Raw genomic sequence first — 225,851 nt, 5'->3', positions numbered from 1 at the left:
AACCGGAGTTCACGAGGTTTGACAAAGCAAAGTCAATCAGTCGGTAACTTCCGGCGAACGGCACCGCGGGTTTGGCCCGGTCAGCCGTGAGCGGCATGAGCCGGTTGCCCTCTCCGCCGGCCAGGACTATTGCAAGGACTTTTTTCAGTGCCATATGGGTACTCCTGCGTACGTTCCGAGTGTGACGGCCGTCATGTAGACCACCGAACAGCTTTCACACTAGATCAGTTGGGCACTTGGGACTACGTTGTAAACGTGCGAATCGATATTGTTTCCAAAGAATTTCCGCCGGATATTTACGGCGGCGCCGGAGTGCACGTTGCCGAGCTGAGTCGCGTCCTCGCTTCGCACGTCGACCTGCGGGTTCACGCCTTCGGCGCGCCCCGCGACGCCGACTTCCACGGCGCCACGGTCAGCACCTACGAGACCCCCGTGGAACTGAAGGACGCCAATCCCGCGGTCCAGACCCTCGGCGTCGACCTGAGCATCGTGCCGGATGTCGCCGGCGCGGACCTGGTCCACTCCCACACCTGGTATGCCAATATGGCCGGCCACCTGGCCTCCCTGCTGCACGGCATCCCGCACGTCCTCAGCGCCCACAGCCTGGAGCCGCTCCGGCCGTGGAAGGCGGAGCAGCTGGGTGGTGGCTACCGCCTCAGCTCGTGGGTGGAGCAGACCTCCTATGAGGCCGCGGCCGCCATCATCGCGGTCTCCGAAGGCATGCGCCAGGACATCCTGCGCTGCTACCCGAACGTCGACCCGGCCAAGGTGCGCGTGGTCCACAACGGCATCGACGTCTCCCTCTGGGAGCGCGATGAGAACGACGACGCCGTCCGCGCCCTCGGCATCGACCCCTCGCGTCCCAGCGTGGTCTTCGTCGGCCGCAACACGCGCCAGAAGGGCGTCCCGTATCTGCTGCGGGCGGCTCAGCAGCTTCCCGCGGACGTCCAGCTCGTCCTGTGCCTCGGCGCGGCGGACACCCCGGAACTCGCGGCCGAGACCGCTGAACTGATCGCAGGACTCCAGGCCGAGCGGGACGGCGTCGTGCTCATCGAACGCATGCTCCCGCGCCGTGAGCTCATCCAGGTGCTCAGCCACGCGACGGCGTTCGCCTGCCCGTCCATCTACGAGCCCCTGGGCATCGTCAACCTGGAGGCCATGGCGTGTGGCGCCGCCGTCGTCGCGAGTGCGACCGGTGGCATCCCCGAGGTGGTGGCGCATGGCGAAACCGGTCTTCTGGTGCCGCTGGAACAGGTCACGGACGGCACGGGGACGCCCCTGGACCCGCAGAAGTTCGTCGATGATTTCGCGGCCGCCCTCCATGAGGTGGTCTCGGATCCCCAGCGGGCCCACGCGATGGGTCAGGCGGGGCGCCGTCGCGCCGAGGAGAACTTCTCCTGGGATTCGATCGCCCAGACCACTCTCGACGTCTACCGCTCGGTGCTGCCCCAGGGCGGCGACCAGAGCTGACGGTGACGCGAAAGCCCCCTGCGCCGCACGGTGCAGGGGGCTTTCGCATGCCGGATTACTTCCTCTTGGCGCGCTCCAGGAGGACCTTCTCATCCACCGGAGCGTCTCCGGAGGCCCGGAGGGTGCGGTAGTACGCCCGTGCCTCGTCCTGACGGATCAGCTCGGCGCCACTGCCCACGGTGGAGCGGATGTGCTCCTGGCCGTAGCCGAACGCGTCCACCAGATCCAGGGCGTGGGGGCGGAGGCGGACCAGCAGGCGGTTGATGTAGTCGCCGACGGTGCGGGCACGCTGCATCGACAGGCGGCCGTTCATCAGGTACCAGGAGAGGTGTTTCTCGATCAGCGAGAGGCCGAACAGATCGCGGACCCAGGTCAGGACCTCGCGGGTGCCGGCGTCCTCGATGGTGCGCAGGCCCTCGGTGAAGGCCTCCCACTGCAGCAGCTCGGCATGCGCGCGAGCCGCCTCGATCAGCTGGTCCTGGTGCTCGTTGAAGAGGGCGGCGGCCTTGGCCTGCGGGAGCTTGTTCGCACCCTTGAGTGCGGCGCCGACCTCGGCGACCATGCTCTGGACGCGGCTGGTCAGCAGACTCCGCTGGCTCTCCTCGTCCTTGAGCGCCAGGGCGGACTTCTGCGGCAAGCCGGTGTCGGCCACGAACTGTGCCACCTGGCGCAGACCGGTCCGGTTGAGCGCGACGTCGGACGCCTGCGCCGCGACGAAGCGCGCCATGACGCCGAAGTCGACGTTCCGGAACTCCTTGGCGTAATCGGCCAGCAGGCGCTTGGCCACGAGCTGGAGCAGCACGGTGTTGTCACCCTCGAACGTCGCGTAGACGTCGAGGTCCGCGCGGAGCGAGGCGAAACGGTTCTCGATCAGGAATCCGGCGCCACCGCAGGCTTCGCGGCACTCCTGGAGGGTGTCCAGAGCGTGCCAGGTGCTGAGCGGCTTGAGCGCGGCGGCGAGGGTCTCCAGGTCCTGGCGGTCCTCGTCCGTGTCCTGCTTGCCGGAGAACACGGCGTCGAACTTCTCGAGCAGCTGCTCGTGGGCGAAGCTCGCCGCGTAGGTGGTGGCGAGCCGGGTGAAGAGCCGGCGCTGGTGGCGCTGGTAGTCCAGGAGGACCTCTTCATCCACGGGGGAGCCGGCGTTGAACTGGCGGCGCTGGCTCGCGTAGCGGATGGCCGACGCCAGCGCGATCTTGCTGGCGGCGACGCTCGCGCCGTCCAGGGAGACACGGCCCTGCACCAGAGTTCCGAGCATGGTGAAGAAACGGCGGCCGGGGCTCGCAATGGGGGAGGTGTAGGTGCCGTCGGCGGCGACGTCGCCGTAGCGGTTGAGCAGATTCTCGCGGGGGATCCGCACCTGGCTGAAGTGCAGCCGGCCGTTGTCGATGCCGTTGAGGCCGCCCTTGACGCCGTCGTCCTCGCCGCCGATGCCGGGCAGGAACTCCTTGGTCTCGGCGTCACGGATCGGGACGTAGAAGGCGTGCACCCCGTGATTGACACCCTGGGTGATCAGCTGGGCGAAGACCACGGCGGCGATGCCGTCCTTGGCGGCGTTGCCGAGGTAGTCCTTCCAGGCCGCCTTGAACGGCGTGTTGATCACGAACTCTTCCGTGGCGGGGTCGTAGGTGGCCGTGGTACCGATGCTCGCGACGTCCGAGCCGTGGCCCATCTCCGTCATGGCGAACGCGCCGGGCGTCTCGAGGGACATGATGGACGGCAGCCACTTCTCGTGGTGCTTCTCGGTGCCGAGGTGCAGCACCGCAGCTCCGAACAGGCCCCACTGGACGCCGGCCTTGATCTGCAGCGAGGGATCGGCGGTCACCAGTTCCTCGAAGCCGGCGATGTTCCCGCCGTGGTCGTCGGAGCCGCCGAACCGCGCGGGGAAGGCGCGGTGCACGGCGCCGTGGTCCACGAGTCCCTTCAGCTGCTCGAACACCCGTGCGCGGTGCTCCACGTGGGTGATGCCTTCGATCTTGTGGAACTCCTCCTTGCCGGCCAGGGCCCGCGCTTCACGGCGGACCTCCGCCCAGGTGCCGAGGAGACGCTCGCCCAGGAGCGCGACATCCACCCGGGGTTCCTTACCGGCATCCTGCTTCTCACTGCGGCGCACGTTCTGGAGTGCTTCAGTCATGGTGCTCTTCCTTTCCGGTGGTCGGGGCAGGCCCGGGTGCGGAGCCCGCGTGCCTGGATTCGAGGGATTGGTCTGTGGTGCCGGGCGCCGCGACCATGGGCCGGACGCCGTCGACGAGCCAGGAGGTGAGCGTGGTCGCCATCTCCGCCTGGCTGGGCCGCTGGGGGCCGGCCGGGCTCAGGAGCCACTGTTCACCGGCGGCCCGCACGAGCCCGATGGCCGCGCGGGGCCAGTAGTCCAGCAGTGCGCCGGGCTCGGCCAGGAGCTCCTCCATGGGCTGGGCGATCATGTCGGTCACCGCGTTGAGGAAGTGCCCGAAGGTGGCGTCCTGCGCGGGGCCGGGTCCGTCACTCTCGCCGCTGCTCCGCTGCGTCACGAACGCGTAGACGTTGGGGGAGGTCTCGGCCATCTGGAGATAGGCGTTGACCATGGCGAAAAGGCCCTCGGCGGGAGAGGTCGCTTCCTGGACGGCTTCGCGGATCCTCGCCTGCATGCGGTCCAGGACCACTTCTCCGACGGCCTGCTGCAAGCCGGACTTGTCGCCGAAGTAGCGATAGAACACGGACTTGGAGGTCCCGGCGGAGGAGGCGATGTCCTCCATGGAGGCTTCCGGCCCGAGGCGGTGGACCGCCCGGCGGGCCGACCGGATCAGCTCCGCACGGCGTTGAAGGCGATGGTGCTGCCAGCGGGCGGCACGGCCGTCCGTGCTGGCGGGGGATTCGTCGTCGCCGGGCGCCTCGGGTTCTGCCGGGAAAGGCTGCCGGGACGCGGCGCGCTGCTGTGTGACGGGGTTCACGATACCCAGCGTATCAGGTACGCTGGGTATCAGTAACTCTTCGATTGAAAACCCTGCCGCACGGGCGCCGGAAAGCCGCCCGTGCAGAACGGAGCGGAACATGACCACCGTACGGAAGGCCGTCGTCGTCGGCGGCAATCGCATCCCCTTCGCCCGCGCCAATGGCGCGTACGCCACCGCCTCCAATCAGGACATGCTGACCGCGGCGCTCGATGGCCTCGTGGCGCGGTTCGGACTGCAGGGTGAGCGTGTCGGCGAGGTGGCCGCCGGGGCCGTGCTGAAGCACTCCCGTGATTTCAATCTGACCCGCGAAGCGGTGCTGGGTTCGGCTCTCGCTCCCGACACCCCCGCCTATGACCTTCAGCAGGCCTGCGCCACCGGACTGGAGACCGTGCTGGGACTCGCCAACAAGATCAAGCTCGGCCAGATCGACTCGGCCATCGCCGGTGGCGTCGACTCGGCGTCGGACGCCCCGATCGCCGTGAGCGAGGGACTCCGCCGGATCCTGCTGGAACTGAACCGCGCCAAGACCGCTCAGCAGAAGCTCAAGGCGCTCTCCAAGCTGCGTCCCAAGGACCTCGCGCCCAACGCTCCCGGCACCGGTGAGCCGCGCACGGGACTGTCCATGGGCGAGCACCAGGCCATCACGACGGCGGAGTGGGGCATCACGCGTGAAGCGCAGGACGAACTCGCGCTGGCCAGCCACAAGAACCTGGCGGCCGCCTACGACCGCGGCTTCTTCGAAGACCTCGTCACCGCCTACCGCGGCCTGAGCCGTGACTCGAACCTTCGCGCGGACACCTCGCTGGAGAAGCTCGCCAAGCTCTCTCCCGTGTTCGGCAAGAGCCTGCCCACCCCGGCGACCATGACCGCCGGCAACTCGACGCCCCTCACGGACGGCGCCTCCGCCGTGCTCCTCGCCTCGGAGGAGTGGGCCGATGAGCACGACCTGCCCAAGCTCGCCACCGTGCTGGACGGGGAGGCCGCCGCGGTCGACTTCGTGCATGGCAAGGAAGGCCTCCTCATGGCCCCGGCGTACGCCGTGCCGCGGATGCTGGCCCGTCAGGGCTTGACCTTCGACGACATCGACTTCTTCGAGATCCATGAGGCCTTCGCCGGGACGGTCCTGAGCACCCTCGCGGCCTGGGAGGATCCGGAGTTCTGCCGTGACCGCCTCGGCCTGGACGCGCCGCTCGGCGCGATCGACCGTGCCAAGTTCAACGTCAACGGCTCCTCGCTGGCGGCGGGCCACCCCTTCGCGGCCACCGGCGGCCGCATCGTCGCCACCCTCGCCAAGGCGCTGCACGAGAAGGGCCAGGTGGACGGCCGTCCGGCACGCGGCCTGGTCTCGGTCTGCGCGGCCGGCGGTCAGGGCGTCGTCGCGATCCTCGAAGCATACTGAGCGGCAGGAACGGAACATGGCAGACAAGTACACCGAATTCGTCAGCCGCGGCTTCGGCCGCGACCTCGCCCGGAAGCTGGGGCTGCCCCAGCCGGCGGTGCTGCGCCGCTACACCCCGGGCCAGCCTCTCCTCGAGGGTCCCGTGGTGATTCTCGGCCGTGGCGCCGGCGCCGACGGGGTGGCTTCCGAACTGCTGGGCTGGGGCCTGGACGTCCGGCGGTCCGTGGGCGGCTCGGAGAAGCTCGCCGCGCTCGTCCTGGTTCTCGACGCCCTGACCCACCCGTCGGACCTCTCGGCGCCCGTGCTGGAAGCGGGACAGCTGCTGCGTCAGCTCCGCCCCTCGGCGCGCGTGGTCACCCTCTCGCGGGAACCTCGTACGGCGAGTGACCCGGCGACGTCGGCGGCCCGCCGTGCCGTGGACGGCTTCGTCCGGTCCCTGGCCAAGGAGCTCCGGGCCGGGGCGACCGCCAACGGTCTGGTGCTGGAAGAGGACGTCCCCGCGGACAGCCCGGCAGCGCTCGGCGCGCTCCGCTTCTTCCTGTCGGCGCGCTCGGCCTTCGTGGACGGCCAGTTCCTCGAGATCAGCGACTCGCCGGCCGTGCCGGACGGAGGCGAGCGGCCCCTCGAAGGACGGGTCGCCGTCGTGACGGGCGCCGCGCGGGGCATCGGCGCCGCGATCGCCACGACCCTCAGCCGCGACGGCGCGCGCACCATCCTGGTGGACGTCCCGGCGGCGGGGGAGCAGCTGGCGCAGGTGGCGAACCGCGTGGGCGGCATCGCCCTGCAGGCGGACATCACCGCTCCGGACGCCGCGTCGAAGATCCTGGCCCTGGCCGAGGAGCGCTTCGGGCGTCTGGACATCGTCGTGCACAACGCGGGCATCACCCGGGACAAGCTCCTGGCCAACATGGACCCCGCGCGCTGGGACAGCGTCGTCGCTGTCAACATCGCCTCGCAGCTGCGCATGAACGAGGCGTTCCTCGCCTCGGAGCTGTTCAGCGACCGCCCGCGCATCGTAAGCCTGGCCTCCACCTCCGGCATCGCCGGCAACCGTGGCCAGACCAACTACGGCGCGTCCAAGGCGGCCGTGATCGGCATGGTGCAGGCGACCGCGGCGAGCATGGCCCGTCTCGGCGGAACCATCAACGCCGTGGCGCCCGGCTTCATCGAGACCGAGATGACGGCGCGCATCCCCTTCGCCACCCGCGAGGTGGCGCGCCGCCTGAACTCGCTTCAGCAGGGCGGGCAACCCGGCGACGTCGCGGAGGCGATCGCCTTCCTCGCGAGCGATGCCGCCGGTGGTGTCAACGGCGAGGTGCTGCGGGTCTGCGGACAGAATCTGGTGGGCGCATGAGCGGCGAGCAGACGGTGATCCTGCAGGAGATGCCGTCGCTGGCCAAGCTCTACCTCAACGCCGCCGGCGCCGCGGCGAAGCAGAGGCTGCTGAAGAAGGACCAGCCCGTCACCGTGCCGCGTGCCGTGCACGAGGTGCCGTCGGTGACCGTGGACATCGACCATGTCACCGCTTTCCAGCGTCTCGTCCACGGGACGGTGCGCACGGAGCTGCCGTCCGCGTACGTCCACACGCTGGCGTTCCCGGTGGCGATGAGCGTCATGACCCGTGACGATTTCCCGTTGCCGCTGCTCGGGCTGGTCCACCTGGAGAACACGGTGGAGCACCACGCCCCGATCCCGTTCGGCGCCCGCCTCACCGTGCGCGCCCATGCGGAGGGCCTGCGGGCTCATCGCTCCGGGACCCTGGTGGACATGGTGGCGGACGTGCTCGACGCCGGCACCGGGGATCTCCTGTGGCGTGGCACCTCGCGGTACTTGGCCAAGGGGGTCTTCCTTCCCGGCGTCGACACCGCCGTGCCGGCTTCCGAGCGGGAGGACTTCCGCCCGCCGGTGCCCACGGGACTCTGGCGGCTGGGTGTGGACACGGGCCGGGACTATGCCGGGGTGTCCGGCGACTACAACCCCATCCACCTCAGCTCGCTCAGCGCCAAGGCGCTCGGGATGAAGACCTCGATCGCGCACGGGATGTACTCCGTGGCCCGGGCGCTGGCCGAGTCCGGCCATGACAGCGACGCCGGGATCCGCTGGCACGTCACCTTCGAGGCGCCGGTGTACCTGCCGGCCACGGTCGCCGTCGGGATCCGCGACGACGAAAAGGATGGCGAGTGGGCCGGCACGGAATTCCAGGCGTGGAATCAGCGCAGCGCCCGGCGGCACTTCCACGGAACCGTGGAACCGTTGAGCGGACCGGAGTCCTGACCGGCTGATGAGGCGGAGGGCCGGCGGCGGGGAGAACTCCCCGCCGCCGGCCCTCCGTGTGTCAGCTTCGTGTGTCTGCCCGGCCTCGTGCTCGGCGCCCGGAACACGGAAGTGCCCGGCCCCTCGAGAGGACCGGGCACTTCCGCTGTGACGGACTCGATGAGTCTTAGTCGACGACCACTTCCTTCTCCAGGAGGCGGGAGGTCTCGTCGTGCCATTCACGGCTCAGTGGCTTCAGGGTCGCTTCGACCGCACGGGCGTGGTGCCCGCAGAAGAGAAGCTCTCCGCCAGAGGCCTCAAGCACCACCCGGACAAATGCCTGGGCGCCGCAACGGTCGCAACGGTCAGCCGCGTTGAGCGTACGTTCCGCAATTGCTGTTGACATCGGGGCCTCCTTCGAAAGTTCTGTACGTCTATATAACCAGCGGACAGGCCCGAACCATGCCACAATTCGGTCTCTTTCGCTCTGCGCGTAGTCGGGCGCCCCGCGGTGGCGCCTCTCACGGTGCGCCTGCGCGGGGAGGGGGGCCGTTGCCGCTACCCTGAAAAGAGCGTCTTCAGGCCCCAAAGGAGTCCACCACCCGTGTCACCGAGTTCGGAATACAACGCCCGGCACCTCTCCGTTCTGGAAGGGCTGGAAGCCGTCCGCAAGCGCCCGGGCATGTACATCGGATCCAACGATTCCCGTGGCCTCATGCACTGTCTCTGGGAGATCATCGACAACGCGGTCGATGAAGCCCTCGCCGGGTACGGTCACGACATCAAGGTCATCCTGCACGCGGACAACTCCGTGGAGGTGCACGACGACGGCCGCGGCATCCCCGTGGACATCGAGCCGAAGACCGGGCTCACCGGCGTCGAGGTCGTGTTCACGAAGCTGCACGCCGGCGGCAAGTTCGGCGGCGGCTCCTACAACGCCTCGGGCGGTCTGCACGGCGTGGGCGCCTCCGTGGTGAACGCGCTGTCCGCCCGGCTGGACGTCCAGGTGGACCGCGGCAGCAAGACCTACCAGATGTCGTTCCGGCGAGGCGAGCCCGGCCGCTTCGAGGACGGCAGCGGCAAGCCCAAGCCGGACGCGAAGTTCGTCCCGTTCCTGGAGAACTCCACGCTCGACGTGGTCGGCAAGGCGAAGCGCGGCGTCACCGGCACCCGGATCCGCTACTGGGCGGACCGTCAGATCTTCACCCCGGACGCGAAGTTCCTGTACGACGAACTCACCGGACGTGCGCGGCAGACCTCCTTCCTGGTCCCCGGCCTCAAGATCACCGTCCGGGATGAGCGCCGGCTCGCCGGGACGCCCGGCGCGGACGGCCCCTATGAAGAGGTCTTCCACCACGACGGCGGCATCTCGGAGTTCGCCGAGTTCCTGGCAGCGGACTCCGCGGTCACCGACATCTGGCGCCTGAACGGCTCCGGCACCTTCAAGGAGACGGTCCCGGTCCTGGACGATCACGGCCACAGCCAGCTGGCCGAGGTGGAGCGCCACTGCGAGGTGGACATCGCCCTGCGCTGGGGGATCGGCTACGACACCACGGTGCGCAGCTTCGTCAACATCATCGCCACCCCCAAGGGCGGCACGCACCTGGCCGGCTTCGAGCAGGCGCTGCTGAAGACCTTCCGCAAGCAGGTCGAGGCCAATGCCCGCAAGCTGAAGGCCGGCAACGACAAGGTCGAGAAGGACGATGTGATGGCCGGCCTCACCGCCGTGCTGACCGTCCGCCTCGCCGAACCGCAGTTCGAGGGTCAGACCAAGGAGATCCTCGGCACGCCCGCGGTGCGCGCCATCGTCTCCCGCGTGGTGGAGAAGGAGATCACCTCGCGGCTGACCTCCACCAACCGCAATGACAAGGCCCAGGCGGCCCTCCTGCTGGAGAAGGTCGTCAATGAGATGAAGTCCCGCGTCTCGGCGCGGGTGCACAAGGAAACCCAGCGCCGGAAGAACGCGCTGGAGTCCTCGACGATGCCGAGCAAGCTCGCGGACTGCCGCAGCAGCGACGTGGACCGCTCCGAACTGTTCATCGTGGAGGGTGACTCCGCGCTCGGCACGGCGAAGCTGGCCCGTTCCTCGGATTTCCAGGCGCTGCTGCCCATCCGCGGCAAGATCCTGAACGTGCAGAAGGCGTCGGTGGGCGACATGCTCTCCAATGCCGAATGCGCCGCCCTGATCCAGGTGGTGGGGGCGGGCTCGGGCCGGAGCTTCGACCTGGACGCCGCGCGCTACGGCAAGGTCGTCCTGATGACCGACGCCGACGTCGACGGCGCCCACATCCGCACCCTGCTGCTCACGCTCTTCTACCGCTACATGCGGCCTCTCGTGGAAGCGGGCCGCGTCTATGCCGCCGTGCCGCCGCTGCACCGGGTGGAGGTGGTGAACTCCGGGTCGAAGGCCAACGAGATCATCTACACCTACTCGGAGCAGGAACTACACACGCTCCTGGACCGTCTCCAGGCGGAAGGCAAGCGGTACAAGGAGCCCATCCAGCGGTACAAGGGTCTCGGTGAGATGGACGCCGATCAGTTGGCGGAGACCACCATGGACCCGCGGCACCGCACGCTGCGCCGCGTCAGCATCGACAGCGCGGAGAGCGCCGAGCGCGTGTTCGAACTGCTCATGGGCTCGGAGGTGGCGCCGCGCAAGGACTTCATCGTGGCCGGCGCGCAGCACCTCGACCGGGAGCGCATCGACGCCTGACTCGGCGCGGTGTTGCCGGCGCCCCCGTTCTCGAGGCTGAGCCGCCCTAGAGGTGGACGATGCCCGGGACAATCAGGAGGGCTGTCGGCACCAGAAGCAGCAGAACCGAGGACGCCAGGACCAGGCCCCGTTGCGCGGCCGGGAGGGCGGGAGCGCCGTTGAGCAGCCGCTTCACGCGGGCCACCGTCGTGGCGGACACCGCGGCGTCATCGCCGGCCAGGGCCGTGTCGGCGTCCAGGGCGGTGCGCCGTGGCTGCTGACCCTCCGCGACGACGGCGACCGCGCGCACGAGCGTGCCGGCGTCAGTGACTTTCAAGGCGTCGTCGTCGGCCAGCATTTCCAGCAGCTCGTTCACCGCACGCTGGGCGACGCGGGTGGTGGGGAGCCAGGGGAGGGCCGCCCGCCAGGCGGCGAAAGCCCAGAGCAGCAGGTGGTGCCGCTGCGTCAGGTGGCTTCCCTCGTGGGCCAGGACCGCGGAGAGTTCGCGCTCGTCCAGAGCCTCCATGAGCGAGTCGGAGAGCACGGTGATGGAGCGGGCTCCGCCGGGAAGGCAGTAGGCCACGGGCGCCGCGTGCGGGATGACCACGGTGCCGGAGTCGCCATGCGGGTGGCTGAGGATGCCCAGGAGCTCACGGTGCCGGCGTCGTTCGGTGCTGATCCGTAAGTAGGTGAGCAACAGGGTGAAGAGCAGGTGCACGGTCAGCACGCCGGCGGTCGAGAGCGCGAAGGCGTGCCAGAAGCCGAGTCCTTCGGTGGACTGGCTGCCGAGCATCACCAGGATCAGGGCGTGCAATCCCGCGACCAGATTATCCCCGAGCGGGGAGAGCCCGTAACAGAGCATGGCGCCGATCATGGAGAGTCCACCCGCGAGGCCGATGGCCTGCCAGAGCACCAGTGCGGCGAAGGGCGAGCGGGACGGCCAGGAACTCCGGGCCAGAAGCACCGGTGCCGGCCAGGCGAGGATGATCGCGAGGACCGCCAGGAACCAGGCGGTGATCAGCACCGCATGCCTCAGCTGCTGGAGGGGAGGTCCGAGGAGGGGTCCACGCCGAGCAGGCGACGGAGGGCGTCGGCTTCAGCGGGGCTGACGGAACCGACGAACGTCGCCAGGACGGCTTCGCGGTCCGGGGCTGAGCCCAGGACTTCCCGCATCAGCTCGGCGGTGTGTTCGGCGCGCGTGGAGACGGCGCGGTAGCGATGCGGGCGGGTTCCGCGTTCGCGGGCCACCAGGCCCTTCTTCTCCAGCCGGGACAGCACGGTGAGCACCGTGGTCACGGCGAGCTCCTTGCCTCCGCTGGCCGCGTCGGTGCTGGCGAGCTGATCACGCAGGTCGTTGGCCGTAGTGGCCTCCGTTCCGGCCCACAGCAGGTCCATGACGGATCGCTCAAGATCCCCGAGGCTTGCCATTGAAAGCGTCCATCTCCTCTGTAATGCTGATGATGACCCTCGGGGGACGGGTGTCCCCGGTGGGTGCGCAGCTCTCAATCTATCGTGTTTCGGCCCGTTTTTCTACGTTCAGTAGAAGCCTCTGTCTCGCGTGTCACGTGCGGCGGCGTCACGGTCCTTTTTGTTCTACACTCTGTAGAAGAAGGTTTTCTACGAAACGTAGAAGTTGTGCCTCGACGAGGGAATGGGGAATCCATGGACGCCTTGGAAGTCGCACGGTGGCAATTCGGCATCACCACCGTCTATCACTTCATGATGGTGCCGCTCACGATCGGCCTCGGCCTCGTGGTGGCCTTCATGCAGACGCTCTGGTATCGCACCGGCAAGGCCGAGTACCTGCGCATGACCAAGTTCTGGGGGAAGCTCTTCCTCATCAACTTCATCATGGGCGTGGCCACCGGCATCGTGCAGGAGTTCCAGTTCGGCATGGCGTGGAGCGAATACAGCCGCTTCGTCGGTGACGTGTTCGGTGCCCCGCTCGCCATGGAAGCGCTGCTGGCGTTTTTCGTGGAGTCGACCTTCCTGGGGCTCTGGATCTTCGGCTGGAAGCAGCTGAAGAAGGGCGTCCACCTCGCCTGCCTCTGGATCGCCGTGATCGGCTCCGTCATCTCCGCGTACTTCATCATCGTGGCCAACAGCTGGATGCAGCACCCGGTGGGTGTGACGCTGGAGGACGGGCGCGGACGCATGGTGGACGCCTGGGCGGTGTTCACGAACAACACCGCGGTCGTGGCCTTCAGCCACACCATCATGGGCGCACTCGCCGTCGCCGGCGGATTCCTCCTGGGCATCGCCTGGTACCACCTGTGGCGGCGCCGCACCGACGGCATCGACACCGTCGACGCCTCGGGCCGCGTGGTGGTGGGCGAGGCCCGCTCCGTCCCGGGCCGGGACAAGACCGACCACACCGTCTGGCTGCGCTCGCTCCGCATCGGCGCCATCGTGGCCGCCATCTCCTTCGCCGGCACGTCGATCACGGGTGACCTGCAGGGCAAGCTCATGTTCGAACAGCAGCCCATGAAGATGGCCGCCGCCGAGGCCGCCTGCCACGACGGCACCCAGTTCTCCGTGCTCAGCGTCGGAGACCTCGGGTCGAAGGACTGCTCCAACATCGTCGCGGTGATCGAGGTCCCCGGACTCCTCTCCTTCCTGGCCAAGGGCGACTTCACCACCGAGGTCAAAGGCGTGAACACCCTGGTGCCGGAGTACCAGGAGAAGTACGGCACCCACCTGCCGAACGATCCGAAGCTCGGCGACCGCGCGGGCAAGGAGATCCAGTACGTGCCGGTCATGGAGGTCACCTACTGGGGCTTCCGGATGATGATCGGGTTCGGAGGACTGGCTGCACTGGCCGCCGTCGTCGCGCTGTGGCTGACCCGGCGGGGGACCGTGCCCGCGAGCCGCTGGCTCATGCGCCTGGCCGTGTTCGGGATCCTGGCGCCGTTCGGCGCCAATGCCGCCGGCTGGATCTTCACGGAGATGGGACGGCAGCCCTTCGTGGTCGCGCCGAACCCCGATATGAACGGCATCGACCCCGTGTTCATGTACACGGCCGCGGCGGTGTCGCCGGGGGTCTCGGCGGGGGAGATCCTGACCTCGCTCATCGCCCTGACCACGGTCTACGCGGTGCTGATGGTGGTCGAGATCAAGCTGCTGACCACGTACATCCGCGGCGGGGTGGCCTCGGCCATGCCGGAGCTCGCCCACCACGACGACGACACCCCGGACGAGGACGGACGCGGAGGCTCCCAGCCGGAGACCGACGTCCTGGCCTTCGCCTACTGAGAGGAGAGACAGCATGGAAACCCTGCCCACCATCTGGTTCATCGCCATCGCCGTCCTCTGGACCGGCTACCTCTTCCTGGAGGGCTTCGACCTCGGCGTCGGGATGCTCATGAAGCTCTTCGCCCGGAATGACAAGGAGCGCCGCGTCCTCCTCAACACGGTCGGCCCGGTGTGGGACGGCAATGAGGTGTGGCTCCTGACGGCCGGCGGCGCCACGTTCGCGGCCTTCCCGAACTGGTACGCGTCCCTTTTCTCTGCGCTCTACCTTCCGCTGCTGCTGGTCCTGCTGGGTCTGATCTTCCGCGCCGTGGCCTTCGAGTACCGCGGCAAGCTCAACACGGACCGCTGGCGCACCACGTGGGACTGGGCGATCGCCCTGGGTTCCTTCGTGGCCGCGTTCGGCGTCGGGGCGGCGCTGGCCCTGAGCACGACGGGTCTGCCGCTGAACGCCAACGGCGACCGCGTCGGCGGACCGTTCGCCTGGCTGACGCCTCCCGCGATCCTCGGCGGATTCGCCGTCGTGCTGTTCGCGCTGGTGCACGCCCTCGCGTTCCTCATGCTCAAGACCGACGGCGAGATCCGGCACCGCGCGCGGCGCTGGCTGACCCGCTGGCTGCCCGTGGGCCTCCTCCCGATCGCCGGCTGGGTCCTACTGGTGCAGTTCCAGCACGGCAAGTGGTGGAGCTGGGCCCTCACCGGCCTGGCCGTGGTCGCGGCGGTCTGCGCCTGGCTCCTGGCCCGCAAGGCTCTGGAGGGGAAGGCCTTCATCCTCCTCGGCGCCTTCCTGGCGAGCGGGACGGCGGCGATCTTCTCCGCCGTGTACCCCGTGGTCCTCCCGTCCACGCTGGATCCGGCCTTCAACCTGACCATCTCGAACGCCTCCTCCAGCGACTACACGCTGGGTCTCATGACGGTGGTCGCGTGCATCGGCCTGCCGCTCGTCATCGCCTACCAGGCGTGGACGTACTGGGTGTTCCGCCGTCGGATCAGCGCGGAGCTGATCCCACAGTCCCACACGGTGCTGCCGGCCGTCCTGCAGCGCGCCCTCACCAGGCAGTCCTGACGCATGGCGCGGACCACGAAGTCACCGTTCCCGCCCGGGCCGAAGGGCCCCGTCTATGTGATGGGGCTGCTCGGGGCCGTCAACGCCCTGGGGCTGGTGCTGCTGGCCCAGGCGCTGGCGGGCGGGATCGCCATGGTCGCCGCGGGGCGGGCCGCCGACGCCGGGGCGCTCGTCCCGCTGGTCGGCGGCGGGCTGCTGGGGGCGCTGCTCCGTGCCGCTTCGGCATGGGGCCAGTCGGTCGCCGCGCGGGCCGCCGTCGTCGAGGTGAAGGAGAGCCTGCGGACCCGTCTGCTCGCCGCCCTCCTCGGCGGGCGCCGGCCCGCGGGGTCCACCGGACGGGGAGCCGACGCCTTGCTCGCGACCCGTCGGCTCGATGAGCTGGACCGCTACTACACCGAGTTCTTGCCCAGCCTGGTCAACTGCGCCACGGTGCCGTTGCTCGTGGGCGCGAGGATCCTGTTCGCCGATTGGCTGAGCGCCCTGATCATCGTGCTGACGATCCCCCTGGTGCCGCTGTTCATGATCCTGATCGGACGCCACAGCCAGGAGAACCTGGAGAAGGCGTACCGTTCGCTCGACGTCCTCTCCTCGCATCTGGTGGAACTCGCGCGCGGGCTGCCCGTGCTCCTGGGCCTCGGCCGTTCGAAGGAGCAGCGTTCGGCGCTGGAAGCGGTCGGCGAGCAGCACCGCCGGGAGTCCATGGCCACCCTGCGGGTCGCCTTCCTGTCCGCCCTGGCCCTGGAACTCATCGCCACGATTTCCGTGGCGCTTGTGGCCGTGACGATCGGCGTGCGTCTGGTGCATGGGGAGATGCCGCTCGAGGCCGGCCTGCTGGCCCTCATTCTGGCGCCCGAGTGCTACCAGGCGCTGCGGTCCATGGGCGCCGCCTACCACGCGAGTGAGGACGGAAAGCTCGCCCTGGAAGCGGTGGATGACGTCCTGGACGCGCCGGAGCCGCGCCGGCTTCAGATCGAGAGCGTCGCGTCCGCGGCAGGTCCCGGGCTCGGGCTTGAAGGCCTGGCGGTGACCTTCCCGTCCCGCGGGATCACCCTGGGGCCCGTGACCACCACGCTCCGGCCGGGGACGATCACCGCCCTCACGGGTCCGAGCGGCTGCGGCAAGAGCACCCTGCTCTCGGCTCTGGCGGGAACGCTGGAACCCGGCGCGGAGTCCGTGGGCACGGTCCTGCGCCTGAGGGAAGAGTCTCCGGTTTCCTCCGGTCCGGAGGAAACCGGCGGACTCGCCGTGGCCTATGCTCCGCAGCATCCCGAGTTCCTCGAGGAACGGGTGCGCGACGAACTGGCCTTCTGGGCCGGCGACCAGGCGACGCCGGAGCTGCTGGCGCGAAGTGCGCGTCGGGCGGCCGCTGACGAACTGGCGGATCTCCGGATCGCCGATCTCAGCCCGGGGGAGCAACGACGGGTGGCTCTCGCACGGGCCTTTCTGCTCGCGGAACTCGGCGCCGAGGTGCTCCTCGTGGACGAACCCACGGCTCACCTGGACCCTGTCCGCGCCGAGACGGTCCGTGCCTCCCTCCGTGAGCTGTCCGGAGTGCTTCCCGTGCTCCTGGTCAGCCACGAACCCGCGACGCTCGCGCTGGCGGAGGAGTCGGTGCCCGTCCGTGGCGGTGTCGTTCCCACTGCGGACGCCGAGGCGGCGACGCGCGCCGCAGCGGCCACGGTGGGCGGCGACGGCGGAGCGACGGCATCCTCCGGGGCCGCGGAGTCCGCGGCTTCCGACGCGGAGAGCGCGGTCTCGCCCGCCTCTGGAACGTCGGTGTCGCTGCTCTCCGGCTCCCGCTGGCGGCTGGTGCGAGCCGCGGCGCTGGGTGTCCTGGCTCAGCTGTTCTCGATCGCCCTTGCGGCGCTGTCCGGCTGGCTGATCGTCCGGGCGAGCTCCCAGCCGCCCATCCTCTACCTCATGGCGGCGATCGTCGGAGTGCGGTTCTTCGGCATCGGACGGGCGGTCCTGCGGTACTGCGACCGGCTCGTGATGCACGACGCCGTCTTCCGCGTGACCACGGACCTGCGGGGCCGCGTGTGGGAAGGTCTCTCCGGGCGGGCCCTTGGCATCCGGCGCGTCATGCAGGGCGGCAACGTCCTCGACACCGTCGTGGCCGACGTCGACGAATACCGCGACATCCTCCCGCGGGTCCTGGCGCCCCGGTGGATCGCCGTGGGAACCGCCGTGCTGGCCGTGGCCGCGACGGCCTTCGTCCTGCCGGCCGCACTTCCCGTGACGCTCCTCGTCAGCGTGATCGGGCTGGTCGTGGCTCCGGCCGTGGCCGTCCGGGCCGACCGGCGGTCGAGCCGCGCCGTGCTGGAGAGCAAGTCGGCGCTCCTGCACTGGGTCGCCTCCGCACTGCAGTCCTGGAAGGACGTACGGGGGAACGGCCTCAGCGGGCGGGTCGTCGCGCAGGCGGGACGTCTCTCCGGCGCCATGGTGCAGGCCGCACGTCGTGCGGCGTGGGCCGAAGGGTCCGGGCTGGCTCTCACCGTCGCGGCGTGCGCCGCGGGGGCCGCCGCCGTCGTCGTGCAGTCGGTGGCGCTCGGGACCGGGCAGGAGCTGGCAGAACGCACGGCGGTGGTGGCCTTCATGCTGCTCGCGCTGCAGGAGCCCTTCCAGGCGCACCTCTCCGCGAGCCGCCTCAAGCCCGCCCTCCGCCGTCTGGAGGAGCGGCTGACGGCGGCCACCGCCCCGGAACCTGTCCGGGAGACACGGGGAACCCGGCTCGTGGAGTCTGCGGCGACGCCCAGCGGGCTGTCGTTCGAGGACCTGTCGGTCGCCTGGCCGGACTCGGACGCCGTCTTCACCGGGCTCAGTGGAGCCGCCGCGCCGGGCCGGGCCCTGGGGATCTCCGGACCGTCCGGCAGCGGCAAGTCCACGCTGCTCGCCGCGCTGCTGGGTTTCCTGCCGCCCGAGCACGGGACGATCACCGTGCGAGGGCACCTCGCGTGGTGCCCTCAGGAGTCCCATGTCTTCGACTCGACCGTCCGGGGCAACCTGGCGCTGGCGCGTTCCCGGGATGACGCGGCCGGGGAGGACGCCCTGTGGGCGAGCCTTGACCGGGTGGGTCTCGCCGACGCCGTCCGGAGCATGCCGGACGGTCTCGACACGCGCATCGGGCCGGGCGGGAGCTTCCTGTCCGGCGGCCAGCGCCAGCGTCTCGCCGTGGCGAGGACCCTGCTGGCCGGCTCCAACGTCCTGCTGCTCGACGAGCCGACCGCCCATCTGGACGCGGAGGCTGCGGATGCGCTGCTGGGCGACCTCGTCACCTCGCTGGACGGGGAGACGCTCGTGGTCGTCTCGCACCGCACCGAGGATCTGTCGCGCCTTCCGTGCCGGCTGGATCTGGGAGCGTGGGAACCCGTAGGCGGCCCGACGCGCCGCGCCTGACCGTGGGAGGTGTCAGGCGCTCCCGGGATAGGCTGTGCCGATGACTGAGGAATTCGGGGGACTCCGGGTCCGCGCCCCGCAGCGGACCGACATTCCGGCCTGGGCGCGGCTCGTGGCACGGATCGCCGAGGCGGAGCGGCACACGTGGTTTGAGAAGGCCGAGGACGTGGAGACGTTCTTCGAGCTGCACGACGCGGTCTCGGACGCCATCCTGGCCTTTGACGACGACGGCGTGCCCCGCGCCCACGGCCGGGTCACCGCCGTGGGGGACGGCGGCGTCGTGCGCACCGAAGGCGGCGTGGATCCCGCCTGGCTCCGACGAGGTATCGGGAGGGAACTTCTCCGCTGGCAGCAGGAGCGGGCTGGGCGCCTCGCCGCGGACCTCGGGCTGCCCGGTGTGGCGCTCCGGGCCCAGCATGAGGACCATGTCCAGGGCCCCGCGAGGCTGTTGGAGTCCGAGGGCTTCGCGATCGTGCGCTGGTTCAACGAGATGCACCGCGGTCTGGACGAACTGCCTCCGGCCCGCCCGATCGCACTGGGCTACGAGCTCCTGGAGTGGACGCCGGACCTGGACGAGGCGACCCGGGTCCTCCACAACCTAGCTTTCGCCGGCCATTGGGGGAGCGCGCCCCGGAGCGAGGAGTCCTGGGCCCGGCGGGTGGGCAACCCCGAGGTCCGGAGGGACTGGAGCTTCGTGGTGCGGGAGACGTCCACCGGCTCGCCCGTGGCGTATCACCTGGGCAGCCATGACCCCGAGATCGAGCGGCTGCACGGCCGCGTGGAAGGTTACACGGAGCTGCTCGGCGTGCACCCGGACCACCGTGGGCGGGGCCTTGCACGCCATCTCCTGGAGGAGGCCCTGCGGCGCTACGCGGCGGACGGGATGACGACCGCGGCGCTCGACATGGACTCCGGCAATGGCACCGGGGCGCTCGCGCTGTACGAGGGCCTGGGCTACCGCGTGGTGAACCGCGCCCCCGTCTGGGAGAAGGCGGTCCCCGCTACGCCGTGACGTCGTGCAGGTGGTGCACCACGTCGTGCAGGAAGTAGGTGGACAGCGACGCCACCGTGAACTGGGAGCCGTTGCTGCGCACGCCGCGGTGCCCGAGCAGTTCCTCCGGCACCTCGTCGAAGGCGCGGGCGGTCAGCTCGGTCTCTTCCGCGATCTGGTGTGCGACCCGTCGCGGGCTCTCCTGCCGGTACTCCTTCGCCACGGCGGTGGCGTCCTGGTCCCAGTTGGCGAACTCCACCCCGTCCCGGCCGAGCATGAGATGCAGGCGCTCCCGGAAGAGCTCGAGCACGTCCCGCACATGAGCGGCGTACTCCAGGGGGGACCAGGTGGACTCGTCCGGCCGGACGGTGACGTCAGGGCGCACCAGCACCGCCTCCCAGCGGGCCGGGTGCGACCGGATCTCCCGGGCCACGCCCGCAGGGGTGACGTCCCCGGGGTCGAAGCCGCATTCGGGGCAGATCCGCTCGATCACCCAGGTCCAGTCCTTCACATCCGGTTCAATCGCCATGGGTCCAGCATAATTCGGCCCGGTCTGCCGGCAGACCGGCGCCGGCCTGGACCGACCTGGGCCGGTGGTCTCAGCCCAGGCTCGGTCCGATCAGATCCACGGACTGGCTCAGGGGCACTCCGGAACCGTCGCGACGGCCGTGCTCCTGCGGCAGGGACCGCGCCACACCCGCGGCGCTTGACGCCCGTGCGGGCCCATGTCCGGCCCAGGCCAGGAGCAGGCGGTCCTCGCCCTTCAGGAACCGGTGGGCCCGGACGCCACCGGTGGCTCGGCCCTTGACCGGGAACTCCGAGAACTCCGTCACCTTCGCGGCGCCCGGGTTGGTGCCTGGCAGCGCGTCGGACGATCCGGCGATGGTGACCACGACGGCGGCTGGGTCGCCCGCGGCGACGACGCCGAAGAAGATCGCCTCGTCGTCGTCGGCCAGTTTGATGCCCGCCATGCCGCCCGCGAGGCGGCCCTGAGGCCGCACGGCGGTGGCGCCCATCCGGAGCAGCTGGCTGGACCGTGTGACGAAGACCAGCTCCGCGTCATCCGGCGCGGGGGCGATGGCGAGCACCCGGTCCTTGTCCTTGAGGGTGATCGCCTCCCAGTCCTCGCGGTTGAGCGGGTAGTCCGGCTGCAGACGCTTCACGACGCCCTGCGCGGTACCGAGCGCGACGACCTCGTTGAGCGGGACGATGCCGATGACGCTCTCGCCCTTAGGCAGGGGGAGGAACTCCTTGACCGGCACGCTCGTCGCGAGGTTCGGCGCCCCGCCCGGCATGGGCACGACCGGCAGGTCCATGGCCTGGATCCGCAGCATGCGGCCCCGGTCGGTGACCGCGCCCAGTTCACCGCGGGCGGTGGTGCGGACGGTGGAGACGAGCACGTCGTGCTTGGCACGGTTGCCCGGATCCGCCAGCGGTTCGGCCGAATCGGTGCGGGCCACGACGCCGGAGGCGCTGAGGACCACCCAGCAGGGCTCATCCGCGATCTCCAGAGGCAGCTGCTGGGCCGCGGCCTTCTTGCCCGCGGGGGCCGCGAGAGCCTTGACCGGGACATCCTCCTTCTCCAGCAGGACCGTGCGGCGCGGCGTGCCGTACTGTTCGGCGACTTCAGCCAGTTCGGAGGAGACGACTTCGCGCAGCCGGGTGTCCGAGGCGAGGATCTCCTCGAGCTCGGCGATCTGCCGGCGGAGTTCGTCCCGCTCCTTCTCGAGCTCGATCAGCGAGTACTTGGTCAGCTGGCGGAGCCGCAGTTCCAGGATGTAGTTGGCCTGAGCCTCGGAGAGGTCGTAGATCGACATGAGGCGCTCACGGGCCACGGCGGCCTCGTCACTGGACCGGATGATCTGGATGACCTCGTCGATGTCGACGATCGCGATCAGGAGGCCTTCCACCAGGTGGAGGCGGTCCTTCTTCTTGCCGAGCCGGAAGGCGGTGCGCCGGCGGACCACGTCGAGGCGGTGCCCCAGGTAGACGTGCAGGAGCTCCATCAGGCCCAGAGTGCGCGGCTGACCGTCCACGAGCGTCACGTTGTTGATGCCGAAGGAGTCCTCCAGCGGCGTGAGCCGGTACAGCTGCTGCAGGACGGCCTGCGGATTGAAGCCGTTCTTCAGCTCGATGACCAGCCGCAGGCCGTTCTGGCGGTCCGTGAGGTCCACCAGATCGCTGATGCCGGCCAGCTTCTTCGCGTTGACGGCATCCTTGATCTTCTCGATGACCTTTTCAGGGCCGACCATGTACGGCAGCTCGGTGACGACGAGACCGGTGCGCCGGGCGGAGAGCTGCTCCACGGTGACCTTGGCGCGCGTCTTGAAACTGCCGCGGCCGGTGGCGTAGGCGTCCCGGATGCCGTCCAGGCCCACGATCCGTCCGCCGCCGGGCAGGTCCGGACCGGGGATGAAGCCCATGATCGTCTCGAGCGTGGCGTCCGGGTGCTCCAGGAGGTGCCGGGCGGCCGCGATGACCTCCACCAGGTTGTGGGGCGCCATGTTCGTGGCCATGCCCACGGCGATGCCGGAAGCGCCGTTGACCAGCAGGTTCGGGAACGCCGACGGCAGGACCTCCGGCTGCTGGATGGTGTTGTCGTAGTTCGGGACGAAGTCGACGACGTCCTCGTCCAGGTTCCCGGTCATCGCCAGGGCGGCGGGAGCGGGCCGGGCCTCGGTGTAACGCGGGGCGGCGGGGCCGTCGTCGAGCGAGCCGAAGTTGCCGTGGCCGTCGATGAGCGGCAGACGCAGGGAGAAGTCCTGGGCCATGCGGACCATGGCGTCGTAGATGGCGGTGTCGCCGTGCGGGTGGAGCTTGCCCATGACCTCGCCGACCACACGGGCGCTCTTGACGTGCCCCTTGTCCGGGCGGAGGCCCATGTCGCTCATCATGTAGAGGATGCGCCGCTGCACCGGCTTCATGCCGTCCCGGGCGTCCGGGAGGGCGCGGGAGTAGATCACCGAATAGGCGTACTCGAGGAAGGACGTCTCCATCTCCGTGGTGACGTCGATCTCGACGATGTTCTCAGTGAACGGTTCTAGGGGCTGGGCTCCCCGGCTACTGGTGCGTCGCGCCATGGATTTACGAAAGACCTCGTGGTGTGCTGCGGCGCGCCCCGGTGGCGCGACGACTACTCTAAAGCTTATGGCGCGCGCGGCTGAACTTGCTGGATATCCGGACTACTGGGAGGCCGATGTCGTGCTGCGGGACGGAGGCACCGGTCACATCCGGCCCATCGCCCCCTCTGACGCCGAAGCGGTGCAGTCCTTCCACCAGGCCCAGTCGCAGTCGTCCATCTATCTGCGCTTCTTCAGCTACAAGGCCAAGCTCAGCCGCAGTGAGCTCAAGCGCTTCACCGAGGTGGACCACCGGGACCGCGTCGCCCTCGTGATCACGATCGCCGGGGAGATCGTCGGCATCGCCCGGTACGACCGTCTGGACGGGACCCGCGAGGCGGAGGTGGCCTTCAACATCTCGGACCGGCATCAGGGCCGGGGGCTCGGCTCGATCCTGCTGGAGCACCTCGCCGCGGCGGCGCTGGAGAACGGCATCCGGAGGTTCACGGCGGAGGTCCTGCCGGAGAACCGCAAGATGCTCAGCGTGTTCGCCGATGCCGGGTACGAGGTGCAGCGCCAGCTCGAGGACGGGGTGATCCTGGTGGGCTTCGACATCGACCCCACCGTGAAATCCCGGGCCGTGATGGAGTCCCGCGAGCATCGCGCGGAGGCCCGCAGCGTGCAGGAGCTCCTGGCGCCCGCGTCCGTGGCGGTGATCGGCGCGAGCCGGCACTGGGGCAAGATCGGCCACGAGATCATGGTCCACCTGGTCGAGGGCGGTTTCACCGGCACCGTCTACGCGGTCAATCCTTCGGCCCTGGAGGTGGGCGGCGGCCTGAGCTACGGCAGCATCACGGAGGTCCCGGGACCCGTGGACCTGGCCGTCATCGCGGTGCCCTACGACGAGGTCCCGGGCGTGGTGGCCGAATGCGGCGCCGCCGGGGTGCGGGGCGTGCTGATCATCACCGCCGGATTCGCCGACGACGGCGAGCGGGGCCTCGCGCGCCAGAACGAGATCGTGCGCCAGGCCCGGGCGGCCGGCATGCGCGTGATCGGTCCGGCGTCCCTGGGGCTCATCAACAGCGATCCCGCCGTGGCCCTGAACGTCTCGATGGCGCCGGGCATGCCGGCCCCGGGTGGGCTCGGGCTGTTCAGCCAGTCGGCCGCCGTCGGGATCTCGCTGTATGCCACGGCGCAGCGGCGAGCGGTCGGCATCTCCAGCTTCGTCTCCGCGGGCAACCGTGCCGACGTCTCCGGCAACGACGTCATGCAGTACTGGGAGGATGATCCACGCACGCGCGCCGTGGGCCTGTTCCTGGAGTCGTTCGGCAACCCCCGCAAGTTCTCGCGGATCGCGCGCCGACTGGCCCGGAGCAAGCCGGTGATCGTGGCGAAGCCGGAGACCATCGGACTTCGCCTGCCGCCCGGCCACGCCGTCAGGACCACCCAGGCTCCGGCGCGTGCCCTGGACGCCATGCTGCGGCAGGCCGGGGTCATCCGGGTGGGGACCATGGAGGAACTGCTGGATGTCGCGCAGCTCGTGGAGGCGCAGCCTCTGGCGCGGGGCGGCCGCGTGGGGATTCTCTCCAATTCGCTGAACCTGGCCCGGATCGTGGCCGACACCGCGGAAGGGCACGGCCTGAGCATCGCCGCCGTGCACGGCACCCTCTCCCTTGACGGTGGCCAGTCCGCCGCGCTGGTCCGGCTGCGGCGCGAGGTCGCGGCGCTCCAGGAGGACGCCGCGGTGGACAGCATCGTGGTGACCGTGCTCCCGTCGCTCGGGCTCGACCACGACGCGCTCGTGGACTGCCTCGCGTCCCTGGCCCGGGAGGGGGAGAAGCCCCTCGTGGCGGTCTTCCCGGGGAACTTCGACCCTGCCCAGCGGGAGAGCGGCGTGCTCGGCGGCACTCCGGACGGCCGGCGCGGACTGCCCGCTTTCGAAAGCCCCGGGGCGGCACTCGCCGCGCTGGCCGCCGTCGCGGGCTATGTGCGCTGGAGGGACCGCGAACTGTCCGCCGAAGCAGCCCCCGACATGACGGGCGACGCGAGCTGCCGGGAGTCCCGGGATCAGGCGGCGGCGCTCCTGGCGGAATGGCTGCGGCCGGTGCACGGACCCCAGCTCGTCGCCCTCGACCAGAAGCGGCTGGAAGCACTCCTGGACTCCTACGGCATCCGGGTCCTGCCGTCCCGGCCGTTCAGCACCGTGGCGGAGGCGCAGGAAGCGGCCGAGGAGCTCGGCTGGCCCGTGGCGCTGAAGACCCTCAGCCCGGCGCTCCGGCACCGGCTGGATCTCGGGGGCGTCCGTCTCAACATCCAGGACCGCGAGTCCTTGGCCCGGAACATCGAGCAGATGAAGGACGTGCTGGCCGTGTACGGGGCGACGGACCTGGAAGTGCAGTCGATGGCGGGCGTGGGCCAGGCCTGCACCGTGCGGGCGATCGAGGATCCGTTGCTGGGTCCCGTGGTGGCGTACGGTCTGGCCGGAGACGCGGTCAAGCTCCTGGACGACTGGGCCTACCGGGTCCCGCCGCTCAGCGACGAGGAGGCGCGGGACTTCGTGCACGCCCCCAAAGCGGCGGTGAAACTGACCGGTTATGAAGGTCTGCCCGCGATGGACATCGAGGCGCTGGCCGGGCTGCTCCACCGCGTCGCCGAGCTGAAGGACAACCACCCGGAGATCGCCCTCCTGGAGTTCACCCCGGTGCTCGTCGGGCAGGAGGGGCTGAATGTCCTCTCGGCCACCGTGCACATCGCCAATGCGGCGCAGCGCACCGACAGTGCGCGGAGGGCTCTGCGCAACCAATGAGCTACGGCGGACGGCGTCGCGCGGGGATGCATTCGCGTGGACCGGCCGGATCATGGGAAAATGGATCCCATGAGCCAGCCCAGCAGCGCCTCAAAAGCACATCCCTTGAGTGATCTCCGGGCCTCCGTGGACCGGGCGGGTTTCTATCCGCGACTGGTCATGGACGTCATCCAGGACGCCCTGGACGGACAGGTCCCGCTGCAGCAGCTGGTGCACCTGGAGACCCATTTCGACCGCGCCGAGGTGCGCCGTCATGTCACGGCGCTCGTGCTCACCCATGACGTCCTGGTGGTGGTCCATGTGGACGATCACCAGCTCGATGACAAGGGGGAGCAGGTCATGGCCCAGGTCTCCACGGAGACCGTGCCCCTCCACCAGATCCGCAGCGTGGTGCTCGGCTTCGTCTACGCGCAGCCCCAGGAGTACAGCGGCAAGGAACAGCCGCGCGAACTGACCCTGTCCATCGCCTGGTCCGGCGGCCGTCGTCTGGACCTCATGCCCGCCACCTGCGGCGATCCGCAGTGCGAGGCCGACCACGGGCTGAACGGCACCAGCAGCGCCGAGGACATCGTGCTGCGCGTCAGCGCCGAGGCCGATGGCCCCAAGTCGCTCAAGCAGGCCCGCAGCTTCGCGCATTCCCTCCGCTCCGCGAGCACCGGCCAGCGTGTCGGCGATCTCCCCGAGACCCAGACGGCCCCCGCCCCGCGCGGCGAGTCCGCACCGCACGCGCCGGTCCGGAAGCCGGCCCGCGGCCTGGCGGCGCTCTCGGGTCGCCTCGGTTCCCGCAGCAGCCACCGCCAGTGACGGACGCGACGACGACGGCGCCCCCGCAGGCCCCGGCGTACGGGCGCCGCAGCATCGCCGACCTTCTCAGCAGCGCGGCCTCCGCGGCAGGTGCCACCACGCTGCCCAACACCCTGAAGATCCCCACCGCGAGCCGAGTCTGCCTGGTGCTCGTGGACGGGATGGGCGCGCAGGTGCTCAAACGCTACGCGGCTCATGTGCCGTTCATGCGATCGCTGGTCCAGGCCGGCGGCTCCGGCCTCCCGGTCCGTCTGGACGCCGCCTTCCCGACCACCACGGCCAGTTCGCTCGCCAGTCTCGGCACGGGCGCCGCGCCCGGGCAGCACGGCATGGTCGGCTACGACGTGCTGGACCCGGACCAGGGCAAGGTCGTCAACCAGCTCGGCAATTGGGACGCGCGGGTCGACCCCGAGCGCTGGCAGCCCCTGCCCACCGTGTTCGAGCAGGCGTCCTCTCAGGTCCCGGTGCACACGGTCAGCATCCCGCGCTTCGCGTCCTCCGCCATGACCACCGCCGCCCTGCGCGGCACCGAGTTCCATGGTTCGGGCACGCTGGCGGGCCGGATCGGCGCGGCCGTGGACATCCTCCAGAAGCCGGGCCTGGTGTACTTCTATCTCAACGACGTGGACAAGGCCGGGCACAAGTACGGCGTGGACTCCCCGGAGTTCCTGGCCGCGCTCGAGGAGGTGGACTTCACCCTCCGGCAGCTCGCCGCCCGGCTCCCACTGGACACGCGTGTCCTCGTCTCGGCCGATCACGGCATGGTCGACGTGCCGAGGAGTGGCCGCATCGATTTCTCGGCCGTTCCGGAGCTGATCGAGGGCGTCCGGCACACCGCCGGCGAACCACGGATGCTGCATCTGCACCTGGAGGAGGGCAGGGATCCCGCGGTCCTGCGGGAGGCGTGGGAGTCACGCTTCGGTGACCGCATCTGGGTGCTGGAGAAGGAACAGGCCGTTCGTGACGGCTACTTCGGTCCCGTCCGGGATGAGGTGCTGCCGAGGATCGGCGATGTGCTGATCCTGGCCCGGGAGCAGGTGGCGTTCTTCGATCTCCGCAGGGTGCGGCGCGAGGCCATGGAGATGATCGGTCAGCACGGCTCGCTGACCAAGGCCGAGCGGGAAGTGCCCTTGCTCAGTTTTCTGGCGACCGGCCCGAAGGCCGGGAGCCGTGGCGGGACCGGACGGCGCCGTTCCTGACAGGCTGCTCTGACGGGTTGCTCCTGACAGGCCGTCGCGGCCGACGTCGAGCGACCGGTAGGTGACCTGCCGTCAGCCGTCGCCCTTGGTGCCGAAGACGATCTCGTCCCAGCTGGGGACACTGCGCCGCTTCGCCGGCTTCTCCGGGGTCTTGTTCTCCGAGTCGGTGGCGTCGTCCTTCGCGGAACGGGCGCCCTTCTGAGCCTCGTCCTCGCGGCGGGCATCCTCTTCCCGCTGACGGCGTTCCGCCTCGGCCCGCGCGAAGTCCTCGGGATCCTTATGGAAGCTCGCACCGCGCAGGACCGAACGCTGCCGCAGGGGAGTGCGTTCGCCGGCCTCGGCTTCCTCCTCCGTGGCATTGGCGAAGATCTCATCGGCCAGGCTCGGGCTGCCCTTCCGGGCGTTCCGTTCCGCCGGGGGCACCACGCGGATCTCGCGGGTGTGGGTGCTCACGCCTTCGGACAGCGAGATGCCGTCGTCGTCGGCGTCATCCTCTTCCGGCAGGGCCAGGCGCAGACGCGGAGCCTCCGCGGCCGGGGCGTCGTCTTCATCCTCGTCCACCTCGGAGGGGCGGGGATGCGCGGCGGGGATGCCCTGCGACAGCAGAAGGGCGAGCGTGTCGTCGCTGTCCTCATCCACTCCGAGGCGCTGACCGCGGCGGGAGTTCAGGAGGTCCACGAGGCTTTCGGAGTCGCTCAGGAGATCCTCGGGAGCGGGCTGTTCGACGGCGTCGGCCTCCACGTCGAACGGGTGATCCCGGACGGCGGAGAGACGGCGGCTGCCCCACGGGCTGTCCACGTGGAGCGGCAGGGGTTCGAGCTCGCTGAGGTGCTGCGCCCAGCGATTGGCGTTCTGAAGGGTCTTGGTGAGCGGGGAGTAGGTCCAGCGGGCCGGGGGCTCCTCGCCGAGCTGACCACCGAGCGATTCCGGGATGTCGAAGTCGGCCGTGACCTCCCACAGACCGTGCGACACCTTCTTGGAATCCCAGCTCAGGCCGTCGACGGAGACGCCGAGCTGCTTGAGACGGTGCTCGACCATCTCGCCCAGGAACGCGCGGTCCTGACCGAAAGCGCTGCGGTAGCCCTCGCCGTCGTCGAGATGACCCGGAACCTCCACGCCGCGGGCCTGGTCCGCCACATGGGCGCGTTCGGCCAGCACGGGGCCTTCGTAGCGTTCCACGCTGGCCAGGGGCAGTCCGGACTCCTCGGCGACCTCGGCCGCGGTGGCGCCGGCCCGGATGCGGGCCTGGATGTCGCGGGGGCTGAGGCTGGGAGCGGAACCGCTCCGGGCGCTGGGCCGGGCGGCCGCGCGGGCGATGGCGCGGCGCAGCGCCTCATCGAGAGGAAGCTCGTAACGTTCTCCGCTGGAGTCGCTGAGCAAGAGGCGATCACCGTCGTCGTGAACTCCGAGAAGCCGCAGCTCCTGCATCCTGATACCTCCATGTGTGCGTTGCCGTCAATCGAAACTCTGCCATCTCCGGGGCGGCATCGGGGTCAGCCTGGAGGGCGTGCCGCGAAATTTCCCCCGTATTGACTGGCTTTAAGGCCGGATCTCCGCCAGAATCGGGCGCGTGCCTCGGCTCGGGCACAAAATCCGCCCTCTCGACGTTGACGCTGTAGTTCCTGCCACTCGAGGGTGGCTTCCCGATTTCTCATAAGGGGGAAACAACACCACATGGCCACCGATTACGATGCGCCCCGCAAGACCGAGGAAGACCGGGCGAACGAGTCCCTGGAAGCCTTGAAGACCACGCACCGTGCGGACGGCACCTCTGCCGTGGTGGACGAGGATGAGGCGGACCTCGCCGATTCCTTCGAATTGCCCGGGGCGGATCTGTCCCACGAAGAACTCCAGGTCACCGTCCTTCCGGAGCAGTCGGACGAGTTCACCTGCGCGTCCTGTTTCCTGGTGCGGCATCGTTCCCAGATCGCCCGCGAAAAGGACGGTCTGGCCTACTGCGTCGACTGCGAAGGCTGACACCCGGAAGGCTGACACACAGCACGACGGCGCCCGCCGGACGGGCGCTGGAGTCCTCACCAACGGCGAAGGGCCGGTGCACAGGCACCGGCCCTTCGCCGTTGACGGGAGTGCGCGGCGGATCGCACGTGGATCCCGCCGGAATCAGGAAGTCAGCGGGCGGAAGGCATCGTTCAGGACGACAGCGCGGCGACGAGCTGCTGGGGGCGGCGCGTGGAGACGAGCCAGTACGGCGTCTCGTCCTCGGGGTCGGTGATCTCGACCCGGACCACCGGGTCCACCCAGCCGCGGATGCAGAGGAAGGCCAGGCCGTTGAGGCGGGGGCCACGCTCCTGGAAGGCTTCATCGCGGCTGAAGGCCTCCACCTCGCCGAGGAAGGCGCGGTCGATCACGGCTTTGCCCGCGCGGAACTCGGTGGCCGTCACCTCGATGCGCGGCGTGTTCAGGTACAGCGCGCCGCCCGCGAGGAGGAAGATCACCACTGCCGCGGCGATGCCGTACCCGATCCCGATCGGGGCGAGGACGAGGATCCCGGCGAGGGACAGGACTGCCACGATGATCCAGGCGCCGAGCCCGGGCCAGAGCCGCTCGCTGAAGAGCGCAGGGGTGGTGGAGGCGTCCGAGGGCATGGCAGGACCGGTGTTCGTGGAGGGCATGACACTAGCTTGGCACCTTTCCCTGGGCATTTCATCTCGGCCCGGTCCCTCAGGCGGGCGCCTCCCGGACGCGCTTTCCTCACGCATTCCGCGCGCCTGGCCGGCCCTGTGGGAGGCCAGGCGCGGTGAGCCGGCGGCCAGGCGGCCGTACTAGGCTTGATCCCGTGACTGAACCCCAACCGCACACTCTTGATGTTGAACTCCGCATGCTCGACGACGGGCTCGAGCCGCCGTCGTACGCCCAGCCGGGCGACGCCGGAGCCGATCTGCGGGCCCGGGTGGACGTGCACCTGGAGCCGGGGGAGAGGCGGCTGGTTCCGACCGGCGTCTCCATCGCCCTGCCGTTCGGCTACGTGGCCCTGATCCACCCCCGGTCCGGCCTGGCCACCAAGCAGGGGCTGAGCATCGTCAACGCACCCGGCACCGTGGATGCGGGCTACCGCGGGGAAATCGCCGTCACCCTGATCAACACGGACCGTGAGCACGCGATCGACCTGCGCCGCGGCGATAGAATCGCACAGATGGTGATTCAGCGCGTAGAACACGCCCGTTTCGTCGCCGTGAGTGAGCTGCCGGACTCGGTCCGCGGCGCTGGCGGTTTCGGATCCACCGGCGGTTTCGCCGGTGCGCAAGTCTGAACGCACCCCCACAACCACGGCACCACGGCGCCCTTGATACGAAGCCACTGAGGAGAACCCCGCATGCTATTCGGTAGGTCCCGCAAGTCCCAGCGTGAATCCGATGAAGTCCTCACCCCCAGTGAGTCCGTGATCGAGGAGCAGGACACGGAAGGCCGCTCCACGAGCGGGCCCTTCGACGTCCACGAGATCGAGGACCGCGAGGAATACCTCGATCTCGGGGCGATCCTCGTCTCGCCGCGGCCCGGTCTGGAGCTCCGGCTCGAAGTGGAGGAGTCCAGCCAGCGGGTCATCGCGGTGTCCCTGGACATCGGCGATTCCTCCGTGCAGGTCCAGGCGTTCGCCGCTCCTCGTTCCGAGGGGCTGTGGCCCGAGATCCGCGAGCAGATCGCCGAGTCCGTGCGCAGCCAGGGCGGACAGATCGACGAGCTCGAGGGCACCCTCGGTTCGGAACTCATCGCGAGTGTCCCGGCGGAAGCCCCGGACGGCACGGCCGGCTACCGCGTGGCCCGGTTCGTCGGCGTCGACGGCCCGCGCTGGTTCCTGCGCGGCGTCTTCAGCGGTCCCGCGGCCATCCAGCGGGAAGCGGCCACGGAACTGGAGGAGCTCTTCCGGGCCCTCGTGGTCGTGCGCGGCGACAGCCCGATGCCCCCGCGGGAGCTGCTGCCGCTCACCATGCCGAAGGCGCCCACGGAGGCTCCGCAGGCCGAGGACGGCAGGCCGTCCCTCCAGGCTCCCGAACGAGGGCCCGAGATCACCGAGATCGGCTGATCCCCATGACGGAACCGAACATCCCCGGCCACGGACCCGTCGCGCGGGTCCGTGGTGAATGGGTGGGCCGGATCTCCTCGGTCACGCTGGAACCCAAGACCAGCAAGCCACGCTTCACGGCGCGTCTGGGAGAAGTGAGCGGGCCTGACCTTCCGGTTCCCCCGGGGGACCGCTCGGTGGCGGACATCCGGCTGCTGTGGCTGGGCCGCCGGTCGGTCGGCGGCATCGAGCCCGGTTCCACGCTGCGCGTCCGCGGCATGCTCACCTCGAGGAGCGGCCTGGCCACGATCATCAACCCCGGCTACGAGATCATCTCGGCCGGCGAACACTGAGTCGGGAACACTGACTCGAGAACATTGAGCCGAAAACATACCCGGCCCGGGCCACTCCGGGCCGGGAGCGTCACGGCTGGAAAGGCCATCAAGCGATGACCACTGAGGACCGGAACATCAGTGAGCCCGGCCCGCCCGTGCCCGGCTCCCCTCAGGCGACCCCCCTGCCTGGCGATTCGGGCACTGGGAACCCGGGCCCCGACAAGCAGGACCTGGCCCGAAGTGTGGCCGCCGCTGCCGGCGTCCATCACCATGAGGACGGCCGGGTCGATCTGCTCCGCACCGCCGGCGGCTGGCAGGGAATCTGCGAGAGCATCCTGCCGGGCCTGGTGTTCCTGGTCCTGTACACCGTCACGGAATCGCTCGGCTGGGGTCTGGGCGTGGCCCTGGGCGTGAGCGCGGTGTTCGCCGTTCTCCGCCTGATCCAGAAGCAGAAGCTCACCATGGCGCTGGCCGGCGTGGTGGGTGTCGCGATCTCGGCGTGGGTCGCCCAGAGCACGGGCAAGGCATCCGACTTCTACGTGCCCGGGTTCTTCACGAACGGCGGCTACCTCCTGGCGCTTCTCGTCTCCATCATCGTGAAGTGGCCGCTGGCCGGGCTCCTGTTCGGCTTCCTGCGGAACGAGGGTGTCCACTGGCGACAGGACCCGGCGCGTCTCAAGCGCTACACCCTCGCGACCTGGGTCATCATCGCGATCTTCGGCCTGCGCCTGGCGGTCCAGCTTCCGCTGTACTTCATGGGCGACGCCGGCCTCACCGCCCTGGGCACGACGCGCCTGATCATGGGGACACCGCTGTACGTGCTCGGGCTGTGGCTCGCGTGGCTGCTCAGCAGGCCCGCGGCTCCCGTCGAGGAGCGCGCGCAGGAGTCCTGACCGTTCCCCGACACGGCGGTCCGACACGACGACGGCGGGGCGCGGCGAATGTTCGCCGCGCCCCGCCGTCGTCGTGTCCGGAGGGGGTGCTCCGCTCAGCCGTCGAAGCCGTCGTCGTACTGGGGCGCCGCAGCGGGCTCCGGGGCCGGCTCACCCGTATGGGCCGCCGAGAGGAGCTGGCGGAGTTCGTCCTCGGCCGCGAGGGTCGTGACGAAGAAGAGCTCGTCCCCGCCTTCGATGACGTCGTCACGGCTCGGGGTGATGGGAGCCTGATCGCGGAGGATGGCCACGAGCGTCGCGTCCTGCGGCCAGTCGATGTCGCCCACGGTGGATCCGATGAACGAGGCGTCGTGCGGCACGGTGAACTCGACCAGGGAGGAGACGCCCGTCTGGAGCGTCAGGAGGCGGACCACGTCGCCGATCTCCACCGCCTCCTCCACGAGGGCCGTCATGAGCTGCGGGGTGTTGACCGCGACGTCCACGCCCCAGGAGTCGTCGAACATCCAGCCGTTCTTCGGGTTGTTCACGCGGCCGACCGTCCGGCCCACGCCGAACTCGGTCTTGGCCAGCAGGGAGACCACGAGGTTCACCTTGTCATCGCCCGAGGCGGAGACCACCACGTCGGCGTCGTCCAGGCGGGCCTCCTTGAGGACGCTGAGCTCGCAAGCGTCGCCCACCAGCCAGTGCGCGCCGCGCAACCCGCTGCGGCCGATCACCTCGGGCTTGAGGTCGATCAGCAGCACTTCGTGGCTGTGGCCCAGGAGTTCCCGGGCGATGGAGCTTCCGACGCTTCCCGCGCCGACGATCACGACTTTCACTCTGCTTCCTTCACGGGTGCCTTGGAGAGGATCCGGGTCACGGCCTCAAGACGGTTCACGGGCACGATGGCGTGCAGGCTGTCGCCCTCCTGGAATCGCGAATCGGGCTGGACCATGGTGCCTTCCCCGAAGCGGGTCAGGTATGCCACGCGGATCTCGGCGGCTTCCTCCAGCGCGCTCAGCGGGCGGCCCTCCCACCCGTGATCCACGGCGAGCTCGGTCAGGACCAGACGCCCGGACGGCTCACGGAAATCGCCGGTGATGGACTGTTCCGGCAGGATGCGGCGCAGCACCTGATCGGCACTCCACTTCACCGCGGCCACGGTGGGGATGCCGAGCCGCTGATAGATCTCGGCGCGTCCCGGGTCGTAGATGCGGGCCACGACGTGGGGGACGTGGAAGGTCTCTCGGGCCACACGGGTGGCGAGGATGTTGGAGTTGTCACCACTGGAGACGGCGGCGAAGGCGTAGGCCTCCTCCACTCCGGCATGGCGCAGGGTGTCGCGGTCGAAGCCGACGCCGGTGACCTTGCGGCCCTGGAAGCCGTTCCGCAGGCGACGGAAGGCCCGCTCGTCCTGGTCGATGATGGCCACGCTGTGGCCGGAGTCCTCCAGTGTGTGGGCCAGGGTCGCGCCCACACGGCCACAGCCCATGATGACGAAATGCGCCACGAACCATTCCTTCAATTCTGCGGATGGCGGGTGCGCATCCGTCCGGATCAGAACACCACTGTATCCGGGGCGGGGCGTCATCCGTGCCGCGGAGGCCGGGAGATTTCGGTCCGTCATGACACAGGGGCACCGCGCAGACTACCGTAGTCAGGTGCTGTCACTTCTGAATGCGGTCAAGCGGGTGATCGTCGGCCGGCCGTTCCGCAACGACCGTCTGGCCCATACCCTGCTTCCCAAGCGCATCGCATTGCCGGTTTTCGCCTCGGACGCCCTGTCCTCCGTGGCGTACGCCCCCGATGAGATCCTCCTGACCCTGGCGCTGGCCGGGGTCTCCGCCGTCGCGCTGTCCCCGTGGGTCGGGCTGGCGGTCGCCGTCGTCCTGATGACCGTGGTGGCGTCTTACCGCCAGAACGTGCACGCCTACCCCTCCGGCGGTGGCGACTACGAGATCGCGAATGTGAATCTCGGCAAGTTCGCGGGTCTGACCGTCGCGTCGGCGCTCCTGGTGGATTACGTCCTCACCGTGGCCGTATCCATGTCCTCCGCCGCCAACTACCTGGCCACGGCCGTGCCGTCCCTGCACGGGAGCCAGGCCCTGATCGCGACGCTCGGCGTCGTGGTGCTGGCGCTGGTCAATCTGCGCGGCATCAAGGAAGCCGGCTCGGTCTTCGCCCTGCCCACCTACATCTTCATGGCGGCCATCATCGGCATGTCACTCGTGGGCGCCATCCAGGCCGCCACGGGCACGCTGGGACTGGCCGAGTCTGCCGCGTTCGAGATCGTCCCGGAGAGCCACTTCGACCAGGGCCTGGTCGGCCTGGCCGGGGCGTTCCTCCTGCTGCGGGCCTTCTCCTCGGGTGCCGCGGCCCTGACCGGTGTGGAGGCGATCAGCAACGGCGTCCCCAACTTCCAGAAGCCCAAGAGCAAGAACGCGGCCACCACGCTGCTCCTGCTGGGGGTCATCGCGACGACCATGCTCGCGGGCATCCTCTTCCTGGCCAACGCCACCAAGGTCCACATCGTGCTGGACCCCGCCACGGAGTTCCTGAAGGACGGCAAGCCGCTTCCCGAGGGATACATCCAGAACCCAGCGATCAGCCAGATCGCCCAGACCGTGTTCGGCGCGGGATCCATCCCCTTCTACATCATCGTGGCGGCCACGGGCGTCATCCTGGTGTTCGCCTCGAACACGGCGTTCAACGGCTTCCCGGTCCTCGGCTCGATCCTCGCGCAGGACGGTTACCTGCCGCGCCAGCTCAAGACCCGTGGTGATCGCCTCGCGTACAGCAACGGCGTGCTGGCTCTCGCCGCGGGCGCGCTGGTCCTCATCCTGGCCTTCAACGCCGACGTCACCAAGCTGATCCAGCTCTACATCGTGGGTGTGTTCATCTCCTTCACGGCGAGCCAGCTCGGCATGGTCCGGCACTGGGGCCGTGAGCTCAAGAAGGTCCGGGACAAGGCCACGCGGCTCCGGCTCATGAAGTCCCGCACGATCAACATGCTGGGCTTCGGCATGACCGCGCTGGTGCTGACCATCGTGCTCATCACCAAGTTCGAACAGGGAGCCTGGATCGCCCTGCTCGCCATGCTGGTGCTGTTCCTCATCATGTGGAGCATCCGCGCGCACTACGACAACGTCGCCAAGGAACTGGCCGTGGACGAGGATTCCGCTCCGAGGGCCCTGCCGTCCCGGGTGCACGCCGTCCTGCTCGTCTCTCATGTCCGGAAGCCGGTGCTGCGGGCTCTCGCGTATGCCCGCGCCTCCCGGCCGTGGAAGCTCGACGCCGTGATCGTGGACATCAGCCCCGAGGAGACGGCCCGGACCGTGGAGGACTGGGAGAAGCTCGACATCCCGGTCCCGCTGACCGTCCTGGCAAGCCCCTACCGCGAAACGGTCACGCCGATCATCGATTACGTGAAGAACATGCGGAAGGACTCGCCGCGAGATCTGATCGTCGTCTACATCCCTGAGTACGTGGTCGGCAAGTGGTGGGAGCAACTGGTGCACAACCAGACCGCCCTGCGCATCAAGACCCGTCTGCACTTCGAACCCGGAGTGATGGTGGCCAGCGTGCCCTGGCAGCTCAAATCGTCCAAGGAAGCCCAGCAATTGCAGGAACTCAGGTGAATCCACACTCCGCAGAGCAGACCGTCACTCTCACCCTGGGGCCCGTCGCGCACGGCGGCCACACGGTGGCCCGCCACGACTCGCGCGTGGTGTTCGTCCGTCACGGTCTGCCGGGGGAGCAGGTGCGGGTCCGCCTGACCGAGTCGGCGCCGGACGCCCGCTTCTGGCGTGGCGACGTCGTCGAGGTCCTGGACGCGTCTCCCGACCGTCAGGAGCATCCATGGCGGCAGGCGTCCGCCCTCCACGCCGCGCGGACCTCGGCGCAGCCCCTGGGCGGCGCCGAGTTCGGCCACGCGACCCTGCCCGCGCAGCGGCGCCTCAAGGAGGCGGTCCTCGCTGAGCAGCTTCAGCGCCTGGCGGGTCTGGAGCGGAGCACCGTGGTGGAGGCCGTGGAGGACGACGCCGGTCAGGGCCTGCACTGGCGGACCAGGATGGCCTTCGCGGTGACGGCGGACGGCCGCCTGGGCATGCACGCTCACCGCTCGGAGGAGGTGCTGCCCGTCGACTCCATGCCGCTCGCCTCCGAAGCGATCGTTGATCTCGGCCTGTGGGACCACCACTGGAAGGGCGTCACCCGCGTCGAGGTGGCCGCACCGGCGAACGGCTCGCAGCCCCTCGTGATCCTCTGGCCCGAGGAGGCGCTGGGGGAGAAGGAGCAGGGCAAGGCCCTCAATCGCGCCGTCGCGCAGATCCCGGACGGCGTCTCCGTGGCCGTCATGGATCCGGCGAGCAAGCAGCTGCTGCGCTGGCGGGGCCGCTCATGGGTGCGCGAGAGCGTGAACGGCTTCGAGTACCGCGTGACGGGCGAAGGGTTCTGGCAGATCCACCGCCGTGCGCCGCAGACGCTCATGGACGCCGTCACCGGCTTCCTGGGTGAGGGTGGCTTCCTCCGTGAAGGCGCCTCCGTCGCCGATCTCTATGCGGGCGCTGGCCTTTTCACCGCCCCCCTGGCCGCGGCCGTCGGCGAGAGCGGCGCCGTGCTGTCGGTGGAGGGCGCTCCGGGCACGAGCCGGGACGCGCGGAAGAACTTCCACGGTCAGCGGCATGTCGAGATCGTCCAGGGGAAGGTCGAGCGCGTGCTGCGGCAGAGGCCCCGGCGGCTCGACGCCGTCGTGCTGGACCCGCCGCGTGCGGGCGCCGGCCGGACGGTCGTCCAGCAGCTGGTGGAGTCCGGTCCCCGCGCGATCGCCTACGTGTCCTGCGATCCGGCGTCGTTCGCCCGCGATGTGAAGTTCTTCGATGGCCAGGGCTGGGAGCTCGCCGGACTGCGGGCTTTCGATCTGTACCCCCACACGCATCACCTCGAGACGGTCGGCCTGCTCCTGCCGAAGGGCTGACGTCCGGGACCATTGCGGGGTGCTGACACCGGGTGTAGCTTGACCGTGGGGCGCCATGGCGGCGCCGCGAAAGGAGCCCGTCATGTCCTCGAACCTCAACCCGTATCTGAACTTCCAGGACAACGCCCGGCAGGCCATGGAGTTCTACCAGGGTGCGCTCGGCGGTGAGCTGACGCTCAACACCTTCGGTGAGTTCCACGCGTCGGACGATCCGGCCGAGGCTGACAAGATCATGCACGCCCTGCTCAAGACCCCGGCCGGCTACACGCTGATGGCGGCGGACACGCCGAACCAGATGCAGTTCACGGGACACGCCGGTTTCTCGGTCAGCCTCTCCGGTGATGACGCAGCGGAACTGCAGGGCTACTGGGAGGCGCTCTCCGAGGGCGGACAGGTGGTCATGCCGCTCGAACGGCAGATCTGGGGCGACACCTTCGGCATGGTCGTGGACCGGTTCGGCGTCACGTGGATGGTCAACATCGCCGGTCAGTGAGGTATCAGGCGGCTGGCGCGCCAGTCACGAGCGGTTAGGCAGACCTAACTAGCATGCGTTCTGTGACGCGACAAAGATGAAAGTGTTGCGAGAGGAGTCCTGCTATATGAGCACTGTGGACAGCTTCGGTTCCAAGGGCGTACTGAACGTCAAAGGCACCGATTACGAAATCTTCCGGCTGAACTCTGTGGAAGGCGCGGAAAGCCTTCCCTACAGCTTGAAAGTCCTTCTGGAGAATCTGCTCCGGACCGAGGACGGTGCCAACATCACCGCCGACCATGTCCGCGCCCTGGCCGCCTGGGATCCGGCAGCCGAGCCCGACACGGAAATCCAGTTCACCCCCGCCCGCGTGATCATGCAGGACTTCACCGGCGTGCCGTGTGTGGTCGACCTGGCCACCATGCGCGAGGCCGTGAAGGACCTGGGCGGTGACCCGAAGCGCGTCAACCCGCTGGCGCCGGCCGAGATGGTCATCGACCACTCCGTGCAGATCGACGCGTTCGGCAACGCCGGCGCGCTCGAGCGGAACATGGAGATCGAGTACCAGCGCAATGGGGAGCGGTACCAGTTCCTGCGCTGGGGCCAGACCGCTTTCGACGACTTCAAGGTCGTCCCGCCGGGAACCGGTATCGTGCACCAGGTCAACATCGAGTACCTGGCCCGCACCATCATGACCCGTGAGGTGGACGGCAAGCTGCGCGCTTACCCGGACACCTGTGTGGGCACCGACTCCCACACCACCATGGTCAACGGCCTGGGTGTGCTCGGCTGGGGTGTCGGCGGCATCGAGGCCGAAGCGGCGATGCTCGGCCAGCCCGTCTCCATGCTCATCCCGCGCGTCGTGGGCTTCAAGCTCTCCGGCTCCATCCCGGCCGGCGCCACCGCCACCGACGTGGTGCTGACCATCACCGAGATGCTGCGCAAGCACGGCGTCGTCGGCAAGTTCGTCGAGTTCTACGGTGAAGGCGTCGCGGCCGTGCCGCTCGCCAACCGCGCCACGATCGGCAACATGAGCCCGGAGTTCGGCTCCACGGCCGCCATGTTCCCGATCGACGACGTCACCCTCGACTACCTGCGCCTTACCGGCCGCAGCGAGGAGAACGTCGCCCTGGTGGAGGCGTACACCAAGGAGCAGGGCCTCTGGCACGACCCGTCCCGCGAGCTGCGCTTCTCCGAGTACCTCGAGCTGGACCTGTCCACCGTGGTGCCGTCCATCTCCGGCCCGAAGCGTCCTCAGGACCGTATCGAGCTCACGGACGCCAAGGAGCAGTTCCGCAAGGACATCCACAACTACGTCACGCTCGCCGACGGCAGCGTGGACGAGGCGCTGGACGAGTCTTTCCCGGCCTCCGACTCCCCGTCCTTCTCGCCGGACTCCCACATGACCGAGGACAACGAGGTCACGGTGGTGGCTTCCGCCGCCAACGGCGCCGACGGACGTCCGTCCAAGCCCGTCACCGTCCAGACCGCCGACGGCCGCAGCTTCGAGCTGGACCACGGCGCGGTGTCGATCGCCTCGATCACCTCCTGCACCAACACCTCGAACCCGTCCGTGATGCTGGCCGCCGCTCTGCTGGCCCGCAACGCCGTGGAGAAGGGCCTCACGGCCAAGCCGTGGGTCAAGACCTCTGTCGCCCCGGGCTCGAAGGTCGTCACGGACTACTACGAGAAGTCAGGCCTGACGCCGTACCTGGAGAAGCTCGGCTTCTACATCGTCGGCTACGGCTGCGCCACCTGCATCGGCAACTCGGGCCCGCTCGAGCCGGAGATCTCCGAGGCCATCCAGGCCAACGACCTCTCCGTCACCGCCGTCCTCTCAGGCAACCGCAACTTCGAGGGCCGCATCAACCCGGACGTCAAGATGAACTACCTGGCCTCCCCGCCGCTGGTCATCGCCTACGCTCTGGCCGGCACCATGGACTTCGACTTCGACGTCGATCCGCTGGGTCAGGATGAGCAGGGCAACGACGTGTTCCTCAAGGACATCTGGCCGAACCCGGTCGAGGTCCAGGAAGTCATCGACTCCTCCATCGACGAGGGCATGTTCGCCAAGGGCTACGAAGGCGTCTTCGAGGGCGACGATCGCTGGAAGGCTCTCGACACCCCCGCCGGTGACACCTTCGCCTGGGCCGAGGATTCCACCTACGTCCGGAAGCCCCCGTACTTCGAGGGCATGAAGGCGCAGCCGGATCCCGTCACGGACATCGAGGGCGCCCGCGTGCTCCTCAAGCTGGGCGATTCCGTCACCACGGACCACATCTCCCCGGCCGGTTCCTTCAAGTCGGACACCCCGGCCGGCCAGTACCTGCTGGCCAACGGGGTGGAGCGCAAGGACTTCAACTCCTACGGTTCCCGTCGTGGCAACCACGAGGTGATGATCCGCGGCACGTTCGCGAACATCCGCATCAAGAACCAGCTGCTCGCCGACTTCAACGACGGCGCCGGCGTCGAGGGTGGCTTCACCCGCGACTTCACCCAGCCCGACGGCCCGCAGGCCTACGTCTACGACGCCGCGCAGAACTACCGCGAAGCGGGCACCCCGCTGGTGGTCCTGGGCGGCAAGGAGTACGGTTCCGGCTCCAGCCGTGACTGGGCTGCCAAGGGCACCGCGCTGCTGGGCGTCAAGGCCGTCATCACCGAGAGCTTCGAGCGCATCCACCGCTCGAACCTGATCGGCATGGGCGTCCTGCCGCTCCAGTTCCCGGAGGGCGAGAACGCTGCGACCCTGGGCCTGGACGGCACCGAGACGTTCTCGATCTCGGGCGTGACCCAGCTGAACGAAGGCGTGACGCCGAAGACCCTGAAGGTCACGGCCACCAAGGAGGACGGCACGAGCACGTCCTTCGACGCCGTCGTCCGCATCGACACCCCCGGTGAGGCTGACTACTACCGCAACGGTGGCATCCTCCAGTACGTGCTGCGCCAGATCAGCGGTTCCTGAGCTGATCGGCTCGGAGGCCGGAGGCCCTGGTAGCTGACTCACCGTCACTCCAGGATCCACCGCGAATGCCCCGTCAGGCTTCGGCCTGACGGGGCATTCGCGTCACCGGGTCACGTGGTGGGCAGCAGAACGCTGATCTGAGTCTTGATGTCCTGCACGATCGCCTCCGTGCTCAGCGCGGCGTTCTCGCTTGCCGCCATGCCGAGGAACATGATCGCCGAGATGATGTGGGCCCTGGTCGCGGCCTCCGAGAGTCCGGCAGGCTCCTCTCGGGCCAGGACGTCGGCGATGGCCTCCTCGGTCTGCGCGACGATGGACAGGGCCTCGGCGTGGTGCGGCTCGGCCGGGTCCCCGAAGACCATCTCCCGCAGGTAGGTGCGCCCGTTGTCGACCTGGACGCGGTTGCATTCCACGATGGGACGCACGATGCACATCACCGCGTCGAGGGTCTCCGAGGCCGCTTCTGCATCAGTCCGGCCGCGCTCGAGCGCTTCGGCATAGTGGGCGTTCTGGACGAGCAGGAGGAGCTCTCCCTTCGTCCTGGCATAGAGGAACAGGGTGCCGGTGCCGATGTCGGCCTTGTCGGCGATCTGCTGCGTCGTGACATCATCGACTCCGTGTTCGGCGAACAGTTCGGCGGCCGCGGCGGTGATGCGATCGAGCTTCTGCTGCTTGTTCCGCTCGCGTCGTCCGAGCGGCTGGGGCGCGACAGGCATGGCGGCTCCTCCCAAGAAAAAACTGACCGTACTCGGTGTTGACTATATCCCCGGAGACGGCGCGGGGCTGTGCGGTGCGCGGGAGGGTCAATCGCCCAGGAATTCGACGGCGGCGGGAACGAACTCGGCGTGGAACTGGAAGATGCCGCCGTGGCCGGAACCGGGGTGGATGATCAGCTCGGATCCCTTGATGCGGTGGTGAAGGTCCCAGGAGAGGGCGGACGGCACCATGCGGTCGTTGTCGCCGTTCGCGATCAAGGTGGGCTGGGTGAGCTTCGACAGGTCCGACGGCGCGGAGCGGCCGAACCGCTGGATGGCCTTGAGCTGCACCCTGAGCGCCCGGGTGCTGGCCGGCTTGTCCCGGTCGGCCGTGCGCTCCTGCAGGCGCTTCAAGAACGCCTTCGCGGCCTGCTTTCCTGCGGCGTCGCGGTTGAAGAACAGGAACTCCTTGGGATCTGATCTGGTCAGTGCGGCGCGGAGGATGTCCCGGTAGGTGGTGCCGACGACCTTGTCCATGTTCTTGCCTCCGCGCGGCCCGGTGCCCGTCAGCACCAGCCTGCGGATGAGGCCGGGATGCTTGAGGGCCAGGTCCTGGGCGATCATGCCGCCCATCGAAAAGGAGAAGACGTCGATCGTGGTGAAACCAAGTGCCCGGATGAAGGTGTAGGCGTCGTCTGCCATCGCCTCGATGCTGCGGGCCACCTGTCCCGTGGAGGCGCCGACGCCGGGCTGATCGAACGTGATGACGTGGCGGTTCGCCGCGATCGGATCGATGATCCGGGGGTCCCAGTTGTCCAGGGTTCCCGCGAGGTGCACGAAGAACACGACCGGGATGCCTTCCTTCGGTCCGAGCTCCCGGTAGGCGTACGTGACGCCGCCGGCGGTGACTGTCCGGGTTGGTGCCATCGCATACGAGATGACCTGGGGTTCGTCTGCCGCGCCCGATCCGTTCTGTGAGTCGATGTGGTTCATGACGCCGTCTCAATTGAAGGGTCGGTGGTGGGCAGGGGCCGGTCGGCCAGCGTGACGACCGCTTTGCCGCGGAGGCCGCCCTTGGCGAGGGATTCCAGCGCCTGCGGGGCCTGGTCGAAGCCGAAGACCTCTCCAACCACCGGGCGCAGCACGCCGTCATCGACCAATGCGCTGATCCGGCGCAACTGCTCACCACTGGCGCGCATGAAGAGGAATTCGTAGCTGACGCCGAGCTTCTTCGCCTGTCTGCGGATCCCGGCGCTGAGCCCGGCGATCGCTAGGCGCACCACCGGGTTGAGGCCGGCTTCGCGGGCGAACGCCGGATCGGGCGGGCCGGAGATCCCGATCGCCTTCCCGCCGGGCCGGAGGATGCGCAGCGACTTCTGCAGGTTCTCTCCGCCCAGGCTGTCCAGCACCAGGTCGTATCCGCTCAGAAGCTGTTCGAAGTCCTGGGTGCGGTAGTCGATCACGACGTCCGCCCCGAGGCCGCGGACGAAATCGGCGTTGGCGCCGCTCGCCGTGGTGGCGACGGTCGCGCCGAGATGCTTGGCAAGCTGGATGGCGATCGAGCCGACCCCACCGGCGCCGGCATGGATGAGAACCTTCTGCCCCGGCTTCACGTCGCCCCGCTCCACCAGCGCCTGCCAGGCGGTCAGCGCCACGAGTGGCAGTGAGCCGGCCTCTTCCATGCTCAGCGATGCGGGCTTCAGCGCCACGTCCTCCTCGCTGACGGCGATGCGTTCGGCGAACGTGCCGATGCGGCCATCGCGGGGACGGGAGTAGACCTGATCGCCGGGCTTGAAGCCGCGCACCTCGGCGCCGACCCGGAGGACGGTCCCGGCGAGGTCGTGGCCGAGGACCAACGGGAGCTTGTACGGGAGGAGCTGCTTGAACTCGCCGAGCCGGATCTTCTCGTCCAGCTGGTTGAGGCCGGCTGCCTGCACCCCCACGAGGAGGTCGTGGTCGCCGAGGGACGGCTCGGCGACGTCGGCTTCGCGCAGTGGCTCCTGGTATCTGGTGACGGTGAACGCTCGCATGGCCTGGGTCCTTCCGGGAATCAATAACTGAGTACACTCAATTATGACTTAACTCAACTACGTGTCAAGGCCGTTTCCGCTGCTGGATCCGGCCGGGCGAGGCGCGCGGCGGTGCGTGCCGGAGTCGGCCTCGGGGCTACCTGGCGCGTTCGGCGCCGTCGATGACCCTGCCCGCTCACGGGGTCGGGGTCTTCCGTTTCCGGCGAAGTCGCGGCGTCTCCTCGCCCGGGGAGGCGGTAAAGTGGGAGAGCACAACCGGCGGGAGAAGGAGGGCCCTTGGGCATCTTGGAAGGTATCCGGGAACCGCATGATCTGCAGCGGCTGAATCAGGACCAGCTGGAGCCCCTCGCGGCGGAGATCCGCGAGTTCCTGATCAGCAACGTCTCGCAGACGGGTGGACATCTCGGTCCCAATCTGGGCGTCGTGGAGCTGACCATCGCGCTGCACCGGGTCTTCGATTCGCCCGTCGACTCCATCGTCTTCGACACCGGGCACCAGTCGTATGTGCACAAACTGCTCACCGGGCGGCAGGACTTCGCCACGCTCCGGCAGCAAGGCGGTCTCTCTGGTTACCCGGACCGCGGCGAATCCGAACACGACATCGTCGAGTCCTCGCACGCATCCTCCTCCCTGTCCTGGGCGGACGGCATCTCCCGCGCCCGGAAGCTGCGCGGGGAGACCGACCGCTACACGGTCGCCGTGATCGGCGACGGTGCCCTGACCGGCGGCATGGCCTGGGAGGCCCTGAACAACATCGCGGCCGACAAGGACCGCAAGGTGGTCATCGTCGTCAACGACAACGGCCGCTCCTATGCTCCGACCGTCGGCGGTTTCGCCGACTATCTCGCCTCGCTGCGTCCCACGATCGACGCCTGGCGCGCCAAGCCCGGCTACGAGGGCGCCATGAACTGGTGGAAGTCCCGTCTGCAGGAGGGCGGCCCCGTCGGCCAGTTCACCTACAAGAGCCTGCACGCCGCGAAGAAGGGCGTGAAGGACTGGTGGGCGCCCCAGGGCATGTTCGAGGATCTGGGTCTGAAGTACATCGGACCCGTGGACGGCCATGACGAGGCCGCCGTCGAGGAGGCGCTGCGCCTGGCCCGTAACTTCGGCGGACCGGTGCTGGTGCACACGATCACCGAGAAGGGCCGCGGCTATGCGCCAGCCCGCGCGGACGAGGCGGATCAGTTCCACGCCGTCGGCGTCATCGACCCGGAGACCGGCCTGCCGACTTCCAGTGGCGGCGCCCGGTCCTGGACGAGTGTCTTCGGCGAGGAGATCGCCGCGATCGCGGATGAGCGGGACGACATCGTCGGCATCACCGGCGCCATGCTGATCCCCGTGGGCCTCAGCGAGATGGCGGCCCGCCACCCTGATCGCGTGATCGATGTCGGCATCGCCGAGCAGCACGCCGTCACCATGGCGGCCGGACTGGCTTTCGGCGGCCTGCACCCCGTGGTCGCCGTGTATGCGACTTTCCTGAACCGTGCCTTCGACCAGCTGCTGATGGATGTCGCCCTGCACAAGGCCGGGGTGACCCTGGTGCTTGACCGTGCGGGCGTCACCGGTCCCGATGGACCCAGCCACCACGGCATGTGGGACATGGCCATGGTCCAGACCGTGCCGGGCCTGCACCTCGCGGCACCCCGCGATGCGAGCCGGCTTCAGGAAGAGCTGCGGGAAGCCGTCGCGATCGACGACGCGCCCAGCGTGGTCCGCTTTTCCAAGGGCGCGGTGGGTCCCGAGGTCAACGCCGTGGAGCGTCTCAAGGACGGCGTGGACGTGCTCGCCCGGCCCGAGGACGGGCAGCTGGAGAACGATGTGCTGCTCATCTCGGTCGGCGCCCTGAGCGAGCTGACGCTCGAGGTGGGGGAGCGGCTCGCCGCTCATGGCATCACGTCCACCGTGGTCGACCCCCGCTGGGTGCTTCCCGTGCCCCGCTCGATCATCGCCCTCGCCGCGCGCCACCGGCTGGTCGTGTGCCTGGAGGACGGCGTCCGCGCGGGCGGCGTCGGGTCCAGGATCCGCCAGGAGATGCGGGCCGCCGGCGTCGACACGGCGCTGAACGAGGTCGGGCTTCCGGCGGAGTTCCTCGCGCACGGCACGCGCGGCGAAGTTCTCGAGCGCGTCGGCCTGACGGCGCAGCAGGTGACGCACGACGTCGTCGCGCAGGTTCTCGGCACGAAGGTCCCCTTCGCGCGCCCCCTCCCGGGTCAGCAGGCGCCCAGCACGGGAAGCATTCCCGCACTGTGACGGCCGGATCCGTCCGGGAGCCGCTCGAGGTGGCTCCCGGTGAGCTGGTCGTGGCCCGCAACCGCAAATGGGACGGCACCGCGCACTGGGTGGTGCCGGGCCGGTACCTCGGGGAGGACGAGCACGGCTGGTGGGTGTACCAGGCCAAGGGCGAGTTCTGCTCCCGGCCCGGCGCGGCGTTCTACACCCGGAGCCACAACGTTCTGCTGGTGCCCCGTGCGGGCGAGTGGGTCGCGACCTTCTACGACGAGGATCACCCGGGTGACTTCCGCGTCTACGTGGACATGGCGGTCGGGCACGAGTTCAAGCGCATCCGGCCGGAGGTGACCGAGTTCCACGTGGTGGACATGGATCTGGACGTCATCCTCTTCGCCGACGGCACGAGCCACCTCGACGACGAGGACGAGTTCGCCGAGCGGCGCGTCACCATGGACTACCCGGACTGGCTGGTGGAGACGACGGAGAGCTCCAGCCGCGACGTCCTGGCCGCCCTGGAGGGCCGGCAGGGGCCTTTCGCGGGCGTGGCCGACACCTGGCTGGCCCGCGGGCTGGAGGCCACCCGGACCGGTGAATGGCACGATGACTGGATCCCAGAAGACGGAGAGAACGATGAATGAACTGCTGCGCGCCTACCGGCGTGACGAGGACGGCGTCCTCAGCTTCCGCGAAGCCTGGTACGAGCAGGAGGAAGGCGTGGTCGTGGTCAACCACGGCGTCGTCGGCCATGTGAGCAAGGACGACGTGCAGTCCGTCGAGTCGGATGAGGCCGCCGTCGCGCTGCTGGAGGCTTTCAGCGCGCAGTGCGCGGAGGACGGCTTCGCCGAGATCCCCGTCGAGGAGCAGCACTGGGTCGTCGCCCAGTTCGCGCTGAAGACGAAAGACGGCACTGAACGCGACCGCTACCTGGAGCGCTCCGCCGTCGCCGCGCTGACCGGCCACTTCGCGTGGCGCGGCCTGGGCGTGGTGGACCGGAGCACCATCGCGAACGGCAAGCTCAACATCTTCCTGGTCTCGCCTGAGCCGTCCAAAGCGGTCAAGGCGGTGGTGTCGGTGGCACGCGAAGCCGACCTGGATCCGACCAAGCTGACCGTCGGCGTCGCGCCGTACTCGGAGCCCGAGGCTCTCAAGCGCCGCCACCCGGCGGGACCCGGAGCGCCCTTCAGCCTCTGAGTCCTCCGTGCCTCCGCTCCGGCCCTTCCGGTGTGTCCGGAGGGGCCTGAGCGCTGCCAGGAGCATTCGATAGGCTGGCTGTATGACTGAATACCGCAGATTGGGAACATCCGGACTCGTCGTCTCCACCATCGGCCTGGGGTGCAACAACCTCGGCCGGCCGAACACGCCGAGTTTCACCCAGGAAGGCACGGACACCGTCATCCATGCGGCGCTGGACGCGGGAGTCACGCTTTTCGACGTCGCGGACGTCTACGGCGCGACTCCGGGCCTCAGCGAGGAGATGCTGGGCAAGGCCCTGGGCGACCGGCGCTCCGAGGTGGTCCTGGCGACCAAGTTCGGCATGGACATGAACGGCGCCAACGGCGCGGACTTCGGCGCCCGTGGCTCGCGCCGCTACATCGTCAACGCCGTGGAGGCGTCCCTGCGACGTCTCGGCACCGACTGGATCGACCTGTACCAGTTCCACACCCCGGACGACGGGACCCCCGTCGAGGAGACGCTCCGCGCCCTCGATGACCTCGTGACCGCCGGTAAGGTCCGGTACATCGGGCACTCGAACCGTGCCGGCTGGCAGATCGCCGAGGCGGAATTCCTGGCGCACTCGCTCGGCACCGAGCGGTTCATCTCGAGTCAGAACCACTACAACCTGCTGGACCGCCGAGCCGAACTCGAAGTCCTACCGGCCGCCCGGGCCTACGGACTCGGGGTCCTGCCGTACTTCCCGCTCGCCAACGGCTTCCTCACCGGCAAGTACGCGCCGGACCGCGTGCCCGAGGGCTCCCGCCTCAGCCACACGCGCCAGAACATGGTGCGCGACGCTGACTGGGAGCAGATGGCCAAGTACTCGGAATTCGCCCGGGAACGCGGTCTCACTGAGGTCGAGGTGGCCTTCGCGTGGCTCCTGGCCCAGGAGCCCGTCAGCAGCGTGATCGCCGGCGCGACCAAGGTCGAGCAGATCCAGCAGAACGCTCGGGCGGTCGAAGCGCGACTGAGCCCGGAGGATCTGGCCGTCCTCGACGAGATCTTCCCGCCCGTGCCCAAGGTGGCGCTCTTCTAGCCTCTGCTGATCTCGGCGCCTCTCACGGCCCAGTACACCTCATCGACTGCTCCATAGGATTCCTTTTCCGGGTGAAATCTCCCTGGAACGGAATCCTGTGGAGCAGTCGATCGCACGTGGGGGCCGGGTGAGAGCCTGAGGGCAAGCACACCGGGCAGCGCGACGACGAAGGGGACGGCACCCGCTGGTGCCGTCCCCTTCGTCGTGGTCTCCTTCGTCCGCGCGGCTCAGGCCGCGGCTCAGGGTGCGTGGCTCACGCCGCGTGGAACCGCTTGCCGTTGACCCGCTCGGAGGCGCCCACCCGGTCCAGGTACGGCGTGATGCCGCCCAGGAACATGGGCCAGCCGGCGCCGAGGATCATGCAGAGGTCGATGTCCTCGGGACCCGCGACCACACCCTCTTCGAGCATGAGGCCGATCTCCTCCGCCAGGGCGTCCTGGGTGCGCGTGAGGACCTCTTCCGACGTCGACGGGCTGTTGCCGAACGTCATCAGGGCCAGCACGCGCTCCGGGATCTCCTGGCCGCCGTCGTCGGTGGGGGCCCAGAGGCCCTTCACGCCGTTGTCGATCAGGGCCTGGAGGTTGGCCGAAACCGTGAAGCGGTCGCCGAAGGCCGCGTGCAGGGATTCCTGCACGTGCTGCGCGACCGGCAGGCCGACCATGGCGCCCAGGGTGAACGGCGTCATCGGCAGGCCCATGGGGCGCAGGGCGTTGTCCGCGATGTCGGCCGGGGTGCCCTCGTCGAAGGCGGCCGTCACTTCGCCCATGAGGCGCAGCAGGACACGGTTCACCACGAAGGCGGCGGCGTCCTTGACGAGCACGGCGCTCTTCTTCAAGTTCTTGGCCAGCTGGAACGCCGTGGCCAGGGTCTCGTCCGAGGTCTTCGGCGCCCGCACGATCTCCAGCAGCGGCATGACCGCCACCGGATTGAAGAAGTGGAAGCCGACGAGCCGCTCCGGGTGCTCCAGATCCCGCGCCATCTCCGTGACGGACAGACTGGAGGTGTTGGTGGCCAGGATGCACTCGGGGGAGACGATCGCCTCGACTTCCGCGAACACCTGCTTCTTGACGGAAAGCTCCTCGAACACCGCTTCGATCACGAAGTCGGCGTCGGCGAACGCCTGCTTGTCCACGGCGCCCGTGATGAGTGCCTTGGTCCGGTTGGCCGCGTCGGCGGACATCCGGCCCTTGGCCTGCAGCTTGTCCACTTCGCCGTGGATGTAGGAGACGCCGCGATCCACGCGCTCCTGGTCGATGTCCGTCATGACGACAGGCACCTTGAGCTGCTTGGCGAAGAGCAGGGCGAGCTGGCCCGCCATGAGACCGGCGCCGACCACGCCCACCTTGGTGACGGGGCGGGCCAGCTTCGCGTCCGGTGCGCCGGCCGGACGCTTGGCCCGCTTCTGCACGAGGTCGAGGAACGCGTAGACCGTGGACCGGAACTCGCCGGTCTGCATGAGCCCGGCCAGCGCCTCGCACTCGGCCGCGGCGGACTCCTCCTGCGTCTGGGTGCGGTTGGCCTCGAGCAGGTCGAGGACCTTGCCGGGGGCCGGGGCCGCGTCGGAGATCTTACGGCTCACGAAGGCGCGCCCGGCGTCGACCGCCGCCTGCCAGCGCTCGGCCACCTGCGGATCCGAGGCGTCGACGGCGTGCGTGCGCTCCGGCGTGACCTCGCCGCTGAGCACCCGGGCGGCCCAGGAGAGGGACTGCTCCAGGAAGTCGGCGGCGTCGAAGAGGGCGTCCGCGACGCCGAGCTCGAGGGCCTGCTTGCCGCTGAGCGTCCGGTTGTTGTTCAGCGGGTTCTCGATCATCACCTTGACGGCGTTCTCCGGCCCGATCAGGCGCGGCAGGAGATAGACGCCGCCCCAGCCCGGGACGAGGCCCAGGAAGGCCTCGGGGAGGCCGAGGGCGCCTGCGGAGGCGCTGACCGTGCGGTACGTGGACTGAAGGGCGATCTCGAGACCGCCACCCAGGGCAAGGCCGTTGATGAACGCGAAGCTCGGCACCGGCAGGTTCCGCAGGAGTCCGTACACCTCGTGACCCAGCTGGGCCATCGCCAGGCCGTGCTCCGGCTTGGAGATGGCGGAGACCGCGGTGAGGTCGGCGCCGGCCACCAGGAAGTACGGCTTCCCCGTGATGCCCACGGCCTGGATCTCACCCTTGGAGGCACGCTCCGCGAGGGATTCGAGGGTGTGTCCGAGCTCGAGGAGCGTGTTCGGGCCGAGCGTGGTGGGCTTGCGGTGGTCGAGCCCGTTGTCCAGGGTCACGAGCGCCAGCGTGCCGATGCCGGGCAGGGGCACGTCCTGAACCAGCGAGTGGGTCACCGTCTCCGTGCTGAAGAGCCCTGCGAGTTCCGTGAAATCGTCGAGACTCATGCTGCCTCTCCTGCCTGTGCGTCGGTTCCGTAGTCGGGGTGGTGGGGGTTCTCCCAGATGATCGTGCCGCCCATGCCGAGGCCGATGCACATGGTGGTGATGCCGTAGCGGACGCTCGGGTCCTGCTCGAACTGGCGGGCGAGCTGGTTCATCAGCCGTACGCCCGAGGAGGCGAGGGGGTGGCCCAGCGCGATCGCGCCGCCGAAGCGGTTGACGCGGGGATCGTCGTCGGCGATGCCGAAGTAGTCCAGGAAGCTCAGGACCTGCACCGCGAACGCCTCGTTGATCTCGAAGAGCCCGATGTCCTCGATGCTCAGCCCGGCCTTCTCGAGGGCCTTGAGGGTGGACGGGACGGGGCCGTAGCCCATGACGCTCGGCTCCACGCCGGCGAAGGCGTAGGAGACCATGCGCATGCGGACCGGCAGGCCCAGCTCCTCGGCGGTGCCCGCATCGGCGAGCAGGGCCGCCGTCGCGCCGTCGTTCAGACCGGCGGCATTGCCCGCGGTGACGCGGCCGTGCGGGCGGAAGGGGGTGCGCAGACCTTCGAGGTCTTCGAGCGTGGTGCCGGGCCGGGGCGGCTCGTCCACGGTGTTCAGGGTCCAGCCGGCGCCGGCCTTCTTGCTCGCCACCGGGACGAGGCCGGCCTGGATGTCGCCGCTCTCGTAGGCTTCGGCGACCTTCCGCTGCGAGGCGACGGCGTAGGCGTCGGCGCGCTCCTTGGTGATGGCGGGGAACCGGTCATGGAGGTTCTCGGCGGTGTTGCCCATGTTCAAGGCGGCGGGATCGACGATCCGCTCGGCGAGGAAGCGCGGGTTGGGATCGGCGCCGACGCCCATCGGGTGGTGGCCCATGTGCTCCACGCCGCCCGCGATGACGACGTCGTACGCGCCCGAGGCGATGCCGGAGCCGGTCGTGGTCACGGCGGTCAGGGCGCCGGCGCACATGCGGTCGATGGCGAAGCCCGGCACGGACTGGGGCAGGCCCGCGAGCAGTGCCGCGGTGCGCCCGATGGTCAGGCCCTGGTCGCCGGTCTGCGTGGTGGCGGCGATGGCCACCTCATCCACGCGCTCGGCCGGGAGGCCCGGATTGCGTCGCATCAGTTCACGGATGCACTTGACCACCAGGTCGTCGGCACGGGTCTCGGCATAGATGCCCTTGTCTCCTGCCTTGCCGAACGGTGTGCGGATGCCGTCGACAAAGACGACATCGCGGCCGGCCAGGCCTTTGCGGATGCGGCTCACGCTTGCTCCTCGTTGAGTTCAACGCCCGCCGAGCGGGCGACACGCTGGTGTCCGGCGGGCGCCGGACGCGTTCAACGACATGTTACTCGCCAGTAACTTGTTGGGGCAAGGGGTGTCCGGGGGTGTCGTCAGGCGGCCGGGGACTCCGGCCGGGGGTTCAGCAGCGCCTCCAGCAGCAGGGGCACCGTGAGCTTCCGCTGCCAGGAGCGCGCGCCCAGCTCCGCGAGGGCGGCGTCGACGCTCTCCGCACTCAGCTCCGTGGGCGGACGCCACATGAGACGGCGCAGGTGATCCGGCGTGAGCAGGTTCTCGACGGGCATATCCCACTCGGCGGCGAGGTCGGTGAGCGCCTGGCGGGCCGTGGCCAGCCGGGCGGCGGCCACGGGGTCCTTGTCCGCCCAGGCGCGCGGGGGAGGCGGGGCGTTGGTCGGCAGGTGCAGCGGGGGAAGATCCTCGGTGTCCCGGGCGGACATCAGGGCCCTGAGCCAGCGGGGCGCCTCTCGCTGCGCCGCGCGGCCGTCGAAACCGCGGGTGGCGATCAGCTGCGGCACCGTGGTGGGCATGGCGCGGGCCGCGGCGATGAGCGCGGAATCCGGCAGGAGGCGGCCGGGTGCGACGTCGCGCTTGCGCGCCAGGTCCTCCCGTTCGAGCCAGAGCTGACGCACCGCGGCCAGCTGGCGGCGGTCGCGGATCTGATGCATGCCGGAGGTGCGACGCCAGGGTTCCTTGCGTGGCGGCGCGACGCCGGCGTCCAGGATCGCCTGGAACTCCTCCAGCGCGAACTCGAGTTTGCCCTGGCTGCTCAGGAGCTCGATCAGCTCCTCCCGCAGCTCGATGAGCACCTCGACGTCGAGCGCGGCGTACTTGAGCCACGGCTCGGGCAGGGGACGGGTGGACCAGTCCGCGGCCGAGTGCTCCTTCGCCAGACGGAAGCCCAGGAGCTGCTCGATCACGGCGGCCAGGCCGACGCGCGGCAGCCCGGCCAGGCGCGCGGCGAGCTCCGTGTCGAACAGGGCCGAGGGCCACAGGCCGAGCTCGCTCAGGCACGGCAGGTCCTGGGTGGATGCATGCAGGATCCACTCGCTGCCCACGAGCGCGGCCTGGATCGGCTCGAGGTCCTCGAACGGCTCGGGGTCGATGAGCCAGGTTCCCGCGCCCTCGCGGCGGATCTGCACCAGGAAGGCGCGCTGGCCGTACCGGAAGCCGGACGCGCGTTCGGCGTCGACGGCGACGGGGCCGGTCCCGGCGGCCAGCGCGGCGGCGCAGCGCTGCAGGCCGGCGTCGGTGCTGATGACGAAGGGGACGCCTTCGCGCGGGGTGTCCAGTTCGACGACGTCAGGAGCCTCGAGGGCCAGGTCGTCCAAGTCACGGGAGGCTGTGTCAGCGGCCGGATCGCCGGCCGTGGTCAGGTTTCTCTTCAGGGTCATGGTGCTCTCAGTTTATCGGTGCCCAGGAGTGGGGCCGCCGGAGGCTCAAAAACGCCGCCCGGGAAGCGCCGTCACGCCTTCGGGAAGGGGCGGCAGCCCGGCGAAGGAGCAGACCATATCGGCCCAGGCCTCGAGATGGTTCTGCACCTGCCAGTCCGCCGGCGTCCACGAGGCGCGGAGTTCGATGTCGATGGTGCTGCCGCGCTCGGCGAGCGTGCCGAACGAATCGGACAGCACCCGTGTGGCGGTGCCGCCCGCGGACCGGTAGTCGGCGCCGTGATTCTGCAGCGCTTCGACGAGCCACGTCCAGGCGACGGTGCCGAGAAGTTCGTCGTTGCCCATCTCGGCGTCCATCTGCGCCCGGATGAACGTCACCACCCGGAAGTCGCCGCCCCAGACCTCGGATCCGGCCGGATCGTGGAGGAGGATGAAGCGGCCGGTGGCCAGGTCGGCGAGCCCTTCGGCATCCGCGAGTCCGGGGCCGAGGGCCGACGGGGAGATCTCCGCGCCGAGCGCCACGGCGAAGGGCGCGAGCCGTGCCGGAGCGGGGATCTCCTCAAGCCGGAGTTCCGCGCGCGACCGCGCGGCCTTCAGCGAGGAGAGTGCTCTGTTGAAGCCCGAGGGCAACGGGGCATTGGCGTTCACGGCACGAGAATACTGCCGTGCGGGCGCGGCTCGACTGAGCCACGCCCGCACGTTGCGAGTTTGACGCCTCGGTGGCCTCTTCAGAGGCTCCGCGGCGCCTGATCCGGCGCGATGACGCCGGATCGGAGGGGTCCGGTCAGGCGCCGAGCTCCGCGCGCAGGGCGGCGGCGAAGGCGTCCACATCCGCTTCCGTGGTGTCGAAGGAGCACATCCAGCGCACCTCACGGCGGCCGGCGTCCCAGTCGTAGAAGCGGAACTTCGCACGCACCGCGTCCGCCACGCCCTCCGGGAGGATGGCGAACACGCCGTTGGACTGGGTGTCCTGGGTGATCTCCACCCCGGGCAGGCCTTCCACGGCGGACCGCAGGCGCTGCGCCATGGCGTTGGAGTGGCTCGCCGACCGCAGCCAGAGGTCGCCCTCCAGGAGCGCGATGAACTGCGCCGACATGAAGCGCATCTTCGACGCGAGCTGCATGCTCATCTTGCGCAGGTAGATCAGGCCAGGCGCGGCCTCCGGGTTGAGCGCCACGACGATCTCACCGAAGATCAGGCCGTTCTTGGTGCCGCCGAAGGAGAGGATGTCGACGCCGGCGTCGCGCGTGAAGGCACGCAGCGGCAGTCCGAGGGTGGCGGCCGCGTTGGCCAGGCGGGAGCCGTCCATGTGGAGCTTCATCCCCTTGGCGTGCACGTGATCAGCGATCGCGCGGACTTCCTCCGGGGTGTACACGGTGCCGAGTTCGGTGCTCTGCGTGATGGAGACGGCCAGGGGCTGGGCACGGTGCTCGTCACCGTAGCCCCAGGCCTCCAGGTCGATGAGCTCGGGCGTCAGCTTGCCGTTGTCGGTGGGGACGGGGAGCAGCTTGATGCCGCCCATCCGCTCCGGGGCGCCGTTCTCGTCCACGTTGATGTGGGCCGTGGTGGCGCACACCACCGCGCCCCAGCGGGGGAGGAGCGACTGGAGCGCCACCACATTGGCGCCCGTGCCGTTGAAGACCGGGTAGAACTCGATCCCGGCGCCGAAGTGGCCCTCCAGGACCTCGCCGAGCCGGGCGGTGTACTGGTCCTCGCCATAGGCGATCTGGTGCCCGTGGTTGGCCTGGGCGATGGCTTCCAGGATCTCCGGGTGGACGCCGGAGTAGTTGTCCGAGGCGAAGCCCCGGCTGGTGACGTCATGCAGGGGTGCGGATGCCATGGCGGCGTGAGTTTCCTGTTCTGTTGTCGTGAGTCGGTGGGAGAGAAGGGATGTCACGCGTTCCAGGCGGGCAGGATCCGGCGCGTGCCGTTGAGATCCGCCGCGTCCTCGCCGAAGAGGCCGAGAGCCGCCTGGGCGAGCTGGGTGACGTCCGTGTAGCCCGGGAACTTGCGTTCGGGGTGGGCAGCGCGCTGGGCTTCGTCCACGAGGGATTTCACCGCGAGCACGACGGCGGCGGCAGAGCCGGTCTCCGACGTGCGGAAGGCGTCCGCCACCGAGAGGGTCCAGGCCTCCGCCGCGGCCTTCGCCGCCGCGTAGTTGGCGCCCTTGGCCGTGGGGTGTTCGGCGATGGTGGAACCCACCATGACGAACCGGCCGGCCGGTGAAGCGAGGAGGGCCGGGAGGAAGGCGCGACTGGTGTTGCGCAAGGTCTGGACCGCCTGACGGTGCAGGAAGTCCCAGTCCTCGTCGCTCTGGTCCAGCAGTGACGTCCCGCCCCGCCAGCCGCCCACGAGGTGCAGCACGCCGTCCACTCCGCCGGCGTCGTCCGTGATCTCGGCCGCGAGCCGCTCCACGGCGGCATGGTCGGAGAGATCGCAGACGAGCGGGGTGACGGGGTGCCCGGAGGCTTCAGTGGAGGCGGCCGCGGCCGCCTTGATGCGGTCGGGCGAGGACCCGATCGTGTAGACGCGGTGACCGGCCTGGGAAAACGCCGTGGCGGCAGCAACCCCGGAAGGGCTGCTGCCGCCGGCGACGACAACGGTGAGGTTGTTCATGATGTCGAGTCTAGGCTCTCGTTCCGGATGCCGTGGTTCAGGACAGCGCGGTGGCGCCGGTGATGCCCGCGGTGGACTCGATGACGGTGCGCATCTTCTTCTCCAGGGCCTCGAAGAACATGGAGAGCGGGAACTCGTCGTCCATGACCTGGTCGGTGATCTCGCGCGGGGTGCCGGTCAGCGGCAGGGCGTCGGGACCCTTGGCCCACACGGAGGCCGGGTGCGGCGTGACGGTGGCGGAGATCATCTCGTAGGCGGCGATCCAGTGCGCGACCTTCGGGCGGTCGATCGAACGCCAGTACAGCTCCTCGATCTGCTCACCCAGGGCCACGACGACGTCGGCGACGTTGTCCCACTCGATGCTCATCTTGCCGTCGGTCCAGTGCAGCACGCGGTGCTGGTGCATCCACGCGAAGAGCAGCTGGCCGCCCAGGCCGTCGTAGTTGCGGACGCGGGAGCCCGTGATGGAGAAGCGGAAGATCCGGTCGAAGATGACCGCGTACTGCACGAGCTTGGCGTGCTTGCGGGCCTCGGGGCTCGCGTTCTCATCCTTCTCGACGAGGACGGACTCCCGGAAGGCGGTGAGGTCACAGCGGAGCTCTTCGAGGGAGTACAGGAAGAACGGCATGCGCTGCTTGATCATGAACGGGTCGAACGGCAGGTCGCCGCGCATGTGGGTGCGGTCGTGGATGAGGTCCCACATGATGAAGGCCTCCTGCGTCAGCTGCTGGTCCTCGATCAGCTCGGCGGCGTCCTCGGGGAGGTCCAGCGAGGTGATCTCGGCGGCGGCCTTCAGCACGCGGCGGAAGCGGGCGGCCTCACGGTCCTGGAAGATGGCGCCCCAGGTGAAGGCCGGGGTCTCGCGGACGGCCACGGACTCGGGGAAGAGCACGGCGGAGTTGGTGTCGTAACCGGCGGTGAAGTCGACGAAGCTCAGCGGCACGAACAGCTTGTTGGAGTACGCGCCGGCTTCCAGCTCGGAGATGAACTCGGGCCAGAGGACGTCCACCAGCACGGCCTCGAGCAGACGCTGGGTGCTGCCGTTCTGGGTGTACATCGGGAAGACGACCAGGTGCTGCAGGCCGTCGATGCGGTGCTCCTGCGGCTGGAAGGCCATGAGGGAGTCGAGGAAGTCCGGCTCGCCGAAGCCCGCGGCGGCCCAGGCCTTGAGGTCCTTCTGCAGCAGGGTGAGGTATTCGGCGTCGTGCGGGAAGTGCGGGGCCAGCTCGGCGACGGCTTCGACGACGGTGTCGACAGCCGTGGCCGCTGCGGCGTGGTTCTCGGCGTCCTCGATGGCGCCGTTCTTGGACTGGAACGGCTGCACGCTGCTGACGGCGGCCTTCAGGCGCTGCCAGGCCGGGTGCTCGGCGGTGACGCGGGAGGTGGTCTCGATGGTGGTGGCGGTCATGGCCAGGCTCCTTTTCCTCTGTTCCCCCAGGGGGAGTGCGGGGGATCATGTGTGATCCGCCACACGGTGACTTCTGGATTCAGCGTAGCCGTGAGTAACCATGACTGATGCAAATTCGAACGTAGCAACAGCAGTTCTTATGCTTGATGGACCTCTGGCGGTCCGAGACCCACGGACGGCGGAAGCTCCATCCAGTGGCTTCCTCTGGCGCTTCGACACGCACCGCCGAGCCAGCGAAAAGGGGCGTGAGTCCGCTACACGATGCAGCGGACTCACGCCCCTCACAGCGGACTCACCGGAGCGCGCAGGGCGGCCGGCGAGCCGTGGTTTCCTGCGTCACTCGGTCGGGCGCAGCTTCAGCGAGACCGAGTTGATGCAGTACCGCTGGTCGGTCGGGGTGTCATACCCCTCGCCCTCGAAGACGTGCCCCAGATGCGAGTCGCAGCTGGCACAGCGGACCTCGACGCGCTCCATGCCCAGCGTCGAATCCCGGAGGTACCGGACGCGGCCCTCCGCGAGCGGGGCGAAGAAGGACGGCCACCCGCAATGGGAGTCGAACTTCTCCGAGCTGGTGAACAGCTCGGCGCCGCAGGCGCGGCAGCTGTACACGCCTTCCTGCTTCGTGTCCCAGTACTCGCCGGTGAAAGCCCGCTCCGTGCCGGCCTGGCGGAGCACCTGATACTCCTCGGGCGTCAGCTCCTGACGCCACTCCTGGTCACTCTTGACGACTTCTGCGCCGTTTCCCGGGCGGTCCATGATGTGCTCCTCACTCCGATGACTTGTTCGGCACAGGTGTTAACGCTCAGGAGTCCCCGATGAATCCCGAACCCGCGTAGAGATGCAGCACCGGCAGCCCGAGGGCGTGCTGGGCCTTGCTGGCCAGGTCGGCGTGGAAGGTGTCCAGCACCGCGTGAGGCGTGGTGAAGACGACCGCCTGGGTGGCGCCGGTCTCCTTGACCGCGTCCACGAGGGCCTGGACGGAGGATCCCTCGTCCACGACCGTTCCATCGATCTCCTGGAAGAGGCCGTCCAGAGCGGCCAGCGACTGCTCCAGGATCTGGGAGGCATCCAGCCGGGCCTCGGCGGCATCCGGCGTCTTGGCGCCCAGTTCGCGGAAGGCCTCGGCGAACTCGAGGAGGGAGAGGTGCTCGACGAAGTCCACCAGGAGGTGGCGCTGCGTGTCGGCCTGGACCAGGAGCTTCGCGGAGAACTCCCCGCCGTCCAGGAGTTCCTCCAGGCTCGTGCGGTCCGAGTCGTCCAGTGTGGTTTCCGTCAGGATGACGATTGGCTGAATCATGTGACAAGACTAGTCCGGTACAGGAGATTCCCGGCCACACCCAGCAGAATGGATGTCATGGAAGAACAGAGCAGCACGGGACGTGGCCATGGTTTCTTCAGGATCGCGGGGCTGGGCGTCGCATCGGCCCTGGCGGCGACGGCGTTGCTGGGGGCGGGCAGTTCCGCCCTGGCCGCCTACTTCGCCCGCCGCATCATCACTCCGGACAGGGTGAAGAGCCAGGGGGAGGAGCTACTCGCCATCGTGCAGGGGGACCGCGGCCCCGAGGCGATCTTCCGCGCCACGGCGGAGAACACCGTCGAGGGCGTCTACAGCTTCCATTTCGACGGCGAGGCCGGCCTGGCCAGGATCGGCCGCATCACGTCCTATTCGCCCCTGGAGGGCACGGTGCAGCGCGAGATCGAGGAGATCTACTCCAGCAGCCTGGACCGGGTGCGCTGGGGCCGCTGGGGCGGAGCGACGTACCCGGATCCCGGCGCCCTCGGATACGACTTCGACGAGGTCCTGCTCCAGGACGAGATCGGTGAGTTCCCCGCCTGGCAGGTCCCGGCGCCGGAGGACGGTCCCGGAGACGGACACCGTAAGCATGCGGCGCCCGGCGGGCAGAACGTCTGGGCGATCATGGTGCACGGCCGTGGCGCCACTCGGATGGAGGGGCTGCGTGCGCTGTCCGTGGCTCAGGAGCTCGGGCTGCCGAGCCTTCTCATCTCGTACCGCAATGACGGCGACGCCCCTCCCGCCGACGCCGGCCGGTACGGTCTGGGTTCCACCGAGTGGCGGGAGGTGGAGGCCGCGATCACCTATGCCCAGGAGCAGGGGGCCACGGACGTGGTCCTCTTCGGCTGGTCGATGGGAGGCGCCGTCTCCCTCCAGGCCGCGGACCAGGCTCGCAACCGGCATGCCATCCGGGCCCTGGTGCTGGACGCGCCGGTGATCGACTGGGTGGACGTGCTGGCTTTCCAGGCACGCCTCAACCGCATCCCCGCCGAGGTGGGGCGCTACGGGCAGTTCATGCTGTCCCATCCGCTGGGCCGTCGTCTGACGGGCCTGTCCGCACCGGTCGACCTGAAGTCCATGGACTGGGTGACACGGTCGATCGAGCTGCGCACTCCCACGCTCATCCTGCACAGCGTCGACGACGACTTCGTCCCCTACGGGCCGTCCGAGAAACTGGCTTCGAAGAACCCCGAGATGGTGACGTTCGTGCCGTTCGAGCGCGCCGGGCACACCCGGGAGTGGAACGTGGACCGGGAGCGCTGGGAATCCACGGTCCGGGAATGGCTCGGCGCTCAGCTGGAGGAGCGCAAGGGGCCGTCCGCCGCGGTCTGAGTCCGGGCCGGGAAGGCGCCGGCCGTCCGCTCAGGCGCGGATCGTGGCGCGCACGGCGCCGGTGAGGCGGGTCAGATCCTCCGGTGAGAGCTCGACGTCGAGGCCCCGCCGTCCGCCCGAGACCAGGATCGTGTCATGACCGAACGCCGAGTCGTCCAGGACGGTGGGTGACGGAGTGCGCTGCCCCAGGGGTGAGATCCCGCCCAGGACGTAGCCCGTGCGGCGCTGGGCCGCGGCCGGGTCGGCCATGGACGCCTTCTTCAGACCGAACGCCGCGGCGACGGCCTTGAGGTCGAGGGATCCGCTGACCGGCACGATGCCCACGGCCATGCCGTCCGCGAGCTGCACCATGAGGGTCTTGAACACCTGGTCAGGCGAGAAACCGAGGGCCTGCGCCGCTTCCAGCCCGAAGTTCGTGTTCCGGGGATCGTGCTCGTACGTGTGCAGCGTGAACGGGACCCCGGCCGCCTCGAGAGCGAGGGTGGCCGGGGTCCCGTTGCTGTGTTTCCTGCCGGCCATGCCGGATCAGGACGGCGCGACGGCGGTGGACTGCGCCGCGTACGCCGTCACCTTGCGCTTGATCCTTCCGAGCATGGCCGTCATGCCGCGCATCCTGAGCGGGGACACCGCGCGGGTCAGACCCAGGAGCTCCGGCATATCATCCGGAACCGCGAGGATCTCCGCCGCGCTGAGGCCGTTCAGACCCTCATGGAGCACCCCCGCGAAACCGCGCGTGGTGGGGGCCTCGGCCGGCGCCTGGAAGAAGAGCTGGATCCGGGCGTCCGCCCCGCGGCCCTCCGCCTCGATGGTGAGGAAGAGGGGCGACTGGCACTCGACCACCTGCTCGAGAAGCTCCGGGTGATCCTTCAGCCGGGCGGGAAGCTCCGGCAGGCCCCGGGAGAACTCCAGGAGCAACTCGAGGCGGTCCCGCTCCTCAAGAGCCTGGAACTCCTCGACGATCTCGGCCAGTGCCGAGGGAAGTGCTGGCGGAAGCTGGGCGGAGGGAAGCTGACTGCTCATGGGCATCAATCCTACGCCTGGCTCAGAAGCCGGCCGGAACCTCGCCGCGCTCGGAGCCCTTCACGATCGGGACACGCACGGCGTTGCCCCATTCGGTCCAGGAGCCGTCGTAGTTGCGGACGTTCTCGAAGCCCAGCAGGTACTTCAGGGCGAACCAGGTGTGGCTGGACCGCTCGCCGATGCGGCAGTAGGCGATGACCTCGTCACCCGCGGTGAGTCCGGCTTCGCCGCCGTAGATGGCATCCAGTTCCTCACGCGAACGGAAGCTACCGTCCTCCGCGGCCGCGCGGGCCCACGGAACGGAGGCCGCGGTGGGGATGTGGCCGCCACGGAGCGCGCCTTCCTCCGGGTAGGCCGGCATGTGGGTGCGGGCGCCGCTGTACTCCTCGGGGGAGCGGACATCGATGAGGGGCTTGCCGAGGTGGGCGAGCACGTCCTCCTTGAAGGCGCGGATGGGCTGGTCGTCGCGCTCGACGACGGGGTAGTCGCCGGCGGCGGGAGCGGGCACGTCGGTGACGAGTTCCCGGCCCTCGGCGATCCACTTGTCGCGGGCGCCGTCCAGGAGGCGGACGTCCTCGTGACCGAACAGGGTGAAGACCCAGAGGGCGTAGGCGGCCCACCAGTTCGACTTGTCGCCGTAGATGACGACGGTGGAGTCGCGGGAGATCCCCTTGGAGGCGGCGAGCTCGGCGAAGGCGGCGCCGTCCACGTAGTCGCGGGTCACTTCGTCATTGAGGTCCGTGTGCCAGTCGATCTTCACGGCGCCGGGGATGTGGCCGGTCTCGTACAGCAGGACGTCCTCGTCCGACTCGACCACCACGAGGCGGCCGTCCGCGACGGCGCCGGAGGCGATCTGCTCGGCGAGCCAGTCCGTGGACACCAGGCGTTCCGGGTGTGCGTAGCTGGCGAACTTGTCGTTCTCTTCAGGGGCGATGCTCATGGGTCAGCCTGGCTTTCTTCGGGGACGGGATCGGCTCGTGCCCCGGGGACGGGACTGTGCCGTTGAGTCAACCTTAACCACGCCGGCTCCCCAGGGAAGGTGAGAGTTCACATGGGGCAACACTGCGCCGTCGTCGATATTCCCGGGCTGTGGGAAGGCCCGCCCCCGTCCGGGGGCCAACGCCCGGTATCCTGGGCACTGCGGTTCAGTCGCCCGGGCTGCCGTGCCTTGGAGGAATGGAACCCTTGCAGATCGAACAGCTTTCCACCCGGACTCCCGCCGTCTCAGCCGATGAGATCCTGGCGGGGTTCGCTCCCACCTACCGTTTCGGGGAGGTGTCCTTCGACAGCTACCGTCCCGATCCTGCGCACCCGAGCCAGGCCGCCGCGGTGAAGGCCCTGCGGGAGTTCGCGGCCGGCGTGGGCACGTCCTCCTCGGGAGGGCTGTTCGGAAAGCTCTTCGGCAAGAAGAAGGACGCCGGCCGGGCCGGCATCTATCTCGACGGCGGATTCGGCGTGGGCAAGACCCACCTGCTCGCCTCGCTCTGGCACGCCGTCCCCGGGCCGAAGGCCTTCGGCACCTTCGTTGAGTACACCAATCTGGTGGGCGCGCTCTCCTTCCGGAAGACCGTGGAAGCGCTGAGCAGTTACAAACTCGTGTGCATCGATGAGTTCGAGCTGGACGATCCGGGCGACACCGTCCTGATGTCGCGCCTCATGCGCGAACTGGCCGACGCCGGCGTGAAGCTCGCGGCCACGTCCAACACCCTGCCGGGTTCGCTGGGGGAGGGGCGCTTCGCCGCCGTCGACTTCCAGCGCGAGATCCAGGTGCTGTCCGATCAGTTCGACGTGATCCGTGTGGACGGCGAGGACTTCCGCCACCGCGGTCTGCCGGCGGCGCCCCAGCCGGTGCGTGCCGATGAGCTGAACTCCCGCATGAAGGCCGAGTTCGAGGGCAAAACGGTGGCGGTGGACGACTTCCCGAGCCTCATCTCCCACTTGGCCGGCGTGCACCCGAGCCGTTACCGTGCTCTGCTCGACGGCGTGGAGGCCGTGGTCTGGAAGGGCGTCACCCCGGTGACGGAGCAGGCGGTCGCCCTGCGCTTCGTGGTGCTGGCGGACCGTCTCTACGACAAGGACGTGCCGATCCTCGCCAGTGGGGTCTCCTTCGACCAGCTCTTCACCCCGGAGATGATGGCCGGCGGATACCAGAAGAAGTACTTCCGAGCGGTGTCCCGTCTGACGGCCCTGGCGCGTGAGGCGCAGCAACACGAACCCGCGGTCTGACGGCGCCCGCGGCCGCCCGCCGTCGCCGTCGTCCGGAAGGCATCCTTAAATGCCAAAGCGCCGGTGCTGCCTCTCGGCAGTACCGGCGCCTCGCTTGACAAATGCTTTGGGCGCCTCAGGCTTCCGGCCTAGGCGTTGTCCTTGCCTTCGAGGTTGTCCACGAAGTTGGAAGCGCCATCCTGGACTGCGTCCACCTGGCCAGCGAACTTGCCACCGGTTTTCTCATCGATAAAGTCGCCGACCTTCTCGATGCCATCCTTGATGGCCTGCTCGTTGCCCTGGACCAGATCCTGGGCCTTGCCCTTCAGATCGTCAAAGACAGACACAGGCACCTCCTTTCCGTTGGCGGGGCCAGACGCCCCGTTCGATCAACGAGCATAGTGGAAAGAGGGGAAAAGAAAAAGACCACCCGAAGGTGGTCTTTCAGATCTCCATCCTGACCGGGAAGGGCCCAAAGGAGAGATGGAGCGGACGACGAGATTCGAACTCGCGACATCCACCTTGGCAAGGTGGTGCTCTACCAGCTGAGCTACGTCCGCGTGGAACACTTGCGTGTCCGTGGGCGATACTGGGATCGAACCAGTGACCTCTTCCGTGTCAGGGAAGCGCGCTACCGCTGCGCCAATCGCCCGGGTACCGGGTTGCAGTCTGTATGACCACACTGCGAGCGGACGACGAGATTCGAACTCGCGACATCCACCTTGGCAAGGTGGTGCTCTACCAGCTGAGCTACGTCCGCGTGGAACACTTGCGTGTCCGTGGGCGATACTGGGATCGAACCAGTGACCTCTTCCGTGTCAGGGAAGCGCGCTACCGCTGCGCCAATCGCCCCTAGCTTTCCACCGAAGTGGAACCAGGGTTTTCACCGAGGTGGGTACGGGATTCGAACCCGTGTATACGGCTTTGCAGGCCGCTGCCTCGCCTCTCGGCCAACCCACCGTGCAGAAGATTTCTCTTCAGACAGTGTCCTGCGAGCGGACGACGAGATTCGAACTCGCGACATCCACCTTGGCAAGGTGGTGCTCTACCAGCTGAGCTACGTCCGCAGAAGGATTTCCCACCCCGTCCCGCTATGGGCTGGGGCCGCTTTCCAACGAAGAAAAACTCTACAGGCCAGAGGGCTGTTTGTTCAAATCCCGCGGCCTTCCGCGCGTCGTGAGGCTCAATTGGCGTTCCGCTCGATGATGGTCTAGAGTTTCTAAGCGTTGCAGAACGCAAGGGCGATTGGCGCAGTGGTAGCGCGCTTCGTTCACACCGAAGAGGTCACTGGTTCGAACCCAGTATCGCCCACCCTTGCACCCCCGGTTGACCAGCGGAAACGCTGGATCGGCCGGGGGTTTTCGCGTCCCCGGGCTCTGAGCCGCCGACGCCGGGGGCGACGCGGAGGGCAGGAAACGATGTCGGCGCGTTATGGGAAAGTGAAGACATGACCGCACCAATGCTTGCCCGGGCCACCGGCACGGGCCGTATGTACGCGCGCAGCACGCGCGAAGAGCCCGTCGTCCCGTCGATCACCACGGTGATCGCGCAGCAGCCCCACGGTCTGGACGGCTGGTTCGGATACATGGGGGCGAACGCCCTGGCCCAGGACGTCACCCTGCAGTCCGCACTCAACAGCCCGGCGAAGCTCCGCCAGGCGGTGCAGCGCGCTGCCAATGCGGCCGCTCTGTACCGCGACGCCGCCGCGGAGCGTGGTGACCGCGTCCATCAGTACTGTGAGCAAGTGGCGCTGCGTCATCTGGACCGTGAGCACGACGTCGACGGCGCGCGGGACCTGCTCGCCCAGCACGGTGAGCAGGCGTTCGCCGACCGCTTCGATGAATGGTGGAAGGCGTACGACGTGCGCCCGATCGCCCCCGAGATCACGGTCTGGAACCACGAGGTCGGCTATGCGGGCACGCTCGACCTGGTGGCCGAGATCAATGGACGCACCTGCCTGATCGACTACAAGACCAAGGGCACCACCCGGGACGGCCAGGTCAAGGCGCTGGATGACAAGGTGGTCATGCAGCTCGTCGCCGGCATGAAGGCGGAGGAGAGCCTGGTGGATCCCGAGCTGGGGGAGTGGGAGGCCTGGCAGCACGGCGCCGGTCCACTGCTCATCGCGGTGGCGGTCGGAGAGACCGAAGTGCGGCCGCAGCGGGCCAATCCCGAGGTCCTCAAGCATCACTGGTGGAAGTTCTGCGCCTTGAAGAGGGTGTGGCAGCTCAATCAGGACCTGCTCCAGGAGCGGTCCGCGCTCCTACCCCTGTCCCCTCCGCGGGCCTGAACGGCGTCCCGCCAGCGGCACACCGGCGTTCCTCCGGCCCTCAGAGCCGGTCCGTAGAATGGACACGGCGGCGCGCGGCGCCGCAATGATCCGTCAGCACCTTATACAGGAGGTCCACTCCATGGCCGTTCTCGGCATCAGGACTCTCGGCGACCCGGTCCTCAGGACCCGGGCCGAGGAAGTCACCGACATCTCACCGGCCGTCCATCAGCTGGTGGACGACATGCTGGAGACCATGGAGGACGTGCACGGCGCGGGCCTCGCCGCGCCCCAGGTGGGCGTGGGCCAGCGCATCTTCACCTTCAACATCGACGGGGTGAAGGGGCATGTCATCAATCCCGTCCTCGTCAACAGCGAGGATCATCAGCCGGACGAACGCGAAGGGTGCCTCTCGGTGCCCGGCATCTCCGCCCCGGTCCGCCGGTTCCGGCAGACCACGGTCCGCGGGATCGACCGGGACGGAAATCCGGTGGAGCTGACGGCCGAGGGCATGCTCGCCCGGTGCTTCCAGCACGAGACGGACCACTTGGACGGCATCCTGTTCATCGATCGGCTGTCGGGTGAGGAACGGCGTCGAGCCCTCAAGACCCTCCGGAGCGGCGAGTACTCCGCGGCCGAGCGGGCGACGGTGGATCAGCGCGCCGGTTCCGTGGCCTCCGCCTTCAGCAAGGCGCCGGCGTCGTCGGCGAAGGGCCGCGGCTCCTTCGGGCAGGCGCTGTGAAGGTCCTGTTCGCCGGAACACCGGCGGTGGCCGTCCCGTCCCTCGACCGGCTGCTCGAGGCCGGCTTCGAGGTGGTCGGTGTCCTGACCCGTCCCGATGCCCCGCTCGGCCGGAAGCGCGTCCTGACCCCTTCGCCCGTGGCGCAGCGTGCCGAAGAGCTCGGGCTCGAGGTCATCAAAGCCTCCCGCATCACCCCGGAGGTGACGGAGCGGATCGTGGCGACCGGCGCGGAGGTGGGTGCGATCGTGGCTTTCGGCGGTCTGGTGCCGCAGTCCGCGCTCGACGCCCTGGAGCACGGCTGGATCAACCTCCACTTCTCCCTGCTGCCCGCCTGGCGCGGAGCGGCCCCCGTTCAGCACGCCCTCATCAACGGCGACGACGTCCTGGGCGCCTCGACCTTCCAGCTGGAGGCGGGCCTGGACACCGGTCCGGTATTCGGCACGATGACCGAGACGGCCCGGCCCGATGACACGAGCGGCGTGGTCCTCGAGCGTCTGGCGGTGAGCGGCGCGGTCCTGCTCGCCCAGACGCTGTCGGCGATCGCCGCGGGCCGCGCGGAGGCCCGGCCCCAGGAGGGCATTCCGACGCTCGCCCCCAAACTCACGCTGGAGGACGGTCGTCTCGACTGGTCCCAGCCGGCTCTGTCCTTGCACCGCCGCGCCCGGGGCGTCACCCCGGAACCGGGCGCATGGACCGAACTCGATGGCCAGCGCTTCAAGATCGGGGCCCTCGCGCTCCGGCCGGACGTCCGGGATCTGGCGCCGGGCAGCCTGCGGCTCGTGGGGAAGTCCGTGGTGGTCGGCACCGGCAGTCACGGCCTGGAGCTGCTTGAGGTGCAGCCCAGCGGCAAACGCATGATGTCAGCACGCGACTGGGCCCGTGGCCTGGCCGCCCTGGAGAAAGTGACCTTCGCATGAGTCAGCATCGGGGCACGCCCCAGCCCAGAGGCGGTTCAGGCTCGGGCGGTTCAGGTTCGGGCCGCTCCGGCGGCGGCCGGGACGGAGGCCGCAGGAACGCGCAGGGCCGCGAACGGCATCGCGGCAACAGCGGAGGGAGCCGGCAGTTCAGCTCGGCCGCGCCCTCGCAGCGTTCCCGCCGCGCCGACCCGGCCCGTCTGGTCGCTTTCGAGGTGCTCCGTGCGGTCTCCGGCGCGGACGCCTACGCCAACCTGGTGCTGCCCGGTCTCATCCGCGAGCACCGGCTGGAACGCCGGGACGCCGCCTTCGCCACGGAGCTCGCCTACGGGACCCTCCGCGGCCAGGGCAGCTACGACGCCATCCTGTCCGAATCGGTGGACCGGCCCTTGAAAGACCTCGACCCGGCCGTGCTCGACGTTCTCAGGCTCGGTGCGCACCAGCTCCTCGGCATGCGGGTCCCTGCGCACGCGGCCCTCGACGAGAGCGTCGGTCTGACGCGTGCGGTGATCGGCGCCGGCCCGTCCGGCCTGGTCAATGCGGTGCTCCGGAAGGTCAGCGCCCACACGCTGGAGGAGTGGCTGGACGAGATCTCGTCCCGGACGCCCGATGCCATCGAGCAGCTCGCCCTCCGTCAGGCCCACCCGGCGTGGATCGTGCGGGCACTGCGACAGGCGCTGGTGGGTCACGGTCACGATGTCGCCGAGATCGAGGACCTCCTGGCCGCCGACAATGAGGCCCCGGTGGTGAACCTCGTCGCCCTCCCATCGCTGGCGTCCGCACACGATCTCGATGACAGCGGCGCCGAACCCGGCCCGCTCCTGGAGGGGTCCTGGCTGTCGGCAGGCGGTGATCTGGGGCGGATCCCGGCGGTGCGGGACGGCGTCGTGCGCGTGCAGGACGTCGGCTCTCAGCTGGTGGCCCGCGCCCTGGTGGCCGCGCCGCTCGAGGGCGGCGACGGCGGCCCCGAGCGCTGGCTCGACCTGTGCGCCGGCCCGGGTGGCAAGGCCGCCCTGCTCGCCGCCCTGGCGATCGATGCGGATGCGTCGCTGCTGGCCAACGAGGCGCAGCAGCACCGGGCCGACCTCGTCCGGCGCGCTCTTCAGCCGGTCCCCGAGGAACGCTGGGAGGTCCGCACCGGAGACGGCCGTGATGTCGGGGAGAAGCTCCCGGGGCGGTTCGACCGCGTCCTCGTGGACGTTCCCTGCACCGGCCTCGGCGCTCTGCGGCGCCGGCCGGAGTCCCGGTGGCGCCGCACCCCGAAGGACCTGACCGAACTCGGCCCCCTGCAGCGCCAGCTGCTGGACTCCGCGATCCAGGCCACCCGGCCGGGCGGCGTGATCGCCTATGTGACGTGTTCCCCGCACCTCGCGGAGACGCGCATGGTGGTGGATGACGTGCTCAAGCGCCGCGACGATCTGGAACTCATCGACGCGGGCCCCGTGATCGACGGGGTGGCCCGGGGAGAAACGCTGTCCGCCGACCACGGAGGATACGTCCAGCTCTGGCCCCATCAGCACGGGACGGACGCCATGTTCCTGGCGCTGCTCCGTAAGAAGACCCCCGCCGCGGCCCAGGCCTGAGCGGTCCAGCCCCTCCGAAGGAGAACGCATGCGCTGTTGCATCAATCCGAGCATCCTGTCCGCCGACTTCGTCAATCTTCAGGCGGAGCTGGACAGGATCGCCGCGGCCGACGCCGTCCACGTGGACGTCATGGACAACCACTTCGTGCCGAATCTGACCCTGGGGCTGCCGGTGGCGTCCCGGATCCAGGCGGTGAGCCCCATCCCACTGGACGCCCACTTGATGATCGAGGACCCTGACCGCTGGGCACCCGGCTTCGCGGACGCCGGCCTGGCCTCCGTCACGTTCCACGCCGAGGCGGCGACCGCTCCCATCAAACTGGCCCGTGAGCTGCGGGCCCGTGGCGCCAAGGCCGGCCTGGCACTCCGCCCGGCCACGCCGGTGGAGCCGTACCTGGACCTGCTCCATGAGTTCGACATGATCCTGGTGATGACCGTGGAGCCGGGCTTCGGCGGTCAGAGCTTCCTGGATGTCACGCTGCCCAAGATCCGCCGCGCCCGTGCGGCGATCGACGGCAGTGGCGCGGCCGTGCAGCTGCAGGTCGACGGCGGCGTCACCGAGGAGACGATCGTGCGGGCCGCCGAGGCCGGGGCGAACGTCTTCGTGGCGGGCAGCTCGGTCTACGGGGCGGAGGATCCGGAACGGGCGATCACGCGGCTGCGCGAGATCGCGGAGAGTGTCTGGGCCGGCGCGCGTTCCTGACGAAATGTTTCCGGTGGCCGTCGGGAATGAACCGGCGGCCTCCGGACTTATGACACTATGTAATCCTGCTCCCAGCACCATCCGGTGAGGGGAACAGCCACAATTTGATCAATCGTGCTCCGGGGTCGGTGAAAGTCCGAACCGGCGGTTATAGTCCGCGACCCGTCAGACCTTCATCGGTCTGCCGGTTGAGCCGGTGAAATTCCGGCACCGACAGTTAAAGTCTGGATGGGAGAAGCACGAACACAAGCCACGGGTCTGTCCCGTGCGTCCTTGTTGTCGCCCCCGGAGCCGCCGCGGTTCTCTGGAAAGGGTGAGACATGGACCTCTTGCGGTGGCTCTTCGAAGCGCAGATCCCAGTCGGTGGGACGGCGCTTCTGCTACGTGAAGTTCTCGGTAATGTTTTCGGTCTGGCGAGTGCCCTCGGTGGCATGCGCCGCCGCGTCTGGGCCTGGCCCGTGGGCATCGTGGGCAATCTGCTCCTGCTCACGGTCTTCCTGGGCAATGTCTTCGGCGCCGCCGCCCCCGCCACGCTGTGGGGACAGGCCGGCCGCCAGATCATGTTCATCGCGGTGGCGGTCTTCGGCTGGATCCGCTGGCGTCAGGGCAAGCGCGACGCCGACAGCCACGGCGTGGCCCTCGTGCCCCGCTGGGCCGGTGGCCGGGCCCGCGTCGGGCTCATCGCGGCGCTCCTGCTCGGCACGGGGCTTCTGACCCCGCTCTTCTCGCTTCTCGGCTCCTACCCTCCGGTGTGGGCGGACGCCTGGACCTTCGTGGGTTCGCTGCTGGCCACCTTCGGCATGGCCAAGGGCTGGACCGAGTTCTGGCTCATCTGGGTGGCCGTGGATGTCGTCGGCGTGCCGCTGCTGTTCAGCGCCGGGTATTACGCGAGTGGTTTCATGTACCTCTTCTACGGCGTCTTCACGCTGGTCGGCTTCTTCGTCTGGATGCGCGCTCAGAAGCGCGAGGCGCAGGCACCCCCGGGATACACCCACGACGACGGCGCACCCGTCACGGCGGAGGTGCGCTGAGTGGGCGGGCATGATGTGAGCGGCGCCTCCTTCACGGACATCGAACGGGCCGCGATGGCCCAGGCCCTGGACGCCGCGCTCGGCGGACCCCGGGGCGCGAACCCGCTCGTGGGGGCCGTGATCCTCGACCCCGAAGGCAGGGTCCTCAGCGTCGGGCACCACCGAGGAGCCGGCACCGCACATGCCGAGGCCGACGCGCTGGCCACGGCCCGTGAGTACGGCATCGACGTCACGGGCGGGACCATCCTCGTGACCCTGGAGCCCTGCAATCACCAGGGCCGCACCGGACCCTGCGCCCAGGCGATCATCGCCGCCGGACTGGCCCGGGTCATCTACGCGATCGACGATCCCCACGATCCCGCCGCAGGAGGCGCGGCGACACTGCGCGCCGCGGGAATCCAGGTGGAGAGCGGACTGGAGGCCGAGCAGGCCCGAGCGCTGAACGCGCGATGGCTCGCCGCCGTCGACGGTCGCAGGCCGTTCGTGACCCTGCACATCGCTCAGACCCTGGACGCCCGCATCGCGGCGGAGGACGGGACCAGCCAGTGGATCTCCGGTCCGGAGTCGCTGCGGGACAACCACGCGATCCGGCAGCGGATCGACGCGATCCTGGTCGGGACCGGGACCGTGGAGATCGACGATCCCCGCCTCACCGCGCGCACCCCGGACGGTGAGCTCGCCGAGCATCAGCCCCTCCGCGCGGTGATGGGACTGCGCCCGATCCCGGAGGGCGCCGCGATCCTCGGCGAGGACGGCCGCGCCATCCATCTCGCCACACGCGAGCCGGCCGAGGCCCTCGCGGAGCTCTTCGACCGCGGTGTCCGCCACGTCATGGTCGAGGGCGGCAGCCGGATCATCGGGGCCTTCCTCAGCGCCGGCCTGGTCGACGAACTCGTGATCTACCAAGCCCCCACCCTCCTCGGCTCCGGGAAGAACTCCGTGGCCGGGCTGGGCATCCACACCCTCGCCGAAGCCCAGTCCTGGGACTGGGATCACTCGGACGGCGGCTCCGTGCGGCACCTGGGCCGCGATCTCCGCCTTCATCTTCAGCCGGCCACGCCGCAGTCTTAAGGAATAGTCATGTTCACCGGAATCATCGCCGAACGCGGCACCGTCGCCGCGTTCCAGCAGCAGGACGGCAGCGCCGTCCTGACCCTCGACGTCCCCACGCTCGCCGCGGACCTCGACCTGGGCGGCTCCATCGCGGTCAACGGCGTGTGCCTGACCGCCACGTCCCGCGACGGCGGCCGCATCGACGTCGACGTCATGGGGGAGACTCTCGTCCGGACCACGATCGGCTCACTCGAGCCGGGGGACCGGGTCAATCTCGAACGCTGCGTTCCCGCCGGCGGGCGCCTGGACGGGCACGTCGTGCAGGGCCATGTCGATGGCGTGGGCGCCCTCCTGGAACGCGAGAACCAGGGGAACTGGGACCGCCTGCGCTTCAGCATCCCGACGCCGCTGGCCCGTTATGTGGCCGAGAAGGGCTCGATCGCGATCGATGGCGTGTCCCTCACCGTCACCGCCGTCAGTCCCGCCACCGAGCCGGAGCAGTGGTTCGAAGTGGGTCTGATCCCGATCACGCTCGCCGAGACCGGGCTGGGCGACAAGAAGCCGGGGGAGGGCGTCAACCTGGAGGTCGACGTGCTCGCGAAGTACGCAGAGCGCCTGCTCTCCTTCCTGGACGGAGAGCGCCGGTGAGCGGGCAGCTCAGCGGTCCGCACGGCCTGGACCCCATCGAGGACGCCATCGCAGCGATCGCCGCGGGACGCGCCGTCGTCGTGGTGGATGACGAGGACCGTGAGAACGAAGGCGACATCATTTTCGCCGCCCAGCACTCGACGCCGCAGCTCATGGGCTGGACCATCCGGCACAGCTCCGGCGTGATCTGCGTGCCGCTGACGGGGGAGCAGGCGGATCGTCTCGAGCTGCCGCCCATGGTCGAGGTCAACCAGGACGCCAAAGGCACCGCGTACACCGTCAGCTGCGACGCGGCGGTCGGCGTGAGCACCGGCATCTCGGCGACGGACCGGTCGCTGACGGTGAATCTCCTGGCCAGCGCCCAGACCCGGCCGGAGGAACTCACCCGTCCCGGGCATATTTTCCCGTTGCGCGCCGTTAAGGGTGGAGTGCTCGAACGCCCTGGACACACCGAGGCGGCCGTGGACCTCTGCCGTCTGGCCGGAGTCCAGGAGGCCGGCGTGATCGCCGAAATCGTCCATGACGACGGCGAGATGATGCGCCTGGATGCGCTGCGTGACTTTGCAGCCGCTCACGGGTGTCCGCTGGTGTCCATCGCCGATCTTGCGGCGTATCTCCGGTCCGGAGGCGAGCAGGCAGGACAGGCAGGATGACAGAGCGCAGCATGGTGCAATCAGAGGAGGAACTATGAGTCCGGAACAGCACAGTGGGAAGCACCCCGTCAGCTCGGGGCCCATCGTGAAACTGCCCACGGCTTTCGGGGAGTTCGTGGCCCAGGCCTGGACCGATGAGGCGACCGGCGTGGAACATCTGGCCGTCAGTTCCCCCAACCCGCCCAGTGACGGGCAGGCGCCGCTCGTGCGGCTGCATTCCGAATGCCTCACGGGCGACGTGTTCGGCTCCTACCGCTGCGATTGCGGCGAGCAGCTCGCGCTGGCGCTCAACCTGATCCGCGAACAGGGCGGCACGCTGCTGTACCTGCGCGGGCAGGAAGGCCGCGGGATCGGGCTGGCCAACAAGATCAAGGCCTACGCCCTGCAGGAGGCCGGCTTCGACACGGTGGAGGCCAACGAGCAGCTCGGCCTGCCTGTGGATGCCCGCTGCTACAACGCGGCGGCTCAGATCCTCGCGGAGATGGGTCTGACGGAGATCCGTCTCCTCAGCAACAATCCGGACAAGGAGCAGCGTCTCGCGGCAGCCGGTGTCCGGGTGGTGGAGATGGTCCCCACCGAGGTCCCGAGCCGTGAGGAGAACCTCCGGTACCTCCGGACCAAGAAGGACCGCATGGACCACCGGCTCAGCCTGGAGGTCCCGGACGTGGAGATCCCCGGAGCGAACTCCTGATGACCACCCAGCCCGAACAGAAAGCGAGCACCGCATGAGCGGCCACGGAGCACCCACCATCACCCTCGACGCCGGCGCGGAGCAGCAGCCGCTGCGTGTGGCCGTCATCGCCGCGAGCTGGCACCGGGAGGTGATGGACGGTCTGCTGGCCGGCGCCCAGGCGGCGGCCGCCGACGCCGGACTCACCGACGTCACGGTGGTCACCGTTCCCGGCACGTTCGAACTCAGTGTCGCCGCGGCGCGTCTGGCGCCGCACTACGACGCCCTGGTCGCGCTCGGCGTCGTGATCCGTGGCGGCACGCCGCACTTCGACTACGTCTGCCAGTCCGCGACGCTCGGCCTGACTCAGGTGTCGGTCAACACCGGGGTGCCGGTCGGCTTCGGCGTCCTCACCTGTGACAACGAGCAGCAGGCACTGGACCGGGCGGGCCTGCCGGGGTCCTCCGAGGACAAGGGCCGTGAGGCGCTCGAGGCCGCCGTGGCCACCGCGCTGACGCTGCGGTCCGCGCTCGCCCAGCAGGACTGATCCGTCTGCGGGGTGGGGAAGATCACCCCAGTCGGCTCTGTAACGCCCCCGGCCCGTTTCGGGCCGGGGGCCCGGTTCACAGTAGGGTATGACACGTGAAGAATTTCGAGGCGCTCTTCGCTGAATTGAGCGAAAAAGCCGAAACCCGGCCCGAAGGTTCGCGCACTGTCGCTGAACTGGATTCGGGCGTGCACGGGATCGGCAAGAAGGTTGTGGAAGAGGCCGCCGAAGTCTGGATGGCGGCGGAATACGAATCCGACGAGGCGGCTGCGGAGGAGATCTCCCAGCTCCTGTACCACCTTCAGGTCCTGATGCTTGCCAAAGGCCTGACCCTCGAAGACGTCTACAAGCATCTCTAGCCGCTCGGCGCGGCAAGCGCCCGGCGGCTGGCGTCGTTCCCGGCCCTGCCTTCCTGCGGGACGGGACGGCTCACGTCTCTCCAGTTCACAGACCACTGCGGGCCGAGGGCCCGGACACGAAAGATGCTTGAAGACATATGTTGCGCGTAGCAGTTCCCAATAAAGGTTCCCTTTCCGAAGCCGCCGCGGCGATTCTGGCCGAAGCCGGCTACCGCCAGCGCCGGGACAACCGTGAGCTCGTCATGGTGGACCCCGACAATGATGTGGAGTTCTTCTTCCTCCGTCCCCGTGACATCGCGGTGTACGTGGGGCAGGGCACGCTGGACGTCGGCATCACCGGGCGCGACCTCCTCCTGGACGCCCAGGTGGACGCGGTCGAGATGCTCGAACTCGGTTTCGCCGCGTCGACCTTCCGGTTCGCCGGGCCCGTCGGCGACTTCCAGAGCGTCGAGCAGCTGGCCGGCAAGCGCCTGGCCACCAGCTACGACGGCCTGCTCCGCGATTACCTCGCGAACCTCGGCATCGACGCCAAGGTCGTCCGCCTCGACGGCGCGGTCGAGTCCTCGGTGCGCCTCGGCGTCGCCGACGCGATCGCCGACGTCGTCGAGACCGGGAACACCCTGAAGGCCGCCGGCATGGAGATCTTCGGCGAGCCGATCCTCAAGTCCCAGGCCGTGCTGATCGGCCGGCCGGGGGAGAACAACCCCGCCGCCGAGGTGCTGATCCGGCGTCTGCAGGGCGTGCTCGTGGCGCGCCAGTACGTCCTGGTGGACTACGACATCCGCAAGGACCTGGTGGAGGAGGCCGCGGCACTGACGCCGGGTCTGGAATCTCCCACGGTGTCCCCGCTGCGTGACTCCGACTGGGTCGCCGTGCGGTCGATGGTGCTCAAGAAGTCCACCAATCAGGTCATGGACGAGCTCTACGACCTGGGCGCCCGCGCCATCCTGGTGAGCAGCATCCACGCTTGCCGCATCTGAGCCACCGGACGAGAACCCAGGAGGAACCATGGCAGTCGCCATCCGCGTGATCCCCTGCCTTGACGTCGACGCCGGCCGCGTGGTCAAGGGAGTCAACTTCAAAGGCCTTCGCGACGCCGGAGACCCGGTCGAGCTGGCTCACCGTTACGACCGCGCCGGTGCGGACGAGCTGACGTTCCTGGACGTCACCGCGAGCTCCGGCAACCGCGAGACCACGTTCGACGTGGTCCGCCGCACCGCCGAGGAGATCTTCATCCCGCTCACGGTCGGCGGTGGTGTGCGCGGCGTGGCCGAGGTGGACAAGCTGCTGCGCTACGGTGCGGACAAGGCGTCCATCAACACGGCCGCCGTCGCGCGCCCCGAGGTGATCGATGAGATCACCCGGCACTTCGGCTCCCAGGTCCTGGTGCTCTCGGTGGACGCGCGCCGTGTCCCGGAGGGCGCGGACAGCACGACCCCGTCGGGCTTCGAAGTGACGACCCACGGCGGACGCCAGGGGACCGGCATCGACGCCATCGCCTGGGCGCGGGAAGCCGCCGACCGGGGTGTGGGGGAGATCCTGCTGAACTCGATCGATGCCGACGGCACCAAGGACGGCTTCGATCTCGAGATGATCCGCGCCGTGCGGGCCGCCGTGAACATCCCGCTGATCGCCTCGGGCGGGGCCGGGATTCCGGAGCACTTCCCGCCGGCCATCGAAGCGGGTGCGGACGCCGTCCTCGCCGCGTCGATGTTCCACTTCGGCCCTGACGACATGATCGCCCAGGTCAAGACCGCCATCCGCGACGCCGGGTACGAGGTCCGCTGACCTCGGGGACTGAGCGCCCCACTGGAATAGAGGAGGGACCCTGCCGTCTGGCAGGGTCCCTCGTCCATTCGTGAGTCGTGTCAGGTCATGAATCGCGCCAGGTCATGAGCGCCGCGCGGGCTCGCCTCAGACCGGGCCGGCCTCAGGCGCCGAGCGTCGCCGAACGGAGCAGAGCGACGGCGTCGGGCTGGCCCTCGAAGGACACGAGCGCATGCGAGGCGCGGCCGTAGGCGTGCATCATGAGCTCGGCCGGATCGCCCAGGATGGCGACCGAGTCCGGAGCCCGGCGGGCGACGTGGCGTGGCCCGTTCGGGCGCACGAGCACGATGCCCAGGTCGACGCCGCGGTACAGCAGGGCGGCGCGCTTCACCAGATCCGCCCAGAGTGCCTCGGCGTAGGTGTCATCGAGGGCCCGGGGCGCCCAACGGTCCCCGGCGCGGCGGACGTCCTCGGCATGCACGAAGAATTCCGCGAGATTGGCCAGTTCGGCGAAGGCGGGGATGCCCCACGGTGACAAACGGGAGGGGCCGGCGCGGAACTTCTCCACGAGCTTGACGTACGCGTCGTCATCCAGGGTCGACGCGAGCTCCTCGATCGCCTGATCCGTGGCGGGCGCCAGAGCCTTGACCGCGAGGCCCAGGGCGAGACGGGGGCTGGTCTCCCGGAGATGCAGGTGCGCCAGCAGGTGCCGCGTCTTCCACCCCTCACAGAGGGTGGGCGCGTCGGGACCGGCCGCGAGCAAGGTCTCGGCCAGGAATTCTCGGGAGGGGGCCACAAAACGCATCACTGTGAACGTAACACGAGAGCGGGCTCCCGGCGGCGCATGACGCACTGCGAGACGGGGCGTTGCGCGCCGTCGGACGGCCGGCGCCGGGTGACGTCACCGAGCCGGACGGAGGCGGGGCGGCACGGCTCGCCGTACTAGACTGGATCGCGATGTCTGAACAGCCCATTCCCCCTCTTCCCGGCGCTTCCCCAGCCTCTGAGCCGGCCGCCGAGCTCGGCCCTGACGTGGCATCGCGCCTCAAGCGCGACGACCACGGCCTGGTGGCGGCCATCATCCAGCAGCATGACAGCGGAGAAGTCCTCATGCTCGGCTGGATGGACGACGAAGCGCTCCGCCGCACGCTCACCACGGGTCGGGTCACCTTCTGGTCCCGCTCGCGGCAGGAGTACTGGCGCAAGGGGGACACCTCGGGCCATGTGCAGTGGGTCAAGTCCGTCGCCCTCGACTGCGACGGCGACGCCCTGCTGGTGCGCGTCGACCAGGTGGGCGCCGCCTGCCACACGGGTACGCGGACCTGCTTCGACGGCCGGGAGCTGCCCGCCGTCGTCGGGTCCCGGGAGGACGAACAGCAGACAGAGGATCCGGCCGCAGACGCCGCGACGACGGAAGGTGCACGCTAGTGCTGGAGACCACCGCCCTGAACCCCAGCCTGAATGAGTTCCGGACCCTGGCGCGCGAGCACCGGGTGATCTCGGTGACGCTGAAGGTCCTGGCCGACGCGGAGACGCCGATCAGCCTCTACCGCAAGCTCGCCCTCGGGGCCGACGGCGCCGCGAAGCCGGGCACGTTCCTCTTCGAATCCGCCGCGGTCGGCGGGTCCTGGAGCCGCTACTCGTTCATCGGTGCGCACAGCCGGGCCACGCTGACGACGCGGGACGGCGAGGCGTTCTGGCAGGGTCAGCCTCCCCAGGGCGTGCCCACCTCCGGGAACCCGGCCGAGGCCCTGCGCCTCACGCTCGAAGCGCTGCGCACCGAGCGCCACGCGGATCTGCCGCCGCTGACCTCGGGCCTGGTGGGTTTCGTGGGCTGGGAGACCGTCCGCCACTGGGAACGCCTGGTGCACCCGCCGCAGGACGACCTGAACCTGCCGGAGCTCGCCCTCAACCTCGTGAGCGACATCGCTGTCCACGACAACGTGGACGGTTCTGTGCTGCTCGTGGCGAACGCCATCAACATGGACGACAGCCCGGAACGGGTGGACGAGGCTTATCAGGACGCGGTCACGCGCCTCGACGCCATGCTCGAGCGCCTGCAGCGTCCGGCAGCACCGGCCATCGCCGCCCTGGCTCCGAGCCGCGACTACCAGGAATCGGTGCAGCACCGCTGGCCCGAAGCCCAGTACCTCGAAGCCATCGACCGCGGCAAGGAGGCCATCCGTGACGGCGAGGTCTTCCAGGTGGTCATCTCGCGGCGCTTCGAGCTGGACTGCGCGTCGAGTGCGCTGGACGTCTATCGGATGCTGCGCAACAGCAACCCGAGCCCCTACATGTACCTCTGCAACTTCGAGGATCCCCAGGGCCGTGAGTACGCGATCGTCGGCTCCAGTCCCGAGGCGCTCGTGACGGTCACGGACCGCGAGGTGATCACGCACCCGATCGCCGGATCCCGTCCGCGCGGCAAGACCCATGACGCCGACGTCGCGCTGGCCGAGGAACTGCTCGCGGACACGAAGGAACGCGCCGAGCACCTCATGCTCGTGGACCTGTCCCGCAACGACCTCTCGAGGGTCTGCACCGCGGGCACCGTGGACGTCACGCAATTCATGGAAGTGGAGCGTTTCAGCCACATCATGCACCTGGTCTCCACCGTGGTGGGACAGCTCGCCCCGGGCTCCACGGCCTACGACGTGCTCGCCTCCACCTTCCCGGCAGGCACCCTCTCCGGCGCTCCGAAGCCGCGTGCGCTGAGCCTGCTGGACGAGCTGGAGCCGCACCGGCGCAGCGTCTACGGGGGAGTGGTCGGGTATCTCGACTTCGCCGGGGACATGGACATGGCCATCGCCATCCGCACGGCGCTCCTGCTGGACGGCAAGGCGTACGTCCAGGCCGGCGGTGGCATCGTCGCCGATTCGCACAAGCCGGACGAAGCGCTGGAGACGGTGAACAAGGCGGCCGCGCCGCTGCGTGCCGCGCACCTCGCCTCCGCCCTGCGGGACGCGGAGCCCGGCCTCGCGGCGTCGCTCACGGAAGGTCAGTGATGAGCCGCACCGCAGCTCCCCGCTGGTCTCGTAAGGGCACCGTCGTGCTGGTGACGGTGCTGTGCGCCGTCGCCGTCTTCGGCACCACGACTCAGAGCTGGGTGAATGTCGTCCTGGCGCAGAGCGGTGTCAGGATGCCGGATCTCCACGTCGCCGGCAGCAAGGCCGCGACCGCGGTCACGGCCCTCGCGGTGGTGGCGGTCGCCGGCGCCATCGCCAGCAGCATCGCGGGCCGTATCGCCCGGTGGCTGGTCGCCGTGGCGATCGCCCTGTCCGGGATCGGGATCGTCTCGGCCGGCCTGACCGTGCTGAACGACCCCCGCGCCGCGGCGCAGGGCGAGATCAGCCGCCAGACCGGCGTCGCGAACGGACCGGCAGAGGTCAGCCTGACGTCCTTCCCCCTGATCGCGGTGGTCTGCGGCGCTCTGCTCATCCTCTGCGCGGTGTGGCTGGTTCTCGCCTCACGCCATTGGACGGGCAGCTCGAAATACGACGGCGCCGCGGGCCGGTCCCGTGCGGCCGCGAAGGGCTCCGCGAGCCCCTCCACCGGAGCCGACGAGGCCGCCGACGACGAGCCGCTGGACGCGATCGACAGCTGGGATCAGCTCAGCAAGGGGCACGACCCCAGCTAGGCCTGTCCGGCAGGTGGGCACAGCGGCTCCGCTGCGCCTGGACCTGCACAATCAATGGCAGAATGTAGTTAGTTTCATTCCTGAGGAGTATCACCATGAGCAAAGCCACTGTTTCCGCCAGCCAGTCCACCGAGTCCCACGCGGACGAGATCGGACACGGCAACAGCCCGGCTGCCTGGACCTGCGTGGCCATCATGCTGGTGGGCGCCCTGGTTTCGTCCATCGCCTTCGTCCTGGCCAGCGCGCCCGTCTTCTGGGGCGGCATCGGCGTCATGGTGGTCGGCCTCCTGGCCGGCTTCGCCATGCGCAAGGCCGGTTACGGCGTCGGCGGCAGCAAGCTCAAGAACAGCCACTGATCTGTGACTGTCCTCGACGACATCATCGCTGGGGTCCGCGAAGACCTTGAGGCCCGCCGGCAGTCGCAGGCTGCGATCGAGGACGCCGCGCGCGCCGCGGCCCCTGCACGGGACGCCTGGGCCGCGCTCGGCGGCGGTCAGTCCGACGCCGGGCTGAAGGTCATCGCGGAGATCAAGCGCCGCAGCCCCTCCAAGGGTGACCTGGCCGGGATCGTCGATCCCGCGGCCCTCGCGGAGCAGTACGTCTCCGGCGGGGCCTCCGTCATCTCGGTCCTGACCGAGCAGCGCCGCTTCAACGGGAGTCTCGCAGACCTGGATTCGGTGCGCGCCCGGGTGGACGTGCCGCTGCTCCGCAAGGACTTCACGGTGGACGAGTACCAGATCTGGGAGGCCCGTGCCCACGGCGCCGACCTCATTCTGCTGATCGCCGCCGCTCTCGATGACGCCCAGCTCAAGGACTTCAGTGACCTCGCCCACGAACTGGGCATGAACGTGCTGCTGGAGACTCACACGCTCGAGGAGATCGAGCGGGCAGCGGCCGTGGAGGCGCGCATCATCGGCGTCAACGTCCGCAATCTGAAGACCCTCGACGTCGACCGTGGCGTCTTCGGCAGTCTGGCCTCGGCCATTCCCGCCGGAGCGATCGCCGTGGCGGAGTCCGGGGTCCGCGGAGTCGAGGATGCCGTGCACTACGCGTCCCAGGGTGCGCAGGCGCTCCTGGTGGGCGAGGCGCTCGTCACCACCGATGACCCGCGCCGGCTGCTCCAGGACTTCCGGGAGGCAGGCACCCGTGCCATGCCGGCCCGGCGCGGCTGAACAGCTCTACGAACACGCCCGGCGATGCCCCTGCGGCGTCGCCGGTCCGAACTGAAACACAGAGGACGGTGAGCGCGATGGCGGAGAACGCATCGCAGAACCCCGGGCAGGGCGCGGCTGAAGAGCAGGCCTTCGGGGACCCCGCTGAGGCATTCCTGGCGGGACGGCAGGCGGAGCAGGCCGGTGGCGGCAACGCCACGGACCACGGCCCTCTGCGTCACGCCGAAGGTCCCTACTTCGGTGAGTACGGCGGCCGCTGGATGCCCGAATCGCTCATCGCCGCTCTGGACGAGCTGGAGGACACCTTCAACAAGGCGCGGCTGGATCCCGATTTCCTCGCGGAGATCTCCGAGCTGAACAAGAACTACTCGGGCCGCCCGAGCCTGCTCACCGAGGCCAAGCGCTTCTCCGAGCACGCCGGTGGCGCCCGCGTCTTCCTCAAGCGCGAAGACCTCAACCACACCGGTTCGCACAAGATCAACAACGTGCTGGGGCAGGCCCTGCTGGCCAAGCGCATGGGCAAGACCCGCGTGATCGCCGAGACCGGCGCGGGTCAGCACGGCGTCGCCTCGGCCACTGCCGCCGCCCTCATGGGCCTGGAGTGCGTCGTCTACATGGGCGCCGAGGACTGCCGCCGTCAGGCCCTCAACGTGGCCCGCATGCAGCTCCTGGGCGCCACGGTCATCCCCGTCACGAACGGTTCGCAGACCCTGAAGGATGCCATCAACGAGGCCCTGCGCGACTGGGTGACCAATGTGGACAACACCCACTACCTCCTCGGCACCGCGGCCGGTGCCCACCCGTTCCCGGCCATGGTCCGTTTCTTCCACGAGGTCATCGGCGACGAGGCCCGCGAACAGATCCTGACCCAGACCGGCCGTCTGCCGGACGCGGTCTGTGCCTGCATCGGCGGCGGCTCGAACGCGATCGGCATCTTCCACGGCTTCCTCGATGACCCTGAGGTCGCCATCTACGGCTTCGAGGCCGGCGGTGACGGCGTGGAGACCGGTCGGCACGCGGCGACCATCACGCTGGGCCGCCCCGGCGTGCTGCACGGCGCGCGCTCCTACCTGATGCAGGACGAGGACGGCCAGACGGTCGAGTCCCACTCCATCTCCGCAGGTCTGGATTACCCGGGCGTGGGCCCGGAGCACTCCTACCTGCACGACATCGGCCGCGTGACCTACGAGCCGATCACGGACACCGAGGCGATGGACGCCTTCAAGCTGCTGTCGCAGACCGAGGGCATCATCCCGGCCATCGAGTCCTCCCATGCCCTCGCCGGCGCCATCAAGGTCGGCCGGCGGCTGACCGAGGGCAAGGAGGACCCCAGCGAGGTCATCATCGTGGTGAACCTGTCGGGCCGCGGTGACAAGGACGTCCAGACCGCCGCCGAATGGTTCGACATGCTCGACGAGGACGGCAACGTCCGCGGCACCACGCTTTCCACACGTCACAGCACCACGGGTGAGGAGTCCCCGGCATGATCCACTCCAAGGCCGCGGCCGCCATCGACAAGGCGAAGGCCGAAGGGCGTTCCGCGCTGATCGGCTACCTGCCCGCCGGATACCCGGATGTCCAGACGAGCATCGACGCCGGCATCGCGCTGGCGAAGAACGGCGCGGACATCATCGAGATCGGCATCCCGTACTCGGACCCCGTCATGGACGGCCCGGTCATCCAGGCCGCGACCACCGAGGCGCTCGCGAACGGCTTCCACGTGGCGAGCGTCTTCGACGTCGTCAAGGGCATCACGGAGGCGAGCGACGCCGCCGTCGTGGTCATGACCTACTGGAACCCGGTCATGCGGCTCGGCGTCGATGAATTCGCACGCCGCCTGGCGGAGGCCGGGGGAGCGGGCCTGGTCACGCCGGACCTCATCCCCGATGAGGCGGCGGAATGGGTCGCCGCGTCGGACAAGTACTCGCTGGACCGCATCTTCCTGGTGGCCCCGTCCTCCACGCCGGAGCGCCTCAGCATGACGGTCCAGGCCAGCCGCGGCTTCGTGTACGCCGTTTCGGTCATGGGCGTCACCGGCGCCCGCGGCGCGGTGAGCAACCTCGCCGAGAGCCTCGTGGCGGCCACCCACGCCGCCGGAGCGGAACGCGTGTGCGTCGGGCTGGGCGTGTCCCGTGCCGAACACGTCCGGGAGATCGCCTCCTATGCCGACGGCGTGATCGTGGGCTCCGCCCTGGTCTCGGCCCTCCGCGACGGTGGCGTCCCCGCCGTCGCACAGCTCACTCAGGAACTCAGCACCGGATTCACCCCGGTCGGATAGGAACCCGGTATGCAGACCGCCCTGATGGCGACCCAGCTCCCTGCCAGCATCCCCAGCCCCAGCTGGTCGGGGTTCGAGCTGGGACCGTTCAGCATCAGGGCGTACGCCCTGTGCATCCTGCTCGGCATCGTGGTGGGTCTCTGGCTCACCGCGGTCCGCTGGAAGCGCCGCGGCACGCCGGAGGGCAGCCTGTGGGACATCGCCATCTGGGCGATCCCGTTCGGCATCATCGGGGGTCGCCTCTACCATGTGGTCTCCTCGCCGGCGCAGTACTTCGGCCCGAACTTCGACGGCACGGGCGACCTCAGTCTGATCCCGCAGATCTGGCGCGGCGGCCTGGGCATCTGGGGCGCGGTGGTCCTGGGCGCGGTCGGCGCGTGGATCGGCTGCCGGCGGTCCGGGGTGAAGCTGAGCGCGTTCATGGACGCGGCGGCGCCCGGCCTGCTCCTCGCCCAGGCGGTCGGCCGCTGGGGCAACTGGTTCAACCAGGAGCTCTTCGGCGCGCCCACGGACCTGCCGTGGGGCCTGCAGATCGACCCGCAGAACCCGAACTTCCCCGCGGACGCGGCCCCGGGCACCCTGTTCCACCCGACGTTCCTCTACGAGAGCCTCTGGAACCTGGTCGGCGTCGGCATTCTCCTGCTGCTGGACCGCCGGTTCCACTTCCGCCGCGCCCGCCTCTTCGCCCTGTACGCGGCGTACTACTGCCTGGGCCGCGTCTGGATCGAACTGCTCCGGATCGACGACGCCGAGCACATCACCCTCTTCGGCATCACCACGCGTCTCAATGTCTGGACGAGCATCTTCGTGCTCATCGCGGCGCTCCTGTACTTCGTGATCGCCGGTTTCGGGCGCTCAAAGCGGGGTGACACGCCCTATCTCAAGGGTCGCGAACCGGAGCCCGAAGCGCCGGCCGACAGTCATGAACCGGAAGTTACCATCCAGGATGCGGAAGGTTCCGTCTCAGATGGTGGTCCTCGTGGTAGTGTCGCTGCAACACCGAGCGATGCTGCAACCGATGAAGACCCTGCAGCAGCCCAGCCCGAAGCGGACGCCACCCACCAGTCCGCGGGCCCGGAAGCCTCCTCCTCGTCCACCGACCAGGAATCCCGGAACTGAATCCAGCCACGGCCCCGCCCCGTCACGACGGGGGCGGCCTGATGCCGCCCCTCCGAGGGGTGTAACCATTCGTTCGGTGACCGCTGGTGACCTACAATCGCTAGTATCAATCGCCTTGTTGCGCTCGTCACAATGACGCGCGAACGACTGGGGCCAATGTTGTCCCCTCCACCAGCTCGACCAGGAGGAAGGACGCTCCGTCATGACTCATACGCGGCACCACGCACCCGAAGTGGATCCGGCAGCCCCCGGGCAGCCGGAGAACCCTTTCGTGCGGTTCGCGGCTCAGCCTGCCGCCTCGGGGCTTTACCGCCCCGAGGAGGAGAAGGACGCCTGTGGCCTCGCCATCATCGCCACCCTGCGGGGTGAGCCGGGCTACGACATCGTCGCCAACGCCCTTCATGCACTGCGCAGCCTGGAACACCGAGGCGCCGTCGGCGCGGACGAGGGAACCGGCGACGGTGCCGGCCTGCTGACGCAGATCCCGGACGAGTTCTTCCGCGCGGTCCTCGACTTCGAACTGCCCGCCCAGGGGCAGTACGCCGTCGGCACCGCCTTCCTTCCCGCGGTCCCCGGCGAGGCCGACGCCGCCCGTCAGGGCATCGAGGGCCTGGCCGGCGAGGAAGGCCTGTCGGTCATCGGCTGGCGCGAGGTCCCCATCCGCGCGGAGCTGGTCGGATCCATGGCCCGCGCCTGCATGCCGTTCTTCGCGCAGCCCTTCTTCGCGGCGCCCGACGGCGCTGAGCTGAGCCGGGACGAGCTGGACCGCCGCGTCTGGCGCATCCGCAAGCGTGCTCAGAACCGCTTCGGTGTCTACTTCCCGTCGCTCTCGAGCCGCACGATCGTCTACAAGGGCATGCTCACCACGGCCCAGCTCGAGCCGTTCTACCCGGACCTCTCGGACACCCGGTTCAAGAGCAAGCTCGCGATCGTCCACTCGCGCTTCTCGACCAACACCTTCCCGTCCTGGCCGCTCGCACAGCCGTTCCGGACGATCGCCCACAACGGTGAGATCAACACCGTGAAGGGCAACCGGAACTGGATGCGCGCCCGCCAGTCGCAGCTCGCCAGCCCGCTGCTCGGGAACTCCCCGGAGGATCTCTACCCGATCTGCACCCCGGGCGCCTCCGACTCCGCATCCTTCGACGAGGTCGCCGAGCTCCTCTGGCTGTCCGGCCGCCCCATCAGCCACGCGATCATGATGATGATCCCGGAGGCGTGGGAGAACCACACCGCCATGGACCCGGCCCGCCGTGCGTTCTACGAGTACCACTCCATGCTCATGGAGCCGTGGGACGGCCCCGCCGCGGTGTCCTTCACCGACGGCAACCTCGTCGGCGCGACGCTGGACCGCAACGGCCTGCGTCCGGGCCGGTACTGGATCACCGAGGACGGCATGATCGTCTTCGCCTCCGAGGTGGGCGTTCTGGACATCGAGCCGGCGAAGGTGGTCAAGAAGGGCCGCGTCTCCCCGGGCAAGATGTTCCTGGTCGACACCGGCGAAGGGCGCATCATCGCCGATGAGGAGGTCAAGGCGGAGATCGCCGCCTCCAACCCGTGGGCCGAATGGGTGGAGCAGAACCTCGTCAAGCTGGACGACCTCCCCGAGCGCGAGCACGTGGTCCACACCCCTGCCTCGGTCAACATCCGTCAGCGGACCTTCGGCTACACCACGGAGGAACTGAAGATCCTCCTCGGGCCCATGGCCCGCACGGGTGCCGAGCCCCTCGGCGCGATGGGCTCCGACACCCCGGTGGCCGTGCTCTCCGAGCGTCCCCGCGTCCTGTTCGACTACTTCGTGCAGTCGTTCGCCCAGGTGACCAACCCTCCGCTGGATGCCATCCGCGAAGAGCTCGTGACCTCTATGCGCTGCGCCGTCGGGCCCAATGGCAACATGCTGGACACCGGGCTGATCCGTCAGCCGCAGATCGCCCTGCCGTACCCCGTGATCAACAACGATCAGCTCTCGAAGATCGCGAACATGGAGAACGCCGACGGCGACCGCGTGGCCATCAAGGTCCGCGGCCTGTACCGTCCCGAGGGCGGTGAGCAGGCCCTCCGCACGCGCATCAAGGAGATCTGCGAGCAGATCTCCAGCGCGATCAACCGTGGCGTCCAGTACGTGGTGCTCTCGGACCGTGACTCGAACGCCCAGTGGGCGCCGATCCCGTCGCTCCTGCTGCTGTCCGCCGTGCACCACCACCTGCTGCGCAGCGCGAACCGCACCAAGACGGCCCTGCTGGTCGAGGCCGGCGACGTCCGTGAGGTCCACCATGTGGCGGTGCTGATCGGTTACGGCGCCTCCGCGGTCAACCCGTACCTCGCCATGGAGAGCGTCGAAGAGCTGATCCGCACCGGCGAACTGCGCGGCGTCACCCCGGAGACCGGCGTCTACAACCTGATCAAGGGTCTCGGCAAGGGCGTCCTGAAGATCATGTCCAAGATGGGCATCTCCACCGTGGCATCCTACTGCGGCGCGCAGACCTTCGAGGCCCTGGGTCTCTCGCAGGACCTCGTCGACGAGTTCTTCTCCGGCACCCACTCGCAGCTGGGTGGAGTGGGCCTGGACGTGATCGCTCAGGAAGTGCTCACGCGCCACCGGTTCGCCTACCCGGAAGAGGGCATCGAGCTCCCGCACAGCCCGCTCAACGGCGGCGGCGAGTACCAGTGGCGCCGCGACGGCGAACCGCACCTGTTCAACCCGGAGACGGTGTTCCGGCTGCAGCACTCCACGCGGGAGCGCCGCTATGACATCTTCAAGGAGTACACGCGCGGCATCGACGACCAGTCGGGCAAGCTCATGACGCTCCGCGGTCTCCTGAAGTTCAAGGAGGGCCTGCGCCCGTCCGTGCCGCTCGAAGAGGTCGAGCCGGTCTCCTCGATCGTCAAGCGTTTCTCCACCGGCGCCATGAGCTACGGCTCCATCTCCAAGGAAGCCCACGAGACGCTCGCCATCGCCATGAACCGTCTGGGCGCCAAGTCCAACACGGGTGAGGGCGGCGAGGATGTGGACCGTCTGCTGGATCCCGAGCGCCGCTCCGCGATCAAGCAGATCGCATCCGGTCGTTTCGGCGTCACGAGCCTGTACCTGAGCAACGCCGACGACATCCAGATCAAGATGGCCCAGGGCGCCAAGCCGGGTGAGGGCGGACAGCTCATGGCCCAGAAGGTGTACCCCTGGGTGGCCCGCACGCGGCACTCGACGCCCGGCGTCGGGCTCATCTCCCCGCCGCCGCACCACGACATCTACTCGATCGAGGACCTCGCACAGCTGATCTACGACGCCAAGCGGTCGAACCCGTCCGCCCGCGTCCACGTGAAGCTGGTCTCCGAGGTCGGCATCGGCACCGTGGCGTCCGGCGTGACCAAGGCGAAGGCCGACGTCGTGCTGGTCTCCGGACACGACGGCGGCACGGGCGCCTCGCCGCTCAACTCGCTCAAGCACGCGGGTGTGCCGTGGGAGCTCGGCCTGGCCGAGACCCAGCAGACCCTCATGCTGAACAACCTGCGTGAGCGCGTGGTCGTCCAGGTGGACGGTCAGCTCAAGACCGGACGTGACGTGGTCATCGCGGCACTCCTGGGCGCCGAGGAATACGGCTTCGCCACGGCGCCGCTGGTGGTGTCCGGCTGCATCATGATGCGCGTCTGTCACCTCGACACCTGCCCCGTGGGTGTCGCGACCCAGAACCCCGAGCTGCGGTCCCGCTTCACGGGCAAGCCGGAGTTCGTGGTGAACTTCTTCGAGTTCCTGGCGGAGGAGGTGCGTGAGATCCTCGCCGAGCTCGGCTTCCGGACCCTCGACGAGGCGATCGGGCACTCCGAGTACCTGGACAAGGAAGCGGCGATCACCCACTGGAAGGCCTCCGGTCTGGATCTCGATCCGATCCTGAACGGGCTGGACTTCGACGAGGACGCCCCGCTGCGCAACACCACCGGGCAGAACCACGAGCTGGACCAGCATTTCGACCAGCAGCTCATCCGTCTCTCGGCGGACGCCCTGGAACGCCGCGAGCCCGTCAAGATCACGCTCGGCGTGGTCAACACGGACCGTTCGGTGGGCACGATGCTGGGCCACGTGGTCACCAAGACGTTCGGGGTGGACACCCTCGCCCCGGACACGATCGACATCACCCTGACGGGCACGGCGGGTCAGTCGCTCGGCGCCTTCCTGCCGGCCGGCATCACGCTCCGGCTCGACGGCGACTCGAACGACTACGTCGGCAAGGGCCTGTCCGGCGGCCGCATCATCGTCCGACCGGACCGCCAGAACGTCTTCCCGGCGGAGCGGAACGTGATCGCGGGCAACGTGATCGGCTACGGCGCCACGAGCGGCGAGATCTACCTGCGTGGTCAGGTCGGCGAACGCTTCCTGGTGCGCAACTCCGGCGCCACCGCGGTGGTCGAAGGGATCGGCGACCACGGCTGCGAGTACATGACCGGCGGTCAGACGCTGATCCTGGGACGCACCGGCCGTAACTTCGGCGCCGGCATGTCCGGCGGCACGGCCTACGTGCTGGACCTTCGCCCGGAGAAGGTCAACAAGGATGCGCTGGAGAACGGCGAACTCAAGCTCTTGGAGCTGGACGCCGAGGACCGTGACATCGTGCACGGCCTGCTCAAGCGTCACGCGGAGGAGACCGGATCCCAGCTGGCCGCACGCCTGCTGGAGAACTTTGACGACACGGCCGCACGGGTGACCAAGGTCCTGCCCCGCGACTACGCGGCCGTACTGCAGACTCGACTGGACGCCCTCGAAGAGGGTCTCGACCCGGATGGCGAAGAGGTCTGGTCCCGTATTTTGGAGGTAACCGGTGGCTGATCCCCGTGGCTTTTTGAAGGTCCGCGAACGCGAGACCCAGCCTCGCCGCCCCGTTCCGGTCCGCATCATGGACTGGAAGGAAGTGTACGAGGCGCAGGAGAAGGGCGTCCTGAAGAGCCAGGCCGGCCGGTGCATGGACTGTGGCGTGCCGTTCTGTCACCAGGGCTGTCCTCTGGGCAACCTCATTCCCGAATGGAACGACCTCGTGTGGCGTGACCGTGGCCAGGAGGCCATCGAACGTCTGCACGCCACCAACAACTTCCCGGAGTTCACCGGTCGGCTGTGCCCGGCGCCTTGCGAGTCGTCCTGCGTGCTGGGCATCAACCAGCCTGCGGTGACGATCAAGCAGGTCGAGGTCTCGATCATCGACCAGGCCTTCGAGGAAGGCTGGGTCACGCCCCTGCCGCCGACCCGTCTGACGGGCAAGACCGTGGCCGTGGTCGGTTCCGGCCCGGCCGGCCTCGCCGTCGCGCAGCAGCTCACCCGGGTGGGCCACACCGTGGCCGTGTACGAGCGGGACGACAAGATCGGCGGCCTGCTGCGGTACGGCATCCCGGACTTCAAGATGGAGAAGGACCACCTGGACCGCCGTTTGGAGCAGATGAAGGCTGAGGGCACCCGCTTCCGTCCGGGCGTCAACGTGGGCGTCGACGTCACGTGGGAGCAGCTGCGCCGGCGTTACGACGCCGTCGTGGTCACCACCGGCGCCACCGCGCCCCGTGATCTCCCGATCCCCGGCCGCGAGCTGTCCGGCGTGCACTACGCCATGGACTACCTGGTGCCGTCCAACCGCGTGGTCGCGGGGGAGGAGCCGGAGAACCACATCGACGCCCGCGGCAAGCACGTGGTCATCCTCGGCGGCGGTGACACCGGCGCCGACTGCATCGGAACCGCGCACCGCCAGCAGGCGGCGTCGGTGACGACGCTCGCGATCGGCAAGCAGCCCCCGGCCGAGCGCCCCGCTCACCAGCCGTGGCCGCTGTTCCCGACCCTTTTCGAAGTGGCCAGTGCCCATGAGGAGGGCGGTGAACGCACCTACCTCGCGTCCACCGTCGAATTCGTGGGGGAGAACGGTCAGCTCACCGGCATCAAGGTCGCGGAGACCGAGTTCGTGGACGGCAAGCGCCTTCCCAAGGCCGGCACCGAGCGGATCATCCCGGCCGACCTGGTCTTCCTCGCCCTCGGATTCACCGGCGCGGAGCCGGCCGGGATCACCGAGCAGATCAAGGCGGAGTTCGACGGCCGCGGCAATGTCAGCCGCGACGCCGAGTACATGACCAGCACGGAAGGCGTCTTCGTTGCCGGCGACGCAGGCCGTGGCCAGTCACTGATCGTGTGGGCGATCGCCGAGGGCCGTGCGTGCGCGGCATCGGTGGACCGGTTCCTGACCGGGAGCACCATCCTCCCGGCTCCCGTGGCGCCCACAGATCGAGCCATCTCGCTGCTCTAGGCCCAAAGGCCTGCACGAGATTTTCAGCAGAAGTCAACCTTCCGTAAAAAGCAATGAACTAGGTTAGGTATATGAGACGCGCAAAGATTGTGGCCACTTTCGGCCCCGCCCTGGGCACCTATGAGAAGGCCCTCGAGGTCATCCAGGCGGGCATGAATGTGGCCCGCCTGAACATGAGCCACGGCGATCACTCCATGCACGATGTCAACTACGAGAACATCCGCAAGGCTTCGTCGATGCTCGGTGTGGCCGTGGGCATCATGGCCGACCTTCAGGGGCCCAAGATCCGTCTGGGCAAGTTCGTCAACGATGAGAAGCACTTCCTGGAGGTGGGGGACCAGTTCACCATCACCACGGAGAACGTGCCGGGCACCAAGGAGATCTGCTCCACCACGCTCAAGAGCCTCACCGAGGACGTCCGTCCCGGTGACACCCTCCTGATCGACGACGGCAAGGTCGCCCTGCGCGCCGTGAGCGTCGACGAGGTCAAGGTCGTCGCCGAGGTCACCGTGCCGGGCTACGTGTCCAACAACAAGGGCATCAACCTGCCCGGTGTCGCCGTCAACGTCCCCGCCCTGAGCGAGAAGGACGAGACCGATCTCCGCTGGGCGCTGCAGCGCGGCGTCGACATGATCGCATTGTCCTTCGTGCGCGATGCCACGGACATCACCCGTGTCCACGAGATCATGGACGAGGAAGGCCGGAAGATCCCGGTCATCGCCAAGATCGAGAAGCCGCAGGCCGTGGACCAGCTGCACGACATCGTGGACGCATTCGACGCGATCATGGTGGCCCGTGGCGACCTCGGCGTCGAGCTGCCCCTCGAAGAGGTGCCGGTCGTCCAGAAGAAGGCCATCGCCGAAGCCCGTCGCTGGGCCAAGCCGGTCATCGTGGCCACCCAGGTGCTCGAGTCCATGATCGAGAACCCCCGCCCCACCCGTGCTGAGGCCTCCGACTGCGCCAATGCCGTGCTGGATGGCGCCGACGCCGTCATGCTCTCCGGTGAGACCAGCGTGGGCAAGTACGCGATCGAGACGGTCAAGACCATGGCCCGCATCATCGAGTACACCGAGGAGAAGGCTCTGGATCTCGTTCCGGCCCTCGGTTCCAAGCCGAAGACCCGTGGCGGCGCCATCACCCTGGCCGCCGTGGAGATCGCCGACCAGCTCGACGCCAAGTACATCTGCACCTTCACGCAGTCCGGTGACTCGGCCCGCCGCCTGTCCCGTCTGCGCCCGAAGAAGCCGATCTTCGCGTTCACCCCGGTGGACCAGGTCCGCAACTTCCTGGCCCTGACCTGGGGCATCCAGCCGATCCAGGTCCCCATGGTGAACCACACCGACGCCATGACGGCCCAGGTGGACACCTTCCTGACGGATCTGGAACTGGTCCAGGACGACGACCTCGTGGTGATCGCCGCCGGTTCGCCTCCCGGACAGGCCGGCTCCACCAACTCCATCAAGGTCCACAAGGTGGGCGACCTGGCCGACACCGGCCGCGCCGGCCAGGAGGGCCGCCGGGAGCCGATCGGCCCCTGGCCCGCCAAGAAGAAGAAAAAGAAGTAGCGTCTCGCTGCGTTCCCCGAGGGGGCGGTCCGGATGGGCCGCCCTCTCGGGCGTTCCCGGGGGGCTCTCCTGCGGACTCGGCAGCCGCGGTGCGCACAGCAGCGGTGAGAGAACGACGACGGCGGCGCACCCGGAGTGGGTGCGCCGCCGTCGTCGTCGGCTGACTGAGCGGGAGCTCAGTTCACCTGGTTGATGATGGTCTCCGCGACTTCGCGCATGCTGAGGCGGCGGTCCATGGAGGTCTTCTGGATCCAGCGGAAGGCCTCGGGCTCGGAGAGGCCCATCTTGGTGGTGAGGAGGCTCTTGGCGCGCTCCACGAGCTTGCGGGTGGCGAACTGCTCCTTGAGGTCCACCACCTCCTTCTCGAGGGCCTTGATCTCCTCGTGGCGGGACAGCGCGATCTCGATGGCCGGGATCAGGTCCGCCGGGGTGAAGGGCTTGACCACGTAGGCCATGGCGCCGGCCTCGCGGGCGCGCTCGACGAGTTCCTTCTGGCTGAAAGCGGTCAGGAGCACGACGGGGGCGATCCGGGCCTTCGCGATCTGCTCGGCGGCGCTGATGCCGTCCATGACGGGCATCTTGACGTCCATGATCACCAGATCCGGCTTGTGCTCTTCGGCGAGCTCGACGGCGCGCTGGCCGTTGTCGGCTTCGGCGACGACGTCGTAGCCTTCACCGCGGAGGATCTCGATGATGTCGAGGCGGATGAGGGTCTCATCCTCGGCGACCACGATGCGCTTGGCGGGGCCGGTGGTGGTTTCAGTGGTGTCCTGGGCAGGGGATTCGCTCACAGGGTCTCCTTTAACGAGGGGAACGGGGACAACAGTGTCAGGTCTATGGCGCCGTTGCCAGTGGCCCTGATGGGCAATTTGACGCTCTTAGCCTATCGCCATGTAGAGTTATCACGCGTATGCGGCCCGCGTGATGTCGCGGACCGTTTCGGTGCCTGCCCGAGTGGCGGAATTGGCAGACGCGCCGCACTCAAAATGCGGTATCGAAAGGTGTGTGGGTTCGAGTCCCACCTCGGGCACCGAATGAAGGGCCGGTCGGATGACCGGCCTTTTGTCGTCAGTGGACTCACCGACCTGCCGCGTCCACGACCCTGCGCGCCGTCTCGGACGGTGTGAGGTGGGTGGTGTCGACGAGTTCAGCCACCCGAGGGAGCCACGTGCCGGCGGCTTGGGCGTACGGTTCCAGGTGCTTCAGCCGGAACGGCGAGTTGGGCCCCAGAACCAGGTCGCCCGCGATGCGTGACCGGAGCGTGCCCGTATCGGCGTGGAGCACGACGTGCTTCACCGGGATGCCATACCCGGCCAGACCAGAGCTGATCTCGCGCCAGTACGCCTCGACGAGCACCGTCATCGGGATGATCAACGTGCCGCCCGTGTATTCGAGCACCTCACGGGCCGTCTCCACCACGAGCGATCGCCACGGGGGCCAGTGCTGGAAGTTGTCCGTGGCGGGGAGGCCGGGGGAGATGTCCATGAGCGTCTCGCCGACCTTTTCGGCGTCGAATACCCGAGATCCCGGGATGAGCTGCTGCACCAGCGCCGCCGTCGTCGTCTTGCCGGCTCCATGGGTGCCATTGATCCACACGATCATGAGGCCTCATGCTAATGCGCTGTGTCGTCGCCAGCCTCTCCAACGATGACGGACTGACGATAATTGAACCCGTGACTGCTGTCAGAAAGACCATCCGCCGGAATGATGGCACTATCATCTCCCTCTTTGACCAGGGCGGAGAGGGCCCGACACTCATACTGCTTCACGGCCTTGCAGGGAGCGCCCGTGAATTTCTGCCGACGGCCGCTTCTTTGAAAGGCCGATTCCGCGTGCTGGCAGTCGATCAGCGGGGCCATGGCCTGAGTACCCGCAGGCCAGCGGATCTGACGCGCGATGCGTTCGCGCAGGACGTCGTCGCGGTCATCGAGGAACTGGCGCCTGGCCAGGCGGTCGTAGTGGCAGGGCAGTCCATGGGTGCTCATACGGCATTCCTGACGGCCGCCGCGAGACCCGATCTCATCGACCGCCTGATCATGCTCGAGGGCCACCCTGGAGGCAATGAAAATCCCTCGGAAGCCGTCCGGATCGGGCAATTCTTCGCGAGCTGGCCGCCAGTCTTCCCGAATGTGGAGACCGCACGGGAAGCGCTTGGAAGCTCGGAACTGGCCCGCGCTTGGATCGCCGACCTCGAACCCATCTCGGCAGGATGGCGGCCACGGTTTGATGCGGACGTCATGCAGCGTGTCATTGAGCACGTCCATGTGCCGCGTTGGAAGGAGTGGGAGCAACTGAAGGTACCCACCGTCGCTATTTTCGCCGAGAACGGGATGTTCACGGACGGCGAAAAAGACGAGATGATCAGACGGCGCCCGGACACCCGTCGGGTCGACCTACCCGGCGGCGGTCACGACGCGCATCTCGACGCCTTGACGCAGTGGCTCTCTGTTCTGGATCGAGCGCTGACTGCAGGCATTCCGTAAGGAAATCCTGCCCGCCGCCCAATGGCCCGCAGGCGTGTGACGATTGGTCAACTGGAAGTGAAATTTCAGTCTCACTCTTGACCCGCAAGTTACTGACAAGTAGGTTTCAAGCTATCAGCGCGCCTTACCCCTGGGTTCACGGCTTCGTGGGCCTGCCATTCACGGAACAAAGACGTCCCGAAAGGCCACCATGACATCGTTGACCCGCCGCGTCGCCACTGCGGCCGCGGTTTCACTGCTCACCGTCCTCTCGCTGTTGCCCGGGGCCCCGGCCCAGGCGGCTCCTCTCACCGATCCGGGTGACGCGACCCGGCCCGCGTTCTATCAGGCGCCGGCACAGCTCCCGGCCCAGAACGGCGCCGTCATCAAGGCCGAACCGGCGCCCTTCCACCTGGACCCTCTCAATCTGCGCGGCACGCTCATCACGTCCCAGCGGATCATGTACAAGACGACCAACCGGACCGGCGCCCCTGTCGGTGTCACCGGCACGGTGATCACTCCCAAGACCGCCTGGTCCGGTCCCGGAAAACGACCGTTGATCTCGTTCGCCGTCGGCACGCAGGGCCTTGCTGACCAGTGTGCTCCTTCCCGTCTGCTGGCCTTCGCGGCGGAGTACGAAGAGGTGTTCGTCGGCACGCTGCTGAGCCGGGGTTACGCCGTCGCGATCACCGACTACGAGGGACTGGGCACTGCGGGCATTCACACCTACATGGACCGCGCCTCCCAGGGCCGCGCCGTGCTGGACATGGCCCGGGCAGCCATCGCCCTTCCGGGGACCGGGCTGAGCCCGCAGTCACCGATCGGCGTCGACGGGTATTCGCAGGGTGGCGGGGCCGCGGCGGCCGCGGCCGAACTCGCCCCGAGCTATGCCCCGGAACTCCAGATCAAGGGGGTCTCCGCCGGAGCCGTTCCCGCGGACCTCACCGCGGTCGGAACGTCGCTGGACGGCGGCCTGTACGCCGAGTTCATGCTCTTCGCGCTGGACGGGCTGTTCAGCTCCTACGGTGTCGACCCGGCGTCGTTCCTCAACGCTGCCGGGCAGGCCAAGGCCGTGGAGGTCTCCAACCACTGCGTCTGGAACCTGCCGCAGAACAGCTACGTGAAGATGTCGAATCTGTCCTCCTCGGGGCAGTCGTTCACGCAGCTTGCCCAGCAGGCGCCGATCTCGACGATGCTGGCGGATCAGCTCATCGGGCGCGCGCGTCCCGGGGCTCCCGTGCTGATCACGCATTCCGTCGCCGATGACGTGATCCCGTACCGGGTCGGCAAGGGGCTGGCTCAGCGCTGGTGCACGTCGGGGGCGACCGTGAACTTCGTTCCGACTCCGGTGCCGACCCACGTCGGCGGAGCGGCGCCGCACTTCGCGGCGACCCTGGCGTTCTTCGAAGCGCGGTTCCGGGGCCTTCCCGCGACGAACAACTGCTGGACGCTCTGACCGTCCAGAGCGGTCCGTCCCGGTTCAGGATGCTTCCGGGACGGACCGACGGCCGGCCCCGGCATTCCAGCTCCCGGACGGCGCCGTCACCTGGGCGCGCAGCCGCGGGGTGATCAACAGCTGATCGTCCCGGGTGATGCAAAGCGCATCGATGTTCCCTCCCGAAACGCTGGCCTCCAGAGCCCGACGGCCTCCCGCCATGATCGCCGTGGCGAGGACGTCGGCGGTGACGATGTCCGGGCCGAGTACCGAGACCTGGAGGAAGTCGGCGTGACCGGGAGGTCCCCAGATGTGCTCACCGCGCTCGGCGACGCCGGACGTGGCCAGGGCGGGCCAGGGTTCCCCCAACTGGACCGACGTGATGAGGGCTGTTCTGTCCAGAGGGTCCACGATGCCGACCGTCCACGCCATGGTCCCGTTCCGTCCGGACACCAGAACATCGCCACCGGCGTTGAGCAGCCAGTGCCCGGCGCCCGCTGTGAGGAGCCGGTTTCCCGCCGCCTCCATCGCCTCGGCCTTGACGAGTCCCGAGAGGTCGAGGACGCCGTTGGGTGATCGAGTCCGGAACGACCCGTGCGTGGCGTCCTCCCAGCCGGTGGCGCGATGCAGCGTGGACCGGAACTCCGGGCTGACTGCGGTCAGCTGCAGTTCGCCCCGCGCCAGTGCGCTGACTTCAGAGTCCGCGCGGTAGAGGCTGAATCGCCGGTCCCGGTCATGGAACTCGCGTTCGACGGCGGCCAGCACCTGGGCGGCGGGCGGCGGCCCCGGCGTCAGCAGGCTGATCACGGTCCCCATGGAGGTGAACACCGTTCGGCTCATGGCTAAGTCCTCCAATCCCACATCACTGCGCCTGGTCCAGCGCCGCCTGGAGGGACTGCAGATAGCCCTCAGACGTGTAGGTCGCACCCGAGACCGAGTCAACCGACGCCGACTGGGCCGCCAGCACCTCCTGCCGCAGGATCGGTGCGGCCATACTGCTGATCTGCTGGGACCGCCCGTCCTGGTCCGTCAATTGCAGGGCGATGACGTCCGTGATCGTGCCCTGGGCGAGGACCACCTGAACCTGGACATTGCCGTAGCGCGTGCTGATGACGCTTCCCGTGTAGGTGCCACTCGCCTTGGCCCCCGACGACGTCGCCGCGTCCGTCGGTGCGGAGCCGTCGGCTGTGCTGCCGGTGCCGGACCCGCCTCCCGTACCCGCGGTGGGCTGAGATCCGGCAGCGGAACGCGCCCCAGTCGATGGGGTGACGGATCCGGCGGCAGAGGCCACGGTCTGCGATCCAGGGACCTTGCTCGCGCTCCACGAGCCCAGCAGGATGGCCGCGGCAGACAATGCTCCACCCCAGGCTGCCCGGGCCCTCACCAGTCGAACCTTTCCACATGGATCTGGGAGTCCTTCAGGCCTGCGCTCCTGGCCTCGCGGACCACCAGATCAGTCCAGGCCGAAGGCCCGCAGACATACAGATCGGACTCGGTGATCCGGGGGAACACCGATTCCAGGCTGACACCCCGCTGCACCGCGGCCGCCGAGAGCCAGGGGGACCGGACTGTTGACCTGGGTCCGAGGTCCGCGAAGCACTCGGCTCCGTAGCGTCGGCTCAACGCGAGCATCTCGTTCCAGAGGTACAGCTGGGATTCGTCGCCCGCCCGGAGCAGGATGGTGGCTTCACCGGGTGCCGGGGCGAGCTCTTCGAGCAACGAGCGGATCGGGGTGACCCCGATCCCGGCCGCCACGAGCGCGACCGATCGCTTGGTTCGGGCGGCTTTCGTGAAGAGGCCATAGGGGCCCTCGAACATCACCGGCGTGCCGGGACGCAACGCACTGAGCGCACGCGTGCCGGAACCGGTGAGCCGCACCGTGAGCCGCACTCCGCCGTCGTCACCCCGGGCCGAGAACGACAGCGGATGCGCGTGCCACCAGTCACGGACCGTCAGGAAGCGCCAATTCGCGTACTGTCCGCCGCTCAGGGGCAGACGGTGTCCCGCACGGCCCCGGAGGTGCAAGGATACGACATCCGGAGCGATCCACTCGACTGCTTCCACCCTGAACCGGTGCCGTAGGGAGAGCGCCACCGGCTTCACGACCCGGAACCAGAGAATCGCGGCGTACGCCAGGACGTACAGGAGGATCCAGTAGCTCCGCTGCGCGGTGCCGTCCGCGAGCACCCCGCCCACACTGAGCTGGTGCGGCAGCGCGAACAGCACTGCGGCGTAGCTGAGGAGATGGACCACGTGCCAGAACTCGTAGGCGAAGCGGCGGCGGACGGCGACGAGCGAGGTCACCACGACGGTGAGCAGGAGAGCGAATGCGATGTAGGCGTACAGCAGATCCCCGACGCCGAGGAAGGACATCGTCTCCGCGATGACCGAGGTTCCGTCTTGCAGGGCATAGCCGACAGTCAGAAGAACGGCGTGAGCGGTGAGCAGGTAGAGCACCGGCTTGCCCAGGCTGCGGTGCCAGCCCATGACCACGTCCTGACCCACCGCCCGGTCCAGCCACGGGATCCGCGCGGCGAGCACCACCATGATCAGGATGAGGTTGGTGCCTGCAAGGCCGGTGACGATCCCGAGACCGTTGACGGCGTCGGCCGGTGAGGCGATGGCCGCGAGACCGCCGTTGAGGAGATACAGACCGACCGCGAGCGCGGTCGACGCCCAGCCGACGACGACGGCGAGGTCGGCGACCAGCAGCCGGCGGCGCAATGCCCGGCGCCAGGTCCGCCCGGGGTCGGCCGGGCGCGGAGCCTCCTCCGCAGGTGTCCACCTCGTGCCGGCGATCGTGTCCATGGTCGTGCTCCTGGGCCAGTGGCCCGAGGACGATCCGTCAGGCCTAGTGGCTACCACTTTCGCCTGGGGTGCTGTGCCCGTGCTGTGTGATGGCCATGGCGCAGCGTAGAAGGCGGATACCTGGGAGGCTGCGCCGCCCTCAGATCCCCAGGCTGAGCCCGATCATGGTCAGCGTGACCGCGAACCCGGTCAGGTAGTTGAGCCACAAGAACCTCCGCCAACCGGGCCGGGTCCGTTCCGACGTCTCATCCCGCACCCCGAGATACGGGGCGACATTGAGGAGGTAGGGGATCACGAGCAGCCCGGTCCAGCGGGCCGGTCCTCCGGTCACCAGGAGGACCACGCCCGCGGCGGCATAGCAGACCACCACGAACGCGAGGGTCACGCGGCTCCCGAGCAGCGTGCCGATCGAGTCGATGCCGGCTTCGCGGTCCGGGAGGATGTCCTGGATCGCCCCGAAGGCGTGGCTCGCCATGCCCCAGAGGAAGAAGGCGCAGAGCACGCTCACGCCGACCGCGGCGTCGTCAGCCTTCACGACCGCCGAACCGCCCGGAGCCCACCCGGCGAGGACCAGACCGTACAGCGCGGGGGAGACGAAGTGCGTGCTGGAGGTGATGGAGTCCAGGACCGGCTTCTCTTTGAACCGCAGCCCCGCGACGCTGTACGCGGCGACGGCGAACAGCGAGACGGCGAGCACGAGCCAGCTCCACGGCCCGCCGCCGAGCACCAGGGCGATGACGAACGGCACGCACGAACCCCACACCAGGTACAGCACGGGCCGGTGCAGCGACGGGTCCAGCACCGCGCCCTCGACACCTCCCTTGCGGGGGTTGCGGAGGTCGGATTCGTAGTCGAACACGTCGTTCGTGCCGTACATCGCCGCGTTGTAGGGGACCAGGAAGAACAGCGTGCCGACCACGAGCTTCCAGTCGACCACTCCGGCGGTCAGGAAGTACGCGGCGGCGAAGGGGAAGGCGGTGTTGGGCCAGGAGATGGGACGGGACGCCACGAAGACCTTGCGCAGCAGATCAGCTGTCAGTGTCATGGCCGTCCTGCCTCTCGCGTCCACGGAGGAGCCCCCAGAGCGCCGGGAGCATCAGGGCCGCCGCCACCGGGTAGGCGAAGTCCTCCACAGGAACGTGGCCGAGGTGCGCTCCGCTCAGGCTCGCCGGGTCATAGGAGAACAGTCCGACGGCGATCATCACGTTGTCGAACACCGCCGTGAGCGCCAGCAACACGACGCCGGCACCCGCCACCGCGGGCCAGCTCACCCTGGTGTTGTCCCGCCGTCCGTCGCGTCGCCGGGCGGCCCTCGCCACTCCCGCGGTCACGGCGCAGCAGACGACGAGGAACACGGCGTCCAGCGCAAGGTAACTCATGAGCCCACCCGCTTCCGGCGTCGCTCCTGAATGCTGTCGAAGACCCGTTCGGCGCCCGCGAACAGCACGAGCGCCGTGTAGCACAGGAATGCCAGGAACACCGGCTCCTCCAGGGGAAGCTCCGGGGCCAGGAGCACTCCGGTCATGTGCGCCGAGTCGCCGTGCCGGAAGATGCCCAGTCCGATCGCGACCAGATCCCACGCCAGGAAGAACACGGTGCCGAGCAGCACGACCAGCGCGGCCGACCGAGGGGCGCGCCACAGCACCAGACGCCAGCGCCGATCGAGCACCGCCATCCCTGCGGCGCTCACGAGCAAGGCGATCAGATAACTCACAAGGCCTCCAGGGGAGTGGTCCGCGCCGGCGCCGGCTCGGCGGGTCCAGGACGCCGCTCTCCACGTACTCGCTTGAGCACGAGTTCCGCGCTGATCAGGCACATCGGCAGCCCGATTCCGGGCCGGACGGAGGCCCCGGCGTAGTGCAGCCCCTGAACCTTACGGCTCACATTGCCGGGCCGGAAGAAGGCGCTCTGCCGCAGGGTGTGGGCGAGCCCCAGGGCGCCGCCGCGCCAGGCGTTGAAGTCCGCTGCGAAGTCGGCCGGGCCCAGGGTCTTCCGCACCACGATCCGTGAGGCGAGGTCCGGGATTCCGGCCCAGGCGGCGATCTGATCGACGGCGTGGTCCACGGCCGCTTCGACCATCGCGGAGCCGTTGCCGTCGACTCCGCCGCGTCCCCACTCGGGGCGGGCGGGGGAGGGGACGAGGATGAAGAGGCTCTCGTCGCCTGCCGGGGCGACGCCCGGGTCGCTCGCGCTCGTCTTGCTGACGTAGATCGAGGTGGTTTTCGGCAGCGCGGCGGGATCGGGGATCTCGTGCGGTGTGCCGGGGTCGCTGATCCAGTCGAAGTCGGTGCGCCAGTCACGGCTGAAGAACAGATTGTGGTGACTCAGCTCAGGCAGCGGGCCGCGGACGCCGAGGCAGGCCAGGAACGCCCCCGGTCCCGGGTCGCGCCGACGCCAGGTCTTCTCCGGGTGGGTGCGGAGTTCCTCGGGCAGGAGGGCGTTCTCCAGATGGTGCAGATCCGCCGCGCCCACCACGAGATCCGCGGCGTGACGATGCGAGGCGCCGGCGTCGTCCGTCCATTCGATGCCCGCGACGGCGGCGCCGCCGACGCCGAGGGACGTGAGGATCCGCGTCACCCGTGCCGAGGTGACGATGCCGGCGCCCGCCGCGACGCTGAGGCGGGCCATCGCGTCGATGAACGCCGCGAAGCCACCCTGCGGGTAGAGGACGCCTTGTTCCAGGTCGAGGTGGCTCATGAGCTGATACAGAGCCGGGGCCTTGTAGGGCGTCGTGCCCAGGAACACCGCGGGGTATCCCAGGATCTGCTGCTGCCGGTGGTCCCGGAATCGCCGCCCGGTCGCTCCGGCGAGCGTCTGGCCGAGTGCTGCCAGGAGCCGGGGGACACGTCGGATGATCTCCGGGTGGGTCAGGAACCGGGCCGAGGAGAAGTCGTCGTAGAGGAAGTGCCGCACCGCGGTGTCGTACATGTCCCCGGCCTCACGGAGGTATCGCGTGAGGTCGCTTCCGCTGCCGGGGTCGAGCTCGTCGAACAGCGCCGCTGCCGGGCGCGAACCGACAGGGATGTCCTGCGGGCTCACCTCTCCTTCGAAGAACGTCCGGTATCCCGGGTCCAGGCGGGTGAGTGTGAGCTCTGCCTCCGCGGATGTCCCCATGAGCCGGAACCAATGGTCGATGACCTCCGGCATGAGGTACCAGGAAGGCCCGGTGTCGAAGCGGAACCCGTCCTTCTCCCAGCGCCCGGCCCGGCCGCCGATCTGCTCGCCCTGATCGAACACGGTGACCTCATGACCGTCGCGCGCGAGCAGGCCCGCCGTCGCCAGTCCGGAAGCGCCCGCGCCGATCACCGCGATCCGCAAGCGGTCCTGGGAACGGGCGCTCATGCGGCGACCTCCCGTCCCGCGCCGCGGGCCGGGCCGAGCCCGAGCAGCACCGCGCCGGCGAGGCAGGCCTTCTCCCGGCCGGGGACGCGGACCCGTTCGTGGGCCACCACCTCCGCAGGGGTCGCCGCGAGCCTGTCGGTGAGTGCCGAGAACAGCGCGTAGGCGAGCTCCACGGCTTTCCGGCACGACGCCGGCAGCCGCCGCACGCCCGGGAGCGCGGCCCGCAGATCAGTCCGGACGCCCTCGACCAGCGCCTGCTTCTGCGCTTCGTCGAACGCCCCGGGCTCGACACCGGGGAAGTACCCGCGGCCGAGCTCCGCGGTGTCCTCGCAGAGGTCCCGCAGGAAGTTGACCTTCTGAAACGCCGCGCCCAGGCGCCGTGCCGGTTCGGCCAGTTCCTCCCACCGCCCTCCGGCAGTGGAGGCGTGCGCATCCTCCGCGCTGAGGAACACCCTCAGACACATCAGCCCGACCACCTCGGCGGACCCGTAGATGTACGTCTCCACCGATTCCGCCGTGTGCGGGACCGCGACGCAGTCCCGGCGCATGGAGGCGAAGAACGGTGTCACCAGGGATGGGTCGATGCCCGTCCTGCGGGCGGTTTCCGCGAAGGCATGCACGACGGGATTGGCGCTGTACCCACAGTCCAAGGCGAACAGTGTCTCCCGTTCCAGGCCGTCGAGGCAGGCGAGCACCTCCTCGGCTGTGAAGCCCGCGTGAGCCGCCGCGCCGTCCACCACCTCATCGGCCAATCGGACGAGCGCGTACACGTTGGCGATGTCCTGCCGGACCGGCCGGGGGAGCAGGCGGCACGCGAGGGAGAACGACGTCGAATACCGCCGGATGATGACGACCGATCCGGCGCTCGCGGCCAGCGAATAGCGTTGCAGAGGGTCGGGTTGATGGCGGCCCGGCTTCGTCCCGGTGCGCACCTTCAAGGAAAGAGACATCAGTTCTCCCGGTGCAGGACGTGGTTGCAGATGCGGGTCAGGTCGGTCCGCAGGGGCGCCGGCAGTCCGGCGTCCGCGGCGTCCTGGAGCGCCTCGCTGACGAGTTCGTGGGCCAGCGCCAGGGCCGAGTCGTCCGCGCCCGCACGGTGCAGCGCCGCTTTCAGGGCCTCGACGTCGTCGGTGCCGGCCACCGCGTGCAGGCGAGAGGAGACCTGCGGGTCTCGCTTGCCGAGGGCCGTCAGGGCCGTCATCTTGCCGCCGCGCAGATCGGACGTCACCGACTTTCCGGTCTGTCCTGGGTCGCCGAAGGTGCCGAGGACGTCGTCGATGACCTGATAGGCGATGCCGACTTTCTCGCCCAGCAATTCAAGGGCCGCGGCCGCAGCGGCGGGAGCTCCGGCCAGCAAGGCTCCGGCTGCCAGTGGAGCGGCGAACGAGTACACGGCCGTCTTCTGGCGTTCCATCTCCAGCACATCCCCCAGCGAGATGGAAGCGTCCTGGGCGATCAGGATGTCTTCGAGCTCTCCACTCGCGGCGTCGGCGACGGCGCGGTCCATGAGGTCGGCGATCGCCTGACGGGCGGGCTCCGGGCAGTCCAGTTCGCGCACGGCGCGGAAGGCGGCGGCCAGGAGCATGTCCCCGGCGACGATGGCGACCGAGCGGCCGACGTGGCGCGCTTCCTCCTCCGGCATCCCGCGCTCGAGAGCGCCTCGGCCGTAGATCCCGGCGATGTTCGTGCGTCCCCGTCGGGTGAGGTCCTGATCGATCACGTCGTCATGGATCACGAGCGCCGCGTGCAGCAGTTCGAAGGCCGCCCCGAGAGCCGAACACCGCAGGGCGTCCGTGCCGCCGAACGCCGCATAACTTGTCCAGACGAGCTGAGGACGGAGCCGTTTGCCGCCCTCGAAGGAGTCCGCCAGATGGCGCCACAGTCCGCGGGCCTGCACGGAGTTGGTGGCGTCGATCTCCGAGGTGATGATGTCCACGATCTGCTCGTCCACCAGGCGGGACGTGCGGGGCCACTCGGCGACGGCGGGTGCCGTGGGTGCCGCCGTGGGCTGCTGTCGGGTGGTGTGGGTCTCGGGGAGGTGAAGTTCCGGCGCCGTCCACGCCGTCTGGGTCGCACTGCTCATGTCCACTCCTTGACTCGTTCGGCAGAACTGCCTAGCTCTTAGAACATCTAGCTTGTTGTATATCTCGACTATCTACAAATATGGTTGTCTAGGAACGCTCGATTGTCCAGAGGAGGACACCATGTCGATGGCACTGCAGTCCCCGAAGTCGCACCTCGTCCCGGCCGTGGCGACGCTTGCGGCCGCTCTTCTGGCGCTGGTCCTGGCGGCCGGAGGGTCCGGGGCGTTCGGTCTGACTCCGGTAGCCTCCGCGGCGGGAGGCTACCTCTCCAGCACCGCCACTCCGCTGGCTCCGGCCAACGCCGCCTTCGGCATCTGGAGTGTGATCTACCTGGGGCTCCTGGCCTATGCGGTGTGGCAGCTCGGTCGCCGGGCTCGGAGGGACGCGCTGCAGCAGCGGCTCAGGCCGTGGGCCGCCGCGTCCATGTTGCTCAATGCCGCGTGGCTCTGGGCCGCCCAGCTCGGCAGTCTCCCGGCCACCCTGGTGGTCATGATCCTGCTGCTCGCGGTCCTGTGCCGGATTCTCGTGCTGACCGAGGGCGTCACGCCCCGGGCAGGCGCGGAGTGGGTGCTGAGCGTCGCCGTCTTCGGCCTCTATCTCGGCTGGATCTGCGTCGCCACCGTGGCGAATGTGGCGGCGGTGCTCACGTGGGCCGGCGTCGCCTGGCCCGAGGTGCCGGCGTCGGTGGCGGTGCTCGCCGTCGTCGTCCTGATCGGATGGGCGCTCGCGCGCCGCGGGGCCTGGGCTCCGCTGGTGTCCATGGTCTGGGGAGTCGCCTGGATCGCCGTCGCGCGCTGGCAGGGTCCTCGCTACTCCGGCGACGTCGCGCTCGTGGCGCTCCTCGCCGCCATCGCTGTGGTGCTGGGAGCGGCGCTGCTCCTGGTACGGCGCCGGACGGTCAGGGCCTAGCCCGATGCTGACCGAGACCAGGGAGTGGCGCTGTTCGTCCAGCGCTCAGGACGTGTGGCGCGTGATCGACGCGTACGGCTCGTCCGGCATCGCGACGCCGGCGGGCCGGGGCAAAAGCTATTGGTGCATCGAGTCCGTGGAGCCGGGCCGGTCGGTCCTGCTGCGCGCCGGGCGCCTGCGCCAGGGCCGCCTCTGGCTGGAGCTCTCCCTGGCCGACCTGGGGAACGAGTGCGTCTGCCGGCAGCGGGTGATCTTCCTGCCGCATCACGACCGGTCGGCGCGGCTCCACTGGGCCAGGCTCCTGCCGTTCCGGCGGAGAGTGCTGCGCGGCATCGGCGAGCGCCTGAACCGTCACCTCGCCCACGACCCCCTTGCGGAAAGGCCTTCATGAACTACTCGGCGTACGACACCTCACTCGTCCAGCTGGTCTCCGAGCATGGGGAGCTGCTCGGCACGGCGCCCAAGGCGACCGTGCACACCACGACGACGCCGCTCCACCTCGCCTTCTCCTGTCACCTCGTGGACGGGCAGGGGAGGGTGCTGCTGACGAGGCGGAGCCTCTCCAAGGCGGCATGGCCGGGAGTCTGGACCAATTCCTTCTGTGGCCATCCGGCGCCGGGGGAGCCGCTGGAAGAGGCCGTCCGGCGTCGCGCGCGGGAGGAACTCGGGCTGGAGATCACCGAGGTGCGCAGCGTGCTGCCCGATTTCCGGTACCGGGCCGTGGACTCCAGCGGCGTGGTGGAGCACGAGATCTGTCCGGTGTTCGTCGCCAGGATCGACCGTGACCCGGAACCGTCTCCAGAGGAGGTCGATTCGTGGGCCTGGGCGTCTCCTGACCGCGTGGACCAGGCGATCACCGCGACGCCCTTCGTTTTCAGTCCCTGGCTCGTGCTCCAGCACGCGGCGCTGGGCCGTGAGCTTTGGGTGACCTCGCACGACCAGTAGCCGCCGGACCGCCCGCGAGCGCGGCGAAACGCCCCGTCCGGGCAAGAACCCGGGCGGAGCGTTCCGTTTCGCTCGCTGTGCTCAACTGATCTTCTTCCGGTAGGCCGCGATCGCCAGCACGTAGGCGACCACGAGGATTCCGACGCACCAGGCCAGCGCGACCCAGATGTCGCTTCCCACCGGTTGTCCGGCGAACAGCGCCTGGATCGTGTTCACGATCGAAGTCACGGGCTGGTTCTCGGCGAACCACCGCACCGGACCGGGCATGGTGGCCGTCGGCACGAAGGCCGAGCTGATGAACGGCAGGAAGATGAGCGGATAGGAGAAGGCGCTCGCGCCGTCGGTGGTCTTGGCACTCAGGCCTGCGATGATGGCGAGCCAGGTGAGCGCCAGGGTGAAGAGCAGCAGGATCCCGATGACGCCGAGCCAGGCGAGCACGCTCGCTCCGGTGCGAAAGCCCATGAGGAACCCGACGCCGAAGATGATCACCAACGTGATCCCGTTGGCCACCATCGAGGTCAGCACGTGAGCCCAGAGCACGCTGGACCGGGCGATCGGCATGGAGTGGAAGCGCTCGAAGATCCCGCTCTGCAGATCGGTGAACAGCCGGAACGCCGTGTACGCGATGCCGGAGGCGATGGCGATGAGCAGGATGCCCGGCAGCAGGTAGTTGACGTAGTTCTCGGTCCCGGTGCTCTGTCGGAGCGCTCCTCCGAACACGTAGACGAAGAGCAGCATCAGGGCGATCGGGGTGACCGCCGTGGTGATGATGGTGTCCGCGCTGCGGAAGATGTGCCGCAGGGAGCGGCCGGTGAGTGTTGCGGTGTCCGCGAGCGCATGGGTGCTCATGACGCGTCCTCCTTCTGGGTCTGACGTGGACCGATGAGCTGGAGGAAGATCTCCTCGAGCGTCGGCTGCTTCTCGACATACTCCACCGTGGCCGCCGGAAGGAGCTGTTTGAGCTCCGCCAGGGTGCCGTTGGCGATGATCCGGCCTTCGTGCAGAATGGCGATGCGGTCGGCCAGATGCTCCGCCTCGTCGAGGTACTGCGTGGTCAGCAGGACCGTGGTGCCGCCGGCGGCGAGACCCTTGACGACCTCCCAGACTTCGAGGCGGGCTTCGGGGTCGAGTCCGGTGGTCGGCTCGTCCAGATAGATCACCTCGGGGTGCCCCACCAGGCTCATCGCGATGTCGAGACGGCGCCGCATCCCTCCGGAATAGCTGCCGGCCTTCCGGCCGCCGGCCTCCGTGAGACGGAAGGCCGCCAGGAGTTCGTCGGCGACGCCGCCGGGATCGGGGACGTGTCGGAGTTTCGCGACGAGCACCAGGTTCTCCCGGCCGGTGAGGATCTCGTCCACGGCCGCGAACTGTCCGGTGAGGCTGATGACTTCGCGGACGCTCAGGCCTTCACGCGCGACGTCGTGGCCCAGCACCGTGGCGGTGCCGGCGTCGGCCCGAAGGAGGGTTGAGAGGATCCGCACCATGGTGGTCTTCCCGGCGCCGTTCGAGCCGAGGAGGGCGAAGATCCCGCCTCTTTCGACCTCGAAATCGACGCCGCGGAGGACCGGGAGGTCCTTGTAGGACTTCTCGATGCCACGGACGGAGATGGCCGGCGCGCTCATGGCCTGTCCTCCTGCGTCTTCGCGTCATCGACCGCCTTGATGAGGCGGGCGCGCTCCTTGTCGATCCACTGGGCGCCACCGTAGGACTGGGCGTAGTTCTCGGCGAATTCCACGGGGTCCTCGCCGACGATGGCGATGATGGGGGTGCCGTCCAGCGCCGCACGCTCCCAGAGGTCGGCCAGGTCCAGGAACATCTGGACGAGGGTGTCGCCGTCGGTGATCCCGCCGTAGTACATCGAGTAGCGGTGCTGGGCGTTGGCCACCTCACGGTATGGGGAGGGGAGGGCGTCGAGCCGGGCCTTCGCCTGGCGGTACTGCTTCTTCTGTTCGAGCGATCCGGTGAGCGCTTCGATCCACTTCGCGGCCATGATCAGTTCTCCTTGTTTCCGGTCTTGTTCAGCTGTTCGATGTGCTGTGCGAGGAACGTCCAGGTCTTCCAGAACTCGTCGAGCTCCTGGGCTCCCTGCGCGTTGAGGGTGAACACCTTGCGGGGCGGTCCCTTCTCACTCGGCACCTTCTGGACGTCCACGAGCTTCTTCTGCTCGAGCCGCACCAGGAGGGCGTAGATGGTGCCCTCCGCGATGTCGGCGAAGCCCCGGTCCCGCAGGCGCGCGGTGATCTCATATCCATAAGCCGGCTGCTCGGCCAGGAGGGCGAGGACGATGCCCTCCAAGGTGCCTTTGAGCATCTCGGTCATCTGCTTGCCCATCGGTTCCTCCTTTCACTACTCGGTAATACTTGGTACCACTAGAAAGTATCACTGACTACTGGTACTTAGCAAGACTGAATAGCGAGATTTCGGAAAGAATCTCGACGGCGGTTCAGGGCAGTGCTGGAACGCCCGGGCGGGCGCCTCAGCCTTCGAGGATCACCAGCTCCCGGGTCGCCCTGGTCATGGCCACGTAGCGGTCCACGGCGACCTCGATGCCCGCCCCGAAGCCCGCCGGGTCCACGAGCACCACCAGGTCGAACTCGAGGCCCTTGGCCTCTTCGGCCGTCAGGAACGTCACCCGGGGATCATCCGCCGGGTCCTCCGCCTGCCGGTGCTCAGCCTCGTCCTCCGGGACGGCGCGGATCACGCAGGCGATCCCCTCGGTGTTCTCCGCCAGCCAGGTGCTGAGCATCGTGTCCAGTTCGGCGACCGCACCGCGCCGGACCGGAACACCGCTGCTCCGGACCGACGTCGGGACGTTCGCGTCCGGCAGTGCGGAACGGATCGCGGGCGCGGCCTCGGCCATGACTTCCTCGGGGGTGCGGTAGTTGATGCTGAGCGCGCTCACGCGGGCCCCGGGAACGCCGACCCGTTCGAGCCGTTCGGCCCAGCTTTCCGGGAATCCCTGGCGGGCCTGCGCGCGGTCTCCAACGATCGTCAGGCTCCCGGACGGACACCGCGCCAGAAGCATCTGCCACTCGGCGTCACTGAGTTCCTGGGCCTCATCCACGATCACATGCCCGAACGGGCCGGCGAGCAGATCGGGAGACGGCGCGCCCACGAGCCCTTCATCGCCCAGGCCCTCCTGCAGGTCCTCGCCCTTCAGCATCGACATCACCAGCATCTCGGAGTCGTCCGCGGCGATCAGATCCTCCACCACCCGGTTCATCACGTCACGCTCCGAGGCCTGCTCCGCCCGCCGGCGGCGAACACGCCGGGCTTCTTCGGGGTCGCCGAGACGGAGCCGGGCCGCGTCCAGGAGGGGCAGGTCCTCCAGGGTCCAGGCCCGGGGTTCCTCCCGCTGCAGAACACGGACCTCCTCGGGGGTGAGCCACGGCGCGCAGAGGGACAGAAAGGCCGGCACCCGCCACAGATCGCCCACCACCACCGTGTGCTCGAGCAACGGCCACGCGCGGTTGAACACGGCCGCGAGCTCCCCGTTGCGGGCGAGTGCCGAGCGGAGAGCACCGTCGGGGGCCTCGCCGTCGTCGGTCGTGGCCACCAGAAGCGTGAGCAGTTCGTCCCAGACCTCCGCACGCGCCTCATTGTGGGGCGTGCCGGGCGCCGGGGCGGCGAAGGCCTCGGCCCAGGCATCGGGACTCACCCACACATCCTGGTACGGAGTTTCCACGAGCAGCCCCTCCGTGGGCGGCTCCTCATAGAACCGGACCGCCTTCTCGATGGCTCGCACCATCTCCGCGGACGACTTGAGGCGGGCGACCTTCGGATCGCGTTCGGCGCGGGCTGCGGCCCCCTCCGGCACCAGATCGCGGATGGTGCAGGCCTGCACGCCCTCTTCGCCCAGGCCGGGCAGCACATCCGCCACGTAGGACAGGTAATGCCGATGCGGACCCACCAGCAGCACGCCGCCCCGGCCGCGGCTCAACCGTGGATCCGCGTACAGGAGATACGCCGCACGGTGCAGGGCCACGACCGTCTTCCCGGTGCCCGGGCCGCCGTCGACCACGAGAGCGCCCTGCGACGACGCACGGATGATCGCGTCCTGATCGGCCTGGATGGTGCCCAGGACATCCCGCATGCGCGGCGTGCGGCTGTGGCCCAGGCTCGCGATGAAGGCGGACAGATCGCCGAGCGATGCCGCACCCTCCACTCCGCCGGGGGAGAAGGCCTCATCCCAGTAGTCGACGATATGGCCGCCGCTCCAGCGGTAGCGACGCCGACTTCCCACCCCTTGCGGGTGTGCGTGGGTCGCGCCGGAGAACGGCTCGGCCGCGGGTGCGCGCCAGTCGACCAGGAGGCGCTCGCCGTCGGCATCCGTCAGGCCCAGTCGGCCGATGTAGACCGGCGCCGAGCCGTCGGCGGGCACGAATCGCCCCAGACACAGGTCGAGCCCGTATCTCTCCAGCGCGCGCAGCCGACCGGTGAGGCGCCGGATCTCGGCGTCGCGGTCCACGGCCTGCTGACCGGACCGGCCGGGGGCGCGGCGTGCGGCGTCCAGCCGCTCTGAGAGGTCGGAGCGGGTGCGGTCGAGGTTGTCGGCGATGGCGGCGAAATGCCGTTCGTCGTCCGCGATCAGGGCCGGGTCGGCCTTGGCGGCGAGGCGTTCGGGGAGCTGGAAGACGCTGGACGGGGTGATGGCGGCCACGATGGCTTCTCCTCGGATCGTGTCGGTGGACCCCTTACTGTGCAGCATCCGGGGGGCCTTGCCGCAAGCCCCCCGGTGCGCTATAGATTGAAAGTGAGGAAGGGTGTTCCCTTCCTTTGCTGTGTGTCGTCCGGTTGTCACTGCACGGTGTCTCCGCACGTCGTCATCACCCTTTTCTTCTCCGCCGGGCGGACGGAAGATGAGGCATGTGGAGTCGTCGGAAGGGCCGCTGCATCCCACCCGGGCATCAAGCCGGCGTGCCGCCTGAAGAAGGCCCGCCGGATCACGTGGTGCTGTTCGTTCACGGCATGGGTCGCGCGCTCAAGGGCGGGACTCTTCAGGAGTGGGCGCAGCCGCTCATGCTCAGCCTCCATGATGAGGCCCTCGAATGCGACGACGCCGGCGACCACCCACCGCTGATCATCACCGAGGCGACGGCCGTGGGCGACGCCCCGCAGGCCCGGGTGAAAGTGCTCACTGGATGCTCGCCGTCGGGCGGTCCCGTGTACCTCGACGTGTTGATGACCGAGGCCTCCTGGGCGAAGGACTTCGAACCGGCGACCGTCGGCGCCACCTTCTGGTGGGCCGTGAGCCAGGCCTGGACGGTGTTCACCCGGTGCCTCCGACTGCTGTGGTGGACCTTCCGTCCGGCGTCGCACGAACGCATCCTGCCGGCCCGCCTGCTCAACTGGGCGCTGCTGATCCCCTTCATCAGTGTGGTGGCGGTGCTCGGGGCGGCTCTCATCCTCGGAATCCTCGCGCTCGGACTGGTCCTCATGGTCATGGCGAAGATCCCGGCCGTGGGCCAGTTCGTCAGCCGACTGCTCGCACTGTTCGCCGACTTCCTGGGCGACCCGCAGGTCTGGAAACGCAAGCAGATGCAGGCCGCCGCCATGCGCCAGCGGATCCGGGAGACGCTGGCGCGCTGGAACGGCGACGCCGGGGTCCCCGTCACGGTGGTGGCGCACAGCCAGGGCGCCGCGATCGTGGGACAGGTGCTGTTCCAGCGGACCGAGGATCCCGTGCGCGCCACCCATTTCGTGAGCGTCGGCAGCGGGATCGACCTACTGGGATACGCGGAGTGGGGCGGCACCGACGGGAGCGATCCGGTCCAGGACTGGCTCGACGTGCCGCACCGCCCGCGGTGGATCAATGTGTGGGGCAAGTTCGATTTCGTCCCGGCCGGTCCCATCTCCCGTGCCGCGGACGGTCGCGCCGCCATCTTCCGCAAGATCTTTGACCGGCACGGGCCGGGCACCGGTGGCCCCGGCCCGGAGGAGCACCCGGTCTACAACCGTTCGGCCCTCGTGTATGACCACGTGGTCTACTCCCGGAACCGGATCGAGGTCATCGACCCCCTGGCCCGGCTCATCCTGGCCACCCCGCGCCACGAACCCGCGTGGCCGACGACGGCGGGGGAGCAGGAGCCGTTGCTCTTCACCGGGGTGCCCGGAGACACCCGCCTCCGGCCGCACCGCGTGATGGTCAAGTCTCTCGGCGTGACCCGGCTGGCGGCGCTCGTGGCCGCGGTGCTCACCGCGCCCGAGGTGATGACCTGGCTGGCCTCTCTGAACGTGGTGCGCGGGGTCGCCCGCTGCGGCGTGGACCCGGGGTCCTGGCTCTCCTGGCTGTGCCTGGGGGACCCTTACCGCTGGTCGGACCCTGCCGATGGGTGGATCCTCGGGGTCTCCGCGCTCGTCCTCACGGCGCTGCAGATCTGGGTGCTGAACGGCATGGTCTGGAACGGCCTCCACGGACTGCTCGAACGTCGCCGTAAGAAGTCGAGGACCCGTTCGAGTGATCCGGACAAGAGGCTGCCCCCGAACCCGTGGTGGCAGCTGTGGCTCTATCTCGCCTGTGCCCTGGTGATCACCTTCGTCCTCCCGTGGCTCCTGCTCGGGGGTGACCTCTCGGGCGGAGACGTCCTCCTGGCGGTGCCGGTGCTGCTGTACCCCTTCGCGTTCCTGAGGACCGGCATCGGCGGTCTCGCGGCGAGGGTGTGACGACCCCTCCCGTTCAGCCTGAAGTGAGAGCTGCTGCGAGACCCCGCTCGCCCTTCCGCATGGTGTGCGCGTGCGCGGCCACGAAGACGGGGGCGGCCACGGGGACCAGGAGATTCATCCATCGCACCGTGGGACGCACCGTCCAGCGGATGTCCATCCTGGTCATGTTCCCACGGCTGCCCGGTGTGAGGATGATGGCGCCTTCACCGTCGAGGTCGCCCTGCGCTTCGAATTCGAGTTTCCACGGTGGGGTGGCGACGGTGGGATGGATGCTCACCGTGAGCGAGTACCCGAGCGCCGTCCGGAAGCGCAGGTGTGCCGTGACCTCGGTCAGCTCCTGTCCGTCCGGATCTGCTGAGGACGGGTCGACCGTGAGGGGAGCGGCCACGGTGCAGCCGGGCCACCACACCGGTTCGCCCGGCCGGAGATCCAGGGAGGTCAGGACACCCCACACTTTCTCGACCGGGGCGGGCAGATGCCAGGTGGACCGGAGGTCGAAGAGCCGTGGCGTCATGAAGTCATTCTGGCAGGGGACACCCGGATAAACACGGAAGGCCCCCGGTCTGAGACCGGGAGCCTTCGTTCTGTGCGCGGAGGGGGACTTGAACCCCCACGCCCTATTCGGGCACTAGCACCTCAAGCTAGCGCGTCTGCCATTCCGCCACCCGCGCATCTGGGTGAACCGGCTGTCTGGACCGCGTTTCCGCTGTTCAGGCCGCCGGGGCAACGAGAAATACTCTACACGCATTTCGCGGAAACGCGAAATCCTGGCTGAGCTGGGGCTTCGCAAGGTTTCGGGGCATGAACGAGGGAACGCCCCACGCTGGAGCGTCCCCACTAGGCTGAGGAGTGATCTGTTCGGCAGCGGCGCGGAAAGGCGAAACGATGAGCACTCAGGAATCCGTCACCCCCTCCCAGGGGACATCTCCGGCCGAAGCGGAAGTGGTGGACATCTGCCGCGAACTCATCCGCTTCGACACCACCAACTTCGGCGACAACCAGGGTCCCGGGGAGCGCAAGGCTGCCGAGTACGTGGCCGGGCTCATGGCCGAGGTGGGTCTGGAGCCGGAGATCTTCGAATCCGCGCCCGGACGCGCCAGCGTGGTCACCCGAATGGAGGGACAGGACCCCAGCGCGAGTGCGCTGGTGGTGCATGGCCACCTCGACGTCGTGCCGGCGCTGCGGGAGCAGTGGAGCGTCGATCCCTTCGCCGCCGAAGTCAAGGACGGCATGATCTGGGGCCGCGGCGCCGTGGACATGAAGGACATGGACGCCATGATCCTCGCGACCTTGCGCGACTTCGCGCGACGGGGGATCAAGCCGCAGCGAGACCTGGTGTTCGCCTTCTTCGCCGACGAGGAGGCCGGCGGGGACTACGGTGCCCGCTACGCCGTGGACAAGCGTCCCGAACTGTTCGACGGCGCCACCGAGGCCATCTCAGAAGTCGGCGGCTTCTCGTCCACGATCGGCGGCAAGCGGGCCTACCTGCTGCAGACGGCGGAGAAGGGCCTGTCCTGGCTCCGCCTGGTGGCACACGGCCGTGCGGGCCACGGTTCGCAGATCAACACGGACAACGCCGTGACGCGGCTCGCGGCCGCCGTCGCGCGCATCGGTCAGCATGAGTGGCCCATCGAGCTCACGCCCACCACGCGGCAGTTCCTGGACGGCGTGACCGAGCTGACGGGCGTGGAGTTCGATCCGGACAACCCGGAGATCATCCTCAAGGAACTCGGCACCGTGGCGCGCTTCGTGGGAGCCACGCTGCAGAACACGTCCAATCCGACGCTGCTCACCGGCGGGTACAAGCACAACGTCATCCCGGAGACCGCCGAGGCGCTCGTGGACTGCCGCACGCTGCCGGGCCAGCAGGAGCAGGTGTTCGAGACCATCCGCCAGCTCGCGGGTGAAGGCATCGAACTCAGCTACGTGAACAAGGACGTGTCCCTGGAGGTGCCGTTCGCGGGCAATCTCGTGGACGCCATGGTCGATTCCCTCAAGCGCCACGACCCCGAGGCCACGGTGCTGCCGTACACGCTCTCGGGCGGCACGGACAACAAGTCACTGAGCCAGCTCGGCATCACCGGCTACGGTTTCGCGCCCCTGCAGCTGCCGGACGAGCTCGACTTCACCGGAATGTTCCACGGCGTCGACGAGCGGGTCCCGCTGGACTCCCTGCGCTTCGGCACGCGCGTCCTGTCCGATCTGCTCCAGAACTACTGACCTGAACTGGTCCGTCGGCGCCCGAAACGGCGTCGACGGACCCGGGCCGAGGCGGCGGGCTGGAGCCTCGGACCAGTGGGGCCGGGTCAGATCGTGCGTGCGACGTTCATGACCTTGCGCCGCATCCAGTAGCGCCGATGGCCGCCCAGGTAGAGGACTGAGCGGTGAAGTTCCCATTTGCCGTATTCGCTGTGCTCCAGCACGCGCCGTCGTGCCTCGGGCAGCGACTCGTCGCGCTCGACGCTGATGACCATGTACTCGTAATTCTGGCCCTGGTACAGACGTTGTTCCACGGACCGCGGCAGAATCTGTTCCTTCATGTGAGATGTCTACCACTCCTGCGGGGGAATTTCCTGCCCTTCGACACATTTCGCCGGGGGTGCCGCGAGGGCTTCCGGGCTGGTCACAGGCCATGACGTAAGGTCGTCTACATGAATTGGATCGAAGCCATACTTCTCGGCCTGGTACAGGGCCTGACCGAGTTCCTCCCCATTTCATCCAGCGCTCATCTGCGCATCCTGGGGGAGTTCCTGCCGAATGCCTCCGATCCCGGGGCGGCCTTCACCGCCATCACTCAGCTCGGCACCGAGACCGCCGTCCTCCTGTTCTTCTGGAAGGACATCGTCAGGATCGTCAAGGCATGGTTCGGTTCGCTGCGGGGCAGCGTGCCCCGCGACGATCCGGACGCCCGCATGGGCTGGCTCGTGATCCTGGGCAGCATCCCGATCGTCGTGCTCGGCATCCTGCTGCAGGACTACATCGAGCACACGTTCCGTTCCCTGTGGATCGTGGCGACCACGCTGATCGTTTTCGGCATGATCCTGGCCGTGGCCGACGTCTTCGGCAAGCAGGAACGCCAGCTCAAGGACCTCACCGTCAAGCACGGCATCCTCTACGGCTTCGCTCAGGCACTCGCCCTCATCCCGGGCGTGTCACGCTCCGGCGGCACCATCACGGCCGGCCTCTTCATGGGCTACACCCGGGAGGCCGCCGCCCGGTACTCGTTCCTCCTGGCGATCCCCGCCGTCTTCGGCTCCGGTTTCTACCAGCTCTTCAAGGTTCTCAAAGGCTCCGAGGCCGCCGGTCCCTATGGGCTGGGGGAGACCGCCCTGGCGACCCTGATCGCCTTCGCGGTCGGCTATGTGATCATCGGCTGGTTCCTCAAGTTCATCTCCAGCCGCGGGTACCAGGCGTTCGTCTGGTACCGGATCGGACTCGGCGCCGCGCTGTACCTGCTGCTCGGATTCGGGGTCATCCCCGCCTGAGCGATAGGCTGACAGGCGTGAAATCGTGGAAGACGCGCCCTGTCCCTGAACTGCCCGGAACCATGCCGCCGCTCAGGATTTACGACACCTCGCGCGGTGACTTCGCCACTATCCAGCCGCAGGCCGAACAGTCCATGTACGTCTGCGGGATCACCCCGTATGACGCGACCCATATGGGTCACGCGGCGACATATCTGGCCTTCGATCTGCTCAATCGCGCCTGGCGCGACGCCGGCAGCCAGGTCGACTACGTGCAGAACGTGACGGACGTGGACGACCCGCTCCTGGAGCGGGCGACCGCGACCGGTCAGGACTGGCGTGAGCTGGCCGTCGATCAGACCAGCCTTTTCCATGAGGACATGGAAGCGCTCAATGTCGTGGCGCCCGCGCACTACGTCGGCGCCGTCGAGGCGATCCCGTGGATCGTCCCGGAGATCGAGCGCCTCGTGGCCTCGGGCCTGGCGTACCGCGTGCCGGGGACGAACGGCGAGCCCGACGGCGACGTGTACTACGACGTCGCCGCGGCCGATGCCGAGGGCCAGAACGTCGAAGCCTGGGAACTGGGCGCCGTCTCCGGGCTGAGCGAGGAGGAGATGCTTCCCCTCTTCGCCGAGCGTGGTGGCGATCCGGACCGCCCCGGCAAGCGCAACCGGCTCGACCCGCTCCTCTGGCGCGTCGCCCGCGACGGTGAGCCCTGCTGGGACGGCAGCTCGCTGGGCCGGGGGCGTCCCGGCTGGCACATCGAATGCACCGTGATCGCCCAGCGCTTCCTGCCGTCGCCGTTCACGGTTCAGGCCGGCGGCTCGGACCTGATCTTCCCGCACCACGAGATGGGCGCCGGGCACTGGTACTCCCTCACGGGCGAGCCCATGGCGAAGCACTACGCCCACACGGGCATGGTGGGCCTGGACGGCGAGAAGATGAGCAAGTCCCGGGGCAATCTGGTCCTGGTCTCGGCGCTGCGCCGGGAAGGCGTGGAGCCCGCGGTCATCCGCAGCGCCGTTCTGGCGAACCACTACCGCACCGACTGGTTCTGGACCGATGAGCTTCTCGAGGAGGCGGAGCGTCGCGTGACCCGCTGGCGTGAGGCACTGGACCACGCCCCGGAGGGTTCCGCCGGACCGCTCCTGGCGGTGCTGCGGGAGCGCCTCGCCGACGATCTGGATGCGCCGGGCGCGCTGAAGGCCCTGGATGCGTGGGCCGACGCTGCTCTCGCCGAGGGTGGGTCCGCCAGCGCGCCGGACGCCAGCCTGGTCTCCGACTCCGTCAACGCCCTCCTCGGCGTGGAGCTCTGAGGACGGTTTCCGAGCTGAGGCGCGGCGCACGCTCCTGAAACGGATGACGACGGCGGGTGACCCGCCGTCGTCGTCTGTCGTTGAGTCCTTCTGCGGTCCCGGCGGACGCGCTCAGGAGGGGTCGGCGTGCGGATGACCGTTGCCCTTGCCCCGGCGCCGCAGATACCGTTCGAATTCCCTGGCGATCGATTCGCCGGACGCCTCCGGCAGTTCGGCCGTGTCGGTGGCCTCCTCCAGCTGACGGACGTACCCGGCGATGTCCGGGTCCTCCGAGGACAGCTCGTCCACGCCGCGCTCCCACGCCTCCGCGTCCTCCACCAGATCGCCGGGATCGAGCGGGACCTGGAGCAGCTCTTCGATGCGGTGCAGCAGGGCGAGCTGGGCTTTGGGGGAGGGCGATTGCGCCACGTAGTGGGGGACGGTCGCCCAGAGTGAGATCGCCGGCAGTCCCGCGAGGCGCGCCACCTCGGCGAACACGCCTACGATCCCCGTGGGGCCCTGATACGTGGACGGTTCCAGGTTCAGGCGCTCCTGCAAGGCACGGTCGTCGGTGGTCACGGTGACGGGCAGGGGCCGGGTGTGGGGGACGTCGGCCAGCAGGGCGCCCAGCAGCACCACACGGTCCACGCCGAGTTCCTCGGCCTGCGCCAGGATCTCCGCGGTGAACGCGCGCCAGCGATAGGACGGCTCCACGCCGCTCACCAGGATGGCGTCCACCGGAACGCCAGGGATGCTCGCCTGGTGGATCCGGGTGCCCGGCCAGCGGAGCCGCCGCTCCCCGGAGCCGGTGGTGCGCACCGTGGGCCGGGTGAACTGGAAGTCGTAATAGTCGTCGGGCTCCAGGACGGACACCTTCCGGGCATGCCACGCCTTGCTCAGGAATTTGATGGTGTCACTCGCAGCTTCACCGGCGTCATTCCACCCCTCGAAGGCCGCAATGAGAACCGTGCTGCGTTTCCCACCCTGGTGCAGGGGAAGGAACGCCTCGTCCTGCAGACCCTCGGGGTCGTCGAAGTTCTCCATGGGCTCTACCCTACGACGGACCCGGCCCAGCTCGAGGGACGTGTTCGCACATCACCGCCCCGTAGACTTGGCCTATGTTGTCTCCAGCGCCTCTGTCCTCCGGTGATCGCCGTCCCGATGCCCCGCTGCGGGCCGTTCTGTGGGACATGGACGGGACTCTGGTGGACACGGAACCGTACTGGATCGCGGCCGAACACGAACTCGTGGAGAGCTTCGGAGGCACCTGGAGCCACGCTCAGGCGATCCAGCTGGTGGGTCAGGCGCTGGACCGCAGCGCCCGCATTCTGCAGGCCGCAGGCGTCAGGATGCCCGAACGGCAGATCATCTCCACGCTCTCGACTCGCGTCATGGAACGCATCGAGGAAGCGGTCCCGTGGCGGCCCGGGGCCCAGGCGATGCTGGATTCGCTGACGGCGAACGGTGTGCGCTGCGCCCTGGTCACCATGAGCGAACGCCCCCTCGCCAGTCTCGTCGTGGAGAAGCTGCCGCAGAAGTACTTCGAGTTCCTGGTCACCGGGGATGACGTCACGAACGGCAAACCCGATCCGGAGGCCTATCTCCAGGCCATGGCGACGATGCAGTCCACCGAATCCGCGCTGCGCGTGGAGAACTTCGTGGCCCTGGAGGATTCCGTCCCGGGTGTGGGCGCGGCGCTGGCATCCGGCGCCGTGACCATCGGCATTCCGCACACGGTGCCGCTGCCCGAGTTCCCGGGCCGGTTCACCCGCTGGGACACCCTGGCTCAGAAGGACTTCACCGCGATGCAGCGCATCCTCGACGGGCACTGGGCCGGCACTCCGTCAGGACTCGATCCCGAAGACGGGAAGGTCAGCGCGTGAGTTCTGTGGCGAGCCGGGACGGCCTGCGTCTCGGCAGGCTCTGGGGAGTCCCCATCTACCTGGCCTATTCCTGGTTCATCATCGCGGCGTTCACCGTGGCCACGGTAGGTCCTCTGCTGGCTCAGCAGGGGATGGGCGCAGGCGCGTACCTGGCGGCCTTCACGTACGCCGTGCTCCTGCTCCTCTCCGTGCTGGTCCACGAACTCGCGCATGCGCTCACGGCCAGGATCTTCGGCTGGAGTTCCGAGAAGATCGTGCTCAACCTCTGGGGCGGTCACACGCAGTTCACGGAGTTCAAGGCGACGCCGTGGCGTTCCGTTCTGGTGGCCTTCGCCGGTCCCGCGGCCAACTTCGTCCTGGCGGGTCTCGGCTGGATCGCCATGGCGGTCACCCATCCGGTCGGGGTGGGGGACTTCCTGCTGTGGATCTTCACGTGGACCAACTTCGTCATCGCGATCTTCAACGTCCTGCCCGGCCTGCCGCTGGACGGCGGCCGCCTGGTCGAGACCATTGTCTGGACCGCCACCGGGAACCGCGAGAAGGGCACCATCGCCGCCGGCTGGACCGGCCGCATCCTCGTCATCCTGATCGTGCTCTACTTCATCGTCCGTCCGTACCTGCTGGGGGAGGGCCTGGACTTCAAGTTCGCCGTCATCACCCTCCTGGTGGCCGGATTCCTGTGGATGGGCGCGAGCGAGGCGATCAAGGTGGCCCGCATGCGCGGCCGGCTTCCGGAGATCCGCGCGGCACAGCTGGCCGAGCCGGCGCAGGGCGTCCCGGAGAACCTGTCCGTGGCGCAGCTCTTCTCCGCGGCCCGGCCTGGCACGGCGTTCATCGTCATCGCCCCGGACGGCAGCCCGCAGTCCATCGTCGACCCGTCGGCTGTCGCCGCGGTGCCCGCCGACCTCCTGCCGACGACGCCGGTCACCGCGGTGAGCGTGCCGCTCGCCGCCGGCGCCTACGTGCCGGACCACGCCGAAGGCAAGGAACTCATCGACTACCTCTCCGCGCTGGACGGCAACCAATACGCCGTCGTCGACGCGCACGGCAGAGTGACCGGGCTCCTGCGCCAGTCGACCATCGTGGCGGCCCTGACAGGACGTCCGCGGGGCCTCGGCCGAGCCGGGTCCCGCTGACGGGTAGAGTTGATTCCCGGACATTTCGCCCAACCCCCATGCGTGCCCGACGCGGCGCACAGGAGAAGGAACACGCCATGAGCAACCAGGACACCCCTCAGGCCACCCCCGCGGAAGGCCGCCAGGCGGTCGGCGCCGCTCGACGCCGTGGGCCGTTCCGGGTGGGCGAGAGGGTCCAGCTCACCGATGAGAAGGGGCGGATGAACACCATCACCCTCGAACGGGGCGGGGCGTTCCACACCCACCGTGGCTTCCTGAATCATGACGACCTGATCGGCCAGCCCGACGGCAGCGTGGCCGTGAACAACATCGGCCAGCAGTACCAGGCGCTGCGTCCGCTCCTGAGCGACTTCGTCCTCTCGATGCCGCGCGGCGCGGCGGTGGTCTACCCGAAGGACGCCGGTCAGATCGTGACCATGGCGGACATCTTCCCGGGCGCGCGCGTCGTCGAAGCCGGAGTCGGCTCCGGCGCGCTGTCCATCTCCCTGCTCCGCGCCGTCGGCGACCTGGGTTACCTCCACTCGTTCGAACGCCGTGAGGAGTTCGCGGACATCGCCCGAGGCAACGTCGAGACGATCTTCGGCGGCCCGCACCCGGCCTGGCAGATCAGCCTCGGCGACTTCCAGGACGAGGTCGTCAAGGCCGAGGCGCCCGGCAGCGTGGACCGCGTGGTCCTCGACATGCTGGCGCCCTGGGAGTGCCTCGACGCCGTCGCCACCGTGCTGGCCCCGGGCGGCGTCTGGATCAACTACGTCGCCACGGCCACTCAGCTGTCCCGCACGGCCGAGGCCATCCGCGCCGACGGCCGGTTCACCGAGCCTGACGCCTGGGAATCCATGGTCCGTGGCTGGCACCTCGAGGGCCTGGCCGTCCGGCCCAACCACCGCATGGTGGGGCACACCGGTTTCCTCCTGGTCACGCGCCGTCTGGCGGACGGCGTCGACGGCCTGACGCTGAAGAAGCGGGCCAAGACCGAGTTCACCGAAGAGGACATGAACGCCTGGACGCCGGCGAGCGTCGGGGAACGTCCGTACTCGGACCGCAAGCTCCGCCGCGCCGCCCGTGACGCCATGGCCGGCACCCAGGTGGAGGATCCCGAGGAGCCGCACTCGGGGGAGTAATCCCAGGTGGGAGGCCATCGGCAGTCACATCGTGGGCACCGGTCCGCGATCCCGCTCGGAACGCGCTAGTGTCGAAGGTGACGGCACACGGACTTTCCACGAGAGGGCTGGCCACCATGAGCGAGGACACACTGGGCACCAACGGTGACGCCGGGAATGAAGCGCGTAACAACGCGGCACATCTGAGCATCGCCGAGCGGCAGATCAACGTGCTGCGGGACAAGCTCCGCAGCGTGGACCGCCAGCTCGCCTCCGCCACCCAGAACAACTCGCGGCTCGTGGGCATGCTGGAGACCGCCAAGACCGAGATCCAGCGACTCAAGGCCGCGCTCGAGCAGGAGGGCCAGCCGCCCTACAGTTTCGCCACGGTCGCCCAGCTCAATCACCGTAAGGAACCCGTGGCGGGCGCCAGCGCCAACGCCTCCGTCGAGGAGTCGGTGGACGTCTTCAACGGCGGCCGGAAGATGCGGGTGGGGATCAGCCCCCTCGTCAACATCCACCAGCTCGCCGTGGGCCAGGAAGTGCTGCTCAACGAGGCACTCGTGGTGATCGCGGGACTCGGTTTCGAACAGGCCGGCGAAGTGGTCACGGTCAAGGAACTGATCGGCCACGACCGCGTGCTGGTGGTGGGCCGCACCGACGACGAGCGGGTCATCCGCCTCTCCGGACCGCTGCGCCACCGGGGCGTCCGCGTGGGCGATGCCGTGTCCGTGGACGGCCGCACCGGCTTCGCCCTGGAGAAGGTGGACCGCAGCGAAGTCGAGACCCTGGTCCTCGAAGACGTCCCGGACATCAGCTACGAGGACATCGGTGGTCTGGGACCCCAGATCGAGCAGATCCGGGATGCGGTCGAACTGCCGTTCCTGCACCCCGGCCTGTACCGGGAGCACGGCCTCAAGGCGCCGAAGGGCATCCTCCTGTACGGCCCTCCGGGCTGTGGCAAGACGCTGATCGCTAAGGCCGTCGCCAACTCCCTGGCCGCGCGGGCCGCGGAACGCTCCGGCGCGGCCGAGCTGAAGAGCTACTTCCTCAACATCAAGGGACCCGAGCTCCTGGACAAGTACGTGGGCGAGACCGAACGGCACATCCGCCTGATCTTCGCCCGTGCCCGGGAGAAGGCCAGCGACGGCAGCCCGGTGGTGGTCTTCTTCGACGAGATGGACTCCCTGTTCCGCACTCGCGGCACCGGCGTCTCCTCGGATGTCGAGACCACGATCGTGCCGCAGCTGCTCAGCGAGATCGACGGCGTCGAACGGCTGGACAACGTGATCGTGATCGGCGCGTCGAACCGCGAGGACATGATCGATCCCGCGATCCTGCGCCCGGGACGACTCGACGTGAAGGTGAAGATCCAGCGCCCGGACGCCGAAGCGGCCGCGGACATCTTCGCGAAGTACATCACCACGGAGCTTCCCTTGCACCCGCAGGACGTGGCGGAACACGGCGGCGACCAGGCCGCCACGGTCCGCGGGATGATCCAGCGCACGGTGGAATCGATGTACTCGACGGACAAATCCAATGAGTACCTCGAGGTCACCTACGCCAACGGTGACAGCGAGATCCTCTACTTCAAGGACTTCAACTCCGGCGCCGTCATCCAGAACGTGGTGGACCGCGCCAAGAAGTACGCCATCAAGGACCTCCTCACGAGCGGCGAGAAGGGTCTGAGGATCGACCATCTTCTGCGGGCGGTCACGGACGAGTTCCGTGAGCACGAGGACATGCCGAACACCACCAACCCGGACGACTGGGCCCGTATCTCCGGCAAGAAGGGTGAGCGGATCACCTACATCCGGACGATCGTCCAGGGCAAGGGCGGCCAGGAGCCCGGCAAGAGTCTGGAGACCGCCACCAACACGGGACAGTATCTGTGAGCGCTTCCGGACTGCCGGGCGCCGGCGACGGCGGAGTCATCCGTGTGATGGGGTCGGAGACCGAGTACGGGATCCACGCCCCGCAGGCGCCCACCGCCAACGCGACGGTCCTCTCGGCGCGGGTGATCGACGCCTACGCGCGGCTCACCTCGGCCCGCCAATCGGGGGCCGGAAGCGCGGCCGGGAGTGAATCCGGTGCCGGGAGCCGACGGACGGCGGCGGGCTGGGACTACAGCGACGAAGAGCCGCTGCACGACGCGCGCGGCTGGTCGCTGCCCCGGGCCCACGCGCACCCGAGCCAGCTGACCGACGTCGCGCCCGTGCTGGACGCGACAGCCGTGGCCCTCGCGCACGGCCGCGCCGAACTGGACTACTCCGACGTCGAGTCGGGCGAACAGCCCCTCATGAACATGGTGCTGGGCAACGGCGCACGGTTCTATGTGGACCACGCCCATCCCGAGTACTCCAGCCCCGAGGTCACCAACCCGCGCGACGCCGTCATCTGGGACGCTGCCGGTGATCTGGTGGCGCTCGACGCGATCCGCGCCCTCGACGCCGAGGACGGCTCGGGGCCCGTCAATCTGTACAAGAACAACACGGACAACAAAGCCGTGTCCTACGGCAGTCATGAGAACTACCTCATGCCACGGGCCGTGCCGTTCTCCTCGATCGCTGAGGGCTTGATCCCGTTCTTCCTGAGCCGTCAGGTGCTGTGCGGCGCCGGCCGGCTCGGCATGGGACAGGACGGCCGCGGCAGCGGGTACCAGATCAGCCAGCGGGCGGACTTCTTCGAGGCCGAGGTCGGGCTGGAGACCACCATCCGGCGCCCCATCGTCAACACCCGTGACGAGCCGCACGCGACGGCGGACAAGTACCGGCGCCTGCACGTCATCATCGGTGACGCGAACCTCTCCGAGTACGCGAACTACCTCAAGTTCGGCACCACCTCGCTGGTGCTGGGCCTGATCGAGGCGGGGCGCGTGCCCCGGCTCCAGGTGTTCGAGCCCGTGGCGGCGCTGCAGGAGATCAGCCACGACACCACGCTCACGCATCAGGTGCGGCTGATCGACGGGCGGCGCATGACCGCCGTCGAGCTTCAATGGCTCTACTACGAAGCGGCCCGCGCGTTCGCGGAGGAGAGCGGTGCCGGCCATCCCACGCAGGGCGACGGCCAGACCCACGCGGTCCTGACGGCATGGGAGGAGACCCTCGGATGGCTCGAGCAGGGCGATGAGCGCGCCGCCCAGCGGGTGGAGTGGCTGGCGAAGCTGCGGCTCCTCGAGGGCTACCGGGAGCGCGGGGGACTGGCCTGGGACGACGCCCGCCTGGGGCTCATCGATCTGCAGTGGTCGGACATCCGACCGGAGAAGGGCCTGTACCACCGGCTCGTGAGGCACGGGCGCATGGCGAAACTCGTGGACGACGCCGAGATCGCCGCCGCGGCGACCGCACCACCCGCCGACACCCGGGCCTTCTTCCGCGGCATGTGCCTGAGCCGCTTCCCCCGGGCCGTCACGGGCGCCAGCTGGGACTCGGTGATCTTCCGCCTGCCCGGTCAGAGCAGGGCCACGAGGATCCCCACGCGGGAACCGCTGCGGGGCACCCGCGAGCTCACCGGCGCGCTCTTCGACGACCATCAGGACGCCGGGGAGTTCCTCCGCGCGCTCCTGCGTGAACCGTGACGTCAACCGTGAGCTGAGCTGCTGCGAACAGGCCCTTGAAGTGGCAGGATGACAGTAGAGGACAATCCGAGGAGGAACCATGGCAGGCCAGGAACAGATCAACCCGAGCACGCGCGGCGAGGAGCAGATCGAGGAGACGGACACCCCGGCGCCCGCCGCTCCCGCGGCTCAGGCCAGTGAGGCGACTCAGGGCGTGGACGACCTGCTCGACGAGATCGACGGCGTGCTGGAGAAGAACGCCGAGGAGTTCGTGCGCGGCTTCGTCCAGAAGGGCGGCCAGTAGGCCGTGTCCAGGGACGCCGACCGCCTGCCCGCTGAGGCCGGCGCCTCCTTCCTGGATCATCTGACGGACACCAGGCCGGAGCTGCTGCCGTTCGGGCCGGCGGTCTCACAGGGCGCGCCGGTCCTCCAGGCGCCCCACGCCACCACCATCGTGGCCCTGCAGACCGCGGGCGGCGTGCTGATGGCGGGGGACCGCCGTGCGACCATGGGCAACCTGATCGCCTCCCGCACCATGGAGAAGGTGTTCGCGGCGGACGAGAGCTCGCTGCTCGGCATCGCGGGGACGGCAGGTCTGGCCGTGGACATCGTCAAGCTCTTCCAGGTGGAACTCGAACACTACGAGAAGATCGAGGGCACCCCGCTCAGCCTGGAAGGCCGTGCCAACCGGCTCGCCGCCATGGTGCGGGGCAACCTCGGCATGGCGCAGCAGGGACTGGCCGTCGTCCCGCTCTACGCGGGATTCGAGCCCGCCATGGCCTCCGGGCGGATCTACTCCTATGACGTCACCGGCGGCCGCTACGAAGAGCACGAGCACCACAGCGTGGGGTCCGGCTCCACCTTCGCCCGGGGCGCTCTGAAGAAGCTCTGGAGGCCGGGTCTCGAGGAGGCCGACGCCGTGCGCGTGGCCGTCGAGGCGCTCTACGACGCCGCGGATGACGACTCGGCCACCGGCGGCCCCGATCTGGTGCGTCAGCTCTGGCCCGTGGTCTACGTGGCCGACGCCGAAGGAAGCCGGCGAGTGCCCGATGACGTGGTGAAGGGCATCGCCACCCAGGTCCTGTCGGAGCGCACGGGAGAGGGACGGGAGGCCTGAGATGTCGCAGCAGTTCTACGTCTCACCGGAACAGATCATGAAGGACCGGGCGGACTTCGCCCGGAAGGGGATCGCGCGCGGACGGTCCGTGGTGGTCCTGTCCTGCGCGGCGGGGATCGCCCTGGTCGCGGAGAACACCTCCAACTCCCTGCACAAGATCGGGGAGATCTACGACCGGATCGCCTTCGCCGCGGTCGGCAAGTACAACGAGTTCGAGAGCCTGCGGCAGGCCGGCGTCCGGTACGCCGATGTCCGCGGCTACTCCTATGACCGGAGTGACGTCACCGCTCGCGGCCTGGCGAGTGTCTACGCCCAGAGTCTCGGGACCGTGTTCACCGCGGAACAGAAGCCGTTCGAAGTGGAACTGGCCGTCGCCGAAGTCGGTGCGACACAGGCCGGGGACCACATCTTCCGCCTCACCTTCGACGGCTCCATCACGGACGAACGCAGCTTCGTGGCCATGGGCGGCCGCAGCGACCGGGTGACGGAGGTCCTCCGGGCCGGCTGGCGTGCCGATCTGTCACTGGGCGAGGCCCTGCGGCTGGCCACACAGGCGCTGGCCGCGGCCTCCGCGGCGCAGGATCCGGCAGCGGGAGGAGCGGCGAGCGAGCCCGACGGCGGCGCAGCCCGTGCGCCTGAACGTCAGGAACCTCCGGCTCCGGTCGCGGCGGTGGGCCTTGAGGTCGCCGTCCTGGACCGCGAGCCGGGGAGTTGGCGATCCCGCCGTAGGGCGTTCCGGCGTCTGGGGCAGGATGCCCTGCAGCGCCTGCTGGAGGAGTGACCGCGGCCCGGCACGGCGGAGTGCCCGGAGCGGGTCGATCAGGTGAGTGAGTGCGTGCGCGGACGAATGGCCGCGCACTGAACGGAAAGGGCGGCATGGACCGGCGGATTTTTGGCATCGAGACGGAGTTCGGCATCTCCTACGTGGGGAGCAACACCCGGCGCCTGGCCCCGGAGGAAGCGGCGCGCTACCTGTTCCGCAAGGTCGTGAGCTGGGGACGCTCGTCGAACGTGTTCCTCGCCAACGGCTCGCGGCTCTACCTCGACGTCGGATCCCACCCGGAGTACGCGACCGCTGAATGCGACTCCCTTCCGCAGCTCATCGCCCACGACAAGGCGGGCGAGCTCATCCTCGAAGAACTCTGCCACGAGGCCGAGGAGCGGCTGGCCGCGGATGGTTTCGAGGGCAGGATCTTCCTGTTCAAGAACAACACCGACTCGGCGGGCAACTCCTATGGAAGCCACGAGAACTACCTGATTCCGCGGAAGGGGGAGTTCAACCGCCTGGCGGACGTCCTCATCCCGTTCCTGGTGACCCGCCAGCTTCTGGTGGGCGCGGGGAAGATCATCAACACGCCCCAGGGCTCGCTGTACGCGTTCTCCCAGCGGGCGGACCACATCTGGGAGGGCGTCTCCTCGGCCACCACCCGGTCCCGCCCGATCATCAACACCCGGGACGAACCCCACGCGGACGCGGAGTACTTCCGGCGGCTCCACGTGATCGTGGGCGACTCCACCATGTCCGAGACCACGGCGCTGCTGAAGACCGGTTCGGTGGATCTGGTGCTCCGGGCCCTCGAGGCAGGCGCCATGATGCGTGACATGCGCATGGAGAACCCCATCCGGAGCATCCGGGAGATCTCCCGGGACCTCAGCGGACAGGTGCTCGTCAAGCTCGCCACGGGCCGCCAGCTGACCGCGCTCCAGATCCAGGAGGAGTACCTGCAGTGGGTCACCGACTTCGTGGAGCGCGAAGGGGCTCACCACGACCACGTGGGACAGATCCTGGACCTGTGGGGACGGACGCTGCGGGCGATCCGCTCGGGTGATCACAGCGGCATCGACACTGAGATCGACTGGGCGATCAAGAAGAAGATCATGGACCGTTACGCAGTGCGTCACGGGCTGGGACTGGACTCCCCGCGCCTGGCGCAGATCGATCTGACCTACCATGACATCTCGCGGAAGCGGGGCCTGTTCTATCTGACCGAGCAGCGCGGTCTGGCCCGGCGGGTGGTCACGGACGAGATGGCCCGGGAGGCCGGCACGGTGGCACCCCAGACCACGCGGGCCCGCCTCCGCGGCGAGTTCGTCCGGAAGGCTCAGGAGCTCGGACGTGACTACACGGTGGACTGGGTCCATCTGAAGCTCAACGACCGGGCGCACCAGACGGTGATCTGCAAGGACCCGTTCGCCGCGCAGGACGAGCGCGTGGACGCCCTCATCGCCAGCATGGGCTGACCCCCGGCGTCGGGCGACTTCACAGCCTGCTCCGTTACGATGGTGGGCGTGCCTGTCCGCGGATGGGCCCGGACCCCCTGATTTCTAGTGGAAAGACGACCATTGCGACGTATTCTCGCGGCATTCGTCCCCGCCGTGCTTCTGCTGACGGCCTGTGGCAACCCCTCGGAGCCCAGCAGCCAGCCGGCCGGCGACACCTCCAAACTCAGCACGGTGAAGATCAACGACCAGGGAGCCGACAAGGCGCCCCGCGTCGAGTTCGCCAAGCCCCTGTCCGTCACCGAGACCACCATCAAGGTCCTGCGTGAGGGCAACGGGGAGCGCGTGAAGGAGAACCAGAAGGCGGAAGTCGGCTACCTCGCCTACAACGGCCAGGACGGTTCCCAGCTGGCGGACACCTACCTTTCCAAGCACGAGTCCCTCCCGGTCAACGACGCGCTGAAGAAGGGCAATGAGCCCCTCTACAAGGCGATCCTCGGGGTGAAGCAGGGTTCCGACCTGGCGATCGCCATGCCGGGCCAGGGTGGCACGGGCCCCACGCAGCTGCTGGTGCTCCACGTCTTCAGCGCCTCGGACATCGCGCCGGTCCTCTCCAAGCCGGAAGGTGACGCCGTCACCCCGCCGGCGGGCCTGCCGAAGGTCACGGTGAACGACAAGCAGGAAGCGACGATCGACGTCAAGGGCGTCGCCGCTCCCAAGGAGCTCATCGCCCAGGACCTCATCAAGGGCAAGGGCGCCGAGGTCAAGAGCAGTGACACCATCGTGGCCAACTACACGGGTGTCCGCCTCGCCGACGGCAAGGTCTTCGACTCGAGCTTCAAGACCGGCAAGCCTGCCACCTTCCCGCTGACCGGGGTCATCCCGGGCTGGACCAAGGGCCTGACGGGCAAGACCGTCGGATCCCGTGTGCTGCTGGTCATCCCGGCGGCGGACGCCTACGGCGTCAAGCCGGCCGAAGGCCGTCCCGCGGGCGATCTGGTCTTCGTCGTGGACATCCTCGGCGTCCAGTAAACTCCACACACCACCCGAAACCTGAAGAGGAGCATCCATGTCATTCGGTCAGCGTGATTACGACCGCACCAAGCCGGAAATCGAGTTCCCGGAAGGGGATGTCCCCACCGAGCTCCGCATCGTCGACCTCATCGAGGGCGACGGCGCGGAAGCCACCCCCGGCTCCACCGTCTCGACCCACTACGTCGGCGTCGCCTGGTCCACCGGTGAAGAGTTCGACTCCTCCTGGGGCCGCGGCGCACCGCTCGACTTCCGCGTCGGCGTCGGCCAGGTCATCCAGGGCTGGGACCAGGGCCTCCTGGGCATGAAGGTGGGCGGCCGCCGTCGTCTGGAGATCCCGTCCGAGCTGGCCTACGGCTCCCGTGGCGCCGGCGGGGCGATCGCTCCGAACGAGTCCCTCATCTTCGTGGTGGACCTCGTCGGAGTCCGCTGAGCCTCCGTCCGCACAGGCACCGCAAGGGCCGCTTCCCCCAGGGAGGCGGCCCTTGGCGCATGTCAGGGCAGGTCTTTAGTACGCTGGGCTGGTGTCCGCACGAAAGACCGAACGAATCCTCAACCTGCTGATCGCGTTGCTGTCGAGCCCCCGCGGCCACACCAGGGCCTACCTGGAGTCCACCGTCTATGCCTACTGCCGGGCGGAGGGCATGAGCGACTCAGCCATCGAACGCATGTTCGAACGGGACAAGGCGGAACTGCGGGACATGGGGGTCCCGCTGGAAGTCGTGGATGACGAGACTTTCGACGTGGACGAGTCGTCCGGCACGCGCTACCGCGTGAATCCGGAGGAGTACCTGCTGCCCGTCCTGCAGCTCACGGCCGAGGAGCGTCTGCTGCTCCAGCTCGCCGCCCAGCTCTGGGAGCAGGCGAGCCTCCGCTCAGCGGGCAGTGCCGCGCTGCGCAAGCTCACTGACGGTCACGACCCCGACGACGGCGTCCCGGCGCCCGTGCTGCCGCGCGTCACCACGGGTGGCGCGGCCCTCGAATCCCTGCACCGCGCGCTGGCGGGTCGCCATCCGGTGCGGTTCGGCTACCGCGCGGCCGGGGCGGGGGAGGCTGTCACCCGGCGGCTCGAGCCCCACGGGCTCGGCAACCGCTCCGGCCAGTGGTACGTCGTCGGCCATGACCTGGACCGTGACGCCGAACGGACGTTCCGGCTGAGCAGGATCACCACCGCCGTCGAGATCGACACACGCCGGCGGTACACGCCGCCCCAGGACTTCTCGATCGCCGCGGCCCTCGACTCGATGGAAGCGTATCCGGAGCAGCAGGCCGTGGTCCGTCTGCCGCACGGCGGGGGAGCGCAGTGGCGGGCCCGGGCCGCGGAGGTCGACGGGGACCACGCCACCATCCGCTACCAGGATGAGTCGGCATTCCTGGACGAGCTCGCCGCCGTCGCGCCGACGGTTCAGGTGGTGGAGCCCGCGCGGCTGCGGGATGCGGTGATCAGCCGCCTCCGGAACGCCGTTGAGTCCCTGTCCCGCCCTGCCGAGGTCACCGAGTTCCGTTCGCCTCCCGTCAAGCGCGGGCCGAAGTCCTCGTCCGAGACCACGGTCCGCCGTCTGCTGGGGATGATCCCGTTCCTCGTGCGTCACGGAGGGATCCTCAAGTCGGAGCTCGCCGCCGAGTTCGGCATCCCGCTCCGCCAGCTGGACGACGATCTCGAGCGGATCATGATGGTGGGCCGCCCCGAGGGCTACCACAACGACCTCATGGACATCGTGGACGACGGGGAGCGGGTGTGGATCAACAACGCTCTGGATCTCGCCCAGCCGATCCGGTTCTCCCCGGAGGAGGCCTGGACCCTGCTGGTCGGCCTCGACGCCCTGTCCGAACTGGGCATCGGCGGAGACGCCGAAGGCATCGAGTCGCTGCGTCTCCGGCTGGCTGGCGCCGCGGGAGACTCGCTGCCCCTGGCCGAGGCGATCAAGGTCCGCATGGCGCCGTCCGGCAGCCTCGGCCGGCACCTGGAACAGCTGCGGGCTGCGATCGAGGACGGCGTCCGTGTCCGCATCGGGTATGTCGTCCCGAGCCGCGACGAACTGACGGAGCGGCTCATCGATCCCCGGCGGCTCCGTGCCGTGGATCAGCAGTGGTACCTGGACGCCTGGTGCCACCGTGCCGCCGCGCCCCGGAACTTCCGGCTGGACCGGATCGCCTCCCTCGACGTCACCTCGGACCCCGTGGATCCCATGCTCTGGGACGGCACGGTGGATGAGGAGCCGTTCACCGTCCGCGAACAGGCCCCACGGGTCCTGGTGATCTTCTCCCAGGAGTCCCGCTGGCTGGCAGCGCGCTACAACGCGCTGCGCACCACGCCCCTCGACGACGGCGACGTCCTGGCGGAGCTCGCCGTCGCGTCGCCGTCCTGGCTGGCCGGGCTCGTGGCCCAGACGGGCGGCACCGTGCGGGTGGTCTCGCCCTCGTCCGTCGTCGAACAGGTGGCCGAGTGGCTCGCCCGGGGCCTGGATTCCTACGGCATCCCGTCACTCAGAGGGTATTCCCAGCCAGGGAACGGTAGGCTGGAGTGATGCCGTGGTGGTCCTGGATTCTCATCTGGGTGGCGATCCTCGCCCTCAGCGCTTTGCTGTTCGTGGTGCTCGGAATCAAGCTTTTCCGACAGTTCACGGCCATGATGCGTCAGCTCGGGTCCGCGGCGGATATGCTGTCCGGGTTGGACTCGGACAGTCCGCGCACGCCGCTTCCCGAACACCGTCTGGAAGTCCTCGGAATCCACGCTGATCCCGAGGAGATGCGCGCCCGCTATGAGGCGGGGAAGGCCGAGCGCCGTGAACTTCGGCGGCAACGTCGTGTGGTCCGTCGTGCAGCGGCCCACCGGGCACAGAAGCTGCGCGATGTGGGCCTCGAGCGCCCTATGATTTAAGAAAGAGAAAGGACCCCGACATGGGACGACTTTTTGATGGCCCCTGGCCCATCGTGATCATCATCATCGTGGCGCTGCTGCTGTTCGCGGCCCCCAAGCTTCCTCAGATGGCGCGCAGCCTCGGACAGTCGATGCGCATCATGAAGTCCGAGGTCAAGCAGATGAAGGACGAAAGCCCCTCCAAGGCCAAGGCCGAGGAGCCCGTTGAGGGCAAGGTCGTGCAGCACCCCGAGGCTGCGGCCAAGGACAACGGCGAGCAGACTCCGCCGTCCGGCAACGCTTAAGGCGAAGTGGCACTCACCAAGGGCCCTCGGAGGAATCCCGAGGGCCGCATGGCCCTCCTCGATCACTTCAAGGAACTGAAGAACCGGCTCTTCAAGAGCCTGATCGCCCTCGCTGTCACCACCGTCGTCGGGTGGTTCCTCTACCCGCCGGTGATCGCCTCCTTGTCGGCTCCTCTGGAGCAGATCGCCCAGGAGATGCACCGGAACGCGTCGATGAACTTCTCCTCGATCGCGTCGCCGTTCGAATTTCAGCTGCGGATCGCGATCCAGATCGGTCTGGTCCTCTCCAGCCCGGTGTGGATCTACCAGATCTGGGCTTTCGTCACGCCGGGTCTGACCCGCAAGGAGCGCCGGTACACCCTGGGGTTCATGACGGCGGCCATCCCGCTGTTCCTGGTCGGCGTCTACGTGGCGTGGTCGGTGATCCCCAATGTGGTGCGCGCGCTGCTGCACTTCACGCCGGACAACGCGTCCAACCTCATCAGCGCGGATGACTACCTCACCTTCGCGACGCACACCATGCTCTTCCTCGGGCTGGCCTTCCTGGTCCCCGTGATCCTGGTGGGCGTCAACCTGGCGGGGGTCGTCAGTGGCAAGACCATCCTGAAGGCCTGGCGGATCACCGTGTTCGCGGTGTTCGTGCTGGCCGCCATCGCCGCGCCGGGTGCGGACGCGATCTCGATGTTCATGCTGGCACTGCCCCTGCTGGCCCTGTTCTTCCTGGCCATCGGCGTCTGCCTGGTCAATGACAAGCGGCGTGCGCGCCGCGAAAGCAAGCAGGCCGAGGAGACGGACGCCTCCGCCGACGTCGCGACTCCCACGGAGGATCTCGGGAAACTCTGAGACACTCTTCACAAGACCGGTCCCCAGGGACCGGTCTTGCTGTTTAAGCCGCCGTGGCCCGGCACGGGGCGGGCCGGAATGACGATACCCTGGAGTAATGCCTCAAATGAGTGAGCCCCTGACTCCCGCCGAGAAGTACGCCGCGGCCAAAGCCAGGAACAGCGAGAGCAACAGCGCACTCCGGGCATTCCGGCAGACCCTGGAGTTCGACCTCGATGACTTCCAGGTCGACGCGTGCCGAGCTCTGGAGGAGGGCCGCGGCGTCCTTCTCGCGGCGCCGACCGGCGCCGGCAAGACCATCCTCGGCGAGTTCGCCGTGTTCTGCGCCCTTCGTCAGGGGCGGAAGGCCTTCTACACCACGCCCATCAAGGCCCTGAGCAACCAGAAGTACAGCGAGCTCGCCGAGAAGTACGGCTCGGACCAGGTGGGCCTTCTGACGGGCGACACGAACATCAATCCGCACGCGCCGATCGTGGTCATGACCACCGAGGTCCTGCGGAACATGCTCTACGCCGATTCGGACGCTCTGGCGGGTCTCGCCTATGTGGTCATGGACGAGGTCCACTACCTTGCAGACCGTTTCCGGGGCGCTGTCTGGGAGGAAGTCATCATCCACCTGCCGCGCGAGGTCCAGCTGGTCTCGCTCAGCGCCACCGTGTCCAACGCCGAGGAGTTCGGCGCGTGGCTCGCAGCCGTCCGGGGCGACACGGCGATCGTGGTCTCCGAGCACCGTCCCGTGCCGCTGTGGCAGCACGTCATGGCGGGGCGCCAGGTCCTGGACCTGTTCGCCGAGGCGAAACGGACAGGAGCGGAGGACGACGGCGAAGCCCCCGCGCACCTGGAGGTCAACCCCGAGCTCCTCAAGATGGTCCGTCCGTCCTCCGCCCGTCGCGGTCCGCAGTCGGTCCGCGGCCGGAAACGCCACGACCGGGCCCATGGCCGGAGCGAACCCCGCCCCACCGTCCCGCGGGTCTCCCGGCCGGCGGCGGTCCAGGCGCTCGAATCCCGCGGGCTGCTGCCCGCCATCTATTTCATCTTCTCCCGGGCCGCCTGCGACGCCGCCGTACAGCAGTGCGCCGCGGCGGACCTCTGGCTGACCACGGAACGCGAACGCCAGATCATCGCCGCACGCGTCGAGGAGGCCAGCCGGGACATCCCTGGCGAGGACCTGGATGTCCTGGGCTTCTGGGCGTGGCGTGACGGTCTGCTGCGCGGGATCGCCTCGCACCATGCCGGTCTGCTGCCGGCCTTCAAGGAGACGGTCGAGGACCTGTTCGCGGAAGGCCTGGTGCGGGTCGTGTTCGCCACGGAGACTCTCGCGCTCGGCGTCAACATGCCGGCGCGCGCCGTCGTGCTGGAGAAGCTCGACAAGTTCAACGGGGAATCCCGGGTGGGCATCACCGCTGGGGAGTACACCCAGCTGACCGGCCGTGCCGGACGGCGCGGGATCGACGTCGAAGGCCACGCCGTGGTCCTGTGGCACGAGGGCATCGACCCCCAGGCGGTCGCAGGCCTGGCCTCGAAGCGCACGTACCCGCTCAATTCGAGCTTCCGTCCCGGCTACAACATGTCCATCAACCTGCTCGCCCAGTTCGGCCGCGGCCGGTCACGGGAGATTCTTGAGTCGTCGTTCGCGCAGTTCCAGGCGGACCGGTCCGTGGTGGATCTGGCCCGGCAGGTGCGCAGCCGCGAGGAATCCCTCGAAGGGTATGCGGAGGCCATGCGCTGCCACCTGGGTGACTTCGAGGAGTACGCCCGGCTCCGCCAGGAGCTGTCCAGCCTGGAAGGCAAGGCGGCCAAGGAGAACAAGCGGGCCGCACGGAACTGGATGGTCTCCTCGCTCACTAAATTGATGCCCGGCGATGTGATCCACCTGGACGGCGAGCGGGTCCAGGGATACGCCGTCGTGCTGAATGCGGACACCAACGCCCACGAGCCGCGCCCCGCGGTGCTGACCAACGACCACCAGTTGCGCCGCATCGGGCTCGGCGACCTGCAGGGCCCGGTGGATGCGCTGTTCCGCGTGCGCATCGGCAAGAACTTCAACGCGAAGACGCCCAAGGACCGCCGTGCCCTGGCATCGACCATGCGGCACGAGCTCTACAAGCGGGGGATCCTGGAAGGCAAAGCGAGCCCGAACGGGTCCAGGTCGCGCCGGAAGGCCGAGGGGAGCCGCGACACCGAAGCACGGATCGTGCAGCTCCGCAAGGAGATGGCGGCGCACCCGTGCCACGGCTGCCACGACCGGGAGAACCATGCCCGCTGGGGTGAGCGCTGGTGGCGTCTGAGGGCCGAGACGGACACGCTGCTCGCCCAGATCCAGGGCCGGACCAACACGATCGCCCGCACCTTCGACCGGCTCTGCGGCCTGCTCGAAGAGTTCGGCTACCTGGAATCCCAGAAGGGCCGGGAGCAGATTACCGACGCGGGGAAGCGCCTGCGACGGATCTACGGCGACCGCGACCTCCTGATCGCCCAGGCTCTCCGCGAGGGCGCCTTCGACGATCTGGACGCCTCGGAGATGGCCGCCTTCGTCACGGTCCTGCTGTACCAGTCCAAGCGCGACGACGGCACCGTGCCTCCGCGCATGCCGAGCATCTCGCTCGAGAGCGCGGTGGAGATCGTGGTGCGGGAGTGGGAGCGGCTCTCCGAGGCGGAGAAGCGCCACAAGCTCCCGCTCACGGCCGAACCAGAGCTCCAGCTCATCTGGCCGATGTACAAGTGGGCGAAGGGCCGCCGCTTGCAGGAGGTGCTCGCCGGGAGCGATCTGGCCGCCGGCGACTTCGTCCGCTGGGTCCGGCAGGTCATCGATCTGCTCGACCAGATCGCGGGCGTCCCCGGACTGGACCCGCGGATCCAGCGCATCTGCCGCGAAGCGATCACCCGGATCCGCCGTGGCGTGGTGTCCTATTCATCCCTGAGCGAGTGAGCCAGGGGCAGCAGTGACAGGAAGTGTGAGGTCAGCAATGAACGACGGACGGTCCGGCACCACCTCAGGGCTCAGGCTGTATGTCAACGGCAGTGTGTATTCGGCGGCGGATCCGTTCGCCACAGCCATGCTGGTGGATGGCGACACGGTCGCCTGGATCGGATCGGAACAGGCGGCGCAGTCGCTCCGTGATGACCGCATGGAGCTGGTGGACCTCCGCGGAGCCCTCGTGGTCCCCGGATTCGTGGACTCGCACGTCCATCTGACGGAGACGGGCCTGGCTCTCGCGTCCCTGGATCTCAGTGCCGTGCGCACCTCGCGGGAGCTGCTGGACGTGGTGTCCTCCGCCGCCGCGGCGCTCGGGCCGGGGGAGACGGTGTTCGGCCACTCGTGGGACGACGCCCTGTGGGCCGTTCCCGGGCTTCCCACGCTCGATGAGCTGGACAGGGCGGCGGGTGGCCGTCCCGTGTACCTCACGCGCATCGACGTCCACTCGGCGCTGGTCAACCGTGCGGCACTCGCCCTGGCGGGTGACCTGACGGGTCTCCGCGGGAATTCCGGAGAATCCGTTCTCAGCCTCGAGGCCCATGGCGCGGTGCGTCAGGCCGTGCGGCGCTTCGGCTCCACTCAGCGCGAGCAGTACCAGAAGGTCGCCCTGGAGGCCGCTGCCGGGCAGGGGTATGTGGCTCTCGCCGAGATGTCCGGGCCGACCATCGCCGGCATGGATGATCTCCGGAGTGCCGTCGCATGGAACGACTCTGCGGGCGCCGGCCCGCGGATCCTTCCGTATTGGGGCCAGGCCGTGGAGAACGTGGAGCAGGCCCGTGCACTGCTGCAGGAACTGGACGTCCCGGTGCTGGGGCTGGCCGGCGATCTCAACATCGACGGCTCGCTCGGCTCCCGCACGGCCCTGCTGCGGGCCGACTACGCGGATGCCCCCGGTAACTCCGGTTCCCGGTACCTCACGGCCGAGGCGGCTGCGGAGCACCTCATCGCTTGCACCGAACTGGGTCTGCAGGGCGGTTTCCATGCGATCGGCGACGCGGCACTCGACCTCGTCGTGGAAGCTCTGGACCGCACGTCCGCCCGGCTGGGGGAGTCCGCGGTGCGGCGCGCCGGCCACCGGGTGGAGCACGCCGAGATGCTCGACGCCGACCACATCGCGGCGCTGGTCGCGCACTCCGTGAGCGTGAGCGCACAGCCTGCCTTCGACGCCGCCTGGGGCGGTCCCGACGGGATGTACGCGCAACGCCTCGGCTCACGGTGGGCTTCGATGAACCCGTTCGCCGATCTGTACCGGGCCGGGGTCCCTCTGGCGTTCGGCAGCGACGCCCCGGTCACCCCGCTGCGCCCCTGGGACAGCATCCGCGCCTGCCTGGACCACCGGTCCGAGGGGCAGGGCATCTCCGCGAGGGCCGCGTTCATCGGGCACACCCGGGCGGGATGGCGGGCAGCACGGGACGGCAACCCGCTCAACGGCCAGCTGGTGCCCGGAGCCCCGGCCAATTACGCCGTGTGGGAGGTCGAGAGCCTGATGGTGCAGGTCGCGGACGATCGTGTGGCGTCCTGGAGCACCGATCCCCGGGCCCGCACTCCTCTGCTCCCGGCGCTGGACGGGGCTGAGCCCCGCTGCCTGCAGACCGTCTCCGAAGGAGTGGAGCTGTACCGCTCCGAGGAGATCTGAAGGATTCCCCTCAGAAAAGCCGGCTGAGCGGTCTTCCCGGAACCCCGTCCTGAACTGCGACGAAGCATGTCCTTGCAGTTCACGACCGGGGTTGACAGCAAGTTCATGGACCGTAGAGTTGTACATCACGGGTGGTTATGAGGTCTCTTAGGCCATCCAGCCTCATCGGCAGGACAGCTCAGGGAACCCGGCCAGGCCGGAGATCCCAGCGTCACGGTGGCGGCACGTCTGAACGGGCCTGGTGGTAGCAGAAAACAGTTGTAGCGGACATGTGTGTGCCGTCTGCGACTGGTCCTTCTCCACCGGGCCCGTTCTTGTGCCGTCGGCGCTTCCGCTCGAGGAAGCCCCGAAGGCGCCGGTGGCCCGGTGGCCCGGAAGCACGGGGTTGACCCGAAGGCGTCCGCCTCGTGACTTATAATGAGACTTTGCGCCCTGCTGGCACCTCCGGTGATCCGAGCGGCGCGGCCAGCTGTCCCGAGCAGAATGGAAAGCCTCTTTGCGCGTCCTGACCATCATCCCCACGTTCAATGAACTCGAGTCCCTCCCGAAGACGCTCGCTCGGGTGCGCGCCGCGGTACCGGCCACCGATGTGCTCGTGGTGGATGACAACAGCCCCGACGGCACGGGACGCCTGGCGGATCAGATCGCGGCCGAGGACTCCCAGGTCAAGGTCCTGCACCGCAAGGGCAAGGAAGGGCTGGGCGCGGCCTACATCGCCGGTTTCAAGTGGGGTCTCAGCGAAGGCTACGACGTCCTCGTGGAACTCGACGCCGACGGCTCGCACCAGCCGGAGCAGCTTCCCCTGCTCCTGAAGGCCGTGGAGGACGGCGCCGATCTGGCGATCGGTTCGCGCTGGGTCCCCGGTGGCGAGGTCGTCAACTGGCCGGCGCACCGTCAGCTGATCTCCCGGTGCGGCTCCTTCTACGCCCGGACCATGCTCGGGCTTCCGATCCGTGACCTCACCGGCGGTTACAACGCCTTCCGCGCCACCACCCTGCAGACGATCGATCTGGACCTGGTCGAGTCGAAGGGCTACGGCTTCCAGGTGGACCTCAAGTGGCGCACGGCCAAGGCCGGCCTCACCATCAAGGAGGTTCCGATCACCTTCGTCGAGCGCGAGTTCGGCACTTCGAAGATGAGCGGCAACATCGTGGTGGAAGCCATGATCAACGTGACCAAGTGGGGTCTCAACGCCCGCTGGAACGCCCTGACGGGCGGCCGCAAGCGCTGACCCCCCTGCGCCGAAAGGCGCCGCGGTCGGGTTGACCCGGGACGCAGGAAGGGCCGGAACCCTCACGGGTTCCGGCCCTTCCTGCGTGTCGTCGTCCAGCAGTGTCAGCTGGCGCGAGCTCCCCGGCGTTCGCGGAGGATCTTGAGGCGGTCCTCAAGGATCTGCTCCAGCTCGGGGATGGAACGGCGCTCCAGCAGCATGTCCCAGTGGGTGCGAGCGGCCTTCTCATTGGCGTCCACCGGCTTCTCGCCGTCCACCAGAATCGCTTCCTTGCCGGTCTTGGACGTCCAGACCGGGGGGATCTCCGCTTCGGCGGCAAAGGTCACGAAAACCTGCTCACCATCAGCGCAACGGTACTCCACGCGCTGGCGCGGCGCCGGCTCCACACCGGATTCGCTCTCCATGCTCTGTGCGCCAAGGCGCATGCCTCGCAGGCTGCGATCGCTCATTTCTTCTCCCTCGCTGACCGGGTTCCACGGCACTCACCCTGGCTCGAAGGCCTGGGGGATACCCTGTCGAATGCAACGCTTCCGGAGCCGGACTTGTTCCCGCTCCCGAGGCGCAACCACCCATTTTACGGCACCGGAGCCGCTTCGCGGGCCATACACCACCGGCCCCGTCGAAACGGGGCCGGTGGGCACTGCTGGGAAGACTCCGGAGCCGGGGCGTCAGTGGCGCGGCACGCCAGCGGTGGTGTCGCCGGCATCGGGCGCCACATTGCCGAGCACGCCGCCGATGCCCTTCAGGGCCTCGCCCACTTCGCTCGGGATGATCCAGAGCTTGTTGGACGTTCCTTCGGCCAGCTTGGGAAGCGTCTGGAGGTACTGGTACGCCAGCAGCTTCTGATCGGGTCGTCCGGCGTGGATCGCGTCGAAGACCTTCTGGATGGCCTGTGCTTCACCGTCGGCCCGCAGGATCGCGGCCTTCGCGTCACCTTCGGCCTTGAGGATGGCGGCCTGACGCTCACCCTCGGCGGTCAGGATCTGGGACTGCTTGGTGCCTTCCGCCGTGAGGATCGCGGCACGGCGGTCACGCTCGGCGCGCATCTGCTTCTCCATCGAGTCCTGGATGGAGAGGGGCGGATCGATGGCCTTGAGCTCGACGCGGGAGACGCGGATGCCCCAGCGGCCGGTGGCCTCGTCGAGGACGCCGCGCAGCTGGCCGTTGATCTGGTCGCGGCTGGTCAGAGCCTGCTCCAGGTTGAGGCCGCCGACCACGTTACGGAGCGTCGTGGTGGTGAGCTGCTCGACGGCCTGGATGTAGTTGGCGATCTCATAGGTGGCCGCACGGGCGTCGGTGACCTGGAAGTAGACCACGGTGTCGATCGACACCACGAGGTTGTCCTCGGTGATGACAGGCTGCGGCGGGAACGAGACCACCTGTTCACGGAGGTCCAGGAGAGGCAGGAGACGGTCCACGAACGGAATGAGGATGGTCAGACCCGGGTTCAGCGTGCGCTGGTACTTCCCGAGCCGTTCCACCACCCCGGCACGGGCCTGCGGCACGATCCGGACCGAGCGGATCAGCACGATCAGGACGAAGATCACCAGGGCGATCAGAAGGAAGGAGAGTACGACAGGTAAGGGATTGAACATCAGCAGGTGCCTTTCCTGGGTTGGTGGGACGGGCAAGCGCCTTGCCCGCTGAGAAAGTCAGGAAGCAGCCGTGGGCTGCTCGAGAAGTCCGACGACGGCGTGCGCGCCGTCGATGCGCAGCACCTGGACGGTGGTGCCGGTGAGGAAGCTGGGGCCGTCAGTCCGGGCGCTCCAGACGTCGCCGCCGATCTTGACTAGTCCACCGAGCGGACTCGTGGTCTCCACCACCAGGGCGGAGTCCCCGATGAGACGGTCGACGTTGCTGAGCGAGTCCTTCGGACCCTTGCGGAGGTGTTTCAGAGCGATCGGACGGACGAAGAAGATCATCAGAAGCGAGACGAGGCAGAAGACCACCACCTGGAGCCAGAACGGCGCTCCCGCGAGTGCGACGAAGAGCGTCACCAGGGAGGAGCCGGCCATCATGAGGAAGATGAGATCCAGGCTGAGGAGCTCGATCACCCCGAAGACCAGCAGTGTGACGAGCCAGAGGGCCCAGAGATTGTCGATGAGCCAGTCCATCGTGCCACCCCTTTGCTGTGGGTGAAACCAACGCCTCCTTCGGCGACGACTCCCCACGATCGTTTAAACCATCCTAGTCACACCGTGGTTCGGGATGCCCGTCACGGGGCGGATGGTTCAGGACGCCGTGCTGGAAACCAGGCGGTCAGGCCGGGAGGGGCCGGTACGCGGAGAGGGTGAATCCGGCGGTGACCGGGGTCTCCGCGCCCAGGGCTGCGGTCCGCTGGGCGAGTGCGGCCGGGTCCAGATGGTGCCCGGCCGGGCCCATGAGGGCGACCGCGGCGACGTCGGCAGGGGACAGCGAGAGGGTGAACTCGAGTGTCCGGCGATCGATCAGCTCGAAGTCCTCCGCCATGCCGGCGTCGAGCCGTTCGGTTTTGCCTTCCTCGATGTCCAGCAGCCCGGCGACGTCGGCGATCTCCCGCAGATGAGACGGCAGCGGCGTCACGACGACGGCGACCCCGCCCGGCCGCAGGACGCGGTGGAACTCCGCAGGGTTGCGGGGGGCGAACACCACCAGGACGGCATCGGCGCTTTCGTCCGCCAGCGGAAGCGGACGCCAGACGTCCCAGACGAACACGGCGGCGTCCGGGTTCAGGCGTGCGGCGCGTCGGAGGGCGAACTTGGAGATGTCGAAGGCGACTGCCGAGGGCGTCGCAGCTTCCGAGCCCTCGGCGGCGAGCTGCCGGGTCACCGCGTGGAGGTAGTAGCCCGTGCCGGACCCGGCGTCGACCAGGACCGGCGCGCCGGCGTCGTGGGCCAGCGCCGAGCGCACCATGGCGCTGAGGGCATCGGCCAGGGGCCCGTAATGCCCGGCCTCGAGGAAGGTGGCCCGGGAAGCCGCCATGGCGGCGCTGTCCGCCGTGAAGGAGGTGCCCTTGCCGGTCAGGAAGTTGTAATAGCCCTGCTTGGCCGCGTCGAAGCTGTGACCGGAAGGGCACTGCAACCGTGACCGCGGCCCAGGAGCAACAGGCACACGAAGGAACGGTTCGCCGCAGTGCGGGCAGCGCAGCAAGGCCCTGACGTCATCCCGCACGGTCAGAAACCCAGGCCCTTCCGAGCCGCGTCGATCCCGGGGGCTGCCCAGTACTGGGCGTACTCCGGGTTGAACGTCAGCGATCGGGTCAGGGCCTTGTCCACGTACAGCGTGCCGGCCAGGTGGTCCGTTTCGTGCTGCACGATGCGGGCCTGCCAACCGCTGAACTCCTCACTGCGGGCCTCACCGTCCGGGGTGGTCCAGTCCAGCCGCACCCGCTGGTGACGCGCGACGACCCCTTGCAGACCGTGGACCGAGAGGCAGCCTTCGTAGAACGGCGCCAGTTCTTCTCCGACCCCGTGGTAGACCGGATTGACCACGGCGAAATAGGGCAGGGGCTGCCGGTCCCGTTCCGAGGCGACCTCCTCGGGGATGGGCCACTGGTCCTCCAGCACGGCGAGTCGGAGCGGGACGCCCAACTGCGGAGCGGCCAGACCGACCCCTGGAGCGGCGTGCATGACGGCGCGCATGAGGTCGAGGAACGCCGAGAGTTCCGCGGCGCTGAGCTGCCCGGTGAAGTCCTTGGCCTGCTGCCGGAGGACCGGATGTCCGGCCTGCACGATGGCGATCTCGTCCGGGGACTCCAGGAGCGCCAGGACCAGGTCCCGGATCTCCGCATCACTCAGGGTGGGGGCAGGGGCGGACACGGTTCTCCTCAGGTGATCGGGCGCCGGCTCCTCGGTCGGGCGAAGCTGCTGCACGGCTAGGATGCAGTCTATGACAGCTGAGACAGCCCGCCGGATCGTCCTCGACTATGTGCATGCCGTGGGCCGTCAGGCTCCTGTGGACGAACTGGGCGCGTTTCTGGCGCCGGACTTCAGGTTCCGCGAATGGCCCAATGCGCTCTCACCGCAGGAAGCCACCCGAGACCGTGAACAGACCCTGAACGGATTCGCACAGGCCCACCTCGTGGTGGGGGAGCAGGAGTACACCGTCCAGCGCGTGCTGGCCGACGGCGATGAGGTGGCCGTGGAGCTCTCCTGGCAGGCGGAGGCCCGGATGGACCTGCCGTACTGGAATGAGGGGGAGACGATGAGGGCTCGGATTCTGTCGGTCTTCACCGTGCGGGACGGGCTTATCGCGGCACAGGACAGCTTCGACAGCTACGAGACCTGAGACGCGGCCTGTACGCCACCCACTGACAGGCGCAGTACCTCACCCCTCGATCAAGGAACGAACGAGCGCCAGGAACTCGCCGGTCTCCCGGGACAGCGGGACACGCGCAGGCCATACTGCCCTGAGCGTCCGCGCGAGCACCAGCCCGGGCACCGTCACCGCCACGAGCCGGCCCGTCAGCAGTTCGGGGCTGACGGCCATTCTGCTCACGACGCCGGGGCCGAGCCCCGCGGCGACGCTCGCCACGAGCGCCGCGTTGCTGCCCACTTCGAGGCGTGATGGCGCGGCGCCGCCCGCCGTGTGCGGCGCGAGAGCCCGCTCGGCCACCTGGCGGGTGCCGGAACCGGCCTCCCGCACCACGAGGGACGCGCTCGCCACCTCGTCCGCCCCCACGGACTCCCGGGCCGCCCACGGGTGCGCCGCGGGAACGACGACCAGGAGGTCGTCCCGGAGCAGATCGAGGTAGTGGAAGCCCGTCTCGATCGTCGGGCCCTCGACGAAACCGAGGTCGACGCTGCCCTCGCGGAGGCGGTCGAACACGGACGCCGAGTTGCCGACGTCGAGCGTGATGGAAAGGGCGGGAAGCCGCTGCCGGGCGGTCGCCAGCCAGGCCGGCATGAGGTGCTCCGCCACGGTGAGGCTGGAGCAGATGTGAAGACTGCCCCCTTGACCGGCGAGGGCGTCCACGGCATGGGTCACCCGGGTCGCCGCGGCGAGCACCTCTGAGGCCAGGCCCGCCACCACCAGGCCACGGTCGGTGAGGCGGCTGCCTCGTGCGGACCGTTCCGCGAGTGCGAAGCCTGCGCTGCGCTCCATGGAGTCGAGCAGCCGTGAAGCGTTCGGCTGGGCCAGACCCAGCAGGCGGGCTGCGGCGCCGATGCTGCCGGCTTCGGCCAGCGCGTCCAGCAGGCGGAAATGACGCAGGTCCCAGTCTTGAACGGTCATATCACCAGCATATGACTCCATGCCCGATTGCCGACTACTGGCCGGCCGCGCCCGTTGACAGCATGGAAACATGCCTACCGCTCTGCAACGTTCCGGACTGGCGCTCGCCGGCGCCGTGGCCCTCGCGGCCTGCCTGATCTCCCACCTGGCGCCGGGGGTGAGTGCTCTGCTGATCGCGATCATCCTCGGGGTCGCGGCACGCAATCTCGGACTCCTGCCTCGGGGGAGCGAACCCGGCCTGGCCTATGCCTCCCGGGTGCCGCTGCGCCTCGGCATCGTGCTCCTGGGACTGCAGCTCTCCTTGCCGGAGCTGTTCGCCCACGGCTGGGGACTTCCCCTGCTGGCGGTGATCGTGGTGGGCGTCGGCATCGTCGGCACCCTGGGCCTCGGCCGGCTCCTGGGCGTGGAGCGCAAGCAGGCGCTGCTCGTGGCGTGCGGTTTCTCGATCTGCGGAGCCGCGGCCGTCGCCGGCGTCGAGTCGAGTGTCGACGCCCGGGAGAAGGAGACGGTGACCGCCGTCGCGCTCGTCGTCCTCTTCGGGACCCTCATGATCCCGCTGATCCCCGGACTCGGAGCCCTCCTCGGTCTCAGCACGGAACAGACGGCGCTCTGGGCGGGCGCGTCGGTGCACGAAGTCGGCCAGGTGGTCGCGATCGGAGGACTGCTCGGCGGAGGAGCGCTGGGCCTGGCGGTCAGCATGAAGCTCGCCCGCGTCCTCCTGCTGGCGCCCGTGGCCGCTGTCCTGGGAGCACGCTCCCGCGCACTCGCACCGGAGACCGGAATGGGGAGTGGACCTGACCACGCGGCATCCAGGAAGCGCCCGCCCGTCGTGCCGCTCTTCCTGGTGGGGTTCATCCTCGCCGCAGGGCTCCGGAGCATCCTCCCCGTGCCTCACGAAGCGCTGGCACTCGCATCGCTCCTTCAGGAGTTCCTCCTCGCGACCGCCATGTTCGCGCTCGGCGCCGGCGTCCACCTTCGGACCCTGCTGTCCGGCAGCGGGAAACTGCTCACACTGGCCGCCGGATCCACCGCACTGGTCGCAGTGCTCGGCCTGGGCGGCGCCCTGGTCATCGGGTAGGACCCCAGGGCCGCCAGGATCATCGACCGCGGGTCACTCCGTGGGGAGAAGCCGCTCCAGGTGTCGCGTGACTCGAGCGGCGAGCGCGGACGGATCAGGGATCCCCGAGACGCGCCACAGGTCCTCGGCGACCAGACCTTCCAGGAAGGTCACGAGGTCCCGTGCCGACTCCCGGGGTTCGGCAGCATCGAGCGCGGTCATCAGTTCCTCGGCCAGCGGGGCCGAGAACAGACAGTGGGCCAAGGCATCCCTCACCTCCGAGGGGAGAGAGCTCTCGCCGAGCAGCGCGCTCCGCGCCAGGGCCTGGTCCCTCCGGTCCGTCAGCAGCAGTCGCAGCTGACGGGCGATCACGTCGGCGGCTCCTGTGACGTCGGGACGGCTTCCCGCCCGGGTGTTGATGTCCGACGGATCGGGGAGACCTCGGTCCAGCGCGGCACGGGACTGCGCTGCGATCCACCGGCCTGTCGCCTCCAGGAGGGCAAGACGTGTCCTGAAGTAGTACGACGTCGACCCGAGCGGCAGGCTCAGTCTGCGGTCCACCGCATGGTGCGTCAGCCCTCTTGCCCCGTCACATGCCAGCAGTCCAACGGCGGCCTCGCAGATGGCATCCCGCCGGTCCTGTTTCATGGCGAACCTCCTTCTCCGTGCGGAGCACCCCGCACCATAGCGACTACAGCCGATCCTCTATAGATGTAGAGTACAGGCATGATGCCCCGGCTCTTCCGCTCCACCGGCATGACACCCGCCCTGCCCGATGCGGCCGCGGTCCATCGACACGCGGCCGCCGGTGGCAAGATCCTCGACGAGGACCAGTGCCAGGCCCTGCGTGATCTCGCATCGGCAGGCCAGGGATCGATCTACCTCTGGGGCGCCGTGGGGCGTGGCAAGTCCTGGCTGCTGGAGGAGTACTTCGCCCTCCTGCCGGAACACAGCCGGCAGCGCGTCCACCTCCACACCTTCCTCAGCGGCCTGCAGTCCGCGCTCGCAGACGCGCCCGGCAAGGCCGAACAAGTGATCGCAAGCTACCGCACGGACAGACGCGTCCTGCTCTTCGACGAATTCCTCCTCCACGACGTCGCCGACGCTCACCTCCTGAACCGGTGGCTGCCTCGCGCGCTCGCGGCCGGCGTCCGGATTCTCGCGACGTCGAACTACCCGCCGCAGCGGCTCCTGCCCGATCCGCTCTTCCACGAGGCGGCCCTGCCGGTCATCCGGGCGATCGAGTCCGGATTCCACGTCATCGAGCTCGGGGGAACCCGTGATCACCGGCTGTCTGCGGCCCCGGATGGGGTGCAGGGCAGGGCTCAGGGCCTGGCCCCGGGCAGCACTGTGCGTCCCGGCTGGATCACGGAACCACTCGGCCCCTCCGTCGCCTGCTTGCGCGACGAAACGGCGGCCGAGACTGAGATCCCTCTCGGCCGCAGCGGCCACGGGAGCCCGGGCGGGCGGAGCCTGCGGGCGCGGCTGACCGGCGACGGCGTCTTCGTCGTGGCCTTCTCACGACTGTGCGAGGAGCCGCTGTCTGCCCAGGACTATCTGGGCCTCGTGGGGCGCGCCGGACGCTGGATCATCACGGGGGTGCCCGGCGTCGAACGTCTGGAGCGGGAGTCCGCGCAGCGCTGGGCGCACTTGGTCGATGTCCTGTATGACGAACGCGTGGACGTGATCTTCGAGTCGGAGTGTCCGTTGCCGTCAGGAGAGGAGCTTGCCGTCCGGCTGCGGGACGCGGAGCGCTTCGTGAGCAGGCTGCGGCATCTCGCGGAACGGCCGTTCGCATGAATTCATACAATTCATAGAATTCACACAAACTCATCGCTAGACTCGTGCCATGAAGAACCCGTTCCGCCCGACCGCCGGCGCCACCCCGCCCGAACTCATCGGCCGGGAAGGTCTGCTGGACGAGTTCGTCTACGGCCTGCACCTGGGCTCGGGCGCGCCGGGTCTGCTGACCATCTTCACCGGTGTGCGAGGAGTGGGGAAGACCGTCATGCTGGGCGCCGCCGAGGACGCGGCGCTGGAAGCCGGGTGGGCGGTCATCTCCGAAACCGCGACGCCGGGATTCGTGGCGAGGATCGGGGAACACATGCGTCGCCTCACCCAGGAGCTGGGGGAGGGACGCGCGGCCCGACGGGTCACGGCACTCTCCGTCGCCGGGTTCGGGATCACGACGCAGCTGGCACCTGAGGAGCAGGTGCAGTGGAGGGACCAGGCCATCGCCCTGCTGGCGCTTCTGGCGGACAAGGGGACCGGGCTGATCCTGACCGTGGACGAGATCCACGCCGCCAATCGATCTGAACTCGCCCTCCTGGCCGCCGACGTCCAGCATCTCATCCGGGAGTCCCTGCCCATCGGGCTCGTCTTCGCGGGGCTGCCTTCCGCCGTCTCGGACCTGCTCAACGAGGGCGTGGCGACCTTCCTGCGCCGCGCCGACCGCATCGATCTGCATGCTGCCGCGCTCGACGACGTCGAACGGTCCCTCCGCGACACCCTCGCCGAAGGCGGCTGGACGCTGGGCCCGGAACAGGCCGCGCGGGCCGCCGAGGCGACGGGCGGGTACCCGTTCCTCATCCAGCTGGTGGGGTACTACCTCTGGAAGGAGGCCGAGGTCGGGCCGCTCGGGGACGATGCCGTCCAGCGCGCGGTGGCGGCCGCGCGCCGTCGTCATGACCGGACCGTCATCGAGGCGGCGCTGGCGTCCGTCTCACCGAGGGACCGGGAGTTCCTCGAGGCCATGGCCGAGGACCCCGAGGGGATCTCCACGAGCGGGGACATCGGTCAGCGGATCGGGATGCGGGCCAGCGCCGTCGGCAATTACCGGACCCGCCTCATCGACGCCGGTCTCATCGAGGCCGCCGGGCACGGCAAGCTGCGGTTCGCCATTCCCGGCATGGCGGAGTACTTCCGGGGCGATTGAAGGCCAGGCCGTGGCTGAAGCGGCAACCTAACAGGGCGCCAACGGGTTAGCGCAGCAACCGATCAGCGCAGCACGCGGTCGGCGGTGCCGCGAAGGGCGGTCGCCACAGCGTCCAGGGCCGCCGAGCCCACCGCCCACTGCTGCCAGTGCAGGCTGACGTCCACGGTGTTCGCCTCATCCAGCACGACCAGCCGGCCAGCGGCACGCCCCTCATCCGTCTGAATGTCCGGCAGCATCGCCCAGCCCAGACCCAGCTCCGTGGCTTTGACGAACTCCGAGCTCGACGGAACGTGGGTGCACGGTGGGTCCAGGGTCTTCTCCGGGCTGTGAAGGGCGAGGAACCGGTCCTGCAGACTGTCTTTGCGGTTGAAGTTGAGCATGGGCGCACGGGCCAGGCTTTCCGCTGTCAGGCCATCGGGGAACCAGCGGTCACGGAATTCCGGACTCGCCATCGCGTGGTACCGCATGATGCCCAGCGGGGTCACCCGGCAGCCCGGCACGGGGCTCGTGTCCGACGTGATCGCCGCCATGGCGACGCCCTCCCGTAGCCAGGCGGTCGTGTGATCCTGATCATCGACCAGGATCTCGAAGCTCACGCCGGGCACGGTGGCCAGTGCCGGAAGAACCCAGGTGGCGAGCGAGTCGGCGTTGACCACCAACGGGATGCGGGCGCCCTGCGGATCGTCCAGTCCGAGCTCCACCGCGGTCTCCTGCTCCAGGAGAGCGATCTGACGCGCCAGACGCAGCACCGCCCGCCCGGGTTCCGTGGCCACGGCAGGTTTGGAGCGCAGGAGGAGGACCTTCCCCACCTGCTGTTCGAGCGCCCTGATCCGCTGGCTGATGGCCGACGGTGTCAGATGCAAGGCGGTGGCGGCGGCGTCGAAGGTGCCGTGCTCGACCACGGCGCTCAGGGCGCGGAGCTGATCAGGATGGGCTATCACATGAATGATTCTAATGATCCTGAAGAATAATTAGCTTCACTTCCGATCTGAGCGTGGATAGCGTGAACGGGTGATTCTGACTGACCTTCCCGTTCTTCTGGCCGGCTTCGGCGCCGGGCTGTCCCTCATCATCGCCATCGGCGCGCAGAACGCGTTCGTGCTTCGCCAAGGCCTCCTGAGGGAGCACGTCGTGCCGGTGGTGCTGCTCTGCATGGGCAGTGACGCTCTGCTGATCCTGGCCGGGATCTCGGGGGTGGGTGCTGCGATCGAGGCGGCGCCGTGGATTCTGATCGTGGCGCGCTGGGCCGGTGCCGCGTTCCTCCTGGTCTACGCCTTCACGGCGGCTCGCCGGGTGATGAGCAAGAGCTCGCTGCTGTCCGCCGAACGCGGAGGGGGCGCCGGCCTGTGGGCGTCTCTCGCCACCGTCGCCGCCCTGACCTGGCTGAACCCCCACGTCTATCTGGACACGGTCCTGCTGCTCGGCTCGCTGGGCGCGGCACACGGCGAGGCGCGCTGGTCCTTCGGCGCCGGTGCCGCGGCGGCGAGCGTGATCTGGTTCAGCCTGCTGGGCTTCGGCGCCCGTTTCCTGGCGCCGGTCTTCGCGAGGCCGGTGGCCTGGAGAATCCTCGACGCCGCCATCGCGGTGACCATGGTGATCATCGCGGTGCAGCTGGTCCTGATGCACTGAACCGCTCAGGCCACCAGCTCCACTTCGAAGCCCTGCCCGTTCTCGAGATACAGCGCAGTGTGCTGTGGCCCTCCGGCATGGGGGTACGCCTCCGGATAGAGCTCCTGCCAGCCATGCGGTTCGGCGTCCCGGCGCAGTTCCTCGAGGAGGTCGCGTCCCGGCACGGTCAAGGCCAGATGGTTCAGCCCCGGACGGGACCGGTCGTGCGGCACGTCCAGCACTGCGGGGGACTGTTCCAGCACCAGGTAGCTTCCCTCCGGATGCCGCCAGATCCTGCCCTGCGGCCAATCGGCGGGATCGTCCTTGACGAAGCCGAGACGCGACAGGAGCCAGTCGAAGGAGGGCTCCGCACCGGCGAGGTCCCGGGTCCAGAGTTCGACGTGATGAATGATCGGCACATGGGGAGTCTAACGTCCCTCGTTCCGGCCCCTGCCGCCGCCCGGAAGGGCGGACGGGCGGCCGCGGGATCTTCCCCGCGGCCGCCCGCTCAGTTCACTTCTCCGTGCCGAGGTCCGCGACGCTGTAGCTCCACAGCTCGGCGGAGACGCCGACCGGGCGCTGGCGGGCGCCGTCGTCGCCCCCGGAGGGGCGGTGACCATGGCCGAACGACGCCGACTCGCGCCACGCGTTGAAGCTCTCCTCATCCGCCCAGCGGGTCAGCACGAGCCAGACGTCGCGACCGTCGGTCGGCTGGAGGAGCTCGAAGCCCTCGAAACCGGGCTGGCCGTCCACCGACGTGGCGCGGGCGGCGAAGCGCTTGGCGAGTTCGTCGCCGGAGTCTGCGGGAACGGTGATGGCGTTGATCTTGATGACACTCATGGGTCCATTCTGCCTGGTCGGTCAGGGATGCTGGACGGCTCCGACGGGATCCTCGTCCGGCTGGGAGATCCACAACGTGCTGCCCTCCGGCCCGGGGCAGGGCACGCGCAGGGTCCTGCCGAACGTCTCATCGATCACATCGTGCTGGATGCCGGCATTCAGCAGACGCCGATGGAACAGCTGCAGATCGGAGGTTCCGACGGCGAATCCGGCGCCAGGCGAACCGGGGTCACCGATGTGCACCAGCACTGTTCCCTGCGCGGCCCGCAGGGTCACGGTCTGTCCGTTGGTCTCGGTCAGGTGGCGCTTCAGCCCGAGGTGCTCGAGTTCGTCCGCTGCCCCCGCGACGTCGGCGGCCATCCGCAGAGCCTCCACCCACGTATCCGGCCCTGCCTGCGCGGAGCCGGAGGGCGTGCGGGGGTCCACCAGGAACCGCAAGCCGTCCGCCGTCGTGACCTGTATCGATTCCCCGTGCCCCGCGAGATGGCGCTCGACGCCCAGAGTGGGAGTGGACGGCACGGCCGCGAGAAAGGCGTCCAGGCTGTCCGTTTCGAACCCGAGACTCACGGTTCCGTCGGGGTAGCCGCTTTCGGCCAGGTGGAGGGCGACGCGTCCGCTCCCGAGGTCGAGGACGGTCCACGTGAGGTCGTCGGTGAGCCGAACCGCGCCGAGGCATTCCAGGAGTTCCAGCCACTCCTCCCGGTGGGTCGTGTAGATGATCGGCCTGACGGTCAGTGCGGGGATCATGGCTTCTCCTTGAGGTATTCCGAGAGGGCGTTCTCCACCAGCGACGAGAGCGAGACGCCCTCGTCCACCGCCCGGTGCTTGACCGCTTTGATCAGCTCCGGCGGGAGGTACACATTGAACTGCGCCTTCGACTGCTTCTCTGTCATGCAAGCATGCTAGCAAAATAGCTTGACTCGAGGAAGAGCCGTTTTCCTCCCAGCAGCGACCGGCTCAGGTCCCGCCGCAGCGGATCCAACCCCGCGTATTTTCAGGCTCCCGGCGCCGGCGATCCAAGAGTTCCCCACGCCCACCAGGCTGTCGAGGCCTTGTCCGCCACGCCGGGGACTGCCAGACTGAGCGGCTATGGAAGGGTTGACCTGGGCGGAGACGGACGCGACGGACTGTGAGGCCGCCGTGCTCCTCGAGGGGGTCAGCGACGTCGCCGCCGTGCGGGCGATCGCTGCGCGCCTCGGCGCGGACCTCTCCCGGGTGCGGCTGGTGGACCTCGGCGGCGTGACCAACGTCCGGCGCGTGCTGCTGGACATCCTCCAGGCCTGGCCCGACGCCGATGTCCTCGGACTCTGCGACGCGGGCGAGACCCGGTTCGTGACGCGTGCGCTCGAATCGGCGGGTCTCGGGGTCGCCCAGGAGCGGGATCTGCCCTCCCACGGATTCTTCGTCTGCCACGCCGACCTCGAAGAGGAGCTGATCCGGGCCCTGGGTGCGGCGAGAACCGTGGAGATCATCGAAGACCTGGGGCTGGGGCCGAAGTTCCTCACCCTGCAGCAGCAGCCAGCCTGGAAGGGACGGCCCGTGGAGGATCAGCTCCACCGATTCTGCGGAGTGGCCTCCGGACGGAAAGAGCTGCTGGCCGGCGCCCTGGCCGCCCAGCTGGCGCCCGGCGAGGTGCCGGAGCCGCTCAGACTCCTGGTCGAGCGGCTGATCCAGGCCTGACGCCGGGCGCGGAACCAGCGTCTGCGCCCGAGTCCGTGAGGATTCCGAGGAGTTTCAGCGACTCCTCGGCAGGACCACCTGGCTCCGCCGTGTAGAGCAGGACCCGGTGTCCCGAGCCGTCAGGGGAGTCCAGCACCTCGAAGCACAGCTCCAGGTCACCGACCTCGGGGTGCCGGAACTGCTTGACTCCCGAAACGCAGTTCTGCACCGGGTGTCGGGCCCAGAGCCTGGCGAACTCCTCACTCTGCAGCGTCAGCTCACCCACGAGCGCCGCCAGCGCGCCGTCGTCGGCGGCCCGGCCTGCCAGCAGCCGCAAAGACGCGACGGCGCGGGCTGCTTCCTCCGGCCACTGCGCGTACAGCTCGCGGGTCTCGGGATCGAGGAAGAGCAGGCGGTGCAGATTGGGCCGAGTCTGCGGAGATTGCGGAGAGTCGGCGTCCAGATGGGCCGCCACGAGGCGATGTCCCAGTGGATTCCAGGCGAGCACGTCCCCGAGACGCCCCAGCACGACCGCGGGCACGCCGGTCATCGCCTGAATGAGCCGGATGGTGCCCGGGCGGGCCACCTCGGGGCGTGGTGCTTTGCGACGGGACGGCTTCTTCGGTGGCCGGGCCAGATCGAAGAGGTGACTCCGTTCGTCGGTGCTCAGCCCCAGCGCCCGCGCCAGCGACCCGAGGACCGCATCCGAGGCGTTGACGCTCAGGCCCTGTTCCAGACGCGTGTAGTAGGTCAGGCTCACTCCGGCGAGCATCGCCAGTTCCTCCCGCCTCAGGCCGGGCACGCGCCTCACCCCGTGGTGCAGCAGGCCGACGTCCTCCGGCTGGACGCCCGCACGCCGGAGCCGCAGAAACTCGCCGAGTTCGCTCTGAGGGTTCATGACTGCCATTCTGCCCTCTGCCATGCGCGCTGTCCTGTCCCTGCCAGTGCTAGGCAGAGCGGGGTCTGGTTGTGTTCCGGCCGGGATCGCACAGTGGATGAACCGCCGCCTCCTGGCGGGTTCGACTTCACTCCGTTCGACTTCACTCTGAAGGAGCCACCAGCATGACCACCCCCTCGGGACCTCCCACGGACACCAGGCCGCCTGGCACGACTCCGGCAAGCGACGGCGGCCCGCCCCTCACGATGAGCAGGCACCAGCGCATTGCGCTCGTGGTGCTGCTGACAGCAGGCTTCACCCTCGCCGTCGACTTCTCGATCCTCAACGTCGCGCTGCCCGTGATCGGTCAGGACGTCGGCTTCGCACTGGAGAATCTGCAGTGGATCGCCACGGCGTTCTCCTTGTGTGCCGCTGGGCTCACGCTGCTGTCCGGCCGGGTCGCGGACCTTCTGGGCCGCCGTCGCGTTTTCTTCACCGGGATGGCGCTGCTGGGTCTCGCATCCCTGGCTGGAGGGATCGCCACCGAACCGGCGTTGCTCCTGGGTGCGAGGGTGGGCCAGGGCATCGCCACGGCGATGGTCATCCCGTCGGCACTGGCACTCCTGCTGGCCGCATTCGAGGAAGGCCCGCTCCGCGCGAAGGCGCTGGGTCTGAACGGCGCGCTCATGGCGGCGGGCTTCACCACGGGAGCCGTGCTCGGCGGACTTCTGACCGATCTACTCAGCTGGCGCTGGGCGTTCTTCCTCAACGTGCCGGTGGCCCTCGCTGTTCTCGTGCTCGGACCTGCGGTGCTCCGTGAGAGCCGCCCATCCGCACGCCTGAAGCTGGACGTGCCTGGTGCGATCACGGTGACCCTGGGTCTCCTGGCGCTGATCCTCGGTCTGAGCCAGGCGGCCGAGACCGGCTGGACCGCGCCACCCACGCTGCTCGCTCTGGGCGCCGCCATGCTCCTGCTGGTCGCCTTCGTGCTCATCGAACGCCGCGCCACTGCGCCGCTGGTCCCTCTGCGGACAGTCAGGCGACCGGCCATCGCGTGGGGCAATCTGGCGGGCCTGACCGCGTTCGCCACGGAGACCTCCCTCGTCTTCCTCCTGACGCTGTATCTGCAACGGGTTCTCGGATACAGCCCGCTCGACGCGGGACTCGCCTTCGCCGTGCTCGGACTCGGCACGGTCCTGGGCGGTCTGGCGGCGCCGCGGGTGATCGCGCGCGTCGGCGCCAAGGGGGCGATGGTCGGCGGTTTCGTCGCTCAGGCGGTCGCCACCGGCGTCCTGGTGCTGCTGCGCCCCGAACCCGCGTCGATCATCCTCCTGCTGGCCGCGACGTTCATCGGGGGAGTCGCCAACCTCGTCGTGATCGTCGGCTTCACGGTGACCGCGACGTCGGGACTGCCCGAGGCGGAGCAAGGCCTTGCGACCGGTCTGGCGACCATGAGCCAGCAGATCGGGATCACGCTGGGGATCCCGATCATGAGCGCGCTCGTCACGGCGCACCTCGCCGGAGCCGGAGGCGGTACCCATGGCGGGGACCCGGAGCAGGTCCTGGCGGCCCTCACGTCTGCGATCGCCGTCAACGGCGGGATCTGCCTCGTGATGGCCGTCCTGCTCGCCGTGTTCCTGCGACCCTCCGCTTCCGCCGCCGGCGGCACGGACTGACTCACGACGGCGGCGCTGCACCTCACGCCGGAGGTGGGGCGCCGCCGTCGTGGCCGGTCAGCTCACCCGGTAGGCCGTGTAACGCACCGCATCCGCGTCCCGCAGACCGGACGCGATGAAGAGGGACCGTTCCAGGTGGGACCATCGTGGAGCCGACGTCTCGATCAAAACCGTGGTCCGGAAGTAGAACTGCTCCGGACCGGGCTGTTCACCGCGGGCCAGAGCCTCGGAAGCGTCCGTGCTCGGGATACGAAGGCCCTCGGCGCGAAGGTACAGGAGATCGCCCTCGGGGGTCAGGGCACTGTAGCGGGCGTCGATCTCACAGCCGCCGTCCGGACGGATGCGCTGCCAGTCGGCGCCGCCCGCCAGGATCTCCGCGGTCACCGCGCCGGAGATCCTGCCGCCGAGGATCGGCACCACACGGCGATGACCGGCGCGGGTGATGCCGTGGTCGGCCGGAGCGCCGACCCGCACCTCGACGTCGAAGGCGGCTTCCAGCCCGGGCCTCGGCGCGCGGGCCGTCATGGCGTCACCCCCGGTCCCTGCTCTGCGGCAGGCGCCGAGGTCGAGTCCGGCGCCCGGCCACTTTCGCCGACCAGGTTCCGCAGCCGTTCCAGCACCGGTACAGCGTCAGCCAGGACCTGCTGCTCCGCCGTCTCCAGACGCGCGACCGCCTCTAGGATCACGGACGACGACGTGGCGTCGAAGGCCTCGAAATGATCCAGCGCCGTTTCGGAGGCACGTACCTGGACCCCGCGCCCGTCGTCCGGACTGGGACGGCGGCTGATGAGTCCCGCGCGCTCCATGGCCGCGAGCAGATTGCTCACGCTGGACTTGCGGAGCCCGAGGGTGGCGGCGAGTTCCCCGGGCGAGACGGCTGTGCCGCGGGGGAGGGCACGCAGGATCTCGACCTGGGCATCAGGGATGTCGGGGAGGTCCGCGCGGGCTCGCGTCACCGTGAGGAGCGTCCTCCGGAGTGGGGAGATGACCGCGGCCAGGCGTGCGGCGTCGACGATCATGCCCCGGCTCCCGCGCTCAGTGAGGCCCGGGCGTTGAGCTCGTCCGGGTGGAAGCCGGCCGCCCGCTTGTAGGAGGCGGCGATCTCTTCCAGTTCTTCGGCCGGGATCACGTCGTGGATGTCCGCGAAGCCCTCGGGTGCGCGTTCGTGCGCGAGCTGCATGACGCGTTCCGGCCCGGTCTGACGGGTCATCTCGAGAAGCTTCGCCGTGACGGGACGGCGGTCCTCCTCGTAGCGCTGCAGCGCGTCCTCGATCGTCGGCGCGGTTGCGAGGTGATGGGCGAGGGTGCGGGCGTCGAGGACGGCCTGCGATCCGCCGTTGGACCCGTTCGGGTACATCGCATGGGCGGCGTCCGCAAGCAGCGTGGTCCGGCCGACGGTCCAGCGGGGGAGGGCGTCGCGGTCGACCATGGGGTACTCGAGGATCTCCTCGGCCCCGGCGATCGCCCCGGGCACATCCAGCCAGTCGAAGGACCAGTCCCGGAACAGTTCGGCGATGGGCGCCGGGTCAACGACGCGGTTCCAGTCGGCGTCCGGGGAGCCCGCCACGCGGCGCTCTGCGATGAAATTGACGCGCTGGGTGCCCGACACCGGGTCCAGCGGCTCGAGAGGGTAGGCGACGAACTTCTGCTCGCCGTCGCCCGCCATGATCATGGTGCGCCCGTCCAGGAACGGCGCGATGCGCGCGGTTCCGCGCCAGAGCGTGAGTCCGCTCCACACGGGCTCGCCGTCCTCGGGATACCGCAGAGCGCGCAGCGCGGAGTGGATGCCGTCGGCGCCGATGAGGACGTCGGCATCCACGTCCACCGGACCGTCCGCCGTGGTGAAGGTGGCGGTGACGCCGTCCGGGCGGTCCCGGATCGCCGACAGCCGGTGACCCGTGCGCACCACGTCACCCAGACGCTCCCGGACCGCCTCGTAGAGGCCGAGCTGCAGCCGGCCGCGGTGGACGGACAGTTGGGGCCAGCGGTATCCAGCGGCCAGCCCTCGAGGTTCGGACCAGATCTGCTGGCCGTGGCGGTTGAAATAGCCCAGAGCCTCCGGCTCCACGCCGAGTTCCCGGATCCGGGAGCCCAGTCCGAGCTCGTCCAGTTCCCGCACGGCGTGGGGCAGCAGGTTGATCCCGACGCCCAAGGGCCGGATCTCACGGCTGCGTTCATACAGGACGACGTCCCGGAGGCCTGCCGCCTCGAGACTGAGGGCGAGGGCCAGGCCGCCGATGCCGGCTCCTGCGATGGCGATGCGCATGAAGACTCCTTCGTCTGTGATCTGCACCACGGGTGATGACGATAGTTTTGCATCTGAACTACTCTGTCGCAAGAGGCGAGCCGGGGAGATGACGTGGGGGAGCGGGCGCAGCAGAGCCCCGGGTGCCAGGCGGCATCCGGGGCTCTGCTGTGCGCACTGGTGCGCGGGCCGGTCTAGAGCGACGGCGGCGTGTGCCAGATCCGCTCGATGTAATCGCGCATCGAGCGATCCGACGAGAAGAAGCCGCAGCGCGCGACGTTCAGGATCGCGGACCGAGTCCAGGCGTCCTGATCGGCGTACGCGGCGTCCACCGTGCGCTGCGCCTGCAGATAGGAGCCGTAGTCCGCCAGGACCATGAAGCGATCATCGTAGAGCAGGTTGGAGACGATCGGTTCGAACGTCGAACGGTCCCCACCGGAGAAGGCGCCGGAGGCGATGAGATCCATTGCGCGGCGGAGGTCCTCATTGCCCTGGTAGAACTCGCTCGGCCGGTAACCTTTGGCCCACAGCGCGGCGACTTCCGGCTCGGTCATGCCGAAGAGGAAGAAGTTGTCATCGCCCACGAGTTCGCGGATCTCGACGTTCGCGCCGTCGTCCGTGCCGATGGTGAGGGCGCCGTTCAGCGCGAACTTCATGTTCCCCGTGCCGGAGGCCTCCTTGCCGGCCAGGGAGATCTGCTCGGAAAGGTCTGCGGCCGGGATCACCCGCTCGGCGAGCGTGACGTTGTAGTTGGGCGGGAAGAGCACCTTGAGTCGGCCTTCGACGCGCGGATCGTTGTTGACCACGGATCCGACCGCATTGATGAGGTGGATGATCCGCTTCGCCATGGCGTATCCGGGGGCGGCCTTCGCCCCGAAGATGAAAGTACGCGGAGTGATGTCGGATGCCTTCACCCGGCCGGACTGGACACCCTCGTAGAGCGTGACGATGTGCAGCACCTGGAGCATCTGGCGCTTGTACTCGTGCAGGCGCTTCACCATGACGTCGAGCAGATGCCCCTCGCCGACCACCAGGCCGTCACGGAGCATCAGCTCGTCGCGGAGACGGTCCTTGTTGTGGGCTTTGACCTCGGCGAAGGCCGCGCGGAACGCAGGATCCTCCGCGTGGGGCTCCAGTTCTTTGAGGCGGTCCAGGTCCGTCTCCCAGCCCGAGCCGATGGTGTCCGAGATGAGGGAGGAGAGTGCGGGATTCGCCAGGCGGAGAAAACGCCGAGGCGTGACACCGTTGGTGACGTTGGTGAACTTGCCGGGGAAGAACTCGGCGAAGTCGGGGAGCACCTTGTCCCGGAGGAGCTGGGAGTGCAGCTCGGCGACGCCGTTGACCTTGGCGCCGGCCACGGTCGCCAGGTAGGCCATTCGGACGGACCGTTCCGGGTGCTCGCCGATGATCGACATGTTGCGGATCCGCATCTCGTCATTACCGAACTGCTCGCGCACGGCCAGCAGGAACTCCTCGTTGATGCGGTAGATGATCTCCAGGTGGCGGGGGAGCAGGCGGCCGAGCAGATCCACGGACCACACTTCCAAGGCCTCCGGCAGGAGGGTGTGACAGGTGTAGGCGAAACACTGGCGCGTGATCTCCCACGCTTCCGACCATTCAAGACCACGCTCGTCCACGAGGACGCGCATGAGCTCGGGCACCGCGATGACCGGGTGGGTGTCGTTGAGCTGGAAGATCACCCGCTCGGGCAGGTTCTTCAGATCGAAACCCACGGCGAGCTGCCGGTCCAGGAAATCCCGGATCGAGGCGGCCACGAAGAAATACTGCTGCTGAAGGCGCAGTTCCTTGCCCTGAGGCGTCGAATCCTCCGGGTACAGGACCTTGGAGATGTTGGAGGCGAAGGTCTGAGCCCGCACGGCCTCCGAGTACTCGCCGGAGTTGAAGGTGCGCAGGTCGAAAGCATGCGTGGCCACCGCGCTCCAGAGCCGCAGAGTGTTGACGCGCCCGTTGCGGTACCCGGGCACCATGTAGTTGTAGGGGACGGCCTGGACGTCCCAGGCGGGGATCCAGCGCGTCCGCTGGACGCCGCCGTCGTCGTACGTCTCGGTGTGGCCGCCGAAGGAGATCGTCTGCGCGGCTTCGGGGTGCGGGAATTCCCAGGGGGAGCCCATGGCCAGCCACTGATCCGGCTGTTCGGCCTGCTGGCCGTCGACGAACGTCTGCCGGAAGATGCCGAACTCATAGCGGATGCCGTACCCGATGGACGGAACGCTCATGGTGGCGAGAGAGTCGACGAAGCAGGCCGCCAGACGGCCGAGACCGCCGTTGCCGAGGCCCGGCTCGACTTCCAGACGGCGGAGTTCATCGATGTCGACGCCACATGCGGCAAGCGCCTCGGTCGCGATCTCGTTGAGACCGCTGGCCAGGAGGTTGTTGTCAAGCTGCCGGCCCAGGAGGTACTCCGCGGAGAGATAGCAGACGCCCTTCGCCTGGCGCTCATACTGGCGCCGCTGATCTTCCAGCCAGCGGGCCATCAGGTAGTCGCGCACAGTCTCAGCCAGCGCGAGGTAGCGATCATTGTCGCTCGACGTCGACAGCGCGACACCCTGACGGAAGTTGAGGTTGTTGAGGAATTCTTGGACGAACCCGTCCACGGTGCTGGCGGGCGGGGCCACCGGCCCGAGTGCGAGCGGGTGAGAAACAGGAGTGTCAGGCATGGCAAGACGCTATAGGACGCAGGTGTCCGTGAATGTGTCTCTCCGGAATATTTCGGGCGGCTGTCATGTAACGATCCAGGTGAGCGCCGAATGATCAGAAAGGCGCAGGGGAGTGGCGCGGTGGGCGCAGGGGAGTGTCGCTCGCGTTCCGTGGTTTCCGGTGATCAGCACTGGACCTTCGCGTTCACCGGCCGGGGTGAGCCAGGAGTTCTCGAAGCCCCTGCACGGCTTCGGATACTTCCTCTCCGGGATCCAGAGCGAACTCGCCGGTGACGGCCCATGTCGTTGGGGCGTCGGATTCCCTGAGCTCGACGGCGATCCGGACATGGCCGTCATGTCGGGCGGTCAGACGGAAATCTCCCTCCAATGACATGAAGACCTTCTCGCCGGACCATCCTGTCCAGTGGGACTCGAGTTCCTCGAAGAACGCCACGAGTCCGGACCACCGGTCGAAATCGTAGACGGTCCTGCTGGCGCGCAAGGCGCCGAGTGCGATCGTGATGTCGAGGCTGTCAGTCGGCTGGCGGGAGCCCGTCGTTCCGCCATCATGCGACAACCGAAGCGAACCCTGATAACCGATCGTCAACTCGTTCATGGACACATGATCTTCCGCGACAGAGGTTTCGGGCAACAGTCCAGGCCGTCAACACCGAACCTGGCCACTGCCGAAGAGCCAGCGCGCATTACATTGATCGCATGAGGAATTCTGCGGAGGCGGCCGTCGACGTTCTGGGCGAAGCGAAGGTGGCTCTGGATCCCGGCTTGTCACCTTCGCAGATCGACATCCTGGAAGACCGTTTCTCGATCCGGTTCAGTCCGGATCACGCACGGCTGCTGAGCCTTGCTGTGCCGCGCGGGCCAGGATGGGTCGACTGGCTGGGTGAACCTGCGGAGGTGAATGCCAGATTGGCCGCGCCCGTCGAAGGCGTGCTCTTCGATGTCCGGCACAGTGACTTCTGGCCTGAGGAATGGGGCGACCGCCCCGGGGACATCTTCACGACCCTGCGCGTTGCAAGGGAACGTCTCATGGCCATGCCGAAGCTTGTCCCCCTGTACGCACACCGTTACCTGCCGGCGGCTCCGGCTTCTTCCGGCGCCCCGGTACTGTCCGTGCACCAGACGGACGTGGTCTGCTACGGCAGCAGCCTGTTCGCCTACGTCCGGAGGGAATTTCTCGGTATCCCAGATGAAGAGCGTCCGACTCATCACGTCGAATTCTGGTCCGATCTGGCCGAAGGTCGGTGGCTCTGAGCGGCAAAGCCCCGTGCGTCTGGTCTTGTGAAAGCACGACGGCGGGCGTTGGCCTGCCGTTCAACACTTGGCCGCGACGCGCCGGATGCCTTTACGATGCAGTCATGGACGGCATTGTCACGGTGGCGATCGGAATCGACGTGACCTTCACGCACACGGTCGACGGCGGCCGACGGGAGCCCCTGCTGGGCGGGTTCGCCGCGGGGAAACGATTCACCTACCGTCCGAATTGGGGCTTTCCAGGATGGCGGGAGGGCGACCAGACAGCTGCGCCGGTGTTGGGATTCTCTCGCGAACACATCCATCCAGGCGACGTTGTCCGTGCGGTCATCGTGCCACCGGTTATCGACCAGTTGGAGGCTTGGACTGAGCTTGCAGCCGGGGCTGAATTGCGGCTGTACGAGGGACCGCATGAGCGCGGGCGCGGAACCGTCCTCTGGGTCTCGCCGTCACGCTGGCCCATGCCGGCGGCAGATCAGACGCGATTCGCTCAATGGTTGGCCAAAGAGTAGACGGCGGGCGACAAGCCTTTCAGACTTACCAGAGTTCTCACAGCCACCTCCGTCCAGATCACCAAACTGGCATGCACGGGTATTCGTGAACCGGGACTAGTCGCCCTTCCGGACGAGACTTCTTTCTGGCTCTCTCGATGCTCCTTGCGGCAACCGAGAATCACCTGGCCACCTATGATGAGCCCATGGGCTTCGGACGTGAGGCAAAGCGGGTGCGAGATGCGTCGTTGCCTCTTGACGCTCGCTTCAGGGCATTAGGTTCATGGATTCAATCTGCCCGGCCGATCGCGTTTGAGCCAACTTGGGCCTACCTTCAGGCGAAGTTGGATTGTTCTTGGCGTGGGCCGGACTTCTTACTGCCCGCGATGGACCTCTTGGAGGCAGAACGAGCGGTTCACCTCAGGCTCGAATCGGAGTATGCCGAGCTTCGTCGACTGCAGAAGGCTGCCGGCCGTCGCTCTCCGTCTAGGGACGCAGTTACGCCGACTCAACCGCGTCGCTGGCATGGCGACGAGCAGGCCGGCGCGCGTTGCTCTCTCGAAGCTTGGCTTCGCATTGAAGGCGCCCTCCTGTCCGCCACCGAGGGCGGTCGCAGGGTGCGCGCTGTGATTGAAGAGGCCTTGGCCAGCTCAATTCCACCAGAGCCTGACTTCGATGAACTCCAGTCGATCCTGGACTGGGCGCGCCATCAGATTTACGTTGTCGGATGGGAAACTGACCCAGCCAAGTATCGAATTGCCGGGGCCACTCATCGTGCTCTTGGGCATTTGTACTTGCTATTTCTAGAGATTCCTCCTGTCGGGAATCCGTGGAATTTCCGCTCAGTCGATGGTTGAAGGGGAGTAGGCGGAGGTCCCGGCGATGATGGCCACGGGTGTGGGTATGGTGATTTAGTGGAGTGTTCCTAGGCATGCGGCGCGGGTGCTGAAGGGCTTGCTGAGACGGCTGGTGAGCTGTCCTGGATTGATGTGTCGTCCGGGCGAGGCTCCTCGGAACACCCATTAAGTTTTCTGGGTACGGCGGTCAATTCGTGGCCAGGGTGGTGACTCAGTCGTCGGTGACGGCGACGTTGTCCCAAGTTAGCAGTGCGATGTTTTCGACTTGTTGTCCGAAGACGAGGATGAGGATGTCGGCGGCCCGGCCGCGGATCTCGAGTTCGTTGGTGAGGGCGACTTATTGGAGCGCTCGGTCTTGACCGGTTTTGGTCAGTCGTGGGCTGGTGCCGCGGCCGTGCGGAACGATGGCGAGCCCGGCGGCCGCGGTCTTGGTTTTGGTGGCCCGTTTGAGGAAGCGGTCCGCGATACGCCTGGTCGTTGGCCCTTCGGGGGAAATCTCACAGCTACTTCCCCTCCCGTTAGTTAACTGGCATGCACGGGTATTCGTGGGCCGGGAGTGGCCCGGCGGCCTAACGACACAAGCGTTGTCTCGGCAGTACTTGTGGTCGGCATGGTTGGATAGCGACATGCCAATTCTTCCGAAGACAGAAAATTCGGTTCTGGTCCGCACGAGCTTTGCAGATGAGAAGGCTTGGCTCGACGCCCTCTCGGTTGTGCTGACCGAAAACGAAGATGGCTTTCGTGCCTATGTGGAAGTCGTGGACGATCCTGCTTGGGAAAATGTTGAGTGGGAGCAGCTTCGTGAAGCTGTTCTAGCAGCCGAGAATCAGGCAGCCGTCCTCTTCGTTGTGGACCACGACGCTCTGGAACCGGATTATCCGATTCTTGTTGTGGACCTTGGTGAGGCCTTACGCCAGCCGTTTCGGTGTGTAGCGCGTGAGCTGTGGGGCGTTGACAACAACCTGAACCTTGCCAACATGGATTGGGAACACTTTGCTGAAAGCGCCGACCCCGACACCGTCTTCAGGGGCTTCGCCTGATCGTTTTCGTTGCCGCGATGCATTGGGCGTAGGCCGCTGCTGAGTCGGTAGCGTATCGTTCGATGGTCGTAGGGGAGTAGCCAAGGGTCTCGGCCATGATAGCTACGGGTGCGAGTTTGGTGAGTTCGTGGAGAGTTCCGAGCCGCGCGGCCCGTGTACTGAATAGTTTGCTAAGCCGGGTTGTGAGGCGTCCGGGGTGGATGTGACGTCCGGGAGAGGCGCCGCGGAATACCCACTTGGTATTGGGGTGTGCGGCGGTCAGGTCGTGGCAGGGGTTCGCGGCGAGTTCGCGCCATGGCTCGGCCAGCGGATCCTGTAATGCGTTCCGGGTGGTCCCGAGCTGAATGGCGACCAGCTCTTCGGTATGGTCACATCCGCCAGGGTCAGCCGTGCGATGTTTTCGGCTTGTTGTCCAAAGACGAGGATAAGGATCGCGACGGCGCGGCCACGGGTCTCTAGTCCGTCTTCATGGATGACTCGTTTGAGTGCTTCGCCCTGTCCCGGTTTGGCGAGTCGTGGGCTGGTGCCGCGGCGGTGCGGGATGATGGTGAGCCCCGCTGGGGCGGCCTTGGTTTTGATGGCCCCTTTGAGGAAGCGCTCAGCGATGCGTCTCGGCGTGGCCCGTCGGCCTGCCCGGCTGAACTGTGGAAACGCCGGATTCGTCGTGAGGCGGGAGTTCTCGCATCCACTTCCACTCCCGTCCTTTAAGCGCCGATAATCTACATTATGTCAACTAATAACCAGATAACCGCACAGAAGAGTACCGGTGGCCACGCGGCTCGCCTCCCCGGCTTCGTGCGATGGCAGGATGTGGGAATGACCACTGTCGGTGACGAATCCACGCGCCTCGTGATCCTTCGAGGAGATTCCGCGTCCGGGAAGACGACGACGGCGTTGGCGCTGCGTGAGAAGCTCGGGTCCAAAGTTGCCCTAATTCATCAGGACTACTTCAGGCGCGAGGTCTTGAGCAACGAAGATCGTGTGCAACGGGCCCGGGACGCCAGCATGCTGATCGTCAGCGCGGCGCGAGAATCTCTGAACCTCGGGTATGACGTGATCTTGGACGGCATTTTCAATCTGCGGGATTACTCGTCGCCGTTCGAGCAACTGCACAATGACCACCGAGGACAGACCCGCATATACCAATTCGACATCGGCCTCGATGAGGCATTACGACGCCACGCTGGACGACCGCTGGCAAGGGAGTTCGGCGAGGAAAAGATCCGGGCCTGGTATGACGGCTGGCAGCCACTCCCCTGGCACCACGAGACCCGCGTCGGCGCTGATTTGTCAACGGAGGATCTGGTGTCCTCGATCCTCGAGGACTTTGGTGTTCACCACGGATGATCTCGGCTGGTCGAAGGCCATCAGGTCGCGATGTACGGCTTGACGTGACCACGCCTCAGGTGGATCCTCAGTGAGGCCGACGCGTCAGTTCAGTGCGCACCATGCTGCCAGCCAGTCCGTCGGCTTCCGCGAGCTTCGTTCCGTCGGCAGCGAAGATCGCGGAGTGCCCGGCGGTCTCGTCGAAACCTCCGCCCGTCGGCCCCGCGAAGCTGGCGATCGCGACCGGTGCTGCCAGCGCCCGGCTGATGACGAAGGCACGCGCCTGGCATTCGACGACGTCAGAAGCGACGTCTACGACGCCGGCCGCGTAGAGGTCGACGTCATGCGCAGCCATCTGCGCTGTGTGCTGGCTCTGTCCGGTATCGCGGCAGATGGCCAGCCCGACGACCCATCCGTCGACGTCGATGGTCGAAGGACCCGAGCCGGGAGTGAACCGGGTGAACTCCTCCCCGTGCAGCCACGTCTTTCGGTACGCGACCGATACCCCGTCCGCGTCGATTCTGAGGGTGGCGATGGACAGACGCCCCGCCTCCCCCACGGGAGCACCGACGAGCGCGACACTCTCCTTCTCCGCGCAGGCATCGACAAGGTCTTTGAGGAGCGGGTCGTCCAGGTCGACCACCGGCGCGTCGATGTCATAACCGGTGAGAGACAGCTCTGGGAAGATCGCCAGTCGGCTGTCCGCTGCGCGAATGGCGTCAGCGTGTGAGGCGACATTCCCGCTGAGATCGTTCAGACCGATCACCGGTTGGGCGACGGCCACCGTCAACATCGGGCTAGGCATCAGTCTGCCCCTCTGACCTGCGGTGATGAGTGCGCGGATCAACGGGCGCGCCGAGCAGCCCTACAGTCTTCGTCACTCCCCCAGGATAGCTGTGGGGACTGCCACGGCGGCACCAGCAACGTGCCGCCGTCCGCGCTTACGGCCGGAGCAGCAGATTCAGGCCGACGACAAGAAATGCGGCGCCCAAAAGCGCCGATAAGACCCCGACGGTCAACCAGGTACCCGGAGACGTGGCATCCTCGATTGGCTGTCTGGGCCGTATTCCCATGGGGCCGAGTCGCCTCAGGAACATCTCCATCCACCGACGATGCCTCCTGGACACGGGCACTCGAAAGACGGCGACGCCTGACCCCATCAGAAGGACTAGTGCGCCGACAATGGCGAGACCTGCTCCTGGCGAAGGCACCCTGCGCCCCCCCTTTAGTGAGACTGAGACTGATGAACACAATTCACGACGGTGCAGCGGTCGATCTCCCCCATCGCGGACTAGTCTGTGCTCATGGCCGATCATATCGAGATCGCGGTCGTCGAGAATCTGGCCGATGACGATCTTCACCAAGTGGAAATGCTTCTCTCTCAGCTGTCCACCAGCGCGACGTTCGACCCTGGGCGGGTGCAGTCGATGCTTGACGCCTCAGGCGTCGACCTCTTCGTCGCGCGCGACGGCGGCCGGATCGTCGGCATGGCGACCCTGGTGACTTTTCCACTGGTGACCGGTTGGCGCGGGATCGTCGAGGACGTCGTCGTCAGCCACCAGGCACGCGGACGCGGCATCGCCCGGTTGCTGCTCTCAGAAATCACTGCGGAGTCGTCCAGAAGACGCCTCCGCACACTGGATCTCACCTCGCGCCCAACGCGCGAATCGGCACTGAAACTCTACGCATCAGTAGGCTTCGAGCGCCGTGAAACCAACGTCCTGCGATATTCACCGCCGCTGAACTAGCTCGGGCCTCCGCCCGTCCCTCTGGTCGCGCCGCACGTTCTCACCTACCCTGGCATCAGGTTCGCTCACGGCGCCGCCCAGTCCCTTCGGCGTCACGAGATGCGCCGTGCAGCACCTCCCGCATCGCTCCAAGGGGGTCGTCGATGACGGAGGATCGCAAGATCACGCCGGACACGTCGTTCGAGATCAGCTACGTGGCGCTCTTCTGTGTGCTCGCGATGATCGCCGGCAGCCTGTTCGCGGTGCATGCGCTCTGGCCCGCTTCCTTCGCCGACGTCGCCGTCTGGGTGGTCGTCGGCGAGGTGATCGTCCTCCTGACCGCGGTCTTCATCCACCAGGCACGACGACGGCGGGTGGTCAAGGACGCCGGGCTCGACGCGACAGGCGTTGTCGAGAGTTCGGAGCCGTGGCGGAGACAAGGCCAGGAAGGTGCCGAGGACACCGTGGGCTCAGTGGTGACGGTCGTGTTCACCGACCGGGACGGCCGGGTCCGCCGAACGACACAATCGGTCGAAGACATCCTGCCGGTCGGACGTCGGATCGCGCTCCGCTATCTGCCGGACCGTGCCGGACGCCAGGACGGGGTCCTCCTTCTCAGCACCCTCGTCGAGGAGTGAACCCGGACCTCGGCAGCATCTACCCCTGCAGGCAGAAGTACGCCATCCCCAGCACCCCGCGATAGCCGTCTTCATACGCGGCCCGCTGGTCCTCATGCTGCTGACGGACCTGCTCAGCCGCGGGGTGGTCTGCGTCGTGGGCTTCCAGCCAACGGATGCACGGCTCCCGGAATCCCGCCTCGAAGGTGTCCCACTCCTCAAGGCTCGTTTCGTCGTCGTCGACCACGTCGAAGCCGGCGGTCCGGATCAGTTCACGCAACGCGTCCTGCGTGATGTATTCGTCGTCCCGTCCAGCCAGAGGAGCGGTCGCCGCCGGGTGAGGCGGCGCCATCCAGATCGCCTCGCCGTACACGAGGCGCCCACCGGGCTGAACCAGCTCCCGCAGCGCACGCAGCGCGGAAGTGTAGTCCAGCGGCTGCGCATCCTCCACCGGGGATCCCCAGATCTGGCTTGCCCCGATGCAGATCACGGCGTCCGCGCGCAGGTCCTGGGCCTCCATACCGGGCATGAGGTCGAATGCCACCCGCGCTCCGAGCCCACGGGCCAGCGCTTGCTGCCGCGCCCGGTCGATGAACGCGGGCGATCGGTCCACGCCTCGTCCCCGTGCTCCCGGGGCCGCTTCCAGTACACGGAGCAGCAGCTCACCCCAGCCACACCCCATGTCCAGAACCTCTCGCGGGGCAGGATCGGTCAGGAACGCCACGAGATGCGCGGCTCGTTCCTCCGAAAGTGGGGTGAGCCAGGTCAGTGACTCGTGGAATGGCGGCAGGGCCGGCGAAGTAAGGTCGGTCACATCTCGATGCTCTCATGGGTGGCCGCGGACGCCCTCCCCGCATCGCCGGCCCGAAGGATCAATCGATCCTCTTCGCCGTGACCGTCCACTTCCCGAGACTCGTGTCGCCGCATGCCGCGCCGGCGAGCAGTGGAGCATTCAACTCGGGGCGGGCCGGATCGACGCACACGGTGAACGCAGCACCCGAGATCTCTCCATCGGTTGAATTCGCAGAGGAGCGGTAGGTGTGCCCGTCCACGACATACGTGTACGTCAGAGCGTAGTCACGACTCGGCATTCCGGTCTTGGGGCGCAGTTGCTTGTCGACCACCGTGGCGGTGGCCTTCAGCGTGAGATGCTGCTGAGACTTCTGATGGAATTGTGGCCAAATCAGCGCCACGGCTCCACCCGCGAAGAGCACGAGAATGACAGCGATGGTGATGACAGAAGCCCAGCGGCGCTTATCCATGGATTCGGCCACTCGGAGCTATGCTGCCGAACTGGGATGCGAACAGGCATCCCAGGTCCTTCTTCATCGACATGAACCCGAGTATGGCATGGAAGCGGCCGCTTCAGGTTCTCGCGCCAGCAGTCCTCCGGACGCCACTACTGGGCGGCGCCTCTCCCCCGCAGCGTCTCCAACGCGTCCCGCACGGTGGCGCGGGCGCTCGTGAGTTCTCGCAGCCGCCCGTCGATGACCGCGAGTTGTTCCTCGAGAAGTGCCGCACGCTCGCCGTCGCTCATGGTTTCCCAATGCGTCATGCGCTCCCGCATCTGCGTCAGCGAGAACCCGGCCGCCCGGCCCGCGAGAATCAGTTCCACCCTGCGCTGCGCCTGTGGGGTGTAGTCGCGGTAGCCATTGGCCAGCCGGTTCACCTGGCCAGGACTGAACATGTCCCGGTCCTCGTAGAAACGGATCGCCGACGGCGCCAGTCCTGTCCGACGGGCCAGTTCGCTGATCTTCACGGCTCCCCCTTGACCTTCAAGTTACTTGAAAGTTTAGCGTCGGTTCCGACACGTCAGCCTTCGAATCCGAGGAACCCACCATGACGCATTTTCTGGCCACCGCGGCAACAGTGCTGTTCGCACTGCGGCTCCTGCTGTTCCTGCTCCTGCACGTCTCTCCCGGCGGAATTCATCCCGTGCGCGACACCGTGAGCGACTATGCGGCCTCACCCGCGCGGAGCACCCGCCTGCTCGCCGGGCTGGCGTCGTGGGCCGCGGCCGCCGCTTGGCTCTCGCTCGGCGCGGCAGTGCTGTCCGGGGCCGGCCGCGCGGACCTCGCACTGGGAGGCTGGCTGCTCGGGCTCGGGGTGCTCTTGGCGGTGATGCCGTTCGTCCCCACCGACCGGTCCGGCACCTCCGTCACGACACGAGGGAGGATCCACCTGCTCCTCGCGATCGCATGGTTCACCCTCGCCTACTCGACCATCGGCCCACTGGGCCGCCTGATCGGCGGCCCGCCGGGCGCCGTCGCGGCGCTTGACGTCCTGAACACGTTTGCCGCGATTTCTCTAGTGGCACTGGTCATCGCCCTGCTGATCCGCCCCTTGCGACGCCGGCTCTTCGGCCTGTGCGAACGACTCTTCATCCTCGCGGTCACTGTCGCTCCGTTGGTGGCAGCCTGGGCACTTGCCGCCCACTGACGGCCCGAACGCGCCACTACCGAGACCACCAGTACCCTGGGGACATGAATCCCACTCCCCTTGTGCTGCCGCCCGCCGATCTCGCCCCAGGATGCACCATCCGCAAGGCCGTCCGTGACGACCTGCCGGCGCTGGTCGAGCTGCTGCATGACGACATGCTGGGCCAGACGCGCGAACGACACGACGACGGCGCCTACCTCCGCGGCTTCGAAGCGGTCGACGCTGATCCGGCACAGTTCCTCGCGGTCGTCGAGGATGCCGACGGCGCCGTGGTCGGAATGATGCAGTTGAGCCTGATCCCGGGGATCTCCCGGGGTGGACGCCTCCGACTCAACATCGAAGGCGTCCGCATTTCCCGCTCGCTGCGGGGACAGGGAGTGGGCTCGGCCATGATCGGCTGGGCGACGGAGGTCGGCCGCCTCAACAGCGCCGGGCTCGTCCAGCTCACGACCGATGCCCGCAGAACGGACGCTCAGCGGTTCTACGCGCGCCTGGGGTTCGTGGCGAGCCACGTGGGCATGAAGCTCGAGCTGGACTGAATCCCGGCCTCTAGCCGGCGGCTCCCACCAGGAACTTCTTCAGCAGCGGGCCACTGGTGTCGGCGCCCAGCCCGCCGTCTTCCACGAACACCGCCACGGCGAGATCCCCGTGCGTCGCCACGATCCAGGCGTGCGTCTTCGGCGGGTTGTCGGCGCCGAACTCGGCGGTGCCCGTCTTCGCTCCCACGGGGGCACCCGGGACATCCGCCAGGAACCCGGCATGGCCCGAGGTCACCACGGCGCGCATGAGATCTTTGAGCTTCACCGATTCGGCCGGCGTCACCGGGTTCTGGATCGGCGCCGCAGTCGCAAGCGCGGACGGTGAGCTGCTCGCCGTCGCACCGGGCGTGGCGGCAGCCCCCGGTGACGTGAGCACCAGACGCGGCGTCACCGGCGCGCCCTTGCCCACCGACCCCGCCATCACGGCAGCGGCGAGCGGCGAGAGCAGGACCTTGCCCTGCCCGATCATGGACGCGGCATGTTCGGTGCCTTCTGCCGACGAGGGCACCGAGCCCAGGTATCCGTCGAAGTTCAGAGCATCAGACGACACTCCGACACCGAGCGACTGCGCCGCGGCGCTCACCTGAGCCTGGGAGACCTTGTCCCTCGCGTTGATGAACGCCGTGTTGCACGAGTGCGCGAACGCCTCCCGCAACGGGATCGTCCCGACCTCCGAGGCGGGGTACAGTGGAGCGTTCTTGAAGGTGCGGCCGTCCACGGAAGCAGTGGCGGTGCAGGACACCGTGCTGTCCGGGGTCATCCCGTTACGGATCATCGCCAGCGAGTCCACGATTTTGAAGGTCGAGCCCGGAGCGTACTGGCCGATCATGGCGGTGTTGTAGCCGTTGCTGCCGGGGCCGGACGCGGCGGCCAGCACGGCTCCATCCGACGGCCGCAGGGCCACGATCGCCGAGGCGGGTGCGATGTCCTTGAGGGTGTCCTCCGCCAACGTCTGAAGGCGGGGGTCGAGGGTCGTCTTAAGGGGCGTTCCCGCTTTGGCCTCCACCTGGAACAGGACACGGCCCTGCTCCTGGGAGGGATCGCTCGGCGTCGCGCCCTCTGGTGCGGCAACGGGCTGCGCACGGACCACCACGCCCTCCTGCCCGCGCAACTGAGCGTCATAGCGGGCCTGCAGACCGCCGAGACCGGTCACGTCCCCGGCCTTGAGCCGGCCCTTGGACTTCTCCACCTGCTCGGCGGTTGCCTCTCCGACGGTGCCGAGGACGGCGCGGGCGAACCCGCGGGTCGGGGCGAGGGGCAGAGTTCCCGGGACGGTTCTGGCCCCAGGGATCTGCGCGAGTTTCTCCGGGGTGAGCGCCTTCGCTTCAGGGGAATCGGCACGGAGCGTGATCGCCGTGACGAAACCCTGGGGGCCGGCCGCCTTCACCTGCGCCGCGAACACACCCGGATCCACATCGGCCAGACGTGCCACCTGCTCAGCAGCCGCCCCGGCGTCCTTGCCGTTCAGCCGCGACTTGTCGACGCCGAGATTCACCACCGGCCGGTTGGTGACCAGGACTTTCCCTCCCGCGCCCAGAATGTCCGCGCGCGGTGCGGCCTGACCGGACGTCTCCAGGACCTCGCCGTCCTTCAGGTCCGGTGCGATCAGGCCCGGGCTCCACTGGGCCGCCCACTCACCGTTGCTCTTCTTCAAATCGGCATCGGTGGAATAGCTCCAGTGCGCTCCGGACAGCGTCCAGTCGAAGGAGAGCTTGGCGGTCCCCTTCTCCCCGTTCACCGTGACGGAATCGACCTTCACCGCGGGCTTGCTGCCCGGCAGTCCCTTCACGATGGCCTTCAGCCTCTTGTCCGCCTCGGCGCCGTCGACGCCGTCGAACCGAAGGGAGGCGACATTCAGGCCGGAGAGCCCGCCGGCCAGCTGCTGGGCGATGGACTCAGCGCCCTTCTTCCCGTCGTCGCACGCCGACAGTGAACCGAGCAGGATGACGGAAGCGGCCAGGACACTGAGTGTTTTCGTTGATTTCCCCACGAGCGTCATTATGCCAAGCCGCACTGACATTCCTGGTCAAGTGCCTCTGCGCCCTGCCGCCGGCCGGTCTTGACAGGCCCTGGTATAAGCAGTGCAGACGGCGGATAATGGAAGCAGGTCATGGCACCCGCCACGTACCAGCAAGAACAAGGGAAAAGGGGAAAGGTCATGGGCTTTGTGGCATTCCTTATTCTGGGTCTCATCTGCGGTGCGATCGCGAAGATGATCATGCCCGGCGATCACGGCGGAGGGTGGGTCTCCACCCTGATCCTCGGTGTCGTGGGCGCGCTTCTCGGCGGCTGGATCGGCGGCGTCGTCTTCAATGTCGGCCTCGCCGGATTCTGGAGCCTCCAGACGTGGATCCTGGCGATCGTCGGATCCGCGATCGTCCTCTTCGTCTTCGGACTCTTCAGCCACAGCGGCCGCGGCGCAGGACATCGCACCAGTCACTGAATCGGCCACACCACGAGGCCGGGGCACAGGAGGCCCCGGCCTCAGGCGTGTCCATCGGGGCGACCTCGTCCACCTAGACTGGAGGGGCTATGCAGTGTGACTACTTTGACGCCGGGACGTGCCGCTCCTGTACGGAGATGGGGGTGCCGTATCCCACCCAGGTGCAGCGGAAGGAACAGCACCTGCGCCGGCAGCTCAGTGCCTTCTCGGACATCGACTGGCTGCCCTCGTTCGCCGCGGCGGAAGCCGGTTTCCGGAACAAGGCCAAAATGGTGGTCTCCGGCGATCCCGGAGCACCCACCCTGGGCATCCTCGACACCGACGGTCTCGGTGTGGACCTCCGCGCCTGCGGACTGTGCTCCCCCGGCCTGACCTCCGCCTTCCCGGTTCTGGCCGACTTCATCAGCGCCACGGGCCTCACTCCCTACGACGTCCCGCGGCGCCAAGGAGAGTTGAAGTACCTCCTTCTCACGGAATCGCCCGACGGCGAGCTCATGGTCCGGTTCGTGCTCCGCAGCACCCGGCAGCTCGCTCAGCTGCGGGACGCCCTGCCGCGGCTCCAGGCGGCGCTGCCGGCCGCCGTCGTCGTGTCCGCCAACATCCACCCGGAACATAAGGCGACCCTGGAGGGCGAGGAGGAGATCATCCTCACCGCTCAGGAGTCGCTGCCCATGCGTCTGGATGCCCTGACACTGCACCTGCGCACGCGCAGTTTCTTCCAGACCAACACCGCCGTGGCCCGGGAGCTGTACCGGCAGGGCACGGCCTGGGTGGATGAGGTCGACCCTTCAACACTGTGGGACCTCTACTGCGGAGTCGGCGGCTTCGCTCTGCACGCCGCGCGGCCCGGCAGGGACGTCACCGGCATCGAGGTCAGTGCCGAGGCTGTCGCCAGCGCCCGTCTGAGTGCGGCGGAGGCCGATCTTCCCGGCATGGCGTTTCTCGCAGCGGATGCGACCTCGTTCGTCCGGGACGCGACGGCACTTCCGGAGATGGTGATCGTCAATCCGCCCCGGCGCGGACTCGGCGCAGAGCTCGCCTCCCTGCTGGAGGACTCCGGCGTGCGGCACGTCCTCTATTCCAGCTGCAATGCGGTGAGCCTTGCCAAGGACCTCGCCCGGATGCCTGGCCTCTCCCCCGTCAAAGTCCGGCTCATGGACATGTTCCCCCAGAGTCACCACTACGAGACCATGGTGCTGCTCGAACGCCGCGCAGCCTGACCGCCCCGACACCGGAAGACAGCGATGAACTCCCCCAGCAAATCCATCCTGACCGCAGCGATCGTCCTGGACGTCGTACTGATCCTCGTGTTCGCAGGGATCGGTCGCGACGCCCACCACCGTGATCAAGGCGTTCTGGGAGTCTTCGTCACCGCCTGGCCGTTCCTGGCCGGCGCGCTGATCGGCTGGCTCGCCGGCCGCGTCTGGCGCGCGCCGCTCCGTCTGTGGTCCGCGGGCGTCTCCGTCTGGCTGGGCTCCCTCATCGGCGGCATGATCCTGCGCGCTCTCACCGGTCAGGTGGTGGTGCTCCCGTTCATCATCGTGGCCACCCTGTTCCTGGCGCTGGTCCTGCTCGGCTGGCGTGCCATCTGGCTCCTGGCGGTGCGCGTGGGTTCAAAGCGCCGGGCCCTGTAATAGAGTTCCCCTAAAGCAAGCACCGGTACGTGACACCAGGAAGGCCCACCGTGATCACCGCATTCGTCCACATCAAGACGGACACCTCCTCCATCCCGGAATCCGCGCAGCAGATCGCGGCCATCGAGGGCATCTCCGAGGTCTACTCGGTCACCGGCGACTGGGACCTGATCGCCATCGCGAAGGTCGGCAAGCACGAGGACCTGGCGGATGTCATCGCCGACCGTCTCTCCAAGGTTCCCGCCGTCGTCCACACGACGACCCACATCGCCTTCCGTTCGTATTCCAAGGAGGACCTCGACGAGGCCTTCTCCATGGGCTTCGACGGCTGAGCGGACACCACCGCGCACGACGTCCTTAAAGGAGAGGGCTCCCGGATGATGAACTGCTCCCCGGAAGTTGGACAGTAAATTCAGTTCTGTCTTCCGGGGAGTTTTTCGTATGCATCCGCAGAGTTCATTGACGGTGTCCCAGCGTACTGAAGCTGTGGAGTTATTCGAGCATGGGATCGGAGGCCGCGCGGCTGCTCATTCGCTGGGTGTCAGTTATCACGCGGTGAGGAAGCTGTATCAGCGGTGGCGGATCCATGGTAGAGATGCGTTGGTGAGCCGTCGTACGAAGCAGCAGCACTCGTTTGAAACCAAGCTGGAAGTGGTCCAGCGGTTCCTCAGCGGAAATGGGACCGTCATAGAGCTCGCCACTGAGTACGACCTGTCCTCCACCACCCTGGTGCGGAAATGGGTGAACAGCTACCGCCAGGAAGGCGAAGAAGGTCTCCGACCTAGGAAGAGAGGCCGCCCTCCCCAGAATCCTCCGCGTCAGCTCACAGAGCTAGAGGCCCTGCAACAAGAGAATGCAAGGCTCCTGGCCGAAGTGGCCTACTTGAAAAAAGTGCGGGCCTTGAGAGCTCAAGGGCATCGGTGAAGGCTCGCGCCGTGTTCTCTCTCAAGGCCGAATATCCCCTGCCTGAGCTCCTGAAGGCGGCTGGTCTGGCTCGGTCCACGTACTTCTATCATCAGGCCCGCATGGCACGCCCTGACCCGCAGGCCGAGCTCAAAGTTGCTATCAGGGAAGCTTTTGAGCAGGCTCGGGGCCGTTACGGGCACCGGCGTATCCATACGATGCTGAGCCGTCAGGGCTGGGTAGTGGCGAAGAAGACCGTGCTGGTGCTGATGAGACAGCTACGCTTGCGCTGCAAGGTCCGCAAACGGCGGCTCTACAACTCCTACCAAGGCTCAGTTGGCAAGGTTGCGCCCAACGTCCTCGAGCGCGACTTCACCGCTGAGGCGCCGGGTCAGAAATGGGTCACTGACGTGACCGAGTTCAACCTCCCCGACGGCAGGCTCTACCTCTCACCGGTCATCGACTTGTTTGACCGCTCCGTGATCGCATTCACCACCGGCACCTCACCCACCCTGGACCTGACGAACGATTCCCTCCGAGCCGCCCTGAAAGCCCGGAGGGGAGACCAGGAACTCATCGTGCACTCCGACCAGGGCACGAACCACCAACACCAGTCATGGGGCCGTCTCCTGGCCAAGGCCGGGGCAACACAATCAATGTCCCGCAAGGGCAACTGCCTGGACAACGCCGTGGCGGAGAACTTCTTCGGCCACATCAAGGCCGAAATGTTCCACGGCGAGAAGTTCGCCAGTCGGGAAGAGCTCGCCGGCGAGATTCGTGAGTACATCTACTGGTACAACCACGAACGCATCTCTACAGCGCTGAAGGGCCTGAGCCCGGCACAATACCGGGCCCAGGCCCTTCAAGGTGGCTGTGACGGTTTGCTCTGACACGGGTTCGCCTCGTTCGCCACTACTGCCGACAGATCCCCTGAGACGCGGCGGTGTGTTGTCTAGCTATGGGGCTTGTGGGTGAGTGAGAACGTGGTGCGGGAAGGCTCGCCCGTCGATTCCGGGGTGCAGCAGGAGCACCCGTGCCCCATCATCGTCTGCGCGTTGGCGGAGAGATCGGCTTCCTTGGCGGGGGCGCAGCAGTCATCGCCCTCGCCGCCGGTCGACGCGCCGGGAACGGTGCAGCAGACATCACCTTTCCAGGCGTTGAGGCCTTCCTTGACTGCGATGCCGGCGATGATCAGTGCCGCCCCGGCATCGGCCCACCACCAACCGAACAGGCTGTTCAGCAGTAGCCCTGCCAAGAGGACCGCGGAGAGGTAGGTGCACAGCAGGGTCTGATGGGAATCAGCGACCGCGGTCCGGGACCCGAGTTCCCGGCCAGCACGGCGTTGCAGCCAGGACAGGACCGGCATGATGGCCAGACTCAACGCCGCGATCACGATCCCGACGGGCGAGTGCTGAGCCTCCCCGCCTCCCAGAAGCGAACGGATCGAATCAACCGTCACGAACAATGCCAGAGCGAAGAAGGACAGGGCGATCAGGCGTAGCGTCAGGCGCTCTCGCCGTTCGGGGTCCTTGGCCGAGAACTGCCAGGACAGTGCAACGGCGGAACTGACCTCGATCACCGAGTCCAGGCCGAACCCGATCAGCGCCGAAGAATCAGCCACGCCCCCGGCCCAGAGCGCCACCACCGCCTCGATGACGTTATAGGTGATGGTGGCCGCGGCGAACAGGCGGATCCTACGCATCAACACCAAGCGGCGATCCGGGCTAAGTGAGACCAGGGCACTCATGCGACACACGTCCCGTCGGGCGCGCAGCACTCCGGATCCACGGCCAGAACCACCCCGAGCAAATCCCGCAGCGCATGCCCCAAACGTTGATCCGCGAGTTCATACCGGCTCCGACGACCGTCAGGGACCGAGACGACCAGACCGCAGCCTCGCAAGCACGCCAGATGATTCGACATGCTCTGCCGCGTCACGCCGAGCACCTCGGCCAGATCCGAAGGGTAAGCCGGGGCTTCGGCCAGAGCCAGCAGAATCCGGGCCCTCGTAGTATCCGAAACGGCGTATCCAAATCGCGCCAGGACCGGGGCGTGCGTCAAGGTCTCCATACCTCAACTGTACATCGAAAGATGAATTCAGAACCCGATGAATAGCGCAGAATCCACCAACGAATGCCATCGAGACCTACCGCGAACACCTTCGAAAGAACACGCAAGGAGTCGGAAAGAGCCCGCAGTCACTCCAAGGCCTAGCCTAAAACCAGTCCAACTTCCGGGGACCAGTTCATGATTCGGGAGCCCTCTCTTCGTCTGCGTCGCCCGTGCCACTCACTCCTGACCTTCACGGGCGCCTCCGCTCAGCGCCGGGTGGCCTGCACCCAACGTTCCAGCACGTCGGCGGCCGCGCCGGAGTCGATCGACCTCTCGGCCACCAGCTGGGCGTTCCTCAGCCGTTCCTTCAGGGGAGCATCGTGGTCGGCGTCTGCCGCGACCAGGCCGGCGGCCGCATTGAGCACGACGGCGTCACGCACCGGCCCCTTCTCACCCGCCAGGAAGCGGCGCACCAGGTCGGCATTGCTGTCCGCGTCGGACCCCTTGAGCGCCTCGACTGGAACCAGCTCGATCCCGAAGTCACGGGGATCCAGCCGATGAACCTGGATGTCGCCGTCGCGGACCTCCCAGACGGTCGACAGGCCCGAGGTGGTGATCTTGTCGCGGCCGTCGTCACCGCGGAACACGAGCGCGCGGGTGCCACGCCGGGCAAGCACGCCGGCCATCAGGGGCGCCATCCGCTCGTTCGCCACGCCGAGAGCCTGTGCGGTCACGCCCGCCGGATTGGTCAGCGGCCCGAGGACGTTGAAGGCCGTCGGGATGCCGAGGTCGCGGCGCACCCCGCCGGCATGCCGGAAGGAGGGGTGGAAGACCTGGGCGAAGCAGAGGGTGATCCCGACCTCGGTGGCGATCTCGGCGACCCGCTGCGCCGGAAGGTCCAGTCGGACCCCCAGCGCTTCGATCACGTCGGCGGACCCGGCCTTGGTCGAGGCGCCACGGTTGCCGTGCTTCACCACGGTGCGCCCGGCGCCCACGACCACGAGAGAGGACATGGTGGAGATGTTCACGGTGTCCAGTCCGTCTCCACCCGTGCCCACGATGTCCAGGGTCTCCCCGGGAACGGCGATGCGCTCGGCGCGAGCGAGCATGGTGCCGGCGAGGCCGTCGATCTCCTCGACGGTTTCACCCTTGGCTCGCAGACCCACCAGGAATCCGGCGAGCTGCGCAGGGTTCGCCGCACCATCCATGACCTCAGCCATGGCCCAGGCCGTGGCTTCGGACGGCAGATCTTCACCGCGGACGAGCGCGCTGATCAGGAGCGGCCAGGTCCAGGGAACTCGCGGGGTCTGAACGTCGTTACTCACGTGTAGATCCTATCGACGCAACGCCGTCGGACCCGCAATGTGAACTGCAGCACCTCTCCTGGTGCGGAAAACCACGGTAGTTTTCGCACCTCTGTAGAAAAAGTGGGCCGAAACGGCGCTTTGCGTTGGGCACCGCGCCGTTTTGCAGACATAATGTCTATGTGACCACAGCGACTCATGCCCCCAGTACCCCGGCGCATCCCACGCTGAACAGGCCAAACATGGTTTCCGTTGGGACCGTGGTGTGGCTGTCCAGCGAGCTGATGTTCTTCGCCGGCCTTTTTGCCATGTACTTCACCCTGCGCTCCACCTCCGGTGAGCTCTGGGCCGAAGAGACTGCGAAGCTGAACTTCCCCTTCGCCCTGGTGAACACCATTGTTCTGGTGCTCTCCTCCTTCACCTGCCAGATGGGCGTCTTCGCCGCAGAGCGTCTGCAGCCCCGCCGCACCGGTGGCGTCTTCCAGTTCACCCGCTGGGGGATGAACGAATGGTTCATCCTGACGTTCCTCATGGGTGCCTTCTTCGTGGCCGGTCAGGCCACCGAGTACGCGATGCTGACCAGCGAGCACGTGACCCTGAACGCCAACGCCTACGGCTCGGCCTTCTACATGACCACGGGCTTCCACGGCCTGCACGTCATCGGCGGCCTCATCGCGTTCCTGTTCATCCTCGGGCGTTCGTACGCGGCCAAGAAGTTCGGCCACTTTGAAGCGACCTCGGCGATCGTGACCTCTTACTACTGGCACTTCGTCGACGTCGTGTGGATCGGCCTCTTCCTGGTCATCTACGTCCTGAAGTGACCGGTGCCTTGAGCACGGAACACGGCAAAGAAAACAACGCACCTGCCTGGCTGGCAAGTGCACGATCGATCAAAGGAACCACCAAGTGAAGGCACTCTCCCTGAAGCGACGTCATCCGCTCGCGGCAATCGCCTTGCTGTTGTTGGGTCTGCTCTTCACCGGTGGCCTCTACGCGGCGGCTTCCACGGCCAACCAGGCCAAGGCCGAGACCCAGAGCTACAGCGCCAGCGATGCCGCTGAAGGCAAGAAGCTGTTCGTGGCCAACTGCTCCACCTGTCACGGGATGGGCGCGGCCGGCACCAAGGACGGTCCGTCCCTGGTCGGCGTCGGCGCCGCCGCGGTCGACTTCCAGGTCGGCACCGGTCGCATGCCCATGCAGATGAACGGCCCGCAGGCGCAGATCAAGCCGAAGCAGTTCAACGAGGACCAGACCCGCCAGCTGGCCGCCTACGTGGCGTCCCTGGCTCCGGGCCCGAGCGTTCCGGACGCGCACATCCTGGATGAGAAGGGTGATGCCGCCAAGGGTGGCGAGCTCTTCCGCGTCAACTGCGCCATGTGCCACAACGCCGCCGCCGCCGGTGGTGCGCTGACCCGGGGCAAGTTCGCTCCGACCCTGCACGGTGTTGAAAGCAAGCACATCTACGAGGCCATGGTCACCGGCCCGCAGAACATGCCTGTCTTCAGTGACGCGAACATCTCCCCGGAGGGCAAGCGCGACATCATCACCTTCCTGAAGACCATCGAGAACAACCCGTCCCCGGGTGGCGCCGACCTCGGCGCACTGGGTCCGGTCTCCGAGGGCCTCTTCGTGTGGACTGCAGGTCTGGCCGTGATCATCGGCTTCACCATCTGGCTGACCTCGCGCAGCAGCTGACCGACAGCGCGGGCGCAAACTTTGCCGCTGTCAAGACGGCGGCGCTGAAATTGAAGATCTTCGGCAACAGCCGAACTCAGAGAGGGAAAAAGGGGAACCATGGGCAACCATAGTGACGGCAGCTCGACAGGCTCGGGCACCGTAGCTACGGCTGGTCAGAACGATGAGGGAGCATTCCAGGATCCTGGAATTCCTCCTCACCGTCCTCGACTCGCCGACAAAAACCCCAAGGCCGCCAAGCGGGCGGAGCGGCAGGTAGCCATCCTGTTCATCGTGTCCGTGATCGGCACCTTGGTCTTCCTGGTGGCGTACTTCGCCATCGATCTGACCAACAAGTCCACGACTCGTGACATCAGCCTGCAGAACATGCTGCTCGGCCTTGGCACCGCTTTCGCAATGCTTGGCATCGGCACGGGCATCGTGCACTGGGCGAAGACCCTGATGCCCGATCACGAAGTCTCCGAGGAGCGGCACGAGCTGCGGTCCGAGGACGACCGTGTGGCAGCCGTGGCCATCGCGGACACGATCATCGAGGAATCCGGCATCAAGCGCCGCCCCCTCATCCGGAACACCCTCCTGGGTGCGGTCGCGCTGGCTCCCCTGCCTGCTCTGGCCGTCTTCGGAGATCTGGGACCGCGTCCGGACGACAAGCTCGCACACACCATGTGGGCTCCCAAGGACGGCAAGCTCAAGCGCCTCACCCGTGACCCTGATGGCACCCCCATCAAGGCATCGGATGTCACCATCGGCTCCGCGTTCCACGTGATCCCGGAGGGCCTGAACGAGCTGGAGCACGGCAAGCTGAACGAGAAGGCCAAGGCCGTCGTTCTGCTGATGCGTCTGAACCCGGATGAGCTTCACCCCTCCCCCGGGCGTGAGAACTGGGCCTACAACGGCATCGTCGCCTACTCCAAGATCTGCACGCACGTTGGTTGCCCGGTTGCTCTGTACGAGCAGCAGACGCACCACCTGCTCTGCCCGTGTCACCAGTCGACCTTCGACCTGACACACGAGTGCGAGGTCATCTTCGGCCCGGCCAGCCGTCCGCTGCCGCAGCTGCCGATCGCCGTCGACGAAGAGGGCTACCTGGTCGCCACGAGCGATTTCCATGAACCTGTCGGACCGAGTTACTGGGAGCGTGACGAGCATGAGCGCCGCCTCAACAGCTGAGCAATCCACCTATCAGGCGGAGACCAAGTTCGGCCGCTTCACTGACTTCGTCGATCAGCGTGTCGGTGGATCCGGCATCCTGAAGGAGTTCGGTCGCAAGGTCTTCCCGGACCACTGGTCCTTCATGTTTGGCGAGGTGGCACTGTACTCCTTCGTCATCCTGCTGATGTCGGGAACCTTCCTGACGTTCTTCTTCGACCCGTCCATGGCGGAGACCCACTACCAGGGCAGCTACTCGCCGCTCTACAACGTGGAGATGTCGGTCGCGTACAACTCCTCGCTGAACATCTCGTTCGAGGTGCGTGGCGGTCTGTTCATGCGTCAAGTCCACCACTGGGCAGCCCTGCTCTTCGTGGCCTCCGTGTCCGTGCATATGCTCCGCGTGTTCTTCACCGGCGCATTCCGCAAGCCCCGTGAGCTCAACTGGGTGGTGGGCGGTGTCCTGCTGATCCTGGCCATGGCCGCCGGCTTCACCGGCTACTCGCTCCCCGATGACCTGCTCTCCGGCAACGGCCTCCGCATCATCGACGGCGTCATCAAGTCGATCCCCGTGATCGGCACCTGGATCTCCTTCTTCCTCTTCGGCGGAGAGTTCCCCGGCACCGCGATCATCGGCCGCCTGTACGTGCTCCACATCCTGCTGGTTCCGGCACTCATCCTGCTGATGGTCGCCATCCACCTGTTCATGGTCGTGGTCCACAAGCACACGCAGTACCCCGGCCCGGGCCGCAACGACCGCAACGTGGTCGGCTACCCCCTCGGCCCGGTCTACGCCGCGAAGGCCGGTGGATTCTTCTTCATCGTCTTCGGCGTGATCGCCCTGATGGCCGGCTTCTTCACGATCAACCCGATCTGGAACTACGGTCCGTACGACCCCTCCCCCGTGTCCGCAGGCACCCAGCCTGACTGGTACATCGGCTGGGTCGATGGCGCACTGCGTCTGATGCCCGGTGTCATCGGAGCGATCGGCGGCTACCGCCAGCACTTCGAGTTCATCATCTTCGATCACACGCTGACCCTGAACGTGCTGCTGCCGGCCCTCGTGCCCGCGGGCATCGTGTTCACCGTCCTGTTCACGTACCCGTGGATCGAACGCTGGATCACCAAGGACGACCGCGAGCACCACGTGCTGGACCGTCCTCGCAACGCACCGACCCGCACCGCCATCGGCGTCGCAGGCATCGTGTTCTACTGCGTGATGTGGGCAGCCGCCAGCTCCGACCTCATCGCCACCCACTTCAAGGTGTCGCTGAACGACGTGACCTACTGGCTCCGCGCGCTGTTCTTCATCGGCCCGATCATCGGCTTCTTCGTGGCCAAGCGTGTGGCCCTGGCGCTGCAGCGCAAGGACCGCGAGATCGCCCTGCACGGTCGCGAGACCGGACGCATCGTGCGCCTGCCGCACGGTGAGTTCATCGAGGTCCACGAGCCGCTGAACGACTACAAGCGCTACCGCCTGGTGGCCTTCGAGTCGCCGAAGCCGCTCCCCGCACAGCCGAACGCGCAGGGTGTGGTGGACAGCAAGGAACGCCGTCGTGCGAAGTTCTCGAAGTGGTTCTTCGAAGACCGCGTCGCACCGGTGACTCCGGCGGAGCTCGAGGCCGCTCACGGCCACGGCCACCACGCCGAGGTCGAGTCCGGCGAGGACAGCAAGAGCCTGAGCCACTAATAGCGGCACACAGCCGAAAGGCCCCCTCCAGGAAACTGGAGGGGGCCTTTTCGTGGTTCTGGGCTTTGTCAGGGTGCAGGCTTTGTCAGGGTGTCTGCCGTACCGCCGTGCCGGCCACCTCGCTGCCGCAGCGCTGCACTGGCTCCTCAGCGTCATGGCAGTGCCACGGCGTCCGCTGGACCCAGCCCTTTCCGCCGGCATGCTGTCAGACGCCCTGGGGCGCCGCTCAGGGACGCGGCGGCGGCGCGGCCCGGTAGTTGCGGGGTGACTTCTTGCCCTGCCTCTGGAGCGGCACCCTGAGCGAGTAACGGTCGGCACGGTAATAGGACACGGAATAGTCGACGACCGTGTCCGCCACATAGGCGTGCCGCTGGATCTTGAGCAAGGGTGAGCCGATGTCCACCTTGAGGAGCGTGGCCACGGAGGGGCTCGCCGCCGTCGCTTCCACGATGTCCTCCCCCCAGTCCATCACCAGACCGTAGTTCTGCTCCAGCTCCCCGTAGAGCGACACGGGAGCCTTCCCCGCCGTGATCCCCGGCGCCCGCGAGGAGACGATGAAGTTCTCGTCCACGCTCATCGGTTCGTTGTCCGCGAGCAGCAGGCGCCTGAAGCGCACCACGGCGGTCCCCTCCGGCACCTCGAGCTCACGGGCCAGATGGGCATTCGAGTGGATCTCCTCGAAGCTGAGGACGCGCGACGTCGGAACCATGCCGCGTCGCTGCATCTCCTCGCTGTACGAGGTCAGCTTGAGCTGCAAGTCCATCTTGGGCCGATGGACGAAGGTCCCCACCCCCACCATACGGTCGACCACATTGTCGCGTGCCAGGGAATCCAGCGCCTGCCGGACGGTCATGCGCGCCAGACCGAAACGTTCGCACAGGGCGCGCTCAGAGGGCAGCTCCGTGCCCGGCTGGCACTTGGTGTCGATGAAGACCAGCAGGAGAGATTTGAGCTGCTCATAGAGCGGCACAGGGCTTTCCCTGTCGATCTCTCCACTGATGGCCGACGCACTGGGGGGCATGCTGTTCTCCGCAATGAAAAGTGGATGGTGGACAACTACTATTCTTGTTCAGATAGCTGTACCGGTCTAATGAACATTCGAGGAGTCCCTGTGCCCGTTGTCCGCGCCCGAATCGCTGCCGCCATCGGCCTGCACGCGCGCCCGGCCGCCCAGTTCGTCCGCGCCGTCGCCGAGACGCTGCTGCCGGTCACCATCACCCAGCAGGGACAGGAGCCGGTGGATGCCCGCTCGCTCCTGGAGGTCATGACCGCGGACTTCACGCAGGGCACCGAAGTGACGCTCGGCCTCGACGACGAAAGGTACGGCACGCCGGAGGCCCTGCAGATCCTGGAGGGCCTCCGGGACCTCCTCGAGTCCCAGGAATAGGCGTCGGCGCCACACGGCGCCTGGGAGGCTGACACCGCTCCCCCAAAAAGCATGGAAGTATCTGGATAAACGAAAACGACGGCGGCGGCCTCCCGAAGGAGGCCGCCGCCGTCGTCGTTGCTGCAGTCAGTCGGCGTGAGCCGGCCGGTCAGTGAGCGTGGTCACCGCGGCTGTACTCGAACACCCAGCCGACCAGGGCCACGACCGCGAGGCCGGCTGCGATGAACAGGATCCACCAGCCGACGGCCAGGCCGAGGAAACCACCGGCACAGGCCAGGCCGAGGACCAGCGGCCACCAGCTCCAGGGGCTGAAGTGCCCCTGCTCGCCGGCGCCCTCATGGATCTCAGCGTCTTCACGGTCCTCGGGACGCATACCGACGCGCTTGCCGGTGAATCCGAGGTAGAAGCCGATCATGCCGGCCAGGCCGCCCACCAGGAGGATGCCCAGGACACCGACCCACTCGGTCCAGTTGGTCAGGAAACCGTAGACGATGGAGACCGGGACGAAGAAGAAGACGCCGGTTCCGAAGAGCCAGGACTCGATTTTCACTTGGCCACTTCCTTCGAGACTGCGGAGATGTGCGCGGGGGCCAGCTCCGGGTGGTGCAGGTCGAGCGCGGGACGCTCGGACCGGATGCGCGGGATGGACGTGAAGTTGTGACGCGGCGGCGGGCAGGACGTGGCCCACTCGAGCGAAGCGCCGAAGCCCCACGGGTCATCCACGGTGACCTTCTTGTCACTGCGCCAGGTGATGTACACGTTCCAGAAGAACGGGATCAGCGAGGCGCCGAGCACGAAGGAGGAGATGGTGGAGAACTGGTTCATCGCGGTGAAGCCGTCCTGCGGCATGTAGTCCGCGTAACGACGCGGCATGCCGAGCACACCCAGCCAGTGCTGGATCAGGAAGGTGCCGTGGAAGCCCAGGAACAGGAGCCAGAAGTGGATCTTGCCGAGACGCTCGTTGAGCATCTTGCCGGTCCACTTCGGCCACCAGAAGTAGAAGCCCGCGAACATCGCGAACACCACGGTGCCGAACACCACGTAGTGGAAGTGAGCCACCACGAAGTAGCTGTCCGAAAGGTGGAAGTCCAGCGGCGGCGAGGCCAGGATGATGCCGGTCAGACCACCGAAGAGGAAAGTGACCATGAAGCCGAGGCTCCACAGCATGGGGGTCTCGAAGGTGATGGAACCACCCCAGAGCGTTCCGATCCAGTTGAAGAACTTCACGCCGGTCGGAACCGCGATCAGCATCGTCATGAAGGAGAAGAACGGCAGCAGCACGGAGCCAGTCACGTACATGTGGTGAGCCCACACGGTGACGGACAGGGCGGCGATGGAGATGGTCGCGTAGACCAGACCCTTGTAACCGAAGATCGGCTTGCGGCTGAACACCGGGAAGATCTCGGAGACGATGCCGAAGAACGGCAGGGCGATGATGTACACCTCGGGGTGACCGAAGAACCAGAACAGGTGCTGCCAGAGCACTGCTCCGCCATTCTCCGGATCGAAGATGTGCGCACCGAAGCGGCGGTCGGCGCCCAGGCCGAACAGAGCGGCGGCCAGCGGCGGGAAGGCCATCAGGACCAGGATCGCGGTGATCAGCGTGTTCCAGGTGAAGATCGGCATCCGCCACATGGTCATGCCCGGAGCACGCATGCAGATGATGGTCGTGATGAAGTTCACGGCACCGAGGATGGTGCCGAAGCCGGAGAGACCCAGACCGAAAACCCAGAGGTCGCCACCCACACCCGGAGAGAACGTGGTGTTGGAGAGTGGCGCGTAGGCGAACCAGCCGAAGGAGGCGGCGCCCTGCGGGGTGATGAAGCCGGAGACGGCGATCGTGGAGCCGAACAGGAAGAACCAGAAGGCCAGGGCGTTCAGACGCGGGAAGGCCACGTCGGGAGCGCCGATCTGCAGCGGCATGATGACGTTGGCGAAGCCCGCGAACAGCGGGGTGGCGAACATCAGGAGCATGACAGTGCCGTGCATGGTGAACAGCTGGTTGTACTGCTCCTTGGTCTGCAGGATCTGCATACCGGGTTCAAACAGCTCCGCACGGATGAGCAGCGCCATGACGCCGCCCAGGCAGAAGAAGACGAACGAGGCGATCAGGTACATGTAGCCGATCGTCTTGTGGTCGGTGGACGTGATCCAGTTGACCACGATCCGGCCCTTGGATTTCGGCACGACCGGTGCCTCCAGGACCCCAGAGGGTTGAGTGTAGGTAGCCACGAGACGTCCCTTACTTCTTTTCGTTCAGATTGGGGTTGCGGTCGTACTTGGAGCCAAGCTCGCCCGTGTTGCCCTGCTTGCGGAGTTCATCCATGTGAGCCTGGAACTCGGTCTCGGAGACGACCTTCACACGGAAGAGCATCTCGGAGTGGTACTCACCGCAGAGTTCAGCGCACTTACCGTCGTAAGTGCCTTCCTTGGTGGGGGTGAAGTTCAGGTAGTTCGTCTTACCGGGGATCATGTCGCGCTTCTGCAGGAAGGCGGGGACCCAGAAGGAGTGGATGACGTCACGGGAGTTCAGTTCCAGCTCGACGCTCTTGTTGACCGGGAGGTACAGCGTGGGGAGCTTGTCCTTGTCCACTTCCTGGCCGGTGAGGTGCGCCTGAACGCCGCCTTCGTAGACGGGCTGCTGAATGACGTTGCCCTGCTTGTAGTTGAAGTCCCAGGCCCACTGCTTGCCACGGACATCCACCACGACGTCGGCCGGCTTGGACCGGTCGTCGATCGCCTGCTGGTCACGGTCGGTGAAGTAGAAGAACACCAGGACCATGAAGAGCGGGATGGTCAAGTAGAAGACCTCGAGCGGCAGGTTGTAGCTCAGCTGCTTGGGGAATCCCGTGGTGCCCTTGCGGCGCCGGTAGGCGATGATGCACCAGATGATCAAGCCCCAGGTCACAAACCCAACGGCAATGGCGGCAATCCACGAGTTCACCCAGAGGTCGATGATCCGGCCAGTGTGATTGGTGACGTCCTTCTCAGACGGCAACCACCCCCTGGCTACCTCCGATGAACATCCGGTCAATGCCAACGCACCGGCCACGGCGACGCCGGTGATCGCCGTGATCTTACCGCGTCGGCTGCCGGTTCGGTTCTGCGAACTCACAGACGGCCCTTCCTCTTTGTTTCAGCATGTGGCGCCGTTTTTTGGCACCACTGCGTGGAGTTTTACTACCCGATGTAGAGCTTACCGCGATGGGCCGCGTTTTGCTCACACAACAGCCGTGTGCCCCGCACATTCTTGAGAAGTGCGGGGCACACGGCTGTTGAGATCGGAAGACTTCCTAGTGGAACGAGTCACCACAGGCGCAGGAACCGCCGGCATTCGGGTTGTCGATGGTGAAACCCTGCTTGGAGATGGTGTCCTCGAAGTCGATGGAGGCGCCGTTCAGGTACGGCACGCTCATCTTGTCCACCACGACCTCCACGCCGTCGAAGTCGCGGACGGCGTCGCCGTCGAGCAGACGCTCGTCGAAGTAGAGCTGGTAGATGAGGCCCGAGCAGCCGCCCGGCTGAACGGCCACGCGCAGACGCAGGTCCGTGCGGCCTTCCTGCTCCAGGAGGCTGCGGACCTTGCCAGCGGCTACGTCGCTGAGCTGGACCTCGTGGGTGGGAAGCTCGTCATCCGTGGTGACAGCGACATTCTCGCTGGTGCTGGTGCTCATGGATCTCTCCTCTTTCACTTTTCCCAAGGCCTGTCATGACCCCAGGAGACTGCTGGCTCTCCTACTATGCTACGGCGGAACACGGCGCAGCCTTAATAGGAGTCAACGCGGAAACGGCCCGCGTTCTTCCCGGACGTCGCCGATTCAGCCGTTGAGATCGGCCAGCAGGAGCGCCTCAGCCAGGATGGCCTTACGGAACTCCTCGAGATGCAGGGACTCGTTGGCGCTGTGCGCCCGGGAATCGGGGTCTTCGACGCCGGTCACCAGGATCTGGGCCTGGGGATAGACCTCGACGAGTTCCGCGATGAACGGGATCGATCCGCCGATGCCGGTGCCCACCGAACCGGTCCCCCATGCTTCGGCCAGTGCGGCCATCATGGCGGTGGCGGCCGGGGACTTCATGTCGACGGCGAACGGGTTGCCCATCTCACCCGGCGTGAAGGTCACCTGGGCGCCGAACGGCGCGTGCGCCTTCACATGCTCCTCCATCGCCTTCATAGCGGAGCGAGGGTCCTGGCCCGGTGCGATGCGCAGGCTGAACTTCGCGCGCGCCGTCGGGAGCAGGGTGTTGCTGGCCACTTCGATGCTCGGCGCGTCGATCCCGATGATCGACAGCGCCGGCTTCGTCCAGATGCGGGACGTGAGGCTCCCCTCCCCCGCGAGCTGGACGCCGGGCAGCACCGAGGCGTCGGCTCGGAAATCTTCTTCGGGCATGTCGACGTCGGAGTCGTCCTCGGCGACCAGTCCAGCAATCGCGACGTTGCCGCGCTCGTCGTGGAACGTGCTGATGAGCCGGGCCAGGAGCGTCGGCGCGTCCAGCACGGGTCCGCCGAACATGCCGGAGTGCACCGCGTGGTCCAGCACGCGGACCTCGACCACGCCGTCGACCAGGCCACGGAGGCTCGTGGTCAGGGCGGGGATGCCGACCTTCCAGTTGCTGGAGTCGGCCACGATGATGACGTCGGCCTCGAGTTCGGCCTGGTGCTCCTCCAGGAAGGTGCGGAAGGTCGGCGAACCGGCTTCCTCCTCGCCTTCGATGAACAGGGTGACGCCGAGGCCGAGCTCGTCTCCGAGGACCCTCGCCACGGCGGCGCTGGCGGAGAGGTGCACCATGATGCCCGCCTTGTCATCGGCGGCGCCGCGGCCGTAGAGCCGGCCGTCCCGCTCGACCGCCACGAACGGCTCGGACTCCCAGAGCGCGGGGTCCCCCGGCGGCTGCACATCGTGGTGGGCGTACAGCAGCACCGTGGGCTTTCCTTCGGCGGCGGTCCGGCGCGCGACGACGGCGGGGCCGCCCGGGGTCCCGTCCTCCTTGAGGGCGCGGTGCACGGCGACCTCCGGGAAGCCGGCTGCCGTGGCGAGGGCAGCGACGGCCTCGGCACTGCGGTCCAGCTGGGCGGCGTCGAAGCTCGACCAGGCGATGCCCGGGATGGCGACGAGTTCCTTCAGAGTCGCCACGGTGGAAGCGAAGGATTCATCGATGGCGGCGCGCAGGGCCGCGCTGTGGCGGCCCGTTGCGGGCAGGCTGTTTTCCTCGTGAGAAGTCATGCTGAAAGCCTACCGAAGCAGCGTGCAGGTCCAGCGACCGGCACCGAGTATCCTTGTGGGGTGTTTGGACGTAAGAAGGATGAGCCCCTGCCCGCCGAGCCGGAGACCGCTTCCGATGCTCCTGTGATCGGAAAGGGTGCCCCGACCCCGAAGCGGAAGGACCAGGTCGCGGCCCGTAAGCGCCCGCTGGTCCCCGAGGACCGCAAGGCCTCGAAGCAGGCCGAGCGCCTCGCCGTCGCCGAGCAGCGCGCCAAGGTCCGCAGCGCGATGGACACCGGCGACGAGCGGTTCCTGCCGGTCCGGGACAAGGGCCCGCAGAAGCGTTTCGCCCGTGACTTCGTGGACTCCCGCTTCAGCGCCGGTGAGTTCCTGATGTTCGGCGCCCTGATCTTCGTGGTCGCGTCGCTCGTGATCCCGCAGCGCAGCGACTCGCAGTTCATCGTCCTCGGAGCCTTCTGGGTGATGTTCCTGATCGTCTTCGTGGACACCTTCCTCCTCAGCCGCCGGCTGAAGAAGGCACTCACGGCCAAGTTCGGCTCCGTCGAGCGCGGCACCGTCTGGTACGGGTGCATGCGGGCCCTGCAGTTCCGCAAGCTGCGCCTTCCCAAGCCCCAGGTCACCCGCGGTCAGCGCCCCAGCTGATCCCGGCGGCCGTCGAGCCGCCACCTCCTTCCACAGACAAGGGCCCCGGCCGTGATTTTCACGGCCGGGGCCCTTGCGGTATCCGGGGCCTAAAGGTCTAGGAGCCCTGGGGCCTAGCGGCGGAGCTTCGCGAGGCCCTTGTTGATGTGACCCGCCCAGAACGGTCCCTCATAGAGGAAGGCCGTGTAGCCCTGCACCAGATTCGCGCCGGCGTCGAGGCGTTCCTGGACATCGGCCGCGGTCTCGACACCTCCGACGGAGATGATGACCATCTCCGCGGGAACCTGGGCGCGCAAGCGGCGCAGGACGTCCAGGGACCGGGCCTTCAAGGGCGCGCCGGACAGGCCGCCGGCGCCGCACGACTCCACCTTGGCCGCCGGCGCGGTGAGGCCCTCACGGCCGATGGTGGTGTTGGTCGCGATGATGCCGTCGAGACCCAGATCGATCGCCAGCCGCGCGACGTCATCCAGATCCTCATCGCTGAGGTCGGGAGCGATCTTGACCAGCAACGGCACATGTCGGCCCGCGCTCCGGTCCGCTTCGGCGCCGACGGCTTCCAGGAGGGGACGCAGCGAATCCACGTTCTGCAGCAGGCGGAGTCCGGGCGTGTTCGGAGAGCTGACGTTCACCACCAGGTAGTCGGCGTGCGGGGCCAGCGCGCGGGTGCTGACGAGGTAGTCCTCGACGGCGTGCTCGAGCTCCACGAGCTTCGTCTTGCCGATGTTCACGCCGATCACGGGGCACACGCCCGGGTGCCGGCGGCTGAGGGCCGCACGGGCGGCGGCGATGCGCGGCGCGACGTGCTCGGCGCCGTCGTTGTTGAATCCCATCCGGTTGATCACCGCGCGGTCCTCCACCAGGCGGAACAGGCGGGGCTTCTCATTGCCCGGCTGTGCCGCACCGGTGATGGTGCCGGCCTCGATGTGCCCGAAGCCCATGGCGGCCAGCGCCTCGATGGCCAGGCCCTCCTTGTCGAAACCGGCGGCGAGACCGAACGGCGACGGGAAGTCGATGCCGAGCACCCTCGTCCGCAGCGAAGGGTCCGGGCCGTTGAGACGGTGGAGAAGCCCGGCGGCTCCGGCCTTGTTGAAGAACCGGATGGCCTGGTACCCGATCCGATGAGCCTTCTCAGGATCCATCCAGGAGAAGGCAACACGGAAGACGGTGGGATAGATGCGCATGGCTCCATTTTTTCCGTTCGGGCCGGTCCGCACAAATGGGCTCCCGTCATGGGGGCGGGCTTAGGATGAAAGAACGGTCCACAGGGACGCTGAGGAGGGGACATGGAGTGGCAGCCGGACATCCTCGGTCCGTCGTTCGAGTCTCTGGAGCTGCACACCATCCGGAACGGTTCCCAGCAGACCGCCACGCTGATCCGTCACCTCGGACCCGTGCCGGACACGGACCTGGAGCCGCGCGGCACTGTGCTGTTCCTGCACGGCTGGAGCGACTACTTCTTCAACAGGGAACTGGCGGAGTTCTTCGCGGGCCAGGGCTTCCTCTTTTACGCCCTGGACCTTCACAACCACGGCCGCAGCCTCCGCCCCGAGCTGCCCGGAGGCTACGTCGCGGACCTGGAGCACTATGACCAGGACATCCTCGCCGCGCTCGACTCCTGCGAGAAGGCTCCGGGACGGCCTCTTCTCCTCATGGGTCATTCGACGGGCGGTCTGGTGGCCAGCTTGTGGGCCGCGCGCCATCCCGAGCGGGTGGACGGCTTGATCCTCAACAGCCCCTGGCTGGAGATGCACGGCAGCCCGGCGGTCCGTCACGCGGCCCGGTCACTGTTGGCGCCGCTCTCCCGCATGCGTCCGCAGACCGTGCTGCGGCTTCCCGAACGGGGATTCTACTGGCGCAGCATCAGCTCGGAGGCGGAGGGCGAATGGGAGCTCGATGACCGGTACCGCCCGCCTCTGGCCTTCCCGGTGCGCGCGGGCTGGCTCAGTGCGATCCTGAGCGGCCAGAGCAAGGTGGCCCGGGGCCTGAGGCTCTCCCTGCCCATCGTCGTCCTCATGTCCACGTCGAGTTCGAACGGTCCCCTCTGGCGCGAGGACATGCGCCACAGCGACGCCGTCCTCGACGTCAACACCATGGCCGTCCGCGCCCTCGAGCTCGGCACCTCGGTCACTCTCGAAAGGGTCGACGGCGCGCTGCACGATGTGTTCCTCTCCCCCGCCGCCGTGCGGGAGGAAGCCTACGATCGACTCAGACGCTGGCTGAAGACCTTTTGACAGCGCCAACCCCGAAAGGACCCACCCGATGATGCGTTCCCCTCTGCCGGTCCACACGTGGCAGCAGGACGTGCTGTTCAATGACTTCGAACAGTGCCTCCTGCCACTGGAGCCGGACGACGAGGGGGCAGTGTCCGCGACGCTGGTCCGCCGGAAACCGAAGCGGGAGCTGTCCACCGCGGCGCGGGAACACGACTGGCCGTCGTGGCTGGCCGCGGTCCGGCAGCGCCGCGAGCACCGCCACGATCACGAGGACCACAATGTGGTCCTGTATCTCCACGGCTGGGCCGACTACTTCCTCCAGACCGAGCTCGCCGACTACTTCGAGGACCATGGGGCGAGCTTCTACGCCCTGGACCTGCGCAAGTTCGGCCGCAGTCTCCACGAGTACCAGACCGCCGGTTACACGGATGATCTGGAGGTCTATGACGAGGAGATCGGGGCGGCTCTGGCGGTCATCCGGGACGAGGCGGCGGTGCGGGGTGTCCCGGAGGATCGTGTCCGGGTGCATCTCATGGGCCATTCACTCGGCGGACTCGTGGCCGCTCTCTGGGCGGACCGCCACCCGGGACGTCTGGCGAGCGTGATCTTGAACTCCCCCTGGCTGGAATTGCAGGGCAGCACCCTGGTGCGCAGCATCGCCACCCAGTTGGTGGAGCCTTTCGCACGGGCCGACCCGAAACACGCGTTCCCGCTTCCGGAGATGCCCGCGTATTGGAAGAGCGTCAGTGACAAGGCGTACGGCGAATGGCACATCGTCTCCGCCTGGCGCCCCCGGGAGTCCTTCCCCATCCGGGCCGGATGGATCCGTGCCGTCATGAACGGCCATTCCCGGGTGCAGCACGGTCTGGACATCGATGCGCCGGTCCTGATCATGCTGAGCGAGCGGAGCAAGATCCAGACGGGCTACACGGACGAACTGAAGACCCTCGACGCCGTGATCGACGTCCAGGAGACCGCCAAACGAGCGCTGGGGATCAGCCGCCGGGTCGCCGTGTTCCGCTACCGCGGCGCCATCCACGACATCTTCATGTCCTCACGCCACGTCCGCGAACAGGCCTACAAGGAATCGATGGACTGGCTCGTTCAGACGGCTGCGGAATCCACCGCCGCGCCGTAGCGCCGGTCGCGGCGGGCGTAGGTCTCGACTGCCTGATACAGGGTGGTGCGGTCCACGTCCGGCCACAGTTCCTCGAGGAAGACGAACTCGGCATAGGCGGACTGCCAGGGCAGGAAGTTCGAGAGGCGCTGCTCCCCTGAGGACCGCATGAAGAGATCGACGTCCGGCAGATCCGGCTGGTACAGGTATCGCTGAACAGTCTTCTCAGAGATCTTGCCGGGCTTGAGCCGCCCGGCCGCCACTTCCTCCGCCATGCGGTTGAAGCCGTCCACCAGTTCGGCCCGGCCGCCGTAGTTGATGCACATGGTCAGCACGCAGCGGGTGTTGGCACGCGTGAGCTTCTCAGCTTCCTCCAGCTCGCGGATCACGGAACCCCAGAGCCGCGGACGGCGGCCCGACCAGCGCACCTGCACACCCCAGCGGTTCAGCTGATCGCGCTGGCGGCGTAGTACGTCCTTGTTAAAACCCATGAGGAAGCGCACCTCTTCGGGCGAACGTTTCCAGTTCTCCGTCGAGAACGCGTAGACCGTCACGTACTTCACGCCCAGCTCGATGGCGCCCGCGACGACGTCGAGCAGCGCCGGCTCGCCGGCCTTGTGTCCTTCGATCCGCGGAAGGCCCCGGAGGTTGGCCCAGCGTCCGTTCCCATCCATGACGATCGCGACGTGCTCGGGGACGAGTTCGGCCGGGATGCTCGGCGGCGTCGCGCCGCTCGGATGCGGATAAGGGAACTCGTAGCCCTGCTGGGCGGAATCAGAGAAGGACACGTGTGTTAATTCCTCAGTTCAGGATGAACGGTCGACATGCTGCAAGGACTTCACCCTGCGTTCCAGGTGCCATTGTAGATACGCGGAGACGAGCCCGGCGGCCTCGGTCCTCGCTCGTTCCGGCGACTCCCCCGCGGTCTCCCAGTCACCGCTCAGCAGGGCAGCGAGCAAGGTGATGGTCTCGGGCGCCGGAGCCGGAGACCCCGGAGGGCGGCAGTCGGCGCAGACCATCCCTCCGAGGGCGGCGTTGAAAGCAGTGTGCGGGCCAGGAGCGTCGCAACGGGCACACGAGGTGAAGCTCGGGGCCCAGCCGCCGGTGGAGAGGGCGCGCAGGAGATAGGAGTCGAGGATGAGGCCGGGCGCGTACGCGCCCCGGCTCAGCGCCGCCAGCGCACCCACGAGCAGGAGGTACTGGGCGGTGCCCGAGTCGCCGTCGACGTCGGTCAGCTTCTCCGCGGTCTCCACCATGGCTGCCGCCACCGTGTACCGCGAGTAGTCGGAGGCGATGGCATGCCCATACGACCCCTTGCTCTGAGCCTGGGTCACCACTTCAAGACTACGACCGGGCACCAGCTGCAGGTCCGCCACCATGAAAGGCTCCAAGCGGGACCCGAAGCGGCTGCTCGTCCGGCGGACCCCTCGGGCCACCGCCCGGATCTGACCGTGGTGCTTGGTCAGCAGCGTCAGGATCCGGTCTGCCTCGCCCAGCTTATGGGTGCGCAGCACGACGGCGTCGTCGCGGTATGCGCGTGATGTGAAGCTCGCCTCTGCCACGGTTCCATTCTCCCACTTCCGGACGCCGAAAAGCCCCGGCGGCGCTCCGGGAGTCGGAGCGCCGCCGGGGCCGGCGGAGGGTCAGCCCTGCCGCCCGTGAGGCCGGGCGGCGAGAGCATCTCAGATGGAGCGGTCTCGGATCGCCCGGTTGACGGCGGAGATCACGGCCTTCAGGGAGGACGTGCTGGTGTTCGAATCGATGCCCGTGCCCCACAGGACACGCTCCCCCACCGCGCACTCGACGTAGGCGGCCGCCAGCGCGTTGCCGCCCTCGCTCAGTGCGTGCTCGCTGTAGTCGAGGACGCGGACGTCGACGCCGTCCTTGCTCAGGATGTCCAGCAGGGCGGCGATGGGACCATTGCCATGCCCCGTGCGGTCGACCAGCTGACCGTCGACCCGCATCGCCGCATGGAGCGTGACGGCGCCGTCCTCATCGGATTCGGTGCGGGTGGCGCCGAGAGCGTAACGGCCCCACTGCTGCGCGGCGTCCTTCGCGGGCAGGTACTCGTCCTGGAACGCCTTCCAGAGCTCGTCCGCGCTGACCTCGCCGCCGACGGTGTCCGTGCGGCGCTGGATGACGCCGGAGAACTCGATCTGAGCGCGACGCGGCAGGTCCAGGTGGTGCTCCGACTTCAGCAGGTACGCGACACCGCCCTTGCCGGACTGCGAGTTGACGCGGATGACCGCTTCGTAGCTCCGGCCGACATCCTTGGGGTCGATCGGCAGATACGGAACCTGCCAGGTGAACTCGTCCACCTCGACGCCGGCGGCCGCGGCGTCCTGCTCCAGCGCCTCCAGGCCCTTCTTGATCGCATCCTGGTGGGATCCGGAGAACGCGGTGAAGACCAGGTCTCCGCCGTACGGGGAGCGCTCGGGGACGGGCAGCTGGTTGCAGTACTCCACGGTGCGCCGGATCTCATCGATGTTCGAGAAGTCGATCATCGGGTCCACGCCCTGGACGAACATGTTCAGGCCCAGCGTCACCAGGTCCACGTTGCCCGTGCGTTCGCCGTTGCCGAACAGACAGCCTTCAATGCGGTCCGCGCCGGCCAGGTAGCCGAGCTCCGCGGCGGCGACGCCGGTGCCACGGTCGTTGTGCGGGTGCAGCGAGAGGATGATGCCTTCCCGCGGGTGCAGATTCCGGTGCATCCACTCGATGGAATCGGCGTAGACGTTGGGGGTCGCCATCTCCACGGTGGCCGGCAGGTTGATGATCACCTGGCGGTCGGCCGAGGCCTCGAAGATGTCCGCGACCGCATTGCAGACCCGCACGGCGTATTCCAGCTCAGTGCCGGTGAAGGACTCGGGCGAGTACTCGTACGTGACGTTGGTGTCCGTCAGCGTCTCCTCGTACTTCTTGCACAGCCGGGCGCCCTGCAGGGCGATGTCCAGGATGCCGTCCTCGTCCTGCTTGAACACGACGCGGCGCTGGAGCGTGGAGGTGGAGTTGTACAGGTGGACGATCACGTTCTTCGCACCGGTGATCGCCTCATAGGTGCGCTCGATCAGATGTTCGCGGGCCTGGGTCAGGACCTGGATGGTCACATCGTCAGGGATGTGGTTGCCCTCGATCAGCTGGCGGACGAAGTCGAAGTCCGTCTGAGACGCGGAGGGGAACCCGACCTCGATCTCCTTGTAGCCCATGCGGACCAGCAGATCGAACATCTTCATCTTGCGGGCCGGGCTCATGGGGTCGATGAGCGCCTGATTCCCGTCGCGCAGATCGACCGCGCACCAACGGGGCGCCGTGGTGATCCGCTTGTCCGGCCAGGTCCTGTCCGGCAGGTCGACGGTGATCTGCTCGTGGAACGGGATGTAACGGTGGACGGGCATGCCCGAGGGCTGCTGTGCATTTCGCATGTGATTTCCAGTGCCTTTTACTCGTGAGGGCTGTCAAGATAGCCGGGCGCAACAGACTCCGCGACGAGGGAGCCCAGCTTCACAACGGTAAAGAATCAGGCCTCGCCACGGCAGCTAAGAAGAAGCAACCCTGCATGCACGTTGTCAGGTTAGCACGTGCTTAGGATGAGGGTGTCCCGCATCACCCCGATGTCCACTATGTGGCCCGAGCAGGGCCATCCTGCAGAGGAGCGATTCCCCTTTGAATCCATCCGGTATTGAACTCGGCCACGTCGACCCCGGCACGCGAGCCCAGGATGACTTCTACCGCCACGTCAACGGCGCCTGGCTGTCCTCCACCACCATCCGCGACGACCGTTCCCTCGAAGGCACCTTCACCGCACTCCGTGACGCTTCCGAGGAGGCGGTGCGGACGCTGATCGAAGACGCCGCGACGAGGGGCCAGGAGGAGGGCGGGGTCGCCGCTCAGATCGGCGGGCTCTACGCGAGCTTCATGGATGAGGAGCGTGTCGAAGCCCTCGGCCTGGAACCGATCCGCGAACGTCTTGCGGCGCTGAGCGAACTCGACGGCCCCGAAGCGATCATCCGCCGGGTCGGCGAGCTCTTCCGCGCCGATGTCCCCGGCCTCTTCTACCTCTACCCCTCCCCCGACGCCGGCGACCCCACCCGCGTCCTGCTGTACCTCGGGCAGTCCGGACTCGGCCTACCGGACGAGAGCTATTACCGCGAGGAGCAGTTCGCGGAGACGGTCGCCAAGTACCAGGAACACCTGGGACGCATCCTGGCCCTCGCCGAGTGGGACGATCCCGAAGGCGCCGCGGCCCGCATCGTGGAACTCGAACGCCGGATCGCCGCCACGCACTGGGACAAGGTCACGCTGCGCGACCCCCAGAAGACCTACAACCTCCGCACCGCGGAAGAATTCTCCGAGGTCTTCCCCCTCGCCGGCGCCTGGTTCGAAGCCGCGGGGGTCGACCCGTCGATCAGCTCCGAGGTGGTCCTCAGCACCCCGGACTACTTCCCCGCACTCCTGGGTCTGCTCTCCTCGGAACCGGCTCAGAGCTGGAGGGACTGGCTCGCTGCGAGGATCGTCGGCTCGGCGGCCCCGTACCTCTCCTCCCCCTTCGTGCGGGAGAACTTCGCGTTCTACGGCACCGTGCTCAGCGGCACCCCCGAACTGAAGGAGCGCTGGAAGCGCGGCGTCGCCGTCGTGGAGGATGCTCTGGGTGAGGCGATCGGCGAGCTGTACGTCCGCAAGCACTTCCCGGAGAGCCACAAGGCCCGGATGGAGGAGCTGGTCGGAAACCTCGTCGAGGCGTACCGCAGCAGCATCACCGGACTCGACTGGATGGGCGAGGAGACCAAGACCCGGGCCCTCGCGAAGCTGGATTCCTTCCGGACCAAGATCGGTTACCCGGCCAAGTGGACCGACTACTCGTCCGTGACCATCGACCCCACGGATCTGCTGGGGAACGTCGAGCGCGCCCATAGCGCCGACGTCGACCGCCACCTGGACGAAGTGGGCAAGGAGGTGGACCACGAGAAGTGGCTCATGACGCCCCAGACGGTCAACGCGTACTACCACCCGGTGCTCAACGAGATCGTCTTCCCGGCGGCCATCCTGCAGCCGCCGTTCTTCCAGGCGGATGCCGATGACGCGGTCAACTACGGCGCGATCGGCGCGGTCATCGGCCACGAGATCGGCCACGGCTTCGACGACAAGGGCTCGCAGTACGACGGCGACGGCACCCTCCGCAATTGGTGGACCGACGCCGACCGCGAGGCCTTCGAGGGGCGCACCCGCCGTCTGGTCGATCAGTTCAACGCTCTGGAACCGGCGGAGGCGCCGGGTCATCACGTGAACGGCGAGCTGACCCTCGGCGAGAACATCGGCGACCTGGGGGGACTCGGCATCGCCTACAAGGCGTACCTGGCCACGCTCGGCGGCGAGGAGGCCCCGGTCCTGGACGGCCTCACGGGAGCGCAGCGGTTCTTCTTCGCCTGGGCCACCAGCTGGCGCCAGGTGATCCGCAGCGAAGAGGCGATCCGCCGCGTCACGATCGACCCGCACTCCCCCAACGAGTTCCGGGCCAATGCGACCGTGCGGAACCTCGACGCCTTCCACGAGGCGTTCGGCGTCCAGGAAGGCGACGCCATGTGGCTCCCCGAGGAGGAGCGCGTCCGCATCTGGTGACGGTGTGGCAAGGCGGTGTGACAGACGGCGAGGGCCGTGAAGAGGATTCCTCTTCACGGCCCTCGCCGTTTCTCACACCGCCTGTCGTGCCGGCGCCCGCGGCTCAGCCGCTGAAGGCCGTCTGACAGGTCTGGTCCGCGGCGGTCTGCCCCACGATGTCCTTGGGCAGCTGGATCACCTGGTAGGCGGTGCCGGTGGTGAAGTCGGTGCCCACGGCGACTTGGACGCCCAGGATGTCCGCACTCGGCTTCAGCTGCGCCTGCGGGATGCCCAGGGCCGTGGCGACGTTGACCGCAGCCCCGCGGTAGGCCGAGGAGTAGTACACCACGGTCTTCGCGCTCGTGTCGGCCGGGACGGCCTCCTGCACCAGGAAGCCCTTGGCCAGCAGGAAGGTGTTGAGCTCCTGGCTGCGGCCTTCGATGCCGGTGGCGTTCGCCACGGTCACGGGCGCGGTCGACTGATCCACGGCGGGAACGGCCTTCTTCGTCGCGGTCGGAGTCGGCGTCGGAGTGGACGACGGCGTCGCGCTGGGCTTCGGCTTGGCCTTCGGCGGGTTGGGGTTGGTGAGGTCGACACCTTCACGCATGGCCTTGAAGAGCTGTCCCGCGTCGGGTTCCTTCGGCTGCACCCAGGCGGTCGGATTCACGACGGACGGCTCCCATGGCACCGTGACGAACGCGACCTTCGCGAGGTCCACCTTCTGCAGGCGCTGCGCGATGGTGATGAGGGTCTGGGGATTCGCCAGGCCCTCGTCCACCGTGAGGTTCTTGGTGACCGTGTCGGCGATGCCCAGGAGCTTCGGGATGTTGGTCAGCGTGCCGTCGCTGCGGACCTTGCGGGCCAGGGAGGCCAGGAACTGCTGCTGCGACTTGATGCGGGTGATGTCGCTGCCGTCTCCCACGCCGTGGCGGTTGCGCAGGAAGGCCAGCGCCTGATCGCCCTGGACCAGGGACTTGCCGGCGGGCAGCTTGAGGCGTGAGTCAGGATCGTCGATCGGCGCGTTGACGCAGACCTCGACCCCGCCCACCTCATTGGACAGCTCCTTGACGGCGTTGAAGTCCGCCATCATGAAGTGGTCGATCTCCAGTCCGGTCAGCTTGTTGATCGTGTCCACGGTGCAGCCCGGTCCGGCCTCGGACATGGCGCTGTTGATCTGCGCGTTCGGGCGGGGCGCCTTGACCTGTTTGGTCTTGGGGTCGATGCACTGCGGAATGGACACCACGAGGTCACGCGGAAAGGACACCATGCTCACCCGCTGGTTGTCGGCGGAGATGTCCAGCAGCATCATGACGTCTGAGTTCCCGTAGCCGGAGGACTGATCGGAGGTGCCGTACGCCTTGTTCTTGCCGTCGCGGGTGTCCGTGCCCATGATGAGGATCTGCAGACGGTCGGTGGCGTCGTTCAGGCCGCCTTTGTCGCGGCCCGACGCCGTCAGGGGCGCCGTGTTCAGGTTGTTGTGCAGGCGGAAGTACCAGTAACCGGCGAACCCGAGCACCGCGATGATCGCGACACTGACCACCCAGGCCGTGATCTTCACCCACAGAGGGGCTCCGGACGGGCGGGTCAGGTGGCGTGCTTCGTGCACCTTGGCATCAGACGCGTGAACACGCGCTTTGCGGCGCGTGTCATCCGCCCGTCGTGCGGCTTGGGGTGGCTTGGTCACTCAAAGGGCCTTTCGAAACAAACAGAACCGTCCCATCGTAGAGCCGATTTCTGCATTTCAGCTGACAGATCTCCGAAGAGCCCTGCTCAGAAGCCCATCCGCCCCAGCTGCTTGGGGTCCCGCTGCCAGTCCTTCGCCACCTTCACGTGAAGGTCGAGATACACCTTGGTGCCGAGCAGTGCCTCGATGCCTTTACGGGCCCGCGTGCCGACCTCCTTGAGACGGCTGCCCGCGCGGCCGATGATGATGGCCTTCTGCGAGGGACGCTCGACGAACAGGTTGACCCGGACGTCCAGGAGCGGATTGTCCTCGGACCGCCCCTCCCGGGGCACGATCTCCTCCACCACCACGGCCAGGGAGTGGGGCAGCTCGTCCCGCACGCCTTCCAGTGCCGCTTCGCGGATCAGCTCGGCCACCATGACCGCTTCCGGCTCATCGGTCAGTTCGCCGTCCGGGTAGAGCGGCGGCGACTTCGGCATGTAGGAGATCAGCACGTCCTCCAGCGTCGCGACCTGGAAACCGTCCTGAGCCGAGACCGGGACGATGTCCCGGAACCCGTCGCCGCCCAGGATCTCCTGCCCCAGGGCGTGGACCGAGAGCAGCTGCTTCCCGAGATCCTCCTTGCTCACCAGATCGGCTTTGGTGACGACGGCGATGATCGGCTTGCGGCCGAGCAGCGCCAGCTGCTGGGCGATGAAGCGGTCACCGGGACCCACGGCTTCATTGGCCGGGAGACAGAATCCGATCGCGTCCACTTCGGACAGCGTGGCCGCCACCAGGTCGTTGAGGCGCTGCCCCAGCAGGGTGCGGGGGCGGTGCAGGCCCGGGGTGTCCACGAGGACCAGCTGCGCGTCCGGACGGTGCAGGATGCCGCGGATCGTGTGCCGGGTGGTCTGCGGCTTGTTGGACGTGATGGCGACCTTCTGGCCCACGAGGGCGTTGGTCAGTGTCGACTTGCCCGCGTTGGGACGCCCCACCAGAATGGCGAAGCCCGCCCGGTAGTCCTTGTCCTGCGGCGTGGGCATCAGCCCGTCGTTGCGTCCCGACATCAGTCCTCTTCCTCCCGGGACGCTGCGGTCCCACGTTCAGTTTCGTTCGACTCCTGGGCCAGGACGTGGTGCACACGATTCCTCCGGCCCTCAATGCTCAGCGCTTCCAGCCGCAGCCCATGGGTGAAGGCCACGCTGCCCAGGATGGGGACCCTGCCCAGCGCCTTGGCGAGCAGGCCGCCGACGGAGTCCACGTCGTCGTCCTCGATCTCCCGGTCGAAGAGCTCTCCCAGGTGATCGATCGGCATGCGGGCGTTCACCCGGAAGATCCCGGGGGCGAGCTCGACGAACTCCGCGGCCTCGGAATCGTATTCATCCACGATCTCCCCGACGATCTCCTCGATGAGATCCTCGAGGGTGACCAGGCCGGCGGTGCCGCCGTACTCGTCGATCACGATGGCCATGTGGACCTGCTCGGTCTGAAGCTCCTTGAGCAGTTCCGCCACCGGCTTCGACTCCGGCACGAAGCGTACCGGCCGCATGAGCGCGAGCAGGCCGATCGACGAGTCCGGACCGCGGCCGAACAACGCCGCGGCCACGTCCTTCAGATACAGGATGCCCAGAACGTCATCGGCGCTCTCCCCGACCACGGGGACCCGGGAATTGCCGCTGCGCAGGAACAGGCTCATCGCCTGTTCCAGCGTCTGTTCGCTGCCGATGTGGACGATATCGGTCCGGGGCACCATGACGGCCCGGACCAGGGTGTCCTCCAGGTCGAAGACGCTCTGGATGAGCTCGGCCTCGCCCTCTTCGATCAGCTCGGAGTCACTCGAGCGCTCGAAAAGCTCCCGGACCTCGGCGCTGGTGAGCGAGCCGAGCTCGTCGTGCGAGTCCACGTCAGCGCCATGCGAGGACGGCAGGACAGCCGTGCCGAAGCGCTGCAGCCACTCCGGGACCGGGCCCAGGATGAGCCGCAGGAAGTGAATGAGCGACGCCGTGTAGCGCACCGTCGCGGTGGGATGGAGCCGGCCGAGACGGCGCGGCGAGACTCCCACCAGGACGAAGCCGACGATCGCCATGACCGCCGTCACGATGAGGCCGGCGAGCCACACGTTCTCGATCAGCCCGGACACCGCGAGGGTCAGGGCGACCGCGCCGGCCATCTCGAACCAGACCCGCCAGAACCGCAAAGACCTCAGATGCGCCTGGGCGTCCGCCAGCACACGGTGTGCCGCATGCTGGGGCCGGGATTCGGCGAGATCGTCAAGGGCGTGACGGGGCAGGAAGGCGAGAGCCGATTCAGCCGCCGAGAGAACGGCCCCGATGACCAGGAACGCGACCGTCAGGACCAGCAGTACCGCCAGGGTCATTCGGTGGTCTCCAGAGGGGCGTCCTTGCCCAGGAAGGATGACAGGAGCTGCCGCTGAAGACCGAACATCTCGGCCTTCTCCTCCGGCTCGGCGTGGTCGAAGCCCAGAAGGTGCAGGATGCCGTGGGTGGCGAGCAGGAGCATCTCCTCCTCGGTGCTGTGGCCGGCGTTCTTCGCCTGGATCTCCGCCACCTGCGGGCAGATGGCGATGTCGCCCAGCATGCCGGCAGGGGTGATCCGGCCCGGCGCGCCCGGCGTGAGCTCATCCATCGGCACGGAGAGCACATCAGTGGCGCCCGGCTCATCCATCAGCTCGATGTGGAGCTTCTCCATCGTGGGTTCGTCCACCAGCAGGACGGAGAGTTCGGCCTCGGGGTGGATGTAGAGCTCGTCGAAGATGAACCGCGCGAGCCGGACGATGTCCTCGGCGTTGGCGTCGACGCCGGATTCGTTGTTGACCTCGATGCTCATGCGGTGGCTCCTGGCTCGGTGCTGCTGTGCTCTGTGTTGCTGTGCACGGTGTTGTCCTGCACTGTGGTGTTGTCCAGGCGGGCGGCCTGACGGGACGGGGTGCGACGGCGCTGCACGCCGCGCTGCTGTTCCTCATCCCAGTGGTTGTATGCGGTCACGATGTCCCCCACCAGGCGGTGTCGCACCACGTCGCTGGCGTCGAGGACGGAGAAGTTGATGTCCTCGATGCCGCCCAGGATGCCCTGGACGATCTTCAGGCCCGACGTTGTCCCGCCCGGCAGATCCACCTGGCTGGTGTCCCCCGTGACGACCATCTTGGACCCGAAGCCCAGACGCGTGAGGAACATCTTCATCTGCTCTGGGGTGGTGTTCTGCGCCTCGTCGAGGATGATGAAGGCTTCGTTGAGGGTGCGCCCGCGCATATAGGCGAGAGGCGCCACTTCGATGGTGCCTGCGGCCATGAGACGCGGAATGGATTCCGGGTCCATCATGTCGTGCAGGGCGTCGAAGAGAGGACGCAGGTACGGGTCGATCTTGTCGTTGAGGGTGCCGGGCAGGAATCCGAGCCGCTCGCCCGCCTCGACGGCGGGGCGCGTCAGGATGATCCTGGTGACTTCCTTGTTCTGCAGCGCCTGGACCGCCTTGGCCATGGCCAGGTACGTCTTGCCGGTGCCGGCGGGGCCGAGTCCGAACACGATCGTGTTCTGGTCGATGGCGTCGACGTAGCTCTTCTGGTTGAGCGTCTTCGGCCGGATCGTGCGGCCGCGGCTGCTGAGGATGTTCTGGGTCAGCACTTCCGTGGGCGTCGGCACGGTGCGCGCGCTCAGCATGCCGAGGAGCTGCACCACCAGTTCGCGGGTGACCGGCGTGCCCCGTTCCGACAACGACTTCAGCTCCAGTACCAATCGGTGTGCCAGCTGCACGTTCTCGCTGGGACCCTTCAGCGTCAGCTCATTGCCGCGCACATGGAACGTCACGCTGGGGAAGGCCGCCTCGAGGCCGCGCAGGGATTCGTCGTGGGCGCCCAGCGCCCGCACCATCGCCGTGCCCGTGTCGAAGTGGACCACTTCGGTCCGCGAGAGGGGCGTGCTGTGCGGGAAATCGGCATGACCTGACAGGGCCCCCGATGGCATGGTTTCTTCGCTCATGGTGCCGGCCCTCGCGACCGGATATCCCTTTCCTGGAAATCGTGCGGCCATGAAGTCCATGGCCTGCTGAAAGTCTACGTCAGGACGCCGGACGGTCACGGCTTGGGCACAGCGGGGTATCAATCGGATTGCACTTCGGCCGCCCACCCGTCCTGGCGCCCGCTGAGCCGATGCGCTGTGGCAAGGTGGAATGCGGGGCATGCTGATGAGCAGGCCCTTTCGCATGGGCGACCACCGGCCACCGGCCGTGAGGCGCCTTCTATCCGGGATCAGGAGAGGCACGGTGAGCATGGTCAGCACCCGACGTCGGCGACTTCCTGCGCGCCTTCTGGCCCTCCCGCTCGCGGCCGCGCTCCTGTCCGCGTGCACCGCGACGCCCTCCGGCACCGTCTCCTCCGGCCTGCCGGACCCGCAGTCGCTGGCCACCTCCGTGCCGGAGGTCACCGCTGCTCCGAGCGGCACGGCGGACACCGAGACCCAGGTGCAGATCTACTGGATCGGACGCACGGGCGGCAACGCCTACCTCTTCTCGGAGCCCCGCAAGACGGGAGCCGTGGACGATCCCGTCACGTCCGCCCTCAAGGTCATGATGGCTGAGAAGCCCGAGGACCCCGATTACTTCACCGCCTGGCAGGCCCCGCACCGCCTGGCGGCCTCGATCTCCGGGGCCTCCACCATCACGGTCGATGTCAGCGCCGACGCCTTCTCCAAGAATCTGGACCCGTCCATGGCCAAGCGGGCTCTGCAGCAGCTGGCCTTCACGGCAGTGTCCGCCGCCCGCGCGTCGGGGATGGTCGATTCCTCGGTGGAGCCGGAGGTCGTCCTCCTCATCGACGGACGCAATGACGTCGAGGCGTTCGGTTCGATCCCGCTGAACCTGCCGTTCCACCGGGACCTGGCGTTCCTCTCCCCCGTCCGCATCATGGTCCCCCAGGACGAGGCCGTGCTCAGTTCGGGGACGCTGTCCTTCAACGGCGTGGTGCTGGGAGGCCAGAAGAACGTGACCTGGTCGATCTCCCCGGCCGGCTCCCCCGCCGGCCAGGACGTGATCTCGTCGGCCACGGTGGCCCTGACGACGACGGCGGAGAAGGTGGGCCGGTTCAGCGCCCGGACGGTGCTGCCGAAGGGGCACTACGAGCTGACCGTGTCCACCATCGTTCCCGGCGGCTCACAGCCGGTCGAGGATTCGAAGAGCGTCACCATCCGCTGACGCCGCAGCGCCCCGTCAGATCACCAGCGGCCGAGGACGGTGCTCGCCACCACGAGGGCAGCCGGCCCCGCCGAGGAGGACCGCAGCACGTGCGGTCCAAGGAGTGCCATCCGGGCTCCGGCGGCTTCGAAGGCCGCCACCTCCGCCGGGGAGATCCCGCCTTCCGGACCCACGATCAGCAGGACATCGCCTTCCAGCGCCGCCACGTCACCCAGTTGCGAGGCCAGGGACGTGGCCGCATCCTCGTGAAGGATGAACGCCGCGCCTCCCTGGGCGATCCGCCGGGCGAGACCGGCGGAGTCAAGAACGTCCTCGACCTCCGGGGTGCGGGCCCGGCGCGACTGCTTGGTGGCCGCCCGGACCACGGACCGCCACTTGGCCAGGGCCTTCACCGCCCGGTCGCCGCGCCAGCGAACGATGGACCGATCCGACTGCCACGGGATGACGCCGTCGATCCCCAGCTCGGTGGCGCTCTCGATGGCCTGTTCGTCCCGGTCCCCCTTGGCGAGGGCCTGCACGAGGATCAGCCGGGGCGACGGCGAGGGCTCACGCACGATCTTGAGCGCGCGCACCACCAGTTCACCGGAGTCGGACGACTCGACCTCGCCGATGACACGGGTCCCCTGCTCGTCGACGAGATCCACGCCCTCCCCCGGTGAGAGCCGTTTGACCGTCACGGCGTGCCGGGCCTCGGCGCCGTCGACGGTGACCAGGCCTGCGGGTTCCACCTGGTCGAGGGAACCGGCGGGGGCGAAGAAGACCGGATTGCTCATGGCTAGAGGTTGCCGAACTTGTCGCGGAGCTTGGCGAACATCCCGCCGCTGCTGGCGAGCCTGCCTGCGGTGAACTCCTCCTCGCGGAGACCGGCGAGCTGGCGGAGGAGCTCTTCCTGTTCGGCGTCGAGCTTCGTGGGAGTCTCCACCTGGATGCGGACCTTCAGATCCCCACGGCCGTAACCCCGCAGATGCGTGACGCCAAGCTCGTGAAGGGTGATCACCTCGCCGGACTGCGTGCCGGGCTTGATGGTGATCGACTGCGGACCGTCGAACGTCTCCAGCTCGACGTCGGTCCCGAGGGCGGCCGCGGTCATGGGGACCTTGAGAGCCGCGTGCAGGTCGTCGCCGTCGCGCGTGTAGGTCTTGTCCGGGTTCACCTTCACCTGGACGTACAGATCACCCGAAGGGCCGCCGGCGATGCCGGCTTCCCCGTGACCGGAGAGCTGGATCCGGGTCCCGGTGCTCACGCCCGCGGGGATCTTGATGGAGAGCGACCGGTGTGAACGCACCCGGCCCTGGCCGTTGCACTCATTGCACGGGTCCTTGATGACGGTGCCGAAGCCCTGGCAGCTGGGGCACGTGGCGGCCGTCATGACCTGGCCCAGGATGGAGCGCATGGGGCGCTGCACCTGACCGGCGCCGTGGCAGATGTCGCAGCGCTCCGGGCTCGTGCCCGGCTGGCAGCAGCTGCCGTCGCAGGTCTCGCACACCACGGCCGTCTCCAGCTCGAGCGTCTTCTCCACGCCGAACACGGCGTCCTTGAGATCGATCCGGACCTCGACGAGCGCGTCCTGACCGCGCCGCACGCGGGAGGCCGGGCCGGCAGCGGCGCCGCCGCCACCGAAGAAGGTGTCGAAGATGTCCTGGAAGGCGAAGCCGGAGCCGGAGTATCCGCCGAAGCCGTTGTCGGTGCCGTTCTCATTGCCCGTGGTGTCGTAGACCCGGCGCTTCTCGGGATCCGAGAGGACCTCGTAGGCGTGCGTCACGGCCTTGAACTGCTCGGCGGCGTCCTCCCCGGGGTTCACATCCGGGTGGAGGGTCCGCGCGAGCTTGCGGTAGGCCTTCTTGATCTCCTCGCCGCTGGCGTCGCGCGGGACTCCGAGGACTTCATAGTGACTGCTCACGTGTGTGTACTTCTCTTCCTCTGTTGGGTGACTTGCTGTGGCGTCGGGCGACCGATGAGGTCACCCCGCCAGAATCCGTGAAAGGTAGCGGGCGACGGCGCGCACGGCAGCCATGGAGGACGGGTAGTCCATGCGCGTGGGGCCGAGGACGCCCACCTTCGAAGCGGCGCCCTTGCCATAGCCGGTGGCCACCACCGAGGTTCCCGCGAGCTCGTCGAACGGGTTCTCGCGTCCGATGCTGATGGCCACGCCGTGCTGATCCTGGTGCATCTCGGTCAGGAGCCGCAGCATGACCACCTGCTCCTCGAGAGCCTCCAGGACCGGGCCGATGCTGAGGGGGAAGTCCATGGTCGCGCGGGCGAGATTCGCGGTCCCCGCCAGGACGATCCGGTCTTCGGCGCTCGAATCGAGCAGGGACAGCAGCGCCGCGGCGAGAACAGCGGCCGGCTGCTGCAGGCCGGGCGTCACCGTCGCGGTCAGGACCGGGACGGTCTCCCGGAGGGTGTCGAGCGGCTGGTTCGCGCACCCCGCGAGGAACAGCGTCCTCAGCACGGCGACGTCGGACTCGGCCAGGACCTGACCGAGGTCCACGACGCGCTGGTCCACCGACCCCGTGTCCGTGATGAGCACGAGCAGCACCTGCGAGCCGCCGAGCGCGACCACCTCCAGATGCCGCAGCCGCGCCTGGCTGGCCTTGGGATACTGCACCACCGCCACCTGGCGGGTCAGCTGGGACAGCAGACGGGCCGAACGCTCCAGCGCGTCATCCAGATCGGAGGCGCCGTCCAGGAACGAGTGGATCGCGCGGCGTTCGGCGGCGGACAACGGCTTGACCGAGGCCAGCTGGTCCACGAAGAGCCGGTATCCCTTGTCCGTGGGAATGCGGCCGGCGCTCGTGTGCGGGGCCGCGATCAGCCCCTCCTCCTCCAGCGCCGCCATGTCGTTGCGGATGGTCGCGCTGGACACGCCCAGCTGATGGCGCTCGACCAGGACCTTGGATCCCACGGGCTCGCGGTAGTGGACGTAGTCCTCCACGATCGCGCGCAGGACTTCGAGACGACGAGGATCACTCACTCGGCCACCTCCACATGCTCTTGCTCTTCGGCGTTTCTCTTAGCACTCTACCTCTCTAAGTGCTAATTCTAGTATGCCTGCCCCGGACCCGGGACATCGCCAGGCGGAGAACAGCAGGAGGCTTCATGTCCATCCATTCCTGGGGACCTCAGGACCTCAGCGCACCCGCCAAGAAGCAGCTGCGCGAGGTGCCGGTGGAACGGGGCATGGTCCTCGAAGAGGTCCAGACGGGCTGGGTCGGCGCCGTGACGCGTGTGGAGAAGTCCGGCGGGATGCACATCCTCAGCCTGGAGGACCGCCGGGGCAAGGAGCGTTCCTTCCAGCTCGGGTTCGGGTTCCTCCTGGACGGCGAAGCGGTCAAGGTCGTCCCGCCACGAGCCACCCCACCGGCCCAGCAGGGACCACGCCGGACCGCCAGTGGTTCCCTCCACGTCGACACCAAGGCCCGCACGGCCCTCGCCAGCCGGATCTGGGTGGAAGGCAAGCACGACGCCGAACTCGTTGAGCGCGTCTGGGGCGACGATCTGCGGGTGGAGGGCATCGTCGTCGAGCCTCTGCACGGCATCGACGATCTGGAAGCGGCGGTGGCCGCCTTCGGTCCCGGCCCCGGCCGCAAGCTCGGCATCCTGGTCGATCACCTGGTTCCCGGTTCGAAGGAACAGCGGATCGTCGACGCCCTGATGCGCAAGCCGGGCGTCAGTGGGAACGTCCTGGTGGTGGGCCATCCGTACGTCGACGTGTGGCAGGCCATCAAACCCCAGACCCTCGGCATCCCGGCCTGGCCGCAGATCCCCCGTGGCACGGACTGGAAGACCGGCATTCTTCAGGCCTTCGGCTGGCCTCATGCCACGGCGGAGGACATCGGCCTGGGCTGGCAGAAACTGCTCTCCACGGTCCGAAGCTACGCTGACCTGGAACCGAGCCTGCTGGGGCGTGTCGAGGAGGTCATCGATTTCCTCACGGCCTGACCTCCCAGCCACTATGCTGAGTAGGAAACGCCGTCACGGGTCCTGCCTGTGATCCGGAACTATCTCAGGAGTAAGTGCTGTGTCTGACGCATCCGGACCGAAGCCCCAGGGAGCATCCTCCCCGGGTGATCAGCCGCGCTCCGCGTCCGGCATGAACGGCGGCCCGGCCCAGAACAGTGCCGGCCAGGCCTCTGGAGAGCACCCCTACACGGGCGCCAGCGCCGTGCCGGAGCCCTTGAGTTCCAGCGAGGACCGGCAGTGGGCCATGCTGGCCCACTTCGGCGGCATCCTCGGCTTCATCCCCTCGCTCCTGATCTACCTGATCTTCAAAGACCGCGGGCCGTTCACGGCCCAGGAGTCGAAGGAAGCCCTCAACTTCACTCTGCCGCCCACGCTGGTGGCCGTCGTGGCGAACATCCTGAGCCTCATCCCCTGGATCGGCGGGATCTTCGCGGTCATCGCGGCCCTGATCTGGATCGCCCTCACCGTGTTCTCCGTGATCGCCGGCGTCCACGTCAACAGGGGCCAGCCGTACCGCTACAAGTACAACCTGCGGCTCATCAAGTAGCCGAAAGGCGGAACCCCGCGAAGGGGTTCCGCCTTTTTCATGCCCTGAAGGCTCCCGGGTGGTGGGCGGCAGGGTCAGTCCGGCAGCAGACGGCGCACGACGGCGTCGGCCAGGAGGCGTCCCCGCAGACTCAGGCGCACGGTGCCCTTGAAGGCGGCCTGCGGGTCGATGAGGCCGTCCGCGATCAGGCCCGCGACGGCGGTGCGCCCCTCGGCGTGGAGCGCCGAGGGGGGCAGGCCTTCAGCCAGCCGGACGCGCAGGAGGACATCCTCGAGGTAGCGCGTGCCGCCGTCGAGCACTTCCTTGCCCGCGGCCGGCGAGACGCCGTCCCCGAGGCGCTGCGCATAGGCGCGCGGGTGCTTGACGTTCCACCAGCGCACCCCGCCGACGTGCGAGTGGGCGCCAGGGCCGATCCCCCACCAGTCGTCGCCTCGCCAGTACGCGAGGTTGTGCCGGCATTCCTGGCCCGGTTCGCGGGCCCAGTTGCTGACCTCGTACCAGTCGAAGCCGGCCGCTGCGAGGCGCTGCTCGGCGAGCTCGTACTTGTCCGCGTGATCGTCGTCGTCCACATCAGGGACTTCGCCACGCCGGATCTGGGCTGCGAGCTTCGTGCCGTCCTCGATGATGAGGGCGTATGCGCTCAGGTGGTCGGGCTCGCAGGCGAGGGCGGCGTCCAGGGAACGCTCCCAATCGGCCAGCGACTCCCCCGGCGTCCCGTAGATGAGGTCCAGGCTCACGTTGAGGCCGGCGGCCCGGGCCCATTCCACCACCTGCGGAACCCGCTCAGGCCGGTGGACCCGGTCCAGCGTCTTGAGCACATGCGGGACGGCGGACTGCATGCCGAAGGACACGCGGGTGAAGCCGGCTTCCGCGAGCCGCGCCAGGGACCCCTCGGTGACCGTCTCGGGATTCGCCTCGGTGGTGACCTCCGCGCCCGGTTCCAGACCCCAGAGATCCCGGGCACGGCCCAGAAGGGCCCCCAGTTCGTCCGGGTTCAGCAGGGTCGGCGTGCCTCCACCGAAGAACACGGTGGACACGGGGCGCGACGGAACGCCGGAGCGCTCCAGGACTCCGGCCGCGAAGTCCAGCTCGGACAGGGCGGTGCCGGCGTACTCGTCCTGGCTCGCGCCGCCGCCGAGTTCCGTCGCGGTGTAGGTGTTGAAGTCGCAGTAACCACAGCGGACCGTGCAGTACGGCACGTGGATGTACAGGCTGAAGGCGCGCTCCTGCGCGCCCTCCCTGGCCTGGGCATCCAGGAGCCCGTCCGCTGGTGCCGGGTCACCGAGAGGAAGCGCACTGGGCATGGGCTACTTCTTGGCCTTGTCCTTGCCGTTGCCTTCGTCGTTGCTCAGCGCGGCGATGAAGGCTTCCTGCGGGACCTCGACGCGGCCCACCATCTTCATGCGCTTCTTGCCTTCCTTCTGCTTCTCCAGCAGCTTGCGCTTACGGCTGATGTCACCGCCGTAGCACTTGGCGAGCACGTCCTTGCGGATGGCGCGGATGTTCTCGCGGGCGATGATGCGCGCGCCGATGGCGGCCTGGATGGGGACCTCGAACTGCTGACGGGGAATGAGCTCCCGCAGCTTGGAGGTCATCATGACGCCGTAGGAGTAGGCCTTGTCGCGGTGGGTGATCGCACTGAAGGCGTCCACCGTCTCGCCCTGGAGCATGATGTCGACCTTGACCAGGTCGGCGACCTGGTCGCCGTCGGCCTTCCAGTCCAGCGAGCCGTAGCCGCGGGTCTTGGACTTCAGGGTGTCGAAGAAGTCGAAGACGATCTCCGCCAGCGGGAGCCGGTACCGGATCTCCACGCGGTCCTCCGAGAGGTAGTCCATCCCGCCCAGGATGCCTCGCCGGGACTGGCACAGCTCCATGATGGCGCCGACGAACTCGTTCGGCGCCAGGATCGTGGCGGACACCATCGGCTCGCGCACCTCGGCGACCTTGCCGACGGGGTATTCGCTCGGGTTCGTGACGTGGACGACCTTCTTGTCTTCGAGGGTCACCTCGTACTCCACGTTCGGAGCGGTGGAGATCAGATCCAGCTTGTACTCGCGCTCCAGGCGCTCACGGGTGATCTCCAGGTGGAGCAGGCCGAGGAAGCCCACGCGGAAGCCGAAACCGAGGGCCGCGGACGTCTCCGGCTCGTACACGAGTGCCGCGTCGTTGAGCATCAGCTTCTCCAGCGCGTCACGGAGCACCGGGTAGTCCGTGCCGTCCAGGGGGTACAGGCCGGAGAACACCATGGGCTTGGCGTCCTCATACCCGCCGAGGGACTCCGAGGCGGGCTTGTGCAGCGTGGTGACGGTGTCACCGACCTTGGACTGGCGGACGTCCTTCACACCGGTGATGAGGTAGCCGACCTCGCCGACGCCCAGCCCCTTGGTCGGCACGGGCTCCGGAGAGCTTACACCGATCTCGAGGAGTTCGTGGCTCGCCTTGGTGGACATCATCTGAATGCGCTCACGCGGCGACAGCTTGCCGTCCACGACGCGGACATACGTGACCACGCCGCGGTAGGTGTCGTACACGGAGTCGAAGATCATGGCACGCGCAGGCGCGGCCGGATCGCCGACGGGCGCCGGCAGGTCCTGGACGATCTTGTCCAGGAGGCCCTCGACGCCGACGCCGGTCTTGCCGGAGACCATCAGCACGTCCTCGGGCTTGCCGCCGATGAGGTTGGCCAGTTCCGCCGCGTACTTCTCCGGCTGGGCGGCGGGCAGGTCGATCTTGTTGAGCACGGGGATGATCGTCAGATCGTTCTCCATGGCCAGGTAGAGGTTGGCCAGCGTCTGGGCTTCGATGCCCTGCGCGGCGTCCACCAGGAGGATCGCGCCTTCACAGGCGGCCAGCGAGCGGGAGACCTCGTAGGTGAAGTCCACGTGGCCCGGGGTGTCGATCATGTTCAGCGCGTAGTTCGTGCCCTCGAACTCCCAGGGCATGCGGACGGCCTGGGACTTGATGGTGATGCCACGCTCGCGCTCGATGTCCATGCGGTCCAGGTACTGGGCCTTCATGTCCCGGGGCTGGACCACGCCGGTCAGCTGCAGCATGCGGTCGGCGAGGGTCGACTTGCCGTGATCGATGTGCGCGATGATGCAGAAGTTGCGGATCACGGACGGATCAGTCGCGGCGGGCACCGGTGCAGTGCGGGCCATGGGAGACACTCAGGAGTCCTTACTGTTGCCTTCGGGCGGTCCTTCCGGCGCGGCTCCGGCATGAAGCCGGGCATGCGGAACAGGACCGAGGGGTCAGATCAACCATTCTCCCACGTTTCGGCCCACTTCTCCTCACGCACGCCGCCACGGCCGCGGCGCTCTCGGTGGGTACGCTGGACCACATGGCCGGCTTGTTCTCACGCATCCTCAGGTTCCTCGGCGCCACACCGCGCCGCACGCCCCGTAGAGGGCGCGGTGCGGCCGCCGGATATCCCGGCGACTTCACCGGCGTCGTGGCGATGCGCTATTCACCGCGGGCCGACGGAAAGGCCGATCCCGGTGAGATCGTGTGGACATGGGTCCCCTTTGAAGAGGACCATCGGCAGGGCAAGGACCGGCCGGTCCTCCTGGTGGGCGAGGACGGCCCGTGGCTGCTCGGCCTCATGCTGACGTCCAAGGACAAGAACAACGCCGCGCATCGCGACGCCGCCTACGTGGACATCGGGTCCGGTCCGTGGGATCGCGAGGGCCGCTCCAGCGAGGTCAAGGTCAACCGCGTGGTGCGGGTCGACCCCGCCGCCATCCGGCGCGAAGGGGCCGTGCTCGACAGGCGGCGATTCAGCCAGGTCAGCGACGGACTGCGCCGCGCCGGACACTGAGTCTTCGGCCATGTCTTTGGCCATCCGGGCCGGGATTCTGCTAAGATCATTTGCTGTGTGTCCGCACAGGTCGACGGACACTGATGATTGGCTGCCATAGGCATCCCCACGCCGCTCAGTCAATGGCCAATCTGACGCCCTCTAGACCCATCCGTCATTACAAGAGAGTTCACTAAGTGGCTAACATCAAGTCTCAGAAGAAGCGCATCCTCACCAACGAGAAGGCTCGCCAGCGCAACGTCGCTGTCAAGTCTGAGCTCAAGACCCTCATCAAGACCGTCAACGAGGCGGTTGAGGCTGGTAACAAGGAAGCCGCTGAGTCCGCCGTGAAGGCGGCCAGCCGTAAGCTGGACAAGGCTGTCAGCAAGGGCGTCATTCACAAGAACAACGCTGCCAACCGCAAGTCCGCGATCAACAAGAAGGTCAGCGCTCTCTAAGAGAACCGCTGCGGCCGGTCACTGACGTGACAGGCTGACACCGCACTTGCTTCGGAGTGGCCGGTCCCCCAGGGACCGGCCACTCTTGCGTTAACCGGCGGTGCGGCCCGCGTTCGATGTGAAGGTGTTCGACGTCGAACGCAGGCCGCACCGCGGCACCGCGGTCTGCAGGTCTGCGGCTCTCTTCGCCGCTCCGCTCAGCGGCTCCGGACGGAGGAGGCCACGAGGTGGACCACGCGTTCAACCGCGTAGACAGGATCGCGGGACAGACCCTTCACCTGGGCGTCGGCCTCGGCCACGGCCCGGACGCACAGGCGCAGCTGTTCCGGGGTCCACCGTCGGACGTCCCGTTGCGCCTGCTCCACGAGCCACGGCTGCATCCCCAGATCACGCGCCACCTGGGCGGCGGATCCACGGCTGCCCGCCACCCGGGCCAGCGTCCGCAGCTTGGCGGCCAGCGCCGCGACGAGAGGCACCGGGTCCGCGCCGGAATCCAGGGCATAGCGGAGGGTGGCCAGCGCACCGGCGGCGTCGCCGTCGAGCGCGGCGTCGGCGACCTTGAAGGAGGTCGCCTCGATGCGGCCGCCGTAGTACTTCTCGACGTCGTCCGCGGTGACCGTGCCCGTGGTGTCTTCAATGAGCTGGACGCAGGCCGCGGCCAGCTCGGCGGTCTGGGAGCCGACAGCGTTGACGAGCGCCACCACCGCCGGGCCTTCGATGCGGCGGCTGGCCGCACGGAACTCGGAGGTGACGAACGCGTTCTTGTCGGTGTCACGCTTCAGGGGCTGGCAGTCCACCACGGGCCACCGCGACTTCACGGCATCCAGGAGCTTCTTGCCCCGGTTGCCGCCGCCATGACGGAACACGACGACGGCGTCCTCCGCGCCCGAGGCGCTCAGCTCCAGCGCGTCGGTCAGGAACGCGTCGTTCATGGCTTCCAGCCGCGAGACCTCGATGAGTTTGAACTCGCCGAAGAGCGACGGACTGCAGGCCATCAGAAGTGCCCCGGGCTGGTATTCCGAGGCGTCGAAGCTTGTCACCTCCAGGTCGGGGTGAGCCTGTCGGAGCTGACTGCGCAGCAGATCACGGGCTCGCTGGGCGAAGTACTCCTCGGGGCCGGAAAGGAGGACCAGCGGTGCGGGCTGGATGTCTCGCCAGTTCAAGGCGGTGGATGAGGCGGCCTTCGCCATCGAGGTGGTCTCCCTGCTGTTTTCGGCTGATCGCTCCCCAGCATCGTATCGCGAGGAGGGGCCTCCATCCCGGCTCGACGGCGTCCCGCAGATCCTCCGCCGGGTCTGTTCACTGTGCCCGCGGTTGCGCTTCCAGCTGGGCCTCCAGTGCCGCGATCCTCCGCTCCAGATACTCGAGGTATTCGATCACGTAGGCGTCCTTCGCCTCGATCCGGTCCAGCCGCGGAAGGATGTGCTGCACGTTGCCGTTCATCGGAGCGACGAGCGGATGACCGTCGTCGATGGCTGACAGGGCGCTGCGCAGAGGGCTGGTGTCGTCAGGGTAGGTCATGTCTGCACCCTACCGGCCTCTGACGTGCTGCGTCTCGGGCCGTCTCTCAGGAGCGCGTGGGCCCGCCGGTAGAAACCCACGACGGTCCGCGGGTGGGCCAGCAGCCACAGCGACCCCACCTGACATGCTCCGAAGACCGCCATCGTGATCAGGCCCAGAACCCCCGGAGGCCAGTCGACGAGCGCTCCGGGAAGTCCACTCACCACCTGGGCGATCGTCCAGATCCCCTGAGTGGCCAACCCTGCCCAGCCGATCAACAGCCCGCCGAGCGGCCCCGGCACCAGAGTCAGAGGCAGCGCTGCGGTTCCCAGGAGCGTCACCGGGGCGACCAACGGCGCCGTCAGGGCGTTGGCAAGCATCGAATACGGTGTCAGCTGCGGCTGGATCAGCACGAGCAACGGCGCACAGGCCAGATTCGCCGCCAGCGGGATCGACAGACCCAGCGCCATCGCATACGGCATCCACCGGCCCAGCCACTGCGCAAGACCCTGAGCGGAGACCAGGATCCCCGCCGTCGCCGCCACCGACAGCGCGAATCCCAGGTCCCAGGCCAGCCACGGCTCCGCCAGCAGCAACCCGGACGCACTCACACACAGCAGAGGAAGCCCGCGGCCACGGTGTCCGCCCATCATCACCACCAGCCCCGCCGCAGACATCACCACGGCCCGCAGGACACTCGAGTCCGGCCCCACCAGCGCACCGAACGCCGCCAGTGACAGCAAGGACAGCAGCATCACGACCGGCCGGCTCACCCGCACGCCACGCAGCAACAGCACCACGGAAGCGAACACCACACTGCAATTCGCTCCGGAGACCGCGGTCAGGTGTGTCAGGCCGGTGGTGGTCATGACCGCGGCCGACGCCGGCGATGCACGGCTGCGGTCCCCCAGCACCATGCCGTCCAGCAAGGCGCCCGGATCACCGGCGACGGCACGGCTGCTGCGGAGGAATCTTTGCCGGAGCCGGGAGACCACAGCCTCGAATAGAGACGGGGCCGCGAGGAGTCGGGGCTTCGCCACGACCGTGGCGGACAGCGAACCGGGGCGGCCGTCCCGCTCCTTGAGACGCAGCATCAGTTCCGCCTCCTGGCCGTAGCGGAGTGCCGTGCAGACCCTCTGACACTGGACGTCCACGGCAAGGTCCAGGATCCGCCGCGCGTCCCCGCTCCCGATCCGCTGAAGACGGGCCGCGAACCGGCAGCCGTGGGCGCAGGGCGACTCGTCGAGCAGCTCACGGGTTCCCCGAGGCGGAACTCCCTGCCCCGTGGCCCCGTCGTCCTGGCCTTGATTCTGAGGGAGCGCCTCGGGGTGCCCGGCGACCGTGGCGAGAACGGTGACGGCCTGCCGGGCCCGCACGGCGCTCCACAGCTGTCGCTGACCGGGGTCGGCGGTACGGACGAGTCCGAGGAGACAGCCCACCAGCGCCACGAGGACGCCGAGAACGAGGCCGGCAGCCACGCTCCCGCGGCGTCGCCTCGTTCCCCGACGACGCCGTCTGCGGGGCGTGAGGAACCACCACAGGCCGGCAGCGCAGAGCACGGCAGCGCCGGTGATGAACAGACCCCTCAACAGCGCTTCGTCTCTCGCCGCGGTTACGGCGCTCACGCCCCAGAGCAGGCAGACCACCGGCACCAAGCGCACATCATGCGTCGTTTCCCGCAAAAGAAGATGCCGCTCGAGTTCCTCGTCACGAGACCTCAGGACGGCTTTCGCCACCACCAGCAAACCCACAATGCCCTGCACGGCACGCTCCAGAGCCGCAGGACCGTTCATGACCGCGGGACCCCTCACGACCGACCGCCGAGGACAAGGAGCGGCGTCAGCTGCTCCAGCAGGCGAGGACCGATGCCGTCGACCGCGTCGAGATCGTCGATTCTCGTAAAGGACCCGTGCTGCTCACGCCACGCAAGGATCCTGTCGGCGAGCACTTTCCCGACCCGCGGCAAGGTCATGAGCTGCTCCTCCGACGCCGTGTTGAGGTCGACGGGCGCGGCAGGGCTTCCGGATCGTTTGCCAGGGCCTTTGGCAGGCCCGGTGCCACCTGCGCCTCCTCCGGGATCGGGCGGATTCGTGTCCTGCCCCGTCATCCGCTCACCGCGCTGCGGCACATGGATCTTGCGCCCGTCCTGCAGCGGCTCGGCCAGGTTCAAGGCGTCCAGCTCCGCCGTGTCCAAAGCACCGCCGGCCTTGTCGATCGCCTGGAACACCCGCACACCGGCCGGAAGGCGGACGATGCCCGGATGCTTCACCGCACCGGAGACATGAACCACGATCAGCGCCGGCCCTGAGGCCGGACCCGAAGGTGTGGCGGGTGAAGGATGCATAGGGAGCCTCGACGGGATGGGCTCCACAGAGCCGCGTGAGGCGGAGGGTGACTCCTGAGCGGACTGGCCCGGAGCTGCGGCCGTGACGGCCCACCAGGCGCCCAGGAGCGCGACGAGGCACAGCGCCGTCGTCGTCAGGGCCCGGAGGCTGATGTACCAGCGGAAGCGGCCACGGCGGTGGAGCCGACGCCGCTCGGCCAAAGTGGGATTCGGCTCGGGCAAAGGGGAATCAGCGCCTCCGGATGTCCCGGCGAGAATCCGGTCCAGGCGTCCCTGCGCATCGGACGGTGTCATCCCCCGAAATTACTGCGGCACGCCACCCGTGGCGGATGCGGGATGGTCTATGAGGACAATTCACGGGGAGGGAGCTGTGCGCTGACGATCGCGAGGACGCCGAGGCCCACATGAGCGGCCAGCACCGGCGGAAGCGTGCTGATCACCACCGGAGGCGCGGCAGGGAAAACCGCGGCCAGTCGGGCGGCCAGATCCGTGGCGGCCTGGGGCGAGCCGAAGTGATGGACCGCGAGTCCGAGTGACTCTTCGGGGATACCCTTTGCGGCGGCGCCCGCCAGCTCCTCCAGACGAGCCAGTGCCCGGGCCGCGGAACGGACGCGCTCCACCGGCACCACTTTGCCGCCGGCGATTCCGAGGATCGGTTTGATGGCCAGCACGGTGCCAAGCCACGAGGCCGCACTGCCGATCCTGCCGCCGCGCCGGAGCTGCTCGAGCGACGGGACGTAGAAATGGACCGTGCTTCCAGCCAGCGACGCTTCGGCGCCGGCCGCCACCAGCTCCAGAGGAGCCCCCTGGCCGGCCAGTTCACAGGCGGTCTGCACGGCGAAACCCTGGCACATGGCGGCGGTCCGCGAGTCGAGCACCTGCACCGGGATCCCGCACTCCGCGGCCGCGATGCGCGCGGCGTCGACGGTTCCGGACAGGTCCGCGGACAGATGCACGGACAGGATGGCCACGTAACCAGCGGCCTCGAGTTCCCGATAAGCCGCGGCCAGGGTGGCCGGCGAGGGACGCGAGGTGCGCACCGTCTCGCCCATCGCCAGTGCTACGCTCAGACGCTCGGCCACCCGAGCCTCACCCTCCGCCAGGTCGGATGAGGAGTAGATCTCCTCCCCCACCATGACCGGCATGGGCACGTGCCGGAACCAGTCCGGCGCCTGGTCGAGCCAGGCCTGCGGCAGTGCCGCCGCGGAATCCGTCACGACGGCGACCTGCACCGCCGGCGGCACAGGCTTCCTGACGCGTCCGGCACGGCCGTCCGCGCGGCCGCCTTTGAAACCGGAAGAGCCGAGGGCGCGGAGAGCCTCGAGACGCTCCAGCAAGCGTCCCCAGGTCCCGGCCCCCGGCTCCGGCATGTCGTCCGGCCTAGGCGGGGACGATGTTCACGAGCTTGGGCGCCCGGACGATGACCGTCCGGATGTCCCGCCCGTCCAGGATCCGCTGCACGTTCTCGGAGGCCAGCGCGAGCTCACGCAGGGCGTCCTCCGTGATGTCGGCGGGTACTTCCAGACGGTCGCGGACCTTGCCCTGGACCTGCAGCACAGCGGTGACCGTGTCCTGGACCAGGAGCGAAGGATCGAACACCGGCCAGGCGGCGTTCGCCACGAACGGCTCACGGCCCAGCAGGCTCCACATGTCCTCCGCCGTGTACGGCGCGAACAGGGACAGGATCACGGCCACGGTCTCGGCCGCCTCGCGAACGGCGGGATCGGCGGCGCCGGCCCCGGAGTCGATCACCTTGCGGGTCGCGTTGACCAGCTCCATGAGACGGGCCACCACCACATTGAACTTGTTCGCAGCGAGCAGTTCCTCCGCATCGGCGATGGTCCGGTGCGTCACGGCACGCAGGGACCTGTCACCGGACTCCGCAGGGGTGCCCGGCTCGCTGGTGACGTCCTGCGCGAGGCGCCAGGCGCGGGCCAGGAACTTCGCCGAGCCGGACGGCGAGACGTCCGCCCAGTCGACGTCGTCCTCCGGCGGGGAGGCGAACACCATGGTGAGGCGCACGGCGTCGACGCCGAACTTGTCCAGCTGCTCGCTCAGGTCCACGCCGTTGCCCAGCGACTTGCTCATGGCCTTGCCGCCGTTGAGCACCTGACCCTGGTTGAGGAGCGCGGTGAACGGCTCGGTGGTCTCCAGCATGCCCAGGTCATGGATGACCTTGGTGAAGAAGCGGGAATACAGCAGGTGCAGGATGGCGTGCTCGACGCCGCCCACGTACTGACCCACCGGCATCCAGGTGTTGACGGCCTCCGGATCGAAGGGGCCCTCGGTGTAGTCCGGCGAGGTGAACCGCAGGAAGTACCAGGAGGAATCCACGAAGGTGTCCATGGTGTCGCTGTCCCGGCGCGCCGGCCCCCCGCAGGAGGGGCAGGTGACGTTGACCCACGCCTCGGCCGCGGCCAGGGGCGACGTGCCCTTGGGCGCCAGGTCTTCACCGCGCAGATCGTCCGGCAGACGGACCGGCAGGTCCTCATCGGGCACGGGCACCTCACCGCAGGATTCGCAGTGGATGATCGGGATCGGCGTGCCCCAGAACCGCTGACGGCTCAGCAGCCAGTCGCGCAGGCGGAAGTTCACATAGCCCTCACCGGTACCCAGGCGCTCCAGGATGGCGATGGCGGCCGGAATGGCTTCGGCCTTGCTCAGTCCGTCCAGCTCACCGGAGTTGATGAGGGTCCCCTCGCCGGTCGCCGCGACGCCGGTCTCCGCCGGGTTCTCCTCGCCGGTCTCCAGAACGGGGCGGACGGGGATGCCGAACGCCTTGGCGAAATCCAGGTCGCGCTGGTCGTGCGCAGGCACGGCCATGATCGCACCCGTGCCGTAGTCGGCCAGGACGTAGTCGGCGGCCCACACGGGCAGCTTTTCGCCGTTGAGCGGGTTGATCGCGTAACGGCCCGTGAACACACCGGTCTTGGGACGCTCGGTGGACTGACGCTCGATCTCGGAGAGGGCCTTGACCTGCTCGCGGTAGGCGTCCAGGGCCTCCGCGTGCTCCGGGGCGACCAGCTCGACAGCCAGATCGGAGTCCGCGGCCACGACGAAGAAGGTGGCGCCGTACAGCGTGTCCGGACGGGTGGTGAAGACCGTGGTCTCGCGCTCGGGCTTGTCCCCCGCCGCTTCGATCACGAAGCGGACGTGAGCGCCTTCGGAGCGGCCGATCCAGTTCTTCTGCATGGCCAGCACACGCTCGGGCCAGTGGCCCTCCAGCTGGTCCATGTCATCGAGCAGACGCTGCGCGTAATCGGTGATCTTGAAGTACCACTGATTCAGGGACTTCTTCGTCACCGGGGTGCCGCACCGCTCGCAGGCGCCGTTGATGACCTGTTCGTTGGCGAGGACCGTCTGGTCCTTCGGGCACCAGTTGACGGGAGAGTCCTTGCGGTAGGCCAGGCCCTTCTCGTAGAAGCGCTTGAAAAGCCACTGGGTCCAGCGATAGTACTCGGGGTCCGAGGTCTGCAGACGACGCGTCCAGTCCGCGGAGATGGCGTACCGCTTGAAGGACGCCGCCTGGGTGTCGATGTTCGTGTAGGTCCACTCGCTCGGGTGGGCGTTGCGCTTGATGGCCGCGTTCTCGGCGGGCAGGCCGAAGGAGTCCCAGCCGATGGGGTGCAGGACGTCGTAGCCCTTCAGGCGCCAGTACCGGGACACCACGTCACCCATGGCGAAGGCCTCGGCGTGACCCATGTGAAGGTCGCCGGACGGGTACGGGAACATGTCCAGGACGTAGCGGCGTTCGCGCGATCCGTCGTCGAGGGGGGCGAACTGGGGGTTCTCCTCCCAGGCCTTGGCCCACACGGCCTCGATGGCGGCGAAGTCATAGCCACGCTCGCGCGCGGACTCACCGCCCACGGTCTGTTCAGCTTCTACGCTCACTCTTTGCTCTCTCACCTTCGGCGCTCCGGCATCGTTCCAGCCACGCTCATCCACTCCACACACACAAAAGCCCCTCAACCCGCGACGACAGCCCGGCTGTCGGAAGGGTTCAAGGGGCGGCCGTCCACATCGGAACACCACGTCGGAACTGTACGCAGACGCGGCGCCGAGGGACGGCTAGCTAAGCAGAAGGATTGCGTGCATACCCTCCACTTTACCGCACGGTTCCGTCCCGTCGCGCGGCATGCTCCTCCGGTCCACGGAAGAGGCCGCACACCACCCCTGCGGGCGATGCGCGGCCTCTCTCCGTCGTGACGGAGGACTTACTTGACGTCCTCGTCGACCCAGTCCATGGACTTGGTCACGGCCTTCTTCCAGAGGCGCAGCTGACGGTCGCGCTCTTCGGCGTCCATCTGCGGCTCCCAGCGCTTGTCCTCGCCCCAGTTGGCGGACAGCTCGCCGAGATCCTTCCAGAAGCCGACGGCGAGGCCGGCCGCGTAGGCGGCGCCCAGCGCGGTCGTCTCGGTGACCTTCGGACGGACCACGGGCACGCCCAGGATGTCGGCCTGGAACTGCATGAGGGCCTCGTTGGCGACCATGCCGCCGTCGACCTTGAGCTCCGTCAGCGGCACGCCGGAGTCGGCGTTGACCGCGTCCAGGACCTCACGGGTCTGGAAAGCGGTGGACTCCAGCGCGGCGCGGGCGATGTGGCCCTTGTTGACGTAGCGGGTCAGACCGACGATCGCACCGCGGGCATCCGCACGCCAGTACGGAGCGAACAGGCCGGAGAACGCCGGCACGATGTACGCGCCACCGTTGTCCTCGACCGAAGCCGCCAGCTGCTCCACCTCCGGAGCGGTGGAGATCATGCCGAGGTTGTCACGCAGCCACTGGATCAGCGAACCCGCGACGGCGATGGAGCCTTCCAGCGCGTAGTGTGCCGGCTGGTCGCCCAGCTTGTACCCCAGGGTGGTCAGCAGACCGTTCTTGGAGTGCACGATCTCGGTGTCCGTGTTGAAGATCAGGAAGCAGCCCGTGCCGTAGGTGTTCTTGGCCTCGCCGGCCTGGAACGCCGCCTGGCCGAAGGTCGCGGCCTGCTGGTCGCCCAGGATGCCCGCCACCGGCACTTCGCGCAGCAGCTGCGAGGTGTGCACCTGGCCGTAGACCTCGGAGGAGGACTTGATGGCCGGGAGCATGGAGGCCGGAACACCGAAGGCGTCCAGGATGTCCTGATCCCACTCAAGGGTCTGCAGGTCCATGAACATGGTGCGGGAGGCGTTGGTGACGTCCGTGGCGTGCACGCCGCCGTCGACGCCGCCCGTCAGGTTCCACAGAACCCAGCAGTCGGTGGTGCCGAAGAGCAGATCCCCGGCCTCGGCCTTTTCGCGGGCGCCATCGACGTTGTCGAGGATCCACTTGACCTTGGTTCCGGAGAAGTAGGTCGCCAGGGGCAGGCCCACCTTCTCCTTGAAGCGCTCGACGCCGCCGTCGGCCGCGAGCTCGTCCACGATCGACTGGGTGCGGGTGTCCTGCCACACGATGGCGTTGTAGACGGGCTCACCGGTGTTCTTGTCCCAGACAACGGCGGTCTCGCGCTGGTTGGTGATGCCGACCGCGGCGATGTCGTGGCGGGTCAGGTTCGCCTTGGAAAGGGCGCTCCCGATGACCTCACGGGTGTTGTTCCAGATCTCCTTGGCGTCGTGCTCGACCCACCCGGCATGCGGGAAGATCTGCTCGTGCTCCATCTGACCCGTGGACACGATGTTCCCGCTGTGGTCGAAGATGATGGCACGGGAGCTCGTGGTGCCCTGGTCGATCGCGATGACGTATTCAGACATGACTTCCTCGTTCTCCTTCTCGACCGGCTACTTGGCCACAGCCGTGAACACGATGGGCAGGTGGGCCGCCCAGCCGGCGAGCAGGCCGCCGATGATGGGGCCGGCGATCGGGACCCAGGCGTAGGCCCAGTCGCTGCTGCCCTTGCCCTTGATGGGCAGGATGGCGTGAGCGATGCGCGGGCCGAGGTCACGAGCCGGGTTGATGGCGTAGCCGGTGGGGCCACCGAGGGAGGCGCCGATACCGACCACGAGCATCGCGACGGCGAGCGGGCCGAGGCCCGAGGGAGAACCGCCGAAGCAGAGGATCACGAACACGAGCACGAAGGTGCCGATGATTTCCGTGACCAGGTTCCAGCCGTAGTTGCGGATCGCGGGTCCGGTGGAGAAGGTGCCCAGCTTGTTGGCCGGGTCAGGCTCCACGTCGAAGTGCTGCTTGTAGGCCAGCCAGCAGACGACGGCGCCGATGAAGGCGCCCAGCAGCTCCGCACCCAGGTAGGTGAAGATGGATGCTGCGTCCACCGGGATGCCGGGGACGAACTCGCTCTTACCTGACGCGACGATACCGAGCGTCACGGCGGGGTTCAGGTGAGCGCCGGACTTGGCTGCCACGAACACACCGGCGAAGACCGCGAGGCCCCAGCCGAAGTTCACAAAGAGGAACCCGGTGTTGTTGCCCTTAGTCCCCTTCAGCGCGGTATTGGCGACAACGCCACAGCCGAGGAGGGTGAGCATTGCGGTACCGAAGACTTCCGAAAGGAAGACGATTCCAAGAGACATCATTGACTCCTTGAGAGGTGCTGAACACACCGGGCCAGCGCCCGGTGGATAAGTAGCCCCGAAGGGCTAGGCAACCAGGCTGTCCAGCTGAACCAGGTGCATACGCTCCAGGACAGTGGTTGCATGGTTGATTTCCGCCACGATTCGATCCTTGTCCCAGCCAAGCGGTTCTGACAAGACCTCGGCCGTTTCGCGGAGGAGTTCTCCCGTGACCAGGCCACGGAAAGCGAGGGAGGTGCGGCGGATGAGAACGTCCACCAGGTGGCCGATCTGCTCGTGCTCCGCCATCCAGTGAAGTTCACGGACGCTCAGTTCGTGCGTGGAGTGCAGGAGGCGGTCCTCCCCCTGGCCCAGGTACGCGATGACGTCGTCGGCGCGGGTGCCGTAGCGGGTGA

The 225,851-nt window shown here is 68.1% G+C and carries 216 protein-coding genes, 9 tRNA genes and 1 riboswitch (2 of these 226 running past the window's edge); of the genes, 115 read left to right on the top strand and 110 right to left on the bottom strand.

Annotated features, from left to right (window positions below; translation table 11 throughout):
• Window positions 1–154: the start of a glucose-1-phosphate adenylyltransferase gene (glgC, locus tag P9849_RS08660; protein WP_278266443.1), read on the bottom strand. Its footprint begins 1,298 nt before the window's first position; 154 of the gene's 1,452 nt are visible here — the first part of the coding sequence; its start codon is at window positions 152–154; the stop codon falls past the left edge of the window.
• 101 nt (window positions 155–255) lie between these two features.
• Here glgC and glgA point away from each other — a divergent pair, with 101 nt between their 5' ends.
• Window positions 256–1,470, top strand: a complete 1,215-nt coding sequence (glgA, locus tag P9849_RS08655; RefSeq protein WP_278266442.1) for a glycogen synthase — start codon at window positions 256–258, stop codon at window positions 1,468–1,470.
• A gap of 55 nt (window positions 1,471–1,525) precedes the next feature.
• On the opposite strand, the gene P9849_RS08650 is transcribed toward glgA, so the two are convergent.
• Window positions 1,526–3,601 carry an acyl-CoA dehydrogenase gene (locus P9849_RS08650; protein ID WP_066212221.1) on the bottom strand — a complete coding sequence of 692 codons (2,076 nt, stop codon included), beginning with the start codon at window positions 3,599–3,601 and terminating at the stop codon, window positions 1,526–1,528.
• Window positions 3,594–4,397, bottom strand: a complete 804-nt coding sequence (locus P9849_RS08645) for a TetR/AcrR family transcriptional regulator (protein WP_278266441.1) — start codon at window positions 4,395–4,397, stop codon at window positions 3,594–3,596. Before P9849_RS08645 ends, P9849_RS08650 begins: the two co-directional genes overlap by 8 nt.
• Before the next feature lie 100 nt (window positions 4,398–4,497).
• On the opposite strand from P9849_RS08645, the gene P9849_RS08640 reads away from it, so the two are divergent.
• Genes P9849_RS08640 through P9849_RS08630 form a run of 3 tightly spaced genes read left to right on the top strand, consistent with a single transcriptional unit; the run spans window position 4,498 to window position 8,073 of the window.
• Window positions 4,498–5,799 (top strand): acetyl-CoA C-acetyltransferase, encoded by a 1,302-nt coding sequence (locus P9849_RS08640; protein WP_278266440.1) that lies wholly within the window; start codon window positions 4,498–4,500, stop codon window positions 5,797–5,799.
• A gap of 16 nt (window positions 5,800–5,815) precedes the next feature.
• Entirely contained in the window at window positions 5,816–7,153 is a 1,338-nt protein-coding gene (locus P9849_RS08635) for a 3-oxoacyl-ACP reductase (protein WP_278266439.1), read from the top strand.
• Window positions 7,150–8,073: a MaoC/PaaZ C-terminal domain-containing protein gene (locus P9849_RS08630; protein WP_278266438.1), complete on the top strand. Its 924-nt coding sequence runs from the start codon at window positions 7,150–7,152 to the stop codon at window positions 8,071–8,073. Before P9849_RS08635 ends, P9849_RS08630 begins: the two co-directional genes overlap by 4 nt.
• A gap of 166 nt (window positions 8,074–8,239) precedes the next feature.
• Here the strand turns inward: P9849_RS08630 and P9849_RS08625 are convergent, their stop codons facing one another.
• Window positions 8,240–8,458 carry a hypothetical protein gene (locus P9849_RS08625; protein WP_066212230.1) on the bottom strand — a complete coding sequence of 73 codons (219 nt, stop codon included), beginning with the start codon at window positions 8,456–8,458 and terminating at the stop codon, window positions 8,240–8,242.
• Between the two features lie 198 nt (window positions 8,459–8,656).
• Between P9849_RS08625 and P9849_RS08620 the strand changes: the two genes are divergently transcribed.
• On the top strand, window positions 8,657–10,765 hold the full coding sequence (locus P9849_RS08620; protein ID WP_278266437.1) for a DNA topoisomerase IV subunit B: 2,109 nt from the start codon (window positions 8,657–8,659) through the stop codon (window positions 10,763–10,765).
• A 46-nt stretch (window positions 10,766–10,811) separates the two neighbouring features.
• On the opposite strand, the gene P9849_RS08615 is transcribed toward P9849_RS08620, so the two are convergent.
• Window positions 10,812–11,768, bottom strand: coding sequence for a M56 family metallopeptidase (locus P9849_RS08615; protein ID WP_278266436.1), 957 nt, complete (start codon window positions 11,766–11,768; stop codon window positions 10,812–10,814).
• 8 nt (window positions 11,769–11,776) lie between these two features.
• On the bottom strand, window positions 11,777–12,172 hold the full coding sequence (locus P9849_RS08610) for a BlaI/MecI/CopY family transcriptional regulator (protein WP_066212239.1): 396 nt from the start codon (window positions 12,170–12,172) through the stop codon (window positions 11,777–11,779).
• A gap of 234 nt (window positions 12,173–12,406) precedes the next feature.
• Here P9849_RS08610 and P9849_RS08605 point away from each other — a divergent pair, with 234 nt between their 5' ends.
• The 4 genes from P9849_RS08605 to P9849_RS08590 are packed head-to-tail and all read left to right on the top strand — an operon-like array spanning window position 12,407 to window position 19,467.
• Entirely contained in the window at window positions 12,407–13,996 is a 1,590-nt protein-coding gene (locus P9849_RS08605; RefSeq protein ID WP_278266435.1) for a cytochrome ubiquinol oxidase subunit I, read from the top strand.
• Window positions 13,997–14,009: 13 nt separating this feature from the next.
• A complete protein-coding gene (cydB, locus tag P9849_RS08600) occupies window positions 14,010–15,059 on the top strand; it encodes a cytochrome d ubiquinol oxidase subunit II (RefSeq protein WP_278266434.1) in 1,050 nt (349 codons plus the stop codon).
• Window positions 15,060–15,062: 3 nt separating this feature from the next.
• Window positions 15,063–18,455 (top strand): thiol reductant ABC exporter subunit CydD, encoded by a 3,393-nt coding sequence (cydD, locus tag P9849_RS08595; RefSeq protein WP_278266433.1) that lies wholly within the window; start codon window positions 15,063–15,065, stop codon window positions 18,453–18,455.
• Between the two features lie 40 nt (window positions 18,456–18,495).
• Window positions 18,496–19,467 (top strand): GNAT family N-acetyltransferase, encoded by a 972-nt coding sequence (locus P9849_RS08590; RefSeq protein ID WP_278266432.1) that lies wholly within the window; start codon window positions 18,496–18,498, stop codon window positions 19,465–19,467.
• Here P9849_RS08590 and P9849_RS08585 read toward each other — a convergent pair.
• Both P9849_RS08585 and P9849_RS08580 read right to left on the bottom strand, forming a co-directional pair.
• Window positions 19,457–19,975 carry a DinB family protein gene (locus P9849_RS08585; RefSeq protein ID WP_278266431.1) on the bottom strand — a complete coding sequence of 173 codons (519 nt, stop codon included), beginning with the start codon at window positions 19,973–19,975 and terminating at the stop codon, window positions 19,457–19,459. The two genes, P9849_RS08590 and P9849_RS08585, sit on opposite strands and share 11 nt — an antisense overlap.
• 70 nt (window positions 19,976–20,045) lie before the next feature.
• Window positions 20,046–22,526 carry a DNA topoisomerase IV subunit A gene (locus tag P9849_RS08580; protein WP_278266430.1) on the bottom strand — a complete coding sequence of 827 codons (2,481 nt, stop codon included), beginning with the start codon at window positions 22,524–22,526 and terminating at the stop codon, window positions 20,046–20,048.
• 67 nt (window positions 22,527–22,593) lie between these two features.
• Between P9849_RS08580 and P9849_RS08575 the strand changes: the two genes are divergently transcribed.
• The 3 genes from P9849_RS08575 (at window position 22,594) to P9849_RS08565 (ending at window position 27,314) form a co-directional block, all read left to right on the top strand.
• Entirely contained in the window at window positions 22,594–25,311 is a 2,718-nt protein-coding gene (locus tag P9849_RS08575; protein ID WP_278266429.1) for a GNAT family N-acetyltransferase, read from the top strand.
• A 69-nt stretch (window positions 25,312–25,380) separates the two neighbouring features.
• Complete coding sequence (locus P9849_RS08570) at window positions 25,381–26,115, top strand: DUF5998 family protein (protein ID WP_278266428.1); 735 nt, start codon at window positions 25,381–25,383, stop codon at window positions 26,113–26,115.
• Entirely contained in the window at window positions 26,112–27,314 is a 1,203-nt protein-coding gene (locus P9849_RS08565) for a nucleotide pyrophosphatase/phosphodiesterase family protein (protein ID WP_278266427.1), read from the top strand. The genes P9849_RS08570 and P9849_RS08565 overlap by 4 nt, the downstream gene beginning before the upstream one ends.
• 72 nt (window positions 27,315–27,386) lie before the next feature.
• Here the strand turns inward: P9849_RS08565 and sepH are convergent, their stop codons facing one another.
• Window positions 27,387–28,742, bottom strand: coding sequence for a septation protein SepH (sepH, locus tag P9849_RS08560; RefSeq protein WP_278266426.1), 1,356 nt, complete (start codon window positions 28,740–28,742; stop codon window positions 27,387–27,389).
• A 246-nt stretch (window positions 28,743–28,988) separates the two neighbouring features.
• Here sepH and P9849_RS08555 point away from each other — a divergent pair, with 246 nt between their 5' ends.
• Window positions 28,989–29,291, top strand: a complete 303-nt coding sequence (locus P9849_RS08555; RefSeq protein WP_278266425.1) for a DUF4193 domain-containing protein — start codon at window positions 28,989–28,991, stop codon at window positions 29,289–29,291.
• Between the two features lie 173 nt (window positions 29,292–29,464).
• Here P9849_RS08555 and P9849_RS08550 read toward each other — a convergent pair whose 3' ends face one another.
• Entirely contained in the window at window positions 29,465–29,947 is a 483-nt protein-coding gene (locus tag P9849_RS08550) for a DUF3093 domain-containing protein (protein WP_278266424.1), read from the bottom strand.
• A gap of 206 nt (window positions 29,948–30,153) precedes the next feature.
• On the opposite strand from P9849_RS08550, the gene dut reads away from it, so the two are divergent.
• The 4 genes from dut to P9849_RS08530 all read left to right on the top strand — a co-directional run bounded on the left by dut (window position 30,154) and on the right by P9849_RS08530 (window position 32,563).
• Complete coding sequence (dut, locus tag P9849_RS08545; protein WP_347567924.1) at window positions 30,154–30,585, top strand: dUTP diphosphatase; 432 nt, start codon at window positions 30,154–30,156, stop codon at window positions 30,583–30,585.
• Window positions 30,586–30,648: 63 nt separating this feature from the next.
• Entirely contained in the window at window positions 30,649–31,356 is a 708-nt protein-coding gene (locus tag P9849_RS08540) for a DUF3710 domain-containing protein (protein ID WP_278266422.1), read from the top strand.
• A gap of 5 nt (window positions 31,357–31,361) precedes the next feature.
• Window positions 31,362–31,688 carry a hypothetical protein gene (locus P9849_RS08535; RefSeq protein ID WP_278266421.1) on the top strand — a complete coding sequence of 109 codons (327 nt, stop codon included), beginning with the start codon at window positions 31,362–31,364 and terminating at the stop codon, window positions 31,686–31,688.
• A gap of 95 nt (window positions 31,689–31,783) precedes the next feature.
• Window positions 31,784–32,563, top strand: coding sequence for a DUF3159 domain-containing protein (locus tag P9849_RS08530; RefSeq protein ID WP_278266419.1), 780 nt, complete (start codon window positions 31,784–31,786; stop codon window positions 32,561–32,563).
• Window positions 32,564–32,658: 95 nt separating this feature from the next.
• On the opposite strand, the gene P9849_RS08525 is transcribed toward P9849_RS08530, so the two are convergent.
• Complete coding sequence (locus P9849_RS08525) at window positions 32,659–33,381, bottom strand: TrkA family potassium uptake protein (protein ID WP_278266418.1); 723 nt, start codon at window positions 33,379–33,381, stop codon at window positions 32,659–32,661.
• Window positions 33,378–34,052, bottom strand: a complete 675-nt coding sequence (locus P9849_RS08520; protein ID WP_278266417.1) for a TrkA family potassium uptake protein — start codon at window positions 34,050–34,052, stop codon at window positions 33,378–33,380. Before P9849_RS08520 ends, P9849_RS08525 begins: the two co-directional genes overlap by 4 nt.
• A 115-nt stretch (window positions 34,053–34,167) precedes the next feature.
• Here P9849_RS08520 and P9849_RS08515 point away from each other — a divergent pair, with 115 nt between their 5' ends.
• The 4 genes from P9849_RS08515 (at window position 34,168) to acnA (ending at window position 40,951) form a co-directional block, all read left to right on the top strand.
• Window positions 34,168–36,180: an APC family permease gene (locus tag P9849_RS08515; protein ID WP_278266416.1), complete on the top strand. Its 2,013-nt coding sequence runs from the start codon at window positions 34,168–34,170 to the stop codon at window positions 36,178–36,180.
• Window positions 36,177–37,517: a TRAM domain-containing protein gene (locus tag P9849_RS08510; protein ID WP_278266415.1), complete on the top strand. Its 1,341-nt coding sequence runs from the start codon at window positions 36,177–36,179 to the stop codon at window positions 37,515–37,517. The genes P9849_RS08515 and P9849_RS08510 overlap by 4 nt, the downstream gene beginning before the upstream one ends.
• 82 nt (window positions 37,518–37,599) lie before the next feature.
• Entirely contained in the window at window positions 37,600–38,010 is a 411-nt protein-coding gene (locus tag P9849_RS08505) for a VOC family protein (protein ID WP_278266414.1), read from the top strand.
• 106 nt (window positions 38,011–38,116) lie between these two features.
• Window positions 38,117–40,951: an aconitate hydratase AcnA gene (acnA, locus tag P9849_RS08500; protein WP_278266413.1), complete on the top strand. Its 2,835-nt coding sequence runs from the start codon at window positions 38,117–38,119 to the stop codon at window positions 40,949–40,951.
• 110 nt (window positions 40,952–41,061) lie between these two features.
• Here acnA and P9849_RS08495 read toward each other — a convergent pair whose 3' ends face one another.
• From P9849_RS08495 to P9849_RS08485, 3 genes are all read right to left on the bottom strand, one after another.
• A complete protein-coding gene (locus P9849_RS08495; RefSeq protein ID WP_278266412.1) occupies window positions 41,062–41,667 on the bottom strand; it encodes a TetR/AcrR family transcriptional regulator in 606 nt (201 codons plus the stop codon).
• Window positions 41,668–41,754: 87 nt separating this feature from the next.
• Window positions 41,755–42,639, bottom strand: coding sequence for an alpha/beta hydrolase (locus P9849_RS08490; RefSeq protein WP_278266411.1), 885 nt, complete (start codon window positions 42,637–42,639; stop codon window positions 41,755–41,757).
• Window positions 42,636–43,676 carry an NADP-dependent oxidoreductase gene (locus P9849_RS08485; protein ID WP_278266410.1) on the bottom strand — a complete coding sequence of 347 codons (1,041 nt, stop codon included), beginning with the start codon at window positions 43,674–43,676 and terminating at the stop codon, window positions 42,636–42,638. Before P9849_RS08485 ends, P9849_RS08490 begins: the two co-directional genes overlap by 4 nt.
• Before the next feature lie 276 nt (window positions 43,677–43,952).
• On the opposite strand from P9849_RS08485, the gene dxs reads away from it, so the two are divergent.
• The 4 genes from dxs to P9849_RS08465 all read left to right on the top strand — a co-directional run bounded on the left by dxs (window position 43,953) and on the right by P9849_RS08465 (window position 48,156).
• Window positions 43,953–45,926: a 1-deoxy-D-xylulose-5-phosphate synthase gene (gene dxs, locus P9849_RS08480; RefSeq protein WP_278266409.1), complete on the top strand. Its 1,974-nt coding sequence runs from the start codon at window positions 43,953–43,955 to the stop codon at window positions 45,924–45,926.
• Entirely contained in the window at window positions 45,923–46,543 is a 621-nt protein-coding gene (locus P9849_RS08475) for a DUF402 domain-containing protein (RefSeq protein WP_278266408.1), read from the top strand. The genes dxs and P9849_RS08475 overlap by 4 nt, the downstream gene beginning before the upstream one ends.
• Window positions 46,536–47,096: a hypothetical protein gene (locus tag P9849_RS08470; protein ID WP_278266407.1), complete on the top strand. Its 561-nt coding sequence runs from the start codon at window positions 46,536–46,538 to the stop codon at window positions 47,094–47,096. Before P9849_RS08475 ends, P9849_RS08470 begins: the two co-directional genes overlap by 8 nt.
• A gap of 82 nt (window positions 47,097–47,178) precedes the next feature.
• Entirely contained in the window at window positions 47,179–48,156 is a 978-nt protein-coding gene (locus P9849_RS08465; protein WP_107002582.1) for an aldo/keto reductase, read from the top strand.
• Window positions 48,157–48,409: 253 nt separating this feature from the next.
• Here the strand turns inward: P9849_RS08465 and P9849_RS08460 are convergent, their stop codons facing one another.
• The 9 genes from P9849_RS08460 to P9849_RS08420 all read right to left on the bottom strand — a co-directional run bounded on the left by P9849_RS08460 (window position 48,410) and on the right by P9849_RS08420 (window position 58,516).
• A complete protein-coding gene (locus tag P9849_RS08460) occupies window positions 48,410–50,530 on the bottom strand; it encodes a 3-hydroxyacyl-CoA dehydrogenase NAD-binding domain-containing protein (RefSeq protein ID WP_278266406.1) in 2,121 nt (706 codons plus the stop codon).
• Window positions 50,527–51,771 carry an acetyl-CoA C-acyltransferase gene (locus P9849_RS08455; RefSeq protein ID WP_278266405.1) on the bottom strand — a complete coding sequence of 415 codons (1,245 nt, stop codon included), beginning with the start codon at window positions 51,769–51,771 and terminating at the stop codon, window positions 50,527–50,529. The genes P9849_RS08460 and P9849_RS08455 overlap by 4 nt, the downstream gene beginning before the upstream one ends.
• Before the next feature lie 128 nt (window positions 51,772–51,899).
• Window positions 51,900–53,198, bottom strand: coding sequence for an HRDC domain-containing protein (locus P9849_RS08450; protein WP_278266404.1), 1,299 nt, complete (start codon window positions 53,196–53,198; stop codon window positions 51,900–51,902).
• Between the two features lie 45 nt (window positions 53,199–53,243).
• Entirely contained in the window at window positions 53,244–53,843 is a 600-nt protein-coding gene (locus tag P9849_RS08445) for a DUF3000 domain-containing protein (RefSeq protein WP_278266403.1), read from the bottom strand.
• Window positions 53,844–53,979: 136 nt separating this feature from the next.
• Entirely contained in the window at window positions 53,980–55,035 is a 1,056-nt protein-coding gene (locus P9849_RS08440) for a low specificity L-threonine aldolase (RefSeq protein ID WP_278266402.1), read from the bottom strand.
• 53 nt (window positions 55,036–55,088) lie between these two features.
• A complete protein-coding gene (locus P9849_RS08435; RefSeq protein ID WP_278266401.1) occupies window positions 55,089–55,811 on the bottom strand; it encodes an SDR family oxidoreductase in 723 nt (240 codons plus the stop codon).
• Window positions 55,812–55,848: 37 nt separating this feature from the next.
• Window positions 55,849–57,219, bottom strand: coding sequence for a DUF6421 family protein (locus P9849_RS08430; RefSeq protein ID WP_208188908.1), 1,371 nt, complete (start codon window positions 57,217–57,219; stop codon window positions 55,849–55,851).
• A gap of 336 nt (window positions 57,220–57,555) precedes the next feature.
• Complete coding sequence (msrB, locus tag P9849_RS08425) at window positions 57,556–57,975, bottom strand: peptide-methionine (R)-S-oxide reductase MsrB (protein WP_208188907.1); 420 nt, start codon at window positions 57,973–57,975, stop codon at window positions 57,556–57,558.
• A 46-nt stretch (window positions 57,976–58,021) separates the two neighbouring features.
• Window positions 58,022–58,516, bottom strand: a complete 495-nt coding sequence (locus P9849_RS08420) for a hypothetical protein (protein ID WP_278266400.1) — start codon at window positions 58,514–58,516, stop codon at window positions 58,022–58,024.
• A gap of 57 nt (window positions 58,517–58,573) precedes the next feature.
• On the opposite strand from P9849_RS08420, the gene P9849_RS08415 reads away from it, so the two are divergent.
• Window positions 58,574–59,845 carry an alpha/beta fold hydrolase gene (locus P9849_RS08415; RefSeq protein ID WP_278266399.1) on the top strand — a complete coding sequence of 424 codons (1,272 nt, stop codon included), beginning with the start codon at window positions 58,574–58,576 and terminating at the stop codon, window positions 59,843–59,845.
• A gap of 30 nt (window positions 59,846–59,875) precedes the next feature.
• Here the strand turns inward: P9849_RS08415 and ybaK are convergent, their stop codons facing one another.
• Genes ybaK through P9849_RS08400 form a run of 3 tightly spaced genes read right to left on the bottom strand, consistent with a single transcriptional unit; the run spans window position 59,876 to window position 61,805 of the window.
• Window positions 59,876–60,364, bottom strand: coding sequence for a Cys-tRNA(Pro) deacylase (gene ybaK / locus P9849_RS08410; RefSeq protein ID WP_278266398.1), 489 nt, complete (start codon window positions 60,362–60,364; stop codon window positions 59,876–59,878).
• Window positions 60,365–60,370: 6 nt separating this feature from the next.
• Complete coding sequence (locus P9849_RS08405) at window positions 60,371–60,865, bottom strand: SufE family protein (RefSeq protein WP_278266397.1); 495 nt, start codon at window positions 60,863–60,865, stop codon at window positions 60,371–60,373.
• A 22-nt stretch (window positions 60,866–60,887) separates the two neighbouring features.
• Window positions 60,888–61,805, bottom strand: coding sequence for a sulfurtransferase (locus tag P9849_RS08400; RefSeq protein ID WP_278266396.1), 918 nt, complete (start codon window positions 61,803–61,805; stop codon window positions 60,888–60,890).
• Between the two features lie 236 nt (window positions 61,806–62,041).
• Between P9849_RS08400 and zapE (P9849_RS08395) the strand changes: the two genes are divergently transcribed.
• Window positions 62,042–63,091 (top strand): cell division protein ZapE, encoded by a 1,050-nt coding sequence (gene zapE, locus P9849_RS08395; protein WP_278266395.1) that lies wholly within the window; start codon window positions 62,042–62,044, stop codon window positions 63,089–63,091.
• Between the two features lie 128 nt (window positions 63,092–63,219).
• Here the strand turns inward: zapE (P9849_RS08395) and P9849_RS08390 are convergent, their stop codons facing one another.
• The 7 genes from P9849_RS08390 to P9849_RS08360 all read right to left on the bottom strand — a co-directional run bounded on the left by P9849_RS08390 (window position 63,220) and on the right by P9849_RS08360 (window position 64,137).
• Window positions 63,220–63,423 (bottom strand): antitoxin, encoded by a 204-nt coding sequence (locus tag P9849_RS08390; RefSeq protein WP_066212327.1) that lies wholly within the window; start codon window positions 63,421–63,423, stop codon window positions 63,220–63,222.
• A gap of 131 nt (window positions 63,424–63,554) precedes the next feature.
• Window positions 63,555–63,630, bottom strand: a tRNA-Gly gene (locus tag P9849_RS08385).
• 20 nt (window positions 63,631–63,650) lie between these two features.
• Window positions 63,651–63,722: transfer RNA gene (locus tag P9849_RS08380), tRNA-Val, on the bottom strand.
• Window positions 63,723–63,757: 35 nt separating this feature from the next.
• A tRNA-Gly gene (locus tag P9849_RS08375) sits at window positions 63,758–63,830 on the bottom strand.
• Window positions 63,831–63,850: 20 nt separating this feature from the next.
• Window positions 63,851–63,922, bottom strand: a tRNA-Val gene (locus P9849_RS08370).
• A gap of 37 nt (window positions 63,923–63,959) precedes the next feature.
• Window positions 63,960–64,030, bottom strand: a tRNA-Cys gene (locus P9849_RS08365).
• Between the two features lie 34 nt (window positions 64,031–64,064).
• Window positions 64,065–64,137 (bottom strand) — tRNA-Gly (locus P9849_RS08360).
• 172 nt (window positions 64,138–64,309) lie between these two features.
• Here P9849_RS08360 and P9849_RS08355 point away from each other — a divergent pair.
• From P9849_RS08355 to hisF, 15 genes are all read left to right on the top strand, one after another.
• Window positions 64,310–64,381: transfer RNA gene (locus P9849_RS08355), tRNA-Val, on the top strand.
• A gap of 136 nt (window positions 64,382–64,517) precedes the next feature.
• Entirely contained in the window at window positions 64,518–65,360 is an 843-nt protein-coding gene (locus P9849_RS08350) for a cytochrome (protein WP_278266394.1), read from the top strand.
• A gap of 121 nt (window positions 65,361–65,481) precedes the next feature.
• Window positions 65,482–66,081 carry a peptide deformylase gene (gene def / locus P9849_RS08345; RefSeq protein WP_278266393.1) on the top strand — a complete coding sequence of 200 codons (600 nt, stop codon included), beginning with the start codon at window positions 65,482–65,484 and terminating at the stop codon, window positions 66,079–66,081.
• The gene (gene fmt / locus P9849_RS08340; RefSeq protein WP_278266392.1) at window positions 66,078–66,998 is read left to right on the top strand and encodes a methionyl-tRNA formyltransferase; all 921 of its coding nucleotides are present in this window, start codon (window positions 66,078–66,080) and stop codon (window positions 66,996–66,998) included. The genes def and fmt overlap by 4 nt, the downstream gene beginning before the upstream one ends.
• Window positions 66,995–68,578, top strand: a complete 1,584-nt coding sequence (locus P9849_RS08335; protein ID WP_278266391.1) for a transcription antitermination factor NusB — start codon at window positions 66,995–66,997, stop codon at window positions 68,576–68,578. Before fmt ends, P9849_RS08335 begins: the two co-directional genes overlap by 4 nt.
• A 28-nt stretch (window positions 68,579–68,606) precedes the next feature.
• Window positions 68,607–69,281 (top strand): ribulose-phosphate 3-epimerase, encoded by a 675-nt coding sequence (rpe, locus tag P9849_RS08330; protein WP_278266390.1) that lies wholly within the window; start codon window positions 68,607–68,609, stop codon window positions 69,279–69,281.
• Window positions 69,282–69,391: 110 nt separating this feature from the next.
• A riboswitch (FMN riboswitch) is annotated at window positions 69,392–69,526 on the top strand.
• A 75-nt stretch (window positions 69,527–69,601) separates the two neighbouring features.
• The gene (pnuC, locus tag P9849_RS08325; RefSeq protein ID WP_278266389.1) at window positions 69,602–70,312 is read left to right on the top strand and encodes a nicotinamide riboside transporter PnuC; all 711 of its coding nucleotides are present in this window, start codon (window positions 69,602–69,604) and stop codon (window positions 70,310–70,312) included.
• Window positions 70,313–70,366: 54 nt separating this feature from the next.
• Complete coding sequence (gene ribD, locus P9849_RS08320; RefSeq protein WP_278269139.1) at window positions 70,367–71,383, top strand: bifunctional diaminohydroxyphosphoribosylaminopyrimidine deaminase/5-amino-6-(5-phosphoribosylamino)uracil reductase RibD; 1,017 nt, start codon at window positions 70,367–70,369, stop codon at window positions 71,381–71,383.
• A 9-nt stretch (window positions 71,384–71,392) separates the two neighbouring features.
• A complete protein-coding gene (locus P9849_RS08315) occupies window positions 71,393–72,013 on the top strand; it encodes a riboflavin synthase (protein ID WP_278266388.1) in 621 nt (206 codons plus the stop codon).
• Window positions 72,010–72,666 (top strand): 3,4-dihydroxy-2-butanone-4-phosphate synthase, encoded by a 657-nt coding sequence (gene ribB / locus P9849_RS08310; protein WP_278266387.1) that lies wholly within the window; start codon window positions 72,010–72,012, stop codon window positions 72,664–72,666. Before P9849_RS08315 ends, ribB begins: the two co-directional genes overlap by 4 nt.
• Window positions 72,667–72,700: 34 nt before the next feature.
• The gene (gene ribA / locus P9849_RS08305; protein ID WP_278266386.1) at window positions 72,701–73,357 is read left to right on the top strand and encodes a GTP cyclohydrolase II; all 657 of its coding nucleotides are present in this window, start codon (window positions 72,701–72,703) and stop codon (window positions 73,355–73,357) included.
• Between the two features lie 34 nt (window positions 73,358–73,391).
• Window positions 73,392–73,883 (top strand): 6,7-dimethyl-8-ribityllumazine synthase, encoded by a 492-nt coding sequence (gene ribH / locus P9849_RS08300; protein WP_278266385.1) that lies wholly within the window; start codon window positions 73,392–73,394, stop codon window positions 73,881–73,883.
• Window positions 73,884–73,978: 95 nt separating this feature from the next.
• A complete protein-coding gene (locus P9849_RS08295; protein WP_208188890.1) occupies window positions 73,979–74,242 on the top strand; it encodes a phosphoribosyl-ATP diphosphatase in 264 nt (87 codons plus the stop codon).
• Window positions 74,243–74,379: 137 nt separating this feature from the next.
• Window positions 74,380–75,222, top strand: coding sequence for an ATP phosphoribosyltransferase (gene hisG, locus P9849_RS08290; protein WP_278266384.1), 843 nt, complete (start codon window positions 74,380–74,382; stop codon window positions 75,220–75,222).
• Between the two features lie 28 nt (window positions 75,223–75,250).
• Entirely contained in the window at window positions 75,251–76,030 is a 780-nt protein-coding gene (gene hisF / locus P9849_RS08285) for an imidazole glycerol phosphate synthase subunit HisF (protein ID WP_278266383.1), read from the top strand.
• A gap of 142 nt (window positions 76,031–76,172) precedes the next feature.
• On the opposite strand, the gene P9849_RS08280 is transcribed toward hisF, so the two are convergent.
• Window positions 76,173–76,814, bottom strand: coding sequence for a TIGR03085 family metal-binding protein (locus tag P9849_RS08280; protein WP_278266382.1), 642 nt, complete (start codon window positions 76,812–76,814; stop codon window positions 76,173–76,175).
• Window positions 76,815–76,966: 152 nt separating this feature from the next.
• Between P9849_RS08280 and hisI the strand changes: the two genes are divergently transcribed.
• From hisI to pyk, 11 genes are all read left to right on the top strand, one after another.
• Complete coding sequence (gene hisI / locus P9849_RS08275; protein WP_278266381.1) at window positions 76,967–77,437, top strand: phosphoribosyl-AMP cyclohydrolase; 471 nt, start codon at window positions 76,967–76,969, stop codon at window positions 77,435–77,437.
• A complete protein-coding gene (locus tag P9849_RS08270; protein WP_278266380.1) occupies window positions 77,437–79,014 on the top strand; it encodes an anthranilate synthase component I in 1,578 nt (525 codons plus the stop codon). Before hisI ends, P9849_RS08270 begins: the two co-directional genes overlap by 1 nt.
• Entirely contained in the window at window positions 79,014–79,646 is a 633-nt protein-coding gene (locus P9849_RS08265; RefSeq protein WP_278266379.1) for a Trp biosynthesis-associated membrane protein, read from the top strand. The genes P9849_RS08270 and P9849_RS08265 overlap by 1 nt, the downstream gene beginning before the upstream one ends.
• A 95-nt stretch (window positions 79,647–79,741) precedes the next feature.
• The gene (locus P9849_RS08260; RefSeq protein WP_278266378.1) at window positions 79,742–80,002 is read left to right on the top strand and encodes an HGxxPAAW family protein; all 261 of its coding nucleotides are present in this window, start codon (window positions 79,742–79,744) and stop codon (window positions 80,000–80,002) included.
• Between the two features lie 3 nt (window positions 80,003–80,005).
• Window positions 80,006–80,818 carry an indole-3-glycerol phosphate synthase TrpC gene (gene trpC / locus P9849_RS08255; RefSeq protein WP_278266377.1) on the top strand — a complete coding sequence of 271 codons (813 nt, stop codon included), beginning with the start codon at window positions 80,006–80,008 and terminating at the stop codon, window positions 80,816–80,818.
• Window positions 80,819–80,895: 77 nt separating this feature from the next.
• Window positions 80,896–82,305 carry a tryptophan synthase subunit beta gene (gene trpB, locus P9849_RS08250; protein WP_278266376.1) on the top strand — a complete coding sequence of 470 codons (1,410 nt, stop codon included), beginning with the start codon at window positions 80,896–80,898 and terminating at the stop codon, window positions 82,303–82,305.
• Window positions 82,302–83,096 carry a tryptophan synthase subunit alpha gene (gene trpA, locus P9849_RS08245; RefSeq protein ID WP_278266375.1) on the top strand — a complete coding sequence of 265 codons (795 nt, stop codon included), beginning with the start codon at window positions 82,302–82,304 and terminating at the stop codon, window positions 83,094–83,096. The genes trpB and trpA overlap by 4 nt, the downstream gene beginning before the upstream one ends.
• 9 nt (window positions 83,097–83,105) lie before the next feature.
• Entirely contained in the window at window positions 83,106–84,215 is a 1,110-nt protein-coding gene (gene lgt / locus P9849_RS08240) for a prolipoprotein diacylglyceryl transferase (protein ID WP_278266374.1), read from the top strand.
• A gap of 202 nt (window positions 84,216–84,417) precedes the next feature.
• The gene (gene gltB, locus P9849_RS08235) at window positions 84,418–89,034 is read left to right on the top strand and encodes a glutamate synthase large subunit (protein WP_278266373.1); all 4,617 of its coding nucleotides are present in this window, start codon (window positions 84,418–84,420) and stop codon (window positions 89,032–89,034) included.
• The gene (locus tag P9849_RS08230) at window positions 89,027–90,484 is read left to right on the top strand and encodes a glutamate synthase subunit beta (protein ID WP_278266372.1); all 1,458 of its coding nucleotides are present in this window, start codon (window positions 89,027–89,029) and stop codon (window positions 90,482–90,484) included. The genes gltB and P9849_RS08230 overlap by 8 nt, the downstream gene beginning before the upstream one ends.
• Window positions 90,485–90,555: 71 nt before the next feature.
• Window positions 90,556–92,049, top strand: coding sequence for a pyruvate kinase (gene pyk, locus P9849_RS08225; protein WP_278266371.1), 1,494 nt, complete (start codon window positions 90,556–90,558; stop codon window positions 92,047–92,049).
• Between the two features lie 176 nt (window positions 92,050–92,225).
• Here pyk and P9849_RS08220 read toward each other — a convergent pair whose 3' ends face one another.
• Entirely contained in the window at window positions 92,226–92,840 is a 615-nt protein-coding gene (locus P9849_RS08220; RefSeq protein ID WP_278266370.1) for a response regulator, read from the bottom strand.
• Window positions 92,841–92,997: 157 nt separating this feature from the next.
• Here P9849_RS08220 and P9849_RS08215 point away from each other — a divergent pair.
• Window positions 92,998–93,079, top strand: a tRNA-Leu gene (locus P9849_RS08215).
• A 47-nt stretch (window positions 93,080–93,126) separates the two neighbouring features.
• Here P9849_RS08215 and P9849_RS08210 read toward each other — a convergent pair.
• Entirely contained in the window at window positions 93,127–93,651 is a 525-nt protein-coding gene (locus P9849_RS08210) for an AAA family ATPase (protein ID WP_278266369.1), read from the bottom strand.
• 71 nt (window positions 93,652–93,722) lie between these two features.
• Between P9849_RS08210 and P9849_RS08205 the strand changes: the two genes are divergently transcribed.
• Entirely contained in the window at window positions 93,723–94,532 is an 810-nt protein-coding gene (locus P9849_RS08205; RefSeq protein WP_278266368.1) for an alpha/beta hydrolase, read from the top strand.
• A 190-nt stretch (window positions 94,533–94,722) separates the two neighbouring features.
• Entirely contained in the window at window positions 94,723–95,967 is a 1,245-nt protein-coding gene (locus P9849_RS08200; RefSeq protein WP_278266367.1) for a lipase family protein, read from the top strand.
• Between the two features lie 24 nt (window positions 95,968–95,991).
• Here P9849_RS08200 and P9849_RS08195 read toward each other — a convergent pair whose 3' ends face one another.
• The 9 genes from P9849_RS08195 to P9849_RS08155 form a co-directional block, all read right to left on the bottom strand.
• Window positions 95,992–96,786 (bottom strand): FAD:protein FMN transferase, encoded by a 795-nt coding sequence (locus P9849_RS08195; protein WP_278266366.1) that lies wholly within the window; start codon window positions 96,784–96,786, stop codon window positions 95,992–95,994.
• 22 nt (window positions 96,787–96,808) lie between these two features.
• Complete coding sequence (locus P9849_RS08190) at window positions 96,809–97,330, bottom strand: FMN-binding protein (RefSeq protein WP_278266365.1); 522 nt, start codon at window positions 97,328–97,330, stop codon at window positions 96,809–96,811.
• Window positions 97,327–98,754, bottom strand: a complete 1,428-nt coding sequence (locus tag P9849_RS08185) for a ferredoxin reductase family protein (RefSeq protein ID WP_278266364.1) — start codon at window positions 98,752–98,754, stop codon at window positions 97,327–97,329. The genes P9849_RS08190 and P9849_RS08185 overlap by 4 nt, the downstream gene beginning before the upstream one ends.
• 139 nt (window positions 98,755–98,893) lie before the next feature.
• Complete coding sequence (locus tag P9849_RS08180) at window positions 98,894–99,799, bottom strand: prenyltransferase (protein WP_278266363.1); 906 nt, start codon at window positions 99,797–99,799, stop codon at window positions 98,894–98,896.
• On the bottom strand, window positions 99,783–100,133 hold the full coding sequence (locus P9849_RS08175; RefSeq protein ID WP_278266362.1) for a lycopene cyclase domain-containing protein: 351 nt from the start codon (window positions 100,131–100,133) through the stop codon (window positions 99,783–99,785). The genes P9849_RS08180 and P9849_RS08175 overlap by 17 nt, the downstream gene beginning before the upstream one ends.
• On the bottom strand, window positions 100,130–100,429 hold the full coding sequence (locus P9849_RS08170; protein WP_278269138.1) for a lycopene cyclase domain-containing protein: 300 nt from the start codon (window positions 100,427–100,429) through the stop codon (window positions 100,130–100,132). Before P9849_RS08170 ends, P9849_RS08175 begins: the two co-directional genes overlap by 4 nt.
• A 35-nt stretch (window positions 100,430–100,464) precedes the next feature.
• The gene (gene crtI / locus P9849_RS08165; RefSeq protein ID WP_278266361.1) at window positions 100,465–102,096 is read right to left on the bottom strand and encodes a phytoene desaturase family protein; all 1,632 of its coding nucleotides are present in this window, start codon (window positions 102,094–102,096) and stop codon (window positions 100,465–100,467) included.
• Entirely contained in the window at window positions 102,093–103,046 is a 954-nt protein-coding gene (locus tag P9849_RS08160; RefSeq protein ID WP_278266360.1) for a phytoene/squalene synthase family protein, read from the bottom strand. The genes crtI and P9849_RS08160 overlap by 4 nt, the downstream gene beginning before the upstream one ends.
• Complete coding sequence (locus P9849_RS08155) at window positions 103,046–104,179, bottom strand: polyprenyl synthetase family protein (RefSeq protein WP_278266359.1); 1,134 nt, start codon at window positions 104,177–104,179, stop codon at window positions 103,046–103,048. Before P9849_RS08155 ends, P9849_RS08160 begins: the two co-directional genes overlap by 1 nt.
• 121 nt (window positions 104,180–104,300) lie before the next feature.
• On the opposite strand from P9849_RS08155, the gene P9849_RS08150 reads away from it, so the two are divergent.
• The 3 genes from P9849_RS08150 to idi are packed head-to-tail and all read left to right on the top strand — an operon-like array spanning window position 104,301 to window position 106,034.
• Entirely contained in the window at window positions 104,301–105,089 is a 789-nt protein-coding gene (locus P9849_RS08150; RefSeq protein ID WP_278266358.1) for a tryptophan-rich sensory protein, read from the top strand.
• Between the two features lie 4 nt (window positions 105,090–105,093).
• Complete coding sequence (locus P9849_RS08145) at window positions 105,094–105,480, top strand: hypothetical protein (RefSeq protein WP_278266357.1); 387 nt, start codon at window positions 105,094–105,096, stop codon at window positions 105,478–105,480.
• On the top strand, window positions 105,477–106,034 hold the full coding sequence (idi, locus tag P9849_RS08140) for an isopentenyl-diphosphate Delta-isomerase (RefSeq protein ID WP_278266356.1): 558 nt from the start codon (window positions 105,477–105,479) through the stop codon (window positions 106,032–106,034). Before P9849_RS08145 ends, idi begins: the two co-directional genes overlap by 4 nt.
• An 81-nt stretch (window positions 106,035–106,115) precedes the next feature.
• Here idi and P9849_RS08135 read toward each other — a convergent pair whose 3' ends face one another.
• The 5 genes from P9849_RS08135 to helR all read right to left on the bottom strand — a co-directional run bounded on the left by P9849_RS08135 (window position 106,116) and on the right by helR (window position 110,742).
• Entirely contained in the window at window positions 106,116–106,883 is a 768-nt protein-coding gene (locus tag P9849_RS08135; protein ID WP_066212411.1) for an ABC transporter permease, read from the bottom strand.
• The gene (locus P9849_RS08130) at window positions 106,880–107,656 is read right to left on the bottom strand and encodes an ATP-binding cassette domain-containing protein (RefSeq protein ID WP_278266355.1); all 777 of its coding nucleotides are present in this window, start codon (window positions 107,654–107,656) and stop codon (window positions 106,880–106,882) included. The genes P9849_RS08135 and P9849_RS08130 overlap by 4 nt, the downstream gene beginning before the upstream one ends.
• Window positions 107,653–108,024: a DUF1048 domain-containing protein gene (locus P9849_RS08125; RefSeq protein ID WP_278266354.1), complete on the bottom strand. Its 372-nt coding sequence runs from the start codon at window positions 108,022–108,024 to the stop codon at window positions 107,653–107,655. The genes P9849_RS08130 and P9849_RS08125 overlap by 4 nt, the downstream gene beginning before the upstream one ends.
• A 2-nt stretch (window positions 108,025–108,026) precedes the next feature.
• The gene (locus P9849_RS08120; protein ID WP_066212415.1) at window positions 108,027–108,365 is read right to left on the bottom strand and encodes a PadR family transcriptional regulator; all 339 of its coding nucleotides are present in this window, start codon (window positions 108,363–108,365) and stop codon (window positions 108,027–108,029) included.
• Window positions 108,366–108,510: 145 nt separating this feature from the next.
• The gene (helR, locus tag P9849_RS08115) at window positions 108,511–110,742 is read right to left on the bottom strand and encodes an RNA polymerase recycling motor ATPase HelR (RefSeq protein ID WP_278266353.1); all 2,232 of its coding nucleotides are present in this window, start codon (window positions 110,740–110,742) and stop codon (window positions 108,511–108,513) included.
• A gap of 209 nt (window positions 110,743–110,951) precedes the next feature.
• Here helR and P9849_RS08110 point away from each other — a divergent pair, with 209 nt between their 5' ends.
• Window positions 110,952–112,697 carry a hypothetical protein gene (locus P9849_RS08110; protein ID WP_278266352.1) on the top strand — a complete coding sequence of 582 codons (1,746 nt, stop codon included), beginning with the start codon at window positions 110,952–110,954 and terminating at the stop codon, window positions 112,695–112,697.
• Window positions 112,698–112,710: 13 nt separating this feature from the next.
• On the opposite strand, the gene P9849_RS08105 is transcribed toward P9849_RS08110, so the two are convergent.
• Together P9849_RS08105 and P9849_RS08100 are read right to left on the bottom strand one after the other, a co-directional pair.
• The gene (locus tag P9849_RS08105; protein ID WP_278266351.1) at window positions 112,711–113,211 is read right to left on the bottom strand and encodes a hypothetical protein; all 501 of its coding nucleotides are present in this window, start codon (window positions 113,209–113,211) and stop codon (window positions 112,711–112,713) included.
• Between the two features lie 73 nt (window positions 113,212–113,284).
• Window positions 113,285–113,368, bottom strand: a tRNA-Leu gene (locus P9849_RS08100).
• A 214-nt stretch (window positions 113,369–113,582) separates the two neighbouring features.
• Between P9849_RS08100 and P9849_RS08095 the strand changes: the two genes are divergently transcribed.
• Window positions 113,583–114,917 (top strand): M20/M25/M40 family metallo-hydrolase, encoded by a 1,335-nt coding sequence (locus P9849_RS08095; protein WP_278266350.1) that lies wholly within the window; start codon window positions 113,583–113,585, stop codon window positions 114,915–114,917.
• A gap of 86 nt (window positions 114,918–115,003) precedes the next feature.
• Here the strand turns inward: P9849_RS08095 and P9849_RS08090 are convergent, their stop codons facing one another.
• On the bottom strand, window positions 115,004–115,237 hold the full coding sequence (locus P9849_RS08090; RefSeq protein WP_066212440.1) for a DUF5703 family protein: 234 nt from the start codon (window positions 115,235–115,237) through the stop codon (window positions 115,004–115,006).
• Between the two features lie 111 nt (window positions 115,238–115,348).
• Here P9849_RS08090 and P9849_RS08085 point away from each other — a divergent pair, with 111 nt between their 5' ends.
• Complete coding sequence (locus P9849_RS08085) at window positions 115,349–116,182, top strand: undecaprenyl-diphosphate phosphatase (protein ID WP_107002522.1); 834 nt, start codon at window positions 115,349–115,351, stop codon at window positions 116,180–116,182.
• A 17-nt stretch (window positions 116,183–116,199) separates the two neighbouring features.
• The gene (mshC, locus tag P9849_RS08080; protein ID WP_278266349.1) at window positions 116,200–117,477 is read left to right on the top strand and encodes a cysteine--1-D-myo-inosityl 2-amino-2-deoxy-alpha-D-glucopyranoside ligase; all 1,278 of its coding nucleotides are present in this window, start codon (window positions 116,200–116,202) and stop codon (window positions 117,475–117,477) included.
• 111 nt (window positions 117,478–117,588) lie between these two features.
• Here the strand turns inward: mshC and P9849_RS08075 are convergent, their stop codons facing one another.
• Window positions 117,589–118,500, bottom strand: coding sequence for a PAC2 family protein (locus P9849_RS08075; protein ID WP_278266348.1), 912 nt, complete (start codon window positions 118,498–118,500; stop codon window positions 117,589–117,591).
• A 74-nt stretch (window positions 118,501–118,574) separates the two neighbouring features.
• Here P9849_RS08075 and P9849_RS08070 point away from each other — a divergent pair, with 74 nt between their 5' ends.
• The 18 genes from P9849_RS08070 to P9849_RS07985 all read left to right on the top strand — a co-directional run bounded on the left by P9849_RS08070 (window position 118,575) and on the right by P9849_RS07985 (window position 139,352).
• Window positions 118,575–119,339, top strand: a complete 765-nt coding sequence (locus tag P9849_RS08070; RefSeq protein WP_278266347.1) for an HAD family phosphatase — start codon at window positions 118,575–118,577, stop codon at window positions 119,337–119,339.
• Window positions 119,336–120,475, top strand: coding sequence for a site-2 protease family protein (locus tag P9849_RS08065; RefSeq protein WP_278266346.1), 1,140 nt, complete (start codon window positions 119,336–119,338; stop codon window positions 120,473–120,475). Before P9849_RS08070 ends, P9849_RS08065 begins: the two co-directional genes overlap by 4 nt.
• Window positions 120,476–120,552: 77 nt before the next feature.
• Window positions 120,553–121,596, top strand: coding sequence for a tRNA (adenine-N1)-methyltransferase (locus tag P9849_RS08060; protein ID WP_278266345.1), 1,044 nt, complete (start codon window positions 120,553–120,555; stop codon window positions 121,594–121,596).
• 131 nt (window positions 121,597–121,727) lie between these two features.
• Window positions 121,728–123,470, top strand: a complete 1,743-nt coding sequence (arc, locus tag P9849_RS08055) for a proteasome ATPase (protein ID WP_347567923.1) — start codon at window positions 121,728–121,730, stop codon at window positions 123,468–123,470.
• A 47-nt stretch (window positions 123,471–123,517) separates the two neighbouring features.
• Window positions 123,518–125,152 (top strand): depupylase/deamidase Dop, encoded by a 1,635-nt coding sequence (gene dop, locus P9849_RS08050; RefSeq protein WP_278269137.1) that lies wholly within the window; start codon window positions 123,518–123,520, stop codon window positions 125,150–125,152.
• 79 nt (window positions 125,153–125,231) lie between these two features.
• Window positions 125,232–125,435, top strand: coding sequence for a ubiquitin-like protein Pup (locus P9849_RS08045; protein WP_278266343.1), 204 nt, complete (start codon window positions 125,232–125,234; stop codon window positions 125,433–125,435).
• Window positions 125,436–125,438: 3 nt separating this feature from the next.
• Window positions 125,439–126,248 carry a proteasome subunit beta gene (prcB, locus tag P9849_RS08040; RefSeq protein WP_278266342.1) on the top strand — a complete coding sequence of 270 codons (810 nt, stop codon included), beginning with the start codon at window positions 125,439–125,441 and terminating at the stop codon, window positions 126,246–126,248.
• 1 nt (window position 126,249) lies between these two features.
• A complete protein-coding gene (prcA, locus tag P9849_RS08035; protein ID WP_278266341.1) occupies window positions 126,250–127,029 on the top strand; it encodes a proteasome subunit alpha in 780 nt (259 codons plus the stop codon).
• Window positions 127,030–127,124: 95 nt separating this feature from the next.
• The gene (gene pafA, locus P9849_RS08030; protein WP_278266340.1) at window positions 127,125–128,489 is read left to right on the top strand and encodes a Pup--protein ligase; all 1,365 of its coding nucleotides are present in this window, start codon (window positions 127,125–127,127) and stop codon (window positions 128,487–128,489) included.
• A 102-nt stretch (window positions 128,490–128,591) separates the two neighbouring features.
• Complete coding sequence (locus P9849_RS08025) at window positions 128,592–129,500, top strand: FKBP-type peptidyl-prolyl cis-trans isomerase (RefSeq protein WP_278266339.1); 909 nt, start codon at window positions 128,592–128,594, stop codon at window positions 129,498–129,500.
• A 37-nt stretch (window positions 129,501–129,537) separates the two neighbouring features.
• Complete coding sequence (locus P9849_RS08020; RefSeq protein WP_066212464.1) at window positions 129,538–129,933, top strand: FKBP-type peptidyl-prolyl cis-trans isomerase; 396 nt, start codon at window positions 129,538–129,540, stop codon at window positions 129,931–129,933.
• A 91-nt stretch (window positions 129,934–130,024) separates the two neighbouring features.
• Window positions 130,025–132,028, top strand: coding sequence for a WYL domain-containing protein (locus tag P9849_RS08015; RefSeq protein ID WP_278266338.1), 2,004 nt, complete (start codon window positions 130,025–130,027; stop codon window positions 132,026–132,028).
• Window positions 132,028–132,381, top strand: coding sequence for a hypothetical protein (locus P9849_RS08010; protein ID WP_278266337.1), 354 nt, complete (start codon window positions 132,028–132,030; stop codon window positions 132,379–132,381). Before P9849_RS08015 ends, P9849_RS08010 begins: the two co-directional genes overlap by 1 nt.
• 20 nt (window positions 132,382–132,401) lie before the next feature.
• The gene (gene tatA / locus P9849_RS08005; protein WP_278266336.1) at window positions 132,402–132,665 is read left to right on the top strand and encodes a Sec-independent protein translocase subunit TatA; all 264 of its coding nucleotides are present in this window, start codon (window positions 132,402–132,404) and stop codon (window positions 132,663–132,665) included.
• Window positions 132,666–132,713: 48 nt separating this feature from the next.
• On the top strand, window positions 132,714–133,508 hold the full coding sequence (gene tatC, locus P9849_RS08000; RefSeq protein WP_278269136.1) for a twin-arginine translocase subunit TatC: 795 nt from the start codon (window positions 132,714–132,716) through the stop codon (window positions 133,506–133,508).
• A gap of 97 nt (window positions 133,509–133,605) precedes the next feature.
• A complete protein-coding gene (locus tag P9849_RS07995) occupies window positions 133,606–136,437 on the top strand; it encodes a DEAD/DEAH box helicase (RefSeq protein ID WP_278266335.1) in 2,832 nt (943 codons plus the stop codon).
• Window positions 136,438–136,474: 37 nt separating this feature from the next.
• A complete protein-coding gene (locus P9849_RS07990; RefSeq protein WP_278269135.1) occupies window positions 136,475–138,121 on the top strand; it encodes an amidohydrolase in 1,647 nt (548 codons plus the stop codon).
• 496 nt (window positions 138,122–138,617) lie between these two features.
• The gene (locus P9849_RS07985; protein ID WP_278266334.1) at window positions 138,618–139,352 is read left to right on the top strand and encodes a polyprenol monophosphomannose synthase; all 735 of its coding nucleotides are present in this window, start codon (window positions 138,618–138,620) and stop codon (window positions 139,350–139,352) included.
• Between the two features lie 104 nt (window positions 139,353–139,456).
• Here P9849_RS07985 and P9849_RS07980 read toward each other — a convergent pair whose 3' ends face one another.
• The 5 genes from P9849_RS07980 to P9849_RS07960 all read right to left on the bottom strand — a co-directional run bounded on the left by P9849_RS07980 (window position 139,457) and on the right by P9849_RS07960 (window position 143,149).
• Entirely contained in the window at window positions 139,457–139,801 is a 345-nt protein-coding gene (locus P9849_RS07980; RefSeq protein WP_066212477.1) for an RNA polymerase-binding protein RbpA, read from the bottom strand.
• A gap of 219 nt (window positions 139,802–140,020) precedes the next feature.
• The gene (locus P9849_RS07975; protein WP_278266333.1) at window positions 140,021–140,947 is read right to left on the bottom strand and encodes an SPFH domain-containing protein; all 927 of its coding nucleotides are present in this window, start codon (window positions 140,945–140,947) and stop codon (window positions 140,021–140,023) included.
• 57 nt (window positions 140,948–141,004) lie between these two features.
• Complete coding sequence (locus tag P9849_RS07970; RefSeq protein ID WP_278266332.1) at window positions 141,005–141,466, bottom strand: NfeD family protein; 462 nt, start codon at window positions 141,464–141,466, stop codon at window positions 141,005–141,007.
• Between the two features lie 145 nt (window positions 141,467–141,611).
• Window positions 141,612–142,442, bottom strand: coding sequence for a methyltransferase domain-containing protein (locus tag P9849_RS07965; protein ID WP_278266331.1), 831 nt, complete (start codon window positions 142,440–142,442; stop codon window positions 141,612–141,614).
• A gap of 62 nt (window positions 142,443–142,504) precedes the next feature.
• Window positions 142,505–143,149 (bottom strand): peptide deformylase, encoded by a 645-nt coding sequence (locus P9849_RS07960; RefSeq protein ID WP_278266330.1) that lies wholly within the window; start codon window positions 143,147–143,149, stop codon window positions 142,505–142,507.
• Window positions 143,150–143,219: 70 nt separating this feature from the next.
• Between P9849_RS07960 and P9849_RS07955 the strand changes: the two genes are divergently transcribed.
• Window positions 143,220–143,618, top strand: coding sequence for a nuclear transport factor 2 family protein (locus P9849_RS07955; RefSeq protein WP_278266329.1), 399 nt, complete (start codon window positions 143,220–143,222; stop codon window positions 143,616–143,618).
• Window positions 143,619–143,657: 39 nt separating this feature from the next.
• Here P9849_RS07955 and P9849_RS07950 read toward each other — a convergent pair whose 3' ends face one another.
• Complete coding sequence (locus P9849_RS07950) at window positions 143,658–144,563, bottom strand: LysR family transcriptional regulator (RefSeq protein WP_278266328.1); 906 nt, start codon at window positions 144,561–144,563, stop codon at window positions 143,658–143,660.
• 70 nt (window positions 144,564–144,633) lie between these two features.
• Between P9849_RS07950 and P9849_RS07945 the strand changes: the two genes are divergently transcribed.
• On the top strand, window positions 144,634–145,641 hold the full coding sequence (locus P9849_RS07945) for a putative sulfate exporter family transporter (RefSeq protein WP_278266327.1): 1,008 nt from the start codon (window positions 144,634–144,636) through the stop codon (window positions 145,639–145,641).
• A 33-nt stretch (window positions 145,642–145,674) separates the two neighbouring features.
• Here the strand turns inward: P9849_RS07945 and P9849_RS07940 are convergent, their stop codons facing one another.
• A complete protein-coding gene (locus tag P9849_RS07940; RefSeq protein WP_278266326.1) occupies window positions 145,675–146,268 on the bottom strand; it encodes a hypothetical protein in 594 nt (197 codons plus the stop codon).
• A gap of 78 nt (window positions 146,269–146,346) precedes the next feature.
• Between P9849_RS07940 and zapE (P9849_RS07935) the strand changes: the two genes are divergently transcribed.
• Window positions 146,347–147,420: a cell division protein ZapE gene (gene zapE / locus P9849_RS07935; RefSeq protein ID WP_278266325.1), complete on the top strand. Its 1,074-nt coding sequence runs from the start codon at window positions 146,347–146,349 to the stop codon at window positions 147,418–147,420.
• Between the two features lie 49 nt (window positions 147,421–147,469).
• On the top strand, window positions 147,470–148,555 hold the full coding sequence (locus P9849_RS07930; protein ID WP_278266324.1) for an ATP-binding protein: 1,086 nt from the start codon (window positions 147,470–147,472) through the stop codon (window positions 148,553–148,555).
• A gap of 62 nt (window positions 148,556–148,617) precedes the next feature.
• On the opposite strand, the gene P9849_RS07925 is transcribed toward P9849_RS07930, so the two are convergent.
• Window positions 148,618–149,496, bottom strand: a complete 879-nt coding sequence (locus tag P9849_RS07925; RefSeq protein WP_347567896.1) for a LysR family transcriptional regulator ArgP — start codon at window positions 149,494–149,496, stop codon at window positions 148,618–148,620.
• Between the two features lie 70 nt (window positions 149,497–149,566).
• Here P9849_RS07925 and P9849_RS07920 point away from each other — a divergent pair, with 70 nt between their 5' ends.
• Entirely contained in the window at window positions 149,567–150,184 is a 618-nt protein-coding gene (locus tag P9849_RS07920) for a LysE/ArgO family amino acid transporter (protein WP_278266323.1), read from the top strand.
• Between the two features lie 5 nt (window positions 150,185–150,189).
• Here P9849_RS07920 and P9849_RS07915 read toward each other — a convergent pair whose 3' ends face one another.
• The 4 genes from P9849_RS07915 to P9849_RS07900 all read right to left on the bottom strand — a co-directional run bounded on the left by P9849_RS07915 (window position 150,190) and on the right by P9849_RS07900 (window position 151,896).
• Complete coding sequence (locus tag P9849_RS07915; protein ID WP_278266322.1) at window positions 150,190–150,582, bottom strand: VOC family protein; 393 nt, start codon at window positions 150,580–150,582, stop codon at window positions 150,190–150,192.
• Window positions 150,583–150,676: 94 nt separating this feature from the next.
• Window positions 150,677–151,003: an antibiotic biosynthesis monooxygenase gene (locus P9849_RS07910; RefSeq protein WP_278266321.1), complete on the bottom strand. Its 327-nt coding sequence runs from the start codon at window positions 151,001–151,003 to the stop codon at window positions 150,677–150,679.
• 21 nt (window positions 151,004–151,024) lie between these two features.
• On the bottom strand, window positions 151,025–151,750 hold the full coding sequence (locus P9849_RS07905; protein WP_278266320.1) for a hypothetical protein: 726 nt from the start codon (window positions 151,748–151,750) through the stop codon (window positions 151,025–151,027).
• Window positions 151,747–151,896 carry a CopG family transcriptional regulator gene (locus P9849_RS07900; RefSeq protein WP_278266319.1) on the bottom strand — a complete coding sequence of 50 codons (150 nt, stop codon included), beginning with the start codon at window positions 151,894–151,896 and terminating at the stop codon, window positions 151,747–151,749. The genes P9849_RS07905 and P9849_RS07900 overlap by 4 nt, the downstream gene beginning before the upstream one ends.
• A 196-nt stretch (window positions 151,897–152,092) precedes the next feature.
• Here P9849_RS07900 and P9849_RS07895 point away from each other — a divergent pair, with 196 nt between their 5' ends.
• The gene (locus P9849_RS07895) at window positions 152,093–152,683 is read left to right on the top strand and encodes a hypothetical protein (protein WP_278266318.1); all 591 of its coding nucleotides are present in this window, start codon (window positions 152,093–152,095) and stop codon (window positions 152,681–152,683) included.
• Here the strand turns inward: P9849_RS07895 and P9849_RS07890 are convergent.
• Window positions 152,649–153,560, bottom strand: a complete 912-nt coding sequence (locus tag P9849_RS07890; protein WP_278266317.1) for a helix-turn-helix transcriptional regulator — start codon at window positions 153,558–153,560, stop codon at window positions 152,649–152,651. The genes P9849_RS07895 and P9849_RS07890 overlap by 35 nt on opposite strands.
• A 245-nt stretch (window positions 153,561–153,805) precedes the next feature.
• On the opposite strand from P9849_RS07890, the gene P9849_RS07885 reads away from it, so the two are divergent.
• On the top strand, window positions 153,806–155,215 hold the full coding sequence (locus P9849_RS07885; RefSeq protein ID WP_278269133.1) for an MFS transporter: 1,410 nt from the start codon (window positions 153,806–153,808) through the stop codon (window positions 155,213–155,215).
• A 57-nt stretch (window positions 155,216–155,272) separates the two neighbouring features.
• Here the strand turns inward: P9849_RS07885 and P9849_RS07880 are convergent, their stop codons facing one another.
• The 5 genes from P9849_RS07880 to P9849_RS07860 all read right to left on the bottom strand — a co-directional run bounded on the left by P9849_RS07880 (window position 155,273) and on the right by P9849_RS07860 (window position 160,733).
• Window positions 155,273–155,740 (bottom strand): DUF3237 domain-containing protein, encoded by a 468-nt coding sequence (locus P9849_RS07880; protein ID WP_278266316.1) that lies wholly within the window; start codon window positions 155,738–155,740, stop codon window positions 155,273–155,275.
• Window positions 155,737–156,234 (bottom strand): MarR family transcriptional regulator, encoded by a 498-nt coding sequence (locus P9849_RS07875; protein ID WP_278266315.1) that lies wholly within the window; start codon window positions 156,232–156,234, stop codon window positions 155,737–155,739. Before P9849_RS07875 ends, P9849_RS07880 begins: the two co-directional genes overlap by 4 nt.
• Window positions 156,231–157,481, bottom strand: coding sequence for a flavin-dependent oxidoreductase (locus tag P9849_RS07870; protein ID WP_278269062.1), 1,251 nt, complete (start codon window positions 157,479–157,481; stop codon window positions 156,231–156,233). The genes P9849_RS07875 and P9849_RS07870 overlap by 4 nt, the downstream gene beginning before the upstream one ends.
• A gap of 173 nt (window positions 157,482–157,654) precedes the next feature.
• Window positions 157,655–160,138, bottom strand: coding sequence for a glycogen/starch/alpha-glucan phosphorylase (locus P9849_RS07865; protein WP_278269061.1), 2,484 nt, complete (start codon window positions 160,136–160,138; stop codon window positions 157,655–157,657).
• Window positions 160,139–160,322: 184 nt separating this feature from the next.
• Complete coding sequence (locus P9849_RS07860; protein WP_278269060.1) at window positions 160,323–160,733, bottom strand: DUF6228 family protein; 411 nt, start codon at window positions 160,731–160,733, stop codon at window positions 160,323–160,325.
• Window positions 160,734–160,834: 101 nt separating this feature from the next.
• Between P9849_RS07860 and P9849_RS07855 the strand changes: the two genes are divergently transcribed.
• The 4 genes from P9849_RS07855 (at window position 160,835) to P9849_RS07840 (ending at window position 165,124) form a co-directional block, all read left to right on the top strand.
• Window positions 160,835–161,389, top strand: coding sequence for a hypothetical protein (locus P9849_RS07855; protein ID WP_278269059.1), 555 nt, complete (start codon window positions 160,835–160,837; stop codon window positions 161,387–161,389).
• 104 nt (window positions 161,390–161,493) lie between these two features.
• Complete coding sequence (locus P9849_RS07850) at window positions 161,494–161,901, top strand: hypothetical protein (protein WP_278269058.1); 408 nt, start codon at window positions 161,494–161,496, stop codon at window positions 161,899–161,901.
• Window positions 161,902–163,363: 1,462 nt separating this feature from the next.
• Entirely contained in the window at window positions 163,364–163,777 is a 414-nt protein-coding gene (locus tag P9849_RS07845; protein ID WP_278269057.1) for a hypothetical protein, read from the top strand.
• A gap of 816 nt (window positions 163,778–164,593) precedes the next feature.
• Complete coding sequence (locus P9849_RS07840) at window positions 164,594–165,124, top strand: AAA family ATPase (protein WP_278269056.1); 531 nt, start codon at window positions 164,594–164,596, stop codon at window positions 165,122–165,124.
• A gap of 67 nt (window positions 165,125–165,191) precedes the next feature.
• Here the strand turns inward: P9849_RS07840 and P9849_RS07835 are convergent, their stop codons facing one another.
• Window positions 165,192–165,896 (bottom strand): carbon-nitrogen hydrolase family protein, encoded by a 705-nt coding sequence (locus P9849_RS07835; protein ID WP_278269055.1) that lies wholly within the window; start codon window positions 165,894–165,896, stop codon window positions 165,192–165,194.
• A gap of 511 nt (window positions 165,897–166,407) precedes the next feature.
• On the opposite strand from P9849_RS07835, the gene P9849_RS07830 reads away from it, so the two are divergent.
• On the top strand, window positions 166,408–166,851 hold the full coding sequence (locus P9849_RS07830) for a GNAT family N-acetyltransferase (protein ID WP_278269054.1): 444 nt from the start codon (window positions 166,408–166,410) through the stop codon (window positions 166,849–166,851).
• Window positions 166,852–166,994: 143 nt separating this feature from the next.
• A complete protein-coding gene (locus P9849_RS07825) occupies window positions 166,995–167,468 on the top strand; it encodes a hypothetical protein (RefSeq protein ID WP_278269053.1) in 474 nt (157 codons plus the stop codon).
• A 19-nt stretch (window positions 167,469–167,487) separates the two neighbouring features.
• Here the strand turns inward: P9849_RS07825 and P9849_RS07820 are convergent, their stop codons facing one another.
• The 3 genes from P9849_RS07820 to P9849_RS07810 all read right to left on the bottom strand — a co-directional run bounded on the left by P9849_RS07820 (window position 167,488) and on the right by P9849_RS07810 (window position 169,206).
• Window positions 167,488–168,261 carry a class I SAM-dependent methyltransferase gene (locus P9849_RS07820; protein ID WP_278269052.1) on the bottom strand — a complete coding sequence of 258 codons (774 nt, stop codon included), beginning with the start codon at window positions 168,259–168,261 and terminating at the stop codon, window positions 167,488–167,490.
• Window positions 168,262–168,319: 58 nt separating this feature from the next.
• The gene (locus P9849_RS07815; RefSeq protein ID WP_278269051.1) at window positions 168,320–168,721 is read right to left on the bottom strand and encodes a DUF3592 domain-containing protein; all 402 of its coding nucleotides are present in this window, start codon (window positions 168,719–168,721) and stop codon (window positions 168,320–168,322) included.
• Window positions 168,722–168,846: 125 nt separating this feature from the next.
• Window positions 168,847–169,206: a MerR family transcriptional regulator gene (locus tag P9849_RS07810; RefSeq protein ID WP_278269050.1), complete on the bottom strand. Its 360-nt coding sequence runs from the start codon at window positions 169,204–169,206 to the stop codon at window positions 168,847–168,849.
• Between the two features lie 80 nt (window positions 169,207–169,286).
• On the opposite strand from P9849_RS07810, the gene P9849_RS07805 reads away from it, so the two are divergent.
• Window positions 169,287–169,886, top strand: a complete 600-nt coding sequence (locus P9849_RS07805) for a DUF998 domain-containing protein (protein ID WP_278269049.1) — start codon at window positions 169,287–169,289, stop codon at window positions 169,884–169,886.
• A 44-nt stretch (window positions 169,887–169,930) separates the two neighbouring features.
• Window positions 169,931–170,425 (top strand): GNAT family N-acetyltransferase, encoded by a 495-nt coding sequence (locus P9849_RS07800; RefSeq protein ID WP_278269048.1) that lies wholly within the window; start codon window positions 169,931–169,933, stop codon window positions 170,423–170,425.
• 10 nt (window positions 170,426–170,435) lie between these two features.
• Here the strand turns inward: P9849_RS07800 and P9849_RS07795 are convergent, their stop codons facing one another.
• Window positions 170,436–172,424, bottom strand: a complete 1,989-nt coding sequence (locus P9849_RS07795; protein WP_278269132.1) for a penicillin-binding transpeptidase domain-containing protein — start codon at window positions 172,422–172,424, stop codon at window positions 170,436–170,438.
• Window positions 172,425–172,583: 159 nt separating this feature from the next.
• Here P9849_RS07795 and P9849_RS07790 point away from each other — a divergent pair, with 159 nt between their 5' ends.
• From P9849_RS07790 to P9849_RS07770, 5 genes are all read left to right on the top strand, one after another.
• Window positions 172,584–172,868, top strand: a complete 285-nt coding sequence (locus P9849_RS07790; RefSeq protein WP_278269131.1) for a GlsB/YeaQ/YmgE family stress response membrane protein — start codon at window positions 172,584–172,586, stop codon at window positions 172,866–172,868.
• Between the two features lie 89 nt (window positions 172,869–172,957).
• Window positions 172,958–174,088 carry a 23S rRNA (uracil(747)-C(5))-methyltransferase RlmC gene (rlmC, locus tag P9849_RS07785; RefSeq protein WP_278269047.1) on the top strand — a complete coding sequence of 377 codons (1,131 nt, stop codon included), beginning with the start codon at window positions 172,958–172,960 and terminating at the stop codon, window positions 174,086–174,088.
• 24 nt (window positions 174,089–174,112) lie between these two features.
• Window positions 174,113–174,502, top strand: coding sequence for a DUF3054 domain-containing protein (locus tag P9849_RS07780; RefSeq protein WP_278269046.1), 390 nt, complete (start codon window positions 174,113–174,115; stop codon window positions 174,500–174,502).
• 50 nt (window positions 174,503–174,552) lie between these two features.
• Window positions 174,553–174,834, top strand: coding sequence for an Lrp/AsnC ligand binding domain-containing protein (locus P9849_RS07775; RefSeq protein WP_278269045.1), 282 nt, complete (start codon window positions 174,553–174,555; stop codon window positions 174,832–174,834).
• A gap of 603 nt (window positions 174,835–175,437) precedes the next feature.
• Complete coding sequence (locus P9849_RS07770; RefSeq protein ID WP_278269044.1) at window positions 175,438–176,295, top strand: IS3 family transposase; 858 nt, start codon at window positions 175,438–175,440, stop codon at window positions 176,293–176,295.
• 62 nt (window positions 176,296–176,357) lie between these two features.
• Here P9849_RS07770 and P9849_RS07765 read toward each other — a convergent pair whose 3' ends face one another.
• The 3 genes from P9849_RS07765 to trpD all read right to left on the bottom strand — a co-directional run bounded on the left by P9849_RS07765 (window position 176,358) and on the right by trpD (window position 178,782).
• On the bottom strand, window positions 176,358–177,152 hold the full coding sequence (locus P9849_RS07765) for a cation transporter (protein ID WP_278269043.1): 795 nt from the start codon (window positions 177,150–177,152) through the stop codon (window positions 176,358–176,360).
• A complete protein-coding gene (locus P9849_RS07760; RefSeq protein ID WP_278269042.1) occupies window positions 177,149–177,475 on the bottom strand; it encodes a metalloregulator ArsR/SmtB family transcription factor in 327 nt (108 codons plus the stop codon). Before P9849_RS07760 ends, P9849_RS07765 begins: the two co-directional genes overlap by 4 nt.
• A 248-nt stretch (window positions 177,476–177,723) precedes the next feature.
• Window positions 177,724–178,782 carry an anthranilate phosphoribosyltransferase gene (gene trpD / locus P9849_RS07755; protein ID WP_278269041.1) on the bottom strand — a complete coding sequence of 353 codons (1,059 nt, stop codon included), beginning with the start codon at window positions 178,780–178,782 and terminating at the stop codon, window positions 177,724–177,726.
• 221 nt (window positions 178,783–179,003) lie between these two features.
• Between trpD and P9849_RS07750 the strand changes: the two genes are divergently transcribed.
• The 4 genes from P9849_RS07750 to P9849_RS07735 all read left to right on the top strand — a co-directional run bounded on the left by P9849_RS07750 (window position 179,004) and on the right by P9849_RS07735 (window position 183,295).
• Complete coding sequence (locus tag P9849_RS07750; protein ID WP_278269040.1) at window positions 179,004–179,582, top strand: heme-copper oxidase subunit III; 579 nt, start codon at window positions 179,004–179,006, stop codon at window positions 179,580–179,582.
• Between the two features lie 85 nt (window positions 179,583–179,667).
• On the top strand, window positions 179,668–180,456 hold the full coding sequence (locus P9849_RS07745) for a cytochrome c (RefSeq protein WP_278269039.1): 789 nt from the start codon (window positions 179,668–179,670) through the stop codon (window positions 180,454–180,456).
• Between the two features lie 99 nt (window positions 180,457–180,555).
• The gene (locus P9849_RS07740) at window positions 180,556–181,626 is read left to right on the top strand and encodes a Rieske 2Fe-2S domain-containing protein (protein ID WP_278269038.1); all 1,071 of its coding nucleotides are present in this window, start codon (window positions 180,556–180,558) and stop codon (window positions 181,624–181,626) included.
• The gene (locus P9849_RS07735; protein WP_278269037.1) at window positions 181,604–183,295 is read left to right on the top strand and encodes a cytochrome bc complex cytochrome b subunit; all 1,692 of its coding nucleotides are present in this window, start codon (window positions 181,604–181,606) and stop codon (window positions 183,293–183,295) included. The genes P9849_RS07740 and P9849_RS07735 overlap by 23 nt, the downstream gene beginning before the upstream one ends.
• A 226-nt stretch (window positions 183,296–183,521) precedes the next feature.
• Here P9849_RS07735 and P9849_RS07730 read toward each other — a convergent pair whose 3' ends face one another.
• Window positions 183,522–184,316 (bottom strand): GntR family transcriptional regulator, encoded by a 795-nt coding sequence (locus P9849_RS07730; RefSeq protein ID WP_107002478.1) that lies wholly within the window; start codon window positions 184,314–184,316, stop codon window positions 183,522–183,524.
• Between the two features lie 90 nt (window positions 184,317–184,406).
• On the opposite strand from P9849_RS07730, the gene P9849_RS07725 reads away from it, so the two are divergent.
• Window positions 184,407–184,682 (top strand): HPr family phosphocarrier protein, encoded by a 276-nt coding sequence (locus tag P9849_RS07725; protein ID WP_278269036.1) that lies wholly within the window; start codon window positions 184,407–184,409, stop codon window positions 184,680–184,682.
• Between the two features lie 148 nt (window positions 184,683–184,830).
• On the opposite strand, the gene P9849_RS07720 is transcribed toward P9849_RS07725, so the two are convergent.
• The 5 genes from P9849_RS07720 to P9849_RS07700 all read right to left on the bottom strand — a co-directional run bounded on the left by P9849_RS07720 (window position 184,831) and on the right by P9849_RS07700 (window position 189,904).
• A complete protein-coding gene (locus P9849_RS07720) occupies window positions 184,831–185,232 on the bottom strand; it encodes a cytochrome c oxidase subunit 4 (RefSeq protein ID WP_066212551.1) in 402 nt (133 codons plus the stop codon).
• A complete protein-coding gene (ctaD, locus tag P9849_RS07715; protein WP_278269035.1) occupies window positions 185,229–186,914 on the bottom strand; it encodes a cytochrome c oxidase subunit I in 1,686 nt (561 codons plus the stop codon). Before ctaD ends, P9849_RS07720 begins: the two co-directional genes overlap by 4 nt.
• 10 nt (window positions 186,915–186,924) lie before the next feature.
• Window positions 186,925–187,797: a cytochrome c oxidase subunit II gene (gene coxB, locus P9849_RS07710; protein WP_278269034.1), complete on the bottom strand. Its 873-nt coding sequence runs from the start codon at window positions 187,795–187,797 to the stop codon at window positions 186,925–186,927.
• A gap of 178 nt (window positions 187,798–187,975) precedes the next feature.
• Window positions 187,976–188,356, bottom strand: coding sequence for an iron-sulfur cluster assembly accessory protein (locus P9849_RS07705; RefSeq protein ID WP_066212558.1), 381 nt, complete (start codon window positions 188,354–188,356; stop codon window positions 187,976–187,978).
• A gap of 144 nt (window positions 188,357–188,500) precedes the next feature.
• On the bottom strand, window positions 188,501–189,904 hold the full coding sequence (locus P9849_RS07700) for a dipeptidase (protein ID WP_278269033.1): 1,404 nt from the start codon (window positions 189,902–189,904) through the stop codon (window positions 188,501–188,503).
• An 87-nt stretch (window positions 189,905–189,991) separates the two neighbouring features.
• On the opposite strand from P9849_RS07700, the gene P9849_RS07695 reads away from it, so the two are divergent.
• Window positions 189,992–190,546, top strand: coding sequence for a DUF3043 domain-containing protein (locus P9849_RS07695; protein WP_278269130.1), 555 nt, complete (start codon window positions 189,992–189,994; stop codon window positions 190,544–190,546).
• 113 nt (window positions 190,547–190,659) lie between these two features.
• On the opposite strand, the gene P9849_RS07690 is transcribed toward P9849_RS07695, so the two are convergent.
• The gene (locus P9849_RS07690; protein ID WP_278269032.1) at window positions 190,660–191,727 is read right to left on the bottom strand and encodes a quinone-dependent dihydroorotate dehydrogenase; all 1,068 of its coding nucleotides are present in this window, start codon (window positions 191,725–191,727) and stop codon (window positions 190,660–190,662) included.
• A 102-nt stretch (window positions 191,728–191,829) separates the two neighbouring features.
• On the opposite strand from P9849_RS07690, the gene P9849_RS07685 reads away from it, so the two are divergent.
• Together P9849_RS07685 and P9849_RS07680 are read left to right on the top strand one after the other, a co-directional pair.
• On the top strand, window positions 191,830–192,777 hold the full coding sequence (locus P9849_RS07685) for an alpha/beta hydrolase (RefSeq protein ID WP_278269031.1): 948 nt from the start codon (window positions 191,830–191,832) through the stop codon (window positions 192,775–192,777).
• Between the two features lie 28 nt (window positions 192,778–192,805).
• A complete protein-coding gene (locus tag P9849_RS07680) occupies window positions 192,806–193,897 on the top strand; it encodes an alpha/beta hydrolase (RefSeq protein ID WP_278269030.1) in 1,092 nt (363 codons plus the stop codon).
• Here the strand turns inward: P9849_RS07680 and P9849_RS07675 are convergent.
• The 3 genes from P9849_RS07675 to leuA all read right to left on the bottom strand — a co-directional run bounded on the left by P9849_RS07675 (window position 193,864) and on the right by leuA (window position 197,298).
• Window positions 193,864–194,664: an isoprenyl transferase gene (locus tag P9849_RS07675; RefSeq protein ID WP_278269029.1), complete on the bottom strand. Its 801-nt coding sequence runs from the start codon at window positions 194,662–194,664 to the stop codon at window positions 193,864–193,866. The two genes, P9849_RS07680 and P9849_RS07675, sit on opposite strands and share 34 nt — an antisense overlap.
• Before the next feature lie 18 nt (window positions 194,665–194,682).
• Window positions 194,683–195,438: a DNA repair protein RecO gene (gene recO, locus P9849_RS07670; protein WP_066212582.1), complete on the bottom strand. Its 756-nt coding sequence runs from the start codon at window positions 195,436–195,438 to the stop codon at window positions 194,683–194,685.
• A gap of 120 nt (window positions 195,439–195,558) precedes the next feature.
• Complete coding sequence (gene leuA / locus P9849_RS07665; protein WP_278269028.1) at window positions 195,559–197,298, bottom strand: 2-isopropylmalate synthase; 1,740 nt, start codon at window positions 197,296–197,298, stop codon at window positions 195,559–195,561.
• A gap of 241 nt (window positions 197,299–197,539) precedes the next feature.
• Between leuA and P9849_RS07660 the strand changes: the two genes are divergently transcribed.
• Window positions 197,540–199,492, top strand: a complete 1,953-nt coding sequence (locus P9849_RS07660) for a M13-type metalloendopeptidase (protein WP_278269027.1) — start codon at window positions 197,540–197,542, stop codon at window positions 199,490–199,492.
• 103 nt (window positions 199,493–199,595) lie between these two features.
• Here the strand turns inward: P9849_RS07660 and P9849_RS07655 are convergent, their stop codons facing one another.
• From P9849_RS07655 to P9849_RS07635, 5 genes are all read right to left on the bottom strand, one after another.
• The gene (locus P9849_RS07655) at window positions 199,596–201,077 is read right to left on the bottom strand and encodes an LCP family protein (protein WP_278269026.1); all 1,482 of its coding nucleotides are present in this window, start codon (window positions 201,075–201,077) and stop codon (window positions 199,596–199,598) included.
• A 164-nt stretch (window positions 201,078–201,241) separates the two neighbouring features.
• The gene (gene era, locus P9849_RS07650) at window positions 201,242–202,204 is read right to left on the bottom strand and encodes a GTPase Era (RefSeq protein WP_278269025.1); all 963 of its coding nucleotides are present in this window, start codon (window positions 202,202–202,204) and stop codon (window positions 201,242–201,244) included.
• Window positions 202,204–203,514, bottom strand: a complete 1,311-nt coding sequence (locus tag P9849_RS07645) for a hemolysin family protein (RefSeq protein ID WP_278269024.1) — start codon at window positions 203,512–203,514, stop codon at window positions 202,204–202,206. Before P9849_RS07645 ends, era begins: the two co-directional genes overlap by 1 nt.
• Entirely contained in the window at window positions 203,511–203,984 is a 474-nt protein-coding gene (ybeY, locus tag P9849_RS07640) for an rRNA maturation RNase YbeY (protein ID WP_066212595.1), read from the bottom strand. Before ybeY ends, P9849_RS07645 begins: the two co-directional genes overlap by 4 nt.
• Window positions 203,981–205,132 carry a PhoH family protein gene (locus P9849_RS07635; RefSeq protein ID WP_278269023.1) on the bottom strand — a complete coding sequence of 384 codons (1,152 nt, stop codon included), beginning with the start codon at window positions 205,130–205,132 and terminating at the stop codon, window positions 203,981–203,983. Before P9849_RS07635 ends, ybeY begins: the two co-directional genes overlap by 4 nt.
• 283 nt (window positions 205,133–205,415) lie before the next feature.
• Here P9849_RS07635 and P9849_RS07630 point away from each other — a divergent pair, with 283 nt between their 5' ends.
• A complete protein-coding gene (locus tag P9849_RS07630; protein ID WP_278269022.1) occupies window positions 205,416–206,342 on the top strand; it encodes a GerMN domain-containing protein in 927 nt (308 codons plus the stop codon).
• A gap of 20 nt (window positions 206,343–206,362) precedes the next feature.
• On the opposite strand, the gene P9849_RS07625 is transcribed toward P9849_RS07630, so the two are convergent.
• Genes P9849_RS07625 through hrcA form a run of 3 tightly spaced genes read right to left on the bottom strand, consistent with a single transcriptional unit; the run spans window position 206,363 to window position 209,316 of the window.
• Window positions 206,363–207,115: a 16S rRNA (uracil(1498)-N(3))-methyltransferase gene (locus P9849_RS07625; RefSeq protein ID WP_278269021.1), complete on the bottom strand. Its 753-nt coding sequence runs from the start codon at window positions 207,113–207,115 to the stop codon at window positions 206,363–206,365.
• A gap of 2 nt (window positions 207,116–207,117) precedes the next feature.
• Window positions 207,118–208,242 carry a molecular chaperone DnaJ gene (dnaJ, locus tag P9849_RS07620; protein ID WP_278269020.1) on the bottom strand — a complete coding sequence of 375 codons (1,125 nt, stop codon included), beginning with the start codon at window positions 208,240–208,242 and terminating at the stop codon, window positions 207,118–207,120.
• A 60-nt stretch (window positions 208,243–208,302) separates the two neighbouring features.
• Window positions 208,303–209,316, bottom strand: a complete 1,014-nt coding sequence (gene hrcA, locus P9849_RS07615; protein WP_278269019.1) for a heat-inducible transcriptional repressor HrcA — start codon at window positions 209,314–209,316, stop codon at window positions 208,303–208,305.
• A 125-nt stretch (window positions 209,317–209,441) separates the two neighbouring features.
• On the opposite strand from hrcA, the gene P9849_RS07610 reads away from it, so the two are divergent.
• Window positions 209,442–210,284, top strand: coding sequence for a DUF3097 domain-containing protein (locus P9849_RS07610; RefSeq protein WP_278269018.1), 843 nt, complete (start codon window positions 209,442–209,444; stop codon window positions 210,282–210,284).
• 79 nt (window positions 210,285–210,363) lie between these two features.
• Window positions 210,364–210,852, top strand: coding sequence for a DUF4870 domain-containing protein (locus P9849_RS07605; RefSeq protein ID WP_278269017.1), 489 nt, complete (start codon window positions 210,364–210,366; stop codon window positions 210,850–210,852).
• A gap of 74 nt (window positions 210,853–210,926) precedes the next feature.
• Here P9849_RS07605 and hemW read toward each other — a convergent pair whose 3' ends face one another.
• The gene (gene hemW / locus P9849_RS07600) at window positions 210,927–212,156 is read right to left on the bottom strand and encodes a radical SAM family heme chaperone HemW (RefSeq protein WP_278269016.1); all 1,230 of its coding nucleotides are present in this window, start codon (window positions 212,154–212,156) and stop codon (window positions 210,927–210,929) included.
• A gap of 3 nt (window positions 212,157–212,159) precedes the next feature.
• Window positions 212,160–214,019 carry a translation elongation factor 4 gene (gene lepA / locus P9849_RS07595; protein WP_278269015.1) on the bottom strand — a complete coding sequence of 620 codons (1,860 nt, stop codon included), beginning with the start codon at window positions 214,017–214,019 and terminating at the stop codon, window positions 212,160–212,162.
• A gap of 173 nt (window positions 214,020–214,192) precedes the next feature.
• Here lepA and P9849_RS07590 point away from each other — a divergent pair, with 173 nt between their 5' ends.
• Entirely contained in the window at window positions 214,193–214,669 is a 477-nt protein-coding gene (locus P9849_RS07590) for a type II toxin-antitoxin system PemK/MazF family toxin (protein WP_278269014.1), read from the top strand.
• A 176-nt stretch (window positions 214,670–214,845) separates the two neighbouring features.
• Window positions 214,846–215,106: a 30S ribosomal protein S20 gene (gene rpsT / locus P9849_RS07585; RefSeq protein ID WP_278269013.1), complete on the top strand. Its 261-nt coding sequence runs from the start codon at window positions 214,846–214,848 to the stop codon at window positions 215,104–215,106.
• Between the two features lie 197 nt (window positions 215,107–215,303).
• On the opposite strand, the gene holA is transcribed toward rpsT, so the two are convergent.
• The 9 genes from holA to P9849_RS07540 form a co-directional block, all read right to left on the bottom strand.
• Window positions 215,304–216,296, bottom strand: coding sequence for a DNA polymerase III subunit delta (gene holA / locus P9849_RS07580; RefSeq protein WP_278269012.1), 993 nt, complete (start codon window positions 216,294–216,296; stop codon window positions 215,304–215,306).
• Between the two features lie 109 nt (window positions 216,297–216,405).
• On the bottom strand, window positions 216,406–216,627 hold the full coding sequence (locus P9849_RS07575) for a hypothetical protein (protein ID WP_278269011.1): 222 nt from the start codon (window positions 216,625–216,627) through the stop codon (window positions 216,406–216,408).
• On the bottom strand, window positions 216,624–218,084 hold the full coding sequence (locus tag P9849_RS07570) for a ComEC/Rec2 family competence protein (RefSeq protein WP_278269010.1): 1,461 nt from the start codon (window positions 218,082–218,084) through the stop codon (window positions 216,624–216,626). Before P9849_RS07570 ends, P9849_RS07575 begins: the two co-directional genes overlap by 4 nt.
• A gap of 329 nt (window positions 218,085–218,413) precedes the next feature.
• A complete protein-coding gene (locus P9849_RS07565; protein ID WP_278269009.1) occupies window positions 218,414–219,244 on the bottom strand; it encodes a ComEA family DNA-binding protein in 831 nt (276 codons plus the stop codon).
• A 47-nt stretch (window positions 219,245–219,291) separates the two neighbouring features.
• Window positions 219,292–220,320 carry a DegV family protein gene (locus P9849_RS07560; protein ID WP_278269008.1) on the bottom strand — a complete coding sequence of 343 codons (1,029 nt, stop codon included), beginning with the start codon at window positions 220,318–220,320 and terminating at the stop codon, window positions 219,292–219,294.
• A gap of 10 nt (window positions 220,321–220,330) precedes the next feature.
• Window positions 220,331–222,841: a leucine--tRNA ligase gene (leuS, locus tag P9849_RS07555; RefSeq protein WP_278269007.1), complete on the bottom strand. Its 2,511-nt coding sequence runs from the start codon at window positions 222,839–222,841 to the stop codon at window positions 220,331–220,333.
• Window positions 222,842–223,164: 323 nt separating this feature from the next.
• Window positions 223,165–224,679 (bottom strand): glycerol kinase GlpK, encoded by a 1,515-nt coding sequence (glpK, locus tag P9849_RS07550; protein ID WP_208188785.1) that lies wholly within the window; start codon window positions 224,677–224,679, stop codon window positions 223,165–223,167.
• Window positions 224,680–224,706: 27 nt separating this feature from the next.
• Window positions 224,707–225,456 carry an MIP/aquaporin family protein gene (locus P9849_RS07545; RefSeq protein WP_278269129.1) on the bottom strand — a complete coding sequence of 250 codons (750 nt, stop codon included), beginning with the start codon at window positions 225,454–225,456 and terminating at the stop codon, window positions 224,707–224,709.
• Window positions 225,457–225,522: 66 nt separating this feature from the next.
• Window positions 225,523–225,851 carry the end of a glycerol-3-phosphate dehydrogenase/oxidase gene (locus P9849_RS07540; protein ID WP_278269006.1) on the bottom strand. It continues 1,429 nt past the right edge of the window, so 329 of the gene's 1,758 nt are visible here — the last part of the coding sequence; the start codon falls outside the window, past its right edge; its stop codon occupies window positions 225,523–225,525.

Origin of the sequence: Arthrobacter sp. Y-9 (assembly GCF_029690065.1) — a bacterium.
Classification (GTDB): Bacteria; Actinomycetota; Actinomycetes; order Actinomycetales; family Micrococcaceae; genus Arthrobacter_E.
Note: the sequence above shows the minus strand (reverse complement) of the source record. Positions and strands in the feature narration are given on the sequence as shown.

Excerpts from the sequence above, each read along its gene's own strand:
- P9849_RS08430 (WP_208188908.1), bottom strand. The coding sequence starts at position 57,219 with ATGACCGCCACCACCATCGAGACCACCTCCCGCGTCACCGCCGAGCAC.
- P9849_RS08280 (WP_278266382.1), bottom strand. The coding sequence starts at position 76,814 with ATGCGTTTTGTGGCCCCCTCCCGAGAATTCCTGGCCGAGACCTTGCTC.
- P9849_RS07855 (WP_278269059.1), top strand. The coding sequence starts at position 160,835 with ATGAGGAATTCTGCGGAGGCGGCCGTCGACGTTCTGGGCGAAGCGAAG.
- P9849_RS07840 (WP_278269056.1), top strand. The coding sequence starts at position 164,594 with ATGACCACTGTCGGTGACGAATCCACGCGCCTCGTGATCCTTCGAGGA.
- P9849_RS07975 (WP_278266333.1), bottom strand. The coding sequence starts at position 140,947 with ATGTTCAATCCCTTACCTGTCGTACTCTCCTTCCTTCTGATCGCCCTG.
- P9849_RS08200 (WP_278266367.1), top strand. The coding sequence starts at position 94,723 with ATGACATCGTTGACCCGCCGCGTCGCCACTGCGGCCGCGGTTTCACTG.
- P9849_RS07900 (WP_278266319.1), bottom strand. The coding sequence starts at position 151,896 with ATGACAGAGAAGCAGTCGAAGGCGCAGTTCAATGTGTACCTCCCGCCG.
- P9849_RS08170 (WP_278269138.1), bottom strand. The coding sequence starts at position 100,429 with ATGGCGGTGCTCGATCGGCGCTGGCGTCTGGTGCTGTGGCGCGCCCCT.
- ribD (WP_278269139.1), top strand. The coding sequence starts at position 70,367 with ATGGCCCAGGCCCTGGACGCCGCGCTCGGCGGACCCCGGGGCGCGAAC.
- P9849_RS07740 (WP_278269038.1), top strand. The coding sequence starts at position 180,556 with ATGGGCAACCATAGTGACGGCAGCTCGACAGGCTCGGGCACCGTAGCT.
- P9849_RS08335 (WP_278266391.1), top strand. The coding sequence starts at position 66,995 with ATGAGTCAGCATCGGGGCACGCCCCAGCCCAGAGGCGGTTCAGGCTCG.
- P9849_RS07680 (WP_278269030.1), top strand. The coding sequence starts at position 192,806 with ATGATGCGTTCCCCTCTGCCGGTCCACACGTGGCAGCAGGACGTGCTG.
- P9849_RS07565 (WP_278269009.1), bottom strand. The coding sequence starts at position 219,244 with ATGACACCGTCCGATGCGCAGGGACGCCTGGACCGGATTCTCGCCGGG.
- P9849_RS08155 (WP_278266359.1), bottom strand. The coding sequence starts at position 104,179 with ATGAGCAGTGCGACCCAGACGGCGTGGACGGCGCCGGAACTTCACCTC.
- P9849_RS08535 (WP_278266421.1), top strand. The coding sequence starts at position 31,362 with ATGACGGAACCGAACATCCCCGGCCACGGACCCGTCGCGCGGGTCCGT.
- P9849_RS07880 (WP_278266316.1), bottom strand. The coding sequence starts at position 155,740 with ATGACGGCCCGCGCGCCGAGGCCCGGGCTGGAAGCCGCCTTCGACGTC.
- P9849_RS08095 (WP_278266350.1), top strand. The coding sequence starts at position 113,583 with ATGAGCACTCAGGAATCCGTCACCCCCTCCCAGGGGACATCTCCGGCC.
- P9849_RS08570 (WP_278266428.1), top strand. The coding sequence starts at position 25,381 with ATGAGCCAGCCCAGCAGCGCCTCAAAAGCACATCCCTTGAGTGATCTC.
- P9849_RS07940 (WP_278266326.1), bottom strand. The coding sequence starts at position 146,268 with ATGAAACAGGACCGGCGGGATGCCATCTGCGAGGCCGCCGTTGGACTG.
- P9849_RS08265 (WP_278266379.1), top strand. The coding sequence starts at position 79,014 with ATGAGCCGCACCGCAGCTCCCCGCTGGTCTCGTAAGGGCACCGTCGTG.
- P9849_RS07590 (WP_278269014.1), top strand. The coding sequence starts at position 214,193 with ATGGCCGGCTTGTTCTCACGCATCCTCAGGTTCCTCGGCGCCACACCG.
- P9849_RS08070 (WP_278266347.1), top strand. The coding sequence starts at position 118,575 with ATGTTGTCTCCAGCGCCTCTGTCCTCCGGTGATCGCCGTCCCGATGCC.
- P9849_RS07690 (WP_278269032.1), bottom strand. The coding sequence starts at position 191,727 with ATGCGCATCTATCCCACCGTCTTCCGTGTTGCCTTCTCCTGGATGGAT.
- P9849_RS08090 (WP_066212440.1), bottom strand. The coding sequence starts at position 115,237 with ATGAAGGAACAGATTCTGCCGCGGTCCGTGGAACAACGTCTGTACCAG.
- cydB (WP_278266434.1), top strand. The coding sequence starts at position 14,010 with ATGGAAACCCTGCCCACCATCTGGTTCATCGCCATCGCCGTCCTCTGG.
- P9849_RS08515 (WP_278266416.1), top strand. The coding sequence starts at position 34,168 with ATGACACAGGGGCACCGCGCAGACTACCGTAGTCAGGTGCTGTCACTT.
- P9849_RS08075 (WP_278266348.1), bottom strand. The coding sequence starts at position 118,500 with ATGGAGAACTTCGACGACCCCGAGGGTCTGCAGGACGAGGCGTTCCTT.
- P9849_RS08640 (WP_278266440.1), top strand. The coding sequence starts at position 4,498 with ATGACCACCGTACGGAAGGCCGTCGTCGTCGGCGGCAATCGCATCCCC.
- zapE (WP_278266325.1), top strand. The coding sequence starts at position 146,347 with ATGATGCCCCGGCTCTTCCGCTCCACCGGCATGACACCCGCCCTGCCC.
- P9849_RS07780 (WP_278269046.1), top strand. The coding sequence starts at position 174,113 with ATGAACTCCCCCAGCAAATCCATCCTGACCGCAGCGATCGTCCTGGAC.
- P9849_RS08490 (WP_278266411.1), bottom strand. The coding sequence starts at position 42,639 with ATGAACCACATCGACTCACAGAACGGATCGGGCGCGGCAGACGAACCC.
- lgt (WP_278266374.1), top strand. The coding sequence starts at position 83,106 with ATGCAGACCGCCCTGATGGCGACCCAGCTCCCTGCCAGCATCCCCAGC.
- P9849_RS08575 (WP_278266429.1), top strand. The coding sequence starts at position 22,594 with ATGGCGCGCGCGGCTGAACTTGCTGGATATCCGGACTACTGGGAGGCC.
- P9849_RS08405 (WP_278266397.1), bottom strand. The coding sequence starts at position 60,865 with ATGAGCAGTCAGCTTCCCTCCGCCCAGCTTCCGCCAGCACTTCCCTCG.
- P9849_RS08415 (WP_278266399.1), top strand. The coding sequence starts at position 58,574 with ATGGAAGAACAGAGCAGCACGGGACGTGGCCATGGTTTCTTCAGGATC.
- tatA (WP_278266336.1), top strand. The coding sequence starts at position 132,402 with ATGGGACGACTTTTTGATGGCCCCTGGCCCATCGTGATCATCATCATC.
- P9849_RS07560 (WP_278269008.1), bottom strand. The coding sequence starts at position 220,320 with ATGCCGGAGCCGGGGGCCGGGACCTGGGGACGCTTGCTGGAGCGTCTC.
- P9849_RS07970 (WP_278266332.1), bottom strand. The coding sequence starts at position 141,466 with ATGGACTGGCTCATCGACAATCTCTGGGCCCTCTGGCTCGTCACACTG.
- P9849_RS07705 (WP_066212558.1), bottom strand. The coding sequence starts at position 188,356 with ATGAGCACCAGCACCAGCGAGAATGTCGCTGTCACCACGGATGACGAG.
- P9849_RS08260 (WP_278266378.1), top strand. The coding sequence starts at position 79,742 with ATGAGCAAAGCCACTGTTTCCGCCAGCCAGTCCACCGAGTCCCACGCG.
- P9849_RS08465 (WP_107002582.1), top strand. The coding sequence starts at position 47,179 with ATGACTGAATACCGCAGATTGGGAACATCCGGACTCGTCGTCTCCACC.
- P9849_RS07545 (WP_278269129.1), bottom strand. The coding sequence starts at position 225,456 with ATGTCTCTTGGAATCGTCTTCCTTTCGGAAGTCTTCGGTACCGCAATG.
- P9849_RS08505 (WP_278266414.1), top strand. The coding sequence starts at position 37,600 with ATGTCCTCGAACCTCAACCCGTATCTGAACTTCCAGGACAACGCCCGG.
- P9849_RS08020 (WP_066212464.1), top strand. The coding sequence starts at position 129,538 with ATGTCATTCGGTCAGCGTGATTACGACCGCACCAAGCCGGAAATCGAG.
- P9849_RS07730 (WP_107002478.1), bottom strand. The coding sequence starts at position 184,316 with ATGCCCCCCAGTGCGTCGGCCATCAGTGGAGAGATCGACAGGGAAAGC.
- P9849_RS07930 (WP_278266324.1), top strand. The coding sequence starts at position 147,470 with ATGAAGAACCCGTTCCGCCCGACCGCCGGCGCCACCCCGCCCGAACTC.
- P9849_RS08195 (WP_278266366.1), bottom strand. The coding sequence starts at position 96,786 with ATGAGCCGAACGGTGTTCACCTCCATGGGGACCGTGATCAGCCTGCTG.
- cydD (WP_278266433.1), top strand. The coding sequence starts at position 15,063 with ATGGCGCGGACCACGAAGTCACCGTTCCCGCCCGGGCCGAAGGGCCCC.
- dop (WP_278269137.1), top strand. The coding sequence starts at position 123,518 with ATGGGGTCGGAGACCGAGTACGGGATCCACGCCCCGCAGGCGCCCACC.
- P9849_RS08650 (WP_066212221.1), bottom strand. The coding sequence starts at position 3,601 with ATGACTGAAGCACTCCAGAACGTGCGCCGCAGTGAGAAGCAGGATGCC.
- P9849_RS08630 (WP_278266438.1), top strand. The coding sequence starts at position 7,150 with ATGAGCGGCGAGCAGACGGTGATCCTGCAGGAGATGCCGTCGCTGGCC.
- P9849_RS07610 (WP_278269018.1), top strand. The coding sequence starts at position 209,442 with ATGTCCATCCATTCCTGGGGACCTCAGGACCTCAGCGCACCCGCCAAG.
- P9849_RS08210 (WP_278266369.1), bottom strand. The coding sequence starts at position 93,651 with ATGATCGTGTGGATCAATGGCACCCATGGAGCCGGCAAGACGACGACG.
- P9849_RS07895 (WP_278266318.1), top strand. The coding sequence starts at position 152,093 with ATGGAAGGGTTGACCTGGGCGGAGACGGACGCGACGGACTGTGAGGCC.
- P9849_RS07790 (WP_278269131.1), top strand. The coding sequence starts at position 172,584 with ATGGGCTTTGTGGCATTCCTTATTCTGGGTCTCATCTGCGGTGCGATC.
- P9849_RS07830 (WP_278269054.1), top strand. The coding sequence starts at position 166,408 with ATGGCCGATCATATCGAGATCGCGGTCGTCGAGAATCTGGCCGATGAC.
- P9849_RS08580 (WP_278266430.1), bottom strand. The coding sequence starts at position 22,526 with ATGGCGCGACGCACCAGTAGCCGGGGAGCCCAGCCCCTAGAACCGTTC.
- P9849_RS08400 (WP_278266396.1), bottom strand. The coding sequence starts at position 61,805 with ATGAGCATCGCCCCTGAAGAGAACGACAAGTTCGCCAGCTACGCACAC.
- acnA (WP_278266413.1), top strand. The coding sequence starts at position 38,117 with ATGAGCACTGTGGACAGCTTCGGTTCCAAGGGCGTACTGAACGTCAAA.
- ybeY (WP_066212595.1), bottom strand. The coding sequence starts at position 203,984 with ATGAGCATCGAGGTCAACAACGAATCCGGCGTCGACGCCAACGCCGAG.
- rpe (WP_278266390.1), top strand. The coding sequence starts at position 68,607 with ATGCGCTGTTGCATCAATCCGAGCATCCTGTCCGCCGACTTCGTCAAT.
- ribA (WP_278266386.1), top strand. The coding sequence starts at position 72,701 with ATGAGTCCGGAACAGCACAGTGGGAAGCACCCCGTCAGCTCGGGGCCC.
- P9849_RS08605 (WP_278266435.1), top strand. The coding sequence starts at position 12,407 with ATGGACGCCTTGGAAGTCGCACGGTGGCAATTCGGCATCACCACCGTC.
- P9849_RS07685 (WP_278269031.1), top strand. The coding sequence starts at position 191,830 with ATGGAGTGGCAGCCGGACATCCTCGGTCCGTCGTTCGAGTCTCTGGAG.
- P9849_RS08160 (WP_278266360.1), bottom strand. The coding sequence starts at position 103,046 with ATGTCTCTTTCCTTGAAGGTGCGCACCGGGACGAAGCCGGGCCGCCAT.
- tatC (WP_278269136.1), top strand. The coding sequence starts at position 132,714 with ATGGCCCTCCTCGATCACTTCAAGGAACTGAAGAACCGGCTCTTCAAG.
- P9849_RS07955 (WP_278266329.1), top strand. The coding sequence starts at position 143,220 with ATGACAGCTGAGACAGCCCGCCGGATCGTCCTCGACTATGTGCATGCC.
- hemW (WP_278269016.1), bottom strand. The coding sequence starts at position 212,156 with ATGCCCAGTGCGCTTCCTCTCGGTGACCCGGCACCAGCGGACGGGCTC.
- P9849_RS08125 (WP_278266354.1), bottom strand. The coding sequence starts at position 108,024 with ATGGCCGCGAAGTGGATCGAAGCGCTCACCGGATCGCTCGAACAGAAG.
- trpB (WP_278266376.1), top strand. The coding sequence starts at position 80,896 with ATGGCGGAGAACGCATCGCAGAACCCCGGGCAGGGCGCGGCTGAAGAG.
- P9849_RS07575 (WP_278269011.1), bottom strand. The coding sequence starts at position 216,627 with ATGACCTACCCTGACGACACCAGCCCTCTGCGCAGCGCCCTGTCAGCC.
- def (WP_278266393.1), top strand. The coding sequence starts at position 65,482 with ATGGCCGTTCTCGGCATCAGGACTCTCGGCGACCCGGTCCTCAGGACC.
- hisF (WP_278266383.1), top strand. The coding sequence starts at position 75,251 with ATGGCAGTCGCCATCCGCGTGATCCCCTGCCTTGACGTCGACGCCGGC.
- helR (WP_278266353.1), bottom strand. The coding sequence starts at position 110,742 with ATGCTGCACAGTAAGGGGTCCACCGACACGATCCGAGGAGAAGCCATC.
- P9849_RS07635 (WP_278269023.1), bottom strand. The coding sequence starts at position 205,132 with ATGAGCGAAGAAACCATGCCATCGGGGGCCCTGTCAGGTCATGCCGAT.
- holA (WP_278269012.1), bottom strand. The coding sequence starts at position 216,296 with ATGGCGAAGGCCGCCTCATCCACCGCCTTGAACTGGCGAGACATCCAG.
- P9849_RS08460 (WP_278266406.1), bottom strand. The coding sequence starts at position 50,530 with ATGAGTCTCGACGATTTCACGGAACTCGCAGGGCTCTTCAGCACGGAG.
- P9849_RS08470 (WP_278266407.1), top strand. The coding sequence starts at position 46,536 with ATGAATGAACTGCTGCGCGCCTACCGGCGTGACGAGGACGGCGTCCTC.
- msrB (WP_208188907.1), bottom strand. The coding sequence starts at position 57,975 with ATGGACCGCCCGGGAAACGGCGCAGAAGTCGTCAAGAGTGACCAGGAG.
- P9849_RS07760 (WP_278269042.1), bottom strand. The coding sequence starts at position 177,475 with ATGGAGACCTTGACGCACGCCCCGGTCCTGGCGCGATTTGGATACGCC.
- P9849_RS07750 (WP_278269040.1), top strand. The coding sequence starts at position 179,004 with ATGGTTTCCGTTGGGACCGTGGTGTGGCTGTCCAGCGAGCTGATGTTC.
- P9849_RS08085 (WP_107002522.1), top strand. The coding sequence starts at position 115,349 with ATGAATTGGATCGAAGCCATACTTCTCGGCCTGGTACAGGGCCTGACC.
- P9849_RS08135 (WP_066212411.1), bottom strand. The coding sequence starts at position 106,883 with ATGAGCACCCATGCGCTCGCGGACACCGCAACACTCACCGGCCGCTCC.
- P9849_RS08590 (WP_278266432.1), top strand. The coding sequence starts at position 18,496 with ATGACTGAGGAATTCGGGGGACTCCGGGTCCGCGCCCCGCAGCGGACC.
- P9849_RS07735 (WP_278269037.1), top strand. The coding sequence starts at position 181,604 with ATGAGCGCCGCCTCAACAGCTGAGCAATCCACCTATCAGGCGGAGACC.
- P9849_RS08540 (WP_278266422.1), top strand. The coding sequence starts at position 30,649 with ATGCTATTCGGTAGGTCCCGCAAGTCCCAGCGTGAATCCGATGAAGTC.
- P9849_RS08315 (WP_278266388.1), top strand. The coding sequence starts at position 71,393 with ATGTTCACCGGAATCATCGCCGAACGCGGCACCGTCGCCGCGTTCCAG.
- rlmC (WP_278269047.1), top strand. The coding sequence starts at position 172,958 with ATGCAGTGTGACTACTTTGACGCCGGGACGTGCCGCTCCTGTACGGAG.
- P9849_RS07805 (WP_278269049.1), top strand. The coding sequence starts at position 169,287 with ATGACGCATTTTCTGGCCACCGCGGCAACAGTGCTGTTCGCACTGCGG.
- P9849_RS08485 (WP_278266410.1), bottom strand. The coding sequence starts at position 43,676 with ATGCGAGCGTTCACCGTCACCAGATACCAGGAGCCACTGCGCGAAGCC.
- P9849_RS08495 (WP_278266412.1), bottom strand. The coding sequence starts at position 41,667 with ATGCCTGTCGCGCCCCAGCCGCTCGGACGACGCGAGCGGAACAAGCAG.
- P9849_RS08105 (WP_278266351.1), bottom strand. The coding sequence starts at position 113,211 with ATGACGCCACGGCTCTTCGACCTCCGGTCCACCTGGCATCTGCCCGCC.
- P9849_RS07765 (WP_278269043.1), bottom strand. The coding sequence starts at position 177,152 with ATGAGTGCCCTGGTCTCACTTAGCCCGGATCGCCGCTTGGTGTTGATG.
- P9849_RS07910 (WP_278266321.1), bottom strand. The coding sequence starts at position 151,003 with ATGAGTGTCATCAAGATCAACGCCATCACCGTTCCCGCAGACTCCGGC.
- era (WP_278269025.1), bottom strand. The coding sequence starts at position 202,204 with ATGTCGGGACGCAACGACGGGCTGATGCCCACGCCGCAGGACAAGGAC.
- P9849_RS08530 (WP_278266419.1), top strand. The coding sequence starts at position 31,784 with ATGACCACTGAGGACCGGAACATCAGTGAGCCCGGCCCGCCCGTGCCC.
- idi (WP_278266356.1), top strand. The coding sequence starts at position 105,477 with ATGAACTACTCGGCGTACGACACCTCACTCGTCCAGCTGGTCTCCGAG.
- zapE (WP_278266395.1), top strand. The coding sequence starts at position 62,042 with ATGGAACCCTTGCAGATCGAACAGCTTTCCACCCGGACTCCCGCCGTC.
- gltB (WP_278266373.1), top strand. The coding sequence starts at position 84,418 with ATGACTCATACGCGGCACCACGCACCCGAAGTGGATCCGGCAGCCCCC.
- P9849_RS07995 (WP_278266335.1), top strand. The coding sequence starts at position 133,606 with ATGCCTCAAATGAGTGAGCCCCTGACTCCCGCCGAGAAGTACGCCGCG.
- P9849_RS08130 (WP_278266355.1), bottom strand. The coding sequence starts at position 107,656 with ATGAGCGCGCCGGCCATCTCCGTCCGTGGCATCGAGAAGTCCTACAAG.
- P9849_RS07800 (WP_278269048.1), top strand. The coding sequence starts at position 169,931 with ATGAATCCCACTCCCCTTGTGCTGCCGCCCGCCGATCTCGCCCCAGGA.
- P9849_RS08010 (WP_278266337.1), top strand. The coding sequence starts at position 132,028 with ATGCCGTGGTGGTCCTGGATTCTCATCTGGGTGGCGATCCTCGCCCTC.
- crtI (WP_278266361.1), bottom strand. The coding sequence starts at position 102,096 with ATGAGCGCCCGTTCCCAGGACCGCTTGCGGATCGCGGTGATCGGCGCG.
- P9849_RS07845 (WP_278269057.1), top strand. The coding sequence starts at position 163,364 with ATGCCAATTCTTCCGAAGACAGAAAATTCGGTTCTGGTCCGCACGAGC.
- P9849_RS08450 (WP_278266404.1), bottom strand. The coding sequence starts at position 53,198 with ATGACCCTGAAGAGAAACCTGACCACGGCCGGCGATCCGGCCGCTGAC.
- P9849_RS08635 (WP_278266439.1), top strand. The coding sequence starts at position 5,816 with ATGGCAGACAAGTACACCGAATTCGTCAGCCGCGGCTTCGGCCGCGAC.
- pnuC (WP_278266389.1), top strand. The coding sequence starts at position 69,602 with ATGGACCTCTTGCGGTGGCTCTTCGAAGCGCAGATCCCAGTCGGTGGG.
- P9849_RS08610 (WP_066212239.1), bottom strand. The coding sequence starts at position 12,172 with ATGGCAAGCCTCGGGGATCTTGAGCGATCCGTCATGGACCTGCTGTGG.
- sepH (WP_278266426.1), bottom strand. The coding sequence starts at position 28,742 with ATGCAGGAGCTGCGGCTTCTCGGAGTTCACGACGACGGTGATCGCCTC.
- P9849_RS07950 (WP_278266328.1), bottom strand. The coding sequence starts at position 144,563 with ATGACCGTTCAAGACTGGGACCTGCGTCATTTCCGCCTGCTGGACGCG.
- ybaK (WP_278266398.1), bottom strand. The coding sequence starts at position 60,364 with ATGGCCGGCAGGAAACACAGCAACGGGACCCCGGCCACCCTCGCTCTC.
- P9849_RS07700 (WP_278269033.1), bottom strand. The coding sequence starts at position 189,904 with ATGACTTCTCACGAGGAAAACAGCCTGCCCGCAACGGGCCGCCACAGC.
- ribH (WP_278266385.1), top strand. The coding sequence starts at position 73,392 with ATGAGCGGCCACGGAGCACCCACCATCACCCTCGACGCCGGCGCGGAG.
- P9849_RS07990 (WP_278269135.1), top strand. The coding sequence starts at position 136,475 with ATGAACGACGGACGGTCCGGCACCACCTCAGGGCTCAGGCTGTATGTC.
- P9849_RS07825 (WP_278269053.1), top strand. The coding sequence starts at position 166,995 with ATGACGGAGGATCGCAAGATCACGCCGGACACGTCGTTCGAGATCAGC.
- P9849_RS08180 (WP_278266363.1), bottom strand. The coding sequence starts at position 99,799 with ATGACACTGACAGCTGATCTGCTGCGCAAGGTCTTCGTGGCGTCCCGT.
- P9849_RS07645 (WP_278269024.1), bottom strand. The coding sequence starts at position 203,514 with ATGACCCTGGCGGTACTGCTGGTCCTGACGGTCGCGTTCCTGGTCATC.
- P9849_RS07885 (WP_278269133.1), top strand. The coding sequence starts at position 153,806 with ATGAGCAGGCACCAGCGCATTGCGCTCGTGGTGCTGCTGACAGCAGGC.
- P9849_RS08435 (WP_278266401.1), bottom strand. The coding sequence starts at position 55,811 with ATGAACAACCTCACCGTTGTCGTCGCCGGCGGCAGCAGCCCTTCCGGG.
- P9849_RS08420 (WP_278266400.1), bottom strand. The coding sequence starts at position 58,516 with ATGATTCAGCCAATCGTCATCCTGACGGAAACCACACTGGACGACTCG.
- hisG (WP_278266384.1), top strand. The coding sequence starts at position 74,380 with ATGTTGCGCGTAGCAGTTCCCAATAAAGGTTCCCTTTCCGAAGCCGCC.
- P9849_RS07870 (WP_278269062.1), bottom strand. The coding sequence starts at position 157,481 with ATGCGCATCGCCATCGCAGGAGCCGGCATCGGCGGCCTGGCCCTCGCC.
- P9849_RS08555 (WP_278266425.1), top strand. The coding sequence starts at position 28,989 with ATGGCCACCGATTACGATGCGCCCCGCAAGACCGAGGAAGACCGGGCG.
- glpK (WP_208188785.1), bottom strand. The coding sequence starts at position 224,679 with ATGTCTGAATACGTCATCGCGATCGACCAGGGCACCACGAGCTCCCGT.
- P9849_RS08550 (WP_278266424.1), bottom strand. The coding sequence starts at position 29,947 with ATGCCCTCCACGAACACCGGTCCTGCCATGCCCTCGGACGCCTCCACC.
- P9849_RS07905 (WP_278266320.1), bottom strand. The coding sequence starts at position 151,750 with ATGATCCCCGCACTGACCGTCAGGCCGATCATCTACACGACCCACCGG.
- P9849_RS08625 (WP_066212230.1), bottom strand. The coding sequence starts at position 8,458 with ATGTCAACAGCAATTGCGGAACGTACGCTCAACGCGGCTGACCGTTGC.
- P9849_RS08440 (WP_278266402.1), bottom strand. The coding sequence starts at position 55,035 with ATGGCATCCGCACCCCTGCATGACGTCACCAGCCGGGGCTTCGCCTCG.
- P9849_RS07860 (WP_278269060.1), bottom strand. The coding sequence starts at position 160,733 with ATGAACGAGTTGACGATCGGTTATCAGGGTTCGCTTCGGTTGTCGCAT.
- P9849_RS08150 (WP_278266358.1), top strand. The coding sequence starts at position 104,301 with ATGTCGATGGCACTGCAGTCCCCGAAGTCGCACCTCGTCCCGGCCGTG.
- hisI (WP_278266381.1), top strand. The coding sequence starts at position 76,967 with ATGTCTGAACAGCCCATTCCCCCTCTTCCCGGCGCTTCCCCAGCCTCT.
- P9849_RS08145 (WP_278266357.1), top strand. The coding sequence starts at position 105,094 with ATGCTGACCGAGACCAGGGAGTGGCGCTGTTCGTCCAGCGCTCAGGAC.
- P9849_RS08585 (WP_278266431.1), bottom strand. The coding sequence starts at position 19,975 with ATGGCGATTGAACCGGATGTGAAGGACTGGACCTGGGTGATCGAGCGG.
- P9849_RS07875 (WP_278266315.1), bottom strand. The coding sequence starts at position 156,234 with ATGATCGTCGACGCCGCACGCCTGGCCGCGGTCATCTCCCCACTCCGG.
- pyk (WP_278266371.1), top strand. The coding sequence starts at position 90,556 with ATGAGACGCGCAAAGATTGTGGCCACTTTCGGCCCCGCCCTGGGCACC.
- P9849_RS08185 (WP_278266364.1), bottom strand. The coding sequence starts at position 98,754 with ATGGACACGATCGCCGGCACGAGGTGGACACCTGCGGAGGAGGCTCCG.
- dut (WP_347567924.1), top strand. The coding sequence starts at position 30,154 with ATGCTCGACGACGGGCTCGAGCCGCCGTCGTACGCCCAGCCGGGCGAC.
- P9849_RS07625 (WP_278269021.1), bottom strand. The coding sequence starts at position 207,115 with ATGAGCAATCCGGTCTTCTTCGCCCCCGCCGGTTCCCTCGACCAGGTG.
- prcA (WP_278266341.1), top strand. The coding sequence starts at position 126,250 with ATGTCGCAGCAGTTCTACGTCTCACCGGAACAGATCATGAAGGACCGG.
- trpA (WP_278266375.1), top strand. The coding sequence starts at position 82,302 with ATGATCCACTCCAAGGCCGCGGCCGCCATCGACAAGGCGAAGGCCGAA.
- P9849_RS07865 (WP_278269061.1), bottom strand. The coding sequence starts at position 160,138 with ATGCCTGACACTCCTGTTTCTCACCCGCTCGCACTCGGGCCGGTGGCC.
- P9849_RS07980 (WP_066212477.1), bottom strand. The coding sequence starts at position 139,801 with ATGAGCGATCGCAGCCTGCGAGGCATGCGCCTTGGCGCACAGAGCATG.
- P9849_RS08060 (WP_278266345.1), top strand. The coding sequence starts at position 120,553 with ATGAGCAACCAGGACACCCCTCAGGCCACCCCCGCGGAAGGCCGCCAG.
- P9849_RS07835 (WP_278269055.1), bottom strand. The coding sequence starts at position 165,896 with ATGTTGACGGTGGCCGTCGCCCAACCGGTGATCGGTCTGAACGATCTC.
- P9849_RS08175 (WP_278266362.1), bottom strand. The coding sequence starts at position 100,133 with ATGAGTTACCTTGCGCTGGACGCCGTGTTCCTCGTCGTCTGCTGCGCC.
- leuA (WP_278269028.1), bottom strand. The coding sequence starts at position 197,298 with ATGCGAAATGCACAGCAGCCCTCGGGCATGCCCGTCCACCGTTACATC.
- P9849_RS07945 (WP_278266327.1), top strand. The coding sequence starts at position 144,634 with ATGCCTACCGCTCTGCAACGTTCCGGACTGGCGCTCGCCGGCGCCGTG.
- P9849_RS07850 (WP_278269058.1), top strand. The coding sequence starts at position 161,494 with ATGGACGGCATTGTCACGGTGGCGATCGGAATCGACGTGACCTTCACG.
- P9849_RS08120 (WP_066212415.1), bottom strand. The coding sequence starts at position 108,365 with ATGGGCAAGCAGATGACCGAGATGCTCAAAGGCACCTTGGAGGGCATC.
- P9849_RS07795 (WP_278269132.1), bottom strand. The coding sequence starts at position 172,424 with ATGACGCTCGTGGGGAAATCAACGAAAACACTCAGTGTCCTGGCCGCT.
- P9849_RS07890 (WP_278266317.1), bottom strand. The coding sequence starts at position 153,560 with ATGAACCCTCAGAGCGAACTCGGCGAGTTTCTGCGGCTCCGGCGTGCG.
- pafA (WP_278266340.1), top strand. The coding sequence starts at position 127,125 with ATGGACCGGCGGATTTTTGGCATCGAGACGGAGTTCGGCATCTCCTAC.
- P9849_RS08045 (WP_278266343.1), top strand. The coding sequence starts at position 125,232 with ATGGCAGGCCAGGAACAGATCAACCCGAGCACGCGCGGCGAGGAGCAG.
- P9849_RS08350 (WP_278266394.1), top strand. The coding sequence starts at position 64,518 with ATGACCGCACCAATGCTTGCCCGGGCCACCGGCACGGGCCGTATGTAC.